Below are 221,733 nucleotides of genomic sequence, written 5' to 3' on the forward strand. Positions count from 1 at the left end.
GTCGCCCAGCTGGTCGTAGCGTTTCATCATCGCGCTGAGCTCGAGGTCGTCGGTCGAGGGCGTCGATGAGGCCGGGCCGCCGGACTGGCCGTTGGCGGCGGCCGTGTTGTGGCCCGCGCCGGCTCGGCCCTGGTGGGCTACCTGGTGTGTTGACTGCTGGGCGGCGGCGATGTTGCCGGCCGGGCGGGGGCCACCGGCGCCGTGGGGGCGAGGGCCGCCGCTGGACGGCGGGTCCGGGGTGTCGCCGCCGGAGCCGCCGTGACTTCGGGGTCGGGTCGGCACAGGTGGGTCCGTTCATCGCCGCTGGTCACTGGGTCGCGGGCAGCGTAACAACTGACGGCAATCGATCCGCGCCTCGCATTGTGGATCTTTGCGGTGCGGAACGGTGGAATGCGATCAAGGAAACAAGGCGGAGAAACAGTCGGAAAGACGACCCGGGTGGGACGAGCGTCACGGCTATCGGCCGTTCGGCGAGAAAAGGGTCACATCCGCGCTATGGCGCCGCGCCGGCGACTATTCGTAGGCTGTCCGGGACTTGTGGCGCCGGGCTGGGAAAGAGTTGAGAACACTGACCACGGCGGGCCGCACGATCGTCGCGGACATCCCGGTGAATCGTGTTGTCTCGCTCCCCGAGATCGATATCGATGATCTCGCGCAGGTGCTGGCCGGTGAGCCCGGCGAATTGGCGCCCCTTGTGACTCGCGTTCCGGATTCGTGCAACTCGCCCGGTGCTTTCGCCGGGGCCGCGGTGGCCGAGCTGGAAAGGGCCGCCGTCGGGCTGTTGCCGGCCTGGCTGCCCGGAACCGGCGAGAGCCGGCCCGACCTCGGTGGTCTCGCCGCCGCCCGGCTGCTCGCGGCCGAACTCGCCCGCCGGGGCCGCTACCCGCGGACGTTCCTGACCGACCTCGCCGTCCTGGCTCTCACCGGCCGCCGTCCGCTGGCGGCGCCGCTGCCCTTGCGGATCCGCGCGCGGGAGCTGGCCCGGCTGGTCGCGGTGGCTTTCGGCCGGCGCCGCACGGTGCTTCTGGTCGAAGGGGGCGACGGGCCAAATGGCGAGGCGGTGGTGGCCGGCGCCGAGTGGCTGGTCAGCAGCGGCGGGCCCGCCGTGTGGTTGCTCGGCACGACGAGCGAGCGAGTTCCCGCCGTACGCGTGGGAATGCCCGCTGGCAAAGGCAGTGTCGCCGTGGCGGGCCGGCCCCATCCCGGGAGCACGGTCGAAGCCGCCCTCGAGGCCGCGCTGGCGCTGGAGTCGTGGGCGACCGGCCGCCGCTGGAATCAGGATTACCGGTCGAATGCGCTCACCCCGCCCGTACGGCTGGATCTGTGGTGGCCCGCGGAAAGGTGCGTCGTCGAGATAGACGGGCCGGAACACTGCCGGCCCGACCGCTATGAGCTCGACCGCCGCCGCGATGTGCGACTGACTTTGGACGGTTACGCCGTTCTGCGTTTCACCAATGCCCGAATCATTCATGACGTCGGCGCCGTGGTTCATGAGATAGGCACCTTTGTGCGGGCTCAGCGGCGCGACACAGCGGAAGGAAACAATCATGGCCGGCGATGATCTGACCCCGTCCGAGGGCGCGATCCTCATGGTGCTGATGGTCGAGGCCCGCGAGGTGCTGAACACCGAGCTCAAAGCGAAGTACGGCCTCGACGTACGCAAGGAACAGCGCGACAAACTCGCCCGCCTGCACTACGTCTCGAGCCGCCGCAGCGGCCGCACGGTCGCGATGCAGCTGGACGACAAGGGCTGGGTGCGGATGCAGAGCGACTTCGACTTCAACGCGCGCGGGGCCAAGGCCCTGGGAGCTGCACTGACCGCCCTGCACACCCACCTGCGCGAGCGCGTTCTCGACCGCAGCGGCGCCGCCAACCTGACCGAACTGTTCGCCCGGACGGACATGCGCGCGCCCGCCGGCGACCTGAGCGCGCGCATCGCCGGCACCTATCGGGCGCTGGCCGACGAGCCGGGAGCGTGGGTGAGCCTGCGCCGGTTGCGCCCGTTCTTCGCCGACGTGCCGCGGGCCGAGCTGGACGAGGCGCTGGGCGAGCTGAGCGACAGCGGCCGGGCCAACATCGTGCCGGAATCCAACCAGCAGACGCTCACCGCGGCCGACCGCGACGCGGCTCTGCGTCTGGGCGGTCAGGAGAACCACCTGCTGGCGATCGGGGTCTGATGAACGAAGCGGAACTGAAGGCCCTGGAATCGCTCCGCTTCGACTGGGCGCCGGTGCCCGACGACATCTGGCGTCCGTTGCCGTTTCACGTCGACGGCCTGCACCTGCCGGTCCTTCGAACTATCGCGGACGGCGTACGAGATGCGGAGAGAAGCCCGGCGGCGAGTCCGATCGGCCTGGTGATGCAGGGACAGCGCGGTTCGGGCAAGACCCACCTGCTGGGGCGGGTCCGGGAGCAGGTGCACGAGCAGGGCGGCTACTTCTTCCTGGTCGGCCTGCTGGACGCGGGCAGCTTCTGGGACAGCGTCCGGATGGCGATGCTCGACGGCCTGGCCCGGCCGGTTCCGGGCACGAACGACACCCAGCTGACCCTCCTGCTGCGGCGTCTGTCGGAAAGGGTGGGCGCGCCCAGGCGGTCGCGCCGCGCCTTCATGGGGCAGACCGACCTGACCCGCGAGGATGTCGACGCGTTCATCAAAGGTCTCGGCGACCACGACCGCCAGGTCGCCCACTCGAGCCAGGAGACCGCGCGGGCGCTGGCCCTGCGCGCGTCCGAGAACGTGGCGCACCGGGATCTGGCCGACAACTACTTCAACTCGGGTGAGGAGAACGAGCCGGGCGAGCGCCACGAGTGGGGGATGCGCCGCGCGCCGCGGCCGGCGCACCTCATCGTGCAGGACCTGTCGTGGCTGCTGGCGCTGACCGGCCCGTCGGTGATCGCCATCGACCAGGTCGACACGCTCATCGCCCAGGTCGCGCTGCAGGGCGACGCCGCGGCGCCGTACGTCGAGCCCGAGCAGGCGCTGATGCTGGCCCGCATGGCCGACGGCCTGATGATGCTGCGGCAGATCACCCGGCGCACCCTCACCGTCCTGGCCTGCATCCCGACGTCGTGGACGATCATCAGGACGACCGCGGCCGACACGGTGGCCGACCGTTTCCGGCAGACGCCGCAGCTCATGCGCATCAACGACGACGACCTGGCCCGGGCCATCATCGAGAAGCGGTTCCGGATGCGCTTCGCCGAGCTCGGGTTCGAACCGCCGTTCCCGACCTGGCCCGTCGCGCCGGAGGCCTTCGACCAGGCCGGTCGCTTCACCCCGAGGCAGTTGCTGCGGGCCATCGACGACCACGTCACCGAGTGCCTCGAGGCCGGCGAGGTCCGCATCCTCCGGCAGCTGGGCGAGACGGCCACCCCGAAGCCGCGCGTTCGTCCGGGCGGCGACCTCGACGCGTACGACCAAAGGTTCGCCGAGTTGCGGGCGAAGGCCGACGTCATGACGCCGCTGACGCGCGACAACGAGGACCAGGCCGTGCCGCCGCTGCTGGCCGCCGCGCTCACGGCGTGGGCCCTCGAACGCGGCGACGCGGGCGACGCGTTCAGCGTGGACCCGCCGCCGAGCAGCGATCCGCCGCTGCACGCCCGGTTGCGTCTCCTCCTCGACGAGCAGACGGACGACCAGGCGCACTGGTGCTTCCGGGCGATCAGCGCCGAGCATCACCACAGCGCGGCGCTGTCCCGGATCCGCAAGGCGTCCATGGCGTCCGCCGTCGACGCGGGCACCCCGAAGCGGCGGCTTTTCCTGCTGCGTAACGGGAAATGGGCGGCGGGGGAGCGGACCCGGGCGGCCGTCGCGGCCCTGGAAGCGGCCGGTGGAAGGACGCTGACCCTGAGCGAGGACGACCTGCGGACGATGTCGGCCCTCCAGGTCATGCTGGCCGAAGCCACAATGGACATACGCGGTTGGCTGACCGAACGCCGTCCGGCTCACGGGTTGATCTTCGTCCAACAAGCTTTGTCCGATGTCGACAGTTGGACATCGGCGCCCCCGCCTCGGGCAACCGAGCCTGCTCCGCCGTCCGTTCCGCCGTCTGCGCCGGCTCTTGCGGAGCCCGGGTTCACGGTCGGATACGACTACCACGACGGCACAGCGGCGCGGCTGCCGTTGGAGGCGCTGCGCAAACACGCGACCATCTTCGCGGGCTCGGGGTCGGGCAAGACGGTGCTGATCCGGCGCATCGTCGAGGAATGTGCGCTGCAGGGCGTGTCGGCGATCGTGCTCGACCCGAACAACGACCTGGCCCGGCTCGGTGACGGCTGGCCCGCGCCGCCCGCGCAATGGGGACCGGACGACGCCGCCCGGGCTGCCGAATACCTGGCCGGCGCCGACGTCGTCGTGTGGACGCCGCGCCGGGCCTCGGGCCGCCCGCTGAGCTTCCAGCCGCTGCCCGACTTCGCCGGCGTGCGCGACGACGAGGACGAGTTCCACGAGGCGGTCGAGGCCGCCGTCGCGTCGCTGACGCCCCGGGCAGGGCTCACCGGCCGTACGAACAAAACGCAGTTGGGTCTGGCCGTTCTGCGCAAAGCCGTCGAGCATTACGGACGGCGGGGCGGCAGCCGCCTCCAAGGCCTGATCGACACGCTGGGCAACCTGCCCGACGGCATCATCGACATCGACGACGCCGAGAAGATCGGGCTGGCGTTGTCGCAGACCCTCACGGCCGCCATGGTCAACGACCCGCTGTTCGGCGGGCACGGCACGCCGATGGACCCCGGCCTGCTGCTGACCCCCGCGGCGGGCAAGCGGGCCCGGGTCTCGGTGATCTCCCTGGTCGGGCTGCCGTCGGACGACGTACGGCAAAGCTTTGTCAATCAGTTGCAGATGGCCCTGTTCGCCTGGATCAAGAAGAACCCGGCCGGCGACCGCCCGCTGCTCGGTCTGCTGATCATGGACGAGGCACAGACGTTCGCCCCGTCCGGCGCGATGACCGCCTGCACCCAGAGCACGCTGGCCCTGGCCGCGCAGGCCCGCAAGTACGGCCTCGGCCTGGTCTTCGCCACCCAGGCGCCGAAGGGCCTGCACAACCGCATCCCCGGCAACGCCGCCACCCAGATGTACGGCCTGATGAACAGCCCCATCCAGATCGAGGCGGCCCGCGACATGGCCAAGGCCAAGGGCGGCGACGTCCCCGACATCTCCCGCCTCACGGTGGGCGAGTTCTACCTGGCCGCCGAGGGCGCGGCGCCTCGCAAGATCCGCACGCCGCTGTCCCTCACCCACCACCCGCGAAGCCCGCTGACCGCCGAGGAGGTGCTGGAGCGGGCCCGCCCGAGTGATCAGGATTCGAGAAGCGCCCCGCCCGGCGAGGCCCGTACCGTCAAGCTCGTCACCAGGGCAGACGTGGGAGGAGCGGAAGATGGCCGAGAACTTCACCGCCGAGGAGCGGGCCGCGATGAAGGAGCGGGCCGCGGAGGTCCGCAAGAGCCGGGGCAGCAAGACGAAGGATCAGGAGCCGGCCGTGCTGGAGAAGATCGCCGAGCTGTCGGGGACGGACCGCGAACTGGCTGAGCGGGTGCACGCGATCGTCAAGGAAGCTGCGCCTGAGCTCCTGCCCCGATTGTGGTACGGCATGCCCGCGTACGGGAAAGGGGGTAAAGCCACGCTCTTCTTCCAGGCCGCCGCGAAGTTCAAGGCCCGCTACGCCACTCTCGGCTTCAACGAGGACGCCCAGCTGGACGACGGCGCCATGTGGCCCACCGCCTTCGCCCTGACCGAGCTGACGCCGCAGGTCGAAGCGCGCATTGCCGAGCTGGTGAAGCGGGCCGCCGGTTAGCATCGGGGCAATGAGTGATCAGAACGGCTGGCTCAAGCTCCTCGGCGAGAACCCGAACCACTCGCAGTGGTACATCGACCGCTTCCGCTCGATGGCCGAGGCCGGCGCCGACCTCGCCGGCGAGGCCCGATTCGTCGACGCCATGCTGGCCCGCGGCTCGAAGGTGCTCGACGCCGGCTGCGGCACGGGCCGGCTCGGCGGCTATCTGGCCGCGGCGGGCCACGAGGTGGTCGGGGTCGACCTCGACCCGGCCCTGATCGCCGAGGCGAAGGCCAACCACCCGGACGCTCAGTGGCTGGTGGGCGACCTGAGCGAACTCGACCTGCCCGGCCGTTTCGACGTCATCGTCAGCGCCGGCAACGTCATGACCTTCGTGGCGCCCAGCACCCGCGTCGAGATCCTCCGCCGGTGCGGGCGCCACCTGGCCGACGGCGGCCGGCTGGTTGTGGGCTTCGGCGCGGGGCGCGGTTACCCCTTCGACGACTTCCTGGCCGACGCCACTTCCGCCGGCCTGACCGCCGACCTGCTTCTCGGGACGTGGGACCTGCGGCCGTTCACCGCCGACTCCGACTTCCTGATCGCGGTGCTGAGGACGCCCGGCACGACCGAGCAGTAGACGGCGAGCTGCTCCGCGGCCACGGCGTCCCAGTCGAGATGGCGTACGGAATCGGGCCCGGCCGCGCCGAGTCGGCGGCACTCGGCCGGATCGTTGGCCAGCCGGAGCAGCTCCTGCGCGAAACCCTCCACGTCGAAGGCCGGCACCGGAGCCCCGACGTGCGGGCGTACCAGCGCCCGCAGGCACGGAATGTCGAACGCCACCACCGGCGTGCCGACAGCGAGCGATTCCGCGGCCACCATGCCGAAGGTCTCGTAGCGGCTCGGCATGCACACCAGGCGGGCCTCGGCCAGCACGTCGAACCGGGCCGCTCCGTCCACCCGGCCCAGCCAGTGAACTCTTTTGGCGATACCGAGGCGGGCCGCACGCTCCCGTAGCTCTGCCTCGTCCGGGCCGTCGCCGACGATGTACAGGTCCGACTTGGTGTACGGCGCGGCCCACGCATAGGCGTCGAGCAGCAGGTCCATCCCCTTCTGCGCGATCTCCAGCCGGCCCAGGAAGAGCAGGTGGTCGCCGCGAGCCCGCGGCGCGGTGTGCCAGGCGGCCGGCTCGAGCCCGTTGGGGACGGCCCGCACCGCCGCTCTCGGGTTGCGCCGGCGCAGCTCGCCGGCAAGGTCCTCGCTGACCGCGACCAGAGTCTCGTGCGCGCCGACACCGAGGCGCTCGACGAGGTGGAACGGCACCTTGTACTGCTTGGCCTTGTCGGCCGCGAAGAGCCACTGCACGACCCCGACCACCGGCGTACGGGTCAGGTAGGGCACCGCGATGCTCGAGAAGGGCGCCGCGAAGTCCTCGACGATCACGTCGGGCCGCCAGCGGCGTTCGAGGCGACCCAGCCCGGTCAGCACCGCGCCGAAGTAGGCCAGCAGCGACGGGAAGTGCCCGGCCGACAGCGGTCCGATCCGCCAGCCGCAGGGCACGTAGCGGACCCCGTCCTGGACCCGCTCGGCGAAGCCCGGATAGCGGCTGCAGACGACGACCACCTCGACACCGGCCGCGGCCAGCCGGCGGTTGACCTCGTGGGTCCGTACGGATCCGCCGCCCGCTCCGGGCCGGGCCGGGTCCTCGAAACCGAGGTGCAGCACCCGCAGCGGCCCGTCGGGACGGGGACGAGGGCGCACGGCCAGCAGGGTGAGCGCGCCGGCCACCGCGGCCGTGCCCAGCCACAGCGCGGGCCGATCGGAAACGAGCCGCAGGGCGACCCAGGCGAGCGCGGCGGCCGGGGCGGCCCTCAGCACGATCGGCAGCATGTGGCGGACGAGCACGCTCAGGCCGGCGGCGGCGCCCAGCACGACCACCGCCGACATCCAGGCCAGCAGCCTGGGATCGTGGGCGGTGAGCACGTACCCGGTCGCTCCGGCCGCCACCGCGACCGCCAGCACGCCGGCGGCAAAGCGCAGTTGCCCCCGGGCCTGCAGGTAGGCCACCAGCAGAGTCGCGAGCGCTCCGCCGAAGCCGGCCAGCGCGAGCGCCGGCAGCAGATGGATCGAAGCGACGTACTCGGCCGGCAGCACCAGTTCGACCAGCGACGCCGGCAAGGTCGCGGCACCCGCGGTCACCACGCCACCGAGAAGCAGGAAGGTACGCAGCGTGCCGCGGAAGGCCCGGCCCGCCTCGGCTTCCCCGGCCGCGTCGACCAGCCGGGGGAACGCGGCCGTGGCCAAAGCGGTGGCCAGGAACAGCGGGATCCGCGCCAGCACGAGCAGCGCCTGATAGCCGGCCAGGCCATCACCGCCGCGTTGCATCGCCGCTCCGATCACCACGTCGAGCGTGAGCAGCAGCGACAGCGCCGCCTGACCCGAAGCCAAGCCGGCGGCGTGCCGCGCGAGCGCCCGGCGCTCCGGACCGGATTCGTCGGCGCCGGGCCGGGCCAGGGCTCCCCAGAGGTCGGGACCCAGAGCGAGCAAGCTCCACAGCGCCGCCGTGGCCGCACCCACCGCGAAGGCGCCGATCACGCCGGCGCTGCCCCAGCCGGCCAGCGCCGCCAGCACGCCCAGCGCGACCCGGACCACGACCTCGATGATGCGGACGCCGGCCAGCGCACCGAACGACTGCTCGCCCTGGAGCACGCCCGCCCCCACCGCGCAGAGCAGGATGAAGGCGGCGGCGAGGGCCTCGCCGACCAGCAGCGCGGGCGGCGCGTAGGAGGCCGACGCCACGGCCAGGGCGAGAACGGCGACGACAGCGAGGCCCACGCTGGCGCCCAGCCCGAAGCGGATGGCCCGGCGCCGGCGGGCGTCACCGCGGTGGCTCAGAACTGTTTCCCGGGCCATGACCCACGGCACCGCGGCACTCGCGACTGTGCCGACTGTGAGCAGCAGAGTGGACACTGCCGCGAAACGGGAGAACTCGCCCGCCGGCAACAAGTGGACCAGAACCAGGGACAGGCCGTAATTGGCGACGCCGGTCAGTCCGGTCGCGGCCAGCAACAGGCCGGCGCCACCCGGCGCGGACCTGCGATGCCGGCCGCTCACCGCTGTGCCGTTCCGTGGCCGGCCAGCTCACGGACGTCGTAGACGCGCAGGTCGCCCATCGTGCGGCCGTGGCTGGTGAACACGACGGAGGCGCGGGCGTCCAAGGCGTGGACGAACTCGGGGCGGGCGTGCCCGTATCCCCGCTCGGCCAACGCGGTCGAGATCACCACGTAGTCGACCCGGTTGGCGCGCAACGACGCCACGTCGGCCCACTGCCCGAGGCGTACGCCGGTCAGCACGAACTGCGCAACGTCCTCGGTGGTGGCGACGGTGCTGCCCGGCGGGAACCCGCGCGGCGCCCACGCCAGCAGCTCGCGATACGTGTCGTCCGGGCGGAAGCGGACGTCGGCCCAGATGCCGGCGTTGCCCGCGAACAGCACGGCCGCCGTGACCCCGGCCAGCACGCCGACCAGGCGCCGGTGGCTGACCGCCCGCCGGGGCCCGGGCAGGCGCAGCGCGATGTCCAGCCCGGCCGCGGTGACCACGACGCTGGTCACCACCACCGGATAGAACATCTGCTCCTCGAGGGTGCCGAACCCGACCGCGTACCCGATGAAGGCGAACGCTCCCACTCCCAGCGCGAGCACGACCGAGGCGCCGCCCGCGGCCGGCAGGAACTGCCATGGCCGGCGTCGCCGGGCGGCGAGCAAAGCCACGGTGGCGAGCCCGCCCACGGTGATGAGGAGGTAAGACGCCCCGAAGCTGGTCAGGTTCGCGACCACCCGCGAACCGAGGGACTCGGCGCCGGGTTGGTTGAAGCCGGTGACCTGGTGGGCGCCGGTGACGCGGGCCAGGCCGGTCGCCTTCTCGGCCCACCACTGCGGCAGGATTCCCAGCGCGGCCATGGCGATCACGTACCCGGCGTACGCCAAGGCGGCCGTGACCAGGGCGCTCAGTCGCATTCGCCGGCGGACCCGGTTGGTGGTGAACAGCAGCAGGACCAGCGGAACGATCGTGACGAAGACGTACCACTCCTTGGTCAGCACTGACGCGCCGAAGAACAAGCCGGCGAGGACACCCCAGGCCACGGCGCCGCGGGTGCGTCGCGGACGGATCGTCAGCACCACCAGCCCGAGCAGCGCCCAGGCCATGGCCGGCGCCTCGAGCATGACCCGGCTGTCGAAGCGCAGCAGGAAAGGGTCGAGCGCGAGCAGCAGACCGGCGCCCAACGCGATCGGCCACCGGACGATCCGGGCCAGCAGCAGGGTCGCCGCCGCGCAGCCCACGGCGCCGGCGACGGCGGCTACCGGGCGGGCGTCGAGCACCAGCGACGTCGTGCCGGCAGGCAGCCCGACGGCGTCGAACACACCAGCCAGCACCAGGAAGAAACCCGGTGGATGCAGGTGGAACGGGCCGCCGTTGAGGGTCAGGCCGGCCCCGTCGACCAGATTGCGGGCGACCATCGCGTACGAGATCTCGTCGACGAAGATGTCGTAGGCGCGCCCGATGGCGATCAACCGCACCGTGAGCGCGAGCAGGAACACGCCCAGCGGCAGGATCAGCCGGCGCAGACGGCCGGGCCGGTCCGGTACGGCCGCGACCCCGGTCGACGGGTTCGGGCCGGTGTCCCGGGTCGGCGGGTGCATCTGCCAGCCCAGCAGGTCGCGGTGCCGGGCGAGGCGGATGCGGGCGTCCGGTCCGGCCACGTCGAGCCGCTGCAGCACCTTGTGCGCGTCCTGCTCGTCGGCCCCGACGAGCAGCAGCGACGCCCGGTTGCCGTCGACGTCGAGCTGGTCGGTGACCCGCAGGCCGGTGAGGTCGGCCCGCCGCAGATCGGCGGCCGGCATGGTGACCAGCGTCGCGCTGTCCGAGCCGGGGCGTCGTTCGCTCGGCGCGAGCGTGAGCCGCTGCTCCTCGGCGGTGAGCACGGCGGTGAGATGCGCGGCGGTGGCGGCCCAGGTGAAGCGGGCCGCCCAGGCCGCGCAACGGCGGGCATAGGCATCGGCGGCGCGCGGATCCGAGAGTTCTCGTAGCGCGGTGTCCAATGCGCTGTAGAGCCGGCCCGGGAGCTCGTCATCGGCGCCGGGCTCGGCCAGCCAGCCGGTCTCGCCGGGGCGGATCGTGTCGCGCAGGCCGGGCACCGAGAAGGCGACTGCGGGGACACCGGCCGCCGCGGCCTCCATGACCGAGAGTCCCCAGCCCTCGCCCATCGAGGCGCTCGCCGTGAGCCAGGCCGAGTCGACCAGCGCGTCCCGAGCGGCGTCGCCGACCCGGCCGTGGAAGACGACGCGCGGCCCCAGCTGCAGCTCGGCGGCGAGACGCTCCAGCCCTGCCCGGGCCTCGCCGTCGCCCACGAGATGGAGCTCGACACCCGGCGGCAGCGCGCGCAGAAGTACGTCGAAGCGCTTCTGAGTGACGAGCCGGCCGACGCAGACGATCCGGGGGACCCGGTTGGGGCGGCGGGGACGCGGCGGCGGCATCTCCTGACCGCACGGAGCGAGGTGAACCGGGCCGCGCATCGAGAGCCGGCGGCGGATCTCCGCCCGCGACGACGGCGAGACCGCGGCCAGCGCACGACTGCCGTAGACGGCCCGGCTGCCCTGGTTCTCGAGGAACTGGCCGACCCGGGCCGCCGGCTTGGGAAAGTGCACCAGGAACTGATCCTGGTGCACGTGGTGGATGAGCAGCGCGATCGGCGTGCGGCCGCTCAGCGCCAGCGGTGTGAAGAACGGGATGCCGTTCTGCGAGTCGATGACTCCGTCGATGACGCCGCGGTTCCGGAGCAGCCAGAACAACACGAAAAGATAAACCGTGTACGTGCCACCGCCGCGCACGACAGAACCGAACGCCGCCTCCGAACGGCGGCTCTGACCCTTCGCCCGCGCCGTCACGTAGGTGACCCGGACGCCCTCGCGGTGCAGTTCGGCGGCGACCCGCTCGCAGTAGAGCTCGGCCCCACCGGCGGACGGATGGCCGCTGTCGCGCCAATTGCAGATCACGACGTGCCGGCCCTGCCAGGGATGGTTCCCGTGCCGGCCGTTCACCGCGCCCCCACCGGCGCCGGGATCTCCCGCCGCAGGCGCCACAGTTCGTGCACGACCCGGCGCCCGTCGGTCACCGGCCGGAAGGTCGAGCCCTCCTGATCGCGCCAGGCCACGGGGATCTCGACCATGCCCAGGCCCAGCGCCCGGGCGCGCGCCACAACCTCCAGGTCGAACGCGAAGCCGGTGAGCCGGACCTGGGAGAACACGGCGCGGGCGGCTCCGGCCTCGAAGAACTTGAAACCGCACTGGGTGTCGGCGACCGGCCCGGAATAGCGGCGGGTCAGCATGCGGAACCCGTTGCCGCCGAGCCGCCGGACCAAGGGCTGGCGCAGCTCCAGCCGCGCCCCCTCGCACCGCCGGGAACCGATGACCACCTGGTGACCCGCACGCAGCTGGTCCAGCACGTCGTCGATCGCCTCGGCCGGCGTGGCCAGGTCGGCGTCGCAGAAGCCGACCCAGCGGGCAGTGGTAGTGAGCATTCCGCGCGCGACGGCGGCCCCCTTGCCCCGGCGCGAGCACCCGGTGACCGTCACGGGCACGCCGACGGCGGCGACCCGGTCGACCACTTCGGTCGTCCGGTCGCTGCTGCCGTTGTCGACGACGCGCAGAGCCCCGTCGATGCCGCGGCGGTGCAGATGCCGCGCGAGAGCGTACAGAGTCTCGCTGAGCCGGCGTTCCTCGTTGTAAGCCGGAATCAGGATCTCGAGTTCGCGGTGGCGGCGTACCGCCGCGCGACCCCGAAAAACCGTGCTGGACACGCTTTTCGCCCCTTGCCGAGGGTTGTCAGATAGGAACTCGGCGATCTTTTCAGCGATCTCCCAGGCGCTTCCTCGTCTTTTCGGTCATGCGGTCGCCGCTGTTGGTGAGGGGTCGGACCGACCGCTTGACCAGGCATCGGTCGTTCGCCTCGCGACCTGGAGCCGATGAGCCGTGGCAATTTCGCCTGACCTTCGGTGAAAGGGAAATATCGTCGGGACGAATCGCCCCCAATCGGGTTTTCATGTTCGGCGACGATGATGTTTCATTCGCGTTTCCGGCGACCCGAAAGTGATGGACACCACCACTCGAATGGGTGATTCGTGCCTGGTAATTGTCCATTAAGGAGATTAGAGAATTGTTTTCGTCGATCAATTCCGGGGAATGCCCTCCGGCCGTCCCCCGTTCGCCGGCCGGCCGCGAGGTCGTCCGGTAAGCCGGGCGTAACACCCTGGAAAAATCTCCGCCGTTCAAACGGTTGCCTAGCACGTGGCCTGCGTCATACTCTCGCATCGTTCAAACGATTGAGTGCTGCTTCGAACGGGCACAGACGAGAGCGAGCGCGCCGTGGCCTTTGATCTTCTGACCCAGCTCGGCGGGGACGAGCCGATGGCGGCCGTCTTCTCTCAGCAGCGGGCCGTCACGGATTGGCTGCTGGTCGAGGCCGAGCTGGGCCGGGCGCTGGCGACGGCGGGCGTGATCGACCACGCCGCCGGTGAGCGGATCGCCCAGGCGTGCCGGCTCGACGTGATCGACCTGCCGCGGCTGTGGGCCGAGTCGGCCAACGTGGGCTACCCGATCTTCCCGCTCGTTCGGATGATCTGCGAGGCGCTGGAAGACCGTGATGCCGCGTTCGTGCACTACGGCGCGACCACGCAAGACATCATGGACTGTGCTCTCGCCCTCCAGGTCCGCGACGCCGCGAGCCGCCTGCTCGAGCTGGTCGGCTCGGTCGGTGACGGGCTCGCTCAGCTGGTCGAGGCGCACTCCGGCACCGTGATGGCCGGCCGCACCCACGCTCAGCAGGCCGTGCCCACCACCTTCGGGGCCAAGATGGCCGTCTTCCTGTCCGAGATGACCCGGCACCGCGCCCGCCTCGTCCGCGCTCGTGAGGCCGTGTCGGTGGTCTCGCTGTTCGGTGCGGGCGGCACGTCGGCTGCCCTGGGCGAGACGGCCGGCGCGGTCCGCACCGATCTCGCGGCTCGTCTCGGGCTGGCCGACACCGAGCAGTCCTGGCACGTCGCCCGCGACCGGATCGGCGAGCTCACCCAGTCCGCCGCGCTGGCCGCGGCCTCGTGCGTGCGGCTCGGCCGTGAGGTCGTCGATCTTTCCCGTACGGAGGTGGGCGAGATCGCCGAGGCCGACGGCATGTATCGCGGCGCCTCGTCGACGATGCCGCAGAAGGCCAACCCCATCTCGTCCGAGCTGGCCGTCGGGTTCGGCGTCATGGCCGAGACCAACGCGCAGGCCGTGCTGCGCGCCATCGAGGCCGGTCACGAGCGGGCCGCGGGGGAGTGGCAGGTCGAGTGGCAGGCCGTGCCGGCCACCCTCAATGCCGCCGCCGGCGCCCTGCGGGCCGCCGCCACCATCGCCAACGGGCTGCGCGTCTTCCCCGAGCGCATGGCGGCCAACCTCGAGCTCGACGGCGGCCGGCTGATGGCCGAGGCCTACATGATCGCCCTGGCCGCCGCCCTGGGGCGCGACAAGGCACACGAACTGGTGTACGGCGCGGTCCGGGATTCCCGGTCCGAGGGCTCCTCGTTGCGAGACGCCGTGCGCGCCAAGGTCGGGGACGTCACCTGGTCCACGATCGCGGACACCCTTCCCGAGCCCGCCGCCTACGTCGGCTCGGCCCGCCGAATCTGCGACGCCGCCCTCACCGAGTGGCGTGCCTGACCCTCTCCCTCACCGTCTCAACAGGAGCTTTCTCATGAAATTGTCCCGGAGCCTGGCCGCCACCGCCGGCCTGAGCCTTCTTCTGGCCGGCGCCGCCGCCTGCGACACCGAGTCGGCGTCCGAGTCCACCGCGGCCGCCGGCGCGTCCGCCCCGGCCAAGCAGCTCACCTTCGGCCTGGCCAATCAGCAGGAGTCGGTGACCTTCCCGGCCGCCCTGGCCAAGGGGGCCAAGGCCAAGGCCGACGAGCTCGGCATCAAGCTGGTGACCCTCGACTCGCAGGGCGACCAGCAGAAGCAGGCCAGCCAGATGCAGGACCTGATCGCGCAGAAGGTCGACGGCATCCTGCTCGTGCCGCTGTCGCCCGGCCCCGGCCAGGCGCTGGTCGACCAGGCGGCCGCCGCGAACATCCCGGTCGGCACCGTCCACGGGTACGTCGGCGCCAACCGTGACGTCGAAAGCCCGTACGACAAATTGAAGTTCATCGTCACCGAGAACGAGCGCGGCGCCGGCCAGACCGCGGGCGACATGGCGGTCAAAGAGGTGCCGGGCGGCAAGGTCGCGGTCATCACCGGCGCCCCCGGCTTCGACGAGAACACCACCCGCGTCGAGAAGTTCAAGGCCGCGCTCGACGCCAAGGGCGGCTACCAGATCGTCGCCACCCAGCCCGGCGGCTGGACCAAGCAGGACGGGCAGTCGGCCTGCCAGAACATCCTGGCCGCCACCCCCGACCTGGCCCTGATCTATGCGATCAGCGACGACATGGCGGTCGGCTGCGCGGCCGCGGTGAAGTCGGCCAACTCCAAGGCGAAGATCATCGGCGTCGGCGGTTCCGAGGCCGGCATCGCCGCGGTCAAGGACGGCACCCTGGTCGGCACGGTCTGCTACAAGCCGTACGACTCGGGCGAGATGGCCGTGCAGCTGCTGCACGACGCCGTGACCGGCAAGCTCTCCGGCGCCCCGAAGACCACGTTCTACGACACCCCGGGCGTCACCAAGGCCAACGTCGACTCGTGCACGCCGCAATGGTGACGTCGCCCGTCCTCGCCGTTCGCGACGTCGAGAAGACGTACGCGAGCGGCACCCGGGCCCTGCGCGGCGTCTCGATGCGGGTGCTGCCGGGCACGGTGCACGGGCTGATCGGGGCCAACGGCGCCGGCAAGTCCACCCTCATCAAGATCCTGTCGGGCTGGCAGCAGGCCACCGCGGGCACGGTCGAGTGGAAGGGCGACCCGGTCGACTGGTCCCACCCCGGCCAGGCGCTCGAGGCGGGCATGGCCGCCGTCCACCAGCACACCCCGCTGGTCGACGCGATGACCGTGGTCGAGAACGTGTTCCTGGGCCGCCGCGAGACCAAGCGGTGGGACGCGGCGGCCCGGCGCGCCGACCTGCTGGCCCTGTGTGAGCGGGTGGGCTACGAGCTCGACCCGGCCGAGCTGGTCTCCGAGCTGTCGGTGGGCGCGCGCCAGATGGTGGCGATCCTGCAGGCGCTGGCCCGCAACCCCGACGTCGTGCTGCTGGACGAGCCGACCGCGGCGCTGTCGCCGGCCGAGCGCGAGGTGCTGTTCCGCTCGGTGCGGCGGCTGCGCGACACCGGCACGACGTTCGTCTACACGTCGCACTTCCTGGACGAGGTGATGGCGCTGACCGACCACCTCACGGTGCTGCGGGACGGGCTCGTGGTGGTCGACTCGCCGACGGCCGACGTGACGGTCGAGAGCCTGGTGACCGCGATCGTCGGCAAGCGGCTGGCCCGGATGGAGTCCTCGGCTCCGGCGGCTCGTTCGCTGGGGCAGCCCGTTCTGAGCGTGCGCGAGCTTTCTTCCGCCGGACGTTTCGGGCCGGTCGACCTGACCATCCACGAGGGTGAGGTCGTCGGCCTGGCCGGCCTGCTCGGCAGCGGCCGCACCGAGCTGCTCGAGGCGATCTACCGGGCCGACCCGGCGTGCACCGGCGAGGTGCGGGTGGACGACCGGGCCGTCCGGCAGTCGCCGCGCGCCGCGGTCAAGGCCGGGCTGGCACTGGTTCCGGAGGACCGGGCCCGGCAGGGCTTCGTGCGCGACTGGGAGATCTGGCGCAACATCTCGCTGCCCTACCTGAGCGGCATGTCGTGGCGGCGTCTGCTGCCGCGCGCCGCGCGTGAGAAGGCGCTGGCCCAGCAGGCCGTCGACGACCTGGGCATCGTGTGCGGGTCGACCGAGTCGGCGGTGGGCGAGCTCTCCGGCGGCAACGCGCAGAAGGTCGTCTTCGCCAAATGGGTGTACGGGCCGGCCCGCGTGCTGCTTCTCGACGAGCCGTCGGCCGGGGTCGACGTGGGCGCCAAGGCCGACATCCTCCAGCTGGTGCGGCGGCTCGCCGACGACGGCCGGGGCGTGCTCATGGTCTCCAGCGAGTTCGAGGAGCTGCTCACCGCCTGCGACCGGATCCTGGTCATCCGGCGCGGCGAAATCGTCGCCGACCTGCGCGTCGCCGACACCGATCTGCACGAGGTCACGGCATTGGCCAGTGGTCTGAAGGAGGGGCAACCCGCATGAGTACCTCAACCGCCGACCACGGTTCGTGGCGGCGCTCGCTCGCGCCCCGCGCCGCCGGTGTCGTGTACGCGTTCATCGCGCTCGTCGCGATCCTCACGATCACCTCGGCCGCGCAGGGCCGGCCGAGCTATCTGAGCAGCGTCAACCTGAGCAACATCCTCGACCAGTCGGCCCTGATCGCCATCCTGGCCATCTTCATGACGGTCGTACTGATCAGCGGCAATTTCGACCTGTCGGTGGCGTCCACGGCGGCGCTGGCCGGCACCGTCGCGCTGAAGACAATTGACTCGTACGGTCCGGTGGTCGCGCTCCTGGCCGCCCTCGTCACCGGCGCTCTCGTCGGCCTGATCAACGCCGTGCTCGTGCAGAAGCTCGGAGTCAACGCCTTCATCGTCACGCTCGGCACGCTCACCGCGGTGCGCGGCGTCGTGCAGGCGATCCTCGACGGCCAGAGCATCACGGCCACCGACACGACGCTGCTCGACATCGCGACCGCCCGCTGGACGCTGCCGATCGCCGCGGCCATCGTGATCGGCGTGCTGCTGGTCGCCGGCGCTGTCCTCCTGATCCGTCGTGGCTCGTCGATCATGTCGACGGCCGGCCTGTGGTTCGCCGGCCTGGCGCTGATCCTGCTGGCCGTGTTCCGCCCGCTGATGCTGACGCAGACCGCGCCCGTGTGGATCATGCTGGTGCTGGCCGTCCTGGCGGCGCTGGTGCTGCGCTTCACGGTGGTCGGCCGCAACCTGTACGCGGTGGGCGGCAACCCCGAGGCGGCGCGGCTGTCCGGCATCGACGTCGACCGCTACAAGATGGTGGCGTTCGTGCTCAACGGCACGGTCGCGGCGATGGTGGGCGTGCTCTACGCCGGCCGGTTCAACTCGGTCGACCCGACGGTGCTGACCGGCGGCGAGCTCACCGTCATCGCGGCCGCCGTGCTGGGCGGCACGTCGCTGTTCGGCGGCTCGGGCTACGTGGCCAAGTCGGTGGTCGGCACGCTGATCCTGTTCACGTTGAGCAACGGCTTCAACGTGCTGAACATCGGCTCCAACTATCAGAACGTCGTCCAGGGCACCGTGCTCGTGGCCGCGGCGTCCCTCTACACGGCGACCAGCAAGCGCGAACGCAGCCGCTTCCGCCTGGCCCTGCGCCGCAACAAGGGCAGCGGCGGCGAACCGCCGGCCGCGAGCACCACCGAGAACAAAGAGTTAGTGCGGCACTGACAGAGCAGAAGCCCGACGGCAACGGCGCCGTCGGGCTTCGTTTCTGTTATCGGCTGCCGTGCGGCCGGTCTCCTAAGCCAGTGATCAAGCGCTTCCTCCGCGCCGTCCCTGGTCAGGAGCACTCCGTGTCGTATGCGACGAACAGCCGGCCCGAGCCGGTCAGCCCGCAGCCTCGTCACCGCCGTCCCCGGCGCGCCTTGGTGGCCGTCGGCGCCGGCCTTGCGGTGGCCGTGGTGGCGGTGACGGCCGGAGCGGTCGCCCTGGCCTACACAGGCGGCGAGTCGGCAGCCCCGGACCCGGCGGCGCCTGCGGCCGCGGCCGTTGCCGTCACCTCACGGCCGGCTGCCCAGACATCGGCCACTCCGTCCGTCCCTGTCCCGACGCCGTCGGCGAGCGCGTCGACGACAGTCAAGGCGGCGCCGAAGACGACGTCGCCCGCGCGCGAGGCGCCCAAGGCCGGCTGGATTCCCGTCGACCAGGCGGCGTGGCAGAAGCAAAGTGACGCGTACAAGGCCAGGAAGGTCGACCCTGCTCCGGGCAGCGTCGGCAACCTGCCGGAGTTCCGGGCCGACTGCACCTACAGCCACCGGAAAGCCGACGACCCGATCGTGCTTCCCGGGCTGCCGGGCGCGTCGCACATGCACTCGTTCGTCGGCAACAAGAAGCTCGACGCGTACACGACGGCCGGTGACCTCATGAAATTCACCGCCAGCACTTGCAAGCCGGCGCAGGACCACTCCGCCTACTGGGTGCCGACGCTCTACGACAACGCCACCGGCAAGCCGGTCGAGACCACGGGCTTCCGCGTCTACTACCGCTCGCTGCGCGACAGCTCGGGCGACGTGATGCCGATGCCCAACGGCCTGCGCATGATCGCCGGCGACGCGAAGAAGAAGACCCCCACCCCGCGCGGCGCGCAAGGCCAGTTCTACTGCGCCTTCTACGGCCCCGGCGACCTCGACGGCGTCGCCCGCAGCGACAACGGCAACTGGCCGATCTGCGGCAAGGGCGCCACGTTCCACTTCATGCTGCAGTTCCCCGACTGCTGGGACGGCAAGCACCTCGACAGCCCCACCCACAAGGCGCACGTGGCCTTCGGCTCCGCCCGGTCCTGCCCGTCCAGCCACCCGGTCCGCATCCCCGCCATCACCTTCGACATCCAGTACGGCGTGACAGGCACGAAGGCCGGCTACTACCTCTCCTCCGACAAGGACGGCAAAAGCGCCTCCTCCATGCACGGCGACGCCTTCGTCATGTGGGACCCCGCCTTCATGGCCAAGCAGACCAAGAACTGCATCCTGAACCGCCGCACCTGCGACAACAACGGCTACCTGAAGTAGCGCTCCCTAGCATCGTTCAGTGGCGGCTGAGCTCTCGTTCCGGCGGCGAGACGATCGACATCTTCCGGGCCGGCGAGAGAGACCGGAAGGTGCATCTGGAATGAACACCGACGCGATCGTGGACGAGCTTGTGGCCGAAGGGCTCGACGACTGGGTCCCCGTCGACACGGTGATCGGTGCCGCCCGGGAGGCGGCCGACGCGGCCGGGGTCGACTTCCGCGGGCTCACCGTCACGGTGCTCGAGCGACTGATCGTGGGCGGGCTGATGGTCGCGGGCGACATCGGTGAGGACGGCTTCGAGAGCTGGCCCGACCCGGCGCCCGAGATGGTGCGTAAGGTCGTGGCGCAGGTCGAGTCGTTCGACTGGACGCCGCTCGGCGGCGCGTGCTGGTTGGCCAACACGGCCGCCGGGGACGAGCGGGCCCGCGGCTAGAAGCGTTGCACCTCGCCGGATTCGAGGGAGGCGTAGCAGGCCTCGACCAGTTGCAGGGTGCGCAGGCCGTCGGCCGCGGTGGTGGGGGCGGGGGCCTCGCCGGCGACCTCGAGCATGAGGGCGCGCATCGGGCCGGCGAAGGCGTCGGGAATCCAGCGGGTGGTGACCGGGTAGGGCAGCCAGCCGTCGGTGGGCAGCACCTGGCTGTTGACCTCGACCGTGTCGGGGCGGCCGTGCGGGTAGTCGTAGAGCAGGCCGATCGTGCCGCGGATGGAGCCGTGCGAGCCGTCGATGCGGAACGTCGCCGACTGGTCGCCCGTGTGGTTCTCGTGGTTGACCTTGACGAGGCCGCGGCGGCCGCCGTCGAAGGTCAGCGTGGTGAACGTACGGGTCTCGCCGGCCACGGCTTGACCGGGGCGCCGGCCGCCGGCGCAGTAGACCGTCGACGGGTCGCCCATCAGCGCGCGCACCGTGTCGAAGTAGTGGATCGAGTGGTACATCAGGTCGAGCCGGGGCGACGTGACCAGCCAGTCCCACGCGGTGAAGTCGGTGTCGATGTCGACGTCCACCACGACCGCCGTGACCTCGCCAATCCAGCCCGCCTCGGCCATCGCCCGCGCCGCTGCCATGCCCTCGCCGTACCGCATCTGATGGTTGACCACCAGCGACCGGCCCGCGGCCTGGGCCGCCTTCACCAGCTCGGCGCCCAGCTCGGAATTCACCGCCAGCGGCTTCTGCGCCAGCACGTGCTTGCCCGCCGCCAGCGCCTGCCGCACGATGGCCGGCTGCGCCTCGGGCACCACGGCCACGTCGACGATCTCGACCGCGGGGTCGGCCAGCAGCTCGTCGAGCGTGTAGGTGCGCGGCAGGTCGAACTCCTGCCGCACTTTTTCGGCCCGGGCGCCGTCGAGGTCGCAGATGCCGGCGACGGTCAAACCCGCTTTCCGGTACGCCGGGAGGTGCGCGACCTGCGTGATGGCCCCGGCCCCGACGACACCGATCGTCTTGCGGGCGTGCACGGGGACGGTCAGATCACAGGCGGCGGCGATGGGCTGCAGCTGCTGGAGCACGATAATTCTCCACGTCGTCGTTTCGGGGCTGTTTCCCATATCACCATTGCGTGTAAGGTTAGTCAATCGTTTGAACGGCAGCGATGGAGGCAGGCATGAACGACGGTCACCGGCTGGAAATCTTCGGCCGCGCCTTCGACGGTTTCGAGCGCAGCCTCACCGATCAGCTCGCCCAGCTGCCCGGGGTCGACGCCGGCTACCAGCTGCTCGAGATCGAGGACCTGCAGCGTGAGGTGGTCGAGGGCTCGCTGGCCACCGACGGCCGGGCCGACGTGCTGATGCTGATCACCGACTGGCTGCCGTCGCTCATCGAGTCCGGCAAGCTCCTGCCGATCGGCAATCCCGAGCCCGACGCCTGGGCCCCGGCGCTGCGTGAGCTGCAGACGGGCAAGGACGGTCAGACGTACGGCATCGCCTACCACGACGGCCCGATGCTCTTCCTCTATCGCACCGACCTGTACGCCGACCCCAAGGAGCAGCAGGGCTTCGCCGACCGCTTCGGCTATCCGCTGGCCCCGCCCACCGACTGGACGCAGTTCCGCGACCAGGCAGTCTGGTTCGACCGCCCCTCCACCGGCCTGCGCGGCACGGTCCTGGCCGGTTACCCCGACGAGCACAACAATGTGTACGACTTTTTGACCCACCTGTGGAGCCGGGGTGGCGAGCTCATCACCTCCGGCGGCCGTTCGGGTCTCGACAGTGCCGCCGCCGGTGAGGCGGTCGACTTCCTGCACGGCCTGTGGCACGTCGACCGGGTGGTCGACCCGGCCGCCGCCGCGTGGGACAGCGTCAGTTCGGGCGTGCACTTCGCCGCCGGCGAGGCCGCCATGATGGTCAACTGGTGCGGTTTCGCCGCCATGTCGGCCGATCCCGGTTCGCCCACCCACGGCAAGGTCGGCTGCGCGCCCACGCCCGGCGCCGTCACCATGAACGCGTACTGGGTGCTGACCGTCCCGGCCGGCGCCCGCGACCCCGAACGCAGCGCCGAGCTCATCCGCCGGCTCACCACCCACGACATGGATGTGCGAACCGCGCTGGCCGGCGGCTCGGCCACCCGGCGCGACAGCTGGGCCGACCCGCGAGTCCGCGCCCTGGCGCCCTACTACGACGTGCTCGAGCAGGCGCACCAGCATTCCCGGTCGGTGCCGGTCGACCCGCGCTGGCCCCAGATCGCGGCCGTGCTCAACGAGATGATGCGGGCCGTAGTCGAAGAGGGCGCCGGCCGCACGGCCCTCGACAAGGCGCACGGCACGCTCGACGCGCTTCTCCTCCGTACGAAGGCATGAGGTTCCTGGTCCGGCTCGAGACGACGCTGCCACCCGAGATGCCCGAGGACGAGCGGCAGGCCCTTCTCGACGCGGAACTCCAACGCGGGCAAGAGCTCGTAGCGGCCGGCACGATCGAGCACATCTGGCGCCTACCCGGCCGCCTGGCGAACGTCGGCGTCTGGTCAGCAGCCGACCCCGACGACCTGCACGCCGCACTGACCTCCCTACCGCTGTGGCGCTGGATGACCGTGCAGGTGGAACCCCTCGCCGCCCACCCGCTGACGAGCATCCCAGCCAACTCAGGAACCACCGGCACCGCGATCGCCGTGGCGGGCAACGCCGAGAGCCAGGTGGCGTACGGCGTCGCGAGCGGGGTGGGCAACGCCTAGGGCTGGGTGGCGAACGGGCGCCGCGTACTCCGTGGCGGGCAACGTCGAGAGCTAGGTGGCGTACGGCGCTGCGTACTCCGTGGCGGGCAACGCCGAGAGCTAGGTGGCGTACGGCGTCGCGAGCTCCGCGGTGGGCAACGCCTAGGGCTGGGTGGCGAACGGGCGCCGCGAACTCCGTGGCGAGCAACGCCGAGAGTTAGGTGGCGAACGGCGCCGTGGACTCCGTGGCGGGCAACGCCCTGGATTGCGTGGCGGGTAGCGCCGAGAAATCGATGGCCAGCAGGGCCGAGGATTTGGTGGCAGGTGCGTCGCGAACTCGGTGCCGACAACTCGGTTGCGGGCAGCGTTGTCAGGTCGGTGGGCGGCGGTGCGGTGGATTCGGTGGCTCGTTAACTGGTGGCTGACGCCGTGAAAGTTGTGGGTCAGTCGCGGGTGAGTGGAGCTGTGGATTCGCGCTGGACGAGTTCCATCGCGGTGTTCACTACCTCGGCCACCTCGTCTTCGGGGGAGCTGGCCAGCAGCAGCTCGACGGCGCGCGCGCCCAGTTCCTGCAGGGGCATGCGGACGGTCGTCAGCGCGGGCACCAGGTGTTCGGCGAGCGGCAGGTCGTGCACGGCGACCACCGACACGTCCTCGGGGACGCGCAAACCGTTGCGGCGTAACGTGTCCAGCACACCGACGGCCATCGCCACGTTGGCCACGAAGACTGCCGTCGGCGACAGCACGCCGCCTCGCAGCAGTTGGGCCATCGCGTCGGCGCCGCCGCCCGGGGTGTAGTCGCCGCGCGCGATGCTCTCGGCCCGCACGTCGAGGCCCGCGAGCTTCATCGCCTGGCGGTAGCCGGTGGCGCGCCGGCGGGCGGTGTCGGCGCCGAACGGGCCGGCGACATGCACGATCTCTTGGTGTCCGAGCTCCAGCAGGTGCTCGACGGCGAGCTTGGCCGCCTGGGCGTCGTTGAGGATGACGAAGCGGTGGTGGTCGCCGGTGTCGCGGCGGTTCACCATCATCCACGGCAGGCCGAGGCTTTCCAGCTTCTGCTGCTCGTGGGCGGTGGTCGGGCTGGCCAGCATCAGCCCGTCGACCCGGCCCTGGCCGAGCAGGTCGAGGTAGCGGTCCATGCTCGAGTTGGCGCCGGTCGACGAGCCGGTCACCAGCACGTGCCCCTGAGCCAGCGCGGCGCTCTCGGCGCCGGTGATGATCTCGGCGTAGACCGGGTTGGCGAAGTCCGGGATCACCAGCCCGAGCGTGCCCGCCTTGGCCGTACGGAGGCTTCGAGCAGCCACGTTCGGGCGGTAGCCCAGGTTCTGGATCGCCTCGACCACGCGTTCGCGCGTGTCCGGACGGATCACCAGGCTCGGGTCCTCGTTCACCACCCGCGACACGATCGCCTTGTCGACGCCCGCGAGCCGCGCGACATCGACGAGCGTCACCCGCGTGCCGCGTCGCGCCGTCATCCCGCCCCGTCCCCTCGGCTCACCTTTCCGGTGACCTGCATGCTACGGCTCACGGCGGGCCGGGGGCTGAACCAGCTCCAGGGTGATGTCGTCCGGATCGACGAAGTAACAGGTAAATCCGCCCTTGTTGACGCCCGCGGTGATTTCTTGCGGCGGGCTCACAAATTCGACGCCGGCCGCCACGAGCCGCGTGTGCTCGGCCCGCGCGTCCTCCACACACATCGCCAGGTGGGCAGCGCCGGGCCGGTGGCGGTGCCCCGGCCCGAACGGCTCGCCCTGCGGCGTCCGGTATTCGACCAGTTCCAGGTCGTGCGTCGAGGCGCCCCGCGGCTGGCCGGGCACCCGCAGTTGGGCGATTCGCAGGTCGGCGTCGTCATAGCCGACCAGGCGCCGGGTGTAGTCGTTGTTCTGCTCCTGCTGGTGCACCAGCTCGAAGCCGAGCAGGTCGCGGTAGAACGCCACCGAGCGGTCGATGTCGGCCACCGTGAAGCTGAAATGCCACACGCCGCGCATCTAGTGGGCCACCAGACTGCGTAGCGCGGCCGCGATGTCGTCGGTCTGCGGCAAGATCGTCTTGGCGAGCTGCACGGCGGCCGGGATGCGCGAATCGAGCGCGCCGACCCGACGCGGGGGAGCGCTCAGCGACACGCCCGACTCGACGACCCGGGCCACCACCTCGGCCCCGAAACCGCCGGTCAGGTTGGCCTCGTGCACGACCAGCAGCCGGCCGGTGCGGCGCACGCTGGCCAGCACGGCGTCGGTGTCGAACGGGTTGAGCCAGACGGCCTCGATGACGTCGGCGCTGATGCCGGTGGCGTCGACCGCGGCCTCGACCGACGACGTGATCGCACCCCAGGTGACGACCGTGACGTCGTCGCCCGCGCGGCGCAGCCGGTGCCCGCCGATGGCCGGGATCGGACCGCCGATCTGCACCTCGGCCTTCGCTCCGGCGTAGAGCGTGCGGTTCTCGATCACCACCACCGGGTCGTCGCAGGCCACGGCGGCCAGGGTCAGGTCGTACGCGTCCTGGGCCTGCACCGGCATCGCCACGCGAATGCCCGGCACGTGCAGAAGCAGCGCCTCCAGGTTTTGCGAGTGCTGCGCGCAGGCGCCGGGCGCGTTGCCCTGCTGCGTACGGATGGTCATCGGCGCCGACAGGCGGCCCTCGGAGACGTAGCGGACGTTCGCCGCCTGGTTCACGATCTGGTCGAACGCCACCAGCATGAAGTCGGCCCACATGATCTCGACGATCGGCCGGCGACCCATCATCGAGGCGCCGACCGCCGCGCCCAGCATGGCCGTCTCGGAGATCGGCGTGTCGAAAACCCTTTCCCCGTACGCCTTCCGCAGCCCACGAGTGACGCCGAAGACCCCACCCGGCAGGGCGACGTCCTCACCGAACAGCAGCGTCTCGGGCATCTGCTCCAGGCACCGGGCCAGCGCCGCGTTGATCGCCCCGCCGTAGGTGAGCTTGGCCGTCTCAGACATACAGGTGCTCCCGGGCAGTCGACGGGTCGGTGAGGGGTGCGGCCAGCGCGCGCTCGGTGGCGGCGGCGATCTCGGCGCGGGCCCGCTGCTCGACCGATTCCAGGGTCGAGGCGGCCACACCTTGGGCGGCGAGGGCGTTCTTCAGACGCACGATCGGCTCGTTCTTCTCGTCGGCCTCGAGCTCACCCGCCGGGCGGTACGTCTGCGCGTCGCCGATGTAGTGGCCGGTGATCCGCCGCGTGGCTGCCTCGATGAAGGTCGGCCCCCGCCCGTGCTCGGCCGTCGTGATGGCCAGGCCGACGGCCGTGGACACCTGCGCCGGGTCGTTGCCGTCGATGCGTACGGCGGGAATGCCCAGGGCATGGGCGCGCGCCGACAGGTCGGGGTTGCGCACCATGTCGTTGATCGGGGTGAGCTCGGAGTATTTGTTGTTCTCGCAGATGAAGACGACCGGCAGGTCCATGGCCGCGGCCAGGTTCAGCGTCTCGGAGACGCCGCCCTGGTTCATCGCGCCGTCGCCGAAGACGGTGAGCGCGACCCGCCCGGTGCCGTCGAACTTCGCGGCCAGCGCCGCACCGGCCGCGATCGGCGCGCCCGCCCCGACGATCGAGTTCTCGCCGTAGAAGCCGTACTCCGGCGCGGAGAAGTGCGCGGAACCGCCCCGGCCGCCGTTCACGCCGGTCTGCCGGTAGAGCAGCTCGGCCAGGATCTTCTCGGCCGGCACGCCGCGCGCGAGGGCCCAGCCGTGCCCGCGATAGGTGCTGAACACCGCGTCCTGCGAGCGCAGCGTGCGGCAGGCCCCGACCGCGACGGCCTCCTGCCCGTTCTCGAGGTGGACCGACCCGACCACGTCGCCGTCGATCCGCAGCTGGAGAATCGTCTCTTCCAGCACCCGGATGCGCCACATGGCATGGAGATCCGCCAGTTGCTCGTCCTTCACGTTGACCTCCATCAGTCCATCTCCAGTCCGCCGTCGACGTTCAGCGCCTGCCCCGTGACGAACGAGGCGAAGTCGCTGACCAGGAAGGCGACGGCGTTGGCGAGCTCGTCGGGGTCGCCCACCCGCCCCAGCGGCGTGCGCGCGGCCACGTCGTCGAGGTATTGCCGGCCCGCGCCGTCCCCGAATTCCCGGTCGCGGTCGGCGAGGATGCCGGACCACATGTCGGTGAGGAAGACGCCTGGGCACACGGCGTTGACGCGGACCTCAGGCCCGTACGCCAAAGCCGCGCTCTTGGTCAGGGAAAGCAGTGCGGCCTTGCTGGCGGCGTAGTCCATGGCGTTCGGCCGCCCCGACCGCCCGGCGACCGAGCTGAGCGTGACGATGCTGCCGCCGCCGTTCTGTTTCATAAGCTCAGCCGCCGCCCGGAGCGTGTGAAACACTCCGGTGAGGTTGACGTCGAGGGTCCGCCGCCACTCGTCATCGGTGATCTCGGCCGGCGGCCGGGTCTTCATGATGCCGACCGCGTTGACGAGAATGCTCAGCGGCCGCCCGGCCTTCTCGGCTGCCGCCCCAGGCACATCCCGGCAGGTCACAGGGTCGGACAGGTCGACACCGAGCGCGGGCACACCACCCAGCTCGGCGGCGGCCTTCTCAAGCCGCTCCCCAGGCAGATCGGCGATGACAACACTCGCCCCACAACGAACAAGGGCGGCCGCAACGGCCCGGCCCAGCCCGCCACCGCCCCCGGTGACGAGCGCGGCCCGCCCAGAGAGGTCCATCAGCATGTAGCCCGCCAACCATCGTTCAATCGTTTGACCGACAGTATGACGCCGACGTAGAGCCGTCAAGCAAAACCGGCAGGGGCAGCCTTCAGCCGGGATCGGTGGGAATGAGCCTGATGTCGGGAATGACAGCAGCCCGCTCCTCGGGCGTTGCGTCGAAGGAGAGCATGTCAGCCCCTTCGGGAATGCCGACCCGAGGCAGGAAGATGCCGTTGCGGCCAACGTCGCACCAGAGCGTCGCGAAGCCGATCCGGTTCTCCGGGCTGCCGGTGTAGGTGATGTGCAGGCGCCCGTCGTCCCCGTCGGGGCACGGCACGTAGATTCGCTCGGGCCACGCATCCCTGATTCTCGTGAAGGCGTCGAACCACGCCTCCCACGTGCGCTGAGAATCCGTCATCTCGGCCATGTCGCTACTCCGGGTCCATCAGGTGCTTGTGCGCTTGCCACCATCGTTCCTCATAGGCGTAGGCCCGGCTCTCGTAGGCGGCGCGGGCGGCTTCTTCCCAGGGGAACTCTCTGCCGTCGCGAAGCTCGTCGAGGTGAAATCGCTCATGCGCGAGTGTGCGGGCCAGTTGCTCCTCGTTCATGAACGCGTCCCGGGCCAGCTTGATCTCGCCGTTGGGCATGGTCACGCCAAAGAATTCCCGGCCCGGGCCGGACCCGAGGCGAACCATGTCGAGAGAGAACCTGACGCCGTTCATGTCGAGCCCGTATTTGTTGGCGACGGCCAGAACGTTCTTCCGGCTCATCAGGATTCTTTCCCTGTTGCGGACGATGCCGTCGCCTTCCCGGTACAAACCGATCGGCCGTTCATCAGGTGTCGACCGCCCGGTCCGGGCAACGCTCGTAACGACTTCTTGAGCTTGGGCCACACTGCCGGCCGTCTTCGGAAGGCGTGCACGAGTTTCTTGGGCGCCGCGTCGACGACTGTGCGCCGGCGTTCCGCCGGACACATCGCGCGGGCGTCCGGTCATGGCTTCGGCAGCTCAACGAAGCTGTCCACAGCTGCGAAGCTAACAATCGGCGTCCACTTCGGCCGGAATGCTCAACAAGCAAACGGTCAACCCGTGCTTGTCCTCGGCATCGACCACCTGACTCCGGGCGCAGCGCACGGGCCAGGCCATCCTCGTTGTGGATCGGGCCGATGCCGCGCACTCGCGCTGGCGCGGATCTGGGTTACCAATGAGCAGCAGTTAAGAGGCCGCTCTCTAACTGGAAAACACCACGCCGGGCGGAAAGTCGCCGTGATCTTCCCAGGTGCGCCTGATCTTTGAAGCCAAGGCGACCGCGGCTGCATCTAGTCGTCCGTCGTCGGCGGACGCCTTCCACGAGCATTTGTCGATCGTCAGGACTCGGTCGAAGTGGCGGTCGAGGCCGAACTCGTACCGCACCTCGTTTTCCGTCTCGGCGATCTTCCGGCCCGCCACCATCATGCCCACGGCTGCTCCATGGAGTCATTGTTCGTGGCATCTATCGATACGATGTGCCATCTGGACCTTCATGCGCGAACGTTGTCCGAATCTCGGACGCTCGCTTCCCGTCGTTGAGAGCTGGACTTACCGGTGATGCAGCTGCTCGGCGAACCGCCGCAGCGGGTGGCGGCGATCTCGTATCAGGCTGCTGCGCCGGGTGGCGGAACGGAGAGCGTGCAGCTCGTTGTCGACCGGCTTCGCGTCGACTCGCTGCCCGCCGGCTGTGGCGCGATCCTGGTGGCCGGGGATCTGCAAGGGGTGGCGCCGTCGCCGCTCGGTGGGCGACCCGGCCTGCTCGGCATCGCGGTCGCGGACTACCTGGAGATCTGGGCCGAGGAAGGTCTGCTGCCTCCGCCGGCTCAAGTCGGCGTCCTGCTCGCCGGCGATCTCTATTCGGCTCCGGACGCTGACCGCCGCGGCGCTTCGGGGCGGGTGATCGACGTGTGGTTGGCGTTCGTGGCTGCTGGTTGCGCGGCGGTTCTCGGCGTGGCTGGTAATCACGATGAGGTGATTGCTTCGGAGGTTGCTGCCCTCGGCTCCGACGTCGCGCTGCTGGATGGCGATCGGCGGACCTTCGCCGGGCTGACGGTTGCCGGTGTCAGCGGCGTCGTCGGCGACCCCGCCCGGCCGTTACGGCGTACGCAGAAGGACTTCGACGCAGCGGTGAAGGGCGCCATCACTCCACCGCCCGACGTCCTGATCCTGCATGAGGGCCCCACCGGCGACACCGCCGACCAGCGTGGCAATCCGGCTCTTCGGGCCCTGCTCGAGCGGCGCGCCCCAGCTCTCACGGTGTGCGGACACGTGCACTGGCCCCGGCCGACGGCCTCGCTGGGCGCCGGTCACATCCTCAACGTCGATGCCAGGGTGGTCGTCCTGACCGAAGGCTGACGAGGCGAATCCGCGGCTGGTCTACGCCGCTTCGTTGATCACGTCGCGGAGTAGCTGGGCCAAGTCGCGGAGGAACTGGGCGGCGCCGGCATCGGTGGGGTCGTCCAGGACCCAGTTGGCGTCCCAGCCGACCAGGCGGGCCAAGGTGTCGGGTGGGTAGGACGTCGCGAGGACGGCTTCCAGGGCGCCGAGAACCCGGCGGTGCAGGCGGGTGTTGTGCTGGGCGATCCGCTGCAGCCGAGCGCGTACGGCGGCGAGGCTGTCGGCGTCGGACAGGTGGCCGGCCAGAAACTCGCGGGCGGTTTCCAGCGGCGGCTGAGCTTCCTGCGCGGCGAGGTGGGCGCGCATCGATTCGGGAAGGTCAGGCGTCGCCATGGCAGTCACAGTAGTCCGAACGGCACGATGCCCGCGGGGAACGCCGTGACGAGGAACGGCTGCGGCGGATCGGAGCCCGGCACGAGGTCGATAGACACCCGGACGAGGCTTGCGGCGTCGTACCGAGCATGTCGTGTTCCGGCTCCGTACGCGCCGTCGTTGTAGAAACCCTCGCCGACGCGATGCTTGGCGTTGAAGGCGCCGGTGTGCGTGCCCTCGATCGCCAGGTCGTTGCGGATCTTCTCCCAGTTGTCCCGCACGTAGTTGTTGATCTCGCGGTTCATCGTTGTGTGGTTGGTCCATCGGTACGACCAGTTCTCGGCACGCTCCCAATGCCCGTCGGTCCAAAGGCGTCCCTCGATGGTTCTGGGAAGAGACGGATCTCGGTGCAGGGGAACGTCGGGTCCGTGGTGTGCCAATGTGTGCGCGCCCTCGGTCTTCCCGTACGCGGCGTCGTTCCTGGCCACGTTGAACTCCGGCGGAGTGTCGCCCAGCCGTTCGTAGACGTCGATCATCCGGCTCAGCTCGTCGTCCGGACGCGTTGTCTCGGGGCTGCCGGGCGGCCTCGCATCCGGCTTCGCGTGCCCAGGGGGAACCACTTCGCCGACGGCGGCTTGTCCCTCGGCGATGCTTCTCACGGGCCGGCGACGTGGCGTCCCGCCGCCTGGCTTCCGGGGACGGCCGGTCATGGAGCCGAATCTAACAATCGACGTCCATCAAGACGAACGATCAGGGGAGGAGGACGTCGGTTACTGGGCGGCGGGGGGCGTGCGGGCCCGGGTGGCCGTAGCCGACTCGTAAAGCCAACTGTGGGTAGCCCGACCGCCCCAGGGAGCGGCGCAGCTGGTCTCGGGCGGCGGGGACCTCGATGGGCTGGGAGATCATCGAGGCGGCCAGGCCGGCGTCGGTGGCGGTCAGCAGGATTCGTTGCAGGGCCTGGCCTGCCTGCAGGTGGTCGGTGGGGCGGTCGCCGGGTGTGCTCAGGACGGCCACCAGTGGCTCGGGTTCGTAGTCTCGGCCGGGGGCTCGGCGGCGTTCGGTGAAAGCTCGTTGCGGCAGCAGGTCCTGCGGTTCGGGGGCGGGGGCGCCGGCTGTCACGGGCACGCCGTCGGGGGCCTGGTCGGCGTGGGTCCAGCCGGCCATTTCCCGTTGGTAGTCCCGGTTTCGGCGCAGGACACGGTCGGCGCTTTTTGCTATTTCGGCGAAGCCGGTCAGGGGGACCATTCCGACCAGCAGGTCGAGCCAGGCGTTTTCGGCTCGGGCGGCGTCGATCAGGCGGCGGCGGGCCTCGGCGGGCACGGGGTCGGGCCAGAACGGGGCCCGATGGCTGTGGCGGCGGGGGATCGCGGCGTAAAGGTCCTTTTCCCGGTACGTCGGGGGACGCGACCGCCCCAGAATCAGGCGGGCAGCCAGGTCGGGCTGGGCGCGGTCGGGGCGGAGCTCGACCTCAGCCGGCGCGCCGGCCGTGGCTAGGGCCAGGCGCGCGTTGTAGGTGGCGGCGCCGCAGGCCAGGTGCACCGCCCAGCCCGCCCGGTCGGCCACGGTGAGCCGGCGGGACGGGTCGGCCAGGATCTCGATGGCGCCGCCGCGCAGGCGGAACTTCCACGGTTGCGTGTTGTGCAGGGAGGGTGCGCGGATGCCGGCGGAGGCCGCGCGCAGCAAGTCCTCCCGGTCGTAGCCGGCCATCACCCCACCTCCTATCGGGTCACGATCACGTCGGCGGCGTTGCGGCGCGGGCGCGGCGGCAGCGGGGTGGTGTCGTCCGTATAGCCCAGGCGCACCGCCAGGTAGGGCTCGCCCAGGTCGGCCAGCAGACCCTGGACCAGCCGGCGGGGCCACTCGACCTCGATGGCGTCGCTCAGCGGGGCGGTCGCCAGGCCGTCGGCCGTGGCCTGCAGCAGGAGAGCCGACAGGGCTTCGCCGGCCCGGAGCAGTTCGAGCGGGGTGGTGCCGCGGCCGAACAGAATCACGAACGAGGCGCCTTCGTCGTGCGCGGGCCCGACTGTGAGGCCTGCTTTCTCGTCCGGCACGTAGTCCCGTACGGGAACCCGGCGCAGCCCCGGCTCGACCGCAGTTTCCGCTGTCATGCCGTCACCCGAGCCCGCCGGGCGGTGGGTCCACCGACGCAGTTCCTCGCGGTAGTCCGCGTCGTTCAGTTCGGCGTGCCCGGCCAGTTCGGCCGAGATGGCCAGGGTGGTGATCTCGTCGCGCGGCACGACGTGCAGGTAGGCGCCGTTGGCCTCGACGAGCAACCGCAGTTTGGTCAGTTCCCCGTCCGGGACCGTGCGGGAGCCGAAGGGCCGCCGGTCGGTGCGGCGCCGCGAGATGGCCTGGGCCAGCTGCTCGGAGGCGGGCGGAACGGGCGAACCGAGCCGGATGCGGGCCAGCACCGAGTCACCGGGAAGCCGGGTCACCGAGGCCGACCACCCGAGGGCGGCCAGCGTGACGAGCGCGTGGTGCAGGGCCGCGCCGCAACTCAGCGCGAGCAACCGGCCGTCGCGGTCGGTGACGTCGAGCCGGCGGGACGCGTCGGCGTGCAACTCCATCGTGTCGCCGTCGATCCGCCAGGTCCAGGGCTGGGTGTTGAAGACGGACGGGGCGTGCAACGCGGCGGTGGCGGCCTGCTCGAGCGGTGTCATGAGATCAGCCTGCGCCGGACCGGAAGAACCGGGCAGGGCCGAAGGTCCTTCGCTCAGGAGGAGATCGGCACCCGCCAGGTCAGCACGGTGCCGCCGTCCGGTCCCGGCTCGACGGTGAACGATCCGCCCAGGTCGTGCGCGCGCTCGGCCATGTTCAGCAGCCCGCCCCGGGCCGCGCCGGGCGGGATGCCGACGCCGTTGTCCTCGACCCGCAGGCTCACCGACGAGCCGGCGTGCACCGAGACCCGTACGGCGTCGGCGTTGGCGTGCCGGGCCACGTTCGACAACGCCTCGCGCAGCACGGCCAGCAGTTCCGGGACGATGTCGTCGGGGATAGCACTGTCGACCGGGCCGCTCGTGTCCAGGGTCGGGCGGAAACCGAGCGCGGCCGCCTCGACGGCTTCGCGCAGAGCCGACCGCAGGGACGGACCGACCGGCGCCCGCAGCTCGAAGATAGACCGGCGGATGTCGCGGATCGTCTCGTCCAGGTCGTCGACGGTGGCGTTGATGCGCTTGGTCGTCTCGGCTCGCGATGTCTGCGAGGCCGCGCCCTGCAGCTGCATGCCGGTGGCGAACAACCGCTGGATGACCACGTCGTGCAGGTCGCGCGCGATCCGCTCCCGGTCGGCCAGGACGGCCAGCAGCTCCCGCTCTTCCTGCGCGCGCGCCCGTTCCAGCGCGAGGGCGGCCTGGCCGGCGAAGGTCGACAGCAGCACCGCGTCGTCGTCGGCCACCGGCTGGTCGGCCGCCTGGGTGACGATGAGCAGGCCGTACGGCGTGTCCGAGCCGGTCAGCGGGGCGATCACGGCCGGGCCGGCGGGCACCGGGCCGGGCCAGTCGGCGGCGGCGCGCAGGTCGTCGATCACCCGGTAGCCGCCGGGATCGAAGTCGTCCAGGGCGATCCGGCCGCCGGTCAGGCTCGCGCAGGCCGGGTCGGCCCCGTCGGCCACCTCGATCGTGTAGGACGACTCGTCGAACAGCAGCACGAGCACCAGATCGGCCTCGGCCACCTCGCGCGCTCTCCGGGCAATCAACTGCAAGGCTTCCGTACGCCGGACGGTCCCGAGCAGTACGCCGGTGATCTCGGCGGTGGCCGCCAGCCAGCGCTCCCGCCGCTGGGCCAGCGTGAACAGGCGGGCGTTGTCGATCGCCACCCCCGCCGCGGCGGCCAGCGCCACCACGATCTCTTCGTCGTCGTCGCTGAACTCGGGCGCGCCCTGCTTCTCGGCCAGGTAGAGGTTGCCGAAGACGTGATCGCGGATCCGCACCGGCACCCCGAGGAAGCTGTGCATCGGGGGATGGTGAGGCGGGAAACCGTACGAGTGAGGGTGGCGGGTGATGTCGGGCAGGCGCACCGGGTGCGGATCGGTGATCAGCAGCCCCAGCACCCCGCGGCCGTGCGGCAGGTCGCCGATCTCGGCGTGCAGCTCGGCGTCGATGCCGTGCGTGATGAAGTCCGACAACTGGGTGCGATCGGCCCCGATCACCCCGAGCGCTCCGTAACGGGCGCCGACCAGCGCGCAGGCCGACTCGACAATGCGCTGGAGCGTGCTGCGCAGGTCGAGGTCGGTGCCGATGCCGACCACCGCGTCGAGCAGCGCGCGCAGGCGTTCCCGGCTGGTCATCACCTCGCCGACGCGGTCGAGCATCTCTTGCAGAAGTTCGTCGAGATGCACCCGCGAGAGTGGTCCCAGTCCGAGCGAGGGCTTCATCTGCTCCGCCACGCCCTCAGATTACGGTGACGGGACTAAAGACCCTTGGACCAGGCCTTCCGTACGCGATAGGAAGGTCCGATGATCCGAGTCTTCCTCCTCGACGACCACGAGGTCGTCCGCCGCGGCCTCGTCGACCTGCTCCAGGCCGGCGGTGACATCGAGGTCGTCGGCGAGTCGGGCTCCGCGCAGGAGGCGGCTCGTCGCATCCCCGCTCTGCGCCCCGACGTGGCGATCCTCGACGCGCGGCTGCCCGACGGCAACGGCATCGACGTGTGCCGCGACGTGCGGGCGGTCGACTCGTCGATCAAGGGCCTCATTCTCACCTCGTACGAGGACGACGAGGCGCTGTTCGCGGCGATCATGGCCGGCGCCTCCGGCTACGTGCTCAAGCAGATCCGCGGCACCGACCTGGTCGACGCGGTGCGCCGGGTGGCCCAGGGCCAGTCGCTGCTCGACCCGGCGGTGACCCAGCGGGTGCTCGAGCGCATCCGGCACGGCGTGGAGCAGCCGCGCGAGCTGGCCGCCCTGACCGATCAGGAGCGCCGGATCCTCGAGTTCGTGGCCGAGGGCCTGACCAACCGCGAGATCGCCGGCCGCATGTTCCTGGCCGAGAAGACGGTCAAGAACTACGTGTCGAGCATGCTGGCCAAGCTCGGCCTGGAGCGTCGCACGCAGGCCGCCGTGCTCGCCACGCGGCTGCTGGGGGAGCACCCGCACTGACGCACGCGACAAGATCGAGAGGCGTTCGCACGCGTGATCGTTCGGTGCATGCCTGAATTCCCACATGGTGCACATCGATCGAGGCCGGTGGAACCGATTCAGCGCCACCCTTTCCGGTTCTACCGGCAGGTCACTACGGGCGTGGCGATCGACCCTTACCTATTAAACGGGTCGCCTTCGATCATGTTGTGGCCGGTCACGGCGTCGCACGGCGCGTACGCCGCTGATCCTGAGAACGCATGACTCTCGTATCCGTGGGCAGGTGAGTCCACGGATGGAGACGACATGACCACGCGCAAGCCCGCCACGCGCGCGTCGAGCACACCTCGCCACGTGGTCCATACTGGACCCGTGAGCACGTGCCGATGCACGTGCAGATGCGCCGGTGCGCTTGTCCGGGGAGGACTCTGATGCGGCTGAGACACCCCTCCGGCCGGATCGTGCACCTTTCCTGCGAGATCACTCCGGCGACGGCGAGCAATCTACCGGCCGTCGTCGCTCAGCTCGACACGTACGGCGCGGTCCGCGCCCGGCTCGGCGCCGACGCCCTCGGCGTGTCCCTCTGGCTTCCTCCCGCGCTCGCCGCCGCCCTCGCCGTGGAGAGCCGCGCCCGCACCCGGCTTCGTGCCGAACTCGACGCCCGCCGGCTCGAAGTCGTCACGTTGAGCGGCGCGCCCTTCGGCGAGGGCGGCGGCGAGACCCCCGACTGGACCGAGCCCGCCCGTCGCGAGTACACGCTCGACCTGGCCCGCATCCTGCTCGACCTGCTCGACGAGGACGCGGTACGCGGCAACGTGAGCACCATCGGCCTCGGCGCCCGCGAGGGCTGGGGCGAGGCCGAGGAGAAGGCGGCCGCCGGCATCCTGCGCCGCCTTTCGCACGGCTTGGCCGACCTCGCCTGGCAGAACGGGCGAGCCGTGCGCGTCGGGTTCCAGCCCGCGACCGGGCAGGTGCTCGACAGTCCCGAGCAGACGGTGGCCGCGCTCAGCCGCATCGACAAGGACCGGCTCGGCGTCTGCCTCGACCTGGGTCACGCCGCCGAGTGCTGGCCCGACCCGGCGGCCGGCATCGAAACCGTGACCGACGCCGGCCTGGCGATCGTCGAGGTGCGGCTCAACGCCGTGGCCGGGTCGACCACCAGCGCGTGGCGGGCCGGCCTCGACCGGCTGTTCGGCGGCCGCAGCCCGCTCACCGAGAACCTCACACTGGTCGGCCGCGCCCCCGGTCAGCCGGTCGAGCAGATCACCGGCGACGTCGCGTACCTGCTGGCCGAGCTGGCCGCCCTGGGCCTCGCGCCGGAAAATGAGCCCTGCCCCGCGCGCTGAAATCCGTCTAGAGTCGGTGCTGGCACTGCCGTGGACGGGCGGTCCGGGTCGTGGGAGGCGCAACCCCCGCCGGTCGTGACGCCCCGAAGCCGGTCGTGCCGCCGGGCGGCCTTCCCTCGCCGCCCACCTCCACCTGCTCTTTTCCGAGGGAGAAACACGATGGCGCGACCCATCACGCTCTTCACCGGCCAGTGGGCCGACCTGCCCTTCGACGAGGTCTGCCGGCTGGCGTCCGAGTGGGGCTACGACGGGCTCGAGATCGCCTGCTGGGGTGACCACTTCGAGGTCGACCGGGCACTCGCCGAACCCGACTACATCGACCGCAAGCGCGAGCAGCTGGCCAAGTACAACCTCAAGGTGTACGCGATCAGCAACCACCTGGTCGGGCAGGCCGTCTGCGACCACCCGATCGACGAGCGCCACCAGGGCATCCTGCCCGCCGACATCTGGGGCGACGGCGACGCCGAGGGCGTACGGCAGCGGGCCGCCGAACGCATCAAAGACACCGCCCGTGCCGCCGCCAAGCTGGGCGTCAAGACGGTCGTCGGCTTCACCGGCTCGTCGATCTGGCACACCGTGGCCATGTTCCCGCCCGTGCCGCCGGCCATGATCGAGCGCGGCTACCAGGACTTCGCCGACCGGTGGAACCCGATCCTCGACGTCTTCGACGAGGTGGGCGTGCGGTTCGCGCACGAGGTGCACCCGAGCGAGATCGCCTACGACTACTGGACCACCCGGCGCACGCTCGAGGCCATCGGCGACCGCCCGGCCTTCGGGCTGAACTGGGACCCGTCGCACTTCGTGTGGCAGGACCTGGACCCGGTCAACTTCATCCTCGAGTTCAAAGATCGCATCTACCACGTCGACTGCAAGGACGCCAAGGTTCGTACGGGCGACGGGCGCCGCGGGCGGATGAGCTCCCACCTGCCGTGGGCCGACCTGCGGCGCGGCTGGGACTTCGTCTCGACCGGCCACGGCGACGTGCCGTGGGAGGACTGCTTCCGCGCGCTCAATGCGATCGGCTACGACGGCCCGATCTCGATCGAGTGGGAGGACGCCGGCATGGACCGCCTGGTCGGCGCGCCCGAGGCGCTGCAGTTCGTGCGCCGGCTGGCCTTCGACGCCCCGACGGCCGCGTTCGACGCCGCGTTCTCGCGCTCCTGAGGCGTACGGGAAAACGCATCGGAAAAGGCTGAGGCCGCCCTCGTCGTTGAGGGCGGCCTCAGAGCCTTCGAACCACCGGGGCGACGCTCTCGCATCGCCGGGCGGTCAGAGGGTGCTGCTGGAGGGCTTGCTGTTCGAGGAGGAGGCCAGCGGCTGGGTCAGGTCCGAGTCGCTGCTCGAGCTCGAGGACGTCGACGAGGTGGTCGACAGCTTCTCGCCCAGCTTCGACGACTGGATCTTGTCTTTGCTCTCGCTGTACAGCTTGTTGGCCTGCGCCTGGGCGACACCGGCGGCCTCCTGGACCGTCGGGTGCTCCCACACCTTCTTGGCGTTGGCCGCGATCTCCTCGTACTTCTCCCGGCCGGCACGGCTGCCCAGGACGAAGCCCGCCGCGAGACCGGTGATGAACATCAGCTTTCCGCGCATGATGGCGGCTCCTTCCGTTCGTGACGCGCGTGCGTCGATGGTCGGTGCATACCCATGCTGCCGCTTTCGTATTCCTTCGCGCAGGGTTTTGACCCGCCGGTGGCGTGCCGGGGAACCCCTTCGCGCTCCCGGGCCACGGTCATGTACTCTGTTCTCCGGCACCGAGGGAAGCCACGGTGCCGGCACGATCCCCTGTAGCTCAATTGGCAGAGCAGCCGGCTGTTAACCGGCAGGTTATTGGTTCGAGTCCAATCGGGGGAGCGTTCGGCGGAGGCCTCTGTTCGCGGATAGCGCGAACCGGGGCCTTCGCCATTTCTGCTCAGGGGGCCGAGCCCCCTGAAACCCCACGTTGCGATGGTTGCGGTGAGCGGCCCGCTTGCGGTGGGCGAGTTGGGCCTGGCTTCGCCGGCCGTGATCCAGCTAACCGATCAAAAACTTTTTACCGGTTGACCGTGTTCTGGACCAACCGCTAACGTCGGTTTCACCGGTTAGGTCGCACGAGAGGAAAGAACATGTCAACGCGGTTCCACACCACCGAGGTCAACGGGGTCGAGATCTTCTATCGGGAGGCGGGGCCGGTCGACGGGCCCGTCGTGCTGCTGCCGCACGGGTTCCCGACGTCGTCCTGGCAGTTCCGCAACCTCATGCCGGCCCTCGCGGACAAGTACCGCGTCATCGCGCCCGACTACCCGGGCTTCGGGCACTCGGCGTCGCCGTCGCGGGACGAGTTCGACTACACGTTCGCCACCTACGCCGACCTCCTCAAAGGGCTGGTCGACCAGCTCGGCGTGGATCGGTACACGATCTACGCGTTCGACTACGGCGCCCCGGTCGGCTACCGCCTCGCCCTGAAGGCGCCGGAGCGGGTCAGCGGCCTCATCATCCAGAACGGAAACGCGTACGAGGAAGGGTTGAAGGAGTTCTGGGACCCGATCAAGGCGAACTGGGCCTCGGACACCCCGGAGACGCGTAAGGCTCTCACCCCGGTCTTCGCCGACGAGGCGATCAAGTCGCAGTACACGCACGGCGTGCACGACGCCACCCACCTCGACCCCGACGCCTGGCTGCACGACAGCACCCAGCTCGCGCGCCCCGGCAACTGGGACATCCAGCTCGACCTGTTCCACGACTACGGCACCAACGTCACGCTGTACCCGCAGTTCCAGGAGTTTTTCCGCACGTACCAGCCGCCGACGCTGATCGTGTGGGGCGAGAACGACTTCATCTTCCCGGCCGACGGCGCTCACCCCTACCTGAACGACCTGCCCAAGGCCGAGCTCCACCTGTTCGACTCCGGTCACTTCCTGTTGGAGGACCAGCTCGACACCGTGGTGCCGCTAATCCGCGACTTCCTTGCCCGGATTTAAGCCGTCTGTTGCCCTTCTGGACACATCCTTTGCAGAAAGTTCTCGACAGCGCCCTGAGCTGGGAAAACGGGTGCTGTCGAGGGCTTTAAGAGTGGTGTGCTACGGGGAGACGTCCATCGATTGACACGGTCCGGTAGCGGGGCGAGGGTGTGAGAGCGCTCTCGTTCATGACGGAGCGTCACGGCCGGACGCACCCCCCTTCCCTGTCCGCCCCCGAAGCGTTCCGGCCGGCGCGGGATCCCCTCCGGCTCGCCGGGCTCGCGTCACCCAGGGGGCCGGACCGTGGAGTGCCTATGCGTCTCAAGCGCAAATCCCTGCTCGGAGCAACCGTGGCCGCCGTGGCCGCGGCCGGTGTCATCGCCGTGGTGCCCAACGCCAACGCGGCCGGCCCGGAACTGCTGCCGCTCACCGTCACGAACGACTCCGGTCGCGGCGAGGCCGTGCACCTGTACGTGCTCGGTGAGTCCGGCGGCCGGCTCGGCTACGTCAACGAGGGCGGCACGTTCACGCCGTGGCCGGGCGGCGGCACCCCGCCGACGCCCGCGCCCGACGTGTCGATCGCCGGGCCCGGCAACGGCGCCAGCAAGACCATCCAGGTGCCCAAGGGCCTGTCCGGGCGCATGTACATGTCGTTCGGCGACAAGCTCGACTTCCGCCTCTCACAGGACGGCGGCCTGGTGCAGCCCGCGCCGTGGGCCGGCGGCGACCCGAGCCGGGACGTGCTGTTCGACTGGAGCGAGTTCACCTACAACGACTCCGGCGTGTGGCTCAACAGCTCGCAGGTCGACATGTTCGCCGTACCGCACAAGGTCAGCGTGACCGGCTCGGACGGGCAGACGGCCCAGACCGGCGAGCTCAAGCCGGGCGGTCACAACGCCGTCATCGACGGGCTGAAGGCCGACCCCGAGTTCGCCAAGCTGATCCAGACCCGAGGCGACGGCACGGTGCTGCGGGTGCTCGCCCCGGGCAAGGGCGCCGACGCCGGCGGGTTCGACCCCGACTACCTGGGCGGCTACATCGACCAGGCGTGGGCCGCGTACGCGAATTCTGATCTGACGGTCAAACCGTTCTCCGACCAACCCGACAAGACCTTTATTGGTCGTACGAGCGGGAACGTCATGAATTTCACGGACTCCACGGGTGCGCAGGTCGCCAGCTTCACCAAGCCGACCTCGTCGAACGTGTGGGGTTGCGACGGCAACCTGGGCGCCCCCAACGACCTCGTCGTCGGGCCGATCGCGCGCAGCCTGTGCGCGGCGCTGACCCGCGGCACCCTCGGGTCGCAGCCGGTCGAGCCCAGCACCGACCCGGCCACGTTCTACAAGAACACGCCGACCAACCTGTACGCCAAGCTGATCCACGACAACATGGCCGACGGCAAGGCGTACGCGTTCGCCTTCGACGACGTCGCCAACCAGGAGTCGCTGGTGCACAGCGGCGACCCGACGTCGATCGGCATCACCCTCTCGCCCTTCAACTGAGCCCCCGCTCCCGGTTGCGAAACCGGGAGACTTCAGAGCGAAGGAGTCTCTTCATGCAGCGCACATTCGCATTGCCGGCGTTGACCGTCGGCGCCACCGTGGCCGCACTCACCGTCGGCGTTTCCCCCGCCTCGGCCCACGGCTACATCTCTTCCCCGCCCAGCCGCCAAGCCAACTGCGCCGCCGGCGCGGTCACCGGCTGCGGCGACGTCCAGTACGAGCCGCAGAGCGTGGAAGCCGCCAAGGGCTCCAAGGAGTGCAACGGCGGGGGTGGGCGGTTCGCCGAACTCAACGACAACAGCAAAGCCTGGCCGCGGGCCACGGCCGGTCAGTCGGTGACGTTCGACTGGGTGCTCACGGCCCGGCACTCCACCACCACATGGGAGTACTTCATCGGCGACACGCTGCTCGCGTCGTTCGACGACGGCGGCGCGCAGCCCGGCGCCACCAAGACCCACACCGTGAACATGCAGGGCTTCACCGGACCGCAGACCGTGCTGGCCCGCTGGAACGTAGCCGACACCGCCATGGCGTTCTACGCCTGCGTCGACCTGAACATCGGAGCGTGATCATGAAGCGCAATCGTCTTCTGGCCGCGGCCGGCGCCCTGGCCGTCGCGGTGACCGCCGGCCTCGCCGCCCTGCTTCCCAGCACGGGCGCCTCGGCGGCGACCCTGCCGGTGTCCGAAGCCCAATTCCAACAGATGTTCCCGAACCGGATCCCGTTCTACTCGTACGCCGGACTGCTCGACGCCATGAACAAGTTCCCCGAGTTCACCGGCACCGGCGGCGAGGACGTGCAGAAGCGGGAAGCGGCCGCCTTCCTGGCCAACATCAACCACGAGTCGGGCGGCCTGGTGTACGTCGAGGAGCTGAACCAGGCGAACTGGCCGCTCTACTGTGACGGCTCCCAGCCGTACGGCTGCCCGGCTGGTCAGGACGCGTACCACGGTCGCGGCCCGATCCAGCTGAGCTGGAACTTCAACTACAAGGCGGCCGGCGACGCGCTCGGCATCGACCTGCTGAACAACCCGAACCTGGTGAAGGACGACGCGTCGGTGGCCTGGCAGACCGGCCTCTGGTACTGGATGACCCAGACCGGGCCGGGCTCGATGACCCCGCACGCGGCGATCGCCAACGGAGCCGGCTTCGGCGAGACGATCCGCAGCATCAACGGGGCGCTGGAGTGCAACGGCGGCAACCCGGCCCAGGTGCAGAGCCGGGTCGACGCCTACCAGCGGTTCGCGCAGATCCTCGGCGTCGACCCGGGCGGCAACCTCTCCTGCTGAGTTTTTGTTTGTTCCGGCCGGCGCTGACATTGCTCAGCGCCGGCCGGCGTCGTGTTGCCCCGATCGCCGGCGCCCGGGCTCAGGGCTGGAGTTGCCGGGTAGGCCTGATCTTGGGATGGTGGCCCGCTTTCGTTCGCCTGGGACGGTCTTACGTGCGGGCAGCACGACGCGGCTGCACCGGATATCGGATCGATCAACCGGATTCGGCCAGGGTCGCGCTCCTGGTAATGAGGGATCACCGTTACCGGAGCCGGCGGACGGTCCGGTTTGTTCCGCTCGGCGTTGTCCCCATCAAGGGACTGCTTCGCGAGGTACACACTCGCAACGCCCATGACGGCACTCAGGAGCGTTGCGATCAAGCTGATCAGCACGAACACCGGGCCATTCCCGAATGAGCGACGCTCGGAAGCCGCCGGCTTGAGGTGCGTCAGCGCCGATCATTGTCGTGGTCGTGATGGTCACTTGCTCGGAGTGCAGGCCGAACCAGCGGGAGCGTTTGTATACGGCGGTGGTCGTGGTCGTAGTAGGGACAGGGCTCTGAGGTGTAGAAGGCGTCAGCATGGTGCCCCGCGACTGTCTGCGCGCGGAAGACTCCGCCAAGCGCCCTGCGAAGGCGGCTGACCGAGCCCTGCACATACCAGGCGTGCGAGACATACCGGATCTCCGGGAGCCCTCGGCTGGAGGAAGCTGGGCTCGCTCTGGTTAAAGGCACGCTGAACTCAAGAGGGGCCTTCTCTGAGGCGCTGATGTCAGGCGGCATGCGGTGCGGGTCGAGTGCGCCGCTGTGCGGGTCGACGTGCGCGGAAGGAAAAGCTGGTCGGCAGCCAAGTGGCACCAACGACTTGGAGCCAGTGGGCCGCCGCCTCCCCCGCCCCAGTTGGGTGGGTTGGGAATGTAGCCCCGTTGGCTGTGAGTACAGGGAAGTTGTCCACAGGTGGGCATGGTGATCTATGCACTGGGCGTATACTCTGAGCGCATAGTTGACATGGGGGAGGCGTTGTGGGGACTACTCGGCGGAGTTTGATTGTGGGGGCGTTGGCGGTTGGTGTGGGCTTGAACGGTGGGGCGGTGCTGGTGGCGCCGGCTCGGCTTTGGCTGCCTGCGCCTACTGGGCCGTTCGAAGTTGGCGCTACGGCATTGCACCTGCTTGATCGGTCGCGGCCCGATCCCTTCACGGGGGAGGCGCATCGGCGTGAGTTGATGGTGGGGGTTTGGTATCCGGCTCGGGATGTGGAGCGGTTTCCGCGGGTTTCTTGGATGGAGCCGGCTGTGTTGCGGCGGTACCTGACCGATGCGGGGTACGCGGCTGATGTTGTGGCGTCTCCGCTGACGGCCGGGCGTGAAGGTGCGCCTTTACGCCGTACGGGAAAGAAGTTGCCGGTTCTGGTCTTCTCGCACGGGGCCGGGGATCACCGGAACGGGAACTCGATCATGATTCAGCAGCTGGCCAGCCATGGGTATGTGGTGGTCACGATCGACCACCTCGGCGACGCCTACAGCCGGCTGCCGGACGGGCGGGTTGTCGCGCCGACCGAGCAGTCGCTGTATCCGCAGGATTTCGAGCGGGACGCGCGGTTCGTGCTCGACGAGATCGAGCGGCTTGCGGCGGGGCACAACCCGGACGTCGATCGGCGGCGGCTGCCGGACGGGTTGGCGGGGGCTTTGGACGTACGGCGGATCGGGATGATCGGCTGGTCCAAGGGTGGCACGGCTACGGCTCGGGTGATGCTCAGCGATCGGCGGGTGCGGGCCGGGCTGGCGATCGACCCGCCGCTGTTGCCGGCCATGGACGGGCGGATCGACCGGCCGTTCATGCTCATGACGGCCGAGTTCACGCGTGCCACCGACCCGGCCGTACGGAAATTTTGGACGCAGTTGATTGGCTGGCGTCTCAATGTGCAGGCCGACGGCGCTGTGCACTCGTCTTACAACGACCTGCAGGTGCTCATGCCCCAGTTGGCGAAGATCGTGGGGATGAGCGATGAAGAACTGCGTGGGTGGACGGGTCACCTGAACACGGCGCGGGCGGTGCGCATCGATCAGGCGTACCCGGTGGCGTTTTTCGACCAGCATCTGCGTGGACATCACCAGCGACTGCTCGACGGGCCCAGCCGGGCGTTCCCCGAGGTTCAGTACCTTGGTCTTTCCGCTGCCGGGGACACGCACCGCGGTTAGGCTGGGGCTGCCTGCCTGGTTCGTCCCCTTGTGAGGTGCACGTGTCGCAACCTGTTGAGGTGGACGTCGTCATCGTCGGCGGCGGTCTCGCCGGACTCTCCGCTGCCCGGCGGCTCGACCGCGCCGGCGTGGAGTGGCTGCTCGTCGAGGCCTCCGACCGGATCGGCGGCCGCGTCGCCACCGACGTCGTCGACGGCTGGCACTTCGACCGCGGCTTCCAGGTGCTCAACACGGCCTACCCGCGGGTGCCGGCCCTCGTCGACGTGGACGCGCTCGACATGCGCTACTTCACCTCCGGGGTGCTGGTGCGCCGCGGCGGCGACCTGCACCGGCTGGAAAACCCGCTGCGGGAACCGCTGTCCGCGGCGCAGACACTCAACGCCGGGGTCGGCACGCTCAGCGACCGGCTCAAGTTCGCAGCCCTGGCCACCCGCTGCGCGACGGTGCCGGCCAAGAAGCTGCTCGACGCCCGCGAGACGACGGCGCAAGAGATGCTGCGCAAGGCCGGCCTGTCCCACCGCATGATCGAAGAGGTGCTGCGGCCCTTCCTGTCCGGGGTCTTCGCCGACCGCTCGCTCGAGACGTCCAGCCACGTCCTGGCGATGGTGCTGCGCTCCTTCGCCCGCGGCAAGATCGGCGTGCCCGCGGCCGGCATGGCGGCCCTGCCCGCCGCCATCGCCGGCCCACTGCCGTACCCGCAGCTGCTGATCGGCGCCCGCACCCTCGAGATCGGCCCCGGCGTCGTGGTCACCGAGGCCGGCGAACTGCGCTGCCGGGCCGTCATCGTCGCCACCGACCCGTCCGCGGCGTCCGCCCTGCTGCCGCAGCTGCCCCGGGCCGACATGCACGGCCTGACAACCTTCTACTTCGGCGCCGACCGGGCCCCCATCGACGAGCCCACCCTGATCCTCGACGGCGACCGGCGCGAAATCATCGCCAACACCATCGTCGTCAGCAACGCCGCCCCCGAATACGCCCCGCCCGGCAAGTCGCTGATCGCGGCCTCGGTGGTCGGCATCTCGGCCCCGTCCTCGGCGTCCGAGACGGTGATGCGGGTCGAGCTTTCCCGCCTGTACGGGGTGCCGACCGACGACTGGGACCTGCTCGAAGTCGTGAACATCCCCGAGGCGCTGCCGGCCGCCCGCGTCCCGCAAGCCCAGCTGCGCAAGCCGGTCGACCTCGGCGACGGCCTGTTCGTGGCCGGCGACCACCGCGACAGCCCGTCCATCCAGGGGGCGCTGGCCGGCGGATGGCGCACGGCCGGGGCGGTGCTCACCTGGCTGGGCACGCGGGTCAGCGTCTGAGCCGGGGAGATCGCTGGCTGTGGGTATGCGGCACGGGTTACTATCGCCGCCGGTAAGGGGCGGTAGCTCAGTGGGTTAGAGCAGGGGACTCATAATCCCTCGGTCGCGGGTTCGAGTCCCGCCCGCCCCACTCTTCTTGCCTGGGGGCGACCCCCAGACCCCACGTTACGGTGGGCGCGCCTGGCGTAACGGTTGCGCCCTCGTCGGGGTTGCGTCCTTCGGCCGTCGAATTCGCCGCCCGCATCTCGCCGGTGGGCGGGCGCCGAGGTCGAGTCCGCCAACTGCCCGAACCGTTCGACCAAGGCGCTGCTGACTCAGCCGTATGACACCGGATGTGACGCGACCCGTCCTCCTGACAACGAGGACCGAGCGGGTGGTGGGGACAACTCTTAGGGCAAGGTGCAGCGATCAGGATCGACGAATCTTCTCGATGGCTTTGCCTCGGGCCAGCTCGTCGACCAGCTTGTCGAGGTAGCGAACCTTCCGCATCACGGGATCTTCGATCTCCTCGACCCGCACGCCGCACACCACGCCGGTGATCAGCGGGGCATTGGAGTTCAGGCGAGCGTCTGCGAAGAACTCCTCGAAGGAGGTCTCCTGCGCCAAGTGACGCTCGATGTCGGCGTCATCGAAGTCGGTCAGCCACGTGATGATCTGGTGGAGCTCGGTTCTCGTGCGGCCCTTGCGCTCCACCTTCGTGAGGTAGTGCGGATACACCGCGGAGAACGGCATTCGGTAGACCCGCTTCAAGGTCTTTTCGTCCGTCTTCATGCCACTGATCCTTCCGCGTCCCGGTGCACCCGTTGCTCTGACTGTCCAGCAAGGTGCTTCATGATGTACTGATCCGCGCCGGGACGTCGAGGTCGACTCCGCCTGGCTGCCCGAACCGCTCAGTCAGCGACCTGAAGAGATCTGTTCGTGGGTGTTCGTCCTCGGTAGCGGCCGCGGTGCGGATCAGGTGGATGCCGGCCTGGGCAAGGCTCGCGCAGGGCTGCGACAGGAGTCGTTAAAGAAACTTAAGGATTGCTTGCTCAGCGTCATGAACTGCTGCACATCGTTGCTCGTATATCCCGGCACAAGCACTACGGGACGACGAAGGAGCCGTGCATGTATCGACGCGGAGTCAGCAGCTATCGACGCGGAGCCAGCAGCCGGACGCGCAAGCTGGTGATTGGAGGCGCCGCCGCAGCGCTGCTCGGCTCGGCGCTCGCGATCGGCACGGGGATGAGCCAGGCCGCCGAACAGGGCAACCCCGGAGCCGGCTCCGGTAACGTCAGCGCTTTGGTGCCGGCGCTGGGTTTCAGCCCGGGCGATCCGAACGCGACGGCCGACCGTGTGGGTCCCACCGGGGTGAATGTCCCTGGTCGCTGCCCGCCCACTCAAGCCCAGGTGAACGCGCAGGTGGCGCTCAAGAATGGGAACCTTCCGAGTGGAACGGACCTGGAAAGCCGTATTCAGCGTTTTGAGAAGACCTTGTCGGCGATTCAGGACTTGAAATGCCCCGCGTCTTCCACGACTTTGCTGGGCCGCTTGAATTCGTTGACCGCGCTGCGTGGAAACGCGAACCGCGATGACGTCCTGCGTGGTTTGGGTCTGAACGAAACGCCAGCGGATAGAGCCGCCGCCCCAGGATCCGGTGACGCGGCCGCGGGTGGAGCGACGGGGAACGCCGGATCCGGCTCCGGTGACATCAACGCTTTGGTGCCGGCGCTGGGTTTCAGCCCGGGCGATCCGAACGCGACGGCCGACCGCGTGGGCCCCACCGGGGTGAATGTTCCTGGTCGCTGCCCGCCCACTCAAGCCCAGGTCAACGCGCAGGTGGCGCTCAAGAATGGGAACCTTCCGAGTGGAACGGATCTGGAAAGCCGTATCCAGCGTTATGAGAGGACCTTGTCGGCGATTCAGGACTTGAAATGCCCCGCGTCTTCCACGACCTTGCTGGGCCGCTTGAATTCGTTGACCGCGCTGCGTGGAAACGCGAACGCCGACAACATCCTGCGTCGTTTGGGTCTGAACGAAACGCCGGCGGGCTAAAGCCGCAGGGAATGCGGGGCCGCAAAACGAGCGGCACCGCGAACAACGGCAACCTGATCCTTCGCGGATCCTGATTCACCGCACGGAACCGCCTCGCCGGAGGCCCTCGCACCACGGGGGGTCTCCGGCGCGTTCGTGTGTGGGTCATGCGCGCGGTGATCTTCGGCTACTTCGGCACGCTGACCGACCCCGGCGCACAGGAATCGGGTCACGGTGGCCCGCTGGGTGATCCGGTTTGTGCCTTGGCGATGGTTGCTGCCGAACGTCGCGCCTGACCGCCACTGACGGGATCGGCCTTGACGGCGTTACTACGCGACAAGACGCTCTATGACCAGATGTTGCCGAGCACCCTCGGAACAGGCCGGTTGCTCGTCGCGCTGGTTGACCGCGCTTGGTCGTGTTGCCGGCCATCGGCGAAGTCTTCGCGGTTGCTGGGTAGTGGGCCGTGTCACACGATGCCATGCTGGGGTCCGTGGACTTGCATGGAGGCGAGTTGTGAGCGGGGAAGGCGACGGCCCCACGGTTGCGCGGATTTTGCTTGGCTCGCAGCTGCGTCGGTTGCGGGAAGAGCAGGGTATGGCCCGCGCGGAGGCGGCCGAAGCTCTTGGCACTGCGGATTCGACTATCAGCCGGATGGAGTTGGGCCGGGTCGCGTTGAAGGAAGCCAACGTGGCGGTTCTGCTTTCGCTGTACGGGATGGACGACGAGCAGGAACGGGCGGCTTTCCTGGCTCGGGTGCGGGAGACGAATACGCAGTGCTGGTGGCATCCGTACAGCGATATCACCCCGAACTGGTTGCAGCGGTATCTGGGGCTGGAAGCGACCGCGTCCGTCATTCGTACGTACGAGGCGCAATGGTTGCCGGGGTTGTTGCAGACCGAGGCGTACGCCGAAGCGATGATTCGGCTCGGCACTTACAGCCAGCGCGAGGATGACGTGGCGCGGCGGGTGCGGCTTCGGTTGGAGCGTCAGCAGGTTCTCAGTCAGCCGGATCCGCCGACGCTGTGGGCGGTGATCGACGAGGCGGCTCTGCGGCGGCCGGTCGGCGGGCCGCGCGTGATGCGGGACCAGATCGAGGCGCTGGCCGCTCAGGAGAGCAAGAACCCGAAGGTGATAATTCAGGTGATGCCGCTGGCGGCGGGCGGGCACGCCGGGGGCGGCACCTCCTTCACCATTCTGCGTTTCCCGCAGGAGGAAATGCGCGACCTCGTCTATGTGGAGCAGCTGACCAGCGCGCTCTATCTGGACAAGCCGGCCGACGTCGACCGCTACTTCGACGTCATGAACCACCTTTCCGAAGAAGCGGCGACTCCACAGGAGACACCGGCGATTCTGGACCGTATCCTCAGCAACCGGCCGGCCATCGGAGACTGAAGGAGCCCTCATGAGCGACGGAGCCCCGAAGATCGATTCCTCGGTTCCGCAGACGGCACGGGTCTGGAACTACTGGTTGGGCGGCAAGGACAACTATGCCGTCGATCGGGCCCTCGGCGACCAGATCGCCCAGGAGTACCCGATCATCGTGGAGATCGCCCGGGCCGACCGGGCCGTGCTCAACCGGGCGGTGCGGTATCTGGCCGGTGAGGCCGGCGTCCGTCAGTTCCTCGACATCGGGACGGGGCTGCCGACGACCAACAACACGCACGAGGTGGCCCAGTCGGTGGCGCCGGAGTCGCGGATCGTCTACGTCGACTACGACCCGCTGGTGCTGGTGCACGCCCGGGCGTTGCTGTCCAGCGGTCCGCACGGCGCCACCGACTACGTCGACGCCGACCTGCGCGACACCGAGACGATCCTGCGCGAGGCGAGCCGGACCCTGGACCTGAGCAAGCCGGTGGCCCTGATGCTGTCCGGGATCCTGGCCCACATGCCCACCGCTCAGGAGGCGCGGGCGATCGTCCAGCGGACCATGGCCGGGCTGGCCGCCGGCAGCTACCTGCTCGTCGTCGACGGCGCGAACACCAACCCCGCGCTCAACCAGGTCATGGAGATCTGGAACGCCACTGCCAACCCGCCGTACGCGATGCGCACCCCGGAGGAAATCGGCAGCTACTTCGACGGCCTCGAATTCGTCGAGCCGGGCCTGATCGACGTGACCGAGTGGCGTCCGGACGCAGCCGACGGGGGGCCGGCCCGCCGGCTGGACAACCTCATCGGCCTGGCCCGCAAACCCTAGGGCTTGGGGCCGTACAGGCGAGCGATGTCGGGGGAATCCAGCCAGCCGCTGTAGGTGGGCGACTGGGGCCAGCCGTCGGGGGAGTCCTGCCACTCCTCCCGGCGGCCGTACGGCAGGGTGTCGACCAGGGCGAACGTGTGGGTCAGCTGTTCGACGCCGCGGCCGGAGGTGTGCCAGGTTCGGTAGACGGTGTCGCCGTCTTTGAGGAAGACGTTCAGGGCGAAGCCGCCGTCGGCCGGGGCGTCCACGTCGGCGCCGAAGGGGCTGTCGGCGGTGGAGTACCAGGTCATCGGGTTGCCTACGCGGTGGGCGTAGGCGAGCGCGTCCTTGATCGGGCCCTGCGTGACGATGACGAAACGGGCGTCGTAGTTCTCGAGGAAGCCCAGGCGGGTGAAGACCGAGGTGAAGCTGGTGCAGCCGCCGCACTGCCACTCGGCCGACGGGTCCCACATGTGGTTGTAGACGATCAGCTGGGACTTGCCGTCGAAGACGTCGGCCAGGCGGACCGGGCCCTCCGCGCCGACCAGGGTGTAGTCGGGCATGCGGACCATGGGCAGCTTGCGCCTCTGTGCGGCGATCGCGTCGAGTTCGCGGGTGGCCGCCTTCTCGCGGACGCGGAGCTCGTCCAGCTGCTTGCGCCAGGTTGCTTCGTCGGCGACGGGTGGCATGGCCATGGTCAACCATCTCCTTCTCGTACGGGTCGTCAGTACATGGACTCGCCGGGGCGGCCGGACTCATCGGTGGGCCGGAAAAGCAGCCGGCTCGCCGGGGCGGCCGGACTCATCGGTGTGCCGGAAAAGCAGCCGGCTCGCCGGGGCGGCCGGACTCATCGGTGTGCCGGAAATCAGCCGACGGTGATCACCGGATTGGTCAGGGTGCCCAGCGGGGCCGAGGTGATCTCCACGGTGTCGCCGGGCTGCAGGGTGAAGCCGGCCGGTGGCACCACGCCGGTGCCGGTCAGCAGCACCGCGCCGGACGGGAAGGTGAGCGCCCGGAACAGCCAGGAGGCCAGGTCTTCGAAACTCCGCGCCATCGCGGACGTGGACGTCGTACCGGAATAGGCCTCTTGCCCGTCGCGGAGGATCCGGAGGCCGACAGGGAACGGAGCCGGATCGACCGCCCAGGCCGGCACGATCGCCGGGCCGAGCGCGCACGAACGGTCGTACATCTTCGCCTGGGGCAGGTAGAGCGGGTTCTCGCCCTCGATCGAGCGGCTGCTCATGTCGTTGCCCAGCGTGTAGCCGAAGATCTGGCCGGCCGCGTTGAGCACCAGCCCGATCTCGGCCTCGGGCACGTCCCAGCCGGAGTCGGCGCGGATGCCCACGGCGTCGCCGTCGCCGACCACCCGCCACGGGCTGGACTTGAAGAAGATCTCGGGGCGGGCGCTGTCGTAGACGTCGTCGTACAGGGAACCGTGGCCGGACTCTTCCTTGCGGCCGTCGCGGCTGCGCAGGTAGGTGACGCCGGCCGCCCACACCTCCTGCCGGTCGACGGGCGGAAGGGTCTCGTCGCCCGGCATCTCGCCGGTGGCCCGGGCGGCGGCCTCGACCCGGGCCCGGGCCTCGTCGAGGGGCAGGGCGAGCAGGCCGGCCAGGTCGCCGTCGAGCTCGCCCCACCCGCCGTCGTGGTGCACGGCCCAGCGCGAGGTGGTGCCGGCACGCAGGTGGTGAAGGGAAATCGGCATGATCCCAGTCTGGACCTCGGGAGTCACCGCCGTACGGGCTAAACGACCCCGAAAAGCAGGGCGAGGGTGCCGACGGTGGCCATGAGCAGCGCCGTGCCGGGGTGCATGCCGATCGAGATGCGCAGGTCGTGCTTGCGCCAGACCAGCCAGACGGCCGGGAACATGAAGATCACCTTCGACAGGACGGTCCACGGCGCCCAGAAGTGGTAGACCGCGAACAGCACGGTGTTGAGGACGGGCGCCGCGAGGCCCAGGTGGGCGATGCGGGGCAGCAGGAAGCCGCGGAAGTACAGCTCCTCGATAAGGGGAAGGGCGAACCCGGTGACCGGCAGGCTGATCAGCATGGTGGTGACCAGCAGCGAGTGCGGGTAGCCGTCGAGGTACGTGGTGGCGCTGCCGCCCGCGCCTTCGAAGGGCAGCCAGGTGAAGAACGTGTCGAAGACGACGTTGTCGAGCGGGGTGAGCGCGAGCGACACCACCGTCATCCACACGATGAGGCCCGCGATGAGAGCGATGATCCTTCCGCGCGGTATCGGCCGATCGCGGTAGGCGACCACCCCGGCCAGCGAGAAGCGACCGTTGCGGACGCGGCCCAGCCACAACAGGCCGGCCAGGACGGGCACCAGCACCACGGCCAGCGCGACCGCCCAGGCCAGGAAGATCGGGTAGCCGATCGCCTGAACGAGCGGCTCACCGATCAGAAAATAGGCGGCGACGATGAGCAGGCCCGGCACGAGGTGCAGGGCGATCGTCAACGGCAGGGAATGACGGCCGGCCAGCAGTTTCCCGGCGAGGCCTTCGGTCGGGGCGATTTCCGGTACGGCGGTCAGGGTCTGCGTGTTCGTCATGCCGCACAGCATCGGAGCTCCCGGAGTCACCGCCCTGTCACGCCTCTGACACGGGCCCTGACAGGGTCAGCGCACGACGAGGCGGAGGTCGGCGGCTGTCACATCGCCTAAGGCGCGGATCGCGGCCACATCGAGTTTGCCGGTGACCTTGACCTCGGCGGTGCGGCCGAGATCGACGAACGTCATGGGGATGTCGCCGGCGTACTCGATGGCGGAGACGGTCAGGCTCTGGGCGATGGGCCGGTCGGGCTGGGTGGCCGGGCGCAGGTCGACGGTCTCGCCGAGGCGGACCGTGCCGGCGACGCAGCGCACAGTGCAGGTGAGCGATCCGTGCTGCAGATTGACGATTTCGTACAGCTGCAGCTGGGGCTCCCCGGACTCCATGATGGTCATTCTCGTCGACGGCGGCCCGACTTACATCGTTGAACGTCGAACGTTCGGAGGAGATCAGTAACACTTCGGGGCCGTTAGTGTCGTGGCCGTGATGGTGACGGCGGGCCGGAGCGCGGGGTGGGACGCCCGCCGGTATGTGCAGGCCGCCGCCCTCGTCGCCGCGGTCGGGACTGTCTGGTGCGTGGCCTACCTGCGGACAGGCGTGACCACCGAGGCGATCGCGTACATTTTCGTGCCGGTCGGGGGTGCGATCGCGACCGCGTCGCTCTATCAGCTGACCAGGGGCAACCCGGCCGCCGGGCGGTTCTGGCGGGGAGTGCTGCTCGCCATCGGCTCCATCACCGTGGGGTACGCGTGGCTGGCCGTCGACATGTTCGCCCACCTTGACGAGGTGCGCACCCGGGACATGCCGCTGCCCGCGGCGGCCTGCGCGGCCGCCGGGTTCCTGATCGCCATCTGGTCGCTGGCCCGGGTGCCGGTGGTCGCGGCGGGCGGGGTCGAGCGGTGGCGCATGGTGCTGGACCGGATGATCACGTTCCTCGGGTGCGCGGCCGTGCTGTGGTATCTGGGGCTGGCGCCGATGCTCTCGGCCCGGGAACCGTTGAGCCGGCAGGCCACGGTGCTGGTCGGGCTGGGCTTCCTGGTCGCGGTGGGCGCCGCGACGAAGGTCTCGTACATCGCGGGCGGGCCGGTCGACCGGGTGGCCATCCGCTTCATCGCGGCCGCGGGCGGCGTACCGGCCGCGGTCGTGTCCGTGCTCTCGGTGCAGTTCGGCCTGGTCGCGAGCGTGCCGGCCCAGGCGATCGTCATGCCGCTGGCCCCGGTGTTCATCACCCTGGGCGTCGCCGCTCAGGTCCGCGCCGATCGCGGGCTGCGCCTTCCGCCGGCCCGCGTGGGGGCGCTCCTGCCCTACCTGGCCATGCTTCTGGTCGACGTGCCTTTGATAGCCGTTGCCTTCGGCGCCCCGTTGCGGTGGCCGGCCCGGGTGGTGCTGGTGACCGCGGTCGTGGTGACGGCGCTGGTCATGGTGCGGCAGTATCTGGCGAACCGCGAGAACGCCCGGCTGTTGCGCAACTCGCGCGTCCAGGAAGAACGTCTGCAGTACGAGGTGAGCCACGACGGGCTGACCGGGCTGGGCAACCGGGCCCTGTTCCGCGAGCGGCTGACCACCGTGCTGGCCACCGGCCGTCCGGTGTCGGTGCTGCTCATCGACCTGGACGACTTCAAGGCGGTCAACGACCTGCTGGGGCACGGCGTCGGCGACCGGCTGCTGGTGTCGGCGGCGCAGCTGCTGGAGGCCGAGGCGGGGAACTGGGGCCTGCCGGTGCGGGTCGGCGGCGACGAGTTCGCGGTGATGCTGACCGGGGCCGGCGTCGACGCCGAGGCCGTGGCCGAGCGGCTGCTGACCGCGCTGTCGCAACCGATCAGCGAGCACCGCCTGCTGGTGCAGGCGAGCATCGGCATCGCCACCGCCGGGCCCGGCTCCACCGTCGACTCGATCCTGCGGAACGCCGACCTGGCGATGTACGCGGCCAAGCAGCGCGGCAAGGCGGGCTTCGTGCGCTACGTGGACGGGATGGGCGAGCCGGTACTGGCCCACATGCAGGTGGGCGGCGAGCTGCGCCGGGCCCTCGACAACGACGAGTTCCGGGTCGTCTACCAGCCGATCGTGCGGCTCGACGACAACCGCCTGGCCGGGGTCGAAGCCCTCGTCCGCTGGCACCACCCGGCCCGCGGCGTGGTCGGCCCGGGCGAGTTCATCCCGGCCGCCGAACGCACCGGCCTGATCGTGCCGCTGGGCCGGTTCGTGCTGCGCGAGACCTGCCGCCAGGCCGCCGCCTGGCTGGCCGAGTTCGGGCCGGACGCGTTGAAAGAGACCGCGCTCAACGTCTCGGCGCGCCAGCTGCACGACCCCGACTTCGTGGCCGACGTGGCGGCCGCGCTGGCCGACAGCGGGCTGCCCTGCGAGCGGCTGGTGCTCGAGGTGACCGAGTCGGCGGTCCTGCGCGGTCAGCAGGTCTCGCGGACGTTGTACGAGCTCGACCGGATGGGGGTCCGGCTGGCCCTGGACGACTTCGGCACCGGCGAGTCGTCGCTCAGCCTGCTGCGCGCCTTCCCGGCCGCGATCGTCAAGCTGGACAAGTCCTTCGTGGACGGCATCGAGATCGACGACGGCCAGCCCGCCGCCGCCGACGCCCGGCAGGCGGTGGCCCGGGCGGTGCTGCAGCTCGCGCACGCGCTCGGCCTGGACACGGTGGCCGAGGGGATCGAGAGCGCCGAACAGGTGGCCGCGCTCCGCGAGCTCGGCTACACGCTGGGCCAGGGCTTCCACCTGGCCGAGCCGATGACCGCGGACGGCGTCTCCCGCCGGCTGGCGTCAGAACGCGAAGGTGCCGCGGCGCCAGTGCCAGTGGCGGCCGGCCTGCAGGTGGTCGATGATCGCGCGCTGAAGGACGGTGCGGCGGGGTAGCCGGTCGAGCGGCGTGGTCAGGCTGCGGAAGCCGAACCGCAGCACCTCGACGTCCGGGTCGACCCCGTCCGGCTGCTCGTAGGGGTCCAGCTCGAACCTCTGCTGGAAGCGGGCGATGTTCGAGTCCGCGGGCAGGTATTCGAGCAGCTGCGGGTCGAGCAGCCACGAGCCGCACGAGAAAGCCGTGTAGTGCTCGTCGGGGAAGTGCCGCGGGAAGAACGCGCGCGCCTCGTCGAGCGACGCGTCGATCGCCTCGGCCGTCAGCGGTCCCGCTTCGGGAACGTGCAGCCCGATGGCGCCGGCACCCCGCTGGTGTTGCAGCCGGCCCAGTTCGTAGAGGCCACCGCGTACGTGCAAGGTCAGCCAGCTCTGCATGACCGGCCAGCCCTCGCCGCGCATCCGCCGGTCGACGGCCAGGTTGCGCCCCAGATCGGCCAGCGTCGCCCGCGTCACCTGGCAGCCGATCCCGTGCTCGCGGTGATAGCCGCTGACAACCCCGACCAAAGCCAATTGCGCGTACGCATAAAGGTGCCGCCAGCCGAGCCCGCGCTCACGGTCCAGGACCGGCCCGGGCGCCAGCCACTCGTACCCACCGAGGTCGGCCCGCACCAGCGCGATCGACCGATCCAGCAGCCATCGCAATTCGTCCGTCCACAACGGAGAGCCATCGTCCGGCCAGCCCGCCATGATCTCGGCCGCGTCCTCGGCCCGGACCCCGAGCCACTCGAGCAACGCGGGCGCCTCCGCCTTGTCCGGCAACGGCGCCGACGGCCCGTCCCCGGCCAGCCGATGCACGCGCTCGACCTCGTCCACCGCCACACCGAGCCGATCGGCCACCACATCCAGATCCACGCCGAGGACCCTAGTGCTTAGCATGGCCGGTGTGGGGCGGGAGGTTGAGGAGCTGCATCGGCGGCTGCTGCGGGCTCGGGACGCCATCGACCGGGGCTATGCGGGAGCGCTGGACGTGCCGGCGGTCGCGGCGGTGGCGCACATGTCGGCGGCGCATTTCAGCCGGTGTTTCCGGGACGTGTTCGGGGAGACGCCGCACCGGTATCTGCAGCGGCGGCGGATCGAGCGGTCCATGTTCCTGCTGCGCGAGACCGGGCGCAGCGTCACCGAGATCTGCGCCGAGGTCGGCTTCGGCAGCCTCGGAACCTTCAGCCGCACGTTCCGGGCGGTCGTGGGGGAGTCGCCGTCGGCCTACCGTCGCGGGCACGGGCCGGTGGTCGTGCCGCAGTGCGTGCAGATGGCCAACACCCGGCCGCGATCGAGCAGTTTCGGATAAGCGTCCGGCGGCCGCGGGTGCCTAGTCTGACGACGTGATCACCAAATTGAACGTCACGTCCATCTTCGTCCTCGACAAGGACGAGGCACTCGACTTCTATGTGGGCAAGCTCGGGCTCGAGAAGGGCAACGACGTCCAGCAGGGCGCCTACCGCTGGCTGACCGTGCGCGTGCCCGGCGGCGGCACCGAGATCCAGCTGGAGGAGCCGGGCCCGCCGCTGCACGACGACGCCACGGCCGAGCAGCTGCGCGCCCTGATCGCCAAGGGTGCGATGACCGGGCTCGTTCTGAACACGGACGACGTACGGGCGTTGTTCGAGACCTTGAAGGCGCGCGGCTTCACCGACTTCACCCAGGAGCCGACCGACCATTTCTACGGTACGGACATGGGCCTGCGGGATCCGTCGGGCAACGCGATCCGCATCCTTCAGCAGGGCTGAAAACGCAGCGGCAACGCGTCGGGGCCGTGGGTGCCGATGGCCGGGCGCCAGCTCAGGTCGCCCGCGATGACGGGCGCGCCCAGGCGGCGGGTGAGGACCGGAAGCGCCTCGCTCAGCTGGGCGTGGGCCAGCGCGGAACCGAGGCAGTAGTGCGGGCCGGCGCCGAACTGCAGCAATGGCGCCTCGCGAACGGCGGTGATGTCGAAGGCGCGCCCGCCCGGGTAGGCGCGGGGGTCGCGCTGGGCGGTCTGCACGGCCATGGTCACAAAGGTGCCGGCGGCGATCGGCAGGCCGCCGTACTCGAAGTCCTCGGCCGCACGGCGGAACAGGCTGGCCGCCGACGGACGCCAGCGCATCGTCTCGGTGACCGCGCGGTCGGTCAGCTCGGGGTGGTCCCGCAGCAGTGTCCACTGCGCCGGGTGCTCGGCGAAGCCGACCATCATGTTCGACAGCTGGTGGCGGGTGTTGTCGTGCGCGCCGAAGACCAGCGTGACCAGCAGGTTGCGCAGCTCCTCGCGGGTGACCGCGCCGTCGTCGCGCCAGGCGTCGACCATCCGCGAGATGAGGTCGTCGCCCGGGTGGGACGTCTTCGCGTCGATCAGGGAGTCGACGTAGCCGTCGAGGCCGGTGACCGCCCGCTCCACGCGGGCCGCCGTGTCGCCGCCGGTGGCCAGGGCGAAGATCAGGCCGATGTCGCTCGACCAGACGCTGAAGATGTCGTGATCCTCGGGCGGGACGCCCAGCAGTTCGCCCATGACGGCCAGCGGGAGCCGGGTGGCGAACGCGTCGACGAACTCGGTCTCGCCGGTGCGGGCGATCTCGTCGGTCAACGCCTCGGCCGTGGCCCGGATGAACGGCCGCATCCCGTCGACGGTTCGCGGTGTGAAGGCGCGGCTCACCAGGCCCCGAAGCCGCCGGTGGTCGGCGCCGTCGTGGTTGACGATCATCGGCGCCCACCAGTCGTGGATGGGGCCGCCGGTGATGCCGTTCTGCCGCAGGTAGCCGTCGCCGCCGTGGTCGAGGCGGCGGTCGCGCAGCAGCTCTTGCGTCTCGGCGTGGCGCAGCACGAGCGGGCCGAGCGGGCTGTCGGCGTACCAGCCCGCGTCCTGGGCGGCGAACACCTCCGGCGCGGTGAAGCTGAAGGCCGGGTCGACGACGTTGAGGAACGGCATGGGCCGAGTGTGCGGCGGCGGTCGCCAAGACCGGAACGCAAGTGTCAGGTAGTGGCGGCGAAGCGCTGGACCCGCTCGGTGCTGCCGGCGACCACCAGTTCGGCGCCCTCGGGAACGACGGTTTCGGGGGCGGCGTACTGGAAATCGGCCCCATAGGTCTTGATGCCGACGACCGTGACGCCGTGTTTGGTGCGCAGGGCCAGCTCGGCCAGGGTGCGGCCGGCGGCGTGGCGCGGGGCTCGGGTCTTGGCGATGGCGAAGCCGTCGTCGAACTCGATGAAGTCGAGCATGCGGCTGGCGATCAGGTGGGCCACCCGCTCGCCCATCGTGGCCTCGGGATAGATGACGTGGTGGGCCCCCACCGACCGGAGAATCCGTCCGTGTTTCGCCGACACCGCCTTGGCCCAGATATCCCGTACGCCCAATTCGCTCAAGGTCAGCACGGTGAGCACGCTCGCTTCGATGTCGCTGCCGATGCCCACCACCGCCCGGGCGAACTCTTTGATCCCGACCTGCAGCAGCGCTTCCTCGTCGGAGCCGTCGGCCTGCACCACGTGGGTCAGCTTGTCCGACCACTGCTGCACCAGGTGCTCGTTCTCGTCGATGCCCAGCACTTCGTGGCCGAGTTGCAGCAGCGAGTCGGCCACCTGCCCGCCGAACCGGCCCAGCCCGATGACGGCCACGTTCTCGTCGCGCGCGATCTCTTTCTCAGCCAACGATGGGTCGCTCCTCCGGGTACCGGTACTGCCGGTGGCGGGTGTTGAGGGCCAGGGCGGACGCGACGGCGACCGTCCCGACGCGGCCGATGAACATCATCGCACTGAGGATCAGCTGGCCGGGCGTGGACAGTTCGGCGGTGAGCCCGGTCGTGAGCCCGGACGTGCTGAAGGCCGACATCACCTCGAACAGCGCCCGGTCGAACGACACGTCGGCGGTGATGGCCAGCAGCACCAGCGTGCCGGTGGCGACCGTGGCCACGCCGAGCAGCGCGACCGTCGTGGCCTGGCGCTGGGTCGATTCGGCGATGCGGCGGCGCCCCACCACGACGTCGCGCTCGCCCCGCACCTCGGTCCAGATGACGTATGCGAGCAGGAAGAACGTGGTCACCTTGATGCCGCCGGCCGTGCTCGCGCTGCCTCCGCCGATGAACATCAGGCCGATCATGATGGCCGACGTGTCCTCGTTCATCGCGCCGTAGTCGACCGTGTTGAAGCCGCCCGACCGTGGGATGGTGCCCTGCACAAAAGCAGCCAAGATCTTTCCCGGTACGCCGAGCGGCCCCAGCGTGCCGTCGTTGCCCCACTCGAGCCCGAGCACGGCGACGAATCCCACCACCAGCAGTACGGCCGTGCCGCCCACGGTGAGCCAGGTGTGCGTCGACCAGGCGGCCGGGCGCCGGCTCAGCCGGCCGATCTCGTACAGCACGGGCACGCCGATGCCGCCGACGATCACGCCGAGGGTGAGCGGCACGCAGACCCACCAGTCGCCTGCGAAGCTGGTCAGGCCGTCGCTGCGCAGCGAGAAGCCGCAGTTGTTGAACGCCTGGACGGCGTTGAACACCCCTTCCCAGGCGGCCTGGCCCAGCGGCACGTCGTACGCCTGCCACAGCCGGACGGTGAAGATCGTCGCGATCACCGTCTCGCTGGCGAACATGACCGCGGCCGCGAGCACCAGCACCTGCCGGACGTCGCCGTGGGCCAGCCCGGTGTTGGTCTCGACCCCGGTCATCATCCGGCCCCGCAGCCCCAGCCGCTGCGACACCAGCAGGCCGGCCAGCGTGGCGATGGTGGTGATGCCGAAGCCGCCGGCCTGGGTCAGCACGGCCAGCAGCACGTGCCCGAAGCCCGACCAGTAGGTGGCGGTGTCGACCGTCGTCATGCCCGAGGTGGTGACGGCCGAGGTGGCCGTGAAGAAGGCGGTCAGCAGGGAGGGCGACTCCGGCCCGGCGCGCGACACGGGCAGCAGCAGCACCGCGGTGCCGGCCGCGATCGCGCCCAGGAAGGCCAGGGTCACGGTCCGCGCCGGGTGCGGACGAGCCTGGCGCATCAGGCAGTTATACCGCACCACCGATCTTGAGCCGGTCACGTCGGTGATGGGACAGCTCGGCGTGGTGGTCGTCGCCGGGGTGGCTGGCCGGGTCGACGTGCACGGTGGCGCCGGTCAGGCGGGGCACGTGGTGGGTCAGCTGGTGCTCGGCGTCGGCCGCGATCTCGTGCGCGGCCACCAGGCTGAGGCCGGCGTCGACGACCAGCGCGGCCTCGGCGTGCAGGCGGTGGCCGATCCAGCGCAGCCGCAGGCCGGACACCCCGACCACGCCCGGCACCGCGCGCAGCGCCTGCTCGGCCTGGTCGACCAGTTCGGGGTCGACCCGGTCCATGAGCCGGCGGTAGACCTCGCGGGCTGCGTCCTTGAGCACGAAGACGATGGCGGCGGTGATGGCCAGGCCGACGACCGGGTCGGCCCAGCCCCAGCCGAGCCACGCGCCGCCCGCCGCCAGCACGACCGCGAGCGAGGTGAAGCCGTCGGTGCGGGCGTGCAGTCCGTCGGCGACCAGGGCGGCCGAGCCGATGCGGCGGCCGACGGCGATGCGGTAGCGGGCGACGATCTCGTTGCCCAGGAAACCGACGACGCCGGCCGCGAGGACCCACGGCAGGTGGGTCATGGTTCGCGGATCGAGCAGGCGGTCGACGGCGAACCAGCCCGCGGCGACGGCCGAGCCGGCGATGACCAGCACGATGACGATCCCGGCCAGATCCTCGGCCCGGCCGAACCCGTAGGTGTAGGCGCGCGTGGCGGCGCGCCGGCCGATCACGAACGCGATTCCCAGCGGCACGGCGGTCAGGGCGTCGGCCACATTGTGCAGGGTGTCGCCCAGCAGCGCGACCGAGCCGGAGAGGGCCACGATCAGCGCCTGCAGCACCGCCGTGACGCCCAGGCCGGCCAGCGAGATCCACAGCGCCCGCAGGCCCTCGCGGGACGACTCGAGTGCGGGGTCGACCTTGTCGGCGGTGTCGTGCGAGTGCGGCTTGAGGAGGTGCCGCAGGCCGCCGTGGTGGTGGTGCTCGGTCATGCCCCGAGGTTAGGCCATGGGGTTGACTCGCGACAACGCTGCAGATGCCACTGAGCTGCAAGAACTCAACAGGGGCAACCGCGACCGACCGGTGCTGCGGCGGCCGGCCGGGGTTGCTTGGCCTGTGCCTCGATGGCGGTCAGCAACTCGCGGCGCCGGGCGGGGGTGAGCAGGTCACCGCGTACCAGAACGCTGTTGATCTTTTTGGTGTTGCGGATGTCGTGCAGGGGGTTCGCGTCGAGCAGCACGAGGTCGGCCACGGCGCCTCGCGCGATCACGCCGGCGTCGCGGAGGCCGAGGTAGCGGGCGGGATTGAGCGTGGCCGTGCCCAGGGCCTGAAGCGGGGACAGGCCGGCCCGGACGAGGAGGGCGAGCTCGTCGTGCAGACTGAAACCGGGCATGAGATAGGTGGTTCCGAGGTCGGTCCCGGCCAGCAGCGGCACGCCGGCCGCGGCCAGGTCGGCGGTCAGGGCGAGACGGCGGCGGAAGATCTCTTTCGACTGGACGATCTGCGCCGGCGTACGACCGGGAAGGTACTGGTTGTCCAGGGCCCAGTCCCAGTAGCCGATCACGTCGGCGCTGAAGTAGCGGTAGCGCGGGTCGTGGCGGTTGATCCGCTCGGGCATGTCGTTCGTCTCGTGCAGCACCAGCGTCGGCGTGAAGTAGGTGCCGTTGCGGGCGACGCGGCGGAAGACCTTCTCGGCCTTGCGCCGGTCGTACGTGCGGGCGGCGGCGTATTCGATCGGGTGCATCCGGTTGAACCAGCCGTTGTACTCGCCGGGCCCTATCGGCACGGCGGCCACAGCGGCGCGCAACTTCTTCTCCTCGTACGAGGTGTCGTACCAGACCTCGAACAGGTGCTCGACGCTGCGCATGCCCCGGTCGCTGGCCTCGGTGAGCTGGACGAAGTCGGGCACGTGGCCGAGGAACGGCAGGCCCAGCCGGCGGCACTCGTCGGCCACGGCCAGGAAAGAATCGCGGGTCAGGCGGGTGTACGTCTTGATGAAGGCGGCGCCGGAGGCGTGCTCCAGCCGGACGGCCGCGCGGGCCTCGGCCGGGTTCGCCACGGCCACGTGCACCGATCCGTCGCCGTCGAGCTCGTCCCACAGTGAGGGTGAGCCGTCGACGATCCGGCTGCCGATCGACCACTGCGGGCCGAGCCGCTCGCCCGCGGCGATCTGCTGCTTCCAGGCCCGGGCCAGGGGACCGCCGGACATCTGCCGGGTGGTGGTGACGCCGTTGAGCGCGTACAGCTCCGGGTCGGTGTCGTCGATGCCCACGGCGTGCGTGTGCATGTCGGCCAGGCCGGGGATCAGGAACCTGCCGGCGCCGTCGACGACAGTTGCCCCGTGCGGCACCGGCACCCGGCGCACCGGGCCCGCGTCGAGGATGCGTTCGCCCTGGATGAGCACGGTCTGGTCGGGCCGGGCGCCGCCGGACGCGTCGATCACGGTCACGCCGCGGACGGCGATCACGGATCGGCCGGTGGCCGCGGCCGGGCGGGTGATGCCCAGCGCGGCGCCGGCCACGCCCAGAGCCGTACCGGTGAGAAGGGTTCGCCGCTGCATGATGATCTCCCTGTCCGTATGCGTTAGCGGTCAGGGTTCAGCCTGCTCGGGCCGGGCTCAGGGATCAGGAGTGCTGAATCCCTGGTCGGGAGTGGGGCTACCACCACCGCCGCGCCGCCAGGCCTCGAGGATCCGGTCGATGTCGTCGCGGATCCGGGCGCGGGCCTGCTCCCGGGGCACGCCGTCCATCAGCATCTCGTCGTACGGGGTGTCCTTGTGCCGCACCGAGGCGACCACCGCCCGCGTCACCGCCTCGGGATCCAGCGCCCGGCCGGCGGCGCTGCGACCCACCCGGCCGCTGCCGCGTTCGCCGGTGTGCCGGCTGATCTCGGCCGCCCGATCCGGCGGGCAGCCGGGGAACAACCGGCCGATGTGCTCGGCCAGCTCGTGCTGGAACGACTCGTCGGCGACCTCGCGGCGCTCCCGGTCGCGTTCCCGGCGCCGGGCCCGGGCCTCCTCGTCGGACAGGCACTGCTGCTCGGCCAGCTCGATCGCCGCCCGCTCGACCAGCAGACCCTTGCGTTCGTGGCGCTTGCGGGAGCGGTTGAACCGCACCACCACGGCCGAGAGCCCGCTGGCTTTCCTGGCCCGCCGGGTCAGGGCCGCGTCGCCGGCCGGCAGGAAGACCAGGTGGTCGAGGTCGGCGCAGGTGAGGCAGAGCGGGCCGGCGTCCTCCATGGTCAGCATCTCGCCGTCGGTGCGCCGGCAGACGACACAGGTGAACGCCTTCTGCGGCAGCACGACCACCAGGTCACCGGCCCGCCGCTGCTCCGGCAGCTCGGTCGGCGCCCAGTGCGTGCGGTAGGACAACTCGAGCGTGGGCTCGCCGGACTCGGTGAAGCGCAACGGCCGGCGGTCGCGGGTGGCCGACAGGTATTCGACCTCGTTCGGGTGCAGTTCGCGGCCGGCCACCCAGCGGCGGAAGATCTCGAGCGCCTCGGCCAGGCGGCGCGACGGCACCACGGCCACCGCCTCCAGGTGCGGCGCCCGGCCCTGCTCCCAGTCCGTCACCTGCCCCGGCGGTATCCAGCCGATGCCGGTCAGCACGTCGAGCGGGCTCACCTGCTTCCGGCGCAGCAGCGCCCGCTCGGCGGCGGTCACCACCCGGCGTTCCAGCTTCGTGGCGGGCTGCATGCGGGGCAGGCTACCCTTCGGCCGGGGGTGGCTGCGCTGGACGACTCGTACCGGTGGCTCGAGGATCTCGACTCGCCCGAGGCTCTGCGGTGGATCGCCGAACGCAACGCCGAGACACTCACCCTGCTGGGTGGTGCGGGTTTCGCGCGTACGCGTGACGAGATCCGGGCCGTGCTCGACAGCAAAGAGCGCATCCCCTATCCGGGGTGGCGCGGCGACGGCTACTACTACGACTTCTGGCGGGACGCCGACCATCCGCGCGGGCTGTGGCGGCGGACCACGCTCGATCAGTTCCGGCGCGACGAACCCGCCTGGGACGTGCTGCTCGACGTCGACGAGCTGAACCGGGCCGAGGGCGAGAACTGGACCTGGTCCGGCGTGACGGTGCTGCAGCCGGGCTACGACCGCGGGCTGATCAGCCTCTCCCGGGGCGGCGCCGACGCGGTGGTGGTGCGCGAATTCGACCTGAACCGGCGGGCCTTCGTCGAGGACGGCTTCACACTGCCCGAGGCGAAAAGCGACGTCGGCTGGATCGACGCCGACCACGTGTTCGTGGGCACCGATTTCGGGCCGGGGTCGCTGACGTCGTCGGGCTATCCGCGGATCGTCAAACGCTGGCGGCGCGGCACGCCGCTGACCGAGGCGGAACTGATCTTCGAGGGTCGGCCCGACGACGTCTCGGTCCGGGCCGGGCACGATCCGACGCCGGGATTCGAACGCGATTTCGTCGGCCGGCACGTCGATTTCTGGCACAGCGAACAATTCCTGCGTACGCCGGACGGGCGGCTCATCCGCATCGAGATCCCGGACGACGCCAACGGCAGCGTGCACCGCAACTGGCTGCTCATCCGGCTGCGGTCGCCGTGGCTGAACTACCCGGCGGGTGCTCTGGTGGCGGCCGACTTCGAGCAGTTCCTGGCGGGCGGCCGGGAGCTCATTGTCTTGTTCGAGCCGGACGAGCGGACGTCTCTCCGGTCGTACACCTGGACCCGCAACCATCTGCTGCTGGTCACCATGATCGACGTGCGGACCGAAGTGTCGGTGCTGACGCCGGACGAGCCGCGGTGGCGTCGCGAGCCGATGACCGGCGCCGGCGAATTCGACCAGACGTGGATCGTCGACACCGACCCCGACAACAATGACTCGTACCTGATCTCGTCCGAGGGGTTCCTGCAGCCGGCCACCCTGAGCCTCGAGAACGAGGAACTGAAGCGAGGGCCGGCATTCTTCGACGCGGACGGCATGACCGTGCGCCAGTTCTTCGCCGTTTCGGCCGACGGCACGCGCATTCCCTATTTCGTCGTGGGCGGCACCGGGGGAGGGCCGGCCCTGCTCTACGGGTACGGCGGTTTCGAGGTCGCGATGACCCCGAGCTACAACGGCGTCATCGGCCGCGGCTGGCTCGCCCGCGGCGGTTCGTACGTGGTCGCGAACATCCGCGGCGGCGGCGAATACGGCCCCGAATGGCACCGGGCCGCCCTGCGCGAGAACCGCGTCAAGGCCTTCGAGGATTTCGCCGCGGTCGCCACCGACCTGGTGCAACGCGGCATCACCACACCGGACCGGCTGGGCGCCATGGGCGGCAGCAACGGCGGCCTGCTGATGGGCGTCATGCTGACCCGCTACCCCGACCTGTTCGGCGCGGTGGTCGCCCGCGTGCCGATCCTCGACATGCGCCGCTACACAAAGCTGCTGGCCGGCAAGTCGTGGATCGCGGAATACGGCGACCCGGACGTCGAAGCGGACTGGGCCTATCTGCGGAAGTTCTCGCCGTACCAGAACGTCGATCCCGGCCGCGCCTACCCACCGGTGCTGTTCCTGACCTCAACCCGCGACGACCGGGTGCACCCGGCCCACGCCCGCAAAATGATGGCCCTGATGCGCGCCCAGGGCCACCACGCGACCTACTACGAAAACATCGAAGGCGGCCACGGCGGCGCCGCCGACAACGACCAGGCGGCCACGATGTGGGCCCTGATCCTGGAATTCCTGTGGCAGAACCTCACCCCAGGTGCTCAGCCACAAGAAGGCTGAAGTCGACGTACTCGAAGCCGTCATAGAACTGGGCGGATGGGTCACCTGGGCGACCCGCTGCTGCCGTTCGATGAGCCGGCCACCCTCGGTGATCGGCCCGTCGGCAAACGCCGCCCGGAGGGCGATGCCCAGCGCGGTCAGAGCCGGCTCGGCCCTCACCAGAGCGAGCCGACTCAGCGCGGGTTCCAGCGCATCCTCCCCGACCAGCGGAAGCGAAAGCAGCGCGAATCCGGCGAGGTCGCCTTCGAGGTACGGGATGCTGTGGTCTCTCTCGAGCATGCTTGCCGCCCACACAAGCAGCTCGTCTCGCACCTGCTGGCCCGCTGCAACTCCTAGCACCCGCGCGGCCGCGACCGCCCCCGCCCACCGCATGACCGGCCGCTCGTCCCACAACGCCCGCTCACACCTCAGCACGACTTCGTCCACCGCCTCACGCTCGGCCGGCGCCGCCGTCTCGCTCTCCGTGTGGGTCCGCCCGTGGGCTCCAGCCCGGTGGTCGGCGCGGGTTCGGTTGCAGGCGCGGCCTGGGTCGCCGGCGTCGGCTGGGTCGTGCGCGCTGCCTCGCTCACCGGCTTCGGTCCGGCTGTGGGTCAGCCCGGTCGTCGACGCCGTTCCGCTCAAGGGCGCGGGCCCGAACGCGTCCCGACGCTCGTCCTCGTCCTCCGACCGCAAAGCGGCCAAGTTCCCCGGCGCATCCTTAGCCGACCCGTACGCGTGCCGTAAAGCACCCCACTCAACCACAGCGCCAAAATGCCAGCGCCGCCATCGATAGACCGGCGTTGATACGGTCGTGAGGCGTGGGTGGCGAGCGTGAACGGGTCGGATCGCGCCGGACGGTGTCATGACCGCGCGGTCCCGCCGGCACGGTGACGGTGCAGATGCCGAGCCGGGTCGCCGTGGCCGGGCGAAGAACGGCGTCGGCCGCATCGGCAGTATGGCCGCCGCTGAGCGAGCCACCGAAGAAGTGATCGACCGTGGCCACCTCGGCGGCGAACGCAGGCTCGGCGGCGGGATGACGCCGGACGACGTGAAACTGCAGCAGGTCGTCCGGCGATACGAGCAACTCGGCGACACGCCGCCCCGGCTCGAGATCGCAAGCAACGACGAGGCGCACAGGGCCGGCGGCGCGCACACGGTGGCCAAGCACGGCCCCCAACTGCCCCTGCCAAGAGAGCCGGGAGTCCAGACCGTCGAAGGTCGTATCTACGGCGACACGGGCTGGGGCAAGCAAGCGACCGCCTCTTACAGGTGGACCGACGTCGCCACCATGAACCGCGAAGTGAACCGGTACGTCCGGGAGAACTGGCCGGCGATCCGCGACGATCTCGCGTTCGACGAGTTCCACGAGGGCTTGGCCGATGCCGGGCACCGCATCGGCGAGGGCTACTACAACAAGGGCATGTTCGGCGCCGGGCCCCGCGAAGCGGAATACGGCGAAACGAGCCTTTTCCGGGTGCGCATCCGGATCGTGGCCGAGTCCGATCCGGCCGTGCCGTTCATCGTCTCCGCCTTTCCCGCCGGACTAGGGTGAGCCGATGGACACCTCCGGGCTCCCCGATTCGATCCGCCGGCGAATCGCTCAGCGCTCGGCACTTCCCGCGATCGACAAGGTGCGATCGCTCCTGCACGGCTATGTCGCGGACGCGGAGGACATCGCCGAGATCCGCGCCGAATTGCTGCGGACGGCCCGCACCGACAGCTTCTTCCTGCGGCAGTATCTCGACGCGCTCGACACCGTCCTGGCTGAGCCGCAGCCGCCGGGCACGCTGCTGCGGTTGGTGGAGGACGACGCCAACTGGGGAATCGACCACGACCAGACCGACGCGGGCGCCGCCGTTTTTCTGCGCGAGGTGGCCGCGACCCTGCGGTCGGTGCTCGCCGAGGTCTAGGGCGGCCGGCGGGATGACGTAAGGCTGCGTTCCATGGGTTGCATCTTGCCGAGGGGGTACGACAGAAACAGGTGGCCTGCGCGAACGGTGTGGGGAAGGGCCACTGGCAACGCGGAGCCGGCCCGGTTCAGTGGAAGGGAATCCACTGACGGGAGGGCGGGACATGGGCAAGCCGGTGGTGTGGCCGTTTGCCGTGGCGGTCATTGTGGTGGTGGGGGTCGGGGCGCTGGTGGTGCTGTTCCTGCAGGCCCTTCTGATCTAGCGCCATCAACGCCAGGCGGTGGGCACTTTCTGCGATGCTCAGCGACCAGGGTGGCGGCTTCGGGTTCGAGCACATTGTTTCACCCGGCGCCGGGGAAAAGCCTTTTGTCGTACGCCGAGATCCACGCCGCCACGTCTAGCGTGGTGACCGCCGCGTAGGCCCGGACGAGCGCCCGCATGGCCGATGCGCCGAGCGGCGGTTCCGTGGACCCGACGATACGAAACGAGGCCCAGCATGGGCGGCCGGGCCGATCTACATATGCACACCAATCTGGGCGACGGCTGGATCAGCCCGGCCCGGGTGGTGCGGGAAGCCGCCCGTACCGGCCTATCGGTGATCGCGGTGACCGATCATGATCACCTGGAGGGCGCCAAGCGGGTCGAGGAGCAGATCGCCGTTCAGGGAGTCCCTATTCGGCTGATCACCGGCGTCGAGGTCTCCACCCGCAACGGTCATCTGCTCGGGCTGTTCGTGACGAAGGCGCCACGCCCGATGCGGCCCGTTCAGGAAAGCATCGACGCCATCAAGGAACAGGGCGGAATGGTCGTGGTGGCGCACCCGATGGGCCGCCTCGTGCCGAGCCTGAGCCGGCGGAAGATCGACGAGCTGCTGGCCGCCGGGTACGAGATCGACGGCCTCGAGATCTACAACCCCAGCCCGGCCAATGCGTCGCGGCGGGCCGAGGTGCGCGCGGCCAACCGGGACTGGGGCCTGGCCGAGATCGGCTCGAGCGACGCCCATTTCTGGCAGCACATCGGGGCCGGCTACACGACTTTCGATGGATCGGCCCCGGAGGATCTGCGCCGGGCGATTCTCGATCGGTCGGTGCGCGCCGGCGGCGAGGAGAAGCCGCCGGCCCGGCTCAATCCGGCTTCCTATGTCGCACAATGCGCCTGGAGCTGGTTCGTCGACCCGCCTCGCCGGATGGTGCGGCGGCGCCGGGCCAGAACCGGCGGAACATGAACCACTGCGCGGGCGAATGCCTGACGACTTCTTCCTGGCAGTCGAACATGTACTGGGTCAGGCGCTGAACCTCCTGCTGCCGTTCGGATTTCGAACTGACCGGCTGCGGATACATCGGCGGGAACGTCCGCATGTAATACGCGCCCTTGGGCCCGTACCAGAAATAGCCGGGCACAACCGCGGCGCCCGATTTGACGGCCAGCGCGCCCGCACCGGCCGGCACCCGCGTCGGCCGGCCGAAGAACGACACCTCCACGCCGTGCTCGCCGGTCACCGGTCGGTCGACGACAATGGCCACCGCCCGCCCGGCCGTCATTTCCCGCAACACACCCCGGGGCGCACCGGAAACGGGAATGATCTGGACGCTGCGGTCGCGCCGATGGCCCTGCAGAAGGTCGTCCAGCCGGGCGTCGCCGAACGTGTCCACCACCGCCGACAACGGCACGTGCCGGGCCGCGATGGCGCCGGCCAGATCCCAGCTGCCGAAGTGCCCGGTCGTGATGATCAGGCCCTTTCCGGCGGCCCGGGCCGACTGCAGATGGCCGTGCCAGGGAATGCCGTCGGTCAGATCCTGAATGCGCGCGTCGACGTCCAGAAGGTCCACATAGGGCAGGCACGCGAGCGAGGCCGCCGTACGCCCGTAATTGCTCCAAGAATTCAGAGCAATGCGCCGTACGGACGGATGGGTGACGGGCAGGCCCAGAACCGTCGCCATGTTCTCGCGGGTGATGAGCCGCTTCGAGCGCCAGCCCAGATAACTCGCGGACGTCACCGTCGACGCCACCATGTGCCGTACGCGTGGGGGAGTGCGCCCCGCGACGGCGATTCCCGAATGGGCGAGCCAATACACCGACGACACCGCGGCCCCCTCAGCGGGCTATCCGGACGAGGCGGTCGGCGGTCGGCCACCGTACGTCGTAAGCCCACCCGAACCGCTCGAACAACCAGATGACCCGGGCCGAGACGTCGAGCTCGCCCCGCCGCACGCCGTGCCGGGCCTGGGTGGGGTCGGCGTGGTGCAGGTTGTGCCAGGACTCGCCCATGCTCAGCAGAGCCAGCGGCCAGAAGTTGGCCGACTTGTCACGGGCGGTGAACGGCCGGTCGCCGATCATGTGACAGACCGAGTTGACCGACCACGTCACGTGGTGCAACAGCGTGATCCGGACCAGCCCGGCCCAGAAGAACGCGGTCAGCGCGCCCGCCCACGACCAGCTGATCAGCCCGCCCATGACGGCCGGCGCGACCAGCGTGACGATGGTGAGCGGCCCGAACATCCGGTGCATGATCCGCATGTCGCGGTCGGCCAGCAGGTCCGGCGCGAACCTTTCCTGGTTGGTCAGGTTCCGGTCGAGGATCCAGCCCAGGTGGGCGTGCCAGAAACCGCGGACGAGGGCGGCCGGCGACGTGCCGAACAGCCACGGCGAGTGCGGGTCGCCCTCCTTGTCGGCGAAGGCGTGGTGCCGGCGGTGGTCGGCCACCCAGTGCAGGATCGGCCCCTGCACGGCCATGCTGCCGACCACGCCGAGCGCGATCCGTAGTGGACGGTGCGCCTTGAACGAACCGTGCGTGAAGTAGCGGTGGTAACCGACGGTCGCGCCGAGGCAGGTCACCGTGTACCAGCCGACCGCCAGGAACACATCGAGCCAGGTCAGGCCCCAGCCCCAGGCCACCGGCACGGCGGCCACGAGCGCGAGGAAGGGCACGAGCACGAACAGATAGACGGTGACGTGAGCCGGTAGCGGACGGCGCCCGCTGTGCAGAGGTCTGGTCATGGCGATCACCCCAGGGTCCGGTTGCGCGTGACGCTAGAGACCCTGGGCAGCCGCCGGGCGAACCACGGCACACCGGTTCATGAACCCCGATCTACTGACCCGTACGGCCGTCGATGCACTCGCGCAGCAGGTCGGCGTGGCCGCAGTGCCGGGCGTACTCCTCGACCATGTGGATCAGGATGTCGCGGACGGCCGCCTCGCCACCCCGATCGCCGGGCAGGGCGACCGTGGCGCCCAGATCGGTGACGCCGTCGAGCCACTGGTCGGCTGCCGAGATCTGCGCCCGCCACGAGGTGAAAGCGTCCTCGACCACCGCCGGGTCACCGGTCGCACCGTTGAAGTCGAGGTCGTCGTCCTCGGCCGACCAGTAGATGCGCGGCACGTCGAGGTGGCCCTGCAGCGTGCGGAAGAACCAGTTGTGCTCGACCCGCGCCATGTGCCGCACGAGCCCGAGCAGGCTCATCGTCGACGGCGGCACCGACCGCGTGGCCAACTGCGCGGGGGTCAGGTCGTCACACTTCATCCCCAGCGTGAGCCGATAGTTGGTCAGGTACTCCCGGATCGTCGCCATCTCCCCGACCGGCGTCCCCTGCGTCCGGGGATCGGTTGCCGGCGGTTCCCATAACCCGTTGAAGCTAGCCATGCCGCACACCTTGGCCGACATCCCCGCCGATGCCCACCGAATAAAGGCCCGGCCGACCGGCCGGGCCTCGAACGGGAAGGTGTTCAGATGAGCCAGCGGTTCTTGCGCACCAGGGGCAGCTTCGCCCACCAGCGGCCTAGTCCCCAGGTGTGCCCGGCGTAGGTGAGGGCGATGGCGACGGCGGCGACCGCGTAGATGAAGTGGTAGTCGACGACCGGGTTGCTCGAGCCACTGGCGAGGGGCCACTCGGCCGCCCACATCATGGCCATCATGATCGTGGCGCCGACGGCGGCCAGGCGCAGGCCCACGCCGCCGATCAGGGCGACCCCGATGGCCAGCATGCCCAGCATGAACGACCAGTTGGTCCAGGCGTCGCCGGCGATCGAGTGGAAGAAGCCCTGGAACGGCCCCACCTCGACGCTGGACAGGAAGCCCTTGGTCGGCGATCCGCCGTTGATCCAGGCCCGCTCCCACGGGGTCGAGTAGCCGAGCCCGAAGGTCTTGTCCAGGAAGGCCCAGAGGAAGACGAAGCCGAGCGAGACCCGCAGCACGGCCAGGCCCTTGGCGGCGGTCTTGGTGAGCATGGCGCCCGGCGCCTCGACGGTCTCGAGGTTCGCCGCGGGCCGGCGGGTGGTGGTCATCGCTGCCTCCTTCATCGGTATCTCTCACCTCTGAGACTCCTCCGGAGAAGGCATCAGCACCCGGGTCCAAGGTCCCGAACCGGGAGGCCGGACGGACCGCCTCTTGCGATGTCAGAACTGTGCCATGCACTTCGCGGTTCAGCGGCGGGTGGCAGAAGTCTGACATCGATCGGGCGTCCCTGAAGCGATGAAACGACGCTGCGTCTGTCCTCTGGCTACAGAGTTGGAACAGCCAAGAAATGTCAGAGTAATGACGCGTGGTCAGTCTTCTCTCACTGGCAGCAGCCGGCGCTACCTCCCCGGACATCCACCTCCGCACGTCCCCTTCATCAGGAACGGAGTTCCTACATATGTCCTCCACCCGCAAGCGGATGCGCGCGCTTGTAGCCCTCGGCGCCATCGGGACGACCATGACCCTCGTGCTCGCCGGGTGTGGCGCCCGCGCCGGTGACGACGCGGCCGGAGCCGGATCGTCCGCGGCCGCCAGCTGCGTCGACACCTCCGGCGACACCATCAAGCTCGGCTTCCTCAACTCCCTGACCGGCGGCATGGCGATCTCCGAGAAGACCGTCTCCGATGTGCTGCACATGGCGGCGGACGAGATCAACGCGGACGGCGGCATCCTCGACAAGAAGATCGAGTACGTCCAGGAGGACGGCGCCACCGACTGGCCGACCTTCGCGGAGAAGACCGAGAAGCTGCTCACCCAGGACTGCGTGGCCGCGATCTTCGGCGGCTGGACCTCGTCGTCCCGCAAGGCCGTGAAGCCGGTCGTCGAGAAGTTCAACGGCCTCTTCTTCTACCCGGTGCAGTACGAGGGCCTCGAGTCGTCGCCGAACATCTACTACACCGGCGCGACCACCAACCAGCAGATCATCCCGGCGATGGACTTCCTCGCCGCCGAGGGGGTGAAGACGCTGTTCCTCGCCGGCAGCGACTACGTCTTCCCCCGTACCGCGAACGCGATCATCAAGCTCTACGCGGCCAAGCTCGGTATCAAGATCGTCGGCGAGGAGTACGTGCCCCTCGACAAGGACGACTGGACCAGCCAGGTGGCGAAGATCGCCGCGGCCAAGCCCGACTTCATCTTCAACACCATCAACGGCTCGTCCAACGTCGGCTTCATCAAGGCGTACTACGACGCCGGCCTCACCCCGGCCAAGACGCCGATCATCTCGGTGTCGATCGCCGAGGAGGAGGCGCCGGCCATGGGTCACGAGGTCACCGGCAACTACGCGTCCTGGAACTACTTCCAGTCGCTCAAGACCGACACCAACCCGGAGTTCATCAAGAACTGGAAGGCCTACCCCAACAGCAGCGGCGTCACCTCCGACCCGATGGAGGCCGCCTACATCTCGCTGTACCTGTACAAGGCCCTCGTCGAGGCGGCCGGCTCGTTCGACGTCGACGCGGTGAACGCCGCGGCGAAGGCGAAACCCATCACGTTCGACGCGCCGGAGGGCAAGGTCACGCTCGACGGCGAGAACCACCACATCTCCAAGCCGGGCCACATCGGACGGATCAACGCCGACAACCAGTTCGACATCGTCTGGGCCTCGGACAAGTTCATCGAGCCCGACCCGTACCTCGAAGGCTACGACTGGTTCCCGGCGGACATCCGCAAGCAGCTCACGGACGCGGCGGGCTGACCACCCCCGGGGTCGCGTGTCACCGACGGCACGCGACCCCCTTCCCCCTTTACCGAGACGCTAGAGAGAGCGAACGCATGTGGACGGACTGATCGCACCACTGCTGAACGGCAGCGCCCAAGGCGCGCTGCTCCTGCTCGCCGCACTGGGTCTCTCGCTGACCTTCGGCCAGATGGGCGTGATCAACATGGCCCACGGCGAGTTCCTCATGATCGGCGCCTTCTCCGCCTACCTCGTCCAGCAGGTCATCACGGCCAGCGGCCTGTCGATCCCGGTCGCCCTGCCGGTCGCGTTCGTCGTCGCCGGTCTGTTCGGCCTCCTGCTGGAGGTCACCATCATCCGCTGGATGTACCGCCGCCCCCTCGACACCCTGCTCGTCACGGTCGGCGTCGGCCTGATCCTGCAACAGGCGGCACTGCAGATCTTCCCGTCCCAGGGCGTCCCGGTGGAGAAGCCTCGCTGGCTCGACGGGCAGCTGACCATCCTCGGCTACAGCTGGCCGATGCGGCAGCTGTTCACCATCCTGCTCGCGACCGTCTGCGTCGCCGCGCTGTCGGCCTGGCTCAAGTACACCTCGTTCGGCCGCCGCATCCGGGCCACCGTGCACAACCGGGACCTCGCCGAGACCACGGGGATCTCCACCCGCGGCATCGACCGCCTCACGTTCTTCGTCGGGTCGGGGCTGGCCGGGGTCGCCGGCGTGGCCGCGTCGCTCATCGGTGGCACGAACTCCCAGATGGGCGCGCAGTACATCATCCCGGCCTTCCTCGTGGTCGCCGCCGGTGGCATCGGCCAGCTCAAGGGGACGGTCATCGCCGCGTGGGCGGTGGGTGTCGCCCTCGCGTTCTTCGCCTACTGGACGACCGGCAGCCTGGCCCAGGTGCTCGCCTTCATCCTCGTGATCGTCTTCCTTCAGCTGCGCCCGCAGGGCCTGTTCACGGTGCGAACCAGGAGTCTGGCATGACCAAGAAGCCATGGATCTCCCTCGGCGGCATCGGGGTGTTCGCCGTCCTGCTCCTCGCGGTCGCCCCACTCGTACTCACCGACCACTGGCTCAACAACCTCGGCAAGTACTGCTGCTGGGCCATCGCCGCCGTCGGCATCGGCCTGGCCTGGGGCCGGGGCGGGATGCTGGTGATGGGGCAGGGGGTTTTCTTCGCCCTCGGCGCCTACGCGATGGCCATGCACCTCACCTTGGAGACCGCCGGTGACCGGGTCCCCGGGTTCATGGTGCTCTACGACCCGCTCGCGCCCCTCCCGATGTTCTGGGAGCCGTTCCGCAGCGCGGGGTTCACCCTGGCCGCGATCGTGGGGCTCCCGGTGGTCGTGGCCGGCGCGCTCGGCTACGCGCTGTTCAAGCGCCGGGTGAAGGGCGCCTACTTCGCGATCCTGACCCAGGCGCTGGCCGTCGCGCTGGCCGTCCTGATCAGCTCCACGATCCGCGAGACCGGCGGCGACACCGGGCTCAGCGACTTCAAGTACTTCTTCGGCTTCGTGCTGAACGACCCGGCGAACCGGCTGATGGTGTACCTGATCGCGGCCGCGCTGCTCATCGTGTGCCTGCTCGCGGTGTGGCAGTTCTACCGCAGCCGCTTCGGTGAGCTCCTCGTCGCCACTCGGGACGCCGAGGAGCGGGTGCGCTTCCTCGGCTACGACCCGGCCAACGTCAAGCTCGTCGCCTTCGTCGTCTCCGCGCTGATGGCCAGCATCGGCGGAGCGATGTTCGTGCCGATCGTCGGCATCATCACCCCGGCCGAGATCGGCGCCGCCGCCTCGATCCTCATGATCGCGGGCGTGGCTCTGGGCGGCCGCGCCTCGCTCTTCGGCCCGGCGCTGGGCGCGATCGCCGTCGGCTGGGGGCAGTCGAGCCTCGGCTCGACCTGGCCCGACGGCTGGCCCTACATCCTCGGTCTGCTGTTCATCGTCGTCATTCTCTTCCTGCCGAACGGGCTGTCGTCGCTGCCGGCGAGGTTCGCTGCGGCACGCCGGAAGCCCGACGTTCCCCCCACCCCGGTGATCGCCGCCGCCGAGCTCGAAGAGGTGCGCTCATGACCGACGCTTCCCTCGTTGTCACCGACCTCCGCGTCGAGTTCTCGGGGTTCGTCGCGGTCGGCGGCGTCTCGTTCGACGCGCACCCCGGCGAGGTCCGGTTCCTCATCGGCCCGAACGGCGCCGGCAAGACGACCTGCATCGACGCCATCACGGGGCTGACCAAGGGCACCGGGTCGGCCCGGCTCGGCGACACGGAGTTGCTCGGCCGGCCGGTCCACAAAATCGTTCGCCTCGGGGTCGGCCGCACGTTCCAGACCGCGAGCGTCTTCGATGAACTGACCGTGCTGCAGAACCTCGACATCGCCGCCGGGCTCCACCGCTCCTCGGTCTCGCTGCTGCGGGCCCGGCGCGGCGTCGACCGGTCGATCGAACAGGCGCTGGAGGAGACCGGCCTCGCCGGCGAGCCGGCCACACCGGCCGGCATCCTGTCGCACGGCCAGAAGCAGTGGCTGGAGATCGCGATGCTGCTTGTGCAGGACGCGAAGGTGCTGCTGCTCGACGAGCCCGTCGCCGGCATGAGCCACGACGAGCGCACCGCGACCGGCGAACTTCTGCAGCGCATCGCGGCCAGACGCATCGTGCTCGTGGTCGAGCACGACATGGACTTCATGCGCCGCTTCGCCACGCGGGTGACAGTGCTGCACCAGGGCCGGGTGCTCTCGCAGGGCACGGTGGCCGAGGTGCAGGCCGATCCCCAGGTGCAGGAGGTCTACCTCGGCACCGCGGGCGCCGCCACCACGGCCGCCATGGCAGTCGTGCTCGAAAGGGAGGACTGACATGCTCGAGCTCACCGACATCGAGGCCGGCTACGGTCGGACGCAGGTGCTGCACCGCGTGACGGTGCCGACCGGCAAGGTGGTGGCCGTGCTCGGCCACAACGGCGCCGGCAAGACGACCCTGCTGCGTCTCGCGATCGGCCTGATCAAGCCGACGAAGGGCCGCGTGTTCTTCGAGGGCGAGAACATCGCGTCGCTGGCCCCGAACAAGCGCGTCGCTCGCGGCATGGCGTACGTGCCGCAGGGTCAGCAGTCCTTCGGCCAGCTCACGACGATGGAGAACCTGCAGCTCGTGGCGGACGGACGCCGGCGCGGCAAGGCGCTCATCGACGCGCAGCTGGCCCGCTTCCCCGCCCTCGAGAAGTTCGCCACCCGCAAGGCGGGCCTGCTCTCGGGCGGGCAGCGCCAGCAGCTCGCGATCGCCCGCGCCCTCATCACCGAGCCGAAGCTGCTCATCCTCGACGAGCCGACCGAGGGCATCCAGCCCACGATCGTCGCCGAGATCGAGCACACCATCATGCAGCTGGCCGGCGAGGGCATCAGTGTGCTGCTCGTCGAGCAGCACATCGGCTTCGCCCTCGAGGCCGCCGAGCGCTACGTCGTGCTGGCTTCGGGTTTCGTCACGCAGACCGGCGAGGGCGGTTCGGCTGCCGCTTCCACCGTGCGAGCCGCCATGGCGATCTGAGCCGCTGTGACCCACATCCGCAACGCCGTCGTAACACCGGAGAGCGACTATGCCCTGTGGCGACGGACAACGCGCGTGCGGCCGCGGAGGACAGTCTCGAGGACTACGCCTTCCGCTATGTGCCGCGCACCTTCCGGCGCTGGAGCGCGGCCTCCGTCGGCGCGACCGCGCTCGGATCCATCGCGTTCCTGGCCGACTTCTCGATCGGCGCGAGCATCGGCATCGACCACGGCACCGCCAACGCCGTGCTCGGCATCCTGTTCGCGTCGGTCATCATCCTCGTCGTGGGCGTGCCCGTCGCCTACTACGCCGCCCGCTTCAACCTCGACCTCGACCTCATCGCCCGGGGCTCGGGATTCGGCTACTACGGCTCGATGATCACGACCGTGATCTTCGCGGGCTTCACCTGCATCTTCTTCGCTCTGGAGGGCGCCATCATGGCGCAGGGGCTGCAGGTGGCGACCGATCTGCCGCTGTGGCTGGGCTACCTCATCTCGACCGTCGTCGTGATCCCGATCGTCATCTACGGCATGCGTGCGCTGGAGCGCCTGCACTTCTGGACCACGCCCCTGTGGCTCGCCCTGGCGCTGCTGCCGCTGCTGTGGATCCTCGTCTCCGACCCCGAGGCGGTGCGCGCCTTCACGTCGTACGCCGGCAATTCCGACGGCTCGGTCAGCTTCGGCGCCGTCGTCTCGAGTGCGGCCGTGTGCTTCGCCCTCACCCCGCAGCTGGCGGAACAGATCGACTATCTGCGCGCCATGCCGCCGCGCACGCGGTCGAACGCCCGCTCGTGGTGGACGTCGTTCGTGTTCTCCGGTCCGGGCTGGGTCATCTTCAGCGGCACCAAGCAGGTGATCGGCGTCTTTCTCGCCGTCTACCTGCTCGTCAAGGTCGAACCCGCTCTCGGGTACCGCGCGACCGAACCGGTCAAGCAGTTCGTCGGGATGTACCAGACCCTCATCCCCGACTGGCTCGCGATCATCCTGGCCGTCCTGCTCATCGTGGTGGCCCAGGTGAAGATCAACGTGACGAACGCGTACTCGGGCTCGCTCGCGTGGTCGAACGTCTTCACCCGGGCGGCCAAGCACTACCCGGGCCGTACGGTCTTCGTCCTGTTCAACCTCGTGATCGCGTACGTGCTCATGATGCTGGACGTCTTCACCCTCATCACCTTCGTGCTGAGCCTGTACGCGAACGTCGTCATGGCGTGGCTGGTGACGATCGCCTCCGACATCGCGATCAACAAGTGGGTGCTGCGCATCTCGCCGCGCTACCCCGAGTTCCGGCGCGGCATGCTGCACGACTGGAACCCGGTGGGGCTCGTGTCGGTGGGGCTGGCCTCGGTGCTGTCGCTGCTCGCGTTCGCCGGGCTGCTCGGCCCCGCCGTCAAGCCGTTCTCGGTGCTCATCGCGATCGGCGTCGCGGTCGTCGCCACGCCGGTCATGGCCGTCGCCACGCGGGGGCGCTACTACCTGCGCCGCCGGTCCGACGGCATCGACTCGCCCCGGTTCGACGCCGACGGCAACCCCTCGGGCGAGCGGCTCCGCTGCCACGTCACCGGGTACACCTTCGAGCGGCCGGATATGCTGGCCTCGGCCGAGAGAGGGCCGCACGGCCAGGTGCAGTACGTCTCGTCGCTGGCGCTCACCCTCGACGATTCCGACCGCTACGTGCTCCCGGCGGAAGTCACCGGGCCCCCGCGGTGGGCGACGGCCCGCAAGAGGGGGACGTGATGGAGGAACCGGTCGACACCGCGACCGCGATTCTCGCGAGCGCCGCGGTGCTGCTGCGCGAGCGCATGTTCGACGACATCTCCTACCGTGCCCTCGCCGACGAGGTCGGCATCTCGGAGCGCACGATCTACCGCCAGTACCCCACGCGCGCGCACCTGCTCGCCGCACTCTCGAGTTGGATCGAGCAGACCCGCTTCCCGCTGCCGCCGTTCGTGACCGTGTCCGATTTCCGCGCCGCCGTGCATGAGCGCTTCCGGGCCTTCGACGCGTTGCCCGCGTACGCGTACGTCGGCGCCCGGGCGTCCGCGATCTCGCCCACCCTCGACACCGAGCCGGCCCACATCACCCGGGCGATCGAGGCGATGCTCGACGTGGCGGCGCCGACCCTCAACCGGCGGGATCGACGGCGGATCGCGGCGTCCCTGCTCTACTTCTCGTCCGCGATGTTCTGGGCGCGCCTGCGTACGGGCTTCGACCTGGACGCCGGCGACATCTGCGACGCGTTCGACCGCGCCGTCGACACCGTGCTCGCCAAGCTGCCCTCTGCTTCCGCGAAGTGGGCGGAGCCGTGACCGTCCCGGAGCTGAGCGGCACGCAGGAGGCGATCCTCGCCGCCTACGCCGAACTGATCGAGGAGGTCGGCAGCGACGACGTGTCGTACCGGGTCATCGCCCGCCGGGCCGGCATCGCCGAGCGCACGGTGTTCCGCAACTATCCGACGCGCGTCGACCTGCTCCTGGCCACCGCGGCCTGGATCGAGGCGACACTGTTCGCCCGCGAGGAGTCGCACTCGATCTTCGACATCCCCCTCGCGATCCGCGACGCGATGCAGCGGTACGACGCGCGGCCCGAGCTCGCCCACGTCGTCGCCGAAACGGCGATGCGCGGCGTGAGCGGCGCGGCGCCGTCGCCCGGCCGGGCGCACCTCGAGCGGCTGCTGGATGCCGAGGTGCCCTCGCTCGACGCGGCGCAGCGCCGGGCGGTCATCGCGGCGCTGTCCCACCTCGACTCCGTCGGGACCTGGGTGACGTTCCGCCGCGAGTTCGGCATGGATCGTCGGGACATCGCCGATGCCGCCGCGTGGGCGGCCGAGGCGGTGCTCGACGACATCCGCGACCGCGTCAGTCCGCGGCCGATCACTTAAGCCCACCGTTTGCCGCGAGTGACGGGGATCACGCGCGAGCCGACGTCGCGGTACCGTGTGCACGGACGGAGGCGTGCATGACGGAGCTCTACTCACGACGGTCGTTCCTGGCCGGCGTGCTCACGGCGGGCACCCTCTCCGCCGCCGCCGGATACGTGCTGACCCGCCGCGAATCGGTGCAGCTCACCCTGGCCTCGGGGGTCGACCCCACCGGCGGCCGCCGGCTCCTGGTGACGATGTGGAACGAGCTCAACCCGGACGCCCGGATCGAGCTCAAAGAGGTCAACAGCTCGACCCGCGACCAGTACGACACTTTCCTCGGCACCAATGCCGACATCTTCAACCTCGACGTCATCCACATCCCGCGCTTCGCCGCGGACGGCCGCATCGTCCCGATCACCCCGCGCGGCGAGCTGCAGCTGCTGCCGAACGTGCGCCGGCTCAGCGCCCGCACCGGCACCGACGACTTCTGGGGGCTGCCGTTCAACACCGACGTCGGCATGCTCTACCGCCGGATCACCGACAAGTCCGTGGCCGACGAGAAGCCCGAGCTGGCCGACGTGCTGGCCCGCTCGCCCGGCGACTTCGTCGGCCAGCTGCGGACGGTCGGCCCGCAGACCGACGAGGCCTTCGTGATCAACGTGCTGGAACACGCGCTGGCCCAGGACGAGGCGATCCTCACGGCCGACGGCACGCTGTCGTTCAGCCTCGGGCAGTGGCGCGAGGCGGTCGGCCCGCTGGCCGCCGCGATCAAGGCGAAGCGGGTGAGGACCGAGGCCGGCGAGGACTACACCACCCGTACGTTTCAGCGCTCCGACCTGCGATACATGCGCAACTGGCCCCGGTCCTACCCGGCGATCGACCGGGCCGAGCGGACCAAGAAAGAAACCGCCGAGGTCCGGATCGGCGGCCTGCCGATCGGCATCATCGGCGGCCAGAGCCTGGCCGTCTCGGCCGCCAGCGCGAACCAGGACGCGGCCCGGGCGGCGATCCACTTCCTCACCAGCGCCTCCTCGCAGCTGCACCTGGCCAAGTACGGCTTCGCGCCCACCGGCCTCGGCGCCTACATCGACCCCGGCCTCAGCGAGGCCCTGCCCCACCTGTACGACATCCGGCTCGCCATGGAATCGGCGCGCCCACGCCCGGTGCACAAGCGGTACACCGAGTTCTCCCAGCTGTTCGCCGACCACATGCGCCGCTACCTGCACGAGGGTGAGCCGCTCACCCAGCGCTTCATCGAAGATCTGCAGGGGGCGTTGCGCGAATGAACGACGTGGAGATCGACGCCTGGCAGGTCCCGATCCTGGTCACCGCGGCCATCGTGCTCGTCGAGGCCGCGTTCAACCTGGTTCTGCGCTCGCGCGGGCTGGGCCCGCCGTCGCAGCGGGTGCGCACGGCCGGCTTCGGCGTGCTCGTGCTGCTGACCGTCACCGTCTTCGTGGCCGCGCTGGGGCCGACCCGGGCTGATCAACTTTCCAGTGTGGCCGCCGCGGTGGCCGCAGTGGTGGCCCTGTGGCTCACCTATCGCTCGTACAACGCGACAGCCAAGCCGCCGCCTCGTTCCGAAGAAGAACCTGCGGCGAAGCCCGACAATCCAGGAGAATCGTAAGCCATGGGTGATCTACGGGTGGTGGTCAGCGGCGGTTCGGCCGCCGGGGGAGTGCTCGAGCTGATCTCGGAGGCCTGCCGGCGCGGCTGGACGGTCGACGTCACGGCGACGAAGAACGCCCTCGAGTTCATGGACCCGAGCGAGGTCGCGCGGGCCAGCGGCCGGCCGATCCGCACCACGTACAAGTTCGCGGCCGACGGCACCCGTATCTCGCCGCCGGCCGACGCCATGATCGTGGCCCCGGCCACCTTCAACACGATCAACAAGCTGGCCAACGGCATCGCCGACACCTACCCGCTGAGCTCGATGGCCGACGTGATCGGCCGTGGCGTGCCCACGGTGCTGGTGCCCGCGGTCAACGAGCCGCTGGCCGCCCGCCGCCCGTTCCGCCGCTCCCTCGACGAGCTGCGCGCCGAGGGGGTCCGCGTGCTCTTCGGCCCGGTCGACGGCTGGCTGCCCGGCAGCTCGGCCCCCTTCCCCTGGATCAAGGCGCTCGATCTGGTCGAGGACGTCTTCGGATTGACCCGGATGGATAGCCGCGCTTCGATGGGGGCATGATTCGCCGCATCCTCGCGATCTCTTCCGTAGTGGTGCTGACCGCGGTCTCGGCCGCCGGGCCGGCCGGAGCCCAGGACCCGCTCGGCCGGCGCATCGCCGCCATGAGCCTGCCCGAGAAGGTCGGGCAGATGATCGTCTCGTACGTCTACGGCGACAGCTCCGAGAGTGCGTCGGCCGCCAACGAAACCTTGTTCGGCCCTGGCGTGGCCACGCCGGCCCAGGCCGTCGAGAAGTTCCACCTGGGTGGGGTCATCTACTTCACCTGGAGCGGCAACCTCAGCAACCCGCCGCAGATCGCCGCCCTCTCCAACGGGTTGCAGCGCGCGGCGATGGGCGACACCGGCATCCCGCTGCAGATCAGCACCGATCAGGAGGGCGGGACGGTCAACCGGATCGGCGCACCCCTGGCCGTCTCGCCCGGCAACATGGCCATCGGCGCCACCTTCGACCCGCGTACGGCGTACGACGCGGCCGAGGTGAGCGGGACCGAACTGCGGGCGCTCGGCATCACGGTCACCCATGCCCCGGTGATCGACGTGAACACCAACCCGCGCAACGCGGCCGACGGGGTGCGGGCGTTCAGCGACCGTACGGCCCACGTCGCCACGTTCGGCGTGGCGGCCGAGCAAGGCTATCGGGCGGCCGGCATCGGCACCACCGCCAAGCATTTCCCCGGCCTCGGTGACACCACGGTCAACACCGACAACGGCGTCGCCGTCACCAACGAGAGCCGCGCCGAGATCCTGCGCACGCACGTGCCGCCGTTCCGTGCGGTCATCGCGGCCGGCGCGAAGAGCATCATGGCGGCCCACATCGTCGCGCCCGCCCTCGACCCCAGCGGCGCCCCGGCCAGCCTCTCGAAGCCCATCATCACCGGCCTGCTGCGCGAGCGCCTGGGCTTCAACGGCGTCGTGGTGACCGACGCGCTCGAGGCGGCCGCCCTCGAGGACTACACCGACGAAGAGGTGATCCTGGGCGCCGTACGGGCCGGGGTCGACCAGCTCCTCATGCCCCGCAGCGTCCCCGGCGCCGTCCGCATCCTGCTCGACGCGGTCGCCTCCGGGCAGCTCAGCGAGCGCCGCATCGACCAGTCCGTGCGCCGCATTCTCAAGACCAAGACCACCAGCCCGTACGTCGCCGAGCCGCCCGCCGTGGGCACGCCCGCAGCCGTCGCGACCATGAACCGCATCGCCCAGCGCTCGATCACCACGCTTCGCTCGGCCGATCTGCCCCTGCGGCCCGGCCAGAAGGTGCTGGTCACCGGCTGGGGCGCCACCACCACGACCAACCTGGCGACCGCCCTCGGCGCGACGAGGCTCAACACCGGATCGCCGACCGACGCCGTGATCGCCCAGGCCGTGGCGGCTGCTCAGGAAGCCGACGTCACCGTGGTCACTACCTTCAACGCCTGGTCCGACCCCACTCAGGTGAAGCTCGTCCAGGCCTTGCTCGCCACCGGCCAGCCCATCGTCGTGGCCGCCGTCGGCACCCCGTACGACCTGGCCTCCTTCCCGGCGGCGAAGACCTTCGTGGCTTCGTACGGCTACCAGCCACCCTCATTGGCCGCCCTGGCCGCCGTCCTGCGCGGCGAGGCCCCCGCCCCGGGCCGTCTGCCCGTCACGATCGAGGGCCTGTACCCGTACGGCTCACGCGGTCATTGATTGTCCGTTAGTCGGTAGGCAGCGGCTGAGCTGGGTGCTTAGCCTGAGCGCGTGACGGTGCTGCTGGAGCGCTCGGCCGAGCTGGCCGCCCTGCGGGGCCTGCTCGCCGGCAGTGCGGCCGGTGGGCGGGTCGCCGTGATCAGCGGGGAGGCGGGCGCCGGCAAGTCCACGTTGGCCAGCGCCTTCGCCGAGGCGGCCGGGCCGCATGTGCAGATGCTGTGGGGCGCCTGCGATCCGCTGCTCACGCCGCGCGCGCTGGGGCCGCTGCACGACATCGCGCGGCGGTTGGGCGGGCGGCTGCGCGAGCGCATCGGGGACGGGCCGCGCGGCGAGGTCTTCGACCTGCTGCTCGAAGCGCTCGACCGGCCGCCGCAGGCCGCCCGGCCGGTGGTCGTGCTGGAGGATCTGCACTGGGCCGACGAGGCCACGCTGGACATGGTGGCGTTCCTCGGGCGGCGGCTCGCGCTGTGCCGGGCCCTGCTGCTGATCACGTACCGCGAGGACGAGGTGGGCCCGGACCATCGGCTGCGCACTGTCCTGGCCGGACTGCCGCCGGGGCTGGTCCGCCGGGTCGGGCTGCCGCCGCTGAGCGCCGAGGCGGTGGCTGAGCTGGCGCGGCAGGCGGGCCGGACGGCCCCGGACGTGCACGCCGTCACCGGCGGCAACCCGTTGCTGGTCACGGAAGTGCTCGCCGCCCCGGCCGAGGGCGTGCCTCCCACCGTACGAGACCTGGTCCTCAGCCGTCTGTCCACGCTGACGCCGCCGGCCCGCGAGGTGGCGCATCTGGTGTCGGTGGTGCCGTCGCGGGCCGGGATGGAACTGCTCGGCGACCACCTGGCCGAGGTCGACGAGTGCCTGGCCCGCGGGGTGCTCACCGCCATCGGCCACGGCGTCGCCTTCCGCCACGAGCTGCTGCGCCGGGCCGTCGAAGAGAGCCTTTCCCCCGTACGCCGTCAGGCCTTGCACGCCGGCATTCTGAGCGTCCTGGAATCGGGTGACCAGGTCGACCCGGCCCGCCTCGTGCACCACGCCCACCACGCCGGCGACACGGCGGCCGTGCTGCGCTGGACCCCGGTCGCCGCCCGCCGCGCGGCTTCCCTGGGCGCCCACAAGCAGGCCGCGGCCCACTATGCGCGGGCGATGCCGCTGGCCGCCGACCGGCCCGCCGCCGAACGCGCCGCCCTGCTCGAGGAGTACGCGGAGGCCGCCTACCACGGTGGACTGACCGAAGCCCTGGACGCCTGCCGGGACGCGCTCGCCCTGCGCACCGAGCTCGGCGACCCCGTGGCGATCGGCGTCAGCCTGCGCTGGATGTCCCGCCTGAGCTGGTGGAACGGCCGCCCCGAGCAGGCCCGGGAGTTCGGTTTCCGGTCGGTCGAGGTGCTCGAGGCGCAGCCGCCCGGGGCTGAGCTCGCCGCCGCGTACAGCAATCTGTCCCAGCTCTTCATGCTCGGCGACGAGGACGAGCGGTCGATCGCCTGGGCCGGACGCGCGATCGAGCTGGCCCGCGCCGTCGGCGACCGCGAGACCGAGGTGCACGCCCTGATCAACCTGGGGTCGGCCCGGATGCACCTGGGCGACCCGGCCGGCGTGGCCGAGCTGCGCCGCGCGCACGACCTGGCGGTGGCCGTGGGCGGGCTCGACGACTCGGCCGGCCGGGCCCTGGTCAACCTGGCCAGCAGCGCCGTCGACGCCTACGACTTCGACACGGCCGACGAGACGTTCGACCGGATCCTGCCCTTCCTGGTGGCCCGCGACCTCGACGGCTACCACCGCCACCTGCTCGGCCACCGGGCCCGGATGCTGCTGGCCCGCGGCGACTGGGCGGCCGCGTCCGTCGACGTCGCCGAGGCCCTGTCCGGCCCGGCGATGCACGGCGGCGGGCTGGTTCCGGCCGTGGCCGCCCGGGCCATGCTGCGGGCCCGGCGGGACGAGCCGGGCGCGCTGGACGACGCCCGCGAGGCGGGGGAGCGCGGCTACCCGACCGGCGAGGGCCAGTTCTTCTGCCCGGCCGCGATCGCCCTGGCCGAGGCGTACTGGCTGGCCGGCGACCCGGTGCGGGCCGGGCGGGAGGCCGAGCGGGGTCTGGAGGTGGCCCTGCGGATCGGCCACCCGTGGTTCGCCGGCGAGCTGGCCTTCTGGAAGTGGCGCAGCGGCGACAGCGCCCCGGCGCCGTCGGTCGCCGCCGAGCCGTACCGCCTGGTCATCGACGGCGACTGGCGGGCGGCCGCCGCCGGCTTCACCGCGATGGGGTGTACCTATCTCGCCGCCTGCTGCCTGGCTCATGGCGATGTCGACGCCACGGCCGAGGCGCTGCGGGTCTTCGACCGCCTGGGCGCGGTCGCCCCGGCCCGTCGCCTGCGGGCCGAGCTGCGTGAGCGCGGCCTGCGGGTGCCGCGGGGCCCGCGGGCGGCGACGGCGGCCGACCCGACCGGCCTCACCGGCCGCCAGCAAGAGGTGCTGGCGCTGCTGGCCGAGGGCCTGAGCAACGCCGGCATCGCGGCCCGCCTCACCCTCTCGCCCAAGACCGTCGACCATCACGTCTCGGCCGTGCTGGCTAAGCTCGGCGTCTCGTCCCGGGGCCGGGCCGCCGCCGAGGCCCGCGAGCGCGGCCTGATCTGAGGACTACTTGTCGGCGCGCAGGTGGCCGATCAGGCGTCGTAGCTGCTCGCGATAGGTGTCGAGGAATTCGGGGGAGTCGGCCGGGCGGCCGGTGAAGTCCTCGGCGAAGCCGGCCAGCAGCGTGGGGGCGAGCGCCGCCCCGAAGAGCGCAAGCTGCAGGTAGGCCGGGTCGAGGTCGTCCGCGATCTCGCCCTCGCCCTGCCGCCGCCGCAGGTCGTCGACCATCGCCCGCCGGTAGTTCGCGTCACCTTCGTCGCGCTCGCCGGCCAGGGCCTGCCAGATCAGCAGGCGCACCCAGTGCCGCTGCGACTCGCCGACGTGGGTGAACGCGGCTGCGGATCGCCGGTGATCGCCTGCGCGGCTGGGCGCCCGAGTTCCGTGACCTGGTGAGCCGCAGCGATCCGGCCGCGGTCAACGCCTTCCGGGTCAGGAGCGCGATCGAGGTCCAGGCGCCATCCCACCCATACGGGAGGGACACGAACCTACCCGCCACCCCCGACAAAACCGTCGGGCTGTCCACAAGCCGCATCACCCTGCTCGGCGACGCCATCCACAGCATGACGCCGATGGCCAGCGTCGGCGCCAACACCGCCCTGCGCGACGCCGCCCTGCTCTGCCACAACTGACCAGCGGGAAGCCCGTGCTGGAGGCGATCGAGACCTACGAGCGCGAGATGCTGGCGTACGGCTTCGACGCCGTACGACTCTCCCTGCGCAACGCCCGCCAGGCCGCCCACTCCACCGCCCTGAGCCGCGCGACCTTCCGGACGGTCCTGCGCGTGACGGCCGCCCTCCCACCGCTGCGCCGCCGCTTCGCGCAGACCCTGGGGAATTAGACAGTCAACATAGGGAGCTCTCCCCATGTGCCGGGCCGCGCCGATTTCTAGCGTCGAAGACATGAGCGAACTGGTACTTGAGGGCCTGAAGGCCAAGCAGCAGAAGACCTGGGCGAGCGGCGACTACGGCGCGGTGGCGGCCCTGATCCATCCGATGGCCGAGGAGACGATCCAGGCGGCCGACCTCTCGGCCTCCGCCGAGGTGCTCGACATCGCGGCCGGCACCGGCAACGCCTCGATCGCGGCGGCCCGGTGCGGGTGCCGGGTGACGGCCACCGACTACGTGCCCGGCCTGCTGGTGCGGGCGCGGGAACGGGCCGAGGCCGAGCGCCTGCCGTTGACCACCGAGGTCGCGGACGCCGAGAACCTGCCCTGTGCGGACGGCCGCTACGACGCGGTGGTGTCGGTGGTCGGCGCGATGTTCGCCCCCGACCAGGAACGCACGGCGGCCGAGATGACCCGTGTCGTCCGTCGCGGCGGCACGATCGCCCTGGCCAACTGGACTCCCGACGGCTTCATCGGGGAGATGTTCCGTACGGTCGGACGCCGGGTCCCGCCGCCGCCCGGCATCCGCGGCCCGGTCGAGTGGGGAAGCGAGGAACGCGTCCGCGAGCTGTTCGGCGACCGGGTGAGCGACCTGCGCACCGAGCGGCGCGAGTTCGTGTTCCGCTTCACCTCGCCCGAGCACTTCGCCGACTATTTCCGGGAGCACTACGGCCCGACGCTGAAGGCGTTCGAGGCGCTGGGGCCGGACGGCGGCAAGCCGCTCTACGACGATCTGGTCGCGCTGGCCGGCCGCTACAACACCGCCACGGACGGCACCGCGCGCATCCCGTCGGCCTACCTGCAGATCATCGCGACGCGCGCGTGAGCGGAAGTCAGGCCTGCGCTTCCTGACCGCGCGGCGGGAATGTCGGTTGTGGAGCGGTGGCCGGGAAGTAGTGCTCGCCGGGGGAGAGCCGGTTCAGGGCTTCGGTAAGTGCGGTCGCGCCGGCTGTGCCGAGCTTCTCGAACTCCATCTTGATCACGGGCGTGGCCAGCTTGGCCAGCCCGTGCATCTCGAGTTCGATGCGGTACGTCACCTGACTGCCGGCCCCGGCCGGCCGCACCGCCACCGTGTCGACGCAGGTGGCGCCCTCGTTGCGCCCGTGGAAGACCAGCCGCCCGGGCGAGGCCTCGACCAGCGTGTACGTCATCTCGGTGGTGATGCCGAGCAGCCGCGCGGTCTGGTGCCAGCTGGCCCCGGGCGCGATCGGCCCCGAGTCGTTGCGGGTCGCCTGCCGGACGGCCGGGTCCCACAACGCGGTGTTGCCGAAATCGCTGAGATAGCCCAGTGCCACACCCGGGTCGGCCCTGACGGCCAGCGTGCGCTCCACGACGATCATGAGTCCCCCCAGGGCGTCGGCATGCTGCTCCAGCGTAATGGCCGCTTCTGATCACTGCCCCGTTTTCCCGGGCGCCACGAAATCGCGCACGAAACGACGCTGCCAGGGTGTCTCGACGGCCCGCGGATGGTAGTGCTCGCGCACGTAGGCCACCGCCTCCGCCGAGGGGACTCCGTCGAGCACAGCCACGCAGGCCAGCGCGGTTCCGGTCCGTCCCCGGCCGCCCCCGCAGGCGATCTCGACCCGCTCCGTCCCGGCCCGTTCCCAGGCCTCGGTCAGAACCTTTCCCGCGTACGCCGGATCGACCGCCAGCCGGAAGTCGGGCCAGCGCACCCACCGGCTGACCCACCCGAACTCGGGCGGCGCCGAACCGAGGAGATAGACACCGAACGTCGGCGGGTGCCCCGACGGCATCGGCTCGCGCAACCCTCGTCCCCGCACCGACCGCCCCGACGGCAGCCGCAGCAGCCCCGCCTCACCCGGCTCCCACAACGGCGTCGTCACGGATTTCATCTTGCCCCGTGCGTTATCGTGGCCCCATGCAGACCCTCAGCGTGCGACGCCGGCCTCTCCACGGCCGCCGCTGAGTCTTGCTGTCCCCGGCGGGTCGATCCCGCCGGCGCCTCTCCCGCAGACCCCGGTCGACCCGCTCCCCGCGTCCGTCGATGGGTTTGATCATGAATCTCGAAGCTCTTCTCGCCGCCCGGCTGTCGGTGGCCCTCGAAGCCGTGGCCGGTGAACCGGCCGAGCCGGTCGTGCGGGCCTCGCAGCACGCCGACTTCCAGTCCGGGGCCGCGCTCGCCCTGGCCCGCAAGCTGGGCCGCTCTCCGAGGGAGATCGCGGCCGAGGTGGCCGCCCAAGCCGACCTGACCGGCCTGGCCGCGGTCGAGATCTCCGGGCCGGGCTTCCTCAACCTGACCGTCGACGACGACGTCCTGGTGGCGCTCCTGGCCGAGCCGGACACCCCGCCCCCGGTCGACCGGCAGCGGGTCGTGATCGACTACTCCGGCCCCAACGTGGCCAAGGAACTGCACGTCGGTCACCTGCGGTCGACGATCATCGGCGACGCCCTGGCCCGGCTGTTCGCCTGGGCCGGGCACGACGTCGTGCGGGTCAACCACCTCGGCGACTGGGGCACCCAGTTCGGCATGCTGATCGAGCACATGGCCGATCTCGGCGGCCCGTCGGGCGAGCTCAGCCTGAGCGACCTCACCGCGTTCTACCGGCAGGCCCGGGTCAAGTTCGACGGCGACGACGACTTCCGCACCCGGGCCCGGCTGCGGGTGGTCGCGCTGCAGAGCGGCGACGGGCCGACCCGGGCGATGTGGCAGCGGCTGGTCGAGCAGTCCGAACGGTCGTTCGTGGCCGACTACGCCCGGCTCGGCATCACGCTCGGCCGGGACGACTTCGCCGGCGAGAGCTCCTATCAGGACCAGCTGGCCTCGATCGTCGAGGAACTGACGGACAAGGGCCTGTTGGTCGAAAGCGAGGGTGCGCTGTGCGCCTTCCCGGCCGGGTTCACCGGCCGGGACGGCGAGCCGCTTCCGGTGATCGTGCGCAAGAGCGACGGCGGTTTCGGGTACGCCGCGACCGATCTCGCGGCGCTGCGGCACCGGGCGCTCGACGTGAAGGGGGACCGGCTGCTGTACGTCGTCGGCGCCCCGCAGAGCATGCACTTCCGGATGGTCTTCGCCGTCGGCCGGGCCGCGGGCTGGCTCGACGGGGTGAGCGCCGAGCACATCAGCTTCGGCTCGATCCTGGGCCCCGACGGCAAGATGCTCAAGACCCGCTCCGGCGACACGATCCGGCTGTCCGACCTGCTCGACGAGGCGGACGCCCGGGCCACGTCGCCCGCCGTCGGCATGGGCGCCGTCAAGTACGCCGACCTGTCCTCCGACCGGCGTGGCGACTACGTCTTCGACTGGGACCGGATGCTGGCCACCACCGGCAACACCGGCCCCTATCTGCAGTACGCGGTGACCCGGATCCGGTCCGTGCTGCGCAAGGCGGCCGTCGAGCCCGGGCCCGTCGTGCTGGCCGACCCGGCCGAGCGCCGGCTGGCCCTGACCCTGCTCGGCCTGGAACCGGTCGTGGCGGCCGCGATCGAGCACTGCGAGCCGCACCGGCTGGCCGTCTTCCTGCACGAGGTGGCGGTGGCGTTCTCCGCCTTCTACGAGAGGTGCCCCATTCTCGCCTCGCCCAGCCGGCTGAGCCTGACCGCCCGCACCGGCGAGACCCTGCGGCTGGGCCTCGACCTGCTCGGCATCCCGGTGCCGGACGAGATGTAGCGACCGTCGCCGATATCGAAGGCTATGGTGCAGGGCGTGCGTGCTCACGAGGCACGTGTCTCCACAGCGAAAGGCCTCGACATGACTTTCTCCCGGCGAGCTTTGCTGACGGCCGGGGCCGCCTCGGTGGCGGCCCCGATCGTGGGCGCCGGTGCGGCCCAGGCCCACCCGGAACGCGCCTACCGGCTCACCGTGCTCGGCACCTCCGACACGCACGGCAACGTCTACAACTGGGACTACTACAAGGACGTCGAGTACGACGACAGCGCGCACAACGACGTCGGCGTGGCCAAGCTGGCCGCCCTGGTGAACAAGCTGCGCGCCGAGGCGACCGGGGCGACGCTGGTGCTCGACGCGGGCGACACCATCCAGGGCACGCCGCTGGCCACCTTCTACGCCAAGCAGGAGCCGATCACCACGACCGGCGAGAAGCACCCGATGGCCCGGGCCATGAACGTGCTGCGGTACGACGCCGTGACGCTCGGCAACCACGAGTTCAACTACGGCCTGCCGCTGCTCGACCTGTGGATCCGCCAGCTGGGTTTTCCGGCGCTGGCGGCCAACGCGGTGAACGCCCGCACCGGGCGGCCGGCCTTCACCCCGTACGTCATCAAGAAGGTCTCACCGGGGCGGCACGCGCCGACCCTGCGCGTCGGCATCCTCGGGCTCACCAACCCGGGGGTGGCGATCTGGGACCGCGCCAACGTCGAGGGCAAGCTCGAGTTCCTGGACATGGTGGCGACCGCCGCCAAGTGGGTGCCGATCATGCGGGCCCGCGGCGCCGACATCGTGCTGATCTCGGCCCACGGCGGCGACAGCGGCACGTCCAGCTACGGTCCGGAGCTGCCCAACGAGAACCCCTCGGCGCTGATCGCCGAGCAGGTGCCCGGCATCGACGCGATCCTGTTCGGCCACGCGCACGCCGAGGTGGCTCAGCGGTTCGTGACCAACACGCGCACCGGCCGGCAGGTACTGCTCTCCGAGCCCTCCAAGTGGGGCCAGCGCCTCACGAAGATGGACTTCGACCTCGTGCGGCGTGGCGGCCGCTGGGTGGTCAAGACCAAAGCGTCGGCCACGCTGAACACCAACACCGTCGAACCCGACCCGCACGTCCTGGCGGCGGTCCGGGGTCAGCACAACAAGACCGTGGCGTACGTGAATCAGGTCGTGGCCACCTCGACCGAGGAGCTGTCGGCCGCGTCGTCCCGGTACGAGGACACCCCGATCCTCGACTACATCAACAAAGTGCAGACCGACACCGTCGCCGCGGCCCTGGCCGGCACGGAGTACGCGAGCCTGCCGGTGCTGTCGATCGCCGCGCCGTTCAGTCGCACCGCGGTCTTCCCGCAGGGCGATGTCAAGATCAAGGACGTCGCGGGCCTCTACATCTACGACAACACGCTCGAGGCCGTCGTGCTGACCGGCGCCGAGGTCAAGGCGTATCTCGAGTACTCGGCGAAGTACTTCGTCACGCTCGCGCCCGGCGCTCCGGTCGATCCGGCCACGATCAGCGACCCCGCCGTCCCCGACTACAACTACGACGTCCTCTCCGGTGTCGACTACGACATCGACATCAGCCGGCCGGTCGGCTCCCGGATCACGCGACTGCAGATCGCGGGGGCCGACGTCGACCCGGCCGCCCGCTTCGTGGTGGCCGTGAACAACTACCGGCGCTCCGGGGGCGGCAACTTCCCCGGGATCGTGAAGACGCAGATCTACAACGCCCAGCAAGAGATCCGCCAGCTGCTGATCGACTGGGCTCAGGCCAGGGGCGCCATCGACCCGGCCGACTTCTTCGTCAAGAACTGGCAGCTCGTCCGCGAGGGCGTGCCCGTCGTCGTCACCCCGTAGCCCAGGTGACGAAGGCGACCACGGCGGCGGTGAGCACGGTGCCGAAGGCTATCCAGTACGGGTAGCGCTCGTTGCCGCCGCGGTGCGCCTCCGCGCCGCGGCGGACCGCCGACACCACGCCGGGCACGCCCAGCAGCAGCGTCCAGAACAGCACCGGGGCCCACGACGGCGCCTGCGGCCGGGCCGCCCGGGCCATCTCTTCCGGGAAGCGCACGAGCAGCCGGCCGTGGTGCGTGTGCGGGCCCCGATCGGCGGCGGGCGCCGGAGCCGGTTGCGGCTGCGCCCAGGGCGGGGTGGTCGGGTACTGCGCGTACGGGACGGGGGCAGTCATGAGCGGCGGCCTTTCGGTAGCGGCACGGTTGCATTTCCGTGCCGCCCGGCCCCATCGGCGGCCCCGGCCCCGACCTGAGGTTAGTTTTCGGTTGCGATCCGCACCGGCACTTGCATCTCGGTGACCCACTTCTCGAACTCGCCCGGCGGGCAGTCCAGGTACACCTCGACCGCGAAACCGCGGCCGACCGGGCGGTAGCCGTTGTCGTCGATCCAGTTGGCCAGCTTCTGCCCGGTGCGGAACGCCTCCGACATCGGGCCGTGGTGCACTGCCGTCGCCGCCTGCTCGACCGGCGGCACGACGACCGCCTCGAAACCGGCGTCGGCCGGCACCACGGCGTCGCCGATCGGGAACGCGGCGTGCACGCCGATCGTCTCGTCGCCCGGGCCGGTCGGCGCCTCGGAGTAGTAGGCGATCGGCGCCCCCGTCATCGGCACGTTGTGCTTCTCCATGAGCTCCATCAGCCGCGGGTAGAGCGGGCTGAGGTTCTCGGTGATCGACGTGGGGTCGTCGTAGCTGGTCGCCGTGGCGGAAAGCATGGCGACCCGGGTGGCCGGAATGCTCTTGAGGACGACATCTCCCGTGTCCATGTGTCCCTCGCTCTCGATCATCCGGAGGCGCGCGTCGACCTGGGCCAGGCGTGCCGTGTCCTGCACCATCCGCGCCGCCAGCTCGGCCCGCCGGAGCCGCAGCATGCCGCGCAGCTCCTGCGTGTCGACCTTCTCGTCGATCAGCGTCTGCACCTGCTGCAGGGTGAAGCCGAGATCCTTGAGGGCGGTCACGCGGTTGAGCAGACGCAGCTGAGCAGCCGTGTAGGACCGGTATCCGCTGTGCGGATCGACCTGGGCCGGACGCAACAGCCCGATGGCGTCGTAGTGGCGCAGCATGCGCACCGACACCCGGCCGAGGCCCGCGAACTCTCCGATACTGAACATGGTCCCCTCACTTTCGGGCCTGACACGGTGTGAGGGTCAACCACCGCCGGCTACGGGTTGGCGCCCTCCACGGGCGGGTCGACCGGCGGCGTGGTCGTGACCGGCGGGGTGGTGACGGGCGGCGTCGTGACGGGCGGGGTCGTCGGCCGGGTCGTCGGCGGGGTGGTCGTCGGCACCGTGGTCGGCGGCGTCGTGGTGGGCGCCGTCGTCGGGGGCGTGGTCGACGGTGTGGCGCTCGGCGTGCGGGTGCGGCCCGGCGCGTTGCCGCGCGGCACCGAGTGGCTGGTCGGCGCCAGGCTCGGCGTCTCGGAGACCTCGGAGCTCGGGGCCTCGTCGCTGGCCGGGCCGGCCGAGGAGCCGGGCAACGGGTTGTTGACCTGCTTCTTGTCGTCGTCGTCGCCGTTGGTCAGGGCGATCGCGAACGCCAGCCCGCCCGCCAGGACGAGCAGCGCGATCACGGCGACCAGCAGCGCCGTCTGGCTGCGGGGCGGGCGCTTGGCGCCCAGCGAGGTCGAGGTGAGCGACCCCGGCGCGGCCGGCGGGAGCTTCGGCGGCAGGTCGCGGGGGAGTGGCACGGCCCGGGTCGGCGCGGCCGGGCTGAGCGGGGCGACCATGCTGGTGCCGGTCATCCTCTTCCAGTCGAGCGGCCCGGCCGCGGCGAAGGCGGCCTCGGCGAATTCCTCGCCGCTCTGGAAGCGGTCGCCCGGCTGCTTGGCCATGGCCCGCTCGATCAGCTGCCGCACCTCGAGCGGCACGTGCTCGGGCAGCGGCTCGGGCTCGTCCTCCAGGTGGCGCAGGGCCACCTGCAGCGCGTTGTCGCCGTCGAAGGGCGGGTGCCCGGCGATGCAGTGGTAGGCCACCGCGCCGAGCGCGTAGATGTCGGTGGCCGCGCTCACGTTGCCCTTGGCCACCTGCTCGGGCGCCATGTAGAGGGCGGTGCCGACGATCGCGTTGACCGCCGTGACGCTGGTGACCGCGGCCGAGCGGGCCACCCCGAAATCGACCAGCACGACCGTGCCGTTGGGCTTGACGATCAGGTTGCCCGGCTTGACGTCGCGGTGGACCGTGCCGGCCTGGTGGGCGGCGTGCAGCGCGTCGGCCGCCTGCCCCACGATCGACATGACCTCGGCCACCGGCATCGGGCCCTGCTTGACCCGGGTCGAGAGCGGCTCGCCCTCGACGTAGGCCATCACCAGGTAGGCCATGCCGTCGTCGCCGCCGGACTCGTCGGCGCTCGCGTAGTCGTAGACCTCGACGACGCCGGGGTGACGGAAGGCCGCCATCATGCGGGCCTCGCCGTAGAAGCGGGCCGCGAACTCGGGGTCGGCCATCATGTTCGAGCGCAGCACCTTGACGGCGATGACCCGGCCCAGCACGACATCGGTGCCGCGCCAGACGTCACCCATCCCGCCTGTGGCGATGCGCTCGTCCAACCGGTATCGGTTGCCCAGCAGGTGTCCGGCAGCAAGCACCAACGGACCTTATCTAATCGGGTGGCGAACCACAGCGGAGCGACGGCGAAACTGTAACCGGCCCTCGCCTTCCACGGGGGGTCGGCAGGGTGCGTCTCGCCGGGTCAGGACGCCGTGGCCGGCGCGGCCGATCCAGCCGGACGGTTCGACGGGCGCCGGACGGCCGCAGCCGCCCGGCGCCGGACGTCAGTTGTCGTACGTGGGCGTGACCACGACCGCGGTCTCGGCCAGCTCGCGTTCCTCCTGCTCGGCCTGCCGCTCGAGGGCGGCCCGGGCCGAGGTGGCCGCGGCCCAGCCGATCGCCGCGCCGAGCAGCCCGACCCCGATGATCAGCCCCCACGGCGTCGCCGGCTTGCGCCCGGCCAGGGCGGCCGCGGCGGCGTTGGCCCGGGCCCACGCCAGGTCGGCCTTGCCGCTCGCCTGCCCGGCCAGCTTCTGGCTCTTGCCGGCCAGCTTGTGACTCTGGTCACTGGCCTTGCCGGCCAATTTGGCGGCTTTGTCGCTCGTGTCCTTCGCGGTGTCGGTTGCCGCCGTCATGGCAGCCGTCAGGTATTCCCAGGCCTGTGTGGCCGTTCGTTCCGTCTTGCTCTTCGTGGAGAACATTCCTCTTCCCTCCCGGCTCGCTCGTGATTAACCCTGCCCTGGTGCGCCGTTCAGCAAACGTGTCCGGTGTGGACGCCATCACGTTTCGGAAACAAGTTGCCACCCACCGGTACTCTTGACCCGGTTCACACAAGGCACTCAGGTGCCTGACAGGTTCGGGTCCTAACCTTTCGGTCAGTTTCACCGAACCTTCCGGGGGTAGTTCGATCAACCCCCGGGCGTGGGGACGGCTGGGCGGGATGGGCTCGTCCAGGTGGTCGCACGCGCGAGGAACGACGCCCGGAGGTCCCGGGCGGGTGGAGGGAATTGGCGTGACGCTGTCGATAATGACGTCGACGCTTGCCGACGACGTGGTGGAGGTCTCGCCCAGCGGCGAGATCGACGTCGAGAACGCGTACGAGATCCGCGAGGCTGTGGCGACGCAGCTGGGGGCCGGGAAGCTCGTCCGCATCGAGCTCAACTTGCAGAACGTGACCTTCATCGACTCGGTGGGCATCAGCGCGCTCGTTGCCGCGTTCCAGCTCGCCCAGGTCAGTGAGGTCAAACTGATCGTCACCCGGCCCAGCCGCTTCGCGCACCGCCAGCTGTGGGTGACCGGGTTGCTCGGCCTGTTCGGCAACCCGCAGCCCTACGGTGAGGCCGGCGCGGCCCAGCCGGCGGTCTCCGGCGCCTGAGCCTGATCAACGACGAAGCGGCCGGGTCGACGACCCGGCCGCTTTCGTTTGCCCGGCGCTCTACTGCAGCGCCGAGGCGTGCAGCGGGACAGCCTCCAGGTTGATCTTCACTTCGGTCATCTCGTGCGGCGGCCGGATGGGCGTAACCACGGCGAAGTGCTCGGCCAGGGCGGCCAGATCGGTGTCCGGCTGCAGCGTGTCGTCGGCGGCCTGCACGGCCGTACGCACGAAGCCCTCGCCCGCCTCGGCGATGCTCACCTGCACCTGGCCGAACTGGGCCAGCGACGCCCGCCGCAGCCCGCGGATGCCGTCCAGATGCAGGTCGGGCACGTTCAGGTTGAAGATCGTGCCGGCCGGGGTGTGGGTCAGGGTGGGGATCAGGCGCACGGCCAGCTCGGCCGCGCTGCCCCAGTGCCGCTTCTCGTCCTCCTCGTGGTCGAGCGCGGCCAGCGCGGCGCCCCCGCTGCGGGCCGAGGAGGCCCGGGGCGACAGCACGTCGAGCGAGACGGCCAGGCCGTGCAGACCCGCGTACGAGCCGGTGAGCGTGGCCCCGACCGTGCCGGAGTGCACGACCGCGGCGCCCGCGTTGGCGCCCCGGTTGATGCCCGAGAAGATCATCTCGGGCGGCTCCCCGAACGCCTCCCGCAGGGCCAGCAGCACGATGTAGGCCGGGGAGGCGGCCACCGCGTAGGCCGGGATGTGCTTGGCGTGGGGCAGCTCACGCTTGTGCAGGATGATCTTGCCGTGTTCCTCGACCGCGGTCATCGCGGCACTGCTGCCGCTGGCCTCGGTGATGGGCGCGGCGACCACGACGTCGTGACCTTCCCGGGCCGCCGCCCGCGCCAGCCAGCGCAGGCCGGGCGCGTCGATGCCGTCGTCGTTGGTGACCAGGATTCTTGTCATCGCGCCTTCTTGATCGGGGTGGGCTCGGTCCGCTCGGTGAGCGTCATCGCGCCTTCCTGGGCGGGGTGGGCTCGGTCCGCTCGGTGAGCGTCATCGCGCCTTCTTGATCGGGGTGAGCTTGACCCGCTCGGTGAGCACCGAGACGGCGTCCATGTGGCCGGTGCCGAGCCCGTGCCGGGTGACGTTGAGCGCCCCGGCGGCCGCCCCGGTCCGCACCGCCTGGGTCATCTCGCCGCCCTTGGCCAGCACGGCGGCGACACCGGCGGTCATCGAGTCGCCGGCCCCGCGGTGGTCGGCGATGGTCAGCTTGGGGATGGCGACCCGGTAGATCTGCTCGTTGAACAGGGCCAGCGCGCCCGCGTCGGCCCGGGACAGCAGGGCCATCTCGGCCCCGTTCTCGTGCAGGTTGATCAGGGCCTCGGTCAGCGTCTTCTCGGACTCGTCCTTGATGACCCCGTCGCGCAGCAGCTCCTCGTGGCTGACCTTGACCACGTCGAGCCCGGCCTCGAGCACCGCCTTGAGGTGGTCGCCGGACAGATCGGCGATCACCCGGCAGCCGTGCGCCCGCAGGTCGTGGGCGAGGCGGCCGTAGACCTCGGGCCGGATCACCGAGGGGTGGGCCGGGCCGCTCAGGATCGCGTTGCCGGCCCGCAGCCCCTCGGCCAGCGCCAGGTTGTAGAGCTCGTCCAGCTCGTGCCGGGTGAACGGCGCGCCCGGCTGCTCCGCGAGCTCCACGCGGGCGCCGTTGCGCCGGTCGTGCACGTACCATCCGCTGCCGCTCTCGCGCGGGATGGTGCGCAGCTGGACGCCTTTGAAGTCGAGCAGCGGCTTGAGCACGCGGCCCACCTCGCCGCCGACCGCCGTGCACAGGGTCACCTCGGCGCCGAGCGAGGTGACCATTCGTGCCTGCCAGATGCCCTGACCGCCCGGATGGACGTGCAGTTCCGGCTGGTTGTGTTGCTGTTCGATGGTCACCGTGAGTTGAGGTGCCGGCGCGAAGACCATCACCCGAGCGTCGCCCATAAGGGCATTGTTGCCGCAGAAGCCCCCTTCACGGGCCGATTACCGCAAAAGCGGTCAGGCCTCGAAGCCCTCACTGGTCAGCTCGATCACCGCGCCGGTCAGCTCGGGGTGGGTGCGCAGCAGATCCTCCAGGCGTACCCGCCACTTGCCGGCCTCGACGTCGGACGCGTACCGGTCGCCGCCGGTCTCGACCAGCGCGGTCAGCAGCCGCTGCCGGGTGTCGGCGAAGTGGCCGTACATCTCACTGCCGAGCCGGCTGAGCACCCGGGTGGCGAAGCTCTCGGAGTGCGGGCTGCCCGCGGCGAGAACGAACGCGCGAGCCGCGTCGAACGCGACCCTCGGTTGATGGATGACGGTGGTCATGCTGGTGTCCTCCCGTGATGGCATGGTCACCAAGCGTAGAGAGGAAGCCGAGCCCCGGACGGAAGTCGGCACACGCGGTGACCGTTGTGATCATCGTGCACCCTGAGGTGTGATGATCGCCATAGTTGCCGGGCGTCTTACCAGCCGGCGGGAGAACACCGCCCGGCCGCCGCCACCGGCTCGACCTGCAGGGTGGCGTGATCGATGTGGAAGTCGTCGTGCAGCGCCTCGCGCGCGGTGGCCAGCACGTCGCCCAGCTCCGCCTTGGGCTCGAGGCTCAGGTGGGCCGAGGCCACGTCCATGCCCGAGGTCAACGTCCACACGTGCAGGTCGTGGACGTCGCAGACACCGGGCACGGCGGCCAGCCGGGCCCGGACACGGGTGATGTCGAGGTGTTCCGGTGCGGCCTGCACGAGAATGCGGACCGCCGAGCGGCCCAGGGCGAACGTGCGCGGCAGGATCATCAGCGCCACGATCACGGCCACGATCGGGTCCGCGTACTGCCAGCCGGTGAGCCCGATGATCGCGGCCGCCACGATGACGCCGACCGAGCCCAGCAGGTCGCCCACCACCTCGAGGTAGGCGCCGCGCACGTTGATGCTCTCCTTCGCCCCGCTGCGCAGCAGCGCGAACGCGATCAGATTGATGATCAGACCGCCCACGGCCACCACCAACATCGACCCCGCGGGCACGTCGGGCGGGTCGGTGAACCGGCGGAGCGCCTGCACCACGACGAAGCCCGCCACCCCGGTCAGCAGCGCGGCGTTGGCCAGCGCGGCCAGCACCTCGAGCCGGTAGAGGCCGAACGTGCGCTGCGAGTCGGTGGCGGCGCGGCCGGCCGCGGTGATGGCGGCCAGGGCCATGGCGATGCCGAGCACGTCGGTGAACATGTGGCCGGCGTCCGAGAGCAGGGCCAGCGAGCCGGTTGCGAAGGCGGCCACCGCCTCGACCGCCATGAAGCCGGCCAGCAGGCCGGCAGCCCACCAGAGCCGCTTGCGGTGCTTCGCACCCGCCCGCAGCGCCTGGCCCCCGTGGTCGTGCCCGGCTCCCATGACTCAACCTTCCGTCGCGGCTCGTCGCCTCGGCCAATGTATGCAGACATCGCTATGTGTGCAAGTTGAACTCGATTGTCATGAGCGGGGTATGGACTCAGTGACAGCCAAGTTCCGCCTGGAAAGGGATTCCGTGTCCAGACGCACTCTCGCGATTGTCATCTCCACGGTGCTCGCCGTGGTAGCCGGAGCGGCCCCGGCCGCCGCCCATTCCTCCCACCGGTGGCCCAGCACGCTGGCGCTGCCGGCCGGGTTCCAGCCCGAAGGCATCGCCATCGGCCAGAAGCCGTACGCGTACTTCGGCTCCCGGGTCGACGGCGACATCTACCGAGCCGACCTGCGTACGGGGAAGGGGTCGGTCTTCAGCCAAGGCCCCGGCGCCGGGAACCCGTCGCTCGGCCTCAAGATCGACGGCCACCGGCTCTTCGTGGCCGGGGGCAGCGCCGGCAGCGCCCGCGTGGTCGACCTGCGCAGCGGCAAGATCCTCAAGTCGTACACGCTCAAGACCCCGGGCAGCACCGCCTGGTTCATCAACGACGTCGTGCTCACCCGCGACGCCGCCTGGTTCACCGACTCGGCCAACCCGGTGCTGTGGAAGGTGCCGCTGAGCCTGCGGTCCAAGCCGGTGGCCGTCCCGCTGACCGGCGACATCAAGTACGCCGAGGGCAACAACGCCAACGGCATTTCCCGTACGCCGGACGGGCGCGCCCTGATCGTCGTGCAGTCCAACCTCGGCAAGCTCTTCCGCGTCGGCTACAACGGCAAGAGCAAAGAGATCAAGCTGAACGGCGCCGAGACCGTCGTCAACGGGGACGGGCTGTGGCTGCGCGGGCGCACGCTCTACGTGGTGCAGAACCGGCTCAACGTGATCGCCAAGGTCGCCCTCGACAAGCACGCCACGAAGGGCAAGGTCGTTTCCCGTACGGGCAACGCGTCCTTCGACGTGCCGACCACCATCGCCGAGTACGGCAGGAAGTTCTATCTGCCCAACGCCCGGTTCACCACCCCGGCCGAGCCGACCACGACGTACAACGCCGTGGCCGTGCCCATCCCGTAGTTCCTAAGGCCGCCAGTCCGGATCGGTGCCCAGCGTGGTCAGGCGCTGGGTGGCCCTGGACAGGGCGACGTAGAGGGTGCGAATGCCGGCCGGATCCTTCGTGAGGGAGCCCGGCTCGACCAGCACCACCGCGTCGTACTCCATGCCCTTGGCCTCCAGCGCCGTGACCACCTGCACCCTTTCCGGCAGGCCGGCCACCCACTGCGCCATCTCGTCGCGCCGCGGCACCGGCGTGATCACGCCGATCGTCCCGTCGACGTCGGCCAGCTGCTTCTCGGCGATTTCCCGTACGAGGTCAGGCAGCCGGCCGGCGTCGGTGACCAGGTCGACCGGCTCCACGCCGGTGCTGCGGACCGCGCTCGGCAGCGGCAGATCAGGCATGATCACCCGGATCACCGAGGCGGCCACCGCGAAGATCTCCGACGAGTTGCGGTAGTTGGTGGTCAGCGCGTAGCTGTTGCGCTTGCGCGAGCCCAGCGCCTTGTCGCGGGAGCGGTCGAGCTCGTCCGGGTCGCCCGCCCACGCCGTCTGGGCCGGGTCGCCGACGATCGTCCACGACGCGTACGTGCCGCGGCGCCCGATCATCCGCCACTGCATCGGCGAGACGTCCTGCGACTCGTCCACCACGACGTGCGCGTACTCGCGGTAGTCCTCGTCGCGCTGCACCTGCTGGGCGCGGGCGGCCGCCTGCCGTTCGTTGGCCGTGCTCAGCTCCTGGATGCCGTCGCGTACATGGAAAGGGTTCTTGGTCTTGCGCTGGGGCTTGCGGGGGCGGCCCATCAGCTCGTCCAGCTCGTCCAGCAGCGCCACGTCGGCGATCGTCGGGCCCTGGGCGTCGAGCGCGTCGAACGAGCCTTGCAGGCGGGCGATCTCTTCCTTCGAGAGCAGACCGTGCGCGTACGACCGCAGGCGACCCGGAACGGTCAGCCACCGCAGCACCCGCATCGGCGTGAAGCGGGGCCACCACGCCTTGAGGAAGTCGCGGAAGTCGGGGCGGTCGGCCAGCTCGGCCTCGAAGTCCGGCTTCTCGGGCAGGCCGGTCACCTTCTGCTGCCGGGCCTGCGCCCACAGCGCGTCGAAGACCCGGTCGAAGCCGGCGCCGCGCACCTCGTTGCGGCGGGCGCCGCGCGGCAGGGCCGAGCGGCGGATGCGCTCCAGCTCTTTCGCGTCCAGCCGCAGCAGCGTGCCCCGGTAGAGCAGGCGCAGCTCGGTCGGCCCGTCGGGGACGGCGTCGTGCGAGGCGCGCTCGAGCACCCGGCGCATGCGCAGCGAACCCTTGATCGCGGCGACGTCGCTCGGGTCGACCCGGGTGGCGTCGTAGCCCGGCACGAGCGTGCCCAGCGAGCGCAGGGTGGCCGTGTCCTCGCCCAGCGACGGCAGCACGGTGGCGATGTAGTCGACGAAGACGCCGGACGGGCCGACCACCAGGATGCCGCCGCCGGCGAACCGGTTGCGGTCGGAATAGAGCAGGTAGGCCGCGCGGTGCAGGGCCACCGCGGTCTTGCCGGTGCCCGGGCCGCCGGTCACGATCGTGACCCCGGACGCGGGGGAGCGGATCGCCTCGTCCTGCTCGCGCTGGATGGTGGCCACGATGTCGCGCATGCCGCGCCCGGTGGCCTTGGACAGGCTGGCCAGCAGTGCCCCGTCGCCGACCACGCGCATGCCCTCGGGCGCGGCGTCCGGGTCGAGCAGGTCGTCCTCGATGCCGGTGACCCGCTCGCCGCTCGACTGGATCATCCGGCGGCGGACCACGCCCAGCGGATCGGCCGGGGTGGCCCGGTAGAAGGCGGCGGCGGCCGGCGCGCGCCAGTCGACGACCAGGGGCTGTGAGCTGTCGTCGCGGATGCCCATGCGGCCGACGTAGTGGGTGGCCCCGGTGTTCAGGTCGAGGCGGCCGAAGACCAGGCCCTCGTACTCGGTGTCGAGGGCGTGCCGGCGGCGGGCGGCGTGGAAGACCATCGCGTCCCGCTCCACCAGCGCGCCGAAGGTGCCCACCCCGGCCAGCTGATAGCCCTCCTTCTCGGCCCGCGAGGCGTTGCGGCGAAGCTCGGCGAGCCGGGCGTAGACGAGGTCGACGTGCTTCTGCTCGACCGCGATCTCCTGTTGAAGAACGGTGGCGTCGCTCAAGGCGGTGAATCTCTCTTTCCGGCCCCCGGTGCACGCGTTCGGGCAGCGTGCTCGCAAAAAAGGGAGCACTCGAACTTACTCCTCCGAGGGCACTCGCGTCTCACCCGGCCTTGACATCGGCGTGGTTCTGCCAATACTTAAGCAGGTGCTTAACCATCAGTCCTCGCTCGACCTGGCGTTCGCGGCCCTGGCCGACGGCAGCCGCCGCACCATGGTCGACCGTCTGAGCCGCGGCCCCGCCACGGTGAAACAGCTGGCCGAGCCGCTGGTGATGTCGCTGCCGGCGGTCCTGCAGCACCTGCGCGTCCTGGAAGAGAGCGGTCTGGTGCGCACGCAGAAGACCGGCCGGGTCCGCACGTGCTACCTGGAGCCGGCGGTGCTGAACGCCGCCGAGCAGTGGATAGCCGACCGCCGCGCCGGCTGGTTGAGCCGCCTCGACCGCCTCGACTCGTTCCTCGCCGAAGAAGGAGATCAGCCATGACCGCCCGTTCCGCCCAGCACGACACGTTCACCATCTCGCGCCACTACGCCGCCACCCCCGCGCGGGTGTTCCAAGCGTTCGCCGACCCTTCGGCGAAGGCCAAGTGGTTCGGCTCGCCCGACCCCGCCGCCCGCAAGGAGGACGTGAGCTTCGACTTCCGTGAGGGCGGCCGCGAAACCACGACGACCATCGCGCCCGACGGCACCCGGTACGGCTTCGCCGCCACCTACACCGACATCGTCCCGGTCGAGCGGCTGGTCTACACCTACGAGATGTCCCTGAACGGCGCCCGCATCTCGGTCTCGGTGGTCACGGTCGAGTTCCGCCCCGCCGCCGGCGGCACCGACTTCAGCATTACCGAACAGGGCGTCTACCTCGACGGCCTGGACAACGCCGACCAGCGCCGCGGCGGCACAGAGCTCCTGATGGACGCGCTCGGCAAGTCGCTCACCGACTGAAGATCATCCGCCGTCTCGAGCCCGCCCTCCCAGGGGGCTCCCCCGCTGGTCATTATCGGGGAGAGGTGCAAGATCGCGTCGCTGGCCTGTGGACAACCAGCGGGTGTGGACAGCCGCTGGACGGCCGGTGAATCTGCTAGGCCGCCTTTTTCAGCTGCGTGGCTGCGCGGCGCTTGGCGCGGGGGCGGCGGGCCGGGGTGGCGCGGTCGACGATCGCTGTGAGGGCGGCCGAGACCTCGGTGGGGCGTTCCAGCGGCAGCATGTGGCCGGCGCCGGGCAGGACGGTCAGGTCGGCGAAGGGCAGGGCCTGGGCGATGGACTTCGCGCACGGTGGCGGGGTCAGGCGGTCGCGTTCGCCGACCAGCACCGCGGCCGGGACGTCGGCCAGCTCGGCCAGCGTCTCCAGGCGCTGCTGGGTGCCGACCGAGGGGCGGAAGCCGCCGATCGAGCGCAGCGGCGCCCGCCCGAACGAGCGCAGGGCCAGCTCGAGAGCGTCGTCGTCGTACTCGTCGCCGAAGAGCAGCCAGCGGACGGCCGGGCGCAGGGCGGGCAGCAGCGCCTTGTGCGGGCACCACGGGCCGGAGCGGGCCAGCAGGCCGGCGCCGACGGTCTCGCCGGCGCGTAGGAGGGCAGCCAGGCGGGACGGCAGGCCGTACTGGGTGTGGGTGTGCCCCTCGGCGGTGGTCGACACGAACAGCAGGCCGGCCACCCGCTCGGCGAACGCGGCCCGGTGGGCGTGCGCGTACTCCATGATCGTCATGCCGCCGAGGGAGTGGCCGCCCAGGACGACCGGGCCGGTGGGGGCGTAGCGGCTCAGCACCTCGGCCAGGTCGTCGCCGAGCCGGTTCAGGGTGGCCCCGGCCAGGTGGGTGGCGCCGGAACGGCCGTGCCCGCGGGCGTCATAGGTGATCACGCGAGGGCGCCGGACGCCGAGCACCCGCAGGGCGGCGACCTGGTTCTGCCACGTACGCCTGTCCTGGCACCAGCCGTGCAGGAGCACCACGGTGACCGGGGCGTAGGCGGGACCGTGCACGTCGACGTGCAACCGGACGCCGTCGGAGAGGGTCAACTCCGGCATGGGCACCTCCGAGATCCGCACGACCCCGTTCCGTACCCACGGGTAACTATCATCACTCGCGATCCGGCCAAAAGCCATCGGAAGATTCTTCGCACCGGGCCCGATAGGGCCGAAAGTCCCGTGCGGAACGTGAGTTGGCTCGCACTCGCTGTTCATGCGCCCGAAGTGGGCGAGAATTACTCGTATGACCACCGACCCGTCGGCGGGGCCCGCCGTTGCGATCACGAATGCCGAAGAGGCCCTGGCCGAGCTGCTCGCAGGCAACAAGCGGTTCGTGAGCGGCCGCCCCGAGCACGGGCACCGGGTGTCGGCCGCGGCCGCCGCCTCGGGCCGCCAGCAGCCGCACGCGGTCGTTCTCGGCTGCATCGACTCGCGGGTTCCGCTCGAGGCGATCTTTGATCAGACCTTCGGGTCGATCTGCGTGGTGCGCTCCGGCGCCCACGTGGTCGACCGGGCGGTGCTGGGGTCGGTCGGCTTCGCGGTGACCGAGCTCGGCGTCCCGCTGATCATGGTGCTGGGACACAAGCGCTGCGGCGCGGTCGCCTCAACGGTGGCCGCTCTGCGAGCGGGGGAGATCCCGGCCGGCGACATCGGTTATCTGGTCGACGAGATCGCCCCGGCCGTTCGTGGCGTGGGCGTCGACGACCCCGAGGCTCCCGAGAAGGCGATGCGCGCTCACGTGGGCCGCACGGTCCGCCGGCTGAACGCGGTCGACGTGGTGGCCGACGCGGTGGCGTCGGGGCGGGTGGCCGCGGTGGGCGCGGTCTACGACCTCGACACGGGCCTGGTCGAGCTGTTGCCCTGATCGCCCGTTAAGTCCGCCGATGATCTCGGTGGAACGATCTTCACCATCTGAAAGCACGAGAAAGACGCTCCCGGCCATCGGCTGGGAGCGCCTTTTGTCGTACGAAGGAACTCAGCCCTCGAAGACGCCGGCCTCAGCCAGGCGCTTCTCGGTGGCGCCCCAGCCGTGCTGCGGGTTCGCCTCGTCCAGGGCGGTCAGCTCGGCCCGGATCTTGGCGCCGTGGCCGGCCGCGGCGAGGACGCGGATCTCCTCGACGAAGGCGTCCGAGTCGGTCTTGAGGTGCGCCGTCTTGCCGTTGGTCAGGTTGCGCACGTAGGCGAAACGGCCGTTGGCGAGCGGGATCACGTACTTGTACTCACCGAGCACGCTGAGAGCGCCGCCAGATCCCTGGCCGGCGCGGACTGATGCGCGGGCGGTCTTTGAGGTGTTGCTCGCCACGGCGGGACTCCTTGATGAAACGCAGAAAAAAGGCCTTGGCAACTCTACACGATGCCCGCGGGACCGTGCCGTCCGAGCAGGTTGAAGCGTTGGTCAGGGTGTGCCACTACGGCCGATCCGATGTCGATGTTGCCGATTCTCTGGCGCACCATCAGTACCAACCGGCATCATGGGACACGATCAACCGCGGTCGAGGTCGTAGGGGAAGACGCACCTCGGTCTCCGGGAGGTCACCGTGCCAACGTGTGGCGTCGTATACGTCCACTCGACTCCACTCGCCGTGTGCCAGCACGTCGAGTGGGCGATCGCGCGCGTACTGACCGCGCCGGTCACCCTGCACTGGACGGCGCAGCCGGTCGATCCCGGCATGCGGCGCGCCGAGTGCAGCTGGACCGGTCGGGCCGGTACTGGCGCCGAGCTGGCTGCTGCCCTCCGGCAGTGGCCCATGATCCGTTTCGAGGTGACCGAGGAACCGAGTCCGGGTGTTGACGGCGAGCGTTTCATGCACGTCCCCGGTCGCGGCCTCTTTCACGGGATCATGGGCGCGTCGGGCGACATCCAGATCGGCGAGGACAGGCTGCGCGCGATCATGGCCTCCGCGCGAGCGCCGGAGGCCCTTTCGCATGCCCTCGACAAGGCCCTGGGCACCGCCTGGGACGCCGAACTGGAGCCGTACCGGTACGCCGGCGACGGCGCCCCGGTCACGCTGCTGACCCGGGTCGGCTGACCACCCGCCCAACCATGATCCACTTCCGCGGCCGCATGCCGGGTCCGCCACGCCGCGACGACCTGGCCCGCGCCCCGGACGCGGGCCAGGAGGGTGAGGCCGGGCGCGGGATCCGCGTGCGGGCTCGGGGGTGAGCACGGGGCGTGGGATCCGCGTGTGGGCCTCGGGGGTGGGCAATTCGGGCCCCCGGGGTGCCTGGGTGGCCCGTTGCTGATTCGATGGCGGGCGTGATGAAACGGGCGGGTGTGCGGAAGTCGGCGGCTGTGCGGGCGGCGCTGGTCGTACCGCTGCTGCTGACTGCAGCGGCGTGCGGGTCGGATGACGAGCCGGAACCCGCGGCGAGTTCGGCGGCCGCGCCGGTGCCCTCCTTCGCTGCCTCGTCGGCCGCCCCGAGCCCGACCGGTGACCCGGCGGCGCGGGCGGCGGCCGCCGTGGCCACGATGAGCGACACCGACCTGGCCGGGCAGGTTCTCATGCCGTACGCCTACGGCAGTTCCGCCACGGCCGTCGACAAGGGCTCGGCGGCCGGCAATCAGGGCCTGGCCGGGGTGAACACGCCGGCCGAGATGATCGCCAAGTTCCATCTGGGCGGCCTGATCCTGGTCGGCTTCACGGCCAAGGACCCGACCGGCGCCACCAACCCCACCACCAACGTCGAGAACCCGAGGCAGGTCCGCGAGCTGACCGACGGGCTGCAGGCGGCGGCCCGGCAACTGCCCGGCGGCGCCCCGCTGATGATCGGCACCGACCAGGAGTACGGCGTCGTCACCCGGGTCACCGAGGGCGTGACCATGCTGCCGTCCGCGATGGGGGCCGGCGCGGCCGGGCAGCCGAAGCTGACCGAGGGCGCGTGGAAGGCGGCCGGGGCCGAACTGGCCGCCATGGGCATCACCGTCGACTTCGCCCCGGTCGCCGACACGCTCGGGCCGCCGGCCAACACGGTGATCGGCTCGCGCGCGTTCGGCGCCGACCCCAAGGCCAACGCCCAGCAGGTCGCGGCGGCCGTGAGCGGGCTGCAGAGCGCGGGTGTGGCGGCCGGCCTCAAGCACTTCCCGGGCCACGGGCACACGAGCGGCGACAGCCACGAGAGCCTGCCGGTGGTGTCGCAGAGCATGGCCGCCTGGACCGCTCAGGATCTGCCGCCGTTCCAGTCCGGTGTGGGCGCCGGGGCCGGCGTGGTGATGTCCGGCCACCTGGACGTCCAGGCGCTCGACAAGGGTGTCCCGGCTACCTTCTCGAAGAAGATCATGACCGACGTGCTCCGCGGCAAGCTCAAGTTCCGCGGAGTAGCCGTGACCGACGCGATGAACATGCCGCCCGCGATGAAGTGGCCCCCCGGCGAGGCCGCCGTGCGCGCCCTCAACGCCGGCAACGACATGCTGCTCATGCCGCCCAACATCGGCGCTGCCCGCGACGGCATCCTGGCCGCTCTGAAGGGCGGCACGCTCAAGAAGGAGCGCCTGGTCGAGGCGGTCACCCGCATCCTCACGCTGAAGTTCCGCACGGCCGCCAAGACGCCGCCTGCGCTCAGCGTGGTCGCCTCGCCCGAGCACGAGAAGGCGGTCGGCGCCCTCGACGCGGCCTCGATCACCGTGCTCAAGGGCCCGTGCTCCGGCGCGCTGCTGACCGGCCCGGTCACGGTCACCTCGTCCGGCGGGCGCGAGGTGGCGCGGGTCAACCTGGTCCGCGCGCTTCAGGCCCAGGGCTTCAAGGTCCAGGCCGCCGGCGGCACGAAGATCCATCTGGTCGGGTACGGCGACAAGAGCACCGACCTCGACCCGGCGGCCCGGGTGACGGTCGTGATGGACACCCCGTACCTGCTGGCCTCGGCCAGGACGCCGGTGCTGATGGCCACGTACTCGTCGAGCAAGCTCTCGCTGACCGCCCTGGCCGCCGTCCTGGCCGGCAAGGCCAAGGCCCCCGGCAAGTCCCCGGTGGCCGTCCCCGGCCTGCCCCGCACCGCCTGCTGAAACGAGAAGACTCGCACCGACCGGGGAACGAGACGTCTTGTTCCGCGCGGCGCCTGCAAAAAAGATCGAGGCCCGGCCGAATGGCCGGGCCTCGTCTCGAGGAGGGATCAGGCGCGGGTGAAGACCAGCGCCACGTTGTGACCGCCGAAGCCGAACGAGTTGTTCATCGCGGCGGGGATGTCGAGCTGGCGGGCCTTGTGCGCGGCCACGTCGAGGTCCAGCTTGTCGTCCGGGTCGTCCAGGTTGATCGTGGGCGGCACCACGCTGTCGCGGATGGCCAGGATCGTGGCGATCGACTCGAGCGCGCCGGCCGCGCCCAGCAGGTGGCCGGACATCGACTTAGTCGAGGTGATCACCGGGTGGGTGCCGACAGCGGCCTTGATGCCGATGATCTCGCCCATGTCGCCGGCCGGGGTCGAGGTGGCGTGGGCGTTGACGTGGGCGATGTCGGCGCCGGTGAGGCCGGCGTCGCGGATCGCCCGGCTCATCGCGCGGGCCCCGCCCTTGCACTCCGGGTCGGGCTGGACGATGTCGTAGCCGTCCGAGGTGATGCCGGCGCCGGCCAGCCGTGCGTAGATCCGCGCGCCGCGGGCCTTCGCATGGTCGGCCCGCTCGAGCACCAGGGCGCCCGCGCCCTCGCCGAAGACGAACCCGTCGCGGCCCTTGTCCCACGGACGGGAGGCCTTCTCGGGCTCGTCGTTGCGCGTGGACATGGCCCGCATGTTGGCGAAACCGGCGTACGGCAGGGGGTGGATGACCGCCTCGGTGCCGCCGGCCACGACCACGTCGGCCCGGCCGGAGCGGATGATGTCCAGACCGAGCGACATGGCCTCGGCCCCGGTGGCGCAGGCGCTGGCCATGGCGTGCACGCCGGCCTGGGCCTTGAGCTCGATGCCGACCCAGGCGGCGGGGCCGTTGGGCATGAGCATCGGCACCGTGTGCGGGCTGACCTTGCGCTGCCCCGACTCCTCGAGGATGTCGTCCTGGTTGAGCAGCGTGAGGGCGCCCCCTATGCCGCTGCCGAAGCTGACGGCCAGGCGCTCCCGGTCGAGGCCGGAGTCCTCGAGTCCGGCGTCGGCCCAGGCCTGCTTCGCGGCGATCAGCGCGATCGCCTCGGAGCGGTCGAGCCGGCGCATCCGCACTCGCTCGATGACCTCGGACGGGTCGACCTTGAGCTGAGCGCCGATCTTGACGGTGAGCTGATCGGCCCACTCCAAGGTGAGGCGACCCACCCCGGAGCGGCCGGCGAGCATGGCGTCCCAGGTGGACGCGACGTCCCCGCCCAACGGGGTGGTCGCGCCGAGCCCGGTGACGACGACGTCGACATTGCTCATGTCAGTGGTTCGCCTCGATGTAGGAGACGGCGTCGCCGACGGTCTTCAGGTTCTGGACCTCGTTGTCGGGGATCTTGACGCCGAACTTCTCCTCGGCGGCCACCACGACCTCGACCATGGACAGCGAGTCGACGTCCAGGTCGTCGGTGAAGGACTTGCCCTCGGCGACGTCGTCCGGGTTCACGCCGGCGACCTCCTCCAGGATCTCGGCGAGGCCCGAGGTGATCTCTTCGCGAGTAGCCATTACTGGTAGTTCCTCTCAATGGTGGGGACTGCTCCGGCCGGGCCGCCGCTTACGGACAGCGGATGACCTGGCCGGCGTAGGTGAGGCCGCCGCCGAAGCCGAACAGCAGGACCGGCGCGCCCGAGGGCACCTCGCCGGTCTCGATCAGCTTCGACAGGGCCAGCGGCACACTGGCCGCGGAGGTGTTGCCCGAGTGGACGATGTCCTTGGCCACGACGACCTCGGGGCCCAGGCCGAGCCGCTTGACGATGCCGTCGATGATCCGGGTGTTGGCCTGGTGCGGCACGAAGGCGGCCAGCTCGGACGGCTTGATGCCGGCCTTCTCGCAGGTCTCGAGCGCGAACGGGGCGAGCGCGGTGGTGGCCCAGCGGAACACCGTCTGGCCGTCCTGCTCGATGTAGGGCTGCCAGCCCTCGATGCGCAGCGCGTCGCCCTTGTCGGGCGCGGAGCCCCACAGCACCGGGCCGACGCCGGGCTGCTCGCCGTCGGCCACGCCGGTGACGATCGCGGCGCCGGCGCCGTCGCCGAAGAGCACGGCGGTGGTGCGGTCGGTCCAGTCGGTGACGTCGGACAGCTTCTCGGCCCCGATGACCAGGGCGTTGCGGGAGGCGCCGGCCCGGATGGCGTGGTCGGCGGTGCCCAGCGCGTACGAGAAGCCGGAGCACGCCGTGTTCAGGTCGTAGGCGGCCGGGGCGTTGATGCCCAGCCGGGCCGCGACCCGGGTGGCCACGTTGGGGCAGCGGTCGACCGAGGAGCAGGTGGCCACGGTGACCAGGTCGATGTCGGCCGCGGTGAGGCCGGAGGCGGCCAGCGCCTTCTCGGCGGCGAAGGTGGCCATGTCGGCCACCGACTCGCCGTCGGCCACCCGCCGCTCGGCGATGCCGACCCGGCTCTTGATCCACTCGTCGTTGGTGTCGATCGTCGCCGCGAGGTCGTCGTTGGTGACGACGCGCGAGGGCTGGTAGTGCCCCATCGCGAGAATGCGGGTGCCCGCGGTCATCGTGTTGCTCCTTCGATCGGGTGTCCACCGTGCCGGGCGATCAGGTCCTGGGCGGCGGGCAGGTCGTCCGGCGTGTTGAGGGTGACGATCTCGGGGGCCCCTTCGCCCTTGAGCTCGCGCTTGACCAGGCCGGCCAGGGTGCCGGCGGGCGGCAGTTCGAGCACGCCGGTGACGCCCCGATCGGCCAGCGTGCGCATCACCAGGTCCCACCGCACCGGCGCGGTGACCTGGCGGACCAGGCGGCCGACCATCTCGGGGCCGCTGGTGACGGCGGTGCCGTCGAGGTCGGACAGCAGGATGCGGACCGGGTCGGCGACGGAGACACCGCCGGCGATCTGGGCCAGCGCGGCCTCGGCGGGCGCCATGTACGGCGTGTGGAAGGCACCGGCCACCTCGAGGGCCCGGACGCGGGCCTTGGCCGGCGGCTCCTCGCCCAGCGCGGCCAGCCCGTCGAGCGAGCCGGCCGCCACGACCTGGCCGGTGGCGTTCAGGTTGGCCGGGTGCAGGCCGTGCTTCTCGATCGCGGCCAGCACCTCCTCCGGGTCGCCGCCGAGCACGGCGCTCATGCCGGTGGGCTCGAGGGCGCAGGCGGCGGCCATCTCGCGGCCCCGCACGCCGGCCAGCGCGATCGCGGCCTCGGCGGGCAGCACGCCGGCGATGGCGGTGGCGCCCAGTTCGCCCACGCTGTGCCCGGCCACCACGTCGACCCTGTTCACCGGCAGCTCGCCCGCGGCCAGCAGCGACGCGGCGACCAGCAGGGGCTGGGTGCGGGCGGTGTCCTTGATCTCGTCGGCGTCGGCCTTGGTGCCGAGGTGGACGAGGTCGACGCCGGCCAGCGCCGACCACCAGCGCAGCTTGGTCTCGGCGCCGGGCAGGTCGAGCCAGGGGATCAGGAAGCCGGGCTTCTGGGAACCCTGGCCGGGGGAGAGTACGGCGAGCACGTAGTCGACTCTTCCGGATCGGTCGCGGTTGCGGGGTTGACGGCGGCCACCAAACCCTACGACAACGCTTGTGGAAACCCTACAAACGCGCCCGTGAATCGCCCCATATAGTCCGCTTTTGAAGGCCTCCTCAGGTGACCTCGGCGGTGAGTGAGTTACGTCGCAGGATCCAGCCGGCCGACGGTCAGGGCGATCCGCAGGGCGAACGCGTCCCGCCCGTCCAGCGGCGACAGGCCGGTGACCTCGGTGACCCGCTTGAGCCGGTAGCGGATGGTGTTCGGGTGCACGTAGAGCTCGCGGGCCGCGCTCTCGAGCACCCCGCCCGCGGCGAAGAAGGCGTCCAGCGTCTCGAGCAGCCCGGTCCCGGCCCGGGCCAGAGCCCCGTACGCGTCGTGCCGCAGCGTCCGCCGGGCCTCCATGTCGCCGGCCAGGGCCCGTTCGGGCAGCAGGTCGTCCGCGGCCACCGGATTGGGCGCGCCGGGCCAGGCCGGAGCGGCCCGGAAGCCGGCCAGGGCGGCCCGGGCCGACACCGTCGCCTGGTCGAGCGAGGGCACGGCCGGGCCGACCACGATCGGGCCCTCGCCGAAGCTGCCGGCCAGCGCCTCGGCCGTGGCCACCGGGTCGGTCGCCCCGCCCATGACCACCACCAGCCGGTCGCCGTGGACGCCGCCGATCACCTCGATCCGGGCGCGCCGGGCGGCCCGGTAGACGGCATGCAGCACGGCGGTGATGTCGCCGCCCGGCGAGCGGCCCACCACCACGGCCACCGGCGGCGCGTCGGCCCAGCCCAGCGCGGCGGCCCGGCTGGCCAGCACGTCGGACGAGTCGCCGCGCAGCAGGGCGTCGACCAGCAGGGCCTGCAGGCGGGCGTCCCAGGCGCCGCGCGACTCGGCCGCGCGCGCGTAGACCCGGGCCGCCGAGAATGCGATCTCGCGGGAGAACTTGAGGATGGCCTGCAGCAGCGGCTCCTCCTCGCCCGGCGCGGCGAGGGCGGCCACCTCGGTCTCGGCGACGTCGATGGTCACCTTGATCAGCTGCACGGTCTGGGTCAGGGTGAGCGAGCGGGCCAGGGCGCGGGGCGCGGCGGCGAACACCTCGTCGGAGATCTCCTGCGTGGTGGCCGCGACCACGCCGCCCGAGCGCAGCCACTCGACCAGCGAGCGGACGCCGGCCTGGGCCACGAGCATGACCCAGGAGCGCTGGTCGGCCGGCAGCGCGCGGAACCAGGGCAGAGTCTCGTCCATGCGGGCGGCCGCCGAGGTGGCCAGCGCGCCCGCGTGCCGCTCGATCCGGCGCAAAGTGGCGGCCGGGGGCGGTTTCGCGGCACCTTTGGCCGGCACGGTCTCGGACACGTCCTTAGCCTGCCACGAGCGCGAGCCGGGTGAGTTTCGTACCGATTTGGCCATTTAGTCCGGAGTAGCGGTGCGCCCCTGCCGCGATTTCGGTCGGTGACCTGGCATGGTGTCGTCCTAGCGTCGGCTGCCTGACACCCGTACGGGGTAATGACGGGCCGCCGGCTGCCGATGAAAGACCGCGACAGCTTGAGGGGAGGCGAGATGACGGAACGGGAGAACGAGCCCGAGCGGGCGGCGGAGACGCTGCCGGTTCCGGCGATCGCCGGGCCGGCCGCAGACGAGCCGGTGGTCCGGGACGACCCGGGGCCGAGCCGGGTCGGCTGCCGCACCGAACTGCACGGCTGGGCCGGCGGCCACCTGCACGGTGCCGTCCGCCCGCGCCGCCGCGCCGCCGGGCGAGGCCGCCCGCCGGGCCGCTGGTGCTGAGTACCTCCGTCGGGTGAGCTCCGCGTCCGCTCCCGGGCGCGTCCCCGCGTCCGGGGCCGGAAGCCGGAACGGTGAACCGGTGGACGACAAGAGACGGCTGATCCTCGACCAGGCGCTGGCTCTGGTCGACGAGCGCGGGCTCGCTGCCATGTCGATGCGGGCGGTCGCGGAGCGGGTCGGGCTCACCTCGATGGCGCTCTACCCGTACGTCGGCGGCAAGGACGCCCTCCTCGACGGCCTGGTCGACCTGCTCAACCTCGAACTGGGCGACGACGTGGGTGACGCGGGCGAACCGGACTGGCGACACCGCTTACGGGCGCTCGGGCGGGCCGTACGGGCCCTCGCCGCCCGCCACCCCGGCGCTTTCCCGCTGCTGCTGAACCGACCGGCCGGGGCCTCGGCCTCGTGGCTCACGGCTGCGCTGCGCGGGATCCTGCACGACGCCGGCGTCCCGGCCGGGCACGTGCCGCGGCTGGCTCGCCTGATCCTGGCGATGCTGCTGGGGTACGCGACCGGCGAGGTCACCGGCGGCCTGCCCGCGGCGGAGGACCCCGGCGACTTCGAGGCCGACCTCTCCGACCTGGTCCGCCTGGTGGAGAGCGCCGTCCGGGTGGCGTAACGCCGTTCGGCACCGAAAGACCGGATCGGCGCTTATAAAGGGCCTATGTCCGGCGACAACGACACGGCCCTGCGCGAGTTCGTGACCAGCCGCCTGCCGCAGCTGCGCCGCTCGGCCTTTCTGATGTGCGGCGACTGGAAGATGGCGGCCGAGCTGACCCGCGCGACCCTGGCCCGCCTGGTGGCGGACAGCCGGCGGGGCGTGGTGGCCGATCCGGACGTCTACGCGTACGCCGACCTGATGGAGGCCTGCCGGCGCCGCAACCGCCGTCGCGAGCACGTCTTCGTCGCCTCGCCCGGCGCGGCCGGGGTCGAGGCTGAGTCGATCCTGCTGCTGGACGCCCTGCACAAGCTGACCCCGCGCTGCCGGGCCGTGCTCGTGCTGCGTCACTGGGACGGCTTCGACGCCGAGGCCGCCGGGGCCATGCTCGACCTCAACGAGGACCAGATCGCCGCCTACGAGCGGGCCGGGCTGGCCGCCCTGGAGAAGCTGCTCGGCGAGTCCGAGGCAGCGATGGCCGGATGAGCGGGCCGCTGAACCGGCTGCTCGAGCACGTGCTCGAGGGCGAGCCGGAGGTCGGCGACGAGGTCGACGCGATCTTCCGCCGGGCCGCTCGGCTGCGCCGGCGCCGCACCCAGGCGGTCCTGCTGGCCGGGGTGGGGACGGCCGGGCTGATCGTGGCGCTGGGCTACCTGCTGACCGCCACCCTGCTGAACTCGCCGCCGGCCACCGTCTCGACCGGCACCGCGGACGTCGTGGCGGCCACCCCGCCGCCGTTGCCCAGCGAGGCGCCGGCGCCCGCCCGCGACGGGGTGCTGGCCGTGGTCGAGCCGCTGGTCAAGGGCCGGCAGCTGGAGATCGTTCCCGCCTCGGAACGGCGCGGCGACGGCTGGCGCGAGTACGGCGTCGCCGACGCGCAGGGCCGGTCGCGCGGCACGATCCAGGTCGCGGTGTTCGACGTACGCAAGAATTGGTGTTTTCCCGTGGCGGCCGACCCGGACGCGTGCGCCCGGACCGACCACGCGGGCGGCATGGAGTACGTCCGCTACGACGACGTGAGCGACGCCGACCGCCAGGTGCGGCAGACCATCGCCCGGCGGATCGACGGGCGGCGGGCCCTGGCCGTGCTGGCCGCGGGGGCGCAGAACGCCGGCGCCCAGCGCGGGAAGCCGGCGTTGACCGGCGCCCAGGTCGAGCAGGTGGCGACCGACGAGCGCGTGCTCGACGCCTTCGGGAAGGCCGAGAACTGCGACGACGGCTGCCCGGCGTTCGCGACGCCGGTCGAGGGGGACTAGACCCGGCGGCGGATCAGGAACGCGATGCCGGCCAGGCCGACCAGGATGATCATCAGGACCCCGCCGTTGAGCAGGAAGAGCCGGCGCATGTCGCCCAGCACCTGCGAGGCGTCCGCCGAGTCCTGCGAGGCCGCTTCGAGGTCTTCACCAACGCCGCCGCCGATGCCGCCGACCACGTCCGGCTTGGCCTTGAGCGGCACCCCGCTGACCCGCAGCGTCTCGGACATCGACAGCCGGCCGTAGAACCAGCCGTCGGTGACCTTCTTGTTGCCGGGCTGGGCGGCCGGGCGGTGCGCCCGCGGGCCACCGGCGGCCATCGGGAACAGCTCGTACTTCTGCAGGGCGGTCTTGTTGGCCAGCACGGTGACCGTGTACTTGGGGCCGAGCTTGTCGGCCTTGAGCGCGGTGGTCTGCGGGCGGGCCGAGGCCATCCAGTTGACCTCGCTCAGCAGGCTGCCGAAGAGCCGCTTGCTCGACAGGACGGTGATGACGATCGTCTCGTCGATGTCCTTGCCGGCGATCTGGATGTTGGTCGGCTTGGCCGGCCCCTTCGGCGCGGCCGCGGCGGCGCCGGGCGCCAAGCCGATCGCGAGCGCGGCGCTCATCGCCAGCACCCCGGCCGCCGACAGCAGTCGTGTCATCGCCCCTCGAACCATCGTCCGGCCTCCCCGCCCCGTGGTGGACATGGCTTCGCGCACCGTTCATCGCCCCCGCGACGGCTGCCGGGGAACGACCGAGGCCTTCAGCCTTCCCGAGCGGACGCCCGGGCGCATCTCGGGCCGGACGAATTGGTGCCATCTGGGGGATGACGTTCGCACGATGACGGCCGTTGATCAGCGCGCCGAATAGTACCCACTCCGCGCAACGCCGCGGGGGCCCGGTCACCCGCTCAGCGGATTTCACCACCGTTACGGCGGCGGGCGAATGGCCGACCGGACCCCTTATGCGATATAGCGGTATTTGTCAGGCGGCGAGCTTGGCCCGGGCCGCCCGCAGGCGGGCCAGGGTGCGCTCGCGGCCCAGCACCTCGATCGACTCGAACAGCGGGAGGCCGACCGAGCGGCCGGTGACTGCCACGCGTACGGGCGCCTGGGTCTTGCCCAGCTTGAGCTCGCGGGCCAGGCCCACCGCCTCGAGCGCGCCCTTCAGCGGCTCGGTGGCCCATTCGTCGAGCGCCTCGAAGGCGGTCACGGTGGCGTCCAGGATCTCGGCCGCGCCCTCCTTCATCGCCTTGGCCCACGACGCCTCGTCGAAGGCCGGCTCGTCGAGGAAGAAGAAGTCGACGTACTCCACGATCTCGGACAGCACGGCGATGCGGGTCTGGGCGAGCGGCGCGACGGCGGTGAAGACGTCGGCGTCGAACGCGGACGGCGCCCACGGCGGGGCCGCGATGGTGTCCGTCCCGCTCAGCCACGGCGTGCAGAGCTGAATGAACTCCTCGACCGAGAGCGCGCGGATGTAGTCGCCGTTGAACGCCCGCAGCTTCTTGATGTCGAAGAAGGCGGACGCGTGGTTGACCTCCTCGAGGCGGTACTCGTCCTCGATGACCTCCCACGGCACGATCTCGCGGTCGCCGCTCGGGGCCCAGCCCAGCAGCATCAGGTAGTTCTTCATGGCGGCGGCCAGATAGCCCTCGTCGCGGTAGCTCTCCAGGGCCACCTTGTCGCGGCGCTTGGACAGCTTCTGCCGCTTCTCGTTGACGATGACCGGCACGTGCGCCCAGACCGGCGGCGTGTGGCCCAGCGCCTCCCACAGCATCTGCTGCTTGGGGGTGTTGGGCAGGTGCTCCTCGGCCCGGATCACGTGGGTGATGCCCATGGTCATGTCGTCGACGACGTTGGCCAGCAGGAACAGCGGCGAGCCGTCGCTGCGGGCGATGACGAAGTCCTCGATCAGCTTGTTCTCGAACGTGGGCTTGCCGCGCACCAGGTCTTCCACCACCGTCTCGCCCTCGTCGGGCGTGCGGAAGCGCAGCGCGCGGCCCTCGCCCGGCCCGAGCCCCCGGTCGCGGCAGAAGCCGTCGTAGCCGGTGTGCTGGTTGCCGGTGCGGGCGATGACGTCCTCACGCTTGCAGTCGCAGTAGTAGGCCTTGCCCTCGCCGTAGAGGCGGGTGGCGGCGGCGATGTGGTCCTGCGCGTAGGAGGACTGGTAGTACGGACCCTCGTACGAGCCGCGTTCGATGCCGATCCAGTCGAGCGCCGAGAGAATCCCCTCGGTCCACTCGGGACGGTTGCGGGCGGCGTCGGTGTCCTCGATGCGCAGGACGAAGACGCCGTCGTGCTGCTTGGCGTAGAGCCAGTTCTGCAGCGCGGAACGGGCCCCGCCGACGTGGAACATGCCGGTCGGGGAGGGGGCGAAGCGTACTCGAACAGTCACCCGACAAGACTACCTAGGCGACAGAACGGATTTTCATCACCGCCACCGCACCGGCCAGGGTGACCAGGCCGGTGAGCCCGAACAGGGCCGGGTAGCCGCCCAGGTGGGTCACGATCGGGGCGGCCAGCAGCGGGCCGAGCGCCTGCGGGGCCGCGCTGGCGATGTTCACGACGCCGAGGTCGCGGGCGCGGTCGCCCTCGGACGGCAGCACCTGGGTGATCAGCGCGGTGTCGACGGCCAGGTAGACCCCGTAGCCGGCGCCGAACAGCAGCGCCGCCGCCAGCGAGACGGGCCAGGTCGGCCAGATCGCCAGCAGGGTGGCCGCGATCGTGATCAGCACGCCCGACCAGACCACGAAGATCTTGCGGCGGCCGAGGCGGTCGGAGAGCCAGCCGCCGAGCATGGCCGTGCCGATCATGCCCACCGTGTAGAGCAGGATCATGTAGAGCAGGCCGGTGTCCGGGTCGTCGAGCTTGACCGCGTCGCTGAGGAAGTAGAGCAGGTACAGCGTGCCGAGCGCGTTGCCCAGCTGCACCAGGAACCGGGTGCCCCAGGCCCACAGGTAGTCGGGCTTGCCGCGCAGGTCGATCTTCCACCGGATCTTGACCGGATGCCCGGGTGGCAGCGGGTCGTCCTGGGTCAGCAGGGCGAACGGCGTGGTCAGGATGACCAGGCCCAGGCCGAGTGCGATGTAGCCGGTGCCGATGTCGGTGAACACGGCCGTGACCAGGATGGCCCCGATGACCAGGCCGAGCGCCTGGGGCATGCCGATCCAGCCCGAGACCAGGCCGCGCTGCGCCACGGGCACCCGGTCCGGCACGGCGGCGGTCAGCGAGGCCAGCATCGTGTTGATCCCGACCGTCACGAAACACCAGGCCAGCGTCACGACCAGCAGGCTGGGCGCCTCGGCCAGGACGGCGATGGAGAGCACCGAGAGGGCGCAGCCGGCCAGGGTCCAGATGTGCCGGCGGCCGTACGGGCGGCCGAACATCTTGAGCCGGGTGCGGTCGGACAGCATGCCGGCCAGCGGATTGACCACGATGGCCACGACCGCGCCGATGCCGGTCACGATGCCGAGCCAGAGTTCCTTGTGTTCCGGAGTGATCTCGGCGACCTGCAGCGGCAGCAGGATCTGGATCGGCGTGAAGTAGGCCATCCAGAGGCCGAGGTTGGCCGCGAAGAGCAGTCCTATCCACGACCGCCGAACGGGTTCGACCGGGGTGGCGAGGACCGGAACTCCATGAGCGACGGCCATCCGGCCTCCTCGAAAGGCGAAATTTCCTCGGAGATTAGAGGATCACGAACCCTTCGGGAAGGCCTCGTCGGCCGAAGCTTACGAAAAGCTGGGAGGGTCGGTCTAGACCCTCCGTGGCTCCGCCGGTGCGGAGGGTAGCCATTTCACCTGATCAATGCCGCTCGTACGGCTCACGGCTCACACGGTGAAGCGGTCGACCAGGCCGGTCAGGCGGCGCGAGGTGGCGTTGAGCTCGTCCGCGGCCCGGTGCGACACCGAGACCGAGGTCCGCGTGCCCTCCACCGCGCCGCTGACCACGCCGATGCCCTCGGCGATGTCCCGGCTGCCCGAGGCCACCTCGGCGATGTTGCGGGCCATCTCGGCGGTCGTCGCCGCCTGCTCCTCGACCGCCGCCGCGATCGCCGTCTGATAGTCGTTGACCTGCGCGATCCGGGCCGTGATGGCCTCGATCGCGCTGACCGCGCGGGTGGTGTCGCCTTCGATCGCCGCGACCCGGGCGGTCACGTCCTCGGTGGCCCGCGCGGTCTCCTGGGCGAGGTCCTTGACCTCGTTGGCCACCACGGCGAAGCCCTTGCCGGTCTCGCCGGCCCGGGCCGCCTCGATGGTCGCGTTGAGCGCCAGCAGGTTGGTCTGCTCGGCGATGCTGGCGATCAGCCGCACCACGTCGGCGATCTTCGTGGTCGAGTCGCGCAGCTCGCCGATCACCCCGGCCGCGGCCGCGGTGAGGCCCACCCCGTCCCGGCCGGCGGCCGCGGCGTCCTGCGCGTTGGTCGAGATCTCGCGGATCGAGGCGCCCATCTCGTCGGCCCCGGCGGCCACGGTCTGCACCACTGTCGAAACGCTCTCGGCGGCGTGGTTGACCGTGCCGGCCCGCGCCGACGCCGCCTCGGCCGAGCCGGCCAGGTCGCCGCCGGTGGCCTCCACCTGCTGGGCCGTCGTGGCCACGTCGCGCGAGGCCGAGGTGACCTCCACCATCACCGACCGCAGCTCGGTCGCCGCGGTGTTGAGCTGGGCGCCGGCCACCGCGATCTCGTCGCCGCCCTCCACCGGCACGCTGACCGTCAGGTCACGGCCGGCCAGCCGGGTCAGGCCGCCGGTCAGACGGGTCAGCCGGCTCGAGATGCGCCGGGCCACCAGCCACGCGACCAGGCCGCCGAGCAGGGCCAGGAGCACGGCCACCAGGCCGAAGATGACCAGCATGTCGCGGCGGCCGTCGCGCACGGCGGTGATCGGGCCGGCCGCGTCGGCGTCGTAGCCGCCGATGGCGATCGCCCACTGGTAGGGCGCGTAGTACGTGACCGACGTGGTGGTCGGGCCGGCGGGCGCACCGGCCGACCCGGGCAGCTGGTACGTCGTACGCCAGACCTCGCCCGCGGCCAGGCCGGGCGCCTTCGTGACGATCTCCTCGATGTACTTGCGGCCGGTCGCGTCGGTGGCCGAGACGTCCACGCTCCCGCCGGACTCGATGTTGGTGGCGACGACCCGGCCCGCGTCGGTGGCGGCGGTGCTGAAGACGGCCAGCCAGCCGTTCGCGCCCACCTCACCCGCGGCCACCGCCTCGGTCAGGTCGGTCAGCGCCTCGGCCTGGGGCATGCCGGCGAACAGCGAGCCGATCACCCGGCCCGACGAGTCCTTGATCGGGGCGTACGTCGTGATGTACGGCGTCCCGACGACCGAGGCCACGCCCCGGTACGTCTTGCCCGCCTTGATCGCGGCGGCTACCGGGTTGGCCTTGCCGTCGGCGCCCGCGGCCGGAATGTAGGTGCCGATGGCCCGGGTGCCGGTAGCCGACTTCACGGTCGTGCCCACCCGCAGCAGGTCGCCCGCCGCGTTCATCCGCTGGAACACGGTGATCGCGCCGCCCGCCACGGCCTGGGCGTCATCGACGTACGGTGTGGTGCGTTCGAGATCGGTGTTCTGACCCAGCCAGCTGCCGCCGACGGTCATCCGGGGCAGGGTCACCGTGGTCCTGGCCTGGGTGACCTGGTTGGTGGCGGTCCACGTCGCGGTCCGGTCGCTCAGCCGGGCGCCGCCCCGCTGCTGCAGCAGGCCCGTCGCGGCTCGCAGGCTCACATCGACACTGTCCTGCACGACGTCGCCCACCGACTGGACCAGCGTGGTCACATTGGCCGTCACGCGGTCGAGCGTCCTGGCGTTCTGGGCCACGACCTCGCGCTCGGTGTTGTCGGCGAAGCTGCTGCTCTCCCAGGCGCCCGCGGCGACCAGGACGGCCGCGGTGGCGATCACCCCGCCCAGGCCCAGGGCCAGGAGCTTGTGACTGATCTGCAACCCGCGGCGAATCTGTCCCACTCTGGCCCTATCGGCGCGGTCCGGCAGGGCCTGAGCCGGATCCGCCCACCAGGGGCGGATCCGGCTGCCGAATCAGCTGTCGCCGCCGGTCTCGCCGACCGGAGCCGCGTTGACGTCGTCGATCGCGTACTTCTTGGCCGCCTCGGCCGGCACGTGCGACGGAACCTTGCCCCGCAGCGCCAGCTGGCGCAGCGTGGCCACGACCACCGACTCGGCGTCGACGTTGAAGTGCCGGCGCAGGGCGTGCCGGGTGTCGCTCATGCCGAAGCCGTCGGTGCCCAGCGACGTGTAGTCGTTCGGCACCCACCGCGAGATCAGGTCGGGCACGGCCCGCATGAAGTCGCTGACCGCGATGACCGGGCCCTCGGTGCCCTCGAGCTTCCGCTGGATGTACGGCTTGCGGGGCTCGTCGCCGACGTGCAGCAGGTTGTGCTCCTCGGCCTCGACCGCGTCGCGGCGCAGCTCGGTCCACGACGTGACCGACCAGACGTCGGCGTCCACGCCCCAGTCCTGGGCGAGCAGCGTCTGGGCCTTGAGCGCCCAGGCCATGCCGGTGCCGGAGGCCAGCAGCTGGGCCTTCGGGCCGTTCGCGCCGGGCGCCTGCGAGTACCGGTAGATGCCCTTGAGCAGGCCCTCCACGTCGACATCGGCCGGCTCGGCGGGCTGCACGGCCGGCTCGTTGTAGACGGTGAGGTAGTAGAAGATGTTCTCCTGCTTCTCGCCGTACATGCGGTGCAGGCCGTCCTCGACGATGTGCGCGATCTCGAACGCGAACGCCGGGTCGTAGGCCACCACGGCCGGGTTGGTCGCCGCGATCAGCAGCGAGTGGCCGTCCTCGTGCTGCAGGCCCTCGCCGTTGAGCGTGGTGCGACCGGCCGTGGCGCCCAGCAGGAAGCCGCGGGTCATCTGGTCGGCCGCGGCCCACAGCTCGTCGGCCGTGCGCTGGAACCCGAACATCGAGTAGAAGATGTAGAGCGGGATCATCGGCTCGTCGTGCGTGGCGTACGACGTGCCGGCGGCGATGAAGCTCGCGGTCGACCCGGCCTCGTTGATCCCCTCGTGCAGGATCTGGCCGTTGGTCGCCTCCTTGTACGACAGGAAGAGCTCGCGGTCGACCGAGGTGTAGGTCTGGCCGTGCGGCGAGTAGATCTTCTTGGTCGGGAAGAGCGAGTCCATGCCGAACGTGCGGGCCTCGTCCGGGATGATCGGCACCCACCGGGCGCCGAACTCCTTGTCCTTCATGAGGTCTTTGAGCAGGCGGACGAAGGCCATCGTGGTGGCGACCTTCTGCTTGCCGCTGCCCCGCTTGACGTCGCCGAACGCCTTCGAGTCGGGGATCCGCAGCACCTTGCCCTTGGTGCGCCGCGACGGGATCGAGCCGCCGAGCTCGCGCCGGCGCTCGAGCATGTACTGCATCTCGTCGGACTTCTCGCCGGGGTGGAAATACGGCGGGAGGTACGGGTTGTCCTCGAGCTGCTTGTCGCTGATGTCCAGGTAGAGGCGGTCGCGGAAGCCCTTGAGGTCGTCCAGCGTCAGCTTCTTCATCTGGTGGGTGGCGTTGCGGGCCTCGAAGTGCGAGCCCAGCGTCCAGCCCTTGATCGTCTTGGCCAGGATCACGGTCGGCTGGCCGGTGTGCTCCATGGCCGACTTGTAGGCCGCGTACAGCTTCTTGTAGTCGTGGCCGCCGCGCTTGAGGTTCCAGACCTCGTCGTCGGTCATGCCCTCGACCAGCTTGCGGGTGCGCGGGTCGCGGCCGAAGAAGTTCTCGCGCACGTACGCGCCGGACTCGCCCTTGTAGGTCTGGTAGTCGCCGTCGGGCGTCACGTTCATCAGGTTGACCAGCGCGCCGTCGGTGTCGGCGGCGAGCAGCGGGTCCCACTCCCGGCCCCAGACGACCTTGATGACGTTCCAGCCGGCGCCGCGGAAGAACGACTCCAGCTCCTGGATGACCTTGCCGTTTCCGCGTACGGGACCGTCGAGGCGCTGCAGGTTGCAGTTGATCACGAACGTCAGGTTGTCGAGCTCTTCGCGGGCGGCCAGGCCGATCGCGCCCAGCGACTCGACCTCGTCCATCTCGCCGTCGCCCAGGAACGCCCAGACGTGCTGCTGGCTGGTGTCCTTGATGCCGCGGTTGTGCAGGTAGCGGTTGTAGCGCGCCTGGTAGATCGCGTTCAGCGGGCCGAGGCCCATGCTGACCGTCGGGAACTCCCAGAAGTTGGGCATCAGCCGCGGGTGCGGGTACGACGGCAGGCTGTTGGGCGCGTGCGACAGCTCCTGCCGGAAGCCGTCGAGCTGGTCGGTGGTCAGCCGGCCCTCGAGGTAGGCCCGGGCGTACATGCCGGGGGAGGCGTGGCCCTGGAAGAAGATGTGGTCGCCCCCGCCGGGGTGGTCCTTGCCGCGGAAGAAGTGGTTCATGCCGACCTCGTAGAGGCTGGCGCTCGACGCGTACGTCGAGATGTGGCCGCCCACGCCGATCTCGGGGCGCTGGGCGCGGTGCACCAGCATCGCGGCGTTCCAGCGGATGTAGGCCCGGATCCGGCGCTCCACGAACTCGTCGCCGGGGAACCAGGGTTCCTGCTCGGGCGGGATCGTGTTGATGTAGTCCGTGGAGGTCAGGGGCGGGACGCCGACCTGTCGCTCCCGGGCCCGCTCGAGCAGGCGCAACATAACGTAACGGGCTCTCTTGGCGCCGCGTTCGTCGATGACTCCGTCGAGCGACTCGACCCACTCATTGGTTTCTTCGGGGTCGATGTCCGGAAGCTGGCTCGGCAGGCCGTCGCTGATCACCGGGCGCTTGCGCTCCGTGGCCACAGGCATTCCTCTTGGTCGGTGTCGGACCGGGCGCCTCATTGTGTGAGCCGCTCGGGTATGTCTCCATCCTGCCCCTTCGCCGTGCGCATCGTCACGCCTACCGTGCGGGTACGCGATCCGCGACACACGTACTGAGCAGTAACTTGTTATCCAGCCAGAAAGCTGAACCTTACTTGGCGTTCCGGGTTGTCCCCGTTGGTGTCCACCAGGCAGATGGACTGCCAGGTGCCGAGGGCGATCCGGCCCCCGATCACAGGCAGCGAGGCGTACGGCGGGATCCAGGCCGGCAGCACGTGGTCGCGCCCGTGCCCGTTCGACCCGTGCCGGTGCCGCCACTTGTCCTCGGCCGGCAGCAGCTGGTCGATCGCGGTCAGCAGGTCGTCGTCCGAGCCGGCGCCGGTCTCGATGATGGCCAGACCGGCCGTGGCGTGCGGCACGAACACGTGCAGCAGCCCGTCCCCTTCGGACTCGACGAACCGCTCGGCCTCGCGGGTGATGTCCCGCACCACGGGACGCGACCCGGTCCGGACCGTGATCACTTCGGTACGCATGACCCGAGTCTGCCAGCCCCTGCGCAGCTCCCGGGCGGTGGGCGGTTTTCTCCCCATGGCGGGGCTCGCCCCGGTGGGCAATGCTGGTCTGGTGACCACCCCGCAGAACCTGGACGAGCGCTTCCGGGAAGCGGTGTCGGCGCTGGCTCCTCCCGGCGACCGCCGCCCGCCCGGCGACCCCGTCCGCGACGGCTCCTCCCTGACCGGTTCACGCGCCCTCGAACTGTTCGACGCCCAGCTGGCCAGCCGCCACCTCGACCTGGCCGCCCGCTGGCTGCGCAGCTTCAACGAGGGCTTCTACACCATCGGATCGTCCGGCCACGAGGGCAACGCCGCGGTCGCCGCCGCCCTGCTGCCCACCGACCCCGCCCTGCTGCACTACCGGTCGGCCGCGTTCTTCTGCGCCCGCGCCAAGAGCCTGCCCGACGCCGCCCGCGACGTGCTGCGCGGCGTGGTCGCCTCGGCCCGCGAGCCGATCGCCGGCGGCCGGCACAAAGTCTTCGGCAGCGCCGACCTCAACATCGTCCCGACCACCTCCACCGTGGCCTCGCACCTGCCCCGGGCGGTCGGGCTGGCCTTCGCGATGTCCCGGTCGCGGCCCGACAGCCGGTGGGTGCGCGACGCCATCACGGTGGCGTCCTTCGGCGACGCGTCGGCCAACCACGCCGCGGCCACGGCCGCGCTGAACTCGGCCGGCTGGTTCGATCACTCCGGCGTACGGCTGCCGCTGCTGTTGATCTGCGAGGACAACGGCCTGGGGATCAGCGTGCCCACGCCGGACGGATGGATGGCGGCCATGCTGGGGTCGCGGCCGGGGCTGCGCTACACGGCGGCCGACGGGTGCGACCTGGCCGCCACCTACGAGGCGGCCACCGAGGCCGTGGGCTACGTGCGGCGGGAACGCCGGCCCGCCGTGCTGCACCTGTCGACCGTACGGCTGATGGGTCACGCCGGGGCCGACGCCGAGGTCGCCTATCGCACCACCGAGCAGATCACCGCCGACCTGGCCCGCGACCCCCTCATCGGCACGGCTCGGCTCTTGGTCGAGGGCGGACTGCTGAGCCCGGACGAGGTGATCGCGCGCTACGACGAGATCGGCTGGCAGGTGCGCAAGGTCGCCGAGGAGGTGCTGGGCGAGCCCAAGCTGGCCAACGTGGCCGAGATCGTGGCCCCGCTCGCCCCGCGCCGCCCCCTGCGGGCCGCCCACGAGATCACCGAGGTCGCCTCCCGCGCCCTCGGCCCCGGCGCCGCGGCCCGCTCCCGTGCCTTCGGCGGCAAGCTGCCCGAGCAGTCCGGGCCGCTCACGCTGGCCCAGACCATCAACGCGACGCTGACCGACGCCCTGGCCTACCACCCCGGCGTCCAGGTCTTCGGCGAGGACGTGGGACGCAAGGGCGGCGTGTACGGGGTCACGAAGCACCTGCAGGAGCGGTTCGGCGGCGAGAGGGTGTTCGACACCCTGCTCGACGAGACGACGATCCTGGGCCTGGCCCTGGGGGCCGGGCTCGACGGGCAGCTCCCGGTGCCCGAGATCCAGTACCTGGCCTACCTGCACAACGCGGAGGACCAGCTGCGGGGCGAGGCGGCCACGATGTCGTTCTTCTCGTCCGGGGCCTACCGCAACCCGATGGTCGTACGGGTGGCCGGCCTGGCCTACCAGCAGGCCTTCGGCGGGCACTTCCACAACGACAACTCGGTGGCTGTCCTGCGCGACATCCCCGGCCTGGTGCTGGCCGTGCCCAGCCGGCCCAGCGACGCCGCGCCCATGCTGCGCTCCTGCCTGGCCTCGGCCGCGGCCGACGGCAGCGTGTGCGTCTTCCTCGAGCCGATCGCGCTCTACCACACCCGCGACCTGCACGAGCAGGGCGACAACGAGTGGCTGGCCCCCTACTCGGGCCCGGGCGCCTGGGCCACCGAGCACGTGCCGATCGGCCGGGCCCGCACGTATCCCATCGGCTCCGGCGGCGACCTGACGATTATCACGTACGGCAACGGGCTGCGGATGTCGCTGCGGGTGGCGGCCAAACTGGCCCAGCAGGGCTACGGATCCCGAGTGGTGGACCTCCGCTGGTTGAATCCGCTGCCCGTCAACGACCTGGTCCGGGAGGCCGCCGCGACCGGCCGGGTGCTGATCGTCGACGAGACCCGGCGCTCCGGCGGCGTCGGCGAAGGAGTGCTGGCGGCCCTGGTGGACGGCGGTTTCGTGGGCTCGGCGAGGCGGATCGCCTCGGCCGATTCGCTGATTCCGCTGGGTCCGGCCGCACAGCAGGTGCTGGTGGGGGAGGATGCCATCACACAGGGTGCCCATGCCCTGCTGGCACGGTAAATTGCCCGCACACCCGGTGCGCCACTTGCGCTGGGGCCCGGGAGTGTGTGGACTACCCCCAGGTTTGAATTGACAGCTAGGAGGACTTAGACAGTGAGCGCGACCGCTGGTCAGGCCGACGGCGTACGCAGCCTGGCGGACCGGTTCGGCTTCGAGCCGAACATGGTGGTCATGGAGATGGGCTACGACGACGACGTCGACGAAGACCTCCGTGACGCCCTGACCGAACGTGTCGGCGAGTTGGTCGACGAAGACACCGACGAGGTCGTCGACGCGGTGCTGCTGTGGTACCGCGACGGTGACGGTGACCTTTTCGAAATTCTCACCGACGCCCTGGGCCCCCTCGCCGATGCCGGCGTGGTGTGGCTGCTGACCCCCAAGGCCGGGCGGGACAACCACGTCGAACCGAGCGAGATCAGCGAATCGGCCCCCACGGCCGGCTTGCAGCAGACCTCGACGGTCAACGCGGGCAAGGACTGGACCGGCGCCCGGTTGGTCACTCCCAGGGGCAACAAGAAGAAGTAGCTCGCTGCCCTCAGTCTCACCGGTCGGCGTCCCTCGGGCGCCGGCCCGGTTAGGGTTGTGCCCATGCCGCTCCCCGTCGGCGCCCCGGCGCCGCAGTTCACCCTCAAAGACCAGAACAACCAGCCCGTACGTCTGGCCGACTTCCAAGGCCGCAAGGCGGTGCTGCTGGTGTTCTACCCGTTCACCTTCACGGGCACCTGCCAGGGCGAACTGACCGAGATCAGGGCCAACCTGCCCGCCTACCAGAACGACCAGGTGCAGGTGCTGGCCGTGAGCGTCGACTCGGTCTACGCCCACAAGGTCTGGGCGACCCAGGAAGGCTTCGACTTCCCCCTGCTGGCCGACTTCTGGCCGCACGGCGAGGTGGCCCAGGCGTACGAGGTCTTCCACGCCGAGGGCGGCATGGCCAACCGAGGCACGTTCCTCATCGACCGCGACGGCGTGATCCGCTTCGCCGAGATGCTGGGCCCGGGCGAGTCCCGCGACCAGACGGCCTGGCACACAGCCCTGACCGCCCTGCCGGCCTGACTTTCCCGCCCTCCGCCACCCGGCGAGCCGCCACGTGCCGCAAGGTACGATGACCACTCCGGCCGTACGCCGTGCCGGGCGCGTAGCTCAGTGGGAGAGCACTCGCCTTACAAGCGAGGGGTCGTAGGTTCGAAACCTACCGCGCCCACCATGCCGCGTTCTAGCGGTCGCTGTGGGCGGTTCGCCGCCTGGCTTCGGTGTCCTCCTCGAGTTGCCGAGCCTGCTTGTTCCGGCCCAGGCTGCGCAGGTTGAGGACGAGGTTGCCGGCCGTGATCAGGGTGTTGGGATGGTCGTCGCCGAGCACTCGCCGGCTTCTGGTGAGGGTTTCTTCCAGCAACTGCCGCGCCTGTTCGTAGTCGGCCAGGCCACGCAGGCTGTTGGCGAGGTTGTTGGCCGAGGCGAGGGTGTCGGGATGATCGTCGCCGAGTAGCCGACGGCTTCGGGCGAATGTGTCCTCGTCGAGCCGGCGCGCCTGCTCGTAACGGCCCAGATGGCGCAGGCTGTTGGCGAGGCCGTTGGCTGAGTTGAGGGTGTTGGGGTGGTCGTCGCCCATGGCTCGCCGGCTTCGGGCCAGGGTGTCCTCGTCCAGTCGGCGCGCCTGTTCGTGCCGGCCCAGGCTGCGCAGGCTGTTGGCGAGGTTGCTGGCCGCGGAGAGGGTGTCGGGATGGTCGCCGCCGAACAACTGCCGCCTCTGGGCCAGGGTGTCTTCGTCCAGTCGGCGGGCCTGTTCGTATCGGCCCAAGTCCCGCAGGGCGGTGGCCAGGTTGTTGGCCGAGTTGAGGGTGTCCGGATGGTCGTTGCCGAATACCTCACGACACAGCCGGTGAGATCGCTGGAATTGCGACAGAGCGGCACGGGTCTCGCCGCGGGTCGACAGGTAGGTCGCGGCTCGGCCCAGCAGCCAGGCGATGTCGCCACCGACGGCGTCGGATATCCGGTCGTCGGCGGTGGCGGCCAGGAGGTGGGGCAGCAGCGCTTGCCAGGCCGGCCAGGTCGTCGGATTCGTCCACGGCTTTTGTGGCACAGCCGCCGTCAGAAGGTGGATCACGCGTTCGGGCCAAGGGCCGGCGTCGGACTGTTCCGCGCGGGTGCGGTCGCGGAGCAGGGCGGCGGGGATGCGATGCAGCAGGATGCTGCCGGTGTCGGAGCGGGTGATGCCGCGGCGTCGAAGGAGCCCGATCACGGCTGCGAAGTGCAGCGGGTCGGCGGCTACCTCGCTCAGCGGGGCGGGCAGAAGCCCGGCGTGCTCGGTCAGCAGGGTTCGCGGCACCGGATCGGGGGCCAGCCACGCCAGCAGGGTCACCAGCTGCAGCGCGGCCGGATCGTCGGCGGCCAGTTGATCGAAGGCCAGGGTCCACGAGGCAGCCACGGACAGCGGATAAGCGCCGCCGAGCACTCGGCTCAGTACTTCACTGCTGCGCTGTTCGACCAAGGCCAGGTACGAGCGGACGTCCAGGCCGGTGTCGGCCATCAGCCCGGCCGCCTGGGCGACGGCCAGTGGCAGGTCGCCCAGTGCCGCCGCGACCCGATCGGCGTCGGCTGCGGGCAGCGAGGGCATTCGCTGGTGCAGCAGTGCGATCGATTCCGGTCGGCTGAACATCTCCACTTCGAGCGGGGTCGCGAGCCAGGTCCAGTCGGGGTTGCGGGAGGTGACCAGGACGTGCCCGGGGCCGCCGGTGGGCAGGAACCGGTGCAGCGCCCTGGGGTCCTCGGCGTTGTCGAAGATCAGCAACCATCGAGGGCGGCCGTGCAGGTCGCCCAGCAGGCGGCTCACCGCGACTTCGGCCGTGTCGGTGGTGTCGGACAGGCGCAAGGCGCGGGACAGCGTCGCCAGCTGATCCGGAATCAGGGCCGGGTCTTCCGCGTCCACCCACCAGGCCACGTCGTAGCGACCGGCGTTGCGATGGGCGTACTCCACAGCGGTCGTGGTCTTGCCCACCCCACCCATGCCGTGCACGGTGTGGACAACCGCGGAACCCCGTGTGCCGAGCGCTTCCTCCAAGCCGGCGAGCAGCTGGTCACGACCGGTGAACGTCACCATCCGGGCCGGAATGTTCCACACCCGCCGGCCCGCTGCCGGGCCGGACGACCTGTCGCGCAAGGCGGTCAAGGCGTGCAGCAGCGCGGTTTCGAGCTCGGCCGGGCTGCTGACCGTCTTCGTGACGACGGTGCCCACCTGCAGCCGAGCCCGGAACGCTTCCTGCCGCGCCCCGTATCGCAGGTCGGTGAACAGCTCGCGGGGCCCTTGCATGTCATCGGCCAGCAGGAACACGAGCCGCGGGCGTCCGAGTTCGGTGGCGGCCTGGAACTCGAGCTCGGTGTAGGACAGTTCCGGGTGGTCCCGCACGGGTGAGCCGTATCGGAAACCCGCGATCAGCACGTACAGGTCGGCGGAGGCCACCGCGTCGCGGCACACAGACATCGGCGTCTGATCCTGGGCCGGGAAGTATGCCATGTCGACGACCGCGTCCCCGGCCTTGGCCAGCGCCGATTCCGCGGCCGCAACAAACGACTGACCGGCGGGTAAGCGCCGCAGCTCGCTGGTGTGCGACACGAACACCCGTCGCGCGTCACCCATCGAACCGTCCACCCCTCCCGCTACCCACAGTGCGAAGTTACGCAACCAGCCGCAAGATCACAGGGCCCGGTCGTGTGCTGCCGACGGAGGTCAGGCCGCTTGGTTCGCCGGAAGATCGCCGGCCGACTGGGCTGTGTGGCGGCGCTGGATGGTGAAGTCGGCCAGGAGGGCCACGTAGGTCGCGGCCAGCGTGTAGGTGGCTGCTTCGGCGGCGGGGGAGTCGGGGCTGAAGTGAGCGTCGAGGATCATCACGGTGGCCAGGACGGCGAGGATGATCGCGTTGGCGGTGTCGACGCGGGCCCAGGCGGCGCCGGGGCGGTTGAGGTCGCGCAGGGCCTGTTCGCGTAGGTGCTGCACCAGGAGGAGGAAGGCGCCGGCGCCGAAGGTCACCCAGAGCCAGCCCACGTAGTCGTGGGCGGCCACGTCGGCCACCCCGTCGATGAGCAGGGAACTGCCGATGTAGCCGGCCAGGATGGTGCGGGCGAAACCGGGGCGGCGCGAAGATTCACACCTCGAGTATCTAAGGCCTTGTCACCTGGGCCTCGTGCAGCCAGACATAGCGGCGCAGCGTCAGGGGGCGGCGGCCGCCGAGGTCGTCGAGCAGCCGGCGGCGGAACTCGTCGCGGCGGTCGGGCGGCAGGTCGTCGAGGTATTTGCGGGAGCCGTGCGTCTGGAACCACCGCCACAACGTCTCGGCGTCGGCGAGGGGCAGGTCGAGCCGCAGATCGGTCTCCCGCAAGGGATCGAAGCCGGCCTCGGCCAGGGTGCCGATCTCGTCGAACGCCACACCCATGCCGCCCTGCGGCGGCAGGTATCGGGCGAACTCGCCGAACAGAGCGTTGGCCCCGTCGGCGAACTCGAAGCCGTCGGGCTCGCGGCCCGGCACGGTGAACGCGAAAAGGCCGCCCGGCTTCAGCACCCGATGAACCTCGCGCACGACCGCCGCCGCGTCGTCCACCAGGTGCATGACCAGCCCGGCCGTCACCACGTCGAACGAGTCGTCGGGAAAGTCGAGGTGGACGGCGTTCATCAGCCGCACGTCCAGCCCGGGCTGTTCCTGCCGCAGCCGCGCGACCATGCCCGGCGCCGCATCGGTCGCCGTGACGTCGTAGCCGCGCTCCCGCGCCGGAACGGCGATCGCACCGCGCCCCGCTCCGATGTCGAGCAGGCGACCGGCCGGCCCCGGCTCGGGCAGGCGTTCGGCCACGAGCCGCCCGAACCCCGAGAAGAACGGCAGCACGTCGTCGTAGCACCCGGAAAGGCGGTCGAACACATCGATCACAGACTCAGCCACGCCGCGCAGCCTGGCCGCATTCCCCCTTCACCGCAAGGCAATACCGCCCAGCCCGTCCGCCGCTACAACGCGACAGCGGGCGATGGGAACCGCGCCGGCGGCCGTCGGCGCAACCACGCCAGGCCTAGGTCGAGCCGCCCCCGCAACCCCCGCCGCCGCAGGCCATGCCCTCGCCGCCGCCACCGCCGGGTGAGGAGTAGCCGGGCGGCGGCGGGCCGAAGGTGTTGCGGCCGCGGATCGAGCGGCCCGTCCCTTGCAGATGTTGCAGGCAGAGGGCGCCGGGCAGGTCGTAGCAGGTGCCGCGCCCGCCGCAGTCGGCCAGGTAGCGGCGGCCGCCGGGCACCACCAGCTGCTGGTCGATCCGGAACAGCAGCGGCAGGGCGGTGGGCGCGCAGTCCTCGTCCTGCCGGGCGTACCGGAACGTGTCGGCCAGCGCCGCCGCCGAAGCGCCCGAAGACCCAGCGGCGGATGGCGGGGGTGGCGGGAAGGCGCGGCCGAACGCCTGTGAGCAGAAGGCGTCGTAGTCGGCCGACTGCCGGGCCTGCTCGGACCACAGGGCGGCCGCGATCAGCGACGGCATGGACAGCTTGGCCCGCGGGTGGCGGGCGGCCAGGCGGAACCACTGACGGGTCGCGGCCTCGACCTGGTCGATACCGGCCTGGGACAGGCCGTCGTGCTCGGCCGCGAAACGCTGGCGCACCGCCGCCGGGAAGCGGTAGGCGTCGACGGCGGCGAGCCGGTGTGCGGAGCGCCGGTTCCAGCTCATCCTGCGAGGGTCCGCCCGGCCCTCGGCAAGGGTCATCGGTCGTTCGTGCGAACCGTTGTCGGATCACGGACGAAGTGCGGCCCGCCGCCGGCGGCGCTGTCACCCTGACCACCACGCAAGCACACGGTTCGGCGAAGGGGCGGGCATGCCGGAGATCTGGCCGGACCTGTACCGGCGGTGGTACCGCTCCTTCGAGGAGGACACCGACGATCAGGCCGTCTACCGGCCGGCCGACTTCCCTTTCCCGCCCAGCCGGGCGCCGCGGCCGGGCCTCGAGTTCCGGCCGGGTGGCGGCTTTGTGGAGTACGCCGCCGGGCCGGCCGACCGGGCCGCCGCGAGCTCGGGCAGCTGGGAGCCGGGGGAGGGCGACGCCGTCCGCGTGCGGGCCGGCGCGGGGACCCGCGTGCTGCACATCGTCGCCCATGACGAGCAGGTGCTGAGGATCCGCAGATAGCGCGAGGAAATGAGGCCCGATGGACAACGCCGACATCGTCGAGAACCCGGCCCGGCGCCGCTGCGGCGCCGAGGACGTGCACCGCCGGTTGCTCAACGAGAGCCTGAACTACCGGCTGAACCGGGCCGCCATCGAGAACCTCGCCTTCGCCTACGCCACCGGGGAGGAACAGCCCGGCCGGACCGGGGTGGTGACCATTCCGGTGGTCGTCCACGTCGTGCACAGCACCGACGAGCAGAACGTCTCGGACGAGCAGATCGACACCCAGATCGCCGTGCTCAACGAGGACTTCCGCGCGGCCAACGCCGACCTCAAGGGCGTGCCGCCGGTGTGGCAGGGGCTGGTCGCCGACGCCCGGCTCGAGTTCCGCCGGGCGGACACCGACCCGGACGGCAACCCGACCACCGGCGTCACCCGGCGCCGCACCGACCGGCGCTCCTTCTCGGACGACGACGCCGTCAAGTTCACCGCCCGGGGCGGCGCCGACGCGTGGCCGGCCGACCGTTACCTCAACCTCTGGGTCTGCCAGCTCGGCGGCGGCCTGCTGGGCTATGCCCAGTTTCCCGGCGGGCCGCCGGCCACCGACGGCGTGGTGATCACGTACACCGGATTCGGCACGACCGGCACGGCCGCCGCGCCCTTCAACCTGGGCCGGACCACGACCCACGAGATCGGCCACTGGCTCAACCTCTTCCACATCGGCGGTGACGACGGCACCGGCTGCAGCGGCACCGACTTCGTGGCGGACACGCCCAACCAGGCCGGGCAGAATTTCGGCACGCCGACCTACCCGTCGATCACCTGTAACAACGCGCCCGACGGGGACATGTTCATGAACTACATGGACTACACCGACGACGTGGCGATGTTCATGTTCACCAACGGGCAGATCCTGCGGGTCGAGGCGTGCCTGGCCGGCCCGCGCCAGAGCCTGGTGACACAGGGCGGCGGCCACTAGGACGGCGCCGGTGCGGCCGGTCGCGGGCACACACGCCCCGCCTGGGACCGGGCACCGCGCCGGCGCGTCACCAGCGGGGGGCCGGCTGCTGGCCGGCGACCGGCCCCCGAAGGTGGTGGCACCGGTGGGGCCGGGCGCGCACATCGCGCCCGGCCCCACCGACTGTCAATCGGCGGGGTCGCCGGCCGCCGGGCCGGACCCGGCGGGCGGATCACCGGCCGTGGCCTCGCCGGCGGGCCGCCACCGGCCGCCGGGTGGCAGCTCGCCCAGCATTTCCAGCCGGGCCCGGATGCCGCCGTTGCTGCGCCCGAACTCGGCCATCAGATCGCGCGGGCGGGCGCCCGCCCGGTAGCGCGCGACCAGGCGTTCATCGTCGGCCGCGGTCCAGCGGACGCCCTGGTTGGGGTGGCGCTCGCGCTGGTCGGGCGGCGGGCCGGCGGGGGCCGGGGCCGGTGGCGGCTGGGTCATCGCGATGAGGCCGGCCAGGGTGGAGGTGAGCACCCCGGTGAGCGCGGGCAGGTCGGCCGGGGCGATGCCGCCGCTGATCTCGCTCACCACGTGACCGTCGCCGTCGCTGCTGACGATGCAGAGGTCGATGCGGTGGTCGTCGGTGGGGAAGGCGGTGACCTGATAGTCGATCTCGCCGAGCACGAGGCGCCGATCGAGGGTGATGGGGGATGACTGGAGGGCGGTGTCATTCATGACGGTGACCCTAGGGCTACCCTCCGACAGTTTTCGGCGGCGGCGGGCGGGCGGTCTCAGGTGATCCGGCCGGCCAGCACGCGGACGCCCGGGCCGTCGAGTTCGCCGAGCACGACGGCCCGCCCGGTGAGCGCCATCATCAGCGCCTCGGCCGGCCCGCTGACCAGCGCGCCCTCCCCGTACGCCCAGTCCAGGTCGGTGGCCTCGAAGCGCATCCCGGCCGGCCGCCGGCGCGGGGTGAACCCGGGCGCCCGGCCGCCGGTCAGGAAGTCCAGCGACATCCGCAGGTGATCGAGGACGAGCCCGTGCGGCAACCCGAGCGGGCGGCGCATGTCCTGCCCGTGCACCTGCAGGTCGGTGAGCTGACCGGGGTAGCCCACGATCGGCGGGCGGAAGTCGTCGAACGCCTTGCGGCGCAGCGTCCCGGCCAGCGCGGCGGGCGTCTGCCCGGCCACCGCGACGGCCAGCAGCGAGTTGGCCCGGTGCAGCCGGAATCCACTGCGGAGCATCGCCCGCAGCGTCGCGCCGGGCGGCGTCTCGACGGCGGCCACCAGGTGCCCGGCGACCTGCCGGACGGTCCAGTCGCCGCACAGGCTGGGCGTGTCGAGCTGGGCCGGGGTCAACGACTCGACCAGGTCGGCCACCCGGCGCCGCTCACCGGCGATCGCCGTCCGCACCGGATCCGTCACGACGTGCGAAGCACCGGCTCGACCGCATCCACACCGCGAGGCTACATCGATCACCATCGGGGGACGTGCCCCGGCGGGCCGGATCGGGCGCCTCCGCTGATTCGTTTCAGAATCGGGGGAAGGAAGAATCGGTGAAGGTGATCATCGATGGCCGGTTCGTGCTGGACGAGGCCGATCTGCACCGGCGCCTGGCGGGGGCGTTCGGCTACGGTCCGTCGTACCGGCCGGGCCTGAGATCGCTGCGGGAGCGGCTGGCCGCGGGCGATCCGCGCCCGGTCGAGCTGACCTGGATCCACGCCTCGGTCATCCGGATGGCCCTGGGCCGCGACGCGTTCGACGCGTACGTCGCCGCGCTGGAGGCGCTGGAGGCCGCCGACCGGCACAAGCCGTGGAACGAGCGCCTGATCTTCCGAGTGCTGGACTGAGACGAGCCCCGAACCGGCACCCGGTTCGCACCCGAGCGGTTTCTCAACCGGCCCGCCCGATCACCGATTGCTGAGAGTGCCGGCGGGATGCCCCACCGGCGGGCGGGCCCCGGTCGGCATCCCCCCGGCGATCGGGCCCGCCCTGCGACCGCAGCTTTCATCACCGAGACGAGGGCGCATGCCGGCCGAACTGCACATCGGCATGGACGCCGAGAAAACCGTCATTTCCCCGTACGCCGTGAAGGTGCGCACCGGCCGGGCCGTCTGCCACCGCGCCGGCTCCGTCACCGAGGTCGTCCCCGCCGCCCCCACCGGCGTCACGCCGGAGGCCCGGATGGCCACCGCGTCCCGCCTGAGCTTCGCGCTGATCTTCGTCTCGGCCGTTCTCTACGCCGCCGGCGTGCCCTGGTGGCTGCCGTTCGCCGCGTCCGTGGCCGCCGTGACCACGGTCTGGTTGCGCCAGTCCCGCGCCGCGCAGGCCACCTCGTTCGAGATCCCGGCCGGCGACGGCGTCCACGTGCTGGTCACCGAGGAGGAGCGGGCCGTCTTCCGGCGGGCCGTCGGCGTCTCGCGCCGCATCCGCCGCACCTGGCCCGGCCTGCCCGGCATGATCGACCCCGAGCTGGCCGACCGGTCGCTGACCGGCGCCCTGGACGAGCTCGGCGCCCTGCTCGTACGCCGGCAGGAGCTCCGCCGCCTGCGGGCCGGGATCGACGCCGTACGCGATCAGGACGTTCCCGCCGACAGCCCGGCCGTCGTGGCCCTGGCCGAGCAGCGCGAGCGGGCCGAGCAGTTGTGGCTCGAGACCGGTGGCGCGGCCAACCGCATCCTGCGCAGCCTGGACCGGACCGCCCTGGCCGGCGAGGCGTTCCTGCGCGAGCGGGAGATCGGCGAGACCGCCCGGCAAGCCGAGTTCGTGCTGGCCGGTCTGGCCGACCAGCACCCGGCCCCGGCCACCGAGGCCGGTCCGGAGCTGGCCGACCGTACGGCCGCGGTCATCACTGCTTATCGGGAGCTGGCGGTAACAGGTCAGCGTTGATCATCGCGCCCGCCGTGAGCCCGGCCGCGGCCGAGGTGATCACCTGGGCCATCGGGTCGGCGATGTTGCCGGCCACCCACACGCCGTCGACCGCGGTGCGCCCGGTCGGGTCGGTCGCCGGCACGTAGGTGCCGATCCCCATCGGGTGCTCGACGGGTTCGAGCCCGAGCGTGGCCAGGAACCCGCCGCGGGCCTCGAGCCGGGTGGTCACCACCAGGTAGTCCCGCGCCACCAGGGTGCCGTCGGTCATCCGGACGCCGCCCTCCTCGACCGCGGCGATCTCGTCCTGCGCGAGCAGGCGCAGGTCCGGGCTCCACTGCGCCCACAGCCGCATCTTGTGGTCGGTCATCTCCTCGCCCGGCGTCCCGATCACCCCGATCGCCTTGCCCCGAACCTCGTAGCCGTGGCAGTAGGGGCAGTGCAGCACGGTCGAGCCCCAGCGCTCGGTCAGCCCGGGCACGTCCGGCAGCACGTCGACGACGCCCGCGGTCACCAGCAGCCGCCGCGCCCGGTGGACCGAGCCGTCGGCCAGGGTGACCTCGAAGCCGGGCACGGCCGAGACCACCTCGCCCTCGATCACCTTCCCGCCGTACTTCTCCACCTCGGCCCGCCCGGCCGCCCGGAACTCCGCCGGGGTCATCCCGTCGCGGGTCAGGAAGTTGTGGATGCCCTCGGCCGGGGCGTTCCGGCCCTCGCCGGAGTCGATCACCAGCACCGAGCGCAACGCCCGTCCCAGGGCCACCGCGCCGCTGAGCCCGGCCGGTCCGCCCCCGATCACGATCACGTCGTAAGTCATGTCCCCATGGTGGGCACGCCGTGCCGGAAGTGAGAAGGTTATTTGCCATGACGGCAAATGAGGACGTGTTGCGGGAGGTCGGACCGCGGCTGCGGGCGTTGCGGCGGGACGCCGGCATCACGCTGACCGCCCTCGCCGACACCACCGGCATCTCGGTCAGCACGCTGTCGCGGCTCGAGTCCGGGCAGCGCAAGGCGACCCTGGAACTGCTGCTGCCGCTTGCCCGGGCCTACCGGGTGCCGCTGGACGAACTGGTCGGCGCGCCGCCGACCGGCGACCCGCGGGTGTACGCCCGGCCGATCCACCGGTTCGGTCAGACGATCGTGCCGCTGACCCGCAACCCGGGCGGCCCGCAGGCGTTCAAGCACATCATCCAGGCCGGGCAGCCTCAGGAGCCCGACCCCAAGACGCACGAGGGCTACGAGTGGCTCTACGTGATGAGCGGCCGGCTGCGGCTGGTCCTCGGCGAGCACGACCTGGTGCTGCCGGCGGGCGAGGCGGCGGAGTTCGACACCCGGGTGCCGCACTGGTTCGGCAGCGCCGAGGGCCGGGCCGTCGAGTTCCTGTCGATCTTCGACAGTCAGGGCGCCCGCATCCACGTGCGGGCCCGGCCGAAGCGAGATTCATCCGTCTGAGTGACTCGACCGTCACACTCCGAGGACACTACGGTGTCACTCGACATGCGGATCGACACAGCGGTGGTGGGGTCATCCGCCCCGGCGGGCGGTCGACATCTGCCGGGGAACGGTGAGCTGGGGCGCTCGGACGGCACCGAGTGCGTCGGCCAGCCGCGCCTGCACCACTTCGGCGTCCGGCAGCCGCCACCGGGCCTGCTCGGGCGGCACGGCCCAGCGCACCGGCCCCTCCAGCATCCGGCTCGGCGCGGCCGGGACCCACGAGCCGAGCCCATGGTGGACGACGTCCAGCCGTTGATCCAATTCGGAGCGCAGCGGCCGGCCGGGCGTGACCAGGAAGATCCAGCGGCCGGCGGCGGTGACGGCGACGGGCCCGTGCGCGTCGGGCCGCCGGTGGAGGCGTACGGCGCCCAGGGCACGCACCCCGAGGGCGGCCGGCACCTCGAGCGCGTCGAAGCGGCGCCCGGTCACCAGCAGCACGTTGTACGGCTCGTGCCGCCACCACGCCCGCACCCGGGCCGCCTCAGTGCCGGCCGTCTCCTGCCACGAGTCCAGCGCCGGGTGGCACGCCATGATCGGGCAGCCCGGCCGGCCGCAGGCGAAGCGGTGACCGGTCAACCGGGCGCCCGGCGTGACCGGCCAGCCGTGCTCGGCGTACCGCAGTGCGGCCCGGCGCAGACGGCGTCGATCAAGCACCGCCGGCCGCACGAACGGCCGATGGTCGGTCCACCGCATGGCTCGATAACCCCCGATCTAGGTGGCCCGGTTCTATATCAGCCGGAGACGCCGTATCCAAGCGCGACACACCTCGTTTGTTTCGGCAGATCCACCCTTTGCAAGTTGCAAGGAAAACTACGAGCATCGGTTAGCAGGCGATCACACACGTTGTGCGACGTACGCGGACGTGCGCGTTCCAGACTGCAGATGACACAAGAGCTCGCCGGCGGGGGTCGTCGGTGAGCTGGGGGAGGCACCGTGGACGAGCTGCCGATCGGCCGCCGCGTCGCCTATTGGCGCGGTCGACGCAAGATGTCCCAGCAGGTCTTCGCGGACCGGTTGGGAAAGTCCAAGAGCTGGGTCGACAAGGTGGAGCGGGGAGTCCGCCGGCTCGACAAGTTCTCAGTCGTCTACGAGATCGCCGACGTCCTTCAGGTCGATGTCCAGCTGCTGCTGGGCAAGGACGTGGAACGCCGGCCGGAGACACAGAACTGCATCGACCAGGTCGAGGTTGAGGAGATTCGCGCCGCTCTGGAGCGTTATGACCAGATGAGCGCGTTCTTCCAGGCGGTGCCACATTCGCCACCGCTGGCGGAGATGCGCAAGGCGGTCAGCCACGCCTGGCTGACCTATCAGCACGCCAAGTACGGGGTGCTGGCCCGCACGCTGCCCAAGCTGCTGCGGGACGCCCAGGCCGCGGACAGCGCGTACGCCACCGGCGCCGAGGCCAAAGAGGCGGCCCACCTGCTGGGCCAGGTCTATCAGATCGCTTCGTCCGCCCTGCGCAAGGTCGGCGAGCACGAGCTGTCGTGGCTGGCGGCCGACCGCTCGATCGCCGTCTCGCAGCGGGCCGGTGACCAGCTGCTGGCCGGCCTGGCCAGCTTCCGGGTCGGCAGCGCGCTGCTGGCGCTGGGCCGGGTGCGTCCCGCCCTCGAGGTCAACGTCAACATCGCGAACCGGCTGGCGCCCGTGCACGAGCCCGCGCACAAGGGTGAGCGCCTGTCCGTGTACGGCATGCTGCTGCTCAACGGGGCGATGGCCGCGGCCCGGATCGGCGACAGCGCGACCGTGCGCGACCTGCTGTGCGGCGCCGAGCAGGCCTCGCTCGAGCTGGGCGGCGACTTCAACCACTACTGGACCAGCTTCGGCCCCACCAACGTGCTGCTGCACCGGTGCGCCGCGGCGGTCGAGCTGGGCGACGGCCGGGGCGCGGTCGACACGCACGAGAAGATCGACGTGGTCGGCTTCAACTCGTTGCTGCCGGAGCGCCGGGCGCACCACTTCCTGGACATCGCCCGCGGCTACACCCAGATCGGCAACATCGAGAAGGCCAGCGAGATGCTGCTCGAGGGCGACCGGCTCGCCCCGTCCGAGATCCGCTGCCGCCCGCTCGCGCACGAGGTTCTTTCCGACGTGCTCCGCCGGACGCGGGGCACTCCGCCGGCTCCGATAGCGGAGCTGGCCGAGCAGATGGGAGTCGGTGTATGAGGTGGGTCCGGACGTGACGATCGGTAACGCCCTGCCCGGTGTGCTGTACGTCCTGGTCTGCGGTTCTCCGATGGCCCGCGACGTCGGCATCCTGGTCGGCCTGGCCCAGCAGGAAGGCTGGGAGGTCTGCGTGATCACCACCCCCGACGGGCGCAAGTTCGTCGACGTGGCCGCGCTCCAGGCTCAGACCGGCCATCCCGTACGCACCTACTACAAGAGCCCCGGCGACCCCGACGTGCTGCCGCAGGCCGACGCGATGATCGTCGCGCCCGCCACGGTCAACACCGTCAACAAGTGGGCCGCCGGGATCACCGACACGCTGGTCCTGGGCCTGCTGGTCGAGGGCTACGGCTACGGCGTGCCCACGGCCGTCGTCCCGTACACGAACAAGGTCATGGCCCTGCACCCGGCGCTGCACGAGAGTCTGGCCCGGCTGCGTGACTGGGGCGTGCACGTGCTCTACGGCGAGGACGTGTGCCGGCTCGGCGTACCGGGACAGAGCGACCGGTTTCGCAGCCAGTTCCCCTGGCGGCGGGCGCTGCAGGCGGTCAGCAGCCCGGTCAGCATGAGCAGCGGCAGCCGGGCCGAACCGGCGTAGGCCTGTCCCGCCGAACCGGCGACCGCGGCCCGATAGAGTTGGCGGCCGTGACCGACACCGCCGCCACCCCCACCGTCCTCGACGTGGTCAGCGCCCTCGACCGGCGCTACCCGCGCGACTGGGCCGAGTCGTGGGACAGGGTCGGGCTGGTGCTCGGCGAGTTCGAGCACCCCGTCCGGCGCATCCTGTGCGTCGTCGACTGCGTGCCCGAGACCGTCGACCAGGCGCTCGCCGAGCGGGCCGACCTGATCGTCGCCCACCACCCGCTGCTGCTGAAGCCGGTGTCGTCGATCGCGCCCGACACGTACAAGGGCCGCATCATCCACCGGCTGATCCGCCGCGAGGTCGCGCTCTACTGCGCGCACACCAACGCCGACGTGGCCGACCCGGGCGTGTCCGACGCGCTCGCGGCCCGGCTCGGCCTGCGGAATCTGCGCCCGCTCGTGCCCGCGACGGGCGCCGCCGCCGGCGAGGGCCGCGGCATCGGGCGCATCGGCGACCTTTCCGAGCCGATGGACCTGGCCGAGTTCGCCGGGTTCGCGGCCACCCGCCTGCCGGTCACCACCGGCGGCATCCGGGCGGCCGGCGACCCGGCCCGCGTCCTGCGCACGATCGCCGTCTGCGGCGGTGCGGGCGACTCTTTCCTGGCCGACGTGGCCCGGGCCGGCGTCGACGCGTACCTGTGTGCCGATCTTCGCCATCACCCCGCCAGCGAGCATCTCGCCCAGGACGGGCCCGCGCTGCTCGACGTGGCCCACTGGGCCTCCGAGCGCCCCTGGCTGGACGACGTCGCCGCCTGGCTGCGCGAGACGTCCGGCGCCGAAGTCATCGTGTCCGATCTGGACACCGACCCCTGGACCGTGCACGCCAGGGACATTCCCGAAGAGAAGGAGCCCCTGCTGTGAAGGCCTCGCCGGAAGCCCAGCGCCGCTTGCTCGACCTGCAAGCCGTCGACACCGCCCTGGCCCAGCTCGCCCACCGGCGCAAGTCGCTGCCCGAGCTGGCCGAGATCGACGCCGTGGCGCGCGAGATCACCGCGCTCGACGACGAGCGGGTCCGGGCCCAGGTCGCGGTGGACGACCTGGACCGCGACATCAGCCGCTTCGAGAAGGACATCGAGCAGGTCCGTACGCGCAAGGAGCGCGACCAGAAGCGGCTCGACGCGGGTGGCGCGCTGCGCGAGATCGAGGGACTGCAGCACGAGCTGGCCACGCTCAACCGGCGGCAGAGCGAGCTCGAGGACGCCGAGCTCGAGCTGATGGAGCAGCGCGAGACGGCCGACGCCGCGCTGGCCGAGGTGCAGGGCCGGCTCAACGCGGCGGCCGAACGGCGCGTGGCGGCCGAGCGGCGGCGCGACGAGGCGCTGGCCGACATCGCCAAGGAGCAGGAGTTCAAGGCGGCCTCGCGGGGCCCGCTGGCCGCCGACCTGCCGGCCGACCTGGTCGGGCTGTACGACAAGATCCGGACCGAGTCGGGCCTGGGCGCCGCGCTGTTCCAGTCCGGGCGCTGCGGCGGCTGCCGCATCGAGCTGTACGGCGCCGACCTGGCCCGGGTCAAGGCGGCCGAGCCGGACGACGTGGTCCGCTGCGAGGAGTGCCGCCGCATCATGGTCCGCACCAAGGAATCGGGGCTATGAGGCTGACGGTCGAGGCCGACGGCGGGTCGCGGGGCAACCCGGGCCCGGCCGGCTACGGCTCGGTGGTGCGCGACGGCGACGGCCAGGTGCTGCTCGAGCGGCAGGGCTCGCTCGGCTTCACCACCAACAACGTGGCCGAGTACACGGGCCTGATCGAGGGGCTGAAGGCGGCCATCGAGCTGGGCGCGACCGAGGTCGACGTGCGGATGGACTCCAAGCTCGTGGTCGAGCAGATGTCCGGCCGCTGGCAGATCAAGAACGCCGGTCTGCGCCCGCTCGCGGCCGAGGCGGCCCAGCTGGTGGCCCGGATCGGCAAGGTGTCGTTCGAGTGGATCCCGCGCGAGCGCAACAAGGCGGCCGACGCCCTGGCCAACCGGGCCATGGACGAGGCCGCGGGCAAGCCGGTGGCCGACCGGATCGAGCCCGAGGTGATCACCCCGGCCCCGCCGAAGTCATGGGCGCCGCCGTCGCTCGACAACGCGACCCGGCTCATCCTCGTCCGGCACGGGGAAAGCACCCTGACCAGCCAGGGGCGCTACTCGGGGCGCGGGGACGTGCCGCTCTCGGATCAGGGCGAGGCGCAGGCGATGGCGGCCGGCGGCCGGGTGGCCGGGCTCGCGCGCGACGTCACCGCGATCGTCAGCTCGCCGCTGAGCCGCTGCGTGCGTACGGCCGAATTGATCTCGGCCGAGGTCGGCGGGGTGCCGGTGACCGTGGTGGACGATCTGATCGAGGTCGACTTCGGCGTCTGGGAGGGGCTGACCTTCGCCGAGGCGCAGGAGCAGTGGCCGCGCGAGATGGAGTCGTGGCTCGCCTCGACGAGCGTGGCGCCGCCCGGGGGCGAGTCGTTCCAGGCGGTGGCCAAGCGGGTGCGCTCGGCTATGGCGACGGTCCTTACGACGTACGCGGGTGGGGTTGTCGTTGTCGTTTCGCACGTCTCGCCGATCAAGCTCATCCTGCGGGACGCGCTCGCGGCGTCGGACGCTTTCCTGCATCGGCTGTTCCTCGACACGGCCGGCATCTCCACGATGGACGCCTGGCCCGACGGCAACATCGCCGTGCGCTCGGTGAACGAAACGGCGCATTTACGCTGATGTCCATAGGCGCATATTGATTCTGCTGGGCGAGACGTTTAGCTTCCTCGATTAGGAAACTTTGTTCAACGTTTCGCCCACGGAGGGCTCATGCGCGTACTGACTCGCCGTCTCATCGCCGCGGCGGCCATCGCGGCGGTGGCGTCGACGGCCGCCGCGACACCCGCACAAGCAACCGGCAAATCATATGTAAAGGTCGGATACTTCACCCAGTGGGGCATCTACGGCCGCGACTTCCAGCTGGCCAAGGTGCAGAAGTCCGGCGCCGCCGCCCGCCTCACCCACATCAACTACGCGTTCGGCCCGGTCACGGCGGACGGCCTCTGCGTCTCGGCCGACCCCTGGGCCGACTGGCAGACCCCGTTCACGGCCGAGAACAGCGTCGACGGCGTGGCCGACGTCGAGGGCCAGCCGCTGTCGGGCAACCTCAACCAGATCGCCGAGCTCAAGAAGAAGAACCCGAAGCTGCGGGTGCTGATCTCGCTGGGCGGCTGGACCGGATCCAAGTACTTCTCGGACGCGGCGCTGACCGACGCCTCCCGCAAGAAGCTCGTGTCGTCCTGCGTCGACCTGTGGATCAAGGGCAACCTGCCCGGCCTGCCGGCCGGGGCCGCGGCCGGCATCCTCGACGGCATCGACCTGGACTGGGAGTGGCCCGGCTCCGCGGGCGAGGTCGGCAACATCATCCGCCCCGAGGACAAGCGGAACTTCACCCTGCTGACGGCCGAGTTCCGGGCGCAGCTCAACGCCCTGTCCAAGACCACGCGTCACCACTACGACCTCACGGCCTTCCTCCCGGCCGCGCCGGTGAAGGTCGACGCCGGCTTCGAGGGCAAGATCTTCAAGTACCTCGACTTCGGCACGGTCCAGGGCTACGACTTCCACGGCTCGTGGGAGGCCCGCACCAACCAGCAGTCGGCGCTGCGCGTGCCGGCCGGCGCCCCCGACAACCCCGACTTCTCGTCCGAGGTGGCCATCAACAAGTGGCTCTCGCTCGGCGCCCCGCGCCACAAGCTGGTGCTCGGCGTGCCCTACTACAGCCAGGGCTGGACGGGCGTCACCGGTAGCAAGAACGGCCTGTTCGCCCCGGCCACGGGTCCGGCGCCGGGCAAGTTCGCGGCGGGCACCGAGGACTACAAGACGGTCAAGACGCTGCCCGGCTTCAAGGTCTACCGCGACCTCAAGGCCGGACACGCCTGGCTCTACGACGGCACCACGTTCTGGACGTACGACGACCCGGCCGTGCTGCTGCAGAAGTCGCTGTGGATCCGCTCGAAGGGCCTGGGCGGCGCCATGATGTGGTCCCTGGACGGCGACGACGCCAACGCGTCGCTGACGAAGGCCATCGCGACCGGCCTCTGGACCCCCTGATCGACGGTCGGGGGTGTGCCTGACGGGCACACCGCCGACCCGCCCTTCATCGGCGGAGCACCGAGGCGCCCAGGGTCATGACGACCATGAGGCCGACGATCACGGCGAAGGACACCGTCAGGGACGACAGGTGGGCGATGCCGCCGATGATGCCGGGGGCGATCAGGCCACTTCCGTACGCGATGCCGGCCACCCCGGCGATGCTGCGGCCCGGGTGCTCGCTGCTGCGGCCGGCCGCCGCGAAGACGAGCGGCACCACCACCGCGATGCCGACGCCGAGCAGGCCGAAGCCGGCGATGACCAGCGCCACCGGCTCGAGCAGGACGACCATCAGGGCTCCGAGCGTGGCGCAGACCCCGCTGATGCGTACGGTGCGGACCGGACCCAGCTTCTGCACCACCCAGTCGCCGCCGAAGCGGGCCGCGGCCATGCAGACCGAGAAGATCGACACCGTGGCGGCGGCGGTCGCGGCGGGGTGGTTGAGCAGGTCCCGTACGTAGACCGCGGCCCAGTCGAGGCTGGCGCCCTCGGCGAAGACGGCGCACAGGCCGATCAGCCCGATCGGCAGGACCGCCTTCGACGGCAGGGCGAACGCGGGCGGCTCCTCGAGCGACGGCTCCGGCCGGTGCGGCACGATGCCCAGCGACGCCACCAGCACCACGACCGCGAGCACCCCGACGGTGATCGCGAAGTGGGCCGGCGCCCCCAGCCCTTCCCGCGCGGCGAACACGGCGATCGCCGAGCCGCCCAGCCCGCCCACGCTCCACCACCCGTGGAAGCTCGACATGACGGACTTCCCGTACCGCTCCTCGACCAGGACGGCGTGCGCGTTCATGGCCACGTCGGCCAGCCCGGCCGCCGCGCCGTAGGCCACCAGCGTCACGCAGAGCAGCCACAACGTGGTCGGCAGGGCGGGCAGAAGGAGCGCCGACACCCAGGCCAGCATCAGGACCCGTACGAGCGAACGCAGATCGAACCGATGCACGAGCCGCCCCGACAACGGCATCGCCAGCAGCGCCCCGACCCCCGGCATCAGCAGCGCGATCCCCAGCCCGCCGGGCCCCACCCCCACATGATCGGCGATCCACGGCACCCGAGCCGCGAACGTCCCGGTCACCGCCCCGTGCGCCGCGAAGATGGCCGAGGTGGCGACCCGGGCCCGCCGCAGGTGCGGCAATTCGGTGCTGATCATGCTCCTGAGAATAGAGTCGGGCCGGGACTTCGCGAGAGAGGAGCTTCGATGCCGTTGCGCAGGCGTAAGCAGTGGTGGGGGGTCACGTTGGACGCGCCGGACGGGGCGGCCTTGGGGCGGTTTTATGCTCGTCTGCTCGACTGGCAGTTCTTTCCGGAAGAGAACGGGCTGGGCGGGGCCGTCGCGCCGTCGGAGAATGCCGGCTACAACCTCGGGTTTCAGACGGAGAAGAATTACGTACGGCCGGTGTGGCCGTCCGAGGCCGGCCGGCCGCAGATGTCCATGCACCTGGAAATCGAAGTCGACGACCTGGACGAGGCGGTGGCGCACGCCGTCGCGGTGGGGGCGACTCCGGCCGAGTTTCAGCCGCAGGAAACGGTCCGGGTCATGATCGATCCGGCCGGGCATCCGTTCTGCCTCTATCTGGGGGAGTCAGACGAAATTGAAGAGGCGGACGTCCGCTAGGTACGGGTCGGGATCGCGGTCGAGGCGGTGCAGGCCGACCCGGAAACGGGCGTCGTCGGGGGCGGTGAACCCCAATTCGGTGAAGCCGTTTCCGGCGAAGATTTCCCGTACGTCGGACGAGCCCGCGCGGGTCCAGACAACGGCGCCGCCGGGCGTCAGCAGGCTGGGCAGTGCCGCGATGGTCCGGCGGGTGTCCTCGTACGAAATGTTGCCGAACACGCCGCAGGCGAGCACGATTTCGGCCGGGGCGATTTCCGCGTACGGCGTCGTTGTCCCCGCATCCCCGGTGATCACCGTGACGCCCTCGCCGGCCGCCGCCCGGGCCCGCGCGGCAAGCTCCGAATCCCATTCCACCAGCACGGCTCGGGAACCCGGGGGCAGCAGCGGCAGCACATCGCGCCCGTCGCCCGCGCACATGCTGATCACGCGGCGCGGACGGTCGAGGAGCGGGCGCAGATAGCCCCGCACCACCTCGAGCCGCCGGGCCAGGGACGAGCCCGGAATCTCGTACTCGTCATGCCATTTGATCCAGTCGCGGGTCACAGCCCACGACAATAGAGAACGCCGCGCCCTTGGCGGAGGGCACGGCGTCTCCTTGACCCGGGAGCGGGTCAGGTCAGGTCGACGACTTGTGGTCGACCGCGGCCGCCACGTCCTGGTCGACGCGCGGGTCGCCCTCGTCGGCGAAATAGTCGTCCTGGGTGGTGCCGTCCACTCCGTCCGGCGTTTTCGTGGCCCGCAGAATGAACGTGACGATGACCGCCACCAGCAGGTTCACGATGACCGTGACGAAGCCGACGTAAATGGTGCGCTTGGTGTCGAAGCCGAAGTCCGAGAGCGGGAACGCCGAGCCGCCGAAATGCGCCTTGCCGTTCGCCGGGTTCGGGATCTGCCACAGCATCCACATCGACATCGCCATGCCGACGGCCCAGCCCGCGATCAGCCCGCCGCGGTGCAGCCACCGGGTGAACAGGCCGAGCGCCACCGCCGGGGCCGTCTGCAGAATGATGATGCCGCCGATCAGCTGCAGGTCGATGGAGAACTGCGGGTCGAGGAAGACGATGCAGGCGACCGCGCCGACCTTCACCACCAGCGAGGTGATTTTCGAGACGCGCGCCTCCTGGGCGTTGGTCGCGTCCTTCCGCAGATACTCCTTGTAGATGTTGCGGGTGAACAGATTCGCCGCGGCGATCGACATGATGGCGGCGGGGACCAGCGCGCCGATGCCGATGGCGGCGAAGGCGACACCCGCGAACCACGCCGGGAACTGCATGTCGAAGAGCAGCGGCACGACCGTGTTGCTGTCGACCGTTCCTTCCGTCGCGCCGGGCAGCGGCTTCACACCGGACGCGATTGCCGCGTACCCCAGAAGCGCAAGCAGGCCGAGCAGGAAACTGTAGGCCGGCAGGGCCGACATGTTCCGCTTGATGACGTTGCGATTCTTGCTGGCCAGCACGCCGGTGATGCTGTGCGGATAGAGGAACAGCGCGAGCGCCGAGCCGAGGGCCAGCGTGATGTACTGCAGCTGGTTGTTGGCATTCAGGGTGATGCCGTCGTTCGGATTCGGTGACGCCGTGAATTTCGCCTCGGCCGCGTCGAAGATGCTGCCCCAGCCGCCCAGCTTGTAGGGCAGATAGATGACCGCCACCAGGATCACGATGTAGATCAGGGTGTCTTTGACGAAAGCGATAAGAGCCGGCGCCCGAAGACCCGATTGATAGGTGTACGCGGCGAGAATCGCGAAGGCGATGATGATGGGCGCATGCCGCGCGAGCACGCTGTCGCCGGTCACGCCCATCGTTTTCAGCACCGCTTCGATGCCGATCAACTGCAGGGCGATGTACGGCATGGTGGCGACGATGCCCGTGATGGCGATCAGCAGAGCCAGCGTCGGCGAATCGAACCGGGTGCGCACGAAATCGGCCGGCGTCACAAATCCGTGCCGGTGCGAGACCGACCACAGCCGAATGAGGATCAGGAAGAACAGCGGATAGATGACGATGGTGTACGGCACGGCGAAGAACCCGGCCGCGCCGGCGCCGAAGATCAGGGCCGGCACCGCGACGAACGTGTACGCCGTGTAGAGATCACCGCCGACCAGGAACCAGGTGATCCACCCGCCGAAGCTGCGGCCGCCCAGACCCCACTCGTCGAGGTGTTCCATGTCCTTCGGCGCCCGCCACCGCGCCGCGACGAAGCCCATGCCGCTGACCAGCAGGAACAGCAGGGTGAAGATGACGATCTCGGTCACGTGGTCGCCCATGCGGTCACCGCCTCTTCGTCATCTGGTAGACGATCGAGGTGGTGGTCACGCCGACCAGGATGAACAGGAACTGCAGCCAGTAGAACGCGGGAAAGCCCCACAACCGGGGCGAGTCGTGGTTGAACAGTGGTGTCAGAACCGGCAGCACGATGGGGATCAGGAGCAGCCAGTTCCAGGGGCTGCGATCGCTGCGGGCTGCGGGCACCGCTTTCGGCGTCTCGGGGTCCGCCATCAGCCGTACCTCCTAGCAACTGTGGAGACGGTCACAGTCACGCTAACGAGACGGCTCGCTCACAGGCGATCATCGTGCGCCGAGCGGCGCGGAAGGTGCGCCGAACGGCGTACGCGCAGGTGACGCGCTAGCACAGATCGCCAAGATCAGGCGGCTGTCCACAGGGCCATCCGTTGTCCACAGGTCGACGTGTTCGGCGCGCACCCGTCGGTCGGATCGGCCCAGACTCGCAGGCATCAACAAACCGTGAGGAGTTCGTGATGACCTATCAGGATTCGTCCGTTCCGGCCGGCGTCCCGTCAGTCTGGCGGAAGGGCAGCCGCAGCAACGGCAACGGCGGCAACAACTGCGTCGAGGTGGCCTTCCTCGAGAGCGGCGTCGCGGTCCGCGACAGCAAGGACCGTTCCGGGCCGGCCCTGACGTTCACGGCGGCGGAGTGGTCCGCCTTCGTCGGCTCCGCCAAGGACGGCGAATTCGATCTGCCCTGACCACCGGCAGGATCAGGCGGTGTGGGTGGCCGCCGACGGCCAGATGCCGCCGTCGGCGAAGCGGGCGGCCCAGTAGTACGGGTTGAGGTCGAGCAGGGTGCGAGCCGACCATCCCGACGGGCTCTGCGGATCGCCCACACCGACCTGCACGTCAGGCCCCCACAGGGCGAGGCGTTCCTGGCAGATGCCGCACGGCGCCAGCACGAAAATCTCGGTGGCGCCGGCCTCGCGCCCCACGCAGACCGACGCCGTGACCCGCTTGTCGAGCGTGTAGGCCTGGCAGATGGCCCCGGTCTCGTGGCACAGCGTGACCCCGGCGTTGATGTTGTCGAGGCAGACGCTGGTCAGGATCTGGCCGTCCGCCAGGCGTACGGCTGCGGCCCCGCCGTACTGGTCAGCCGGCCACCGCCGGTTCATCTGGTCGACGGCCGCGTCCACGAGTCGCTGATCAAGTTCCATCCGGCGAAGCTAATACATGAGCCTCGCCGAGGACGTCGGCGTCGATCTGCTGGACGGGTCGGCCGTTGGGGGACAGGTACTCCTCGCCCAAGGCGACCAGCCTTTCCGCGAAGTCGGGGCACGTCCACGCCGCCCGCCAGACGAAGGCGTCCGGTTTCAGCTCTCCGGTCAGAACCTTGCCGGCCAGGTGTCGTACGACGATGGCCTGCGCCTCGTGTGCGTCGGGTTCGAAGGGTTCCAGGCCGACGTCGCGCAGCGCCGCCGCCAGCAGTGCGGGCGCCTCATCATCGGCGTGTTTGCGCATGACGCCGGCCAGGATGGCCAGGTCGACGCCGTCATGGCCGGCCACGAGCAGGTCGCAGGCGGCGTCCACCAACTCGGCGGCGTTGGCGCCCTCGACGCTCCACAGTGCGGCGGCAAGTTGCATCCTCGCCAGGGCCTGGTCCGGACTGGTCATAGCTCTTGGCTGTACCACAGATCGCCGGAATTGGGGCGCTGTCCACAGGGCTCCCGGTTGTCCACAGGGCGGCCGGCACAGCTGCGCCGTAACTGGGCCGAGGGGCCGCCGCCGGACTGACTGCGGGTCAGTCCGGCTTCCTCGGTGCCGCGTACATGCCGGCCATTTGCACCGCCAGCTCGACCGCGAAGGCCACTGGCGCTATGCGCACGGCCAGCGCGCGGTGGGGGTGCGCGTGGCCGTCCTGGATCAGGTGGGCGAGCCAGCGCTTCTGAAGCCGGCGGCGGCCGAAGTTGACCGCCATCGTGAACGCGAGCATGGCCCCGACCGCGGCCAGCCGACGCTTGTCCGCCTGCGACAACGCGAGCGGCCGGTCCGCGGGCGTCCCGGCACGGCGGCTCGGCGAGGTGGCGGCGTCCGTGGGTGTCGCAGTCCGGTCGTCTGGTGCGGCGGCGGCGTCGGGTGGTGCGGTCTGGTTGCGCGCTGCGGCGGCGACGTCAGATGGTGCGCTTCCGTCGTCTCGTGAAGGGGCGACGTCGGGTGGTGCGGTCTGGTCGTCGGGTGCGGCGTCGTCGGGGGTCGCGGTCTGGTTCTGCGGTGCCTCGGCGTCGGGTGGTGCGGTCCGGCGGCTGGAGGAGTTGGCTTCCGCCGGGTCGCGGGGAGAGGCAATGTTCGCCTGGTCGCGTGGCGAGGCGGTGATTGTTTGTTCGGGCGGCGAGGTGTTCTCTGCCCGGGCGCGTAGCGCGGCGATGTCCGCGCGGGCCTCTCGGATGGAGCGGCGGACGTCGGGCAGATTCGAGTAGGCGGCGATCCCGGCGGCGACAGTGCCGAAGCGGGCCAGCCGTCTCTTCGCCGGTGGTAGGCCACCGGCCGCGATCCAGGCGCTGTTGACTACTGCCTGCAGAGCAGCCTGACCGACAACGCGCGAATAGGAAGGGCCGGTCATGGGCCGACGGTAGTCCGGCCGGGCAACGAGGTCGGACGGCTCGGGCTGTGAGCTCGACGATCCGCAGCGCCGCAGCTTCTTCAGCTCGCCCTTCAGCGCCGTCACTTCTCAGCACCGCAAATACAGCGCCGGCTCCGCCACTGCCAGCACCAACCGCTTGCCGGCTCCGCCGCTGCCAGCACGACCCCTTGCCGGCGCTGCCACTTGCCGGCTTCGGCGCTGCGGGTTCAGGGGCGGTGGGGGTCGTCGGGGGTGGGCTTGAAGCGGTCGGCCGCGTGCAGCAGCAGTTGGATGCCGAACTCGACCGGGGCCATGCGCAAGGCCAGGGCGCCGGCCGGGTGGCTGTGGCCGGCTGCGCGCAGCTGCCTCGTCCAGCGCTTCTCGAGGTGGCGGCGGGCTACGAGCGTCGTCAGCGACAAGCCGACGCCGATCGCCAGGGCCGTCGCCTGGCGTTTGTCGAGGTGGGCCTCTTGCGGCTCATCGTGCTTCGGCTCGTTCTGCTTGAACATTTCGCGGAAGGAGGACGGGGACTTCGCGTACTCGATCCCCACGCCGGCGACTATCAGGCCGGCTCGGGCCAGGCGGCGGCGGGCCGGGGAGAGGTCGCGGGCGGCTGTCCACGCGCTGCCCATGGCGGCCCGGTAGGCGGCGTTGCCGACGGCGCGGGGGAAGGAGGTGGCGGCCATCTCCCGACCGTAGCGCCGCCGGGCAAACCGGGATCAGACGGCTCGGGCGATGCAGATGCGGGCGTTCAGGCGGGGGCCGGCCTCGTAGAACATGTACTGGACGCCGCCGTCGGTGCCGAACGAAGGGGCGGCGGCGCGGCCGTTGTCAGAGGCGGCAGGGGAGTAGAAGACGCCCAGGTGGTTCTCGCGGTCGAAGGCGTTGCCGACCTCGGTGATGCGCATCTTGCCGTCGTTGCCGTGGTAGGCCACGTACGTCGTGTTGTTGCGCGTGACCAGGGACGGGCCGGAGATGTCGGTCAGGCCGTCGGGCTCGGGGTTGACCAGCGGCGTCTGGCTGAACTGCCACTGGTCCCAGCCGTTGGGCGACCAGCCGTGATAGATGCGGCGCTTACCGGCCAGCACACCCATGTAGACCATCACGTAGCGGCCGCTGTGTTCGAAGACCCGGGCGTACGAGGTCTCGGTGAGGCCGGGGACAAGTCGGGTGCTCAGGATGGGGGTCTCGTCGCGGAACGTGATGCCGTCGGTGGAGCGGGCGGCCCGAGTCGTCGTGTTCTCGCCGTGCCAGTACAGGTAGAACTGGCGAGCCGCCGGGATCCAGGTGACGTGGGGTGACGACACGTGCGAGACGGTGCCGCCGCCGGGCAGCACGTTGTCGATGATCGGGTTGCCGGGGTGCTCGGTGAACGGGCCGTTCAGCGAGTCGGCCCAGGCCACGCAGATGCCGCCGGGCTTCTCGTGCGGGGCGTAGTAGAGGTAGTACCGGCCGCGGGCGTTGCTGATCTTGTCGTAGACGCCGCGGATGCACGGGAAGATGAACTCGCCGGTCGGGTTGTAGCGCAGCGGCAGGGTGAGCGCGTCCCGCAGGTACTTGTAGGTGGGCATGCCGGCCGGGCCCGCGGCTCGGGCGGCGTCCGGCAGGGTCAGGCCGGACACGCCGGCCGCGCCGACCACGGCGGCGCCGCGCAGCAGGGAACGTCGATCCATGATGCGACCTCCAGGGGTGGGGAAGCGGTGGGGGCGCATCGAAGTTTCGCCATCGTTAACTACCGCGGTCAAGGTGCTAATACCTATTAGTGCTGGATATTCCTTGACGGCCGCCGATCGGGTGCCCGACTATCTGTTCACGTTTGTTAATGCGTATTAGCGGCGTAACAGAGGAGACTCCGACGTGCCATCCAGCAACAGGCGGGTGACGCAGCAGGACATCGCCCGGATGACCGGCGTCAGCCAGACGACAGTGTCGATCGTGCTCAACGAGCGCGACGACGCCGCCGTCCGCATCGCGCCGGAGACCCGGGAGAAGGTGCTGCAGGCGATCCGCCGCACCGGCTACGTGGCCGACCCGATCGCCCGCCGCCTGGCCGCCCAGCGCAACCGATTCCTCGGCGTGTTCACCTACGAGCCGGTGTTCCCGGCCGGGCTGGGCGACTTCTACCACCCGTTCCTGGTCGGCATCGAGGAGTGCGCCGAGAGCATCGGCTGCGACCTGCTGCTGTTCACCAGCGCCCCGGTGATCGACGGCCGGCGGCGCATCTTCTCGCAGGACAACCGGCTGCGGCTGGCCGATGGCTGCGTGCTGCTGGGCCGCTGGCTCGACCCGCAGGAGCTGGCCCGGCTGATCGCCGAGGGCCAGCCGTTCGTCAGCGTCGGCCGCCGTGACGACGCCGGCGGGCCGGTGCCGTACGTCGGTGCGGACTACCCGACGGCGACGGCGGCCCAGGTGCGCAAGGCCGTCGAGCTCGGGCACCGCAAGATCGCGTACGTGGGGGAGGGGTCCGGTCCGGAGTCGCACGCCGACCGGTATCGAGGCTTCGTGGCGGCCGTCGCCGAGGCCGGGGTCACGGGTGTGCGCCTGCGATTCACCGAGAACGTCCTCGATGAGCTGCGCAGGCAGGAGTGCACCGCGGTCTTCGTGGAGGAGTTCGCGGACGGCGCCCTGCTCGCGGCCGAGGCCGGGCGGCGGGGGTTGCGCGTACCGGAGGATCTGTCGTTCGTCGCTTTGGGTGACCCGACCCGGCCGGCCAGTACGGATCTGGACTTCACCGGTTATCGCATTCCGCGCCGCGAGATGGGCTGGCAGGCCGTCGAGGTGCTGTCGGCGATCCTGGACGGCACCGGCGGCGAGACTCAACGCCTGCTGCCGTGCGAACCCGTCGAGGGCGCGACCCTGGCGGTGGCCCGTGCGTGAGCTGCAGGCGGACGTGGTCGTGATCGGCGGCGGCCTCGGCGGAGTGGCGGCGGCCCTGGCGGCGTTGCGGGCCGGGCGGTCGGTGCTGCTGACCGAGGAGTACGCGTGGCTCGGCGGCCAGCTGACCAGCCAGGCCGTCCCGCCCGACGAGCACAGCTGGGTCGAGCAGTTCGGCGTCACCCGCAGCTACCGTGCGTTGCGCGACGGAATCCGCGACTACTACCGGTCGCACTTCCCGCTCACCGATCGTGCGCGCCGCACGGCCGCCCTGAACCCGGGGGCCGGTCACGTGAGCCGCCTCTGCTCGGAGCCGCGGGTCGCCGTGGCCGTGATCGAGCAGATGCTCGCGCCGTACCGGGGCTCCGGCCGTCTCACTGTGCTTCAACCCGCCGTACCGGTGAAAGCCGAGACCGACGGCGATCGCGTGACCACCGTGACGGTGCGGCATGAGGGCGAGGACATCGCGCTCACCGGACCGTACATTCTGGACGCCACGGAAACCGGCGCGCTGCTGCCGATGACCGGCACCGAGTACGTGACGGGCGCCGAGTCGAGCGCCGAGACGGGCGAGCCGAGCGCTTCCGCCACCGCCGATCCGGCCAACATGCAGGCGCTCTCGGTCTGCTTCGCGATCGACCACGTCGACGGCGACCACACGATCGACAAGCCCGACTCGTACGGGTTCTGGCGCGAGTACCAGCCGCCCTTCTGGGGTGCGCGCATGCTGTCCTGGCAGACGCCCAACCCCCGTACGCTGGAAATTTCGACCCGCTCGTTCACGCCGAACCCCGACGACGACCCGTGGCTGGTCGAGGCCGACCAGCGGGTCAACCCGGGCGACGGCAACCTCTGGACGTTCCGGCGCATCGCCGCCCGCCGCAACTTCGCCGACGGCTTCTACCCGAGCGACATCTGCCTGGTGAACTGGCCGATGATCGACTATTTCGAGGAACCGTACGTCGACGGGCCCGACCCCGCCGTCGTCGAGCGCGCCGCCCGGGGGCTGTCCCACTCGGTCCTGTACTGGCTGCAGACCGAGGCGCCCCGCCCCGACGGCGGCACGGGCTGGCCGGGCCTGCGGCTCCGCGGTGATGTGACGGGCGGCGCCGATGGGCTCGCGATGGCCCCGTACGTGCGGGAAGGTCGTCGCATCCGGGCCGAGTACACGGTTGTCGAGCAGGATCTGTCGCTGCTCATCCGTGGCGACAAGGGCGCCGTGGCGTACGCGGATTCGGTCGGCGTCGGCATGTACCGCATCGACCTGCACCCCTCGACCGGCGGCGACAACTACATCGACGTCGCCTCGTGCCCGTTCGAGATCCCGCTCGGCGCGCTGATCCCGCAGCGGGTCGAGAACCTGCTGCCCGCCGGCAAGAACATCGGCACCACCCACATCACCAACGGCTCGTACCGGCTGCACCCGGTCGAATGGAACACCGGCGAAGTGGCGGGCGCGCTGGCCGCCTTCTGCCTCGACCGTTCGGTGTCGCCGCGGGCCGTCCGCAACACCCCCGATCTGCTCGCCGAGTTCCAGCACCACCTGAGCGCCGACGGCGTCGAGCTGCGCTGGCCCGACATCAGCGGTTACTGAGAGAGGAACCCCCGATATGAGAAAGACAATCTCCATAGCCGCCACCGTCGCCCTGCTCGGCGCGCTCACCGCGTGCGGGGGAGGGGAAGCGGAATCGAGCGGTCCGGTCACGCTGCGGATGACGACCTGGTCGGCCAATCCGGACCACGTCAAATTGTTCGACGCGATCGCCGCCGACTACAAGACGACCCACCCCGACGTCACCGTGCAGTTCGACGCGCTGCCGTTCGAGAGCTACACGACCACTGTCACCACCCAGATCGCCGGTGGGAACGCGCCCGACATCGCCTGGATTCTCGAGGGCGCGGCACCCGACTTCGTGGCATCCGGCGCGCTGACCCCGCTCGACGAGAGCATCGACGACGCGGCCGACCTCGCGCCCACCGCCACCGCGCTGTGGAAGCAGGACGGCAAGCTGATGGCGTACCCGTTCTCGACGTCGCCGTTCGGCGTTTTCGTCAACACCGACCTGGTCAAGAAGGCCGGTCAGAAACTGCCGGCGGGCGACGAATGGACGTGGGACAACGCGGCCAAGGTGGCCGCGGCGACCGCCTCGAAAACCGGGAAACAAGGCTTGGTCGTACGCGATTTCGACTACAAGGACTGGACGAATCTGGCCACCGTCTTCCGCGGCTGGGGCGCCGAGGCGTGGACCGCCGACGGCAAGACGTGCGGCTTCGACCAGCAACCGATGATCGACGCCATGACCTTCCTGCACAAGGCGATCTTCACCGACAAGGCGCTGCCGGCGCCGGGCGTGGCCGCCGATTTCTTCGCCGGTGAGTCGGCCATGACGATCGCGCAGATCTCGCGGGCGTCGTTGCTGAAGGAGGACGGTTTCGGCTGGGCGCTCGTGCCGCTGCCGGCCGGCCCGTCGGGTGGTTACTCCGTCATCGGGCAGGGCGGGATCGGCGTACTGAAAAAGGGCAAGAACGCCTCGGCGGCGCAGGAGTTCGTCAAGTTCTTCACCAGCCCGGCCAATTCCGAGAAGCTGGCCCAGTTCTTCCCGCCGCCGCGCAAGTCGCAGCTGAACGCGGACACCCTGGCCAAGGCCAATCCGCTGCTCAAGCCCGAGCAATTGCAGGACGTCGTGATCGACGGCATCGAGAATGGTGTGGTGAAGCCGAGTCACGCCGGAAGTGCCGAGATCAATCAGGCCGTACGCTCGGGTCTCGACCCGCTGTGGAAGCCGGACGCCGACGTCGCGGGCGTGCTGAAGGGCGTGTGCGCGGCCATCAACCCGCTGCTCGCCAAATGACCGACGTGCTGGACCGGACCGCCTCGCCGGTCCGGTCCGCACCGGGGCGGCGTCCTTTCTGGACGACGCGGCGGCGGGACCAATTGACCGCGTACGCGTTCATCACGCCCGCCCTGCTCGGTGCGCTCGCCTTCGTTTTCCTGCCGCTGGTGCTCGTCGTCTGGTACAGCCTGCACGAATGGAACGTGCTGGCCGACACGTTCAATTTCGTGGGCGCCGAGAACTACCGCAAGCTGGCCGACGACCCGAATGTGCCGGCCGTGCTGCGGGCCACCGCGTTCTTCAGCATCGGCCTGGTCGTGCTGAATCTGGCGCTGGCCTTGCTGCTGGCCGTCCTGCTCAACCAGAAGCTGCGCGGCACGACGTTCTTCCGGGTGCTGTTCTTCTCGCCGGTCGTCGTCTCGTTGCTGGCCTGGACGATTGTCTGGGGCTTCCTGCTGCAGGACAACGGCGGCCTCAACGGTCTGCTCGACGCGATCGGCATCGACGGCCCGAACTGGCTGCGCTCGGGCGGAACGGCGATGGCCTCGGTCGTCATCGTGCAGGTTTTCAAGAACGTGGGCCTCAACATGGTGCTTTTCCTGGCCGCGTTGCAGGGCGTACCGCAGGAGCTTTATGAGGCCGCGCGAACCGACGGCGCCGGCCCGTGGACCATTTTCCGCCGCATCACGCTGCCGCTGATCAGCCCGACCATTCTGCTCACGTCGATCATCACGGTGGTCGGCTCGCTGCAGGTCTTCGCACAGATCAGCGTGCTCACCCAGGGCGGCCCGGGCACGTCGACGACCGTTCTCGTCTACTACCTCTATCAGCAGGCGTTCCAATTCCACGCCTTCGGCTACGGCGCCACGCTCTCGGTGGTGCTCTTCCTCATCGTCCTGGCGTTGACCGTTCTGCAGTGGCAGATGCGCAAGAGGTGGGTCTTCCATGAGCATTAGAACCAAAGTCTTCCTGTACGGGGTTCTGCTCGTCCTTTGCGTGCCGTTCGTCTTCCCCACGTGGTGGATGATCACCAGCTCGTTCAAGCCGAACGCCGAGATCTTCTCGCCGTCGCTGTGGCCGTCGTCGTGGAGCTTCGAACCGTGGCGTCAGGTCTTCACGATGCAGCCGTTCGCCCAGCAGTACTTCAACAGCGCGTACATCGCCGTGGTGGTCACGCTCGGCACTTTGGTCGTCGCCTCGATGGCCGGCTACGCCTTCGCCCGCATCCGTTTCCGCGGCCAGAACGTGCTCTTCCTGCTGGTGCTCACCGGCCTGCTCATCCCGAGCGAGGTGACGATCGTGCCGCTGTTCCGCATCTTCAACAGCCTCGGCCTGGTCGACACCCACTGGCCGCTCATCCTGGTGCCGATGCTGGGCCCGCCGAGCGTGCTGGCCACCTTCATCATGCGGCAGTTCTTCATCACCCTGCCCGGCGAACTGGAAGAGGCCGCCCGCATGGACGGCCTGGGCCGCCCAGCCATCTTCCGCCGAATCGCGCTGCCGCTGGCCCGGCCAGCCCTGGGCGCCGTCGCCATCTTCACGTTCCTGCACAGCTGGAACCTCTACCTGGAGCCGGTCGTCTACATCTCGACCCGCACCAAATACACGCTGCCGCAGGCCCTGACCCAGTTCACCGACGCCTACCAGGGCCAGCTGTGGAACGTGCAGCTGTCGGCCGCCTCGATGACCGCCATCCCCGTCCTGATCGTCTTCGTGCTGGCCCAGCGCCAGTTCATCGAGGGCCTGGCCCACACCGGCCTCAAAGGCTGACGCGGTCCGCCTCGGTCATCCGGCTCGTCGCGTCATGCCGCCTCGAAGCAGTTCGTTGAAGCGGTAGCTGTGTTCGGTGAGCGATTGAGGACCAGGGTTGACCACTTGTTCGTCAGGTCCTCGAACGCCGATCGCGACAGGCAGCCGCGGGCGGAGACGTCACGCATCACCGCCGCTGCTGATCCGCAGGTGCAGGTGTGGACTCCGGCGCCCGGTCGCCGAGCAGTTGGTCGGTGCCGGCGCCCCGGCAGATCGGGTGTAGGCAGCCACGGACGGCGATGAGTCACAGCGGTCGGGTTCGCCGTCCGGGCGATAGGCCGCGACCACGCCCCGATCCACCCGGCTCTGCCCCCGACGGCTGACGTCGCCTTTCTGGTCGACGCCGACCACAAGCGCCTGCAGCCCGGCGAGGTTCTGGCGCTCGTCACCTTGGTCGATGTCGTCGGACCGGCCGGTGCGGCGGCGGGTGGAGCGGTCGGGGCGGTCGGCCTCGACGACTGTGAGGCCGTAGTCGGTGAGGGAACGGAGCGGGCACGGCCCGGCGACGCTTGCGCAGCGGGATGCCACGAACGGGCAACGGCCGGGTCGATGACTGCCATCCCCCTCTTGATCGTGTTCGTGCGGCCCAGCGGCAGCCATCGAGTGCCTGGCCCACACCGGCCTCAAAGGCTCAGTTGCTTCCGCCGGCCCACCCGCCGCGCGAGAGCGAGCACGGGCCCGTCGATCAGCAGGACCAGCAGCGGCCAGTAGCCGGCGCCCGGGACGGCCAGCGCGAGCACGAAGGCCAGCGACAGCCCCGCGGCGTTGCCGATCAGCTGTTCGAGGCCGGGCCGGTCGCGGGCCGGATCGGCCCGGTGCAGCGCGAAGGCCAGCCACACCAGCGTGAGGCTGGAGGCCAGCAGCACACCGGTGTAGAGCGAGATCACCACCGGCTCGTCGCCGTACTCGCCGACCATCTCGGCGGCGAAGGGCAGGACCACCACGCACAGCAACCACAGCGAGTTGATCCGCACGACGCGGTTGTCGATCGACTTGACCCGGTCGAACAGCCGGTGGTGCACCGTCCAGATGCGCCAGATGACGAAGAAGCTGAGCAGGAAGCTGCCGATCGGCACGACGTTGTGCGTGACGACGTCGAGCGGGTGGCGGCCGCGCGCGGCCAAGGGGCAGGCCTTCACCCGGGACGACCTGGCGGCCACCGCGGTCGCGCTGGCCGACCGGGACGGGCTCGACGTCGTGTCGATGCGCCGGGTCGCCGCCGAGCTGGGCATCACGGCGATGTCGCTCTACTGGTACGTCGACACCAAGGAGCAGCTGGTCGAGCTGATGGTCGACCGGATCTTCGCCGAGCAGCGCGCCCCCGTGGGCGACGACTGGCGGTCCCGGCTGCGGTCGATCGGCCAGGACACGCTGGCCATGTACCGGGCCCACCCGTGGTTCATCCAGGCGCTCGGCCGCCCGAGCACCCTGCCCGGCCCGGGGCAGCTGCGGTCAACCCGGCGGCCGGGGTGCTGACCCCGTACGCCGGGCACCCGGAGATCGACCGCTACCTGCGCGACACCCTGCTGGGCAACGGCCTGGACCACCTTCGATCGCTGGCCGGCCTGCGGCACCAGTTCACCGAGGACCGCTTCGCCAGCGGTCTCGAGGTCGTCCTCGACGGACTCGAAACTCGCATGGCCGGCCGGACCTGAAGCTTTACGCTCGGCGGCGTGGTGTGGAAGGTGCGGGCGTACGAGCCGGGCGATGAGCGGTCCTGGCTGCGATGCCGGGTTCTGGGGTTCCTCGATACGGCGTACTTCGATGACGTCTGGACCGCGAAGCCGTCGGCGAGTGGGCCGGACCTGGTGGCGGTGGACGGGGACGGGACGGTCGCCGGGATTCTGACGACGAGTGTTCGGCCGGGTGCGGCCACTGTCGACACCGTGGTGGTGCATCCGGACTTCCGGCGGCAGGGGATCGGGCGGGCGCTGCTCGATGCCGTGGTCGCTCCTCTGCGCGCGGGTGGCGTGGCCGAACTTGACGCCTGGACGCGCGACGACGTGGGCACCTTGGGCTGGTATCGCGGCATGGGGTTCGCGGAGGACAGCCACTACCTGCACGTTTATGCGAATCGGTACGCCGATGGGGCGGAGCCGGAGCGTGCGGAGCTCAGTGCGCGGCCGGGGCTCAAACTGATGGCCGGGTTCCTGCACGGGACGATGGCCGACGAAGCGTGGGCTCGGGCGAACTTTCGGCGGGTGCATGTGTGCCGGCGGTTCGTGCTACCGCTAACTTCGGGGGATGGCTGAGCCTCGGGTGTTGGTGGTCGGGCTGGATCCGCGGCGGGTGCCGGGGCCGTGGGATCCGGAGCCGGTGGTCGCAGGCATCGAGGCCGGGCGGGCGCGGTTCGCCGAGGCCGGTGTGGCGGCGGAATTCTGCCTGGTCGGGCTGGACGGCAGCGACGACGTCGAGGCCGTGGTGGCGGCGGCGCTCGCGCGGCAGCCGTGGGAAGTGGTGGTGGTCGGCGGCGGCGTCCGCGGCGATGTGCAGCTGTTCGAGCGCGTGATCAACCTGGTGCGGCGGCACGCGGCGGGGGCGGCTATCGCGTTCAATGAGACGCCGACCGACACGTACGAGGCGGCGGTGCGCTGGCTGCGGGGATCACTGCGGGATCTGGTGGCCGGGATCGAGCCGGGGGACGACCTCGAGGCGGCGCATCGCGAGCAGGCGTTGGAGTGGCTGGGGCGGACCGATGACGTGTATCGGCGGGCCAAGCCGGCCACGCCGGATCAGCACCTGGTGTCGTACGTCGTGCCGGTCGATCCGCGCGACGGGGCGATCCTGCTGGTGGATCACGTGAATGCGGGACTCTGGCTGCCACCGGGCGGGCATGTCGAACCGGACGAGGATCCGCTGGTCACGGCTCGGCGCGAGATCGGCGAAGAGCTTGGGCTGGACGGGTCGAGTGTGTCGCCGGAGCCGGTGTTCATCACCGTGACGCGTACGGTCGGGACGGACTCGGGGCACACCGACGTGAGCCTCTGGTATGTGCTGCCGTGTTTCAAGGAGCAGCCGCTGGTGGTGGACGAGGGCGAGTTCCACCGGGTGCGTTGGTGGTCGCGGGACGACCTGGCGGCGGCCGACCCGGGCCGGTTCGACCCGCACTTCTTCCGCTTCCTCACAAAGTTGGCAGCCGGAAATGCCTGATGGCAAGGTCGGCGACCGCCTGCGGTGACAGCGTCGTGTTGTCGATCCGGAGGTGGTCGTCGCGGCCGTCGAACTCAGTCGTCGAGTTGAGCTTGTAGTCGGCGTCGGCCCGCAGCAGCAGCTCGCGGGAGCGGTCGAGGTCGCGTTTCGACGGTTTCTCGGCCAGGCGGTCGGGGCCCAGGTTGCGGTCGAGGCGAGCAGCCTGGGCCGCCTTCAGCTCCAGGTAGCGCACGCGGGCGTTGCGCCGCAGGAACGGCTCGGCGTAACCCGCCACGGCTTGCGCATCGCCCGGATGGTCGAAGGCCCACACGTACGTGAAAACCAAGCCGGGCAGATCGCTGGCCGCGACTTCCTCCAGGACGCCCGTACGGAAGCTTTCGACGAGGCGGTGAAAGGCGGGAGTTCCGAAATCGAAGAAGCGCAGGACCGGTTCGATCGTCAAGTGATTGTGGAAGACGCGGTAGCCGGTGCGGGCGGCTACGGCCTGGCCGACCGTCATCTTGCCGACGGCCGGCGGTCCGATGATGAAGAGCAGGTCGGCCATGCGGTCAGAAGGTGGCGATCGGGTTGACCGGGCTGCCGGACGTGCCGGCCAGGCGGACCGGCGCGACGGCGAGCTGGAAGTCCCACTGGCCGAGCTCGGTCGCCGTGGCCGCGCACGCCTCGAGGTCGCAGTTGTCGAGCAGCCACAGACCCATCGCGACGAGGCTGACGGCGTGGATCGGCATCAGCACGTCGTCGAACCCGGACGGCTGAACGTCCTGCGGGGTGTCGGCACCGATCAGGGCGACGCCACGTTCGTGCAGCCAGGGCAGGCAGGACGCGTGCCAGCCGGCCTGCTCGACACCGCTGTGCGGCCCCGCCTCATGCCTGGAAAGGCCTTGGCCCGTACGCAGCAGAACCGCATCGCCGGACCGGACCCGCACACCTTGGCGACGCTCGGCCGCCTCGAGATCTTCCGGGAAAACGCCCTGCCCCGGCTCGAGCCACGGCACATCACGAACCGCGGCCACGTCGAGCAGAACACCTCGCGTGACGATCCCGTCGGCCGCCGCCGTGACAGCCGCCCACGCCGAACCCGTCTCGGTATCGACCAGCGAATGCGACCGGCCGTTGTACATGTGGCCGTCCCAGAACAGGTGGCACGGCGAATCGAGGTGGGTGATCGTGTTGCCGTGGAACAGCATGCCGAGCCGCTCGTTCGAGAAACCCCAGCGCCGGTCGGCGTAAAAGCGCTCCGGCATGTTCTCGGCGCCCGGCATGTCGGCCGCGCACGGGCAACTCGTCGTCGACCGCTCCATCTCTTGCGGGGCGGCGACCTCCCACGCGCACGACACGCTGCGGCCGTGCCGGACGGCCCGCGCCGCGGCCAGGCGGACCTCGTCGGTGATCAGGTTCAGGGTGCCGAGCTCGTCGTCGTCGCCCCACCGGCCCCAGTTCGACAGCTTGTCGAAGTACCCGAGCAGGTCGGCCGTTTCGGTCATGACGCACGATAACCCGTCGTCAGCTCAGGGCGCGGTACAGCAGCAACAGGCCGATGGCCGTGCCGAAGGTGACGATCACCGCCCGGAGCACGTGCGACGGCATGCGGCGGGCCAGCTTCGCTCCGGCATAGCCGCCGACCACCGTGGCCGGCGCCAGGATCAGCACGGCCAGCCAGTTGACCGGCGCGAAGACGGCGAAGATGAGCAGGGTGACCAGGCCGACGGCGGCCGACAGCACGTTCTTCAGGGCGTTGATGCGGTTGAGCGGCTCGTCGAGGATCAGGGCGAGGGCGGCCACGTACATGACGCCGAGCGCGGCCCCGAAATACCCGCCGTAGATTGCCCCGACAAAGACCACCGCCTGCAGGGAGAGGAAAGCGCGGCGCGGTGACATGTGGCGGGGGTGACCGACCAGACCGCGCAGCCGCTCCTGGAAGGCGAGCGTGGCGGCGGCGCCGAGCACCAGGAAAGGCACGATCAGTTCGAACGCGCGGGCCGGGGTGAGCAGCAGCAGGGCACAGCCGGCGGCGGAACCGAGAACGCTGGTGGGCAGGATCCGGACCAGGCGGGCGCGCTGATCGCTGAGGTCGGCCCGACTGCCGGCCACGCTCGACACGTACCCGGGAAAGACCGAGATCGAGTTGGTGACGTTGGCCGCCACCGACGGCAGGCCGGTGGCGATCAGGCTCGGGAAAGTGATCAGCGAGCCACCGCCGGCGATCGCGTTCATGCCCCCGGCGGCCAGGCCGGCCACCACCAACAGGGCGACGTGTGGGAGATCCATGGTGAGGTCCAAACTACGGCCCCGTACGATGGAAGGCGCGACGGACGAGTCGGCCAGGCGGTCGCGTCGGCGCCCCCAGGGGTGCCGCCGAGGAACGTCCGGACTCCGCAGAGCAGGGTGGTTGTTAACGGCAACCCGGGGCGACCCGCGGGACAGTGCCACAGAGAACAGACCGCCGGCCCTAGGGCCGGTAAGGGTGAAACGGTGAGGTAAGAGCTCACCAGCACCCCGGGCGACCGGGGTGGCTAGGTAAACCCCACCCGGAGCAAGGCCAAGCAAGGCCACAGCCGCAAGGTCGTGGCCGGCGCAAGCGTTCGAGGGCGGCTCGCCCGAGCTTGCGGGTAGGCCGCAAGAGCCGAGCCGGCAACGGCCGGCCGAGATGGATGACCGCCCATGGCGACCTCCGGTCGCCAGGACAGAATCCGGCGTACAGGCTGACTCGTCCGTCGCCCACCTGGTCATGGTGGTCGTTGTGGGCTTGACAATCCTGACGCCTGAGTGGCGGTCGCCGAGCAGCACAATGAGGACGACCCGAAAGACGCCGAGATGGTTGGCGAGTACGGCGACGAGCCGGTGGTGATCTCGCTCTACACCGGGGTGCTGCTGGCCTCCAGCCTCACGCTGGTGTGGCTGGCTTTCGCGCTGCACCGGGCCGATCCGGCCCGCGACCGGCCCGGCCTCGAACAGCTGATCGGCAACGCCGCGGGGCTGTCGCTGGCCTTCGTGCTCGTCCTCGCACGTCGGATGACCAGCGCGACGCGCCGGAGGACCGCGGCGGACCGCGTCAGCCCGTGAAACTGGTCGGCGTCGGCCACTTGGCACCCCGAAGCGGCGCGACACGGCCTCGGGCGCGTCACCGCGGTCCGTATGCGCCGCCCGTAGGCAAGCCGAAAACCGAGATCGTGCACTGCCTCGAGCGCTACATTCCTCGGGAAGTCCTCATCCTGCTCAGCGCGCCGGGAGCGAGTTGTGACGATCAAGAAGACCGGTGGGGTGTGGCGCGGTGACAGCCTCGATGACCTCACCGCATACCTCCGTGAGTACCGGGCCGGCGGCTACCCCGTCCAGCACGTCAAGGAAGTCACCTGCCGCCAGTGTCAGCAAGGTTCCTTCCGCGTTCTCGTGGACGACGAGCAGGGTTGCGCACTGACGATCTGCCTCGGCTGCGGGACGACGGAGCCCCTCGCCGACAGCAGTGATCAACTGGACGGCGCCGAACTCGGCGAGTGCGCCTGTCCCTGCGGAGGCGAGACGTTCGCCGTCGCGGTCGGCTTCGCCATGACCACCGACGACGAGGTCCGGTGGATCAGCGTGGGCCTGCGCTGCCTCACCGACGGCACTCTTGGCGTCTACAGCGACTGGAAGATCGACTACGCGCCCACCGCGCACCTGCTCGCCGGCGGGTGATCCGACAGAAAGGGCCGACTCGTCCGTCGCCGTCCTATGCAAGTAGGGCCTGGAGGTGTGGGAGCCGGTCGAGCAGGTCGGGGAGGCCGCGCACGCCGTTGCGGGCGATGTCGTGGGACAGGGCCAGCTCGGGGCCGGTGGACTGCTCGACACCGGCGAGGCAGCGGAGGATGTTCCACCGGACGTGGCTGAGCCGGCCGCCGATCAGGTACACGAACCAGCTCGGGCCGGGTGGGGGTAGTGCTCCACCGGCGGCTTCGTAGCCGTCGAGGACCGTACGGAAAATGGCGGGTCGGATGTCGTCGAAGCCGGGGCCTTTGGCCAGGCTCAGCGCGGTCGAACCGAGTTCGCCGGACAGGTCGAGCAGGCCAGAGAGTTCCCAGTCGAGTAGCACCGGGCGGCCCTCTCGGGCGAGCAGGTTCCACGGCTGGATGTCGCGGTGGGTCAGCACGACCGGGCCCGGCCGCTCGCAGGTGTCGACGAAGTGGGCGATCGCCAGGAACGTCTCGACCTGGGCGGTGAGTTCGGCGGCCCACGGCTGGCCGGTCGCCGTGGCCCGCTCGGCCAGCTCGGGCCAGTCGCGTGCCACCGGTTCCTCGACCGCTTCTTCGGTCCACGGGACGTCGAGTGCGTGGAGGCGCGCCAGGATCTCGCCGATCTCGAAGGCGTACGCCGGAGGCACTGGCGCTTCTGGGATCTTCTCGCCCTCGGCCCACCGATGAACCAGCATGTCGTCACTCGCCGAGATCGGCTCGGGCATCGGGATGCCGGCTTCGAAGGCCGCCCGCTCGAACCGGAACACCGCCTCGGCGTCATAGGCCGAGCGGCGGTCGAGGACGTTCAGCTCCTTCACGGCGAACGACCCCTGATCGGTGTCGAGCCGGTACATCCGGTTGGCGTACCCGCCGCCGATCCGGATCATCGGGCCGAGGGGAGTGCCGAGCCGCGAGAGATCCACTTCAGGGCCGTGGCCTCGAGGTGACCACCTCGGTGTCGGGGTCGTGGGGGATGGAGGTGCTGACGAGGATGTCGGCTCTGTCCCAGGGGCGGTCGTCGAGGAGGAACGGGACCTCTTCGGCCTCCCATTCGTCCCAGTTCTGCAGGGCGCCGGCTTCCGTTCGGCCCTCGGTGGCTATGTCTCGGCGGATGCCTCTGGCTTTCGCCTCTTCGTAGTCGGACTGGACCCAGATGGCTACGTCGACGTGGGGGGCCAGGGAACGGCGGGAGACTCCGACGCCCTCGATGATCAGCGTTGTGGTGCCGGCGGGGACAACGATGTGGCCTTCGCGGCCCAGGCGTTCCCAGGCCGGCAGGCGGTAGCGCACCGGGTCGCCGCGCCGGAAGGGCGTCAGGATGCCGTCGAGCATCAGGTCGTCCCAGCCGAAGCGGGAATGGTTCCAGGCCACGTCGTCGGAATGCACCACGGTTGCCTGCTCCAGCAGAGAGGCCAAGCGGGCGGCCAGGACCGTCTTGCCGCTTCCGCCGCGGCCGTCGACGGCGATGACCCGGGCCCCGGCCAGCGAGCGGGCGAACGCGTCGAGCGGATCGACCGTCCAGGGGCCGCCCTCCGGTTCGCCGGGCCCGAGGTTCATGCCAAGTCGGCCGGGTTCGTGTTGGCGCCGCACAGCAGCACGACGACCCGCTCGCCCTCGGCCGGCACGTAGGCGCCCGACGTCAGGGCGGCGTAGGCGGCGGCCGTGCCGTGCTCGACGGCCAGGCGGTAGTCGTCCCACAGACGGCGGCGGGCGTCCACGATGGCCTGATCGTCGACCAGCACCGACGGCGTCCGATGAGCGACTGCCATCTCGTACGCGATCCGGCCCACGCGCCGGGCGCCGAGCGAATCGGCCGCGACGCCCGACACCGGGACGTCGACCGGTTCGCCCGCGGCCAGCGCCGAGTGCAGGGCCGACGCCGTCACCGGCTCGACCGCGACCACGCGCACCGCCGGTTCCAGCGCGGCGATGACCCCGGCGATCAGGCCGCCCCCGCCCACCGCGACCAGCACGGTGTCGAAGCCGGACGGGATCTGGTCGAGCAGTTCCAGGCCCAGCGTCCCGTTGCCGGCGACCATGTTCGGGTCGTCGTAGGCGTGGCAGAAGAGCGCGCCGGAATCCCGTGCCGCGACGACGGCGGCGGCGTAGGCCTCGGCGTACTCGTTGCCGACCTGCACCACCCGGGCGCCCAGCTTGCCCAGCTTGGCGACCTTCACGGCCGGCGCTGTCACCGGAACAAAAACTTCGGCCGGTACGCCCAACTCGCGCGCCGCGTAGGCCGCGGCCAGCCCGGCGTTGCCACCCGAGGCGGCGACGATGCCCGCCACCGGCACGGCCGGAGCGGCCAGGATCTGGTTGACCATGCCGCGCGTCTTGAACGAGCCCGCGTGCTGCACCTGCTCGAGCTTGAACCAGAGGTTGTCGTCCGCCTGCATGACCGGCGTCCGGCGCACCCGGCCCTCCAGGCGGGAAGACGCCGCCCGTACCGCAGAAGTCTCGATAATCATCGCCTTGAACTCTAGGCGATGCTCCAGCTCATGCGCCGCGACGTCATGGGAGCGGGGGTGCGTTCACCGACCAGACGGGCGAGGTCGAGTAATCGGTTCGAGAAGCCCCACTCGTTGTCGAACCAGCCGCGCACCTTGACCCCGCCGTCGGCCGTGGTCTGCGTGCCGGACGGGTCGAACAGGCACGACGCCGGGTTGTTCTTGACGTCGATCGAGACGGTGGGGTCGGGGTCGTACGCCAGCACTCGGCGCAGCGGGCCGGCGGCGGCCTCGGCCATGGCCCGGTTGACCTCTTCGACGCTGACCGGGCGGTCGGTCGTGCCGGAGAGTTCGGCCAGCGAGCCGATCGGGGTGGGCACGCAGTAGTAGCTGTAGCGCATCTCGCCGATCTCGGGCAGCGCCACCCGCACCAGGTCACCGACCACGTAGTTGTGCGGAATGATGCTCTCGCCGGTGGCCCGGCCCAGGCGCGGGTCCTCGCGCGAGGTGCCGATCACCGAGTCCTGCGCCTTCTGCCAGCCCTGGGTGGCCAGCACCACCGACGTGTTCACGCTGTGCAACCCGAACCGGTCGAGCAGCACCTTGGCCATGACGGTCAGCGCGTTCACGCCGCACGAGCCGGGGGAGACGACGTCGTGCTGCTCCGGGTCGTACGTGGTGTGGTTGGCCCCGAACATCAGGAACGCGTCCGGCTCGTCGGCCGACGCGCTGATCACGACCTTGCGGGCGCCGCCGTGGGTGATGTGCGTGCGGGCCAGCGTGCCGGCCCGGAACCGGCCGGTGGCCTCGACCACGACGTCCACCCCGGCGTCGGCCCACGGAATGCGTTCGGGCCGTTCATGGTGGAACGCGCGGATGGCATGGTCATTGACCACCAAATGATCGGCGCGGGCCGTGACGGTGCCCGGAAATGCGCCGCGAATGCTGTCGCGGCGCAGCCCGTAGGCCATTTTCTCGGTCGAGGCGAGGTCGTTGACGGCGGCAATGGATACGCCGAGATCGGGTGACGCGGCGACTATGCGCGCCAGGCTGCGGCCGATCCGCCCGAATCCGTTGATGCCGATCGTGACACTCATCGAACGTTCTCCTCGGCCGATCCGACGCTGCTCCCGCGCGCCCGGGTCACCAGACACCCGGGGTTACATCCCCGACACTATGAGTCGTGCAACTTGCACGTCAACGCACGGAGCGTCACACCTGTCCATGATCGACGGTCGGCTCCGGTATCCACGATCGTCTTCGTGCCGGTCCACCTGCTGCTTTTCGCCCGGCCGCGGACAACGGGGTCTGCGCCTTTCGGACGAGGTCTGCGTAAATCGGCCAGTGAGGATTCGTGTGAAACAATTCATCCCCCTCGGGCGCGTTTTCCGGGAATCGATCAATGGCTGGCCGCAATCACCCGAGTGAGTGCCCCGTGCAACGACTCCAGTTCCTCGATTGGCATACCCAATCGGGCGACGATCGCGGGCGGGATCTTTTCGGCTTCGGCCCGCAGGGCGCGCCCCCGGTCGGTCAGGGTCACCGCGAGGCTGCGCTCGTCGCCGGGGTCGCGCTGGCGGTCGACGTACCCGATGGCCTCGAGTCTCTTGAGCAGCGGCGAGAGGGTGCCCGGGTCGAGCTGGAGCAGCCGGCTGAGATCACGGACGGACAGCGGCGCGTTCTGCCAGAGGGCGAGCATCACCAGGTACTGCGGGTGGGTCAGGCCCATCGGCTCGAGCAGCGGGCGGTAGAGCGCCACCACGCTGCGTGAGGCCACCGACAGGGCGAAGCACACCTGGCGCTCCAGTTCGAGGGGGTCATCGGCCATCCCTTCAGCGTAGCGATTAGTTGGTGCCCCAACGATCCACGGTGAGGACCGCGCCGAGCAGAGTGAGCAGGATCCCGGTGAACCACAGCATGGAGGTCGTCGCGGCCACGTACTGACCGGCCAGGCCCAGCCCCAGCACCGGCCCGACGAGGCCGAGGTACGCGATGAGGAACAGCCCGGCCAGGCTTTCGCCGCGCTGGTGGGCCGGGGCGCCGGCCGCGATCGTGCCGACCGCCGACTTGAACAGGATGCCCGCTCCGGCCCCGGCGATCGCGCCGCCGATCAGGAACAGCGGGAGCGACGCGGCCTCCATGCCCGTGGCCAGGACGATCAGACCCGCCGCCTGCGCGGCCAGACCGCTGACGAACCGGGTGCGCGGGGTGAGCCGTCCGCTCAGGGCCTGGCTGGCGGCGCCCGCGCCGAAGACGACGAACACGGTCACGCCGGCCAGCAGGCGGCTCGGGTAGTGCAGGGCGCCGGCCACGAAGCTGGGCGCGAGCGAGGTGAACAGCCCGAACACGGCGAACGCGGCGAAGGCCGAGGCGGTGGCGACCAGCACGGTGCGCTTGTGACCGGCGATCCGCACGCCCTGAGGCCGGTACCTCGGCCGGACGGCGGGCGCGGTCACCGTCTCGGGCGCGGCCGCGACGGCGACGACGCTGAGCGCCAGCAGGAACAAGAAGACGACGTACGGCGTACGCAGGGGAGAGGTGACGAACTGGGCCAGCGCGCCCGCGACCAGCGTGCCGGCGCCAAGCCCGCCCAGGTTGGCGGCCGACGACACCACCCCGAACCGCGTCCCGGCTGCTTCGGGCCGGTGTGCCTTGTGCAGTTCCAGCAGGTACGCCGTGGCGGTCGCGGTGAGCATGCCGACGCCCAGCCCGGTCAGGAACCGGGCGACGATCAGCCCCGGCAGCGCCGTCCAGGTGAGGAACAGCACGCCCGCCAGGAGTTCCAGCCCGAGCGAGGCCTGCAGGACGCGGTGGCGCCCGGTCCAGTCGGAGACGTGCCCGGCGAGCAGCAGGCTGGTGATCACCCCGATCGCGTACACGGCGAAGACCACGGTGACGGTGAACGCGGAGAAGCCGTCCGCGCGCTGGTAGAGCGGGTAGAGCGGGGTCGGCACGGTCGAGAAGGCGAGCGCGACGAGATAGACGGCGGCGATCAGCCAGAAGCCACGGCCGTGGCGCGGCGAGCCGATTTGCTTCTCCGGAGCCCGGAGCGGGGTCAAGACGGTCATGGCTTGAGAGTGCGTCGCCCGATCATCAACACCAACGATGATCGATGCTGACTACAATCACGAATCGTGCTGGAACTGCGCCACTTCGAGTACTTCGTCGCCGTCGCCGAGGAACGCAACTTCACCCGGGCCGCGGCCCGCCTGCACGTCGTCCAGTCCGGCGTCTCGGCGGTGATCAAGGCGATGGAACGCGAGCTGGGCGCCCGCCTGCTCGACCGCACCTCCAAGCGGGTCGAGCTGACCGACGCCGGTCAGGCGCTGCTGCCGCGGGCACGGGCCGCGCTGGACGCCGTCCGCGAGGCCCGGGACGCGGTCGACGAGGTGCGCGGCGGCCTGCGGGGAACGGTGCGCATCGGCACGCTGACCTCGGTCGGCCTGATCGACGTGCCGGCCCTGCTGGGCGCCTTCCACCGCGAGCACCCGAACGTCGGCCTGCGGCTGCACGTCTCGCCGCGCGGCTCGGTGGGTCTGCTCGACTGGCTCGCCGACGGCACGCTCGACCTGGCCATCGTCTCGGCCCCGGGCCGCCCGCCGGCCGGCATCCGGGTGCGGCCGGTCGGCGCCCGGCGGCTCGAACTGGTGCTGCCCGCGGGACATCGGCTGGCCGACCTGGCCGAGGTGCGGGTGGCCGACCTGGCCGGCGAGCCGTTCGTCGACTTCCCGGCCGGCTACGGCAACCGCACGGTGATCGACAAGGCGTTCGCCGACGCCGGGGTGCAGCGGCACGTCGCGATCGAGGTCACCGACATCGCGACCGGCGCGAGCTTCGTGCGGGAAGGCCTCGGGGTGGCCATCCTGCCCCCGTTCGTGGTGCCCGACGACCGTACGGGCCTGGTGATCCGGGACGTGGCCGGCGCCGACCTGGAATGGCCCCTCGGGCTGGCCGTGTCCGCCCTGCGCAGGCCGAGCGCCGCGGCCCGGGCCCTTCTCGCCCTCATCGACGAAAAGGTCGGTTAGCCCGAAACGGTCCCATGACTGCTTTTCGTCCGTAAAGCTGCAAGAGTGACAGAGCAACAACCGGCCGAGTCGGTGCTGCGGTTCCGGCGCTTCGCGCTGGCCGTCTGCGTGATCGGCGTGCTCGTCCAGCTCGGCCTGACCGCGTACTACCTCGGCATGGGACACAAGGCGCAACCCCGCGACGTGCCGGTGGGCCTGGTCTCGGCCGCGGACGACCGGGCCCAGGTGGCGGGCCTGCTCACCCAGCGGGGCTATTTCAAGGTCACCGACTACGCGACGGCGGACGACCTCGAGATCGCCATCAAACGCCGCGACGTGTACGGCGGGGTCGACATCACCGGCACCCAGCCGCACCTCTATGTGGCCTCGGCCGCCGGTCCGGCCGCGGCCAACCTGTTGCGCACCACCTTCACCACTGTCGTGCAGCAGCAGACGGCCGCGACGCTGGCCCAGCTGGCCAAGTCGGCCGAGCGCATCGCCGTCTCGCGGGCCCAGCAGCTCAACTCGCCGCCGCCGATCACCGACGTGGTGCCGCTGCCCGACGACGACGTCAACGGCGTCTCGCTCGGCTTCCTCAGCCAGGCCCTCGCGCTCGGCGGAACAGTGGCTTCGATGGGGCTCGGCCGTCTCATCCCGCGCACCCGTCGCTCCTGGCGCCGCGGCATCGCGCATGTGAGTACGTTGATCGTCTACGCGGTGGCCTCGGCCGCCGTGGTGCTGTGGTCGATGGGCTGGTTCGGCGTGGGCGTCACCGCCGACCGGGGCGAGATGCTGGCCATCTTCTCGCTGATCTCGCTGGCCATCACGGCGTCCACGGCCGGCGCGGTGGCGATCTTCGGTGCGCCCGGCGCGGTGATCGGCGCGTTGTACTTCACGCTCGGCACTGTCATCTCGGGAGCCAGCATCCTGCCCGAGTTCCTGCCCGCCTTCGGGCGCGTGCTCGGCGGGAATCTGCCCACGGGGGCCGGGGTCCAAGCCGTACGGGACAATTTGTACTTTCCCGCCGCCGAGATCAGCCACCATCTGATCGTGCTGGGCCTGTACGCCGGCATCGGCGCCGCGGTCGTGCTGATCACCAACATGCTGCCCAACCGCCGCAACCAGACCTCCGAGGTCGAACTCGACCTGGCCCACCGCCTCGAGGGCGCGGAACGACGAGAACCTGTGAACCTTCTGTAGCCACTCAGGTTTCCGCGCGGGTGCCGAACAGGAGTTCGTGGGAATCGAGAGAGTGGGCTCGCGGATCGCGGACATCCAGAGCCGCATGATCGCGCTGCAGACGCAACAAGCCGGCCGCAACGTGCAGCAGCAGCCGGCCACATCGGCCTCGGGCGCCGAGGGCGGCACCTTCGCGAACGCGCTGGAGAACGCGGTCGCGCAGACTTCCACCGCCAATAAGTCCTACTCGCTGAACAGCAAGGGCATCCCGACCGAACTGGCCTCGTACGGCAACGGGCGCATCCCGGCGGCCGCGCTCGAGCAGGTGGGCACCACCCGGCACAAGCTGTGGGCGCCGGCCGCCGAGTCGCTGAACCGGATGATCGCCGATGCCAAGCGCGAAGGCGTGCACATCGGCATCACCGACTCCTACCGCCCGTACGCCGAACAGGTCGATCTGGCCCGGCGCAAGGGCCTCTACTCCCAGGGCGGGCTGGCGGCCAAGCCCGGCACCAGCGAGCACGGCTGGGGCATGGCCACCGACCTCGACCTGAACTCCAAGGCGCAGACGTGGATGCGGGCGAACGCCGAGAAGTACGGCTTCTCCGAGAACGTCCCGCGCGAGCCCTGGCACTGGGAGTTCAAGCCCAAGTCCGCCTAGACCCTGGCCACGATCTCCCCGTGCAGCAGTGACATCCAGCCGTCCGGGTCGGCGGCCCACTGCTGCCAGGCGGCCGAGATGCGGGTCAGGTCGTCGCGGGTGGCGGCGCCGGTGCGCTCGGCCGTGTCCGCCATCTGCGACTTCAGGATCCGGTCGGCCCACATGCCGCCCCACCACTGACGATCGGCCGGGGTCGCGAAGCACCACGTGCTCGACGTCGCCGTCACGTCGGTCAGCCCGGCCGCGTGGGCCCAGGCCAGCAGCCGGCGCCCGGCGTCGGGCTCGCCGCCGTTGCCCCGGGCCACCCGCTGATACAGGTCGAGCCACTCGTCGAGCGCGGGCAGTTGCGGATACCAGGTGAAGGCCGCGTAGTCGCTGTCGCGGACACCGATGATGCCGCCCGGCCTGGTGACGCGGCGCATCTCGCGCAAGGCGGCCACCGGGTCGCCGACGTGCTGCAGCACCTGATGGGCGTGCACAACGTCGAACGTGTCGTCGGCGAAGTCGAGGCGGTGCACGTCGCCGACGGCGAAGTCGACGTTGGTGAGCCCGCGCCGGGCGATCTCGGCCCGGGCCAGGTTCAGCGCGTCCTCCGTCACCTCCAGGGCGGTCACCCGGGCCGGGGTGACGAGGCTCGCGAAGTCGCCGGTGATCGTGCCGGGACCGCAGCCGATGTCGAGCACCGTCACGCCGGAGGAAAGATGCGGCAGCAGGTACTCCGCCGAATTCTCTGCGGTGCGCCAGCGGTGTGAGCGCAAGACCGATTCGTGATGACCGTGGGTGTACGTCGCCATGTCCCCGACGCTATGCCCGCCGTCCCCTAATGTGGGACAACTTTCTCGTCATGTGGAACACGGACGAGTAACTGATTTCTCCGTACGCAGATCAAGCCGTACTTTTGTCGCCATGAGGATCGGCATTGTGGGCGCGACGGGACAGGTGGGCGGCGTCATGCGGCGCATCCTGGCCGAGCGCGAGTTTCCGTTGGGTCAGCTCCGTCTCTTCGCGTCCGCCCGCAGCGCGGGCCGCACCCTGCCGTGGGGTGACAGCGAAGTGACGGTCGAGGACGCGTCGACCGCCGACTACAGCGGCCTCGACATCGTCCTGTTCTCGGCCGGCAAGGGCAGCTCCAAAGAACTGGCCCCGCGGGTGGCCGAGGCCGGCGCCGTGGTCATCGACAACTCCTCGGCCTGGCGCATGGACCCCGAGGTGCCGCTGGTCGTCAGCGAGGTCAACCCGGACGCCGTGCACAACCGGCCCAAGGGCATCATCGCCAACCCCAACTGCACCACCATGGCCGCCATGCCGGTGCTGCGCCCGCTGCACGACGAGGCCGGGCTGGTCGCGCTGGTCGCCACCACCTACCAGGCCGTCAGCGGGGCCGGGCTGGCCGGCGTGAGCGAGCTCGACGAACAGGTGAAGAAGGTCGCCGACCGCGCCACCGAGCTGACCCACGACGGGTCCGCCGTGGAGTTCCCGGCCCCCCGCTCGTTCGCCCGGCCGATCGCGTTCAACGTGCTGCCGCTGGCCGGCTCGATCGTCGACGACGGCCGCGACGAGACCGACGAGGAGCAGAAGCTGCGCAACGAGAGCCGCAAAATTCTCGATCTGCCGTCGCTGCTCGTCTCCGGCACCTGCGTACGGGTCCCGGTCTTCACCGGCCACTCGCTGCAGATCAACGCCCGCTTCGCCCGCCCGATCACCCCGGCCCGGGCCCGCGAGCTGCTGGCGAACGCGCCCGGCGTCGAGCTGTCCGACGTGCCGACCCCGCTCCAGGCGGCCGGTCGCGATCCGTCCTACGTGGGCCGCATCCGCGCCGACGAGACGGTCGACAACGGTCTGGCGCTGTTCGTCTCGAACGACAATCTGCGCAAGGGTGCGGCGCTCAACGCCGTCCAGGTGGCCGAGCTGGTGGCCGCCTCGCTCTGACCTCACGCGCGTACCGCGAAACCGCCCCGGCTGTCCGGCCGGGGCGGTTTTTGTTGCCCTCGCCTCATCCTCCAATGTGGAAATCTAGGACTTTTTGCCCGAATCGGTGGCGGATGGTCGGTTTGAGGTGCAGAGTGATTGCATGAGCGACAGTGGGTCCGGCGGCGGCTACTTCTGGTGCCTCCGCCACCATCGAGTCGAGAGCGGCGACGACATCTGTCCTGCTCAATACCGACTTGGCCCCTACGCCACGGCCGACGAAGCTTCGCATGCCCTCGAGACGGTCGAGAAGCGCAACGCGGACTGGGACGCCGAGGATGCCCGCTGGAACGGGGAGGTCAGCTGACCGGGGCGCCGGCTTCCTGAGTCCACGCCGCCTCCAGCTTCGCAATCGATCGTTCTCTTACCGAACGTCGCAGTCTCCGTGCGGAGACGAGCCCGCAGCCATTCGCGCAGTCATTCGCAAGGAGGAAACACCCAGATGGCCGCTGCCAAAAAGGCCCCTCGTTTCGCCACCACGGCGGACAAAAACCGCATTTCGCGTACGGGGTCAAGCCAGTCCACGAAGTCGTCGGCGTCCGCCAAGTCGGCCGTGCCCGCCAAGTCGGCCGCGCCCGCCCGGTCGGCCGCGCCCGCCCGCAAGACAGCCACCACGGCGCGGGCCACCGCGGCCCGGCCCGCCGCGGCCAAGCCCGCCGCCGGCCGCGCCGCCGCGGCTAAGTCCACCGCTTCTCGGACCACGACGGCCGCTGCTCGGCCCGCCGCTTCTCGATCCGCCGCGGCCAAGCCCGCCGCCGCGCGGGCGACCGGTGCTCGGGCCGCCGCTGCTCGGCCCGCCGCTTCCCGAGCCGCCGCCAAGCCGACCGCGAAGCGACCCGTGACCCCGCGGCGCACCGCCGCCGCCTCCGAGCCCGGTCCGGCCACGACGACGGCGACCATCGCCGCGCCCAAGAAGAGCGTGACCAAGAAGACCGCGGCCACCAAGGCGGCGCCGAAGAAGACGACGACCAAGACGGCAGCGACCAAGGCTGGTGCGATGACGACTGCGAGCAAGAAGACCTCGGCCGCGAAGAAGGCGACCTCCGCGGCCAAGGCCGCCACCGCGTCCGGCGCGGCCGCCGCGCGCAACACGACGGCCGCGGCCAACAAGGCGGCTGCCACCAGCTCCAAGGCCGGCTACAACCGCAGCTCCACGGCGGCGGCCAACAAGGCGGCGGCGTCCAGCGCGAAGTCGGGCACGGGCCGGGCCACGGCGTCGGCCGACCGCACGTCGGCGGCGTCGGCCAACCGGGCCGCGGCCACGTCGGCCAAGGGCGCCAAGTCGACGGCGGCGGCCAAGAAGGCGACCGCGTCGAAGGCCGGAGCGGCGTCGAAAGGCGCGGCAGCTTCGAAGTCCGCGGCGGCGTCGAAGGCGGCACCGGCCAAGGCCGCCGCCAAGAAGACGGCCGCCAAGGCGACCGCGACCAAGACGGCTGCGACGAAGGCGACGGCGACCAAGGCGACGGCGGCCAAGAAGACCGCGACCAAGGCGACCGCGAGCAAGACGGCCGCGAAGGCGACGGCGACCAAGGCGACGGCCGCGAAGAAGACCGCGACCAAGGCCACCGCGGCCAAGAAGACGGCGGCGAAGAGCACCGCGGCCAAGTCGGCCCCGGCGAAGAAGGCGCCCGCCACCAAGGTCGCCGCCAAGAAGGCCCCGGCCAAGAAGGCGTCGACGGCCAAGGCGGCCCCCGCGAAGAAGGCGACGGCGACCACGGCCCGCAAGGCCGCGCCCACCAAGTCGCTCGGCCGCACGGCGGTCGAGGGCGCCGCGGCCACCCGCCCGGCCGGCGGCTCGCGCGCGGCGAGCGGCTCCCGCTCGGCGGTGGCGAAGGTGGCCGGCCTGAGTCCGGTCGCGTCCCGCGGTGGCAACAAGCCCGCGGCCACGCCGACGGCCAAGCGCAGCACGGCCAACGAGGCCGGGGCGACCCGCAGCCGGGCCACCCGCACGGCCAACGCCCCGCGGGCCGGCGCCACCGCGAAGAACTCGTCGACCAACGCGGCGCGGGTCAAGCGGGCCGGCTCGGCCGCCGCCGCCCGCCAGGCCGCGCTGGGCAACACCCCGGCCGCGGACATGATGGACGCCGCCCCCGCCCCGGCCCGCAAGACGGCCGCTCGCCGCAGCCGCTGAACCAGCACCGCACGTCGAGGGGTCGCGCCGTCCGGCGCGGCCCTTCGCGCTTTCCTGCCGGTGTACGTCGCACCTGGTAGGAATGAGCCGTGCCGATCAGACGGGTGTGGGCTCCGCATATCGACTTCGCCGGGCTGCGACGGGAGCTGAAACTGCCGGAGGGGTTCCCGTCCGAGGCGCTGGCCGAGGCCGAGGCCGCGGCGGGCCAGCCGTTGCCGCCGGTGGCCGACCGCACCGACGTGCCGTTCGTGACGATCGACCCGGCCTCGTCGAAAGACCTCGACCAGGCCATGCACCTGAGCCGGCGGCCCGGTGGCGGCTACCGGGTGCTGTACGCGATCGCTGACGTCGCCTCCTACGTGACTCCGGGCGGCGCGCTCGAGGCCGAGACCTGGGTGCGCGGCCAGACCATCTATCTGCCCGACGGCCGCATCCCGCTGCACCCGCCGGTGCTCAGCGAGGACGCGGTCAGTCTGTTCCCCGACGTCGACCGGGCCGCCGTGGTGTGGACGATCGAGCTCGACGCCGACGGCGCCACCACCTCGGTGGCGCTGGAACGGGCGCGGGTGCGCAGCCGGGCCAAGCTGAGCTACGAGGACGTGCAGAAGCAGGTGGACGCGGGCACGCCGCCCGAACCGCTGGCGCTGCTGCCCGAGCTGGGCACGCTGCTCGCGGGCCGGGCCACCGATCGCGGCGCGGTGAATCTGCCGCTGCCCGAGCAAGAGGTCGAGGAGCATCGCGGCGGCTGGCGTCTCGTGCTGCGCCCGCCCCTGGCCATCGAGGAGCACAACGCGCAGATCTCCCTGCTCACCGGCATGGCCGCGGCCGATCTGATGCTGCAGGGCGGCGTGGGATTGCTGCGTACGATGCCCGCCCCCAAGCCGGAAGCGGTAGCCAAGCTGCAGGCGGCCGCGAAGTCCCTCGGCGTGCTGTGGCCCGCCGGCGCGCCGGTCGGCACGGTCGTGGCCTCGGTCGACCCAGCGAGCCCGCGCGGGGCCGCGTTCCTCGATCAGGCGGCCGATCTGTTGCGGGGTGCGGCGTACACACCGTTCGACGGCACACCGCCCGAGATCACCGGCCACGGCGGGGTCGGAGCGCCGTACGCGCACGTGACGGCACCGCTGCGACGCCTGGCCGACCGCTACGCGACCGAGGTCTGCCTGGCCCTCGCGGCCGGCGAGACGATTCCGGAGTGGGCCCGGGCCGCCCTGCCCAAGCTGCCCAAGGCGATGTCCGAGTCCGACCGCGTGGCCGGCGCGGCCAACCGGGGCGCGATCGACCTGGCCGAGGCGGTGCTGCTGCACGGCCGGGTCGGTGAGGTGTTCGAGGCGGGCGTGCTCGACCTGGACGAGCCGTCGAAGAACCGCCCGCCCGGCGGCACCGTCGCGATCGACGAGCCGGCCGTGCGGGCGCGGTGCCTGGGCGCGCTGCCCCTGGGCGTACGCGTCCAGGCCCGCCTGGTCGAGGCCGATCCGGCCACCCGCAAGGTGGTCTTCGAGCAGGCCTAGGGATCAGTCCGGCGGTCCGACCGGGGCGCCCTGCGCGGCCGGGCTGTCGGCCGCCGCGCCGGGCACGCCGCCCTTCTCGTCCTGCTTGGTGGCCGGGTCTTTGTCGCTGTCCTCGGTCATGGCTTCGGGGGACATCGAGCCGGGGTCGGCGACGCTGTCGAGGTCGTCGTTCGGGTCAGTCATGCTCCTCGGATACCCGCGAACCGTTCGAGATCACCTGGTGGGCAAGGCGGGTCAGAGTTCGCCGGTCGGCGGCGGAGAGGCCGGCGACCAACGAGCTGATGTGCTCGGCGAAGACGGCCGCGCCCTCGGTGGCCAGCCGCTGCCCGGTCTCGGTGATGGACACGTGGGTCACCCGGCGGTCGACCGGGCTCGCCGTGCGCGTGACCAGTCCGCGGCGCTGCGCGCGGTCGACCAGCCCGCTGATCGAGGACTTGTCGAGGCCGAGGTGGCGGCCCAGCTCCTGCATCGTCGGCTCGTGGTCGCGGAGCACGCCGAGCAGCCGCACCTGAACCAGCGACAGATCGTGCTGCGCGCCGATCTCGGCCAGGGCGTTCTGCACGAGGAACGAGAGCTGGGCGAGCGCGTCCACGAGGTCGGTGTCGGTCACACGACGATCCTATCCGAGAAGGTTCGTGGTACAAACTAATTAGTACGTGTCACGAACCAATATGCGGAGGTGGATCGTCATGAAGATCGAAGCGGCGGTGGTGAGCTCGTTCGACCGGCCACCCGCCTATGAGCCGTTGGAGCTGCCCGAGCCGGTGGGCCCGGATCAGGCGGTGGCCGACGTGCTGGCGGTGGGGTTGCACCCGCGGGTGCGCAGCGGTGCGGCGGGCCGGCACTACACGAGCACCGGAAAGCTGCCCATGGTGCCCGGCATCGACGGCGTAGGACGGCTGGCGGACGGCCGGGTCGTGTACTTCGTGGCCGACGACGATCTGGTCGGCCCCATGGCCACCCGCACGGTGATCGACACCCGGCGCAGCATCGAGCTACCGACCGGCGCCGACGTCGCCCAGATCGCGGCGGCCATGAACCCGGCGATGTCGTCGTGGGTCGCTCTGCGCCGCCGTGTGCCTCTGCAGCCGGGCCAGTCGGTGCTGGTGCTCGGCGCGACCGGCAACGCGGGCGCGATGGCGATGCGGGTCGCCGAGCTGCTCGGCGCGGGCCGGGTAATCGGAGCGGCCCGCCGCCCATCCGGCGACGTAGTCGCCCTGTCCGATGTGGCCCAAGTGGCCGCCGAGGTCGATGTGGTGCTCGACTATTTGTGGGGCCAACCGGCGTCCGACGCGATGATGGCCATCCTCAAAGCCCGCGCCGATCGCAGTCGCGAACTCAACTGGATCCAGATCGGCTCGGTGGCCGGCCCGACGATCGACTTGCCGTCGGTGGCCCTGCGCTCCGCCAACTTCCGCCTGCAGGGCAACGGCCAGGGCGCCGTCTCACCACGCGCCTACCTGGCCGAACTGCCGTCCCTGATCGCCGAGATCACCGCCGGCCACCTGGCGCTGAAGACACGCAGCAAGCCCCTGGCCGACGTCGAGACCGTGTGGACGGCACCGGAAGCGCCGGGCGTGCGCACCGTCCTCACCCCGTGACCAGTCAGCCACCCCGCCCTCCCAGGGGCCCCCGACCCTACGGCGAATCTAGTTGTTTTCGCGCGCCGGCGACGGGCGTTGTCCACAGCCCTCGATACCGGGCAGCGAAGTTATCCACAGGTGACGCGACAGGGGTTGGCTTTTGGGCGCAACCACTCACGCACGTCGTCGTGGTGGGGTGAGCGTTCTGGACGCGCCAGCGGCCAGCTCACCCCGCCGCGACCCTCGGCGGGAGCGACGGTCTGTAACCCCCCACCCCGCTACGACATCTGCTTCTAGATCTTCATCTGCTTCTAGATCTTCAGAACGTGTGCTCCGAGGCAGGGAACTCGCCGCCGCGAACCTCAGCTGCGAACTGCTGAGTGGCCGAGGCCAGCGTGCCCGCCAGATCGGCGTACTGCTTGACGAAGCGCGGCATGCGGCCGGTGCGCAGACCGGCCATGTCTTGCCAGACGAGCACCTGGGCGTCCGTGTCGGGGCCGGCGCCGATGCCCACGGTCGGGATCGGCAGCTCCTTGGTGATGGTCTTGGCGACCTCGCCCGGCACCATCTCGAGCACGACGGCGAACGCGCCCGCCTCGGCCACCGCGCGGGCGTCGGCCAGCACCTCGGCGCCCTGCTGCTCGCGGCCCTGCACGCGGTAGCCGCCCAGCGTGTGCTCGCTCTGCGGGGTGAAGCCGACGTGGCCCATGACAGGGATGCCGGCGCCGGTCAGCGCCTCGATCTGGGCGGCGACGCGGCGGCCGCCCTCGAGCTTGACGGCGTGGGCGCCGCCTTCCTTCATGAACCGGACGGCCGTACGCAAAGCCTGCGTCGGGCCTTCCTCGTAGCTGCCGAAGGGCAGGTCGGCGACGATCAGCGCGGTCTTGGTGGCGCGCACCACGGCGCGGACCAGCGGCAGCAGCTCGTCGACGGTGATCGGCAGGGTGGTCTCGTGGCCGAACACGTTGTTGGCCGCCGAGTCGCCGACCAGCAGCACGGGCACGCCGTTCTGGTCGAAGATCGAGGCCGTGTACTGATCGTAGGAGGTCAGCATCGGCCAGCGGTCGCCGCGGCTCTTGGCGGCGATGAGGTCGCGGGTGCGTACCCGTCGGGTGGCCGGGCCACCGTACAGGGTCGGGATCTCCGACATCGTGTGCTCCTTCCCTCGAGGCCGCGCGGATTGCGGTCCCCGGGTCTGGATCCGATGGTCGCACTCCGGCCGAGGCCCCGGTCAGGGGTCAGTGGAGGTTTTCACACCGTGCCAGCGTAATGTCGGCGTAACCGGATCGGGGCAGACTGGCTCGTCAGGGCTTCATTACTAGGGGTGAACGTGGACCGACAGCAGGAGTTCGTGCTTCGCACTCTCGAGGAGCGCGACATCCGTTTTGTCCGGCTCTGGTTCACCGATGTGCTCGGCACGCTCAAGAGCGTGTCGGTCGCCCCGGCCGAGCTCGAGTCCGCCTTCGAAGAGGGCATCGGCATCGACGGCTCGGCCATCGAGGGCTTCGCCCGGGTCTTCGAGTCCGACATGGTGGCCATGCCCGACCCGACGACCTTCCAGGTCTTCCCGTTCGAGGGCGGGGCCAGCGGCGAGAGCGCCCGCATGTTCTGCGACATCCTGCTGCCCGACGGCAGCGCCGCCTGGGCCGACCCGCGCCACGTGCTGCGCCGCGCGCTGGCCAAGGCGGCTGAGAAGGGCTTCACCTTCTACACCCACCCTGAGGTGGAGTTCTTCCTGCTGCAGGACGGCCCGCTCGACGGCTCGGTGCCGATCCCGGTCGACACGGGCGGCTACTTCGACCACACCACCCACTCGGTGGCGCGTGACTTCCGCCGCCAGGCCGTGCTTGCGCTCGAGCGGATCGGCATCTCGGTCGAGTTCAGCCACCACGAGGTCGCGCCCGGCCAGCAAGAGATCGACCTGCGCTACGCCGACGCGCTGACCACGGCCGACAACATCATGACCTTCCGCCACGTGGTCAAAGAGGTCGCGCTCTCGCAGAACGTGCGGGCCACGTTCATGCCGAAGCCGTACACCGACCAGCCCGGCAGCGGCATGCACACCCACCTGTCGCTGTTCGAGGGCGAGCGCAACGCGTTCTACGACGGCGACGACCCGCAGAAGCTGTCCAAGACCGCGCGGGCGTTCATCGCGGGCCTGCTGGTGCACGCGCGGGAGTACACCGCCGTCACCAACCAGTACGTGAACTCGTACAAGCGCCTGTTCCCGCTGCAGCTGCCGAACGTGGTCACCGAGTCGCCGGCCTTCGTCAGCTGGGGGCACCTCAACCGCTCGGCGCTGGTGCGCGTGCCGGCGTTCGGCAAGCCCAACTCGGCCCGGGTCGAGGTCCGCTCGATCGACTCGGCCACCAACCCGTACCTGGCCTTCGCGGTCATGCTCGGGGCCGGCCTCAAGGGCATCGAGGAGGGCTACGAGCTGCCCCCCGGCGCCGAGGACGACGTGTGGTCGCTGTCGCCGGCCGAGCGCAAGGCGGCCGGCTACGAGGCGCTGCCCGAGAACCTGTCCGAGGCGATCGACGTGATGAGCAAGTCCGAGCTCGTCGCCGAGGTGCTGGGCGAGCACGTTTTCGACTTCTTCCTGCGTAACAAGACTGCCGAATGGGAGCAGTACCGGCGCGAGGTGACGCCCTATGAGCGGCAGCGTTACCTGGGCGCGCTGTAACTCCAGGTTCCTTTCGGTTTTCCGCTGCGGGAATGCACAGACGTAGCTACTGTCTTGTACGGTCTCTCCTGACGTCGCGTGACAAGGGAGAGGCCGTGCTTGAAGATCTGCTCGAGGGTGCTGGGCGCAGCATCGTATTCGGAATCGTCGGCATAGGGTTGATGGCCGTCGGCTACGTGCTCATCGACCTGCTCACCCCCGGCAAGCTGCGCGACCTGATCTTCGTGGAGCGCAACCCCAACGCGTCGCTGCTGCTCGCGGCCAACCAGCTGGGCATCGCCGCCATCGTGTTCACCGCGATCTTCACCTCCTACGACTCGTTCGGCCAGGGTTTGGCGTCGACGGTGCTGTTCGGCATCATCGGCATCGCCATCATGGGCCTGGCCTTCCTGGTGCTCGACTGGATGACTCCGGGCAAGCTGGGCGAGGTCATCTGCACCCCGGAACGGCACGGCGGAGCTCTCGTGAGCGCGGCCTCGCACTTCGGCGCCGCCCTCATCGTCTGCGCCTGCATCTCCTGAGCGCGATGGCACGCGACCCCGAGATCGAGTTGGTTCCGGTCACCGCGGAGAACTGGCGGGACTGCGCCGACCTGACCGTGCACGCGGAGCAGCAGCGGTTCGTCAGCGCGGTCAGCTACTACCTCTGCCTGTGCAATTACGGCGACACCTGGAATCCGCTGGCCGCCGTGAAGGACGGCGAGGTGGTCGGGTTCGTCATGTGGGGGATCGACGACGACATCAGCGCCTGGATCGGTGGGCTGGTCGTTGACGCGCGGCACCAGCGGCAGGGGATCGGGCATGCCATCGTGCGGCAGCTGCGGGAGAGGCTGATCGGCGAGCCGGGGACGCCGAATGTGGCGCTGAGCTACGCCGCCGACAACACCGCGGCTAGGCACCTCTATCGGACGCTGGGCTTTCATGAGACTGGCGAGACCGAGGGGACGGAGCTGGTGGCCCGCTGGACGCCCGCACCAGCGTGACGCCGGCGCTGGCCACCGTCACCAGGCCCAGGGCGGCGATCTCGACCGCGCCGAGCTGCTGATCGAGGACGACCAGACCGGCGAGCGCGGCCGCGGCCGGGTTCAGGCTGGCCAGGATGCCGAAGATGCGAGTGGGGATGCGGCGCAGGGCGGTCAGCTCCAGCACGTACGGGAAAACGGTCTGAAGCAACGCCACCGCGCCGGCGCCCAGCAGCAGCGCGGGACGCTCGACGACCGCGCTCGCGCCGGACGCGCCGAACGGCAGGGCGACCAGGGCCGCGACGGTGAGCGAGACCGGCAGCCCGCCCACGCCCGGCACGAGCCCGCCCAGCCGGGCCGTCAGCACGATGTAGCCCGCGCCGCACACCCCGGCCAGCGCGGCCAGCACCAATCCGCCCAGCGGCACGGACGCGCCCGGGTGCCACCACAGCAACGCCACCCCGGACCCGGCCAGCAGCGCCCACAGCAGGTCGAGCAGCCGCCTGGTCTGCACGAGCGAGACCGTCAGCGGGCCCAGGAACGACACGGTGACCAGCACGCCCAGCGGAAGTGTGCGCAGGGCCAGCGCCGACAGCAGGTTCAGCCCGGCGACCGCTGTGCCCAGCGCAGCCGCGGCGAGCCAGGCGGCCCGCGACCAGACGCGCACGCGCGGCCGGGTCGCCAGCGCCAGCACCACCGCCGCGATCGTCACGCGCAGCAGCACCACGCCGGTCGCGCCGAGATCGTCGAACAGGGTGCGCCCGACCGCCTGCCCGAACTGGATCGAGACGACCGACACCAGCACCAGCAGGGGCGCGGCGTTCATGTCGTACCCCCGGTCTAGGTTTCCCGCCATGGACGCTATCGAGCCGGTCAACGGGATCAAACTCTTCGTCCGCCGTTTCGGTGACCCGGCCGCCCCGATGCTCGCGGTGATCCACGGTGGACCGCCTTGGGACCATTCGTATCTGCTCCCCGTGGCCGAGCTGGCCGACGCGTTCCACGTCGTGTTCTTCGACCTGCGCGGCAGCGGCCGGTCGAGCCGTGACGCGCCTCTGCAGCCCGATCTGATCGCCGACGACGTGGCCGCCCTGATCCGCCATCTGGGCGCCGAGCAGGCCGACGTGCTGGGTTTCTCGTACGGCGGGGGCATCGCCATGCGGGTGGCCGAGCAGCATCCGTGGGTGCTCCGGCGGCTGATTCTGGCCTCCACCACGGCGTACGGCGACTTCGAGCCGGTCATCCCGCCCGAGCGCGCGGCGCTGTGCGGCGAGGTCGACTGGTCCGGCGACGGGCCGGAGGGCGCTCTGGCCCGGGCGATGGCCGAGGCCGACCTGCCGGTGACCATCTGGCGGCTCGACCGGGCCGACGAGTGGCGGGCCGTCCTGGCTGAGGTCCGCTTCTCCAGCGCGTGGGATGTGCCGTACGCGGAAGGAAAGCTGAAACCGGCCCGCCCCGGCGACCCGCCCGCGGTTCTGCGCCGCTGGGGTGGCGAGGTGCTGATCCTGCACGGCGAGCGCGAAATGACCTTTCCGCCCGAGGTGGCGCACCGCCTGCACGCCGCCGTGCCCGGCAGCCGGCTGCGGCTGATCCCCGAGGCGGCCCACATGGCCCAGTTCGACGATCCGGTCGCGTGGCTCGCCGCCGTGCGCGAGTTCCTGAGGGGCTAAGTTCGTGAGCGTGGCGACTGCACTTGTCATCGAGAACGATCCGACCGACGACCCGCGCCGGCTGGGCGAGTGGCTGACCGAGGCGGGGCTCGAGCTCACCGTCCTGCGGCCGCACGCCGGTGACGAGCTGCCCGAGACGCTCGACGGCTACCTCGCGCTCATCGTGCTGGGCGGCGACCAGAACGCGTATTCCGACGCCGAGGGCATGCCCGGGGCGCCCTGGTTCCCGGCGCTCGAGGGGCTGCTGCGCAAGGCCGTCCGCCATCGGCTGCCCACGCTGGGCGTCTGCCTGGGCGGCCAGCTGCTGGCCAGCGCGCACGGCGGCCTGGTCGAGCGCAGCACCAGCGGCCCCGAGATCGGCCCCGGCCTGGTCGGCAAGCGCGACGCGGCCGACAAGGATCCGCTGTTCAAGTGGGTGCCGCTGCTGCCCGACGTCATCCAGTGGCACCGTGACGAGATCACCGAGCTGCCGCTGACCGCCGTCCTGCTCGCCGCGTCCAGCCGCTACCCGAACCAGGCCTTCCGCATCGGCGACCGGGCCTGGGGCATCCAGTTCCACATCGAGTGCGACGCCGCGATGATCGAGCAGTGGGCCGCGAGCGACCGGGCCACCCTCGACGAGCTGGGCTACGACGAGGAGGCGGTCGTCTACGCCACGGCCGAGCAGCTGCCCGACGTCGAAGAGGTGTGGCAGCCGTTCGCCGCCCGGTTCGCCTCGCTGGCCCTGGGCACGCTGCCCGACGCCGACATACCCGACTCCGGCACCGGCCGCACCCTCCCGCTGCTGGGGAACTGAGCGTGACCCGGCCCAGCCGGCTCGCCCGGTACGGCTTCGCCGACGACGGGGTCCGCGCGTCCGACCTGCTCGGGTCGTCCGGGTTGCGGCTGTGGGACGCCGAGTCGCAGGCGCCCCGCGACCCGGAGGCGGCCGAGCTGCTCACCTCGCTGTCCCGCGCGGCCGACCCCAACCTGGCCCTGCGCCAGCTGCACCGGCTGGTCGAGGCGGCAGGCCGGGCCGCCGCGCGCGGCAACGGCGGCCGGGTCACCGGGCCCGGCGGCGAGATCAGCACCAACGAGGCCACCGACGAACTGATCGGCGCCCTCGCGCAAGACGCCGGCTTACGCCGGCGCCTGGTCGCGGTGCTGGGCGCCTCGTCCGCGCTCGGCGACCACCTGGTGGCCAACCCGGACGACTGGCGGGTCCTGGCCACCGGCAAGACCGGCCTGCCGCCCAACGCCGAGGGCCACCTCGAGGTCCAGGGCGACGAGCCCAGCGTGCCCGAGCTGCGCCGGGCCTACCGCATCTCGCTGCTGCGCATCGCCGCGGCCGACCTGACCGGCGGCCGCGGGCTCGAGCCGACCATGGCCGCGCTGTCCCGCCTGGCCGACGAGACGCTGTCCGCCGCCTACGCGATCGCGGTCGCGGGTCTCACCGCGGGCGCCGCCGAACCGAGCCTGGCCGTGGTGGCCATGGGCAAGTGCGGCGGCAACGAGCTCAACTACGTCTCGGATGTCGACGTCATCTTCGTCGCCGACTCCGACGAAGACCTGAACGCGGGCACTGTCGTGGCCGCCCGGATCATCGAGATCTGCGGCATGGTGGCCTGGCCGGTCGACGCCGCGCTGCGCCCCGAGGGCAGCCGCGGCCCGCTGGTCCGCACGCTGGCCAGCCACCAGGCCTACTACCGCCGCTGGGCCCGCACGTGGGAGTTCCAGGCCCTGCTCAAGGCCCGTCCGGCCGCCGGCGATCTCGATCTGGGCCGGCGCTGGATCGACGACCTGGCCCCGCTGGTGTGGCACGCGGCCGAGCGGCCCGAGGCGGTGGCCGACGTCCGCGACATGCGTCGCAAGATCATCGAGAATGTGCCGCCCGGCCTGGTCGACCGCGAGATCAAGCGCGGCCCGGGCGGCCTGCGGGACATCGAATTCGCGGTGCAACTGCTGCAGCTCGTGCACGGCCGGGTCGACGAGACCCTGCGCGCGCCGGGGACGATCCCGGCGTTGCGTGCGCTCGTCGCCGGGGGCTACGTGGGCCGCGACGACGGCGAGACGTTGCTGCGCGGCTACCGGTTCCTGCGCGGGGTTGAGCACCGGCTGCAACTGCAACAGCTCCGGCGTACGCACACCGTGCCCGACGACCCGGACGGCCTGCGCTGGCTGGCCGCCGCCCTCGGCTACACCGCCATGCCCGGCCGCGACGCCGTCGAGGCGTTCCGGTCGGATTGGGTGGGCCACGCCGCCCAGGTGCGCCGCCTGCACGTCAAGCTGCTCTACCAGCCGCTGCTCGAGGCCGTGGCCCGGGTGCCGGCCGAGGCGCTGCGCATGACCACCGAGTCGGCCGGCCGCCGCCTCGAGGTACTGGGCTTCGCTGACCCGGCCGGGGCCCTGCGCCACCTGCAGGCGCTCACCGGCGGCGTCACCCGCACCTCGGCCATCCAGCGCACCCTGCTGCCGATGCTGCTTCAGGAGTTCGCCGACGCCCCCGAACCCGACCGCGGCCTGCTCAACTACCGCCACGTCAGCGACAAGCTGGGCAGCACCCCGTGGTATCTGCGGCTGCTGCGCGACGGCGGCCCGGTCGCCCGCCGGCTGGCCCGGGTACTCAGCCTGTCCCGGTACGCGACCGACCTGCTCACCCGCGACCCCGAGGCGCTGCGGCTGCTGGCCGACGACGCCGAGCTGCAGCCCCGCTCGCGCGAGTCGTTGCTGGACGGCTTCGCGGCCGCCGCCGACCGCTACGCCGACGACCCGGTGAAGGCGATCGCCGCCGTGCGCGCCCGCCGCCGGCGCGAACTGTTCCGCCTGGCCTGCGCCGACGTCCTCAGCCAGGCCGGCGAGCTGGCCCCGGCCCACCCGCTCGACGTCAACGCGATCGGCATCGCGCTGTCCGACGTCACCGACGCCACGCTGACCGCCGCCCTCAGCGTCGCCCGGCGGGCCCACCCCGGCCCGGACGGCCTGCGCTTCGCGATCATCGGCATGGGCCGGCTCGGCGGGTACGAGATGAGCTACCCGTCCGACGCCGACGTCCTGTTCGTCTACGAGCCGCCGGCCGGCGTCCCCGAGAACGAGTCCAGCGCGGCCGCCCGGGTCATCGCCGAAGAGCTGCGCCGGGCGCTGACCGCCCCCGCGCCCGACCCCGAGCTGGGCATCGACGCCGACCTGCGCCCCGAGGGCCGGCAGGGTCCGCTGGTCCGCAGCCTGGCCGCCTACCAGCAGTACTACGCCCGGTGGTCACGCGTCTGGGAGGCGCAGGCCCTGCTGCGGGCCCGGTTCGTCGGCGGCGACGCCGAGCTGGGCGACCGCTTCGAAGAGCTGGCCGACAAGATCCGCTACCCCGAGGGGGGCCTGACCCGCGAGCAGGTCGTCGAGATCCGCCGCATCAAGGCCCGCGTCGAGGTCGAGCGGCTGCCCCGCAACGCCGACCCGCAGACCCACACCAAGCTGGGCCGGGGCGGCCTGTCGGATGTGGAATGGGCGGTCCAGCTGCTGCAGTTGCGGCACGCGTACGCGGTGCCCGGGCTGCGCCGAACCCGCACGTTGGAGGCGCTGGACGCGGCCGTCAAGGCCAAGCTGATCGACAAGGTGGACGCGGCCGCGATGACCGCCGGCTGGACCTTGGCGGCGCAGGTGCGCAACGCGTTGACGCTGGTGCGGGGCCGCCCCACCGACCAGTTGCCCCGCCACGGCGTCGAGCTGGCCGGCACCGTCCAGCTGCTGGGCGGCGGCGACCCGGGCGAGTTCGTCGACCGCTACCTGCGCCTGACCCGGCGCTCGCGGGCCGCGATGGAACGAGTGCTCGAGTCTTAAGCGGCGGCTGGGTGGGTATTACCCTTTCATGCTGTTCAACATGGTGAAGCGCTTCGCAATCATGGCCGTTGCCGTCCCGCTCGCGGCGGCCGGCGCCCGCAAGCTCAGCGACCGGCTCGAGGCCAAGAACGGCCCCAGCCGCGGCAGCCGTGCCCTGCGTCAGGGCGCCGACTTCCTAGGCGGCCTGCGCGGCCAGCAAAAGAAGAAGCGCCGTTTCGCCTGGTGACGGCGCCGAGTCAGGAGACGACGCTGTCTCAGGCCTGACCGCGGATCTTGTCGGCGGCGGCGAGCAACACCTCGACGGGAATCTCGACGAGCTGCTCGCCGCCGGGCACGTCGACGTCGGTGTTCTCACCGGCCACGACATAGCCCTGAACCACGAGAGTCGCGCGGTCGGTGCCGTAGACAGTGGGGCACGATCCGGCCCCACACTGGCTGGCGAGTGGAGTGAGGCGGAGTTCGGCGGTGGCCGGAGGCGCCCCGGTGGTGACGGCGTGTTCCTTATGGGTCGTCATGTGACCAACGGTACGGAGAGGATCCGTGTCGTCACAACACCTCAAACCGATGCGGCAGCCAGCAGCTCCACGTAGTTCTTCTGATGTTTGTCGAGGATCGCGTCTATCTCGGACACCGCGATCAGCTCGATCGCCTCGAAGACCCGCTCGTACTGGCGGATGGTGCGGCGGCTGCCCCGCGACACGATGCTGCCGTTCATGAGGTCGACCATGACATGCCGATCGCCCATGAGCTCGAAGCCGTGCAGCGGCGGGAAAGGCCAGGTCGCGGCCTCGGGAACGATGCGGATGCTGACGTTGGGCTGTCGGGCGACCTCACGGATGCGCGCGATCTGCGCCAGCATCTCGGCCGGCGGGCACATCTGATTGCTGAGCGAGCTCTCGGTCAGGACGAAGGTGAAACGGCGATCGGGATCGTCGAGCACCTGACTGCGCTGCATTCGGGCCGCGACGGCCTCGGAGACGGCCAAGGCCGAGTCGGCTATCTGATCGTCACCCAGCTCCGTGCGGTACGCGCTCAGAATGGCCCGGGCGTATTGACTGGTCTGCAACAGGCCGGCGACCACAGCGGGCTGAAAGACCCGCACCTCGCGCGCGGGTGCTTCGAGGTGGCGCACGAACTGCTGCTGACCGGCCAGATTGGGCTCGGTCGAGTGCCAGTCGCTGAGTTGGTCGCCCGAGCGTTCGGCCAGAGCGACGAGACGGTCCACCTCGTCCGCCGGTAGTTCCAGGCCCTCGGCGATGACGCGGATGTCGTGCGGGTCGGGAGCGGAGACTCCTGTCTCCAGGCGGGAGATCTTCGCCTGGCTCATACCGACGCGCTCGCCCAGCGCCTGCCCCGAGATCTTCCTGCGTTTGCGCCAGCGGGCCAGCGTGACGCCGACCGGCTCCTCGCCGCCGTTCGTGAAGGTGGGCGAGTCGGTCATGGTGCTCGCCCTCCTTCCCGTGCGTCGTGGTTGGTCAGCTGGTGGCTTTCATGGCCTGAGCGAAGATCTCGGCGGGAATCTCGACCAGCTGCTCGCCGGCCGGCAGGTCGAGGCCCGCGTCCTCGGCGGTCACGGTGTATCCCTGCACCAGGTAGGTGTCTCGGTCGGTGCGGTAGACAGTCGGGCAGGTGCCGCTTCCGCAGAGGGACGAAACGATGGTCAGCTGCGGCGATGCATCCTGAACGACCGTTAACGGTTGATTTGTCACAGCCGCACCTTACCTTCGGTGGGGTGCGACATCGGGAACTTCCGGCGCGGGTTGTCAAGATGTTATGCAGCGCAGCGAATAGTGTTCCGCCGACCACTCGGTGCAGTGCATAGCGCCATGCAACCACACGGTGGAGTGTACGGGTATCTCCCATGTCTCATCGTGAAAACTCGTCGTAACGGAATTCACGTCATCGAATCAGCCTTGCGGCAACTTGCATAGACGTGGATATTCAGGGGTAAGGGCTGCGAGGGAGACGACCTGGCCACAGGGGCTTCTCGCTTCTGTCTCCCGTCGACGACGGAGTCACGGCCCTCGGTGGTGCATACGCGGCCTGACTCGGAGGTCGACCATGGTTACTTCCCCAGCCCACCCCGACGGCGAGCAACGGCCATCCCGGCGCGGCGTCCTTGTATCCGCACCGGCCCGGCCGGCCCCTCCTGACTGTTCCGCTGACGGCCGCCGGGGCAGTCAGCGGCAACTGAGTGATCGCATCTCCGCGCGGCCCGGCTCGGCGCCCGGCCGCACCGCCCTCATCAGCAGGACCGGAGGACTTCGATGACCCTTACCGTGCTGGCCGTAGTCGTCGCGCTCATCGTTGTGCTGATCGTCGTCAGTGAGATCCTGGCGGCGATCATCCCTCTCATCATCGTTCTGACCTGCGTGCCGGTGGCGGAGCGGGACGGGCTCGCGCGCGTCCTGGCCGCGCTGGACTCGTCGCGGCGGCTGCGGGTCTGGTCGGCGCTGCGGCTTGCGGTCACGTTGCGCAGGCAGGAGATCGAGCATGCGCGGGTGGCTCGGGATCCGCGGCTCAATCCGTATGCGCACCTCAACGCGTACTTTGCCGAGCAGCCGGGGGACGCGCCGCTCAACGCGCCGTACGAGCGGGCCGAGCCGGTCAGCCCGCCCGCCCGTGACTGATCACTGACCGAGGCGGCGGTGGGCCTCGGCGAGCGCGGCGGCGCTGGGGGTGATGCCGTCGCGCTCGGCGGTGGTGAACACCGCGGTCAGCGTGCCGGCGATGGCGTCGAGGCGGGCCGTGACCTGCTGCGGGGACTCGTGGTGCAGTTCCACGGCGGTGGCGCTGATGACGCCGCCCGCGCTGACCACGTAGTCGGGGGCCCACGGGATGCCGCGGGCGTGCAGCAGGTCGGCGGTGGCGGGGGCGTCGAGCTGGTTGTTGGCCGGGCCGGCCACGGCGGCGCAGCGCAGGGCGGCCACGGTGGTGGGGGTCAGCACCCCGCCCAGGGCGGCCGGCACCAGCACGTCCACCGGCGCCGTCATGGCCTCGTCCGGGCTGGTCCACGCGGCGCCGAGCTCGTCGGCCAGGGACTTCCGGACCGGGTCGACGTCGGCCACAACCAGCTTCGCGCCCGCTTCGGCGAGCAGGCGGGCCACCCGTCCGCCGACCCGGCCCAGGCCGACGACCGCGAACGACCGGCCGGCCGGCGACGGTGAGCCGAACCGGGCTTCGCAGACGGCCCGCAACGCGGCGACCGTGCCGGTGGCGGTGCCCGGCGACGAGTCGCCGCTGCCGCCCGCTTCGACCGGACGGCAGAAGACGTGACTCGTACGCTCGCCGATGGTGACCATGTCGTCCGGGCCCGTGCCGACATCCGGGCCGGTCGCGTACTGGCCGCTCAGCTCCTCGATCACCGTGCCCGCGTCGTGCAGCGCGGCCGCCCGCAGAGCCCCATCCGGGGTCGCGTCCGGCGGCAGGGCGATCACCGTCTTGCCGCCGCCGTTGGGCAGCCCGGCCAGCGCGCACTTGTCGGTCATGGCGGCCGACAGTCGCACGGCGTCGGCCAGACCGTCCTGCCATTGCCCGTACGTCTTGAGACGGCACCCGCCGAGGGCCGGCCCCAGCTTCGTCGAGTGCACGGCCACGATGATCGGCACGCCGGACTCGGGACCGCGCCGGATGATGATGCGTTCATGCGAGAACATGAGCCGAAGGTAGGCGTCCGCGCAGCCGTTGCGGCGGCTCGCCGAACGAAATTCGGCACACCACCCGGAAGGCAGGCCCGTGGACGAAGTTGATTCGGCGATCGTGCGGGAATTGTCGGCGAACGCCCGGCAGACCAACCGCGACCTGGCCCGGGCGGTCGGCATCGCCCCGTCGACCTGCCTGGAACGCGTGCGCCTGCTCCGCGACCGCGGCGTGATCACCGGTTATCACGCCGAGATCAGCTTGGCCGCCCTCAACCGCCATGTGCAGGCGTTCCTGCACGTCCAGGTGCGGCCCATGAGCCGCGAGATCATCGAGAACTTGAAGGCGTACGTCATCGATCTGCCCGAGGTCTTGTCGGTCTTCGTCGTGGCCGGCGGCGACGACCTCTTGGTTCACGTCGGCGTCCCGAGCGTCGACGCGCTGCACTCGTTCCTGATGGACAAGTTCAGCCAGCGCCGCGAGATCGTCGGCTTCCGCAGCTCGATCATCTATCAGCACACCCGCAACCGGGTGCTGGACGAGATCTAGCTGCCGATCGTGTAGCGGCCCTGGTTGGTCACTTCGACGGCGGTCCAGTCGCCCTGGCGTTGCAAGGTTGCGCCGTTGTCGACGGTTAGCCAGCGGCTCCAGCGGATGCGCACGGGGATTGTGCCGGGGGCGGTGTCGATGATCAGGGAAGCGGCGTCCTGGCGGACCAGTCGGGCGGGGGCGCCGACTATCGGCTTCGGGTTCGTGACCGCGTACAGGCGCCAATTGGAATTTGACCACAGCTCGGTCAAGTAGGGGAGACCGGCGGTGATCAGCTCGGCCTCGGGGCGGCCGGACCAGGTCAGCTCGGCGTCGGGCACGGCCACGAACTGGACGGCGAGGTCGTCGAGCCAGGCGCGGTACGTGTCGGCGGTCAGGGGTACGCCGGTGCCGCGCGCGCCGGGGATGTCGGTGAAGAAGAGCGGGTTGCGGTCGATGTCGGCCTGGCGCAGCCAGCCCCGGGCCAGGGGGACGTCGCCCATGTGGGCCGCCTCCCAGTAGTCGCGGGTGGCCGGGATCTCGACCCTGCCCGTCAGGTCCTCCTGGGCCAGGCGGTCGAGCAGGGGGCGGAAGTACGCCGGGTCGGCGGTCGGGTTGCCGATGTCGCGCACGTCGCCGGTGACCACGGGCGGCTGCCACCAGCAGGCCGCCGCCACGAGGATCAGCACCGCCCACACCGGCAGCGGGCGGGGCGCGCGGCGGTGGGGGATTGCGGCGTAGGCGGCGAGCAGGGGCAGCGTGAACATCACGGCCAGGCGGGTGGCGTTCAGGCCGACCGGGGTGTGGATCAGGGCCGCGGCCAGGACGCCGGCCGAGGAGAGCAGGGCGCCGATGCGCACGGGCCGGCGGGGGACCAGGGCGGCCACGACCAGGCCGGCGACCACCGCGCGGAGGGTGTCGGTGCGGCTGATGTTCATCCAGCCGCCATCGCCGAACAGCAGAGCCGTCGCGGCCAGAGGGACGGCGGCGGGGATCGCCAGAAGCAAGCCGGAGCGCAGCCGGCCGGACAGGATCAAGGCGACGCCGGTCAAGCCCAGGAACAGCGCCACCACGGGGCTCGTGGCCCCGGCCAGCAGGGCGAGCAGAGCGGTGAGCCAGGCGTAGGCCCGGGGCCGCGGGGCGCTGGGACCGGTGGTCAGGGTGACCAGCGCTCCGAGGGCCAGGCACACCCCGAGGCCGTACGTGACCCGGCCGCTCACGAGGTTGCCGGCTAAGCACGCCGTGCCGACGGCCGCGCCCAGGAACGGACGGGCCGCATTCGTACGGCGTAGCAGCAGCGCGAAGAGGACGGCTGAGGCCAGCAGAGACAGGGCGCCGGTCAGGCGTACGCCCAACAGGGCCATCACAGGCTGTGAGATCAAGCTGTAGCCGAGTTGGTCGACCCCGGCGTACCAGCGCAGGTCGATCGGCGTGTAACCGTGGGCGGCGAAGAAGCCGGCCCGCGCCTGCTGAGCGGCCAGGTCGGAGCCCATCGGCGGAAGCAGCAGGTAGACGACGCCGAGCACCGCCGCGAGCACGGCGGTGAACACTTCCAGCCGGTGCCGAGCCCACACGCGACCAAACCCTACAGCGCGTCACGATAGGGTGCTCGTCATGCCCCGCCCCGCCGTCGTCCGCTATTCGGGGCTGGCCGGAAGCGTCTCCCTGGCCGTGGCCGCCTGGCTCGGCGGCGCGACGAACCCGTGGCAGCCGACGGTCACCCCGGGCACCATCTTCGCCGGCGACAACGGTGTTCTGCTTCCGCTCGCGTGGCTGGTCGGCACGGGGCTACTGATCGCGGCCTGGGTTCTCGGTGTGCGGGCGGTGCCGTCGGCGCGGTGGGCGTACGTCACGGCCGGGCTCTGGATGCTGCCGCTGCTGGCGTTCCTGCCGCTGGGCAGCTACGACGCCTACTCGTACGCGTGCCAGGGCTGGCAGCAGAGTGCGGGCCTGGACCCGTACGCGGGCGGTGTTGATCTTCTGGGTTGCCCCTGGGCCGACGCGGTGGCGCCGACCTGGCGGGACGCGCCGGCGCCGTACGGGCCGCTGTTCCTGGTGCTGGCCGGGATCGCCGCCAAGACCAGCAGCCTGGCGGGCACGCTGGTGGGGCTGCGGGTCATCGCCTTGATCGGCATCGCGCTGATCGCCGTGTCGCTGCCGGTGCTGGCCCGGCGCGGGAACGTGCCGCTGGGGCGCGCGGTGTGGCTCGTGCTGGCCTGCCCGCTGGTGCCGATCCATTTGATCTCGGGCGCCCACAACGACGCGCTGATGGTCGGGTTGATGGTGGCCGGCTTGGCGCTCGCTGTGACCAGGAAAGGCTGGGCGGCCGGCGCGCTGCTCGGCCTGGCCGTCGCCGTGAAGGCCACCGCGGTCGTCGTGGTGCCGTTCGCGTTGCTGCTCATGCTGGACCGTCGGATGCGGCCGGTGGACAACTCCGGTTCGCCGTCCGAGGCGCCTGTGGACAACTCGGCTGTTCTGTCGCCCTCAACGCGTAGCGTCGCCCCTGTCCCTGGGCGGGCGGGGGAGGCGGTGGCAAACGGCCCGAAGATCAGCGCGGCACCGGCGGCAGCCTGGCGGGCCATCGTGGCGCTGGTGGGTGGGCTGCTGATTGCTCTGGGCGTGGTCTCGCTGGTCAGCGGGCGCGGGTTGGGCTGGGTCACGGCGCTGAGCGGCAGCGGCGTCTCGGTGCAGTGGACCTCGCTGCCCACGGCGATCGGGATGACCATCGACCTGGTCGGGCCGGACGCGGTGCCCGTCACGCGGGTCATCGGCATTGTCGCGCTGGCGGTCGTGCTCGCGTACCTCTGGTGGAGAGCCCGGCAAAGGGATGCGCTGCTCTACGCGGGGTACGCCCTGGCGGCAACCGTCCTGCTCGCTCCGGTGTTCCATCCCTGGTACGCGTTCTGGCCCCTCGCCGTGCTCGGCGCCACCTTGCACCAGCACCTGAGGTGGCTGGTCGTGCCGTGCGCGGTCGCCTCCGCCCTGTGCCTGCCGGACGGCTACAACCTGGCACTGGCGGTCAAGACCCAGGGCGCCGTCGCCATGACGGCCTTCATCGTCTACTTCGCCTGGAAATCGGTACATGAAGCGAAAAATCGCGCTGCTGAGCGCCGCCGGGCTGATCACGATCTTCATCGTCTATCTCGCCCAGACGCGTAACGGGTACTTCGACTCGAAGGTCTACTACGGGGCGATCCAGTACTGGTTCCGCGGCGACGGCGGCATGGTCTACGACTGGCTGCGGCCGGGAACCCCGTACGGCTTCACCTATCCGCCGTTCGCGGGGCTGGTCATGTCGCCCATGGCGGTGCTGCCGTTCGGGGCGGTGGTGGTGATCGCGGTGGTCGCCACGGTGCTGACGACGGCGCTGCTCACGTGGTGGTTCGCCAGGGATCTGATTCTCCGCATGGGGTGGACGGTCTGGTTCGCGTACGGCATAGCAGTTTGCCTCGCCATTTCTTTCGAACCGGTCCGCGAGACGATCACGTTCGGCCAGGTCAACACGCTGCTGCTGACCCTGGTGGCCGGGGATCTGCTGTTCGGGCTGTCGAAGAACCGCAAGTGGGCCGGCGTCGGCATCGGGCTGGCCACGGCGATCAAGCTGACCCCGGGCATCTTCATCGTCTATCTGCTGGTCACCCGGCGCTGGCGGGCCGCCGCCACCGCGAGCGGAACCGCGGCCGGCGCGACCCTGGTGGCCGCCGCGATCTTCCCGGACGAGTCGCGCGAGTTCTGGACCTCGGCGCTGTGGGACACCAACCGGGTCGGCGTCCTGTCCTACCTGTCCAATCAGTCCGAACGCGGCTTCCTGGCCCGCCTGCCGATCCCGCAGGTCGAGTCGAAGATCTGGATCGTCTGCGTACTGCTCACGCTCGCCTTCTGGGCGTGGCGCGTGGCCAAGGCGCCGGACGACGTCATGGGCGGTCTCGCGCTCACCGGCATCGTCGGCTGCCTGATCAGCCCGGTCACCTGGATCCACCACTGCGTCTGGCTGCTGCCGGCGATCGTCCGCTGCGTCGACTTGGGAACCCGGAACCAGAAGATCCTGGGCGGCGCCGCGTACCTGATCATGACCAGTCGGCTCACGTGGGTGTGGGAGAAGCGGCCGCGGCCCCCGCTCGAGCTCATCGGCGGCAACCTCTATGTCTGGTTCAGCCTGGCCCTGCTGATCTGGACACCCATCGGCACCCGTCGTTCAGCGGAAGTCCACGAGAAGGACAAGATCCTCACGTAGTCAGAGCGCATGCGTAAACGCTCGGCAATCGCCCTGATCGGCCTGGCCGCGACGTTCGTCGCCGCGCCCGCGCAGGCCCATCAGAAGGACACGGAATTCCAGAGGCTGGCCACCTTCCCGGCCTATCTGAACTCGTCGATCGACGACACGGCCGCCGCCGAGATCTCCACAGTCACCGAGGACGGCCGCACGGTCGTCTACACCGACAGCCCGGGCAAGCGCCTCGGCTTCGTCGACATCACCAACCCGGGCAAGCCGAAGCCGGGCGGCACCCTGGCCCTCGACGGCGAGCCCACCTCGGTCGCGCACCTCGGCCACCTGCTGCTGGCCGGCGTAAACACCCGCGAGAGCTTCACCAACCCGTCGGGCCAGCTCGTCGTCATCGACGACCGCAGCCGCAAGGTGGTGCGCCAGATCGACCTGGGCGGTCAGCCCGACTCGGTCGCCGTGGCGCCGAGCGGCCGCTACATCGCGGTGGCGATCGAGAACGAGCGCGACGAGGACGTCAACGACGGCGCGATCCCGCAGCTGCCGGCCGGCTACCTGTCGGTGATCGACACGAAGACCTGGAAGGCGTCGAAGGTCGACCTGACCGGCCTGGCCGCGGTCGCCCCGACCGACCCCGAGCCCGAGTACGTCAGCGTCAACTCGCGCGACGAGGCGGTCGTCTCCCTGCAGGAGAACAACCACATCGCGGTCGTGTCGCTGAAGTCGAAGAAGGTCGTCAAGCACTTCCCGGCCGGTCAGGTCACGGTGTCCGGGGTGGACACCAAGGACGACGACAACATCACGCTGGACGGCACGATCACCGCCGAGCGGGAGCCGGACGGTGTCGCCTGGATCAGCGACGACCTGTTCGCCACGGCCAACGAGGGCGACTACGAGGGCGGCTCGCGCGGCTGGTCGATCTTCTCGCGCGACGGCAAGGTCGTCTGGGACGCCGGCAACACGCTCGAGCACATCGCCGTCGAGCACGGCCTCTACCCGGACAAGCGTTCCGACGCCAAGGGCATCGAGGTGGAGAACGTCGCGTTCGCCCGGATCGGCCGTACGCCGTACGTCTTCGTCAACTCCGAGCGGGGCAACTTCACCGCGGTGTACGACGTGTCGAACCCGCGCAAGCCGAAGTTCCAGCAGCTGCTGCCGACCACGAACGGGCCCGAGGGTGTCGTCGCGGTGCCGTCGCGGGGCCTGCTCGTCGTCTCCAGCGAGGAGGAGATCCCGGACGCCAACATCCGCGGCTCGGTGCAGATCTACGGAATCGGCCACGGCCAGTTCCCCTCCATCGTCTCGGACGACACCATCCCGTTCGGCACGCTGTCGGCGCTCTCGGCCGTCCCGGGCCGGCGGTCCCAGCTCGTCTCGGTGACCGACTCGGCGTACACCCCGACCCGGATCCTGACCATCGACACCGCGCAGCGTCCGGCCGAGATCGAGCGGCAGCTCACCGTCACGAAGGACGGCCAGGCGGTCGGTTACGACGCCGAGGGCATCGTGGCGCGCAAGGGCGGCGGTTACTGGCTGGCCAGCGAGGGCTCCGCCGACACCCCCAACCTTCTGGTACGCCTCGACGCGCGCGGCGCGGTCCAGCAGGAGATCGCGCTGCCGGCCGACATCGCCGCCGCCGTCACCACCAACGGCTTCGAGGGCGTGGCCGAGACCGGCGGCGCCGTCTGGGTCGCCATCCAGCGTTCGCTCAAGACCGACCCCGCGAACGTCGTCCGGATCGGCAGGCTCGACCTGAGGACCGGCGCCTGGTCGTGGCTGCTCTACCCGCTGGACACCGCGCCGATCGGCTGGACCGGCCTGTCCGAGATCGTCGCGGTCGACGGCAACACGTTCGCCGTGATCGAGCGGGACAACCAGCGCGGCCCGCAGGCCTCGATCAAGAAGATCTACAAGTTCGACGTCCCGGCCACCTGGACCGGCACGCCGACGGTGAGCAAGAAGCTCGTCAAGGACCTGCTTCCCGCACTGAAGGCCGACAACGGCTGGGTGCAGGACAAGGTCGAGGGCCTGGCGATCGGCGGTGACGGCCGCACGTACGCCGTGACCGACAACGACGCCATCGACGACGCCACCGGCGAGACGGTCTTCCTGCGGCTGGGCCGCCTGCTCTAAAGGAGACCGACCGCGTCGGCCACCCTGGTTCCGGTGGCCCGGCGGTAGGCCTCTTCGAAGCCCGCGTCACCCAGGGCGGCGCGGGCTTCGACCATGATGCGGTCCACGTCCGGCACCGCGCGGTCGCGGTAGCCGCGTACGGCGTCGGCCGCGCCCAGCAGGAAGGCGGCCCGTTCGGCGTCGCCCTCCCGCAGGGTCAGATCGGCCAGGCCGACCAGGGTCAGGGCGACCACCGGCGAGTCCCGCGACTCGACGGCCGTCCGCACCGCGTCGGCGTGCTTGAGCCGGGCCGCGGCCAGGTCGCCCGCGGCCGCGCTGATCAGGCCCTGGGTGTGCAGGGCCATCGCCTTGAACTGCGGGACCACGGCCGGATGGCGCATCCGGGCCAGGGCCGCGTCCATGCCGAGCCGGGCCTCCTCGAGGTCGCCCTCCATCCGGGCGAAGGTGGCATGGCCGTACGCCACCGAGGCCAGCACCTCGGGCAGCGCGACCTGCTCGGCCGCCACCCGGGCCTGCTTGAGCACCGTGCGGGCCTCGTCGACTTCGCCCGCCATCCACAGCTGGTGGGCGAGCCTCACTTCCATCTGCGGCAGGTCTTCGCGTACGCCGACCTCGCGCACCAGATCGATGGCCTCACGCTGCCAGTCCACGGCCGTCGCGAAGTCGCCCCGGGCCGCGGCCAGGTCGCCCAGCAGGCTCAGCGCGAAACCGATGCCCCACCGCTCGCCGATCTCGCGGAACTCGGCCAGCGCCTCGCGCATCTCGGCCTCGGCCAGCTCGGCGCTCTGCCCGAAGTTGAGCCGCAACTGCGACACGAACATCTTGGCCACCGCCCGCAGCCACGGCTCGGGATCGTCGAACAGGGGCTCGACCAGCCGGAACCCGGCCTCCGGCCCGGACGGATCCTCGAACATGACGGCCAGCGGCGGGATCAGCCGCAGCGCCGGATGCTTCGACCCGAGGCCGGCGCTGTGTTCCTGGGCCAGGCGGAACTGCTCTTGCACGTGGTCGACCGCCAGGCCGCCCTCCAGCCCGTTGATGGCCGCGTAGGTGTGGGTCAGGGCGCGGTCCTCGGGGTCGGTGTCGCCGCTCATCGACGCCACCTCGGCGGCCAGCGCGGCGCCCTCCGAGCGGTGGCCGCTCAACCACCAGTACCAGCCCAGCCGGGCCACGAGCGCGGCCGCCGTGGCCCGGTCGCCCGCCTTGATCGCGGCCCGCACCGAGGCGTGCAGGTTGTCGTGCTCGGTGGCCAGCTGCCGCAGCCAGGCCAGCTGGTCGGCGCCGCGCAGCTGCGGGTCGGCCTGGCCGGCCAGCTCGATCAGCCAGGCGGCCAGGGCCCGCCGCTGCGACTCGGACTCGCCCGCCTCGGCCAGCCGCTCCAACCCGTACTCGCGAATCGTCTCGAGCATGCGGTAGCGCCCGTCGCCGCCGAGCACCAGCAGCGACTTGTCGACCAGGGCGGCCAGCACCTCGATGTCGGTGCCGCACACCTGCTCGGCCGCGGCCGGTTCGGCGCCGCCCTGGAACAGCGCGAACCGCCGCCACAGCTGCCTTTCCGGCTCGGTCAGCAGGTCCCAGCTCCAGTCGACGACCGCGCGCAACGTCTGATGGCGGGGGAGCGCGGCCCGGCTGCCCCCGGTGAGCAGGCGGAACCGGTCGGACAGGCGGTCGGCCAGCACGGCCACGGGCAGGGTGCGCAGGCGAGCGGCGGCCAGTTCGATGGCCAGTGGCATGCCGTCGAGCTCGCGGCACACCCGGACGACGGCCTCGGTGTTCTGCTCGGTGAGGGTGAACGCCGCCGCCCGGTCGAGGAGTAGCCGTACGGAAGGAAAAGCGGAAGCGGTCGACGCGCCCGCGCCCACCGGCGGCAGCGCCAGCGGCTCGACCGGATGCAGCCGCTCGCCCGGGATGCCCAGCGGCTCACGGCTCGTGGCCAGCACGCGCAGGCCCGGCGCGGCCCGCAGCAGCTCGTCGGCGACCTGAGCCGCGGCGGTGATCAGATGTTCGCAGTTGTCGAGGATCAGCAGCATCGTGCGGTGGGCCAGCGCCTCCCGCAGCCGGGCCATCTCGCTCCTCTTGGGACGGTCGAGGATCCCCTGGCCACGCAGGCCGAGCGCGGTCAGAACGGCCTGCGGCACCTCGGCCGGGTCGGTGACCGGGGCCAGCTCGACCCGCCAGACGTCCGTGTCGAGCCGCCGGCCGACCTCGACCGAGAGGCGGGTCTTGCCGCTGCCGCCCGGCCCGATCAGGCTCACCAGGCGATGCTCGCCGAGCAGGCCGCGCACGCCTTTGACGTCCGCCTCACGACCGACGAAGCTGCTGACCTCGGCCGGCAGGTTGCCGCTGCGCCGCTCCTCCCGCAGCAGTTCGAGGTGCAGTTCCCGCAGCTCGGCCGACGGGTCGGCCCCCAGCACGTCGGCCAGCCGGCGCCGCGCCTGCTCGTACACCTCCAGCGCGCGGCCCGGGTTACCGGCCGCCCGCAATGCCCGCATCAGCTGGCCGGCCAGTTGCTCGTCGAGCGGGTGCTGGGTGACCAGGCCTTCGAGCGTGGGCACGGCCTCGGAGCCGCTGAGCCCGCGCTTGGTCGCGTCCAGGCGCAGCTCGTGCAGCCGGGCCGCGTCGGCCCGGGCCACCTCGGGAAAGTCGAGGTCGCCGCGCCACAAGCTGAGGGCCCGGGCCGGGTCGGTGGCGGCCAGCCGGGTGAAGACGTGCGCGTCGACCTGCTCCGGCTCGATGACCAGCCGATACCCGTACGCGGCGGCCTCGATCACCAGCCCCGCCTTACGCAGCCGCGACACCAGGGCCTGCAGCGCGTTGCCGGCGCCCGACGGCGGCTCGTCGCCCCAGACACCGTCGATCAGCCGCTGGGCCGACACCACCTTGTTCGGCTCCAGGGCGAGCAGCACCAGCAGGGCGCGCAGACGGGCGCCCGCGACCGGCACGACCTCGCCGGCCGGGCCGCGCAGCTCCAACGGCCCGAGCACGGCAATCTCCACCCCTACGATTCTGCCCTTCGGTAGCGAACGATGAGTACGCCCTTGGTCGTAGCGACGCTGCTGATCAGTTCGAACTCGGCCAACGGGGCCGGATGCTCGAACAACCGCGCGCCCGTGCCGAGCGTCAGCGGGTGAATCAGCAGCGTGTAGTCGTCGACCAGACCGGCCGCGTGCAGGCTGCGAACCAGCGCCGCACTGCCGTTGACGGCCAGGTCAGGCCCGTCGGTCTCTTTCAACGCGGACACGGTCTCAACGGCGTCACCGCGCAGCAGAGTCGAATTCTCCCAGGCGCCGGCATCGTCGAGCGTCCTCGAGACGACGTACTTGGTGGCCTTGTTCATCAACGCCGAGAACGGGTTGCCGTCGGTGGCGCGCCCCCAGACGTTCGCGAAGTCCTGCCAGGTGCGCCGCCCGAACAGCAGGTCACCGGCCTGAGCCATGCCCTTGCTCAGCTCCTGCCCCATGACGTCGTCGTTGAACCGCGGCCCCCAGCCGCCGTGCGTGAAGCCGCCCCGAGTGTCCTCGTCCGGGCGGCCCAGCCCCTGCACCACCCCGTCCAAGGTCATGAACATCGTCACGCTGATCTTCCGCATGCTTCCTCCCGAGCCGTTTGCCTTCTGTACGAACGGCCGACGCTCATTTCGACGCCGTCCCAGAATCAAAGTCAAAATCTTGATGTTGTATGCGAACGGCCGACGCTCATCTCGACGCCGTCCCAGAATCAAAGTCAAAATCTTGATGTCGTAGCGGGGTGGGGGGTTACAGACCGTCGCTCCCGCCGAGGGCCGCGGCGGGGTGAGCTGGCCGCTGGCGCGTCCAGAACGCTCACCCCACCACGGCGACGTGCGTAAATGGTTGCGCCCAGACCCGAAATCCCCTTCGCCCGGCCCAGCAATCCTGATATCCGCCCACGCCACATGCAGCGCGTAGGCCGTCCGCCCCGGCGCCTGCGCTTAATGTCTTTGCCCATCATCCGAGCGTCCCAACGCAGGTCCTGGCCTCTTAGTCGGCGACGGCTGCGGCGGCGTTGATCGAGGCGGACACGAGGCTTTAGGTGGCGGCTCGGCCGCATTTGGACGCGGCGGGGACGGCCGTTACATGTGGCCACTCCGGCCTCACCCGCAGTGGCCTGTCTGGTCGACCGCAGCACGCGCCGCGTGACGCAGCTGCATCCGGGCTGGCTCCGGTGCTGCCCGGCGGTCACGTCGAGGACGGGGAGACCGCCGAGCTGGGGCCGGGCTGCAGCCGGAATGCCGGACATGTCGCCGGCTGCTGTGGCGACGCGGCGGCAGCGTGGGAAACGGTCGCCGGCTCGGCGAGGTGGCGACGTTCTGTAGGCGTGGTCAGAGGTGGGAGTCGGTCGGCTTTCGGAGGACGTAGATGGCGGCTTCCAGGTCGCCGTCTGAGGTGTGCACGGTTGTCTCTACGCGGCGGTAGCCGGGGCCTTCGAACTCGTCCAGGCGGGGCCAGTGGGCGGCCAGGTCGGCCGACTCGAACACGTGGACCGGGACGGCCGCGGCCTCCGGGTCGAGTTCCAGGGCTGGATAGCCGAGTTCGGCGCCCCACCCCTCGTCGGCCAGGGTGCCGTGCACGTGCCCCTCGAACCAGCGCCCGGTCAGCCCGTCGAGCTGGTGATGGTTGGGGCGGCCCGGGGCCAGGGTTCCGTATGTCGCCAGACGCAGTTCGGCCATGGCCCCAGCAAACACGTGCCATGCCGTGGCGGAAAGCCGAGAGGCGGGAGTCGGGCTTTTGGGCGCAACCACTCACGCACGTCGCCGTGGTGGGGTGAGCGTTCTGGACGCGCCAGCGGCCAGCTCACCCCGCCGCGGCCCTCGGCGGGAGCGACGGTCTGTAACCCCCCACCCCGCTACGACATCGCCTTTGGTCTTCCGCTCTTGACCTTCACAATCCCGTCACCCCGCTACGACATCAAGCTTTTGACCCTGATGCTTTTGACCTTCACAGTCCTTCACCCCGCTACGACTCCACATCTTGACCTTGCTTCGGTCGTCGTCCTTGACGGTGGTGACGACTAGGAATCGCAACGGGACCGGCGATTTACATCCGTGACTGCTCCCAGGTCTGGCCGGGGGTGGGATACGGCGGCATGGACGGCGCCGGCTTGGTGAGGAAATAGGCGCGGGCCGAGCGGGGGACCGTCAGCGCGAGCAGCGCGGCCAGCGAGCAGGCGATGAGGGCGGCGCCGGCCAGGGGGAAGGCGCCGCCGACGGCGGTGATCAGGGTCATCAGGGCGCCGAACAGGAAGGCGAACGGCAGCAGGATGAGGGCGACGATCCAGGCCCACAGGCGGCCGCGGCGGGTCTGGTGGGCCAGGACCAGCGTGAACAGCGCGAAGATGAGCACTATCGCGTTGAGGACCAGGAAGATGCCGCGGGCGCCGGCGTCCCAGTCGTCCTGTTGCAGGTTCAGGATCACGCCGTAGGCGACGCGGCCTGTGCCGACCAGGCCGACGGCGGCCAGCAGGCTGGCGCCGATCTCGACTGACGTCGGCCGGGGCCTTTGTTCGTACGTCATTTTCTCGCTCCCCCGTGACATGGAAGGGGCCATCGTAGAGCCCCGCCGGCGGGACAGCGGACCCCATATCGGCGGTGTTACGCTCGCGGCCCTTCGCCCCGGCGGATGCCCGTGGGCGGGGTCATGGGGGAGCGAAACATGCACAGACGTCTGGGGAGAACTCTGTTCTCCCTGCTCGTGATCGCCGCGATCGGGCTGGCCCAGCCGGCCGTCGCGCAGGCCGCCGCCGATGTGGACACGGCGCCGCCGAGCGTCGAATCGGCCGAGTACTTCACCGACAAGTCGGCGCCGATCGAGACCCGGGGCTCGTTCCAGTTCGCGCCGGGCGAGGGTGTGACCGATGTTGTGTCCTATCTGTACAACTTCGACAACGGCGACGACACGACGCTCGAGGCGGCCGCGGACGGCACGGCCGTGTTGCCGTGGACGCCGACGCGTGAGGGGCGCTGGACGCTGACGGTGCGTTCGGTGACCCGGGCCGGCGTGGTGTCCGACCCGAACGTCCGCGGCTTCTCGATCCTGAGCCACAGCCCGGTCGTCACCATCTATCCGAGCGAGGACGCCGGCGTCGGCCGGCCCGTCCGGGTCGAGTTCCTGAGCGAGCTGGACGGGGTCACCGGCTTCGTCTACCGCTACGACGGCGGCCGGTGGAAGAGCGTCGACGAGGGCTACGTGAGCCTGGTCGACATCATCGCGAGCCGGGCCGGCAGCACCGAGCTGGTGGTGCGGGCCAAGCTTCCGAGCGGCAAGCTGTCGCCGGCCACCAGGCTCAGCATCTGGACGCCCGACTCGCCGCTGGTCGAACTGACCGGCCCGTACGGCTCGACGGCGATCGTCGGCGTGCCGATGACCGTGAAGGTCGCCCCGGCCGTCAAGCACGTCAAGCAATACCTGTACTGGGGTCTCGAGAGCCGCGAGGAAAAGCCGGTCAAGGCTCGCTACGACGGCACGGTGCGACTGCCGTGGACGCCGGCCGAGGAGGGCTACAACCAGGTCAGCTTCCGCAGCGTCACCTCCGGCGGCCAGGTCTCGGCGAGCCGCGTCCTCGACATGACCGTGCATCCGGCCGTCCCGATCGTGCAGTCCAGCTGGAACAACACGAAGCCGACGGGCGGGGTCGGTGTGCCCGGCCGGGTCCGCTTCTGGTCCACGATCCCGGCCGAGCACGTCAAGGGCTTCCGCTGGCACGTCGACGACGACCCGGAGCAGTTCACCGCCCGCTACCCGACCGGGCCCGACACGCAGACGCCCTACACCCCGACCCACGCGGGGCCGAACAAGCTGTCGGTCCAGATCGAGTTCTCCGACGGCCGGCTCGGCCCGGTGCAGGAGTACGCGTTCCTGGTGGCCTGAGGCGCTCAGTAGGCCGGGCGGGCCGCTTCGGCCCGTCCGGCCCGCAGCGACGGCAGCATCATGGCGATCGCGGCCGCCGTCACCACGATGGCGACCGTGACGCCGACCAGCACCCAGCCGGGGGCCCGGTCGTCGAAGAAGGCGCCGATTCCCAGCAGCGCGGACAGGGCCCGCGAGCCGACCAGGACGTAGGCGGCACGGCGGTTCCCCCGCCAGGCCGGGACGGCGGCGGCCAGGCTGATCAGGCCCAGCACGAATCCGACAATGATGACCCCGACCGGTGGGCGGTTGCCGCCGGCGGGAACCGAACTCACGATGTCGAGCAGGGCTAGCAGGGTCAGGATGACAAGGCCGGTGCGATACAAGGGAACCTCCCGATGACGGTGCTGACGTCGGGAAGGGGCCGCGCGCACCGGCCAGATACGCGTTACAGGTCGCGGCCCGGGCGATCCGAGACCGGCCACACGTACGGAAGATCGTCCGGGACGTGGGGGCCGAACAGCGGGCGGTAGGTCTCGGGGTCTTTGCGCAGCAACGCCGACTGGTGGCTGCGGTGCACATCCTCGTCGCCCAGCCACGGCGGCAGCTCGCCGAGCTTTTCCAAGGCTTCCTGCGTACGGACCTCAGGCCCCGCACCCCAGTCGGTGATCAGGGTCGCCGCGGTGGTGTCGGCCCGGCCGGTGGCCGTCCACACGGCAACCACGTCGAGCCCGTAGCGCACCAGCCCCTCCTCGTACCCGCGCCACATCTTCACTGCCGGGTGGTGCCGCCAGCCGTACCCGGGCGTCGTGAGCCCGCGGAGCACCTGGACGGTCTCGACCCGCTGCTTGCCGAGCCGCTTCTGGTCGAGCACCTTCGCCGAGGCCAGGAAGTCCGCGTACGGAAGAAAGGTCTGCACCGCCCCGACGCTACTGTTCCCGCGTGGCAACCGCTCTTCTCATCACCGGAACGGTGGGCTCCGGCAAGACGTCGGCCGCCGAGGCCGCCGGTGACCTGCTCACCGCGCGCGAGATCCCGAACGCGGTCATCGACGTCGACTGGCTGCGACGATGCTGGCCGTCACCGCCCGGCGACCGCTTCAACAGCGCCATCACCCTGCGCAACCTGCGTGCCGTCACGGCCAACTTCGTCGAGGCCGGCGCCGAGCGGATCGTGCTGGCCGGTGTGATCGAAAGCAGGAGCGAGAGGCGTGCGTACGAGGAAACGCTGGGCCTGCCGCTGTCGGTGTGGCGGCTGCGGGTGGCGATCCCGGCCGTCCACGAGCGGCTGGCCCGCCGGCACCGCGACGACCCGGCCGGGCTCGCCTGGCACCGGGAGCGCTCCGGGGAACTCGAGCGCATCCTGGCCGCGGCCGGGGTCGAGGACGCGCTGGTCGACGTGACGGACGAGACGATTCCGCAGGTGGCCGAGGCCGTGCTGCGTGGTTGGATGGGGTCGTGACGATTTCGGTGGCCGACGTGCCCGAGAAGGACCGCTTCGAGGCACGCGACGACGACGGGACGCTGGCCGGTGTGATCACCTACCAGGTCACCGGCAACGTCATCGCGTACACGCACACCAAGGTCGAACCGGCGTTCGAGGGCCACGGCGTGGGCGGCCTGCTGGCCCGCGCCGCCATGGAGGACGCGCAGGCCAAGCACCGCCTGGTCGTGCCGATCTGCCCGTTCCTGGCCTCGTGGCTCGACGAGCACCACGAGTACGAGAAGATCGTGGCCCGCACCCACCGCCGCGTGAAATAGCTCAGGAGAAAGGCGTGACCGGCCGGGGCTGCGGCTCGCCGTCGAGCTCGATGTCGACCCGCTCGTTGTAGAAGCAGAGCAGGTCACGGATCTTCGGGATCTCGGCGATCGGGTCGGGGTAGCTCCACGCCGCGTCGGCCAGCAGCGGGTGCGACCAGTAGCGGGCCACCCCCTTGTACGGGCAGCGCGACACCGTCTCGCCGGCGGTCAGCAGCTCGGTGCGCACGTCGGCGAACGGCAGGTAGTAGCGCGTCGGCAGGTGGGTCTCGAAGAGCAGCACCGGGCGCGTGCTGTTGGCCACCTCGACCCCGTCGATCAGCACCCGCACGCGGCGCGAGCTGTGCATCGTGTCGACGCGGTGGCGGGGTGAGCGGGCGTGGACGAAGACCTGCTCGTCCTCCTCGTACCAGTCGAGGGTTTCCCACGAGAACGTGACGTGACCCCGGAGCTGCTCGAACCGGTCGTCGGTCCAGGCCGCGTCGTCGGCCCGGCGGCCGCCCGCGACCACGGACCAGCGGCCCGGCGCGTGATCGGCGAGGACGCCGGGCCGGACATCGTCGTACGGAAGGAAGTAGGTCGGGAAACCGTGCTCGTTGATCTCGTCGAGCAGCAGGGCGCGCGTGCTGTCGGCGACGAGAGTGCGGCCCAGGCGCACCCGGATGCGGCGTGGCGTCGGCTCGATCGTCGTCTCGGGTGGCTTGAAGACAAACATGGTTCCGTCCTACACCGGCCCAGCGCCCTTTCCCACCCGGCACACAACTATGCGACAGAGCGGTCCGGCCCTCACAGCGGCGGGAGGAGTGCGGCGATCGCCGCCTGACCGGCCGCGTTGGGATGGTCGCCGTCGGGCGCGAGCAGGCCGGTGGGGTCGCGGCCGCCGTCGTCGCCGTGGAAGGCGGGCTCGGTGGGCACAAAGGTGGCGCCGGTGCGCGCGGCCGCGGTCCGCAGTGCCTGGTTGACGAGAGCGGTGGCGCGGGCGGCGTCGCGTAATCCCTGGGCGCCGTAGGCCGCGGCGCCGACCTGGCCGTCCTGGACCACGTTCCAGTAACCGAGCACAACCACGGGAACCCGGTGCAGCTGCCGGATCGAGGTCACGGTGGCTGCCACGTCGTCCTCGACTCCGTCGGCCACCGCGCCGTAGCGCGACGGCTGCGAGAAGACGTCGGCCATGTCGTTGGCCCCGATCATGATGATCACCTCGGCCGCCGACGACAGATCGGCCCGCATGCCGCCCAGTCCGGCCCGCACGTCGGCCGCCGTGGCGCCGCTCTCGGCGAGATCGACATCGGTGGCGTGCTGAGTCCGGGCGTACAGGGCGGGGAACGGCTCACACCCGCACGCCGCGCCGGCCGCCACCGAGTCGCCCAGCGTGACCACCGTCCGCGGCGCCGGCGCCTCCCCGTTTCGCCCGCTCGCGCAACCGCTCAGGGCGAGCACGGCCACCGTCAACGCGACCGCCGAGAACCTGATCCGGCTGCCCCGGCCGGTGTGCGTGGCCGTCATGGGAGCGGCCCGGCCAGGTGGGCGGCGAGCCAGTCGAAGGCCGGCGGCTCCATCTGCCGCCAGACCGCACTGCTGTGGCCGCCCCGGGCCACCACCGCGGTGGTCAGGGCGAGCGGCCGGTGGATCTCGGCGGCCATCCGGCGGGAGTCGGCGGCCGACTGCCGGTCGTCGCCGGACCAGCCGAGCCACAGCGCGAGGGGCGGCTGCGGAAGGTGGCGCAGCCGCCAGCCCGGATTGTTGGTGGTGTTCTGCGAACCGTCGCCGACGTCGATACCGGGCTCGGCATAGCCGGAGAGGCTGGCGGCGGCCGCGTACCGGTCGGGGTGGCGCAGCGCCAGATTGATCGCGCAGAACGCGCCGGCCGAGTAGCCGGTGAGGCCCCAGCCCGCCCGGTCGGCGCGGACGCGGTAGTGAGCGCGGACGTAGGCGGGCACGTCGACGGTCAGGAAGGTCTCGGTCTGCGGGCCGTCGTGCAGGTTGGTGCACTCCGTGTCGAGCAGGCGCTCGGGCGTCTGGTACGGGAACAGTACGACCGTCGGCGCCATCCGCCCGGCCGCGATCTCCCGGTCGAGAGTGGACTGGACGTTCAGCTTGCGCAGCCAGGTCACGGGAGTGCCCGGGTAGCCGTGCAGGGCCTCGATCACCGGGAAGTGTCCTGTTCCGCCGCGGTACGCAGCCGGCAGATAGACGTACATCGGCAGGGAGAGATGGCTGGCCGGCCCGCGGACCGTGACGCTCAGCATCCGGCTGCCGGCGCCGTCAGCGACCGGCGTGGCGGCCACCGTCTCGGTCGGATAGGCCTCGGTCAGCCGGTTGACCTGCACGAGCATGGCTGCGGCGACGCTGAGCACCGAGAGCGCGACGAGGGCCGAGCGACCGATGACGCGCGACCGGTCCCAGCTCGCCGCGAGCAGGACGGCCGTGGCCAGCACGCCGGCCAGCGACAGCACCGCGCTCACGACGGCGCTCCGCTCGCCGGCAGGCGCAGAGGGGCTGCGAGGGCGGGCGGCAGCGCATCGACCGGCTGGTTGAGCACGGCGAAGCCCGCCGGCGCACCCGCCACGAACCCGGCGGCGACCGGGCTGCGGCCCAGCACGTCCCAGCCCGAGGCCGCCACCCGAAGGTCGCGTTCCAGCTCGCCGGGCAGGCTGAGCAGGGCGGCCGCGGTGGTGCCCGGACCGGGAGACACGGTGACGGCCACGAATCCCGGCCGGCTCTGATCGCCCTGCGCGCCGGTGACCTTCGTTCCTGAAAAGGCCAGGACAACGGGGAACGTCACGCCGGGGCGGTCTCGATAGTCGCGGGGGAGCGTCACCGTGGGCGGGGCGGCGAGATGCCACGCGGCGAGATCGGGCGGACGCCAGGTGAAGGTTCCGGACCGCACCCGGACGTCGAGGGAGCCGGCCCGCGCGCGTTCGGCCACCGCGACCGTGCCGGTGTCGCCGCGGAGAGCCGACCAGGACGGATAGAAGTCCTCGTGCCGGTTGACGATCAGGCCCACGGTGGCCACCAGCAGCGATTCGGTCAGCAGCACGCCGGTCGCGCGGGTGAGCGGGCGCAGCCGTCTTCCGCGTGGCCACAGCACGACGGTCAGCGTGGCCGCCGCGGCGGCGGCAGCGGCCACCAGGGCGATGAGGGGCAGCCCGGTGAGCGTCACGTCGTCGCCCGCTCGCGGGCGGCCCGCCGCAGCGGGCGCTCGGGCAGGAACGCCTCGGCGGTCAGCGCGGCGACGGCTATGCGGGGCAGGTCGCGAGCCGTCGGGAAGCAGAGGTAACGCGGCGTCCAGGTGGGCAGATACTTGGCGTTCGACCGGTAGAGCGACTCGATCTGCCACAGCCGCGAGGCGACAGTCAGCATCCGGCGCCACAGGCGCAGCACCGGGCCGGCGCCCAGTTCGTCGGCGCGGGCGAAGACCGACCGCAGCACCGCGAAGTTCAGCGACACGCGACGTATCCCCAGTTCTGGGGTCTGTTCGAGAACGGACACCACCATCAGCTCGGTCAATCCGTTGGCGGCCGTCCGGTCGCCGCGCATCAGGTCGAGGGACAACCCGTCGGCACCCCACGGCACGAGCTGCAGCAGCCCGCGCAGCCGGCCCTCGGCGTCGTGGCCGAGAACCAGCAGGCAGTCGGCGTCGCGCGGATCGCCGAGCCGGGACAACGCCATCGAGAAGCCCCGCTCGACCGGCCCGTCGCGGAACTGGTCGGCCGCCCGCACCACCTTCTCGAGCTCGGCCGGCGACAGGTCGCGCTGGCGGGCCACCCGGCATTCGTAGCCGGCCCGCCGCACGCGGCTGACCGCCTGGCGCACGCCCCGCATCGGCCGCCCGTCGAGCGAGAAGGCGCTGGTGTCGACGACCGCCTCGTCGCCCAGTTCGACGACGTCCAGACCCGCTTTCCGGTACGCCTGACCGGCGGCGTTGCCGCAGCCGAGCACAGCCGGAGTCCATCCGTGACGGTCGGCGTCGGCCAGCCACGCGCCGATCGCCCCGGGCCAGGCCGACGCGGGGCCGATCGGGTCGCCGGCGGCCAGGCTGACCCCGTTGACCACGCGATACGCGACCACCGCGGACACGTCGGGCGCCCACATCAGAGCCTTGTCGGCCCGGGAGGCGAAATACCCGAGGGAGTCCTGACCGCCGTACCGCCGCAGCAGCTCGTCGAGACGGGCCTCGGCCTCCTCCCCGCGTTGCGGCGGACGCGAGCCGGGCCGCAACAACAGCAGGAGCGCCGTTCCGATCGCGAGCAGACCACAGGCGCCCGTCGTGTACGCCACCAGCTCGGCGCCGAAGTGACGCTGGAAGGCGAGCGGGCCGTCGATCCCGATCAGGCCGAGTGCCGCCTCCTCGGCCCAGTCGGCGACCCCGGGCGTGCCGACCAGGTGGTTGGCCCGCACGGCGATCTCGACAAAGCCCAGCAGGAAGCCCGCCGCGGCGAACCCGGCCAGCGCCCAGAGCGCCCGCCAGCGGGTACGCGGATCGGCCACCGTGGTGAAGCGGTCCTGCGTGGCCAGCAGCATGACCAGCACCACCCCGGCCACGGCGGCGGCGCCGTAGTCGAGCCCCTTCACCAGATGCAGCAGGATGGACGCGGCGGCCAGCACGACGGCCACCCGCCACGCCTGGCGCTTGCCCCGGCGCAGCCCGGCCCCCAGATAGATCAGCAGCAGGCCGGCCACGACGGTGGCCGCGCGGGCGGTCAGCACCCCCGCGGCCGGAACGAATTCCATGACCGTGAAGAGCCGTCCGTGCCGCGGCGGCGAGATGCCGGTGACGATGTCGAGCAGGCCCACCACCTGCACTATGCGGGCGATGGCGCGCCTGGAGAGCGGGGGCCGCTCCAACCGGGGCTGGGTCATAGCGCCAGCTTCTATGCGCCGGCTGTGAATTCGCTGGCGGGAAACCTGTGTGCTAGCTCAATGCCCGCTGACCTGCGGGTTTCAGGGATGTGTCGCGGGACACCACCTAGGCGCAACCGACGCACGTGGCGGCGAACGGGCGGATTTCCAGGCGCTCGGGGGCGATCTCGCGCCCGCAGGCTTCGCAGCGGCCGTAGGCGCCGGCGTCCAGGCGGGCCAGGGCCTCCTCGACGGCTGTTAGCTGGGCCCGGGCGGCGGCGAGAACGGCCATCAGCTGCGCCCGTTCGTAGCCGATGGTGGCGCCCTCGGGGTCGTGCTCGTCGTCGGCGTTGTCGGTGCGCGAGGCCTCGAACAGGGCGCGCAGGTCGGCGTCGAGCGCGGCGATCTCGGCCTCGGCCTCGCCGCGCAGGCGCTCCAGCGACGTACGGTGACCGGTCATGGTTCCACGGTAACCAGGCGATCGATGAAAGCGGTGAGGGCCTGGTCGGGGGTCACGCCGGCGTCGATCGAGGTGGTCAGCATGTCGAGCAGCAGACCGTCCAGCGCGTAGTGCAGCAGGGCGATCTCGAGGGCGCCGCCGGGCAGACCGGTGGTGGCGTGGAAGGCGACGTCGTCGCGATAGCCGCCGCGCAGGGTCGCGCCCAGGATCTCGGCCAGGCCGGGGCGGCGGGCCGCCTCGAGGCGCAGCTCGATCAGGGCCCGGGTCAGTTCGGGGTGAGCCGTCGTGCGCTCGAGGATGTAGCGCAGATAGTCGACGAACAGCTCGCGGCCGGGTGGGCGGGCCGACAGCCTCTCGACCACGGCCGGGTCGGGCGCGAACCGTTCGAAGATGCGCTCGCCGAGCGCGCCGAGCAGGGCGTCGCGGGAGCGGAAGTAGTTGGACGCCGTGCCGGTGGGCACGCCCGCCTCGGCGTCGACCGCGCGGTGGGTGAGCCCGCGGGCGCCCGACTCGGCGAGCACGCGCAGGCCCGCGTCGGCCAGCAGGTTCCGGCGTTCCGGGTTCTTGACCACGGCTCCAGACTAGCTCAACCACTACAAGTGTTGTAGTTTGGCCGCATGCGAAAACTCATCTACTACGTGGCCTCCACCGTCGACGGGTTCATCGCCGCGCCGGACGGCGACTTCGCGTTCTTCGGCCTGCACCCCGACCTGATGGCCCACATCACCGAGCACTATCCCGAGACGCTGCCGGGCGCGGCCCCCTCCGACGACCGGATCTTCGACACCGTCCTGATGGGCCGCGGGACGTACGAGCCGGCCTTGAAAGCGGGAATCACCAGCCCGTACGCCCATCTCGAGCAGTTCGTCTTCTCGAGCACACTCGACCCCGCGATCGACCCGGCCGTCACCGTGGTCTCCGAAGAGGCGCTGCCCTTCGTGCGCAAGCTGAAGGAGCGCCCGGGCAAGGACATCTGGCTGTGCGGGGGCGGCGCGTTCGCCGGCGCCGTGCGGTCCGAGATCGACGAGTACGTCATCAAGCTGAACCCGGTGCTGGCCGGCAACGGCATCCCGCTGACGGCCGGCCCGTTCGACCCGGCCCACCTGACCTTGATCGACGCCACGCCGGTCGGGGCCAGTGGAGTGGTGGTGCTGCGGTACCGCGGGAACAATGCAGCGGTATGAGCCAACCGCGCACGACCATGATCAAGCGGGTCGGTGACCAGACCAAGCCCGGGAACTGGGACGAGGCCTCGGTGGCGCCGGCCGGCTGGGACGACGTCCGGCGCCGGCTGCGGGAGGGGCCGGGCCCGTGCTGGCTGAGCGCGGGGTCCGGCTCCGGTCCGCACGTCCGCCCGGTGTTCGCCGCCTGGACCGGTGATTCCTTTGTGGTCGCCAGCAACCCCGGTGCCCGCAAAACCGCCGTGCTGCGAACTTCTCCCGTTTGTTCGGTGGCCATCGACCTGAAAGAGATGCACCTGGTCGTCGAGGGCCGGGCGAACCGGTTGACCGCCGAGCCCGACCTTCGCCGCTCGGTGGCCGCGTTCGACGAGGTGTTCAGCTGGCCCACCGAGGTCGACGGCGACCTGCTCACCTCGTCCTACGCGGCCCCGAGCAGCGGCGGGCCGTCGTTCGAGGTGTACGAGATCCGGCCGGTCAAGGCGTACGCGTTCCCGACGTCGGACCAGTTCGAGCCGACGCGCTTCAACTGGAAGTGACGTCCCGGACGAACACGACGCCGTCGATGGATGGCAAGTTTGCCGGGTCGAGCGGGGCGTAGCCGTACCAGGGGGACTGGCGGGCGACCAGGGCGGTCTGCTCCGGGAGCCCGTACAGGTGGCCCTCCAGTGTGTCCGGTGGCGGGGCGCCGACGCCGTGCTCGTGGATCGTGCCGACGGCGGTGGCCAGGAAGGCGTACTGCGGGCCGAGTTTGGCGCTGACCAGGGCGCCGGTGCCCCACCAGGACAGGTGCTGGTCGCCCATTTGCATGGTGCTCCGGTCGCGCTGCAGGTGGGAGTTGTGCGCGTAGACCAGTGTGGGGCCGCGGTCGGCCAGGGCCAGCAGGTTGGCCGCCATCATCGCGTCGCGCTGGGCGGTCAGCCGCTGCAGACGGGCGGGCGAGGGGTCGGCCATCCAGTGGTGGTAGCGCAGCAGGCCCACGGCGGTGCGGGCGTAGAGGAGGGCGCGCTCGTCCGGGTGGGGCTGCGTCTCCAGCTCGGCGGCCAGGTCGTCGGCCAGCAGGCGCAGCTCTTTGGCTTCGGGTGAGCGGCCGATCGACTGCGACGGGTCCATCATGGCGGCCGGGTTGGTCCAGCGGTCGTCGTCGATCTGCGGCACGGCGTCGCCGGCCAGCGCGGTGAGCGCCTGACGCGGGCTGGCCGCGGCGCTGATCTCGAGCGGGCCGTCGAAACCGGCGAAGCGGACCTGGCCGTCGTGCGGCCGGCCTTCGTTGTGCGCGCGCATCCACCGTACGAGATCGCAATTGCCTTGGAAGTGGCCCCACTCGTGGCTGAAACCGTTGCGTACCACCTCGTCGAGGTCGCCCTCGCCCGTCGTGACGTAGTCATCGACGGTGAGCCCCTTGAGGCAGTCGCTCTCGAGGGCGATCGTGCGGTAGCCCTCCCGCTCGACGAGGCGCCGGAAGAGCCGGTTGCGCAGATCGAGCAGGTTGTTGTCGCCGTGGGTGGGCTCGCCCAGCCCGAGCAGACGGGGCCGGCCCGCGAACATCTTCATCACGTCCATGCCCCTGAACAGTATCGTTGAACTTTCGGTTGAGACTTTCCACGAGTACTGGCAGGACCATGCGCGAAAAGCTTCGACCGGTCGACCTGGCCCGGGCGCACAACCTGTCGACCCAGGCGGTCCGGAACTACGAAGAGGCCGGCATCCTCCCGCCGGCTGCGCGCACGGCGTACGGCTACCGCACCTACGCCCCGCGACACGCGCAGGCATTGGCCGCGTTCCTGGCCCTGGTGCCTGGCCACGGCCACCGAACCGCCGTCCAGATCATGCAGGCGGTCAACCGAGACGCCATCGACCAGGCGCTGCAGCTCATCGACGAAAGCCACGCCCAGCTGCGGGAAGACCGCGACACCCTGCGAGCAGTGGAAGCGGCCCTCCGCGACCTCGCACCCGTCCCTCCCCGGCGAGGCGACACTTTCGTCGGCGCCTTGGCCGCCCGGCTCGGCCTCCGCCCAGCCACCCTCCGCAAGTGGGAACGGGCCGGCCTGCTGACCCCGAGCCGCGACCCGCAAACCGGCTACCGCATCTACACCGCCACTGACGCCCGCGACGCCCAGATGATCCACCAGCTCCGCCGAGGCGGCTACCGCCTCGACCAGATCGCCCCGCTCCTGACCCAACTCCACACCGCGGGCGGCCTCGACTCCCTCGAGTCAACCCTCCACGCCTGGCACACCCGACTGACTTCCCGAGGCCGAGCCCTGCTCACGGGCGCCGCCGCCCTCGACGCCTACCTCCAGAAGGACGCGCGATGAGTGATCAGTTCGACCTGACCGATCGTCACCGGCCAGGCTCGATCTGGGAGCCGGTGACCTTCCCGTCCTCCACCTCACAACTGAACTGGCGGAAACCGGCGTCCTTCGTGGCGAACCGGCCCGACACCGTAAGCACCTTGTCTCCGTCGACCTGGAACGACGACTCCTGCCACAGCTTCCGCCACGTCGTCGGTTCCACCGCGTCGACCTCGGTTTTGCAGAGGTCAACCGCTGCGTCCTGTCGTTCCTCGAGGGAATCGGGCCACAGCTTGATCACCGCCACGAAACCAACGACCACCAGGGCGACGAACGCCCAGAACAGACAGCCGCGTCGGGTGCTCGGCTGATGCGGGGCAGGCTCGCTCACGAGTGACATCCGACCATGGCGGGCGCGCTCAGTGGATGCGAAACGGCGGCCACGCCGGCTGGGAGCCGGGCATGACCGCCGTTTCTCAACTTGTGCTCGCGTTGTGCCCTAATCAGACGTTGTAGTACATCTCGAACTCGTGGGGGGTCGGGCGGAGGCGGACCGGGTCGATCTCGTTGGTTCGCTTCCAGTCGATCCAGGTGCTGATCAGGTCGTCGGTGAAGACGCCGCCTGCGGTCAGGAACTCGTGGTCGGCCTCGAGGCTGTTGAGGACCGCGTCCAGCGAGCCGGGCACCTGCTTGACGCTGCCCCACTCCTCCGGCGGCAGGTCGTACAGGTCCTTGTCGATCGGGGCCGGGGGCTCGATCTTGTTCTTGATGCCGTCCAGGCCGGCCATCATCTGGGCCGAGAACGCCAGGTAGGGGTTGCTCGACGGGTCGGGCACGCGGAACTCGACGCGCTTGGCCTTCGGGTTGCTGCCGGTGACCGGGATGCGGGTGCAGGCGGAGCGGTTGCGCTGCGAGTAGACCAGGTTGACCGGGGCCTCGTAGCCGGGGACCAGGCGCCGGTACGAGTTAACGGTCGGGTTGGTGAAGGCCAGCAGGCTGGGCGCGTGGTGCAGCAGGCCGCCGATGTACCAGCGGGCCGTGTCGGACAGGCCCGCGTAGCCGGTCTCGTCGTAGAACAGCGGCTCGCCGTTCAGCCACAGGCTCTGGTGGGTGTGCATGCCCGAGCCGTTGTCGCCGAACAGGGGCTTCGGCATGAACGTGGCGGTCTTGCCGTGCTCCCAGGCGGTGTTCTTGATGATGTACTTGAACATCTGCATCTGGTCGCCGGCGTGCAGCAGCGTCGAGAACTTGTAGTTGATCTCGGCCTGGCCCGCGGTGCCGACCTCGTGGTGCGAGCGCTCGACGGTGAAGCCGACGTCGATCAGGCGGCGCACCATGGCGTCGCGCAGGTCGCTGTAGTGGTCGAGCGGCGCGACGGGGAAGTAGCCACCCTTGTACGCGGTCTTGTAGCCCTTGTTGCCGCCCTCTTCCTCCTTGCCGGAGTTCCAGGCGCCCTCGACCGAGTCGATGTAGTAGAAGGCCTCGTTGGCGCTGGTGGAGTGGCGGATCGAGTCGAAGATGTAGAACTCGGCCTCGGCGCCGAAGTAGGCCGTGTCGGCGATGCCGCTGGAGGCCAGGTAGGTCTCGGCCTTCTTG

The 221,733-nt window shown here is 70.7% G+C and carries 229 protein-coding genes, 3 tRNA genes, 1 other RNA gene and 2 pseudogenes (2 of these 235 only partly in view); 121 read left to right on the forward strand and 114 right to left on the reverse strand.

Going from position 1 to position 221,733, the window contains the following annotated elements; translation table 11 throughout:
* Positions 1-282 carry the beginning of a hypothetical protein gene (locus OWR29_RS27915; protein WP_267566236.1) on the reverse strand. The gene continues 459 nt to the left of window position 1, outside the view, so 282 of the gene's 741 nt are visible here — the first part of the coding sequence; the start codon lies at positions 280-282; the stop codon falls past the left edge of the window.
* A 277-nt stretch (positions 283-559) separates the two neighbouring features.
* Here OWR29_RS27915 and OWR29_RS27920 point away from each other — a divergent pair, with 277 nt between their 5' ends.
* From OWR29_RS27920 to OWR29_RS27940, 5 genes are read left to right on the forward strand one after another with little or no spacing between them, the layout of a single operon-like run.
* Complete coding sequence (locus tag OWR29_RS27920; RefSeq protein ID WP_267566237.1) at positions 560-1,561, forward strand: endonuclease domain-containing protein; 1,002 nt, start codon at positions 560-562, stop codon at positions 1,559-1,561.
* Complete coding sequence (locus tag OWR29_RS27925) at positions 1,548-2,177, forward strand: hypothetical protein (protein WP_267566238.1); 630 nt, start codon at positions 1,548-1,550, stop codon at positions 2,175-2,177. Before OWR29_RS27920 ends, OWR29_RS27925 begins: the two co-directional genes overlap by 14 nt.
* Positions 2,177-5,527, forward strand: coding sequence for an ATP-binding protein (locus tag OWR29_RS27930; RefSeq protein WP_267566239.1), 3,351 nt, complete (start codon positions 2,177-2,179; stop codon positions 5,525-5,527). Before OWR29_RS27925 ends, OWR29_RS27930 begins: the two co-directional genes overlap by 1 nt.
* Positions 5,478-5,792, forward strand: coding sequence for an iron chaperone (locus OWR29_RS27935; protein WP_324291277.1), 315 nt, complete (start codon positions 5,478-5,480; stop codon positions 5,790-5,792). The genes OWR29_RS27930 and OWR29_RS27935 overlap by 50 nt, the downstream gene beginning before the upstream one ends.
* A gap of 10 nt (positions 5,793-5,802) precedes the next feature.
* The gene (locus OWR29_RS27940) at positions 5,803-6,408 is read left to right on the forward strand and encodes a class I SAM-dependent methyltransferase (RefSeq protein ID WP_267566240.1); all 606 of its coding nucleotides are present in this window, start codon (positions 5,803-5,805) and stop codon (positions 6,406-6,408) included.
* A gap of 68 nt (positions 6,409-6,476) precedes the next feature.
* On the opposite strand, the pseudogene OWR29_RS48065 reads toward OWR29_RS27940, so the two are convergent.
* From OWR29_RS48065 to OWR29_RS27955, 3 genes and pseudogenes are all read right to left on the reverse strand, one after another.
* Positions 6,477-8,681 (reverse strand): annotated as a pseudogene (locus OWR29_RS48065) (glycosyltransferase); the annotation flags it as partial.
* A 197-nt stretch (positions 8,682-8,878) separates the two neighbouring features.
* Positions 8,879-11,866 (reverse strand): glycosyltransferase, encoded by a 2,988-nt coding sequence (locus OWR29_RS27950; RefSeq protein WP_267566241.1) that lies wholly within the window; start codon positions 11,864-11,866, stop codon positions 8,879-8,881.
* Positions 11,863-12,624 (reverse strand): glycosyltransferase, encoded by a 762-nt coding sequence (locus tag OWR29_RS27955; protein ID WP_267566242.1) that lies wholly within the window; start codon positions 12,622-12,624, stop codon positions 11,863-11,865. The genes OWR29_RS27950 and OWR29_RS27955 overlap by 4 nt, the downstream gene beginning before the upstream one ends.
* A 565-nt stretch (positions 12,625-13,189) precedes the next feature.
* Between OWR29_RS27955 and OWR29_RS27960 the strand changes: the two genes are divergently transcribed.
* The 6 genes from OWR29_RS27960 to OWR29_RS27985 all read left to right on the forward strand — a co-directional run bounded on the left by OWR29_RS27960 (position 13,190) and on the right by OWR29_RS27985 (position 20,043).
* Positions 13,190-14,518, forward strand: a complete 1,329-nt coding sequence (locus tag OWR29_RS27960; RefSeq protein ID WP_267566243.1) for a class-II fumarase/aspartase family protein — start codon at positions 13,190-13,192, stop codon at positions 14,516-14,518.
* Between the two features lie 34 nt (positions 14,519-14,552).
* On the forward strand, positions 14,553-15,548 hold the full coding sequence (locus tag OWR29_RS27965; protein ID WP_267566244.1) for a sugar ABC transporter substrate-binding protein: 996 nt from the start codon (positions 14,553-14,555) through the stop codon (positions 15,546-15,548).
* Positions 15,530-17,050, forward strand: coding sequence for a sugar ABC transporter ATP-binding protein (locus OWR29_RS27970; RefSeq protein WP_267566245.1), 1,521 nt, complete (start codon positions 15,530-15,532; stop codon positions 17,048-17,050). The genes OWR29_RS27965 and OWR29_RS27970 overlap by 19 nt, the downstream gene beginning before the upstream one ends.
* The gene (locus tag OWR29_RS27975; RefSeq protein ID WP_267566246.1) at positions 17,047-18,270 is read left to right on the forward strand and encodes an ABC transporter permease; all 1,224 of its coding nucleotides are present in this window, start codon (positions 17,047-17,049) and stop codon (positions 18,268-18,270) included. Before OWR29_RS27970 ends, OWR29_RS27975 begins: the two co-directional genes overlap by 4 nt.
* 125 nt (positions 18,271-18,395) lie before the next feature.
* Positions 18,396-19,610, forward strand: coding sequence for a DUF1996 domain-containing protein (locus OWR29_RS27980; RefSeq protein WP_267566247.1), 1,215 nt, complete (start codon positions 18,396-18,398; stop codon positions 19,608-19,610).
* A 100-nt stretch (positions 19,611-19,710) separates the two neighbouring features.
* On the forward strand, positions 19,711-20,043 hold the full coding sequence (locus OWR29_RS27985) for a hypothetical protein (protein ID WP_267566248.1): 333 nt from the start codon (positions 19,711-19,713) through the stop codon (positions 20,041-20,043).
* On the opposite strand, the gene OWR29_RS27990 is transcribed toward OWR29_RS27985, so the two are convergent.
* Complete coding sequence (locus OWR29_RS27990) at positions 20,040-21,113, reverse strand: Gfo/Idh/MocA family protein (protein WP_267566249.1); 1,074 nt, start codon at positions 21,111-21,113, stop codon at positions 20,040-20,042. The genes OWR29_RS27985 and OWR29_RS27990 overlap by 4 nt on opposite strands.
* Positions 21,114-21,208: 95 nt before the next feature.
* On the opposite strand from OWR29_RS27990, the gene OWR29_RS27995 reads away from it, so the two are divergent.
* Entirely contained in the window at positions 21,209-22,399 is a 1,191-nt protein-coding gene (locus tag OWR29_RS27995) for an extracellular solute-binding protein (RefSeq protein WP_267566250.1), read from the forward strand.
* Entirely contained in the window at positions 22,396-22,770 is a 375-nt protein-coding gene (locus tag OWR29_RS28000) for a muconolactone Delta-isomerase (protein ID WP_267566251.1), read from the forward strand. The genes OWR29_RS27995 and OWR29_RS28000 overlap by 4 nt, the downstream gene beginning before the upstream one ends.
* Positions 22,771-23,192: 422 nt before the next feature.
* Here the strand turns inward: OWR29_RS28000 and OWR29_RS28005 are convergent, their stop codons facing one another.
* From OWR29_RS28005 to OWR29_RS28040, 8 genes are all read right to left on the reverse strand, one after another.
* A complete protein-coding gene (locus tag OWR29_RS28005; protein ID WP_267566252.1) occupies positions 23,193-24,224 on the reverse strand; it encodes a LacI family DNA-binding transcriptional regulator in 1,032 nt (343 codons plus the stop codon).
* 42 nt (positions 24,225-24,266) lie between these two features.
* Positions 24,267-24,728: a VOC family protein gene (locus OWR29_RS28010; RefSeq protein WP_267566253.1), complete on the reverse strand. Its 462-nt coding sequence runs from the start codon at positions 24,726-24,728 to the stop codon at positions 24,267-24,269.
* Between the two features lie 9 nt (positions 24,729-24,737).
* A complete protein-coding gene (locus tag OWR29_RS28015; protein WP_267566254.1) occupies positions 24,738-25,712 on the reverse strand; it encodes an alpha-ketoacid dehydrogenase subunit beta in 975 nt (324 codons plus the stop codon).
* Entirely contained in the window at positions 25,705-26,664 is a 960-nt protein-coding gene (locus tag OWR29_RS28020) for a thiamine pyrophosphate-dependent dehydrogenase E1 component subunit alpha (protein ID WP_267566255.1), read from the reverse strand. The genes OWR29_RS28015 and OWR29_RS28020 overlap by 8 nt, the downstream gene beginning before the upstream one ends.
* Positions 26,664-27,437, reverse strand: a complete 774-nt coding sequence (locus OWR29_RS28025; RefSeq protein ID WP_267566256.1) for an SDR family NAD(P)-dependent oxidoreductase — start codon at positions 27,435-27,437, stop codon at positions 26,664-26,666. The genes OWR29_RS28020 and OWR29_RS28025 overlap by 1 nt, the downstream gene beginning before the upstream one ends.
* A gap of 85 nt (positions 27,438-27,522) precedes the next feature.
* Positions 27,523-27,840, reverse strand: coding sequence for a hypothetical protein (locus tag OWR29_RS28030; protein WP_267566257.1), 318 nt, complete (start codon positions 27,838-27,840; stop codon positions 27,523-27,525).
* A gap of 4 nt (positions 27,841-27,844) precedes the next feature.
* Entirely contained in the window at positions 27,845-28,408 is a 564-nt protein-coding gene (locus OWR29_RS28035; protein ID WP_267566258.1) for a hypothetical protein, read from the reverse strand.
* A gap of 234 nt (positions 28,409-28,642) precedes the next feature.
* Positions 28,643-28,873, reverse strand: coding sequence for a hypothetical protein (locus OWR29_RS28040; protein ID WP_438872664.1), 231 nt, complete (start codon positions 28,871-28,873; stop codon positions 28,643-28,645).
* Positions 28,874-28,999: 126 nt separating this feature from the next.
* Here OWR29_RS28040 and OWR29_RS28045 point away from each other — a divergent pair, with 126 nt between their 5' ends.
* Positions 29,000-29,797 (forward strand): metallophosphoesterase family protein, encoded by a 798-nt coding sequence (locus OWR29_RS28045; protein ID WP_267566259.1) that lies wholly within the window; start codon positions 29,000-29,002, stop codon positions 29,795-29,797.
* A gap of 21 nt (positions 29,798-29,818) precedes the next feature.
* Here OWR29_RS28045 and OWR29_RS28050 read toward each other — a convergent pair whose 3' ends face one another.
* From OWR29_RS28050 to OWR29_RS28070, 5 genes are all read right to left on the reverse strand, one after another.
* On the reverse strand, positions 29,819-30,172 hold the full coding sequence (locus OWR29_RS28050; protein ID WP_267566260.1) for a hypothetical protein: 354 nt from the start codon (positions 30,170-30,172) through the stop codon (positions 29,819-29,821).
* A gap of 5 nt (positions 30,173-30,177) precedes the next feature.
* Complete coding sequence (locus tag OWR29_RS28055) at positions 30,178-30,687, reverse strand: hypothetical protein (protein ID WP_267566261.1); 510 nt, start codon at positions 30,685-30,687, stop codon at positions 30,178-30,180.
* A 214-nt stretch (positions 30,688-30,901) separates the two neighbouring features.
* Positions 30,902-31,858, reverse strand: coding sequence for an Acg family FMN-binding oxidoreductase (locus OWR29_RS28060; protein WP_267566262.1), 957 nt, complete (start codon positions 31,856-31,858; stop codon positions 30,902-30,904).
* Positions 31,859-31,869: 11 nt separating this feature from the next.
* On the reverse strand, positions 31,870-32,811 hold the full coding sequence (locus OWR29_RS28065) for an Acg family FMN-binding oxidoreductase (protein WP_267566263.1): 942 nt from the start codon (positions 32,809-32,811) through the stop codon (positions 31,870-31,872).
* 53 nt (positions 32,812-32,864) lie between these two features.
* Positions 32,865-34,523, reverse strand: a complete 1,659-nt coding sequence (locus tag OWR29_RS28070; protein WP_267566492.1) for a GAF domain-containing sensor histidine kinase — start codon at positions 34,521-34,523, stop codon at positions 32,865-32,867.
* An 81-nt stretch (positions 34,524-34,604) separates the two neighbouring features.
* Here OWR29_RS28070 and OWR29_RS28075 point away from each other — a divergent pair, with 81 nt between their 5' ends.
* From OWR29_RS28075 to OWR29_RS28085, 3 genes are all read left to right on the forward strand, one after another.
* A complete protein-coding gene (locus OWR29_RS28075) occupies positions 34,605-35,246 on the forward strand; it encodes a response regulator (RefSeq protein ID WP_267566264.1) in 642 nt (213 codons plus the stop codon).
* A 410-nt stretch (positions 35,247-35,656) separates the two neighbouring features.
* Positions 35,657-36,571 carry a sugar phosphate isomerase/epimerase family protein gene (locus OWR29_RS28080; protein ID WP_267566265.1) on the forward strand — a complete coding sequence of 305 codons (915 nt, stop codon included), beginning with the start codon at positions 35,657-35,659 and terminating at the stop codon, positions 36,569-36,571.
* A gap of 159 nt (positions 36,572-36,730) precedes the next feature.
* A complete protein-coding gene (locus OWR29_RS28085) occupies positions 36,731-37,735 on the forward strand; it encodes a sugar phosphate isomerase/epimerase family protein (protein WP_267566266.1) in 1,005 nt (334 codons plus the stop codon).
* A 105-nt stretch (positions 37,736-37,840) separates the two neighbouring features.
* On the opposite strand, the gene OWR29_RS28090 is transcribed toward OWR29_RS28085, so the two are convergent.
* Positions 37,841-38,161 (reverse strand): hypothetical protein, encoded by a 321-nt coding sequence (locus tag OWR29_RS28090; RefSeq protein WP_267566267.1) that lies wholly within the window; start codon positions 38,159-38,161, stop codon positions 37,841-37,843.
* Between the two features lie 188 nt (positions 38,162-38,349).
* Between OWR29_RS28090 and OWR29_RS28095 the strand changes: the two genes are divergently transcribed.
* The 8 genes and pseudogenes from OWR29_RS28095 to OWR29_RS28130 all read left to right on the forward strand — a co-directional run bounded on the left by OWR29_RS28095 (position 38,350) and on the right by OWR29_RS28130 (position 45,906).
* Positions 38,350-38,422, forward strand: a tRNA-Asn gene (locus OWR29_RS28095).
* Positions 38,423-38,673: 251 nt separating this feature from the next.
* A complete protein-coding gene (locus OWR29_RS28100; RefSeq protein ID WP_267566268.1) occupies positions 38,674-39,528 on the forward strand; it encodes an alpha/beta fold hydrolase in 855 nt (284 codons plus the stop codon).
* Between the two features lie 293 nt (positions 39,529-39,821).
* Complete coding sequence (locus OWR29_RS28105; protein ID WP_267566269.1) at positions 39,822-41,009, forward strand: beta-1,3-glucanase family protein; 1,188 nt, start codon at positions 39,822-39,824, stop codon at positions 41,007-41,009.
* A 53-nt stretch (positions 41,010-41,062) separates the two neighbouring features.
* The gene (locus OWR29_RS28110; protein WP_267566270.1) at positions 41,063-41,578 is read left to right on the forward strand and encodes a lytic polysaccharide monooxygenase auxiliary activity family 9 protein; all 516 of its coding nucleotides are present in this window, start codon (positions 41,063-41,065) and stop codon (positions 41,576-41,578) included.
* A gap of 110 nt (positions 41,579-41,688) precedes the next feature.
* Positions 41,689-42,297 (forward strand): annotated as a pseudogene (locus OWR29_RS28115) (chitinase); the annotation flags it as partial.
* 1,068 nt (positions 42,298-43,365) lie between these two features.
* Positions 43,366-44,472, forward strand: coding sequence for an alpha/beta hydrolase family protein (locus tag OWR29_RS28120; RefSeq protein ID WP_267566271.1), 1,107 nt, complete (start codon positions 43,366-43,368; stop codon positions 44,470-44,472).
* Positions 44,473-44,513: 41 nt separating this feature from the next.
* Entirely contained in the window at positions 44,514-45,776 is a 1,263-nt protein-coding gene (locus OWR29_RS28125) for an NAD(P)/FAD-dependent oxidoreductase (RefSeq protein WP_267566272.1), read from the forward strand.
* A gap of 56 nt (positions 45,777-45,832) precedes the next feature.
* Positions 45,833-45,906, forward strand: a tRNA-Ile gene (locus tag OWR29_RS28130).
* A gap of 278 nt (positions 45,907-46,184) precedes the next feature.
* On the opposite strand, the gene OWR29_RS28135 is transcribed toward OWR29_RS28130, so the two are convergent.
* Positions 46,185-46,547 carry a DUF2200 domain-containing protein gene (locus tag OWR29_RS28135; RefSeq protein WP_267566273.1) on the reverse strand — a complete coding sequence of 121 codons (363 nt, stop codon included), beginning with the start codon at positions 46,545-46,547 and terminating at the stop codon, positions 46,185-46,187.
* 336 nt (positions 46,548-46,883) lie between these two features.
* Between OWR29_RS28135 and OWR29_RS28140 the strand changes: the two genes are divergently transcribed.
* From OWR29_RS28140 to OWR29_RS28155, 4 genes are all read left to right on the forward strand, one after another.
* On the forward strand, positions 46,884-47,810 hold the full coding sequence (locus OWR29_RS28140; protein WP_267566274.1) for a hypothetical protein: 927 nt from the start codon (positions 46,884-46,886) through the stop codon (positions 47,808-47,810).
* A 146-nt stretch (positions 47,811-47,956) separates the two neighbouring features.
* Positions 47,957-48,085: a hypothetical protein gene (locus OWR29_RS28145; protein WP_267566275.1), complete on the forward strand. Its 129-nt coding sequence runs from the start codon at positions 47,957-47,959 to the stop codon at positions 48,083-48,085.
* 220 nt (positions 48,086-48,305) lie between these two features.
* On the forward strand, positions 48,306-49,184 hold the full coding sequence (locus OWR29_RS28150; protein WP_267566276.1) for a Sco1979 family transcriptional regulator: 879 nt from the start codon (positions 48,306-48,308) through the stop codon (positions 49,182-49,184).
* 10 nt (positions 49,185-49,194) lie between these two features.
* Complete coding sequence (locus OWR29_RS28155; protein ID WP_267566277.1) at positions 49,195-49,986, forward strand: SAM-dependent methyltransferase; 792 nt, start codon at positions 49,195-49,197, stop codon at positions 49,984-49,986.
* Here the strand turns inward: OWR29_RS28155 and OWR29_RS28160 are convergent.
* The 4 genes from OWR29_RS28160 to OWR29_RS28175 all read right to left on the reverse strand — a co-directional run bounded on the left by OWR29_RS28160 (position 49,983) and on the right by OWR29_RS28175 (position 52,902).
* Positions 49,983-50,660, reverse strand: a complete 678-nt coding sequence (locus tag OWR29_RS28160; protein WP_267566278.1) for a DUF899 domain-containing protein — start codon at positions 50,658-50,660, stop codon at positions 49,983-49,985. The two genes, OWR29_RS28155 and OWR29_RS28160, sit on opposite strands and share 4 nt — an antisense overlap.
* Before the next feature lie 170 nt (positions 50,661-50,830).
* The gene (locus OWR29_RS28165; RefSeq protein WP_267566279.1) at positions 50,831-51,670 is read right to left on the reverse strand and encodes a fumarylacetoacetate hydrolase family protein; all 840 of its coding nucleotides are present in this window, start codon (positions 51,668-51,670) and stop codon (positions 50,831-50,833) included.
* 38 nt (positions 51,671-51,708) lie between these two features.
* Entirely contained in the window at positions 51,709-52,518 is an 810-nt protein-coding gene (locus OWR29_RS28170; protein ID WP_267566280.1) for a CPBP family intramembrane glutamic endopeptidase, read from the reverse strand.
* Between the two features lie 66 nt (positions 52,519-52,584).
* The gene (locus tag OWR29_RS28175; protein WP_267566281.1) at positions 52,585-52,902 is read right to left on the reverse strand and encodes a hypothetical protein; all 318 of its coding nucleotides are present in this window, start codon (positions 52,900-52,902) and stop codon (positions 52,585-52,587) included.
* A gap of 100 nt (positions 52,903-53,002) precedes the next feature.
* Between OWR29_RS28175 and OWR29_RS28180 the strand changes: the two genes are divergently transcribed.
* The gene (locus OWR29_RS28180) at positions 53,003-55,381 is read left to right on the forward strand and encodes a putative bifunctional diguanylate cyclase/phosphodiesterase (RefSeq protein WP_267566493.1); all 2,379 of its coding nucleotides are present in this window, start codon (positions 53,003-53,005) and stop codon (positions 55,379-55,381) included.
* Here the strand turns inward: OWR29_RS28180 and OWR29_RS28185 are convergent.
* Positions 55,289-56,233 (reverse strand): acyltransferase domain-containing protein, encoded by a 945-nt coding sequence (locus OWR29_RS28185; protein WP_267566282.1) that lies wholly within the window; start codon positions 56,231-56,233, stop codon positions 55,289-55,291. The two genes, OWR29_RS28180 and OWR29_RS28185, sit on opposite strands and share 93 nt — an antisense overlap.
* Before the next feature lie 22 nt (positions 56,234-56,255).
* On the opposite strand from OWR29_RS28185, the gene OWR29_RS28190 reads away from it, so the two are divergent.
* Complete coding sequence (locus tag OWR29_RS28190) at positions 56,256-56,669, forward strand: helix-turn-helix transcriptional regulator (protein ID WP_438872665.1); 414 nt, start codon at positions 56,256-56,258, stop codon at positions 56,667-56,669.
* A gap of 34 nt (positions 56,670-56,703) precedes the next feature.
* Complete coding sequence (locus OWR29_RS28195) at positions 56,704-57,108, forward strand: VOC family protein (protein ID WP_267566284.1); 405 nt, start codon at positions 56,704-56,706, stop codon at positions 57,106-57,108.
* Here the strand turns inward: OWR29_RS28195 and OWR29_RS28200 are convergent.
* From OWR29_RS28200 to OWR29_RS28225, 6 genes are all read right to left on the reverse strand, one after another.
* Positions 57,096-58,280 (reverse strand): cytochrome P450, encoded by a 1,185-nt coding sequence (locus tag OWR29_RS28200; protein ID WP_267566285.1) that lies wholly within the window; start codon positions 58,278-58,280, stop codon positions 57,096-57,098. The two genes, OWR29_RS28195 and OWR29_RS28200, sit on opposite strands and share 13 nt — an antisense overlap.
* Before the next feature lie 44 nt (positions 58,281-58,324).
* Positions 58,325-58,996: a potassium channel family protein gene (locus OWR29_RS28205; protein WP_267566286.1), complete on the reverse strand. Its 672-nt coding sequence runs from the start codon at positions 58,994-58,996 to the stop codon at positions 58,325-58,327.
* A complete protein-coding gene (locus OWR29_RS28210; RefSeq protein ID WP_267566287.1) occupies positions 58,989-60,326 on the reverse strand; it encodes a TrkH family potassium uptake protein in 1,338 nt (445 codons plus the stop codon). Before OWR29_RS28210 ends, OWR29_RS28205 begins: the two co-directional genes overlap by 8 nt.
* A 7-nt stretch (positions 60,327-60,333) precedes the next feature.
* Positions 60,334-61,350 carry a cation diffusion facilitator family transporter gene (locus tag OWR29_RS28215; RefSeq protein ID WP_267566288.1) on the reverse strand — a complete coding sequence of 339 codons (1,017 nt, stop codon included), beginning with the start codon at positions 61,348-61,350 and terminating at the stop codon, positions 60,334-60,336.
* Positions 61,351-61,415: 65 nt separating this feature from the next.
* Positions 61,416-62,918 (reverse strand): amidohydrolase family protein, encoded by a 1,503-nt coding sequence (locus OWR29_RS28220; RefSeq protein ID WP_267566289.1) that lies wholly within the window; start codon positions 62,916-62,918, stop codon positions 61,416-61,418.
* 57 nt (positions 62,919-62,975) lie between these two features.
* The gene (locus OWR29_RS28225) at positions 62,976-64,052 is read right to left on the reverse strand and encodes a DUF2293 domain-containing protein (RefSeq protein WP_267566290.1); all 1,077 of its coding nucleotides are present in this window, start codon (positions 64,050-64,052) and stop codon (positions 62,976-62,978) included.
* 27 nt (positions 64,053-64,079) lie between these two features.
* On the opposite strand from OWR29_RS28225, the gene OWR29_RS28230 reads away from it, so the two are divergent.
* From OWR29_RS28230 to OWR29_RS28250, 5 genes are all read left to right on the forward strand, one after another.
* Entirely contained in the window at positions 64,080-66,086 is a 2,007-nt protein-coding gene (locus OWR29_RS28230) for a prolyl oligopeptidase family serine peptidase (protein ID WP_267566291.1), read from the forward strand.
* Positions 66,087-66,122: 36 nt separating this feature from the next.
* Complete coding sequence (locus OWR29_RS28235; RefSeq protein WP_267566292.1) at positions 66,123-66,422, forward strand: hypothetical protein; 300 nt, start codon at positions 66,123-66,125, stop codon at positions 66,420-66,422.
* Positions 66,423-66,927: 505 nt separating this feature from the next.
* Positions 66,928-67,617, forward strand: a complete 690-nt coding sequence (locus tag OWR29_RS28240; RefSeq protein ID WP_267566293.1) for a hypothetical protein — start codon at positions 66,928-66,930, stop codon at positions 67,615-67,617.
* Positions 67,618-67,621: 4 nt separating this feature from the next.
* Positions 67,622-67,975, forward strand: coding sequence for a hypothetical protein (locus tag OWR29_RS28245; RefSeq protein ID WP_267566294.1), 354 nt, complete (start codon positions 67,622-67,624; stop codon positions 67,973-67,975).
* A 520-nt stretch (positions 67,976-68,495) separates the two neighbouring features.
* A complete protein-coding gene (locus OWR29_RS28250) occupies positions 68,496-69,200 on the forward strand; it encodes a PHP-associated domain-containing protein (protein WP_267566295.1) in 705 nt (234 codons plus the stop codon).
* Here the strand turns inward: OWR29_RS28250 and OWR29_RS28255 are convergent.
* The 4 genes from OWR29_RS28255 to OWR29_RS28270 form a co-directional block, all read right to left on the reverse strand.
* The gene (locus OWR29_RS28255) at positions 69,100-70,059 is read right to left on the reverse strand and encodes a lysophospholipid acyltransferase family protein (RefSeq protein WP_267566296.1); all 960 of its coding nucleotides are present in this window, start codon (positions 70,057-70,059) and stop codon (positions 69,100-69,102) included. The two genes, OWR29_RS28250 and OWR29_RS28255, sit on opposite strands and share 101 nt — an antisense overlap.
* A 10-nt stretch (positions 70,060-70,069) precedes the next feature.
* Positions 70,070-70,972 carry an acyl-CoA desaturase gene (locus OWR29_RS28260; protein WP_267566297.1) on the reverse strand — a complete coding sequence of 301 codons (903 nt, stop codon included), beginning with the start codon at positions 70,970-70,972 and terminating at the stop codon, positions 70,070-70,072.
* A 91-nt stretch (positions 70,973-71,063) separates the two neighbouring features.
* On the reverse strand, positions 71,064-71,615 hold the full coding sequence (locus OWR29_RS28265) for a DinB family protein (RefSeq protein WP_267566298.1): 552 nt from the start codon (positions 71,613-71,615) through the stop codon (positions 71,064-71,066).
* 83 nt (positions 71,616-71,698) lie between these two features.
* On the reverse strand, positions 71,699-72,256 hold the full coding sequence (locus OWR29_RS28270) for a DoxX family membrane protein (protein WP_267566299.1): 558 nt from the start codon (positions 72,254-72,256) through the stop codon (positions 71,699-71,701).
* A 350-nt stretch (positions 72,257-72,606) separates the two neighbouring features.
* On the opposite strand from OWR29_RS28270, the gene urtA reads away from it, so the two are divergent.
* From urtA to OWR29_RS28335, 13 genes are all read left to right on the forward strand, one after another.
* Positions 72,607-73,905 (forward strand): urea ABC transporter substrate-binding protein, encoded by a 1,299-nt coding sequence (gene urtA, locus OWR29_RS28275; RefSeq protein ID WP_267566300.1) that lies wholly within the window; start codon positions 72,607-72,609, stop codon positions 73,903-73,905.
* Positions 73,906-73,984: 79 nt separating this feature from the next.
* Entirely contained in the window at positions 73,985-74,869 is an 885-nt protein-coding gene (gene urtB, locus OWR29_RS28280) for an urea ABC transporter permease subunit UrtB (RefSeq protein WP_267566301.1), read from the forward strand.
* Complete coding sequence (urtC, locus tag OWR29_RS28285; protein ID WP_267566302.1) at positions 74,866-75,957, forward strand: urea ABC transporter permease subunit UrtC; 1,092 nt, start codon at positions 74,866-74,868, stop codon at positions 75,955-75,957. Before urtB ends, urtC begins: the two co-directional genes overlap by 4 nt.
* Positions 75,954-76,733 (forward strand): urea ABC transporter ATP-binding protein UrtD, encoded by a 780-nt coding sequence (gene urtD, locus OWR29_RS28290; protein ID WP_267566303.1) that lies wholly within the window; start codon positions 75,954-75,956, stop codon positions 76,731-76,733. Before urtC ends, urtD begins: the two co-directional genes overlap by 4 nt.
* Before the next feature lies 1 nt (position 76,734).
* Positions 76,735-77,418: an ATP-binding cassette domain-containing protein gene (locus OWR29_RS28295; RefSeq protein ID WP_267566304.1), complete on the forward strand. Its 684-nt coding sequence runs from the start codon at positions 76,735-76,737 to the stop codon at positions 77,416-77,418.
* Between the two features lie 56 nt (positions 77,419-77,474).
* Positions 77,475-79,151, forward strand: coding sequence for a purine-cytosine permease family protein (locus OWR29_RS28300; RefSeq protein ID WP_267566305.1), 1,677 nt, complete (start codon positions 77,475-77,477; stop codon positions 79,149-79,151).
* The gene (locus tag OWR29_RS28305; protein WP_267566494.1) at positions 79,151-79,723 is read left to right on the forward strand and encodes a TetR/AcrR family transcriptional regulator; all 573 of its coding nucleotides are present in this window, start codon (positions 79,151-79,153) and stop codon (positions 79,721-79,723) included. The genes OWR29_RS28300 and OWR29_RS28305 overlap by 1 nt, the downstream gene beginning before the upstream one ends.
* Complete coding sequence (locus OWR29_RS28310; RefSeq protein ID WP_267566306.1) at positions 79,720-80,295, forward strand: TetR/AcrR family transcriptional regulator; 576 nt, start codon at positions 79,720-79,722, stop codon at positions 80,293-80,295. Before OWR29_RS28305 ends, OWR29_RS28310 begins: the two co-directional genes overlap by 4 nt.
* 77 nt (positions 80,296-80,372) lie before the next feature.
* Positions 80,373-81,563, forward strand: coding sequence for an extracellular solute-binding protein (locus OWR29_RS28315; protein WP_267566307.1), 1,191 nt, complete (start codon positions 80,373-80,375; stop codon positions 81,561-81,563).
* The gene (locus OWR29_RS28320) at positions 81,560-81,904 is read left to right on the forward strand and encodes a hypothetical protein (RefSeq protein ID WP_267566308.1); all 345 of its coding nucleotides are present in this window, start codon (positions 81,560-81,562) and stop codon (positions 81,902-81,904) included. Before OWR29_RS28315 ends, OWR29_RS28320 begins: the two co-directional genes overlap by 4 nt.
* A gap of 3 nt (positions 81,905-81,907) precedes the next feature.
* Positions 81,908-82,462, forward strand: coding sequence for a flavoprotein (locus OWR29_RS28325; protein ID WP_267566309.1), 555 nt, complete (start codon positions 81,908-81,910; stop codon positions 82,460-82,462).
* Positions 82,459-84,123: a glycoside hydrolase family 3 protein gene (locus tag OWR29_RS28330; RefSeq protein WP_267566310.1), complete on the forward strand. Its 1,665-nt coding sequence runs from the start codon at positions 82,459-82,461 to the stop codon at positions 84,121-84,123. Before OWR29_RS28325 ends, OWR29_RS28330 begins: the two co-directional genes overlap by 4 nt.
* A gap of 51 nt (positions 84,124-84,174) precedes the next feature.
* Positions 84,175-86,745 carry an ATP-binding protein gene (locus OWR29_RS28335; RefSeq protein WP_267566311.1) on the forward strand — a complete coding sequence of 857 codons (2,571 nt, stop codon included), beginning with the start codon at positions 84,175-84,177 and terminating at the stop codon, positions 86,743-86,745.
* Between the two features lie 3 nt (positions 86,746-86,748).
* Here the strand turns inward: OWR29_RS28335 and OWR29_RS28340 are convergent, their stop codons facing one another.
* On the reverse strand, positions 86,749-87,039 hold the full coding sequence (locus OWR29_RS28340; protein ID WP_438872666.1) for a hypothetical protein: 291 nt from the start codon (positions 87,037-87,039) through the stop codon (positions 86,749-86,751).
* Positions 87,040-87,131: 92 nt separating this feature from the next.
* Between OWR29_RS28340 and OWR29_RS28345 the strand changes: the two genes are divergently transcribed.
* The 3 genes from OWR29_RS28345 to OWR29_RS28355 all read left to right on the forward strand — a co-directional run bounded on the left by OWR29_RS28345 (position 87,132) and on the right by OWR29_RS28355 (position 88,451).
* Positions 87,132-87,371 (forward strand): FAD-dependent monooxygenase, encoded by a 240-nt coding sequence (locus OWR29_RS28345; RefSeq protein WP_267566312.1) that lies wholly within the window; start codon positions 87,132-87,134, stop codon positions 87,369-87,371.
* A gap of 14 nt (positions 87,372-87,385) precedes the next feature.
* Positions 87,386-87,580, forward strand: a complete 195-nt coding sequence (locus OWR29_RS28350) for a hypothetical protein (protein WP_267566313.1) — start codon at positions 87,386-87,388, stop codon at positions 87,578-87,580.
* A 61-nt stretch (positions 87,581-87,641) separates the two neighbouring features.
* Entirely contained in the window at positions 87,642-88,451 is an 810-nt protein-coding gene (locus OWR29_RS28355; protein ID WP_267566314.1) for a class I SAM-dependent methyltransferase, read from the forward strand.
* A 7-nt stretch (positions 88,452-88,458) separates the two neighbouring features.
* Here the strand turns inward: OWR29_RS28355 and OWR29_RS28360 are convergent, their stop codons facing one another.
* Both OWR29_RS28360 and OWR29_RS28365 read right to left on the reverse strand, forming a co-directional pair.
* The gene (locus OWR29_RS28360; protein ID WP_267566315.1) at positions 88,459-88,965 is read right to left on the reverse strand and encodes an SRPBCC family protein; all 507 of its coding nucleotides are present in this window, start codon (positions 88,963-88,965) and stop codon (positions 88,459-88,461) included.
* Between the two features lie 51 nt (positions 88,966-89,016).
* Complete coding sequence (locus OWR29_RS28365; protein ID WP_267566316.1) at positions 89,017-89,478, reverse strand: protein-tyrosine phosphatase family protein; 462 nt, start codon at positions 89,476-89,478, stop codon at positions 89,017-89,019.
* A gap of 164 nt (positions 89,479-89,642) precedes the next feature.
* On the opposite strand from OWR29_RS28365, the gene argS reads away from it, so the two are divergent.
* Entirely contained in the window at positions 89,643-91,253 is a 1,611-nt protein-coding gene (argS, locus tag OWR29_RS28370) for an arginine--tRNA ligase (protein ID WP_267566317.1), read from the forward strand.
* Positions 91,254-91,334: 81 nt separating this feature from the next.
* Complete coding sequence (locus OWR29_RS28375; protein ID WP_267566318.1) at positions 91,335-93,104, forward strand: bifunctional metallophosphatase/5'-nucleotidase; 1,770 nt, start codon at positions 91,335-91,337, stop codon at positions 93,102-93,104.
* Here the strand turns inward: OWR29_RS28375 and OWR29_RS28380 are convergent.
* From OWR29_RS28380 to OWR29_RS28395, 4 genes are all read right to left on the reverse strand, one after another.
* Complete coding sequence (locus OWR29_RS28380) at positions 93,094-93,435, reverse strand: hypothetical protein (RefSeq protein WP_267566319.1); 342 nt, start codon at positions 93,433-93,435, stop codon at positions 93,094-93,096. The genes OWR29_RS28375 and OWR29_RS28380 overlap by 11 nt on opposite strands.
* A gap of 80 nt (positions 93,436-93,515) precedes the next feature.
* Positions 93,516-94,370: a MerR family transcriptional regulator gene (locus OWR29_RS28385; RefSeq protein ID WP_267566320.1), complete on the reverse strand. Its 855-nt coding sequence runs from the start codon at positions 94,368-94,370 to the stop codon at positions 93,516-93,518.
* A gap of 50 nt (positions 94,371-94,420) precedes the next feature.
* Positions 94,421-95,842, reverse strand: coding sequence for a serine/threonine-protein kinase (locus OWR29_RS28390; RefSeq protein ID WP_267566321.1), 1,422 nt, complete (start codon positions 95,840-95,842; stop codon positions 94,421-94,423).
* 186 nt (positions 95,843-96,028) lie between these two features.
* Positions 96,029-96,445, reverse strand: coding sequence for a hypothetical protein (locus tag OWR29_RS28395; RefSeq protein WP_267566322.1), 417 nt, complete (start codon positions 96,443-96,445; stop codon positions 96,029-96,031).
* Between the two features lie 311 nt (positions 96,446-96,756).
* Between OWR29_RS28395 and OWR29_RS28400 the strand changes: the two genes are divergently transcribed.
* The gene (locus tag OWR29_RS28400) at positions 96,757-97,119 is read left to right on the forward strand and encodes an STAS domain-containing protein (RefSeq protein WP_267566323.1); all 363 of its coding nucleotides are present in this window, start codon (positions 96,757-96,759) and stop codon (positions 97,117-97,119) included.
* A 60-nt stretch (positions 97,120-97,179) separates the two neighbouring features.
* Here the strand turns inward: OWR29_RS28400 and surE are convergent, their stop codons facing one another.
* The 4 genes from surE to OWR29_RS28420 form a co-directional block, all read right to left on the reverse strand.
* Positions 97,180-98,022 (reverse strand): 5'/3'-nucleotidase SurE, encoded by an 843-nt coding sequence (gene surE / locus OWR29_RS28405; RefSeq protein WP_267566324.1) that lies wholly within the window; start codon positions 98,020-98,022, stop codon positions 97,180-97,182.
* A 90-nt stretch (positions 98,023-98,112) separates the two neighbouring features.
* Positions 98,113-99,045: a 1-phosphofructokinase family hexose kinase gene (locus OWR29_RS28410; RefSeq protein WP_267566325.1), complete on the reverse strand. Its 933-nt coding sequence runs from the start codon at positions 99,043-99,045 to the stop codon at positions 98,113-98,115.
* A gap of 54 nt (positions 99,046-99,099) precedes the next feature.
* Positions 99,100-99,432 (reverse strand): hypothetical protein, encoded by a 333-nt coding sequence (locus tag OWR29_RS28415; protein WP_267566326.1) that lies wholly within the window; start codon positions 99,430-99,432, stop codon positions 99,100-99,102.
* Between the two features lie 113 nt (positions 99,433-99,545).
* Entirely contained in the window at positions 99,546-100,460 is a 915-nt protein-coding gene (locus tag OWR29_RS28420) for a cation diffusion facilitator family transporter (protein WP_267566327.1), read from the reverse strand.
* Positions 100,461-100,593: 133 nt separating this feature from the next.
* On the opposite strand from OWR29_RS28420, the gene OWR29_RS28425 reads away from it, so the two are divergent.
* Positions 100,594-101,517, forward strand: a complete 924-nt coding sequence (locus OWR29_RS28425; protein WP_267566328.1) for an SMP-30/gluconolactonase/LRE family protein — start codon at positions 100,594-100,596, stop codon at positions 101,515-101,517.
* A gap of 3 nt (positions 101,518-101,520) precedes the next feature.
* Here the strand turns inward: OWR29_RS28425 and OWR29_RS28430 are convergent, their stop codons facing one another.
* Positions 101,521-103,644, reverse strand: coding sequence for a HelD family protein (locus tag OWR29_RS28430; protein ID WP_267566329.1), 2,124 nt, complete (start codon positions 103,642-103,644; stop codon positions 101,521-101,523).
* Between the two features lie 145 nt (positions 103,645-103,789).
* On the opposite strand from OWR29_RS28430, the gene OWR29_RS28435 reads away from it, so the two are divergent.
* Together OWR29_RS28435 and OWR29_RS28440 are read left to right on the forward strand one after the other, a co-directional pair.
* The gene (locus OWR29_RS28435) at positions 103,790-104,125 is read left to right on the forward strand and encodes an ArsR/SmtB family transcription factor (RefSeq protein ID WP_267566330.1); all 336 of its coding nucleotides are present in this window, start codon (positions 103,790-103,792) and stop codon (positions 104,123-104,125) included.
* Positions 104,122-104,583, forward strand: coding sequence for an SRPBCC family protein (locus OWR29_RS28440; protein WP_267566331.1), 462 nt, complete (start codon positions 104,122-104,124; stop codon positions 104,581-104,583). The genes OWR29_RS28435 and OWR29_RS28440 overlap by 4 nt, the downstream gene beginning before the upstream one ends.
* A gap of 136 nt (positions 104,584-104,719) precedes the next feature.
* Here OWR29_RS28440 and OWR29_RS28445 read toward each other — a convergent pair whose 3' ends face one another.
* Positions 104,720-105,661, reverse strand: coding sequence for an alpha/beta fold hydrolase (locus OWR29_RS28445; protein WP_267566332.1), 942 nt, complete (start codon positions 105,659-105,661; stop codon positions 104,720-104,722).
* 184 nt (positions 105,662-105,845) lie between these two features.
* Here OWR29_RS28445 and OWR29_RS28450 point away from each other — a divergent pair, with 184 nt between their 5' ends.
* On the forward strand, positions 105,846-106,466 hold the full coding sequence (locus OWR29_RS28450) for a carbonic anhydrase (protein WP_267566333.1): 621 nt from the start codon (positions 105,846-105,848) through the stop codon (positions 106,464-106,466).
* Positions 106,467-106,577: 111 nt separating this feature from the next.
* Here OWR29_RS28450 and OWR29_RS28455 read toward each other — a convergent pair whose 3' ends face one another.
* Positions 106,578-106,904: a hypothetical protein gene (locus OWR29_RS28455; protein ID WP_267566334.1), complete on the reverse strand. Its 327-nt coding sequence runs from the start codon at positions 106,902-106,904 to the stop codon at positions 106,578-106,580.
* A gap of 235 nt (positions 106,905-107,139) precedes the next feature.
* On the opposite strand from OWR29_RS28455, the gene OWR29_RS28460 reads away from it, so the two are divergent.
* Entirely contained in the window at positions 107,140-107,631 is a 492-nt protein-coding gene (locus OWR29_RS28460; protein WP_267566335.1) for a DUF3145 domain-containing protein, read from the forward strand.
* A 230-nt stretch (positions 107,632-107,861) separates the two neighbouring features.
* Positions 107,862-109,601 carry a glycoside hydrolase family 3 protein gene (locus tag OWR29_RS28465; RefSeq protein ID WP_267566495.1) on the forward strand — a complete coding sequence of 580 codons (1,740 nt, stop codon included), beginning with the start codon at positions 107,862-107,864 and terminating at the stop codon, positions 109,599-109,601.
* Positions 109,602-109,708: 107 nt separating this feature from the next.
* On the opposite strand, the gene fabF is transcribed toward OWR29_RS28465, so the two are convergent.
* The 5 genes from fabF to OWR29_RS28490 form a co-directional block, all read right to left on the reverse strand.
* Entirely contained in the window at positions 109,709-110,935 is a 1,227-nt protein-coding gene (fabF, locus tag OWR29_RS28470) for a beta-ketoacyl-ACP synthase II (RefSeq protein ID WP_267566336.1), read from the reverse strand.
* Between the two features lies 1 nt (position 110,936).
* Complete coding sequence (locus OWR29_RS28475; RefSeq protein WP_184953034.1) at positions 110,937-111,179, reverse strand: acyl carrier protein; 243 nt, start codon at positions 111,177-111,179, stop codon at positions 110,937-110,939.
* Between the two features lie 49 nt (positions 111,180-111,228).
* Positions 111,229-112,179: a beta-ketoacyl-ACP synthase III gene (locus tag OWR29_RS28480; protein ID WP_267566337.1), complete on the reverse strand. Its 951-nt coding sequence runs from the start codon at positions 112,177-112,179 to the stop codon at positions 111,229-111,231.
* A complete protein-coding gene (locus OWR29_RS28485; RefSeq protein WP_267566338.1) occupies positions 112,176-113,120 on the reverse strand; it encodes an ACP S-malonyltransferase in 945 nt (314 codons plus the stop codon). The genes OWR29_RS28480 and OWR29_RS28485 overlap by 4 nt, the downstream gene beginning before the upstream one ends.
* Positions 113,121-113,275: 155 nt before the next feature.
* A complete protein-coding gene (locus tag OWR29_RS28490; RefSeq protein WP_324291279.1) occupies positions 113,276-114,364 on the reverse strand; it encodes a PucR family transcriptional regulator in 1,089 nt (362 codons plus the stop codon).
* Positions 114,365-114,676: 312 nt separating this feature from the next.
* Here OWR29_RS28490 and OWR29_RS28495 point away from each other — a divergent pair, with 312 nt between their 5' ends.
* From OWR29_RS28495 to OWR29_RS28510, 4 genes are all read left to right on the forward strand, one after another.
* The gene (locus OWR29_RS28495) at positions 114,677-114,901 is read left to right on the forward strand and encodes a hypothetical protein (RefSeq protein WP_267566340.1); all 225 of its coding nucleotides are present in this window, start codon (positions 114,677-114,679) and stop codon (positions 114,899-114,901) included.
* Between the two features lie 79 nt (positions 114,902-114,980).
* Positions 114,981-115,520 carry a TetR/AcrR family transcriptional regulator gene (locus tag OWR29_RS28500; RefSeq protein ID WP_267566341.1) on the forward strand — a complete coding sequence of 180 codons (540 nt, stop codon included), beginning with the start codon at positions 114,981-114,983 and terminating at the stop codon, positions 115,518-115,520.
* Positions 115,521-115,565: 45 nt separating this feature from the next.
* Complete coding sequence (locus OWR29_RS28505; RefSeq protein ID WP_267566342.1) at positions 115,566-116,045, forward strand: RNA polymerase sigma factor; 480 nt, start codon at positions 115,566-115,568, stop codon at positions 116,043-116,045.
* Positions 116,042-116,815 (forward strand): hypothetical protein, encoded by a 774-nt coding sequence (locus tag OWR29_RS28510; RefSeq protein WP_267566343.1) that lies wholly within the window; start codon positions 116,042-116,044, stop codon positions 116,813-116,815. The genes OWR29_RS28505 and OWR29_RS28510 overlap by 4 nt, the downstream gene beginning before the upstream one ends.
* On the opposite strand, the gene OWR29_RS28515 is transcribed toward OWR29_RS28510, so the two are convergent.
* The 6 genes from OWR29_RS28515 to OWR29_RS28540 all read right to left on the reverse strand — a co-directional run bounded on the left by OWR29_RS28515 (position 116,812) and on the right by OWR29_RS28540 (position 126,118).
* Complete coding sequence (locus OWR29_RS28515; RefSeq protein WP_267566344.1) at positions 116,812-117,456, reverse strand: hypothetical protein; 645 nt, start codon at positions 117,454-117,456, stop codon at positions 116,812-116,814. The genes OWR29_RS28510 and OWR29_RS28515 overlap by 4 nt on opposite strands.
* Positions 117,457-117,778: 322 nt before the next feature.
* Positions 117,779-119,191, reverse strand: coding sequence for a glutamate--tRNA ligase (gltX, locus tag OWR29_RS28520; RefSeq protein ID WP_267566345.1), 1,413 nt, complete (start codon positions 119,189-119,191; stop codon positions 117,779-117,781).
* Positions 119,192-119,204: 13 nt separating this feature from the next.
* Positions 119,205-120,446 (reverse strand): MFS transporter, encoded by a 1,242-nt coding sequence (locus OWR29_RS28525; RefSeq protein WP_267566346.1) that lies wholly within the window; start codon positions 120,444-120,446, stop codon positions 119,205-119,207.
* Between the two features lie 177 nt (positions 120,447-120,623).
* Positions 120,624-122,756: a methyl-accepting chemotaxis protein gene (locus OWR29_RS28530; protein WP_267566347.1), complete on the reverse strand. Its 2,133-nt coding sequence runs from the start codon at positions 122,754-122,756 to the stop codon at positions 120,624-120,626.
* A 72-nt stretch (positions 122,757-122,828) separates the two neighbouring features.
* Entirely contained in the window at positions 122,829-125,567 is a 2,739-nt protein-coding gene (gene aceE / locus OWR29_RS28535) for a pyruvate dehydrogenase (acetyl-transferring), homodimeric type (RefSeq protein WP_324291278.1), read from the reverse strand.
* Positions 125,568-125,713: 146 nt separating this feature from the next.
* Positions 125,714-126,118, reverse strand: coding sequence for a YjbQ family protein (locus OWR29_RS28540; protein WP_267566348.1), 405 nt, complete (start codon positions 126,116-126,118; stop codon positions 125,714-125,716).
* A 55-nt stretch (positions 126,119-126,173) separates the two neighbouring features.
* Here OWR29_RS28540 and OWR29_RS28545 point away from each other — a divergent pair, with 55 nt between their 5' ends.
* The 4 genes from OWR29_RS28545 (at position 126,174) to OWR29_RS28560 (ending at position 129,648) form a co-directional block, all read left to right on the forward strand.
* A complete protein-coding gene (locus tag OWR29_RS28545) occupies positions 126,174-128,444 on the forward strand; it encodes a thiamine pyrophosphate-dependent enzyme (RefSeq protein ID WP_267566497.1) in 2,271 nt (756 codons plus the stop codon).
* Between the two features lie 93 nt (positions 128,445-128,537).
* On the forward strand, positions 128,538-128,969 hold the full coding sequence (locus OWR29_RS28550; RefSeq protein WP_267566349.1) for a DUF3052 domain-containing protein: 432 nt from the start codon (positions 128,538-128,540) through the stop codon (positions 128,967-128,969).
* A gap of 63 nt (positions 128,970-129,032) precedes the next feature.
* On the forward strand, positions 129,033-129,497 hold the full coding sequence (locus tag OWR29_RS28555) for a peroxiredoxin (RefSeq protein ID WP_267566350.1): 465 nt from the start codon (positions 129,033-129,035) through the stop codon (positions 129,495-129,497).
* Between the two features lie 76 nt (positions 129,498-129,573).
* Positions 129,574-129,648: transfer RNA gene (locus tag OWR29_RS28560), tRNA-Val, on the forward strand.
* Positions 129,649-129,657: 9 nt separating this feature from the next.
* Here the strand turns inward: OWR29_RS28560 and fxsT are convergent.
* From fxsT to OWR29_RS28580, 4 genes are all read right to left on the reverse strand, one after another.
* The gene (fxsT, locus tag OWR29_RS28565) at positions 129,658-132,075 is read right to left on the reverse strand and encodes an FxSxx-COOH system tetratricopeptide repeat protein (protein ID WP_267566351.1); all 2,418 of its coding nucleotides are present in this window, start codon (positions 132,073-132,075) and stop codon (positions 129,658-129,660) included.
* 90 nt (positions 132,076-132,165) lie between these two features.
* Positions 132,166-132,498, reverse strand: a complete 333-nt coding sequence (locus tag OWR29_RS28570; RefSeq protein WP_267566352.1) for a hypothetical protein — start codon at positions 132,496-132,498, stop codon at positions 132,166-132,168.
* A 97-nt stretch (positions 132,499-132,595) separates the two neighbouring features.
* Positions 132,596-133,369 carry a class I SAM-dependent methyltransferase gene (locus OWR29_RS28575; protein WP_267566353.1) on the reverse strand — a complete coding sequence of 258 codons (774 nt, stop codon included), beginning with the start codon at positions 133,367-133,369 and terminating at the stop codon, positions 132,596-132,598.
* Between the two features lie 124 nt (positions 133,370-133,493).
* The gene (locus OWR29_RS28580) at positions 133,494-134,135 is read right to left on the reverse strand and encodes a UCP032817 domain-containing protein (RefSeq protein ID WP_267566354.1); all 642 of its coding nucleotides are present in this window, start codon (positions 134,133-134,135) and stop codon (positions 133,494-133,496) included.
* Positions 134,136-134,280: 145 nt separating this feature from the next.
* On the opposite strand from OWR29_RS28580, the gene OWR29_RS28585 reads away from it, so the two are divergent.
* Positions 134,281-134,589, forward strand: coding sequence for a hypothetical protein (locus OWR29_RS28585; RefSeq protein WP_267566355.1), 309 nt, complete (start codon positions 134,281-134,283; stop codon positions 134,587-134,589).
* Between the two features lie 19 nt (positions 134,590-134,608).
* A complete protein-coding gene (locus OWR29_RS28590; protein ID WP_267566356.1) occupies positions 134,609-135,547 on the forward strand; it encodes a zinc metalloprotease in 939 nt (312 codons plus the stop codon).
* 165 nt (positions 135,548-135,712) lie between these two features.
* Here OWR29_RS28590 and OWR29_RS28595 read toward each other — a convergent pair whose 3' ends face one another.
* Both OWR29_RS28595 and OWR29_RS28600 read right to left on the reverse strand, forming a co-directional pair.
* A complete protein-coding gene (locus OWR29_RS28595; protein ID WP_267566357.1) occupies positions 135,713-136,249 on the reverse strand; it encodes a hypothetical protein in 537 nt (178 codons plus the stop codon).
* 56 nt (positions 136,250-136,305) lie between these two features.
* The gene (locus tag OWR29_RS28600; RefSeq protein ID WP_267566358.1) at positions 136,306-136,938 is read right to left on the reverse strand and encodes a maleylpyruvate isomerase family mycothiol-dependent enzyme; all 633 of its coding nucleotides are present in this window, start codon (positions 136,936-136,938) and stop codon (positions 136,306-136,308) included.
* A gap of 131 nt (positions 136,939-137,069) precedes the next feature.
* Here OWR29_RS28600 and OWR29_RS28605 point away from each other — a divergent pair, with 131 nt between their 5' ends.
* Both OWR29_RS28605 and OWR29_RS28610 read left to right on the forward strand, forming a co-directional pair.
* Complete coding sequence (locus tag OWR29_RS28605; RefSeq protein ID WP_267566359.1) at positions 137,070-137,363, forward strand: barstar family protein; 294 nt, start codon at positions 137,070-137,072, stop codon at positions 137,361-137,363.
* 178 nt (positions 137,364-137,541) lie between these two features.
* Positions 137,542-138,402, forward strand: coding sequence for a hypothetical protein (locus OWR29_RS28610; protein WP_267566360.1), 861 nt, complete (start codon positions 137,542-137,544; stop codon positions 138,400-138,402).
* Here OWR29_RS28610 and OWR29_RS28615 read toward each other — a convergent pair.
* The gene (locus OWR29_RS28615) at positions 138,362-139,198 is read right to left on the reverse strand and encodes an NAD(P)/FAD-dependent oxidoreductase (protein ID WP_267566361.1); all 837 of its coding nucleotides are present in this window, start codon (positions 139,196-139,198) and stop codon (positions 138,362-138,364) included. The genes OWR29_RS28610 and OWR29_RS28615 overlap by 41 nt on opposite strands.
* 47 nt (positions 139,199-139,245) lie before the next feature.
* Here OWR29_RS28615 and OWR29_RS28620 point away from each other — a divergent pair, with 47 nt between their 5' ends.
* On the forward strand, positions 139,246-139,833 hold the full coding sequence (locus OWR29_RS28620; RefSeq protein WP_267566362.1) for a helix-turn-helix domain-containing protein: 588 nt from the start codon (positions 139,246-139,248) through the stop codon (positions 139,831-139,833).
* Between the two features lie 72 nt (positions 139,834-139,905).
* Here the strand turns inward: OWR29_RS28620 and OWR29_RS28625 are convergent, their stop codons facing one another.
* Entirely contained in the window at positions 139,906-140,568 is a 663-nt protein-coding gene (locus OWR29_RS28625; RefSeq protein ID WP_267566363.1) for a bifunctional DNA primase/polymerase, read from the reverse strand.
* A 240-nt stretch (positions 140,569-140,808) separates the two neighbouring features.
* Between OWR29_RS28625 and OWR29_RS28630 the strand changes: the two genes are divergently transcribed.
* The 6 genes from OWR29_RS28630 (at position 140,809) to OWR29_RS28655 (ending at position 146,737) form a co-directional block, all read left to right on the forward strand.
* The gene (locus tag OWR29_RS28630; protein ID WP_267566364.1) at positions 140,809-142,038 is read left to right on the forward strand and encodes a helix-turn-helix domain-containing protein; all 1,230 of its coding nucleotides are present in this window, start codon (positions 140,809-140,811) and stop codon (positions 142,036-142,038) included.
* A 70-nt stretch (positions 142,039-142,108) separates the two neighbouring features.
* On the forward strand, positions 142,109-142,636 hold the full coding sequence (locus OWR29_RS28635) for a flavoprotein (protein ID WP_498371637.1): 528 nt from the start codon (positions 142,109-142,111) through the stop codon (positions 142,634-142,636).
* 47 nt (positions 142,637-142,683) lie between these two features.
* A complete protein-coding gene (locus OWR29_RS28640; protein WP_267566366.1) occupies positions 142,684-143,541 on the forward strand; it encodes a Nif3-like dinuclear metal center hexameric protein in 858 nt (285 codons plus the stop codon).
* Positions 143,538-144,272 carry a zinc ribbon domain-containing protein gene (locus OWR29_RS28645; protein ID WP_267566367.1) on the forward strand — a complete coding sequence of 245 codons (735 nt, stop codon included), beginning with the start codon at positions 143,538-143,540 and terminating at the stop codon, positions 144,270-144,272. The genes OWR29_RS28640 and OWR29_RS28645 overlap by 4 nt, the downstream gene beginning before the upstream one ends.
* On the forward strand, positions 144,269-145,366 hold the full coding sequence (locus OWR29_RS28650) for a bifunctional RNase H/acid phosphatase (protein WP_267566368.1): 1,098 nt from the start codon (positions 144,269-144,271) through the stop codon (positions 145,364-145,366). The genes OWR29_RS28645 and OWR29_RS28650 overlap by 4 nt, the downstream gene beginning before the upstream one ends.
* A gap of 90 nt (positions 145,367-145,456) precedes the next feature.
* Complete coding sequence (locus OWR29_RS28655; RefSeq protein WP_267566369.1) at positions 145,457-146,737, forward strand: glycoside hydrolase family 18 protein; 1,281 nt, start codon at positions 145,457-145,459, stop codon at positions 146,735-146,737.
* A 46-nt stretch (positions 146,738-146,783) separates the two neighbouring features.
* On the opposite strand, the gene OWR29_RS28660 is transcribed toward OWR29_RS28655, so the two are convergent.
* Positions 146,784-147,929 (reverse strand): MFS transporter, encoded by a 1,146-nt coding sequence (locus OWR29_RS28660; protein WP_267566370.1) that lies wholly within the window; start codon positions 147,927-147,929, stop codon positions 146,784-146,786.
* Positions 147,930-147,977: 48 nt separating this feature from the next.
* Here OWR29_RS28660 and OWR29_RS28665 point away from each other — a divergent pair, with 48 nt between their 5' ends.
* Positions 147,978-148,394, forward strand: a complete 417-nt coding sequence (locus OWR29_RS28665) for a VOC family protein (protein ID WP_267566371.1) — start codon at positions 147,978-147,980, stop codon at positions 148,392-148,394.
* Here OWR29_RS28665 and OWR29_RS28670 read toward each other — a convergent pair.
* The 3 genes from OWR29_RS28670 to OWR29_RS28680 all read right to left on the reverse strand — a co-directional run bounded on the left by OWR29_RS28670 (position 148,362) and on the right by OWR29_RS28680 (position 150,889).
* The gene (locus tag OWR29_RS28670; protein ID WP_267566372.1) at positions 148,362-148,937 is read right to left on the reverse strand and encodes a class I SAM-dependent methyltransferase; all 576 of its coding nucleotides are present in this window, start codon (positions 148,935-148,937) and stop codon (positions 148,362-148,364) included. The genes OWR29_RS28665 and OWR29_RS28670 overlap by 33 nt on opposite strands.
* 73 nt (positions 148,938-149,010) lie before the next feature.
* Positions 149,011-150,657: a monocarboxylate uptake permease MctP gene (gene mctP / locus OWR29_RS28675; protein ID WP_267566373.1), complete on the reverse strand. Its 1,647-nt coding sequence runs from the start codon at positions 150,655-150,657 to the stop codon at positions 149,011-149,013.
* Between the two features lie 4 nt (positions 150,658-150,661).
* Complete coding sequence (locus OWR29_RS28680; protein WP_267566374.1) at positions 150,662-150,889, reverse strand: DUF3311 domain-containing protein; 228 nt, start codon at positions 150,887-150,889, stop codon at positions 150,662-150,664.
* A 260-nt stretch (positions 150,890-151,149) separates the two neighbouring features.
* Between OWR29_RS28680 and OWR29_RS28685 the strand changes: the two genes are divergently transcribed.
* Positions 151,150-151,377 (forward strand): DUF397 domain-containing protein, encoded by a 228-nt coding sequence (locus OWR29_RS28685; protein WP_267566375.1) that lies wholly within the window; start codon positions 151,150-151,152, stop codon positions 151,375-151,377.
* Positions 151,378-151,389: 12 nt separating this feature from the next.
* On the opposite strand, the gene OWR29_RS28690 is transcribed toward OWR29_RS28685, so the two are convergent.
* The 5 genes from OWR29_RS28690 to OWR29_RS28710 all read right to left on the reverse strand — a co-directional run bounded on the left by OWR29_RS28690 (position 151,390) and on the right by OWR29_RS28710 (position 154,912).
* Complete coding sequence (locus OWR29_RS28690; protein ID WP_267566376.1) at positions 151,390-151,836, reverse strand: cytidine deaminase; 447 nt, start codon at positions 151,834-151,836, stop codon at positions 151,390-151,392.
* The gene (locus tag OWR29_RS28695; protein ID WP_267566377.1) at positions 151,826-152,293 is read right to left on the reverse strand and encodes a hypothetical protein; all 468 of its coding nucleotides are present in this window, start codon (positions 152,291-152,293) and stop codon (positions 151,826-151,828) included. Before OWR29_RS28695 ends, OWR29_RS28690 begins: the two co-directional genes overlap by 11 nt.
* A 127-nt stretch (positions 152,294-152,420) precedes the next feature.
* Positions 152,421-153,239: a hypothetical protein gene (locus OWR29_RS28700; protein ID WP_267566378.1), complete on the reverse strand. Its 819-nt coding sequence runs from the start codon at positions 153,237-153,239 to the stop codon at positions 152,421-152,423.
* Between the two features lie 227 nt (positions 153,240-153,466).
* A complete protein-coding gene (locus OWR29_RS28705) occupies positions 153,467-153,925 on the reverse strand; it encodes a hypothetical protein (protein WP_267566379.1) in 459 nt (152 codons plus the stop codon).
* A 33-nt stretch (positions 153,926-153,958) separates the two neighbouring features.
* A complete protein-coding gene (locus OWR29_RS28710; protein WP_267566380.1) occupies positions 153,959-154,912 on the reverse strand; it encodes a glycoside hydrolase family protein in 954 nt (317 codons plus the stop codon).
* A gap of 205 nt (positions 154,913-155,117) precedes the next feature.
* On the opposite strand from OWR29_RS28710, the gene OWR29_RS28715 reads away from it, so the two are divergent.
* The 5 genes from OWR29_RS28715 to OWR29_RS28735 are packed head-to-tail and all read left to right on the forward strand — an operon-like array spanning position 155,118 to position 160,717.
* Positions 155,118-156,116: a LacI family DNA-binding transcriptional regulator gene (locus tag OWR29_RS28715; RefSeq protein ID WP_267566381.1), complete on the forward strand. Its 999-nt coding sequence runs from the start codon at positions 155,118-155,120 to the stop codon at positions 156,114-156,116.
* Positions 156,109-157,707 (forward strand): FAD-dependent oxidoreductase, encoded by a 1,599-nt coding sequence (locus tag OWR29_RS28720; protein ID WP_267566382.1) that lies wholly within the window; start codon positions 156,109-156,111, stop codon positions 157,705-157,707. Before OWR29_RS28715 ends, OWR29_RS28720 begins: the two co-directional genes overlap by 8 nt.
* Positions 157,708-157,723: 16 nt before the next feature.
* Positions 157,724-158,965, forward strand: coding sequence for an ABC transporter substrate-binding protein (locus OWR29_RS28725; protein WP_267566383.1), 1,242 nt, complete (start codon positions 157,724-157,726; stop codon positions 158,963-158,965).
* The gene (locus OWR29_RS28730; protein WP_267566384.1) at positions 158,962-159,903 is read left to right on the forward strand and encodes a carbohydrate ABC transporter permease; all 942 of its coding nucleotides are present in this window, start codon (positions 158,962-158,964) and stop codon (positions 159,901-159,903) included. The genes OWR29_RS28725 and OWR29_RS28730 overlap by 4 nt, the downstream gene beginning before the upstream one ends.
* Positions 159,893-160,717, forward strand: a complete 825-nt coding sequence (locus OWR29_RS28735; RefSeq protein WP_267566385.1) for a carbohydrate ABC transporter permease — start codon at positions 159,893-159,895, stop codon at positions 160,715-160,717. Before OWR29_RS28730 ends, OWR29_RS28735 begins: the two co-directional genes overlap by 11 nt.
* A 159-nt stretch (positions 160,718-160,876) precedes the next feature.
* Here OWR29_RS28735 and OWR29_RS28740 read toward each other — a convergent pair whose 3' ends face one another.
* Positions 160,877-161,284 carry a hypothetical protein gene (locus OWR29_RS28740; protein WP_267566386.1) on the reverse strand — a complete coding sequence of 136 codons (408 nt, stop codon included), beginning with the start codon at positions 161,282-161,284 and terminating at the stop codon, positions 160,877-160,879.
* 95 nt (positions 161,285-161,379) lie between these two features.
* Complete coding sequence (locus tag OWR29_RS28745) at positions 161,380-161,832, reverse strand: TMEM175 family protein (RefSeq protein ID WP_267566387.1); 453 nt, start codon at positions 161,830-161,832, stop codon at positions 161,380-161,382.
* On the opposite strand from OWR29_RS28745, the gene OWR29_RS28750 reads away from it, so the two are divergent.
* Genes OWR29_RS28750 through OWR29_RS48325 form a run of 4 tightly spaced genes read left to right on the forward strand, consistent with a single transcriptional unit; the run spans position 161,795 to position 163,906 of the window.
* Positions 161,795-162,232, forward strand: coding sequence for a TetR/AcrR family transcriptional regulator (locus OWR29_RS28750; protein WP_267566388.1), 438 nt, complete (start codon positions 161,795-161,797; stop codon positions 162,230-162,232). The genes OWR29_RS28745 and OWR29_RS28750 overlap by 38 nt on opposite strands.
* Positions 162,226-162,411: a hypothetical protein gene (locus OWR29_RS28755; RefSeq protein ID WP_267566389.1), complete on the forward strand. Its 186-nt coding sequence runs from the start codon at positions 162,226-162,228 to the stop codon at positions 162,409-162,411. Before OWR29_RS28750 ends, OWR29_RS28755 begins: the two co-directional genes overlap by 7 nt.
* A 30-nt stretch (positions 162,412-162,441) precedes the next feature.
* Positions 162,442-163,008 (forward strand): GNAT family N-acetyltransferase, encoded by a 567-nt coding sequence (locus tag OWR29_RS28760; protein WP_267566390.1) that lies wholly within the window; start codon positions 162,442-162,444, stop codon positions 163,006-163,008.
* Positions 163,001-163,906: an NUDIX hydrolase gene (locus tag OWR29_RS48325; protein ID WP_267566391.1), complete on the forward strand. Its 906-nt coding sequence runs from the start codon at positions 163,001-163,003 to the stop codon at positions 163,904-163,906. Before OWR29_RS28760 ends, OWR29_RS48325 begins: the two co-directional genes overlap by 8 nt.
* Here OWR29_RS48325 and OWR29_RS28770 read toward each other — a convergent pair.
* Genes OWR29_RS28770 through OWR29_RS28780 form a run of 3 tightly spaced genes read right to left on the reverse strand, consistent with a single transcriptional unit; the run spans position 163,878 to position 166,174 of the window.
* The gene (locus OWR29_RS28770; protein ID WP_267566392.1) at positions 163,878-164,450 is read right to left on the reverse strand and encodes a DEAD/DEAH box helicase family protein; all 573 of its coding nucleotides are present in this window, start codon (positions 164,448-164,450) and stop codon (positions 163,878-163,880) included. The genes OWR29_RS48325 and OWR29_RS28770 overlap by 29 nt on opposite strands.
* Before the next feature lie 4 nt (positions 164,451-164,454).
* Positions 164,455-165,390 (reverse strand): cyclase family protein, encoded by a 936-nt coding sequence (locus OWR29_RS28775; protein ID WP_267566393.1) that lies wholly within the window; start codon positions 165,388-165,390, stop codon positions 164,455-164,457.
* A gap of 19 nt (positions 165,391-165,409) precedes the next feature.
* Positions 165,410-166,174 (reverse strand): sulfite exporter TauE/SafE family protein, encoded by a 765-nt coding sequence (locus tag OWR29_RS28780; RefSeq protein ID WP_267566394.1) that lies wholly within the window; start codon positions 166,172-166,174, stop codon positions 165,410-165,412.
* 45 nt (positions 166,175-166,219) lie between these two features.
* On the opposite strand from OWR29_RS28780, the gene rnpB reads away from it, so the two are divergent.
* The 3 genes from rnpB to OWR29_RS28795 all read left to right on the forward strand — a co-directional run bounded on the left by rnpB (position 166,220) and on the right by OWR29_RS28795 (position 167,581).
* Positions 166,220-166,620: RNase P RNA component class A (gene rnpB, locus OWR29_RS28785), an RNA gene on the forward strand.
* Between the two features lie 52 nt (positions 166,621-166,672).
* On the forward strand, positions 166,673-166,969 hold the full coding sequence (locus OWR29_RS28790) for a hypothetical protein (RefSeq protein WP_267566395.1): 297 nt from the start codon (positions 166,673-166,675) through the stop codon (positions 166,967-166,969).
* Positions 166,970-167,143: 174 nt separating this feature from the next.
* Positions 167,144-167,581: a hypothetical protein gene (locus tag OWR29_RS28795; RefSeq protein WP_267566396.1), complete on the forward strand. Its 438-nt coding sequence runs from the start codon at positions 167,144-167,146 to the stop codon at positions 167,579-167,581.
* 34 nt (positions 167,582-167,615) lie between these two features.
* Here the strand turns inward: OWR29_RS28795 and OWR29_RS28800 are convergent, their stop codons facing one another.
* From OWR29_RS28800 to OWR29_RS28825, 6 genes are all read right to left on the reverse strand, one after another.
* Positions 167,616-168,539, reverse strand: a complete 924-nt coding sequence (locus OWR29_RS28800; protein ID WP_267566397.1) for a phosphotransferase family protein — start codon at positions 168,537-168,539, stop codon at positions 167,616-167,618.
* A gap of 1 nt (position 168,540) precedes the next feature.
* Positions 168,541-169,173, reverse strand: a complete 633-nt coding sequence (locus OWR29_RS28805) for a uridine kinase family protein (protein WP_267566398.1) — start codon at positions 169,171-169,173, stop codon at positions 168,541-168,543.
* Positions 169,170-170,084 carry a threonine/serine dehydratase gene (locus OWR29_RS28810; RefSeq protein ID WP_438872667.1) on the reverse strand — a complete coding sequence of 305 codons (915 nt, stop codon included), beginning with the start codon at positions 170,082-170,084 and terminating at the stop codon, positions 169,170-169,172. Before OWR29_RS28810 ends, OWR29_RS28805 begins: the two co-directional genes overlap by 4 nt.
* Positions 170,085-170,095: 11 nt before the next feature.
* Positions 170,096-171,160 carry a type I glyceraldehyde-3-phosphate dehydrogenase gene (locus OWR29_RS28815; RefSeq protein WP_267566399.1) on the reverse strand — a complete coding sequence of 355 codons (1,065 nt, stop codon included), beginning with the start codon at positions 171,158-171,160 and terminating at the stop codon, positions 170,096-170,098.
* Positions 171,161-171,462: 302 nt separating this feature from the next.
* The gene (locus tag OWR29_RS28820) at positions 171,463-171,891 is read right to left on the reverse strand and encodes a MarR family winged helix-turn-helix transcriptional regulator (protein ID WP_267566400.1); all 429 of its coding nucleotides are present in this window, start codon (positions 171,889-171,891) and stop codon (positions 171,463-171,465) included.
* A 16-nt stretch (positions 171,892-171,907) separates the two neighbouring features.
* Complete coding sequence (locus tag OWR29_RS28825) at positions 171,908-173,131, reverse strand: MFS transporter (protein WP_267566401.1); 1,224 nt, start codon at positions 173,129-173,131, stop codon at positions 171,908-171,910.
* A gap of 66 nt (positions 173,132-173,197) precedes the next feature.
* Here OWR29_RS28825 and OWR29_RS28830 point away from each other — a divergent pair, with 66 nt between their 5' ends.
* From OWR29_RS28830 to OWR29_RS28840, 3 genes are read left to right on the forward strand one after another with little or no spacing between them, the layout of a single operon-like run.
* Entirely contained in the window at positions 173,198-174,088 is an 891-nt protein-coding gene (locus OWR29_RS28830) for a LysR family transcriptional regulator (protein ID WP_267566402.1), read from the forward strand.
* 45 nt (positions 174,089-174,133) lie between these two features.
* The gene (locus OWR29_RS28835; protein WP_267566403.1) at positions 174,134-175,267 is read left to right on the forward strand and encodes an ABC transporter permease; all 1,134 of its coding nucleotides are present in this window, start codon (positions 174,134-174,136) and stop codon (positions 175,265-175,267) included.
* 37 nt (positions 175,268-175,304) lie between these two features.
* Complete coding sequence (locus OWR29_RS28840) at positions 175,305-175,907, forward strand: M15 family metallopeptidase (RefSeq protein ID WP_267566404.1); 603 nt, start codon at positions 175,305-175,307, stop codon at positions 175,905-175,907.
* Here the strand turns inward: OWR29_RS28840 and OWR29_RS28845 are convergent.
* A complete protein-coding gene (locus OWR29_RS28845; protein WP_267566405.1) occupies positions 175,904-176,701 on the reverse strand; it encodes a class I SAM-dependent methyltransferase in 798 nt (265 codons plus the stop codon). The genes OWR29_RS28840 and OWR29_RS28845 overlap by 4 nt on opposite strands.
* Before the next feature lie 112 nt (positions 176,702-176,813).
* Here OWR29_RS28845 and OWR29_RS28850 point away from each other — a divergent pair, with 112 nt between their 5' ends.
* The 4 genes from OWR29_RS28850 to OWR29_RS28865 all read left to right on the forward strand — a co-directional run bounded on the left by OWR29_RS28850 (position 176,814) and on the right by OWR29_RS28865 (position 181,514).
* Complete coding sequence (locus OWR29_RS28850) at positions 176,814-177,836, forward strand: aspartate-semialdehyde dehydrogenase (protein WP_267566406.1); 1,023 nt, start codon at positions 176,814-176,816, stop codon at positions 177,834-177,836.
* A 142-nt stretch (positions 177,837-177,978) separates the two neighbouring features.
* Positions 177,979-178,182 carry a hypothetical protein gene (locus tag OWR29_RS28855; protein WP_267566407.1) on the forward strand — a complete coding sequence of 68 codons (204 nt, stop codon included), beginning with the start codon at positions 177,979-177,981 and terminating at the stop codon, positions 178,180-178,182.
* 135 nt (positions 178,183-178,317) lie between these two features.
* Positions 178,318-180,006 (forward strand): hypothetical protein, encoded by a 1,689-nt coding sequence (locus OWR29_RS28860; RefSeq protein WP_267566408.1) that lies wholly within the window; start codon positions 178,318-178,320, stop codon positions 180,004-180,006.
* Between the two features lie 89 nt (positions 180,007-180,095).
* Positions 180,096-181,514 carry an RNB domain-containing ribonuclease gene (locus OWR29_RS28865; protein ID WP_267566409.1) on the forward strand — a complete coding sequence of 473 codons (1,419 nt, stop codon included), beginning with the start codon at positions 180,096-180,098 and terminating at the stop codon, positions 181,512-181,514.
* Positions 181,515-181,517: 3 nt separating this feature from the next.
* Here OWR29_RS28865 and OWR29_RS28870 read toward each other — a convergent pair whose 3' ends face one another.
* On the reverse strand, positions 181,518-181,697 hold the full coding sequence (locus OWR29_RS28870; RefSeq protein ID WP_267566410.1) for a hypothetical protein: 180 nt from the start codon (positions 181,695-181,697) through the stop codon (positions 181,518-181,520).
* Entirely contained in the window at positions 181,690-182,124 is a 435-nt protein-coding gene (locus OWR29_RS28875) for a MarR family winged helix-turn-helix transcriptional regulator (protein WP_267566411.1), read from the reverse strand. Before OWR29_RS28875 ends, OWR29_RS28870 begins: the two co-directional genes overlap by 8 nt.
* A 79-nt stretch (positions 182,125-182,203) precedes the next feature.
* Between OWR29_RS28875 and OWR29_RS28880 the strand changes: the two genes are divergently transcribed.
* Positions 182,204-183,115 carry a quinone oxidoreductase family protein gene (locus OWR29_RS28880; protein WP_267566412.1) on the forward strand — a complete coding sequence of 304 codons (912 nt, stop codon included), beginning with the start codon at positions 182,204-182,206 and terminating at the stop codon, positions 183,113-183,115.
* 301 nt (positions 183,116-183,416) lie between these two features.
* Here OWR29_RS28880 and panB read toward each other — a convergent pair whose 3' ends face one another.
* A complete protein-coding gene (panB, locus tag OWR29_RS28885; RefSeq protein WP_267566413.1) occupies positions 183,417-184,247 on the reverse strand; it encodes a 3-methyl-2-oxobutanoate hydroxymethyltransferase in 831 nt (276 codons plus the stop codon).
* A gap of 180 nt (positions 184,248-184,427) precedes the next feature.
* On the opposite strand from panB, the gene OWR29_RS28890 reads away from it, so the two are divergent.
* The 3 genes from OWR29_RS28890 (at position 184,428) to OWR29_RS28900 (ending at position 186,762) form a co-directional block, all read left to right on the forward strand.
* Entirely contained in the window at positions 184,428-185,780 is a 1,353-nt protein-coding gene (locus OWR29_RS28890; protein WP_267566414.1) for a glutamine synthetase family protein, read from the forward strand.
* A 95-nt stretch (positions 185,781-185,875) separates the two neighbouring features.
* The gene (locus OWR29_RS28895) at positions 185,876-186,301 is read left to right on the forward strand and encodes a DUF350 domain-containing protein (protein ID WP_267566415.1); all 426 of its coding nucleotides are present in this window, start codon (positions 185,876-185,878) and stop codon (positions 186,299-186,301) included.
* A gap of 5 nt (positions 186,302-186,306) precedes the next feature.
* Entirely contained in the window at positions 186,307-186,762 is a 456-nt protein-coding gene (locus OWR29_RS28900; RefSeq protein WP_267566416.1) for a GNAT family N-acetyltransferase, read from the forward strand.
* Here OWR29_RS28900 and OWR29_RS28905 read toward each other — a convergent pair.
* The gene (locus tag OWR29_RS28905) at positions 186,671-187,597 is read right to left on the reverse strand and encodes an EamA family transporter (protein WP_267566417.1); all 927 of its coding nucleotides are present in this window, start codon (positions 187,595-187,597) and stop codon (positions 186,671-186,673) included. The genes OWR29_RS28900 and OWR29_RS28905 overlap by 92 nt on opposite strands.
* Between OWR29_RS28905 and OWR29_RS28910 the strand changes: the two genes are divergently transcribed.
* The 4 genes from OWR29_RS28910 to OWR29_RS28925 are packed head-to-tail and all read left to right on the forward strand — an operon-like array spanning position 187,596 to position 192,447.
* Positions 187,596-188,411 (forward strand): alpha/beta fold hydrolase, encoded by an 816-nt coding sequence (locus OWR29_RS28910; protein ID WP_267566418.1) that lies wholly within the window; start codon positions 187,596-187,598, stop codon positions 188,409-188,411. The two genes, OWR29_RS28905 and OWR29_RS28910, sit on opposite strands and share 2 nt — an antisense overlap.
* Positions 188,412-188,421: 10 nt before the next feature.
* On the forward strand, positions 188,422-189,207 hold the full coding sequence (locus OWR29_RS28915; protein ID WP_267566419.1) for a type 1 glutamine amidotransferase: 786 nt from the start codon (positions 188,422-188,424) through the stop codon (positions 189,205-189,207).
* A 2-nt stretch (positions 189,208-189,209) separates the two neighbouring features.
* Positions 189,210-192,221, forward strand: coding sequence for a bifunctional [glutamine synthetase] adenylyltransferase/[glutamine synthetase]-adenylyl-L-tyrosine phosphorylase (locus OWR29_RS28920; protein WP_267566420.1), 3,012 nt, complete (start codon positions 189,210-189,212; stop codon positions 192,219-192,221).
* Positions 192,222-192,249: 28 nt separating this feature from the next.
* Positions 192,250-192,447: a hypothetical protein gene (locus tag OWR29_RS28925; protein ID WP_267566421.1), complete on the forward strand. Its 198-nt coding sequence runs from the start codon at positions 192,250-192,252 to the stop codon at positions 192,445-192,447.
* A 28-nt stretch (positions 192,448-192,475) separates the two neighbouring features.
* Here OWR29_RS28925 and OWR29_RS28930 read toward each other — a convergent pair whose 3' ends face one another.
* The 3 genes from OWR29_RS28930 to OWR29_RS28940 are packed head-to-tail and all read right to left on the reverse strand — an operon-like array spanning position 192,476 to position 193,930.
* Positions 192,476-192,736 carry a hypothetical protein gene (locus OWR29_RS28930; RefSeq protein ID WP_267566422.1) on the reverse strand — a complete coding sequence of 87 codons (261 nt, stop codon included), beginning with the start codon at positions 192,734-192,736 and terminating at the stop codon, positions 192,476-192,478.
* Between the two features lie 41 nt (positions 192,737-192,777).
* Positions 192,778-193,662 (reverse strand): helix-turn-helix domain-containing protein, encoded by an 885-nt coding sequence (locus tag OWR29_RS28935; RefSeq protein WP_267566423.1) that lies wholly within the window; start codon positions 193,660-193,662, stop codon positions 192,778-192,780.
* A gap of 34 nt (positions 193,663-193,696) precedes the next feature.
* On the reverse strand, positions 193,697-193,930 hold the full coding sequence (locus OWR29_RS28940) for a hypothetical protein (RefSeq protein ID WP_267566424.1): 234 nt from the start codon (positions 193,928-193,930) through the stop codon (positions 193,697-193,699).
* Between the two features lie 558 nt (positions 193,931-194,488).
* Here OWR29_RS28940 and OWR29_RS28945 point away from each other — a divergent pair.
* A complete protein-coding gene (locus OWR29_RS28945; protein WP_267566425.1) occupies positions 194,489-194,851 on the forward strand; it encodes a hypothetical protein in 363 nt (120 codons plus the stop codon).
* On the opposite strand, the gene OWR29_RS28950 is transcribed toward OWR29_RS28945, so the two are convergent.
* Positions 194,852-195,877 carry a Glu/Leu/Phe/Val family dehydrogenase gene (locus OWR29_RS28950; RefSeq protein ID WP_267566426.1) on the reverse strand — a complete coding sequence of 342 codons (1,026 nt, stop codon included), beginning with the start codon at positions 195,875-195,877 and terminating at the stop codon, positions 194,852-194,854.
* A 79-nt stretch (positions 195,878-195,956) separates the two neighbouring features.
* Here OWR29_RS28950 and OWR29_RS28955 point away from each other — a divergent pair, with 79 nt between their 5' ends.
* A complete protein-coding gene (locus tag OWR29_RS28955; protein ID WP_267566427.1) occupies positions 195,957-196,409 on the forward strand; it encodes an Lrp/AsnC family transcriptional regulator in 453 nt (150 codons plus the stop codon).
* On the opposite strand, the gene OWR29_RS28960 is transcribed toward OWR29_RS28955, so the two are convergent.
* Positions 196,406-197,962, reverse strand: coding sequence for a hypothetical protein (locus OWR29_RS28960; protein ID WP_438872668.1), 1,557 nt, complete (start codon positions 197,960-197,962; stop codon positions 196,406-196,408). The two genes, OWR29_RS28955 and OWR29_RS28960, sit on opposite strands and share 4 nt — an antisense overlap.
* A gap of 40 nt (positions 197,963-198,002) precedes the next feature.
* Between OWR29_RS28960 and mptB the strand changes: the two genes are divergently transcribed.
* From mptB to OWR29_RS28975, 3 genes are read left to right on the forward strand one after another with little or no spacing between them, the layout of a single operon-like run.
* Positions 198,003-199,547, forward strand: coding sequence for a polyprenol phosphomannose-dependent alpha 1,6 mannosyltransferase MptB (mptB, locus tag OWR29_RS28965; RefSeq protein ID WP_267566428.1), 1,545 nt, complete (start codon positions 198,003-198,005; stop codon positions 199,545-199,547).
* Positions 199,471-200,622 (forward strand): glycosyltransferase 87 family protein, encoded by a 1,152-nt coding sequence (locus tag OWR29_RS28970; RefSeq protein WP_267566429.1) that lies wholly within the window; start codon positions 199,471-199,473, stop codon positions 200,620-200,622. The genes mptB and OWR29_RS28970 overlap by 77 nt, the downstream gene beginning before the upstream one ends.
* A gap of 9 nt (positions 200,623-200,631) precedes the next feature.
* On the forward strand, positions 200,632-202,743 hold the full coding sequence (locus tag OWR29_RS28975) for an esterase-like activity of phytase family protein (RefSeq protein ID WP_267566430.1): 2,112 nt from the start codon (positions 200,632-200,634) through the stop codon (positions 202,741-202,743).
* On the opposite strand, the gene OWR29_RS28980 is transcribed toward OWR29_RS28975, so the two are convergent.
* The 4 genes from OWR29_RS28980 to OWR29_RS28995 all read right to left on the reverse strand — a co-directional run bounded on the left by OWR29_RS28980 (position 202,740) and on the right by OWR29_RS28995 (position 208,274).
* A complete protein-coding gene (locus OWR29_RS28980; RefSeq protein ID WP_267566431.1) occupies positions 202,740-205,739 on the reverse strand; it encodes an AfsR/SARP family transcriptional regulator in 3,000 nt (999 codons plus the stop codon). The genes OWR29_RS28975 and OWR29_RS28980 overlap by 4 nt on opposite strands.
* A 2-nt stretch (positions 205,740-205,741) precedes the next feature.
* Positions 205,742-206,332, reverse strand: coding sequence for a dihydrofolate reductase family protein (locus OWR29_RS28985; protein WP_267566432.1), 591 nt, complete (start codon positions 206,330-206,332; stop codon positions 205,742-205,744).
* Positions 206,333-207,082: 750 nt separating this feature from the next.
* Positions 207,083-207,430, reverse strand: a complete 348-nt coding sequence (locus OWR29_RS28990) for a gamma-glutamylcyclotransferase family protein (RefSeq protein ID WP_267566433.1) — start codon at positions 207,428-207,430, stop codon at positions 207,083-207,085.
* Between the two features lie 367 nt (positions 207,431-207,797).
* Complete coding sequence (locus tag OWR29_RS28995; RefSeq protein WP_267566434.1) at positions 207,798-208,274, reverse strand: hypothetical protein; 477 nt, start codon at positions 208,272-208,274, stop codon at positions 207,798-207,800.
* A gap of 138 nt (positions 208,275-208,412) precedes the next feature.
* Between OWR29_RS28995 and OWR29_RS29000 the strand changes: the two genes are divergently transcribed.
* A complete protein-coding gene (locus tag OWR29_RS29000) occupies positions 208,413-209,627 on the forward strand; it encodes a hypothetical protein (RefSeq protein ID WP_267566435.1) in 1,215 nt (404 codons plus the stop codon).
* A gap of 5 nt (positions 209,628-209,632) precedes the next feature.
* Here OWR29_RS29000 and OWR29_RS29005 read toward each other — a convergent pair whose 3' ends face one another.
* Together OWR29_RS29005 and OWR29_RS29010 are read right to left on the reverse strand one after the other, a co-directional pair.
* Positions 209,633-209,992 (reverse strand): hypothetical protein, encoded by a 360-nt coding sequence (locus tag OWR29_RS29005; RefSeq protein WP_267566436.1) that lies wholly within the window; start codon positions 209,990-209,992, stop codon positions 209,633-209,635.
* 62 nt (positions 209,993-210,054) lie between these two features.
* Positions 210,055-210,525 carry an MSMEG_6728 family protein gene (locus tag OWR29_RS29010; protein WP_267566437.1) on the reverse strand — a complete coding sequence of 157 codons (471 nt, stop codon included), beginning with the start codon at positions 210,523-210,525 and terminating at the stop codon, positions 210,055-210,057.
* A 23-nt stretch (positions 210,526-210,548) separates the two neighbouring features.
* On the opposite strand from OWR29_RS29010, the gene OWR29_RS29015 reads away from it, so the two are divergent.
* Together OWR29_RS29015 and OWR29_RS29020 are read left to right on the forward strand one after the other, a co-directional pair.
* Positions 210,549-211,067 carry a hypothetical protein gene (locus OWR29_RS29015; protein WP_267566438.1) on the forward strand — a complete coding sequence of 173 codons (519 nt, stop codon included), beginning with the start codon at positions 210,549-210,551 and terminating at the stop codon, positions 211,065-211,067.
* Positions 211,064-211,366: a GNAT family N-acetyltransferase gene (locus OWR29_RS29020; protein ID WP_267566439.1), complete on the forward strand. Its 303-nt coding sequence runs from the start codon at positions 211,064-211,066 to the stop codon at positions 211,364-211,366. The genes OWR29_RS29015 and OWR29_RS29020 overlap by 4 nt, the downstream gene beginning before the upstream one ends.
* A 1-nt stretch (position 211,367) precedes the next feature.
* Here the strand turns inward: OWR29_RS29020 and OWR29_RS29025 are convergent, their stop codons facing one another.
* The 7 genes from OWR29_RS29025 to OWR29_RS29055 form a co-directional block, all read right to left on the reverse strand.
* Complete coding sequence (locus OWR29_RS29025) at positions 211,368-212,078, reverse strand: DUF427 domain-containing protein (RefSeq protein WP_267566440.1); 711 nt, start codon at positions 212,076-212,078, stop codon at positions 211,368-211,370.
* Between the two features lie 71 nt (positions 212,079-212,149).
* Positions 212,150-212,869 carry an SGNH/GDSL hydrolase family protein gene (locus OWR29_RS29030; RefSeq protein WP_267566441.1) on the reverse strand — a complete coding sequence of 240 codons (720 nt, stop codon included), beginning with the start codon at positions 212,867-212,869 and terminating at the stop codon, positions 212,150-212,152.
* A complete protein-coding gene (locus tag OWR29_RS29035; RefSeq protein WP_267566442.1) occupies positions 212,866-213,828 on the reverse strand; it encodes an alpha/beta hydrolase in 963 nt (320 codons plus the stop codon). Before OWR29_RS29035 ends, OWR29_RS29030 begins: the two co-directional genes overlap by 4 nt.
* Entirely contained in the window at positions 213,825-214,526 is a 702-nt protein-coding gene (locus OWR29_RS29040) for a hypothetical protein (RefSeq protein ID WP_267566443.1), read from the reverse strand. Before OWR29_RS29040 ends, OWR29_RS29035 begins: the two co-directional genes overlap by 4 nt.
* Positions 214,523-216,226, reverse strand: coding sequence for a phosphatidylglycerol lysyltransferase domain-containing protein (locus OWR29_RS29045; protein ID WP_267566444.1), 1,704 nt, complete (start codon positions 216,224-216,226; stop codon positions 214,523-214,525). The genes OWR29_RS29040 and OWR29_RS29045 overlap by 4 nt, the downstream gene beginning before the upstream one ends.
* A gap of 106 nt (positions 216,227-216,332) precedes the next feature.
* Positions 216,333-216,665 (reverse strand): TraR/DksA family transcriptional regulator, encoded by a 333-nt coding sequence (locus OWR29_RS29050; RefSeq protein WP_267566445.1) that lies wholly within the window; start codon positions 216,663-216,665, stop codon positions 216,333-216,335.
* Positions 216,662-217,237, reverse strand: a complete 576-nt coding sequence (locus tag OWR29_RS29055; protein WP_267566446.1) for a TetR/AcrR family transcriptional regulator — start codon at positions 217,235-217,237, stop codon at positions 216,662-216,664. Before OWR29_RS29055 ends, OWR29_RS29050 begins: the two co-directional genes overlap by 4 nt.
* A gap of 45 nt (positions 217,238-217,282) precedes the next feature.
* Here OWR29_RS29055 and OWR29_RS29060 point away from each other — a divergent pair, with 45 nt between their 5' ends.
* Entirely contained in the window at positions 217,283-217,849 is a 567-nt protein-coding gene (locus OWR29_RS29060; protein ID WP_267566447.1) for a dihydrofolate reductase family protein, read from the forward strand.
* Entirely contained in the window at positions 217,846-218,382 is a 537-nt protein-coding gene (locus tag OWR29_RS29065) for a pyridoxamine 5'-phosphate oxidase family protein (RefSeq protein ID WP_267566448.1), read from the forward strand. Before OWR29_RS29060 ends, OWR29_RS29065 begins: the two co-directional genes overlap by 4 nt.
* Here the strand turns inward: OWR29_RS29065 and OWR29_RS29070 are convergent.
* Positions 218,369-219,406 (reverse strand): erythromycin esterase family protein, encoded by a 1,038-nt coding sequence (locus tag OWR29_RS29070; protein ID WP_267566449.1) that lies wholly within the window; start codon positions 219,404-219,406, stop codon positions 218,369-218,371. The two genes, OWR29_RS29065 and OWR29_RS29070, sit on opposite strands and share 14 nt — an antisense overlap.
* A gap of 59 nt (positions 219,407-219,465) precedes the next feature.
* Here OWR29_RS29070 and OWR29_RS29075 point away from each other — a divergent pair, with 59 nt between their 5' ends.
* Positions 219,466-220,161, forward strand: coding sequence for a TioE family transcriptional regulator (locus OWR29_RS29075; protein ID WP_267566450.1), 696 nt, complete (start codon positions 219,466-219,468; stop codon positions 220,159-220,161).
* Between the two features lie 25 nt (positions 220,162-220,186).
* Here OWR29_RS29075 and OWR29_RS29080 read toward each other — a convergent pair whose 3' ends face one another.
* Both OWR29_RS29080 and glnA read right to left on the reverse strand, forming a co-directional pair.
* Entirely contained in the window at positions 220,187-220,528 is a 342-nt protein-coding gene (locus OWR29_RS29080; RefSeq protein WP_267566451.1) for a hypothetical protein, read from the reverse strand.
* Positions 220,529-220,640: 112 nt separating this feature from the next.
* A protein-coding gene (gene glnA, locus OWR29_RS29085; RefSeq protein ID WP_267566500.1) for a type I glutamate--ammonia ligase crosses the window boundary here: on the reverse strand, positions 220,641-221,733 show its 3' portion. It continues 332 nt past the right edge of the window; only the last 1,093 of its 1,425 coding nucleotides appear in the window; its start codon lies beyond the right edge, outside the window; it ends in the stop codon at positions 220,641-220,643.

The sequence above is a fragment of the Paractinoplanes pyxinae genome (genome assembly GCF_026626335.1).
Taxonomy (GTDB): domain Bacteria; phylum Actinomycetota; class Actinomycetes; order Mycobacteriales; family Micromonosporaceae; genus Actinoplanes; species Actinoplanes pyxinae.

What these genes read in the sequence shown, in the direction of transcription:
- OWR29_RS27925 (WP_267566238.1), top strand. Translation starts at nt 1,548, where the DNA reads ATGGCCGGCGATGATCTGACCCCGTCCGAGGGCGCGATCCTCATGGTG.
- OWR29_RS27930 (WP_267566239.1), top strand. Translation starts at nt 2,177, where the DNA reads ATGAACGAAGCGGAACTGAAGGCCCTGGAATCGCTCCGCTTCGACTGG.
- OWR29_RS27940 (WP_267566240.1), top strand. Translation starts at nt 5,803, where the DNA reads ATGAGTGATCAGAACGGCTGGCTCAAGCTCCTCGGCGAGAACCCGAAC.
- OWR29_RS27965 (WP_267566244.1), top strand. Translation starts at nt 14,553, where the DNA reads ATGAAATTGTCCCGGAGCCTGGCCGCCACCGCCGGCCTGAGCCTTCTT.
- OWR29_RS27975 (WP_267566246.1), top strand. Translation starts at nt 17,047, where the DNA reads ATGAGTACCTCAACCGCCGACCACGGTTCGTGGCGGCGCTCGCTCGCG.
- OWR29_RS27985 (WP_267566248.1), top strand. Translation starts at nt 19,711, where the DNA reads ATGAACACCGACGCGATCGTGGACGAGCTTGTGGCCGAAGGGCTCGAC.
- OWR29_RS27995 (WP_267566250.1), top strand. Translation starts at nt 21,209, where the DNA reads ATGAACGACGGTCACCGGCTGGAAATCTTCGGCCGCGCCTTCGACGGT.
- OWR29_RS28000 (WP_267566251.1), top strand. Translation starts at nt 22,396, where the DNA reads ATGAGGTTCCTGGTCCGGCTCGAGACGACGCTGCCACCCGAGATGCCC.
- OWR29_RS28005 (WP_267566252.1), bottom strand. Translation starts at nt 24,224, where the DNA reads ATGACGGCGCGACGCGGCACGCGGGTGACGCTCGTCGATGTCGCGCGG.
- OWR29_RS28015 (WP_267566254.1), bottom strand. Translation starts at nt 25,712, where the DNA reads ATGTCTGAGACGGCCAAGCTCACCTACGGCGGGGCGATCAACGCGGCG.
- OWR29_RS28020 (WP_267566255.1), bottom strand. Translation starts at nt 26,664, where the DNA reads ATGGAGGTCAACGTGAAGGACGAGCAACTGGCGGATCTCCATGCCATG.
- OWR29_RS28025 (WP_267566256.1), bottom strand. Translation starts at nt 27,437, where the DNA reads ATGCTGATGGACCTCTCTGGGCGGGCCGCGCTCGTCACCGGGGGCGGT.
- OWR29_RS28030 (WP_267566257.1), bottom strand. Translation starts at nt 27,840, where the DNA reads ATGGCCGAGATGACGGATTCTCAGCGCACGTGGGAGGCGTGGTTCGAC.
- OWR29_RS28035 (WP_267566258.1), bottom strand. Translation starts at nt 28,408, where the DNA reads ATGACCGGACGCCCGCGCGATGTGTCCGGCGGAACGCCGGCGCACAGT.
- OWR29_RS28045 (WP_267566259.1), top strand. Translation starts at nt 29,000, where the DNA reads ATGCAGCTGCTCGGCGAACCGCCGCAGCGGGTGGCGGCGATCTCGTAT.
- OWR29_RS28050 (WP_267566260.1), bottom strand. Translation starts at nt 30,172, where the DNA reads ATGGCGACGCCTGACCTTCCCGAATCGATGCGCGCCCACCTCGCCGCG.
- OWR29_RS28055 (WP_267566261.1), bottom strand. Translation starts at nt 30,687, where the DNA reads ATGATCGACGTCTACGAACGGCTGGGCGACACTCCGCCGGAGTTCAAC.
- OWR29_RS28060 (WP_267566262.1), bottom strand. Translation starts at nt 31,858, where the DNA reads ATGGCCGGCTACGACCGGGAGGACTTGCTGCGCGCGGCCTCCGCCGGC.
- OWR29_RS28065 (WP_267566263.1), bottom strand. Translation starts at nt 32,811, where the DNA reads ATGACACCGCTCGAGCAGGCCGCCACCGCCGCGTTGCACGCCCCGTCC.
- OWR29_RS28070 (WP_267566492.1), bottom strand. Translation starts at nt 34,523, where the DNA reads ATGAAGCCCTCGCTCGGACTGGGACCACTCTCGCGGGTGCATCTCGAC.
- OWR29_RS28075 (WP_267566264.1), top strand. Translation starts at nt 34,605, where the DNA reads ATGATCCGAGTCTTCCTCCTCGACGACCACGAGGTCGTCCGCCGCGGC.
- OWR29_RS28080 (WP_267566265.1), top strand. Translation starts at nt 35,657, where the DNA reads ATGCGGCTGAGACACCCCTCCGGCCGGATCGTGCACCTTTCCTGCGAG.
- OWR29_RS28085 (WP_267566266.1), top strand. Translation starts at nt 36,731, where the DNA reads ATGGCGCGACCCATCACGCTCTTCACCGGCCAGTGGGCCGACCTGCCC.
- OWR29_RS28090 (WP_267566267.1), bottom strand. Translation starts at nt 38,161, where the DNA reads ATGCGCGGAAAGCTGATGTTCATCACCGGTCTCGCGGCGGGCTTCGTC.
- OWR29_RS28100 (WP_267566268.1), top strand. Translation starts at nt 38,674, where the DNA reads ATGTCAACGCGGTTCCACACCACCGAGGTCAACGGGGTCGAGATCTTC.
- OWR29_RS28105 (WP_267566269.1), top strand. Translation starts at nt 39,822, where the DNA reads ATGCGTCTCAAGCGCAAATCCCTGCTCGGAGCAACCGTGGCCGCCGTG.
- OWR29_RS28110 (WP_267566270.1), top strand. Translation starts at nt 41,063, where the DNA reads ATGCAGCGCACATTCGCATTGCCGGCGTTGACCGTCGGCGCCACCGTG.
- OWR29_RS28135 (WP_267566273.1), bottom strand. Translation starts at nt 46,547, where the DNA reads ATGAAGACGGACGAAAAGACCTTGAAGCGGGTCTACCGAATGCCGTTC.
- OWR29_RS28140 (WP_267566274.1), top strand. Translation starts at nt 46,884, where the DNA reads ATGTATCGACGCGGAGTCAGCAGCTATCGACGCGGAGCCAGCAGCCGG.
- OWR29_RS28145 (WP_267566275.1), top strand. Translation starts at nt 47,957, where the DNA reads ATGCGCGCGGTGATCTTCGGCTACTTCGGCACGCTGACCGACCCCGGC.
- OWR29_RS28155 (WP_267566277.1), top strand. Translation starts at nt 49,195, where the DNA reads ATGAGCGACGGAGCCCCGAAGATCGATTCCTCGGTTCCGCAGACGGCA.
- OWR29_RS28160 (WP_267566278.1), bottom strand. Translation starts at nt 50,660, where the DNA reads ATGGCCATGCCACCCGTCGCCGACGAAGCAACCTGGCGCAAGCAGCTG.
- OWR29_RS28165 (WP_267566279.1), bottom strand. Translation starts at nt 51,670, where the DNA reads ATGCCGATTTCCCTTCACCACCTGCGTGCCGGCACCACCTCGCGCTGG.
- OWR29_RS28170 (WP_267566280.1), bottom strand. Translation starts at nt 52,518, where the DNA reads ATGACGAACACGCAGACCCTGACCGCCGTACCGGAAATCGCCCCGACC.
- OWR29_RS28175 (WP_267566281.1), bottom strand. Translation starts at nt 52,902, where the DNA reads ATGGAGTCCGGGGAGCCCCAGCTGCAGCTGTACGAAATCGTCAATCTG.
- OWR29_RS28180 (WP_267566493.1), top strand. Translation starts at nt 53,003, where the DNA reads ATGGTGACGGCGGGCCGGAGCGCGGGGTGGGACGCCCGCCGGTATGTG.
- OWR29_RS28190 (WP_438872665.1), top strand. Translation starts at nt 56,256, where the DNA reads ATGGCCGGTGTGGGGCGGGAGGTTGAGGAGCTGCATCGGCGGCTGCTG.
- OWR29_RS28200 (WP_267566285.1), bottom strand. Translation starts at nt 58,280, where the DNA reads ATGCCGTTCCTCAACGTCGTCGACCCGGCCTTCAGCTTCACCGCGCCG.
- OWR29_RS28210 (WP_267566287.1), bottom strand. Translation starts at nt 60,326, where the DNA reads ATGCGCCAGGCTCGTCCGCACCCGGCGCGGACCGTGACCCTGGCCTTC.
- OWR29_RS28215 (WP_267566288.1), bottom strand. Translation starts at nt 61,350, where the DNA reads ATGACCGAGCACCACCACCACGGCGGCCTGCGGCACCTCCTCAAGCCG.
- OWR29_RS28220 (WP_267566289.1), bottom strand. Translation starts at nt 62,918, where the DNA reads ATGCAGCGGCGAACCCTTCTCACCGGTACGGCTCTGGGCGTGGCCGGC.
- OWR29_RS28225 (WP_267566290.1), bottom strand. Translation starts at nt 64,052, where the DNA reads ATGCAGCCCGCCACGAAGCTGGAACGCCGGGTGGTGACCGCCGCCGAG.
- OWR29_RS28235 (WP_267566292.1), top strand. Translation starts at nt 66,123, where the DNA reads ATGGGTCACCTGGGCGACCCGCTGCTGCCGTTCGATGAGCCGGCCACC.
- OWR29_RS28240 (WP_267566293.1), top strand. Translation starts at nt 66,928, where the DNA reads ATGACCGCGCGGTCCCGCCGGCACGGTGACGGTGCAGATGCCGAGCCG.
- OWR29_RS28245 (WP_267566294.1), top strand. Translation starts at nt 67,622, where the DNA reads ATGGACACCTCCGGGCTCCCCGATTCGATCCGCCGGCGAATCGCTCAG.
- OWR29_RS28250 (WP_267566295.1), top strand. Translation starts at nt 68,496, where the DNA reads ATGCACACCAATCTGGGCGACGGCTGGATCAGCCCGGCCCGGGTGGTG.
- OWR29_RS28260 (WP_267566297.1), bottom strand. Translation starts at nt 70,972, where the DNA reads ATGACCAGACCTCTGCACAGCGGGCGCCGTCCGCTACCGGCTCACGTC.
- OWR29_RS28265 (WP_267566298.1), bottom strand. Translation starts at nt 71,615, where the DNA reads ATGGCTAGCTTCAACGGGTTATGGGAACCGCCGGCAACCGATCCCCGG.
- OWR29_RS28270 (WP_267566299.1), bottom strand. Translation starts at nt 72,256, where the DNA reads ATGACCACCACCCGCCGGCCCGCGGCGAACCTCGAGACCGTCGAGGCG.
- urtA (WP_267566300.1), top strand. Translation starts at nt 72,607, where the DNA reads ATGTCCTCCACCCGCAAGCGGATGCGCGCGCTTGTAGCCCTCGGCGCC.
- urtC (WP_267566302.1), top strand. Translation starts at nt 74,866, where the DNA reads ATGACCAAGAAGCCATGGATCTCCCTCGGCGGCATCGGGGTGTTCGCC.
- urtD (WP_267566303.1), top strand. Translation starts at nt 75,954, where the DNA reads ATGACCGACGCTTCCCTCGTTGTCACCGACCTCCGCGTCGAGTTCTCG.
- OWR29_RS28295 (WP_267566304.1), top strand. Translation starts at nt 76,735, where the DNA reads ATGCTCGAGCTCACCGACATCGAGGCCGGCTACGGTCGGACGCAGGTG.
- OWR29_RS28305 (WP_267566494.1), top strand. Translation starts at nt 79,151, where the DNA reads ATGGAGGAACCGGTCGACACCGCGACCGCGATTCTCGCGAGCGCCGCG.
- OWR29_RS28315 (WP_267566307.1), top strand. Translation starts at nt 80,373, where the DNA reads ATGACGGAGCTCTACTCACGACGGTCGTTCCTGGCCGGCGTGCTCACG.
- OWR29_RS28320 (WP_267566308.1), top strand. Translation starts at nt 81,560, where the DNA reads ATGAACGACGTGGAGATCGACGCCTGGCAGGTCCCGATCCTGGTCACC.
- OWR29_RS28325 (WP_267566309.1), top strand. Translation starts at nt 81,908, where the DNA reads ATGGGTGATCTACGGGTGGTGGTCAGCGGCGGTTCGGCCGCCGGGGGA.
- OWR29_RS28330 (WP_267566310.1), top strand. Translation starts at nt 82,459, where the DNA reads ATGATTCGCCGCATCCTCGCGATCTCTTCCGTAGTGGTGCTGACCGCG.
- OWR29_RS28355 (WP_267566314.1), top strand. Translation starts at nt 87,642, where the DNA reads ATGAGCGAACTGGTACTTGAGGGCCTGAAGGCCAAGCAGCAGAAGACC.
- OWR29_RS28360 (WP_267566315.1), bottom strand. Translation starts at nt 88,965, where the DNA reads ATGATCGTCGTGGAGCGCACGCTGGCCGTCAGGGCCGACCCGGGTGTG.
- OWR29_RS28365 (WP_267566316.1), bottom strand. Translation starts at nt 89,478, where the DNA reads ATGAAATCCGTGACGACGCCGTTGTGGGAGCCGGGTGAGGCGGGGCTG.
- argS (WP_267566317.1), top strand. Translation starts at nt 89,643, where the DNA reads ATGAATCTCGAAGCTCTTCTCGCCGCCCGGCTGTCGGTGGCCCTCGAA.
- OWR29_RS28375 (WP_267566318.1), top strand. Translation starts at nt 91,335, where the DNA reads ATGACTTTCTCCCGGCGAGCTTTGCTGACGGCCGGGGCCGCCTCGGTG.
- OWR29_RS28380 (WP_267566319.1), bottom strand. Translation starts at nt 93,435, where the DNA reads ATGACTGCCCCCGTCCCGTACGCGCAGTACCCGACCACCCCGCCCTGG.
- OWR29_RS28385 (WP_267566320.1), bottom strand. Translation starts at nt 94,370, where the DNA reads ATGTTCAGTATCGGAGAGTTCGCGGGCCTCGGCCGGGTGTCGGTGCGC.
- OWR29_RS28395 (WP_267566322.1), bottom strand. Translation starts at nt 96,445, where the DNA reads ATGTTCTCCACGAAGAGCAAGACGGAACGAACGGCCACACAGGCCTGG.
- surE (WP_267566324.1), bottom strand. Translation starts at nt 98,022, where the DNA reads ATGACAAGAATCCTGGTCACCAACGACGACGGCATCGACGCGCCCGGC.
- OWR29_RS28410 (WP_267566325.1), bottom strand. Translation starts at nt 99,045, where the DNA reads ATGGGCGACGCTCGGGTGATGGTCTTCGCGCCGGCACCTCAACTCACG.
- OWR29_RS28415 (WP_267566326.1), bottom strand. Translation starts at nt 99,432, where the DNA reads ATGCCATCACGGGAGGACACCAGCATGACCACCGTCATCCATCAACCG.
- OWR29_RS28420 (WP_267566327.1), bottom strand. Translation starts at nt 100,460, where the DNA reads ATGGGAGCCGGGCACGACCACGGGGGCCAGGCGCTGCGGGCGGGTGCG.
- OWR29_RS28440 (WP_267566331.1), top strand. Translation starts at nt 104,122, where the DNA reads ATGACCGCCCGTTCCGCCCAGCACGACACGTTCACCATCTCGCGCCAC.
- OWR29_RS28445 (WP_267566332.1), bottom strand. Translation starts at nt 105,661, where the DNA reads ATGCCGGAGTTGACCCTCTCCGACGGCGTCCGGTTGCACGTCGACGTG.
- OWR29_RS28450 (WP_267566333.1), top strand. Translation starts at nt 105,846, where the DNA reads ATGACCACCGACCCGTCGGCGGGGCCCGCCGTTGCGATCACGAATGCC.
- OWR29_RS28465 (WP_267566495.1), top strand. Translation starts at nt 107,862, where the DNA reads ATGAAACGGGCGGGTGTGCGGAAGTCGGCGGCTGTGCGGGCGGCGCTG.
- fabF (WP_267566336.1), bottom strand. Translation starts at nt 110,935, where the DNA reads ATGAGCAATGTCGACGTCGTCGTCACCGGGCTCGGCGCGACCACCCCG.
- OWR29_RS28475 (WP_184953034.1), bottom strand. Translation starts at nt 111,179, where the DNA reads ATGGCTACTCGCGAAGAGATCACCTCGGGCCTCGCCGAGATCCTGGAG.
- OWR29_RS28480 (WP_267566337.1), bottom strand. Translation starts at nt 112,179, where the DNA reads ATGACCGCGGGCACCCGCATTCTCGCGATGGGGCACTACCAGCCCTCG.
- OWR29_RS28490 (WP_324291279.1), bottom strand. Translation starts at nt 114,364, where the DNA reads ATGGACGAGACTCTGCCCTGGTTCCGCGCGCTGCCGGCCGACCAGCGC.
- OWR29_RS28495 (WP_267566340.1), top strand. Translation starts at nt 114,677, where the DNA reads ATGACGGAACGGGAGAACGAGCCCGAGCGGGCGGCGGAGACGCTGCCG.
- OWR29_RS28505 (WP_267566342.1), top strand. Translation starts at nt 115,566, where the DNA reads ATGTCCGGCGACAACGACACGGCCCTGCGCGAGTTCGTGACCAGCCGC.
- OWR29_RS28510 (WP_267566343.1), top strand. Translation starts at nt 116,042, where the DNA reads ATGAGCGGGCCGCTGAACCGGCTGCTCGAGCACGTGCTCGAGGGCGAG.
- OWR29_RS28515 (WP_267566344.1), bottom strand. Translation starts at nt 117,456, where the DNA reads ATGACACGACTGCTGTCGGCGGCCGGGGTGCTGGCGATGAGCGCCGCG.
- OWR29_RS28525 (WP_267566346.1), bottom strand. Translation starts at nt 120,446, where the DNA reads ATGGCCGTCGCTCATGGAGTTCCGGTCCTCGCCACCCCGGTCGAACCC.
- OWR29_RS28540 (WP_267566348.1), bottom strand. Translation starts at nt 126,118, where the DNA reads ATGCGTACCGAAGTGATCACGGTCCGGACCGGGTCGCGTCCCGTGGTG.
- OWR29_RS28545 (WP_267566497.1), top strand. Translation starts at nt 126,174, where the DNA reads ATGGCGGGGCTCGCCCCGGTGGGCAATGCTGGTCTGGTGACCACCCCG.
- OWR29_RS28555 (WP_267566350.1), top strand. Translation starts at nt 129,033, where the DNA reads ATGCCGCTCCCCGTCGGCGCCCCGGCGCCGCAGTTCACCCTCAAAGAC.
- fxsT (WP_267566351.1), bottom strand. Translation starts at nt 132,075, where the DNA reads ATGGGTGACGCGCGACGGGTGTTCGTGTCGCACACCAGCGAGCTGCGG.
- OWR29_RS28580 (WP_267566354.1), bottom strand. Translation starts at nt 134,135, where the DNA reads ATGAGCTGGAACCGGCGCTCCGCACACCGGCTCGCCGCCGTCGACGCC.
- OWR29_RS28585 (WP_267566355.1), top strand. Translation starts at nt 134,281, where the DNA reads ATGCCGGAGATCTGGCCGGACCTGTACCGGCGGTGGTACCGCTCCTTC.
- OWR29_RS28590 (WP_267566356.1), top strand. Translation starts at nt 134,609, where the DNA reads ATGGACAACGCCGACATCGTCGAGAACCCGGCCCGGCGCCGCTGCGGC.
- OWR29_RS28595 (WP_267566357.1), bottom strand. Translation starts at nt 136,249, where the DNA reads ATGAATGACACCGCCCTCCAGTCATCCCCCATCACCCTCGATCGGCGC.
- OWR29_RS28610 (WP_267566360.1), top strand. Translation starts at nt 137,542, where the DNA reads ATGCCGGCCGAACTGCACATCGGCATGGACGCCGAGAAAACCGTCATT.
- OWR29_RS28615 (WP_267566361.1), bottom strand. Translation starts at nt 139,198, where the DNA reads ATGACTTACGACGTGATCGTGATCGGGGGCGGACCGGCCGGGCTCAGC.
- OWR29_RS28620 (WP_267566362.1), top strand. Translation starts at nt 139,246, where the DNA reads ATGACGGCAAATGAGGACGTGTTGCGGGAGGTCGGACCGCGGCTGCGG.
- OWR29_RS28625 (WP_267566363.1), bottom strand. Translation starts at nt 140,568, where the DNA reads ATGCGGTGGACCGACCATCGGCCGTTCGTGCGGCCGGCGGTGCTTGAT.
- OWR29_RS28635 (WP_498371637.1), top strand. Translation starts at nt 142,109, where the DNA reads ATGGCCCGCGACGTCGGCATCCTGGTCGGCCTGGCCCAGCAGGAAGGC.
- OWR29_RS28650 (WP_267566368.1), top strand. Translation starts at nt 144,269, where the DNA reads ATGAGGCTGACGGTCGAGGCCGACGGCGGGTCGCGGGGCAACCCGGGC.
- OWR29_RS28655 (WP_267566369.1), top strand. Translation starts at nt 145,457, where the DNA reads ATGCGCGTACTGACTCGCCGTCTCATCGCCGCGGCGGCCATCGCGGCG.
- OWR29_RS28660 (WP_267566370.1), bottom strand. Translation starts at nt 147,929, where the DNA reads ATGATCAGCACCGAATTGCCGCACCTGCGGCGGGCCCGGGTCGCCACC.
- OWR29_RS28665 (WP_267566371.1), top strand. Translation starts at nt 147,978, where the DNA reads ATGCCGTTGCGCAGGCGTAAGCAGTGGTGGGGGGTCACGTTGGACGCG.
- mctP (WP_267566373.1), bottom strand. Translation starts at nt 150,657, where the DNA reads ATGGGCGACCACGTGACCGAGATCGTCATCTTCACCCTGCTGTTCCTG.
- OWR29_RS28680 (WP_267566374.1), bottom strand. Translation starts at nt 150,889, where the DNA reads ATGGCGGACCCCGAGACGCCGAAAGCGGTGCCCGCAGCCCGCAGCGAT.
- OWR29_RS28685 (WP_267566375.1), top strand. Translation starts at nt 151,150, where the DNA reads ATGACCTATCAGGATTCGTCCGTTCCGGCCGGCGTCCCGTCAGTCTGG.
- OWR29_RS28690 (WP_267566376.1), bottom strand. Translation starts at nt 151,836, where the DNA reads ATGGAACTTGATCAGCGACTCGTGGACGCGGCCGTCGACCAGATGAAC.
- OWR29_RS28695 (WP_267566377.1), bottom strand. Translation starts at nt 152,293, where the DNA reads ATGACCAGTCCGGACCAGGCCCTGGCGAGGATGCAACTTGCCGCCGCA.
- OWR29_RS28700 (WP_267566378.1), bottom strand. Translation starts at nt 153,239, where the DNA reads ATGACCGGCCCTTCCTATTCGCGCGTTGTCGGTCAGGCTGCTCTGCAG.
- OWR29_RS28705 (WP_267566379.1), bottom strand. Translation starts at nt 153,925, where the DNA reads ATGGCCGCCACCTCCTTCCCCCGCGCCGTCGGCAACGCCGCCTACCGG.
- OWR29_RS28710 (WP_267566380.1), bottom strand. Translation starts at nt 154,912, where the DNA reads ATGGATCGACGTTCCCTGCTGCGCGGCGCCGCCGTGGTCGGCGCGGCC.
- OWR29_RS28725 (WP_267566383.1), top strand. Translation starts at nt 157,724, where the DNA reads ATGAGAAAGACAATCTCCATAGCCGCCACCGTCGCCCTGCTCGGCGCG.
- OWR29_RS28730 (WP_267566384.1), top strand. Translation starts at nt 158,962, where the DNA reads ATGACCGACGTGCTGGACCGGACCGCCTCGCCGGTCCGGTCCGCACCG.
- OWR29_RS28735 (WP_267566385.1), top strand. Translation starts at nt 159,893, where the DNA reads ATGAGCATTAGAACCAAAGTCTTCCTGTACGGGGTTCTGCTCGTCCTT.
- OWR29_RS28750 (WP_267566388.1), top strand. Translation starts at nt 161,795, where the DNA reads ATGACGAAGAAGCTGAGCAGGAAGCTGCCGATCGGCACGACGTTGTGC.
- OWR29_RS48325 (WP_267566391.1), top strand. Translation starts at nt 163,001, where the DNA reads ATGGCTGAGCCTCGGGTGTTGGTGGTCGGGCTGGATCCGCGGCGGGTG.
- OWR29_RS28770 (WP_267566392.1), bottom strand. Translation starts at nt 164,450, where the DNA reads ATGGCCGACCTGCTCTTCATCATCGGACCGCCGGCCGTCGGCAAGATG.
- OWR29_RS28775 (WP_267566393.1), bottom strand. Translation starts at nt 165,390, where the DNA reads ATGACCGAAACGGCCGACCTGCTCGGGTACTTCGACAAGCTGTCGAAC.
- OWR29_RS28780 (WP_267566394.1), bottom strand. Translation starts at nt 166,174, where the DNA reads ATGGATCTCCCACACGTCGCCCTGTTGGTGGTGGCCGGCCTGGCCGCC.
- OWR29_RS28805 (WP_267566398.1), bottom strand. Translation starts at nt 169,173, where the DNA reads ATGAACCTCGGGCCCGGCGAACCGGAGGGCGGCCCCTGGACGGTCGAT.
- OWR29_RS28810 (WP_438872667.1), bottom strand. Translation starts at nt 170,084, where the DNA reads ATGATTATCGAGACTTCTGCGGTACGGGCGGCGTCTTCCCGCCTGGAG.
- OWR29_RS28815 (WP_267566399.1), bottom strand. Translation starts at nt 171,160, where the DNA reads ATGAGTGTCACGATCGGCATCAACGGATTCGGGCGGATCGGCCGCAGC.
- OWR29_RS28820 (WP_267566400.1), bottom strand. Translation starts at nt 171,891, where the DNA reads ATGGCCGATGACCCCCTCGAACTGGAGCGCCAGGTGTGCTTCGCCCTG.
- OWR29_RS28825 (WP_267566401.1), bottom strand. Translation starts at nt 173,131, where the DNA reads ATGACCGTCTTGACCCCGCTCCGGGCTCCGGAGAAGCAAATCGGCTCG.
- OWR29_RS28845 (WP_267566405.1), bottom strand. Translation starts at nt 176,701, where the DNA reads ATGGCGACGTACACCCACGGTCATCACGAATCGGTCTTGCGCTCACAC.
- OWR29_RS28850 (WP_267566406.1), top strand. Translation starts at nt 176,814, where the DNA reads ATGAGGATCGGCATTGTGGGCGCGACGGGACAGGTGGGCGGCGTCATG.
- OWR29_RS28855 (WP_267566407.1), top strand. Translation starts at nt 177,979, where the DNA reads ATGAGCGACAGTGGGTCCGGCGGCGGCTACTTCTGGTGCCTCCGCCAC.
- OWR29_RS28860 (WP_267566408.1), top strand. Translation starts at nt 178,318, where the DNA reads ATGGCCGCTGCCAAAAAGGCCCCTCGTTTCGCCACCACGGCGGACAAA.
- OWR29_RS28870 (WP_267566410.1), bottom strand. Translation starts at nt 181,697, where the DNA reads ATGACTGACCCGAACGACGACCTCGACAGCGTCGCCGACCCCGGCTCG.
- OWR29_RS28880 (WP_267566412.1), top strand. Translation starts at nt 182,204, where the DNA reads ATGAAGATCGAAGCGGCGGTGGTGAGCTCGTTCGACCGGCCACCCGCC.
- panB (WP_267566413.1), bottom strand. Translation starts at nt 184,247, where the DNA reads ATGTCGGAGATCCCGACCCTGTACGGTGGCCCGGCCACCCGACGGGTA.
- OWR29_RS28900 (WP_267566416.1), top strand. Translation starts at nt 186,307, where the DNA reads ATGGCACGCGACCCCGAGATCGAGTTGGTTCCGGTCACCGCGGAGAAC.
- OWR29_RS28910 (WP_267566418.1), top strand. Translation starts at nt 187,596, where the DNA reads ATGGACGCTATCGAGCCGGTCAACGGGATCAAACTCTTCGTCCGCCGT.
- OWR29_RS28905 (WP_267566417.1), bottom strand. Translation starts at nt 187,597, where the DNA reads ATGGCGGGAAACCTAGACCGGGGGTACGACATGAACGCCGCGCCCCTG.
- OWR29_RS28925 (WP_267566421.1), top strand. Translation starts at nt 192,250, where the DNA reads ATGCTGTTCAACATGGTGAAGCGCTTCGCAATCATGGCCGTTGCCGTC.
- OWR29_RS28930 (WP_267566422.1), bottom strand. Translation starts at nt 192,736, where the DNA reads ATGACGACCCATAAGGAACACGCCGTCACCACCGGGGCGCCTCCGGCC.
- OWR29_RS28935 (WP_267566423.1), bottom strand. Translation starts at nt 193,662, where the DNA reads ATGACCGACTCGCCCACCTTCACGAACGGCGGCGAGGAGCCGGTCGGC.
- OWR29_RS28945 (WP_267566425.1), top strand. Translation starts at nt 194,489, where the DNA reads ATGACCCTTACCGTGCTGGCCGTAGTCGTCGCGCTCATCGTTGTGCTG.
- OWR29_RS28950 (WP_267566426.1), bottom strand. Translation starts at nt 195,877, where the DNA reads ATGTTCTCGCATGAACGCATCATCATCCGGCGCGGTCCCGAGTCCGGC.
- mptB (WP_267566428.1), top strand. Translation starts at nt 198,003, where the DNA reads ATGCCCCGCCCCGCCGTCGTCCGCTATTCGGGGCTGGCCGGAAGCGTC.
- OWR29_RS28970 (WP_267566429.1), top strand. Translation starts at nt 199,471, where the DNA reads ATGAAGCGAAAAATCGCGCTGCTGAGCGCCGCCGGGCTGATCACGATC.
- OWR29_RS28975 (WP_267566430.1), top strand. Translation starts at nt 200,632, where the DNA reads ATGCGTAAACGCTCGGCAATCGCCCTGATCGGCCTGGCCGCGACGTTC.
- OWR29_RS28985 (WP_267566432.1), bottom strand. Translation starts at nt 206,332, where the DNA reads ATGCGGAAGATCAGCGTGACGATGTTCATGACCTTGGACGGGGTGGTG.
- OWR29_RS28990 (WP_267566433.1), bottom strand. Translation starts at nt 207,430, where the DNA reads ATGGCCGAACTGCGTCTGGCGACATACGGAACCCTGGCCCCGGGCCGC.
- OWR29_RS28995 (WP_267566434.1), bottom strand. Translation starts at nt 208,274, where the DNA reads ATGACGTACGAACAAAGGCCCCGGCCGACGTCAGTCGAGATCGGCGCC.
- OWR29_RS29000 (WP_267566435.1), top strand. Translation starts at nt 208,413, where the DNA reads ATGCACAGACGTCTGGGGAGAACTCTGTTCTCCCTGCTCGTGATCGCC.
- OWR29_RS29025 (WP_267566440.1), bottom strand. Translation starts at nt 212,078, where the DNA reads ATGTTTGTCTTCAAGCCACCCGAGACGACGATCGAGCCGACGCCACGC.
- OWR29_RS29030 (WP_267566441.1), bottom strand. Translation starts at nt 212,869, where the DNA reads ATGACGGCCACGCACACCGGCCGGGGCAGCCGGATCAGGTTCTCGGCG.
- OWR29_RS29045 (WP_267566444.1), bottom strand. Translation starts at nt 216,226, where the DNA reads ATGACCCAGCCCCGGTTGGAGCGGCCCCCGCTCTCCAGGCGCGCCATC.
- OWR29_RS29050 (WP_267566445.1), bottom strand. Translation starts at nt 216,665, where the DNA reads ATGACCGGTCACCGTACGTCGCTGGAGCGCCTGCGCGGCGAGGCCGAG.
- OWR29_RS29060 (WP_267566447.1), top strand. Translation starts at nt 217,283, where the DNA reads ATGCGAAAACTCATCTACTACGTGGCCTCCACCGTCGACGGGTTCATC.
- OWR29_RS29065 (WP_267566448.1), top strand. Translation starts at nt 217,846, where the DNA reads ATGAGCCAACCGCGCACGACCATGATCAAGCGGGTCGGTGACCAGACC.
- OWR29_RS29070 (WP_267566449.1), bottom strand. Translation starts at nt 219,406, where the DNA reads ATGGACGTGATGAAGATGTTCGCGGGCCGGCCCCGTCTGCTCGGGCTG.
- OWR29_RS29075 (WP_267566450.1), top strand. Translation starts at nt 219,466, where the DNA reads ATGCGCGAAAAGCTTCGACCGGTCGACCTGGCCCGGGCGCACAACCTG.